Origin of the sequence: Bacillus sp. FSL M7-0791, from assembly GCF_038627085.1 — a bacterium.
Taxonomy (GTDB): Bacteria; Bacillota; Bacilli; order Bacillales; family Bacillaceae; genus Bacillus; species Bacillus safensis.
Window position 1 is genome coordinate 2993921 of sequence record NZ_CP152022.1, and the last position, 230686, is coordinate 3224606.

The 230686-nt window shown below is 41.8% G+C and carries 218 protein-coding genes, 1 tRNA gene, 1 pseudogene and 1 other annotated feature (2 of these 221 cut by a window edge); of the genes and pseudogenes, 54 read left to right on the top strand and 166 right to left on the bottom strand.

Annotated features, from left to right (window positions below; genetic code table 11):
- A protein-coding gene (locus MHI08_RS15490) for a GNAT family N-acetyltransferase (protein ID WP_056765773.1) crosses the window boundary here: on the top strand, positions 1 to 82 show its final stretch. The gene continues 383 nt to the left of window position 1, outside the view; the window shows 82 of its 465 coding nt (coding positions 384-465); the start codon falls outside the window, past its left edge; it ends in the stop codon at positions 80 to 82.
- Positions 83 to 107: 25 nt separating this feature from the next.
- Here MHI08_RS15490 and MHI08_RS15495 read toward each other — a convergent pair whose 3' ends face one another.
- From MHI08_RS15495 to MHI08_RS15555, 13 genes are all read right to left on the bottom strand, one after another.
- The gene (locus tag MHI08_RS15495) at positions 108 to 389 is read right to left on the bottom strand and encodes a hypothetical protein (RefSeq protein WP_342499737.1); all 282 of its coding nucleotides are present in this window, start codon (positions 387 to 389) and stop codon (positions 108 to 110) included.
- Complete coding sequence (locus MHI08_RS15500) at positions 386 to 754, bottom strand: hypothetical protein (RefSeq protein ID WP_342499738.1); 369 nt, start codon at positions 752 to 754, stop codon at positions 386 to 388. The genes MHI08_RS15495 and MHI08_RS15500 overlap by 4 nt, the downstream gene beginning before the upstream one ends.
- Positions 751 to 2148 carry a hypothetical protein gene (locus MHI08_RS15505; RefSeq protein ID WP_342499739.1) on the bottom strand — a complete coding sequence of 466 codons (1398 nt, stop codon included), beginning with the start codon at positions 2146 to 2148 and terminating at the stop codon, positions 751 to 753. Before MHI08_RS15505 ends, MHI08_RS15500 begins: the two co-directional genes overlap by 4 nt.
- Positions 2120 to 2887, bottom strand: coding sequence for an ABC transporter ATP-binding protein (locus MHI08_RS15510; protein ID WP_342499740.1), 768 nt, complete (start codon positions 2885 to 2887; stop codon positions 2120 to 2122). Before MHI08_RS15510 ends, MHI08_RS15505 begins: the two co-directional genes overlap by 29 nt.
- 58 nt (positions 2888 to 2945) lie before the next feature.
- Entirely contained in the window at positions 2946 to 3215 is a 270-nt protein-coding gene (locus MHI08_RS15515) for a hypothetical protein (protein WP_342499741.1), read from the bottom strand.
- A gap of 257 nt (positions 3216 to 3472) precedes the next feature.
- On the bottom strand, positions 3473 to 4765 hold the full coding sequence (gene eno, locus MHI08_RS15520) for a phosphopyruvate hydratase (RefSeq protein WP_003212752.1): 1293 nt from the start codon (positions 4763 to 4765) through the stop codon (positions 3473 to 3475).
- Between the two features lie 30 nt (positions 4766 to 4795).
- On the bottom strand, positions 4796 to 6331 hold the full coding sequence (gene gpmI / locus MHI08_RS15525) for a 2,3-bisphosphoglycerate-independent phosphoglycerate mutase (protein ID WP_024423499.1): 1536 nt from the start codon (positions 6329 to 6331) through the stop codon (positions 4796 to 4798).
- A complete protein-coding gene (gene tpiA / locus MHI08_RS15530) occupies positions 6324 to 7085 on the bottom strand; it encodes a triose-phosphate isomerase (protein ID WP_342499742.1) in 762 nt (253 codons plus the stop codon). The genes gpmI and tpiA overlap by 8 nt, the downstream gene beginning before the upstream one ends.
- A 30-nt stretch (positions 7086 to 7115) precedes the next feature.
- The gene (locus MHI08_RS15535) at positions 7116 to 8300 is read right to left on the bottom strand and encodes a phosphoglycerate kinase (protein ID WP_044333914.1); all 1185 of its coding nucleotides are present in this window, start codon (positions 8298 to 8300) and stop codon (positions 7116 to 7118) included.
- A gap of 213 nt (positions 8301 to 8513) precedes the next feature.
- The gene (gene gap, locus MHI08_RS15540) at positions 8514 to 9521 is read right to left on the bottom strand and encodes a type I glyceraldehyde-3-phosphate dehydrogenase (RefSeq protein ID WP_007500174.1); all 1008 of its coding nucleotides are present in this window, start codon (positions 9519 to 9521) and stop codon (positions 8514 to 8516) included.
- A 31-nt stretch (positions 9522 to 9552) separates the two neighbouring features.
- Complete coding sequence (locus MHI08_RS15545; RefSeq protein ID WP_024423502.1) at positions 9553 to 10590, bottom strand: sugar-binding transcriptional regulator; 1038 nt, start codon at positions 10588 to 10590, stop codon at positions 9553 to 9555.
- A gap of 298 nt (positions 10591 to 10888) precedes the next feature.
- Positions 10889 to 12262 carry an amino acid permease gene (locus tag MHI08_RS15550; RefSeq protein ID WP_342500200.1) on the bottom strand — a complete coding sequence of 458 codons (1374 nt, stop codon included), beginning with the start codon at positions 12260 to 12262 and terminating at the stop codon, positions 10889 to 10891.
- Positions 12263 to 12401: 139 nt separating this feature from the next.
- Positions 12402 to 13595, bottom strand: a complete 1194-nt coding sequence (locus MHI08_RS15555; protein ID WP_342499743.1) for an ornithine--oxo-acid transaminase — start codon at positions 13593 to 13595, stop codon at positions 12402 to 12404.
- Between the two features lie 197 nt (positions 13596 to 13792).
- Between MHI08_RS15555 and MHI08_RS15560 the strand changes: the two genes are divergently transcribed.
- On the top strand, positions 13793 to 15229 hold the full coding sequence (locus MHI08_RS15560) for a sigma 54-interacting transcriptional regulator (protein ID WP_342499744.1): 1437 nt from the start codon (positions 13793 to 13795) through the stop codon (positions 15227 to 15229).
- 30 nt (positions 15230 to 15259) lie between these two features.
- Here the strand turns inward: MHI08_RS15560 and MHI08_RS15565 are convergent, their stop codons facing one another.
- The gene (locus tag MHI08_RS15565; protein WP_342499745.1) at positions 15260 to 15997 is read right to left on the bottom strand and encodes a FadR/GntR family transcriptional regulator; all 738 of its coding nucleotides are present in this window, start codon (positions 15995 to 15997) and stop codon (positions 15260 to 15262) included.
- A 171-nt stretch (positions 15998 to 16168) separates the two neighbouring features.
- Positions 16169 to 17467, bottom strand: a complete 1299-nt coding sequence (gene rpoN / locus MHI08_RS15570) for an RNA polymerase factor sigma-54 (protein WP_342499746.1) — start codon at positions 17465 to 17467, stop codon at positions 16169 to 16171.
- 70 nt (positions 17468 to 17537) lie between these two features.
- Here rpoN and yvfG point away from each other — a divergent pair, with 70 nt between their 5' ends.
- The gene (gene yvfG / locus MHI08_RS15575; RefSeq protein WP_024423509.1) at positions 17538 to 17753 is read left to right on the top strand and encodes a protein YvfG; all 216 of its coding nucleotides are present in this window, start codon (positions 17538 to 17540) and stop codon (positions 17751 to 17753) included.
- A 20-nt stretch (positions 17754 to 17773) separates the two neighbouring features.
- Here the strand turns inward: yvfG and MHI08_RS15580 are convergent, their stop codons facing one another.
- The 19 genes from MHI08_RS15580 to MHI08_RS15670 form a co-directional block, all read right to left on the bottom strand.
- Positions 17774 to 19099: an MATE family efflux transporter gene (locus MHI08_RS15580; RefSeq protein ID WP_342499747.1), complete on the bottom strand. Its 1326-nt coding sequence runs from the start codon at positions 19097 to 19099 to the stop codon at positions 17774 to 17776.
- A 60-nt stretch (positions 19100 to 19159) separates the two neighbouring features.
- Entirely contained in the window at positions 19160 to 19975 is an 816-nt protein-coding gene (nikE, locus tag MHI08_RS15585) for a nickel import ATP-binding protein NikE (protein WP_342499748.1), read from the bottom strand.
- A gap of 13 nt (positions 19976 to 19988) precedes the next feature.
- Positions 19989 to 20804 carry a nickel import ATP-binding protein NikD gene (gene nikD, locus MHI08_RS15590; protein WP_172400669.1) on the bottom strand — a complete coding sequence of 272 codons (816 nt, stop codon included), beginning with the start codon at positions 20802 to 20804 and terminating at the stop codon, positions 19989 to 19991.
- A 4-nt stretch (positions 20805 to 20808) separates the two neighbouring features.
- Positions 20809 to 21642, bottom strand: coding sequence for a nickel ABC transporter permease subunit NikC (gene nikC, locus MHI08_RS15595; protein ID WP_342499749.1), 834 nt, complete (start codon positions 21640 to 21642; stop codon positions 20809 to 20811).
- Positions 21639 to 22583, bottom strand: coding sequence for a nickel ABC transporter permease subunit NikB (nikB, locus tag MHI08_RS15600; RefSeq protein ID WP_041115631.1), 945 nt, complete (start codon positions 22581 to 22583; stop codon positions 21639 to 21641). Before nikB ends, nikC begins: the two co-directional genes overlap by 4 nt.
- 18 nt (positions 22584 to 22601) lie before the next feature.
- Entirely contained in the window at positions 22602 to 24224 is a 1623-nt protein-coding gene (gene nikA / locus MHI08_RS15605; RefSeq protein WP_342499750.1) for a nickel ABC transporter substrate-binding protein, read from the bottom strand.
- 149 nt (positions 24225 to 24373) lie between these two features.
- On the bottom strand, positions 24374 to 25555 hold the full coding sequence (locus MHI08_RS15610) for an aminotransferase class I/II-fold pyridoxal phosphate-dependent enzyme (protein ID WP_342499751.1): 1182 nt from the start codon (positions 25553 to 25555) through the stop codon (positions 24374 to 24376).
- Entirely contained in the window at positions 25555 to 26241 is a 687-nt protein-coding gene (locus tag MHI08_RS15615; RefSeq protein ID WP_342499752.1) for an acetyltransferase, read from the bottom strand. Before MHI08_RS15615 ends, MHI08_RS15610 begins: the two co-directional genes overlap by 1 nt.
- A complete protein-coding gene (locus MHI08_RS15620; protein ID WP_083703981.1) occupies positions 26204 to 26797 on the bottom strand; it encodes a sugar transferase in 594 nt (197 codons plus the stop codon). The genes MHI08_RS15615 and MHI08_RS15620 overlap by 38 nt, the downstream gene beginning before the upstream one ends.
- Positions 26798 to 26817: 20 nt before the next feature.
- Positions 26818 to 28332 carry an MATE family efflux transporter gene (locus MHI08_RS15625; RefSeq protein WP_342499753.1) on the bottom strand — a complete coding sequence of 505 codons (1515 nt, stop codon included), beginning with the start codon at positions 28330 to 28332 and terminating at the stop codon, positions 26818 to 26820.
- Between the two features lie 28 nt (positions 28333 to 28360).
- The gene (locus tag MHI08_RS15630; protein WP_286098749.1) at positions 28361 to 29389 is read right to left on the bottom strand and encodes a polysaccharide pyruvyl transferase family protein; all 1029 of its coding nucleotides are present in this window, start codon (positions 29387 to 29389) and stop codon (positions 28361 to 28363) included.
- A 5-nt stretch (positions 29390 to 29394) separates the two neighbouring features.
- Positions 29395 to 30417 carry a glycosyltransferase gene (locus tag MHI08_RS15635; RefSeq protein WP_342499754.1) on the bottom strand — a complete coding sequence of 341 codons (1023 nt, stop codon included), beginning with the start codon at positions 30415 to 30417 and terminating at the stop codon, positions 29395 to 29397.
- A gap of 27 nt (positions 30418 to 30444) precedes the next feature.
- On the bottom strand, positions 30445 to 31548 hold the full coding sequence (locus tag MHI08_RS15640; protein ID WP_025094022.1) for an EpsG family protein: 1104 nt from the start codon (positions 31546 to 31548) through the stop codon (positions 30445 to 30447).
- Between the two features lie 14 nt (positions 31549 to 31562).
- Entirely contained in the window at positions 31563 to 32693 is a 1131-nt protein-coding gene (locus MHI08_RS15645; protein WP_218677063.1) for a glycosyltransferase family 1 protein, read from the bottom strand.
- Positions 32686 to 33525, bottom strand: a complete 840-nt coding sequence (locus tag MHI08_RS15650) for a glycosyltransferase (protein ID WP_218677064.1) — start codon at positions 33523 to 33525, stop codon at positions 32686 to 32688. The genes MHI08_RS15645 and MHI08_RS15650 overlap by 8 nt, the downstream gene beginning before the upstream one ends.
- Entirely contained in the window at positions 33518 to 34666 is a 1149-nt protein-coding gene (locus MHI08_RS15655; protein ID WP_342499755.1) for a glycosyltransferase family 4 protein, read from the bottom strand. Before MHI08_RS15655 ends, MHI08_RS15650 begins: the two co-directional genes overlap by 8 nt.
- On the bottom strand, positions 34632 to 36506 hold the full coding sequence (locus tag MHI08_RS15660; RefSeq protein ID WP_342499756.1) for a nucleoside-diphosphate sugar epimerase/dehydratase: 1875 nt from the start codon (positions 36504 to 36506) through the stop codon (positions 34632 to 34634). Before MHI08_RS15660 ends, MHI08_RS15655 begins: the two co-directional genes overlap by 35 nt.
- Positions 36507 to 36670: 164 nt before the next feature.
- Entirely contained in the window at positions 36671 to 37354 is a 684-nt protein-coding gene (locus tag MHI08_RS15665; protein WP_024423527.1) for a CpsD/CapB family tyrosine-protein kinase, read from the bottom strand.
- On the bottom strand, positions 37344 to 38075 hold the full coding sequence (locus tag MHI08_RS15670) for a Wzz/FepE/Etk N-terminal domain-containing protein (protein WP_024423528.1): 732 nt from the start codon (positions 38073 to 38075) through the stop codon (positions 37344 to 37346). Before MHI08_RS15670 ends, MHI08_RS15665 begins: the two co-directional genes overlap by 11 nt.
- 257 nt (positions 38076 to 38332) lie before the next feature.
- Here MHI08_RS15670 and MHI08_RS15675 point away from each other — a divergent pair, with 257 nt between their 5' ends.
- Positions 38333 to 38803 carry a helix-turn-helix domain-containing protein gene (locus MHI08_RS15675; protein WP_024426096.1) on the top strand — a complete coding sequence of 157 codons (471 nt, stop codon included), beginning with the start codon at positions 38333 to 38335 and terminating at the stop codon, positions 38801 to 38803.
- Between the two features lie 86 nt (positions 38804 to 38889).
- Here the strand turns inward: MHI08_RS15675 and MHI08_RS15680 are convergent, their stop codons facing one another.
- The 4 genes from MHI08_RS15680 to MHI08_RS15695 all read right to left on the bottom strand — a co-directional run bounded on the left by MHI08_RS15680 (position 38890) and on the right by MHI08_RS15695 (position 42202).
- Complete coding sequence (locus tag MHI08_RS15680) at positions 38890 to 39114, bottom strand: phage holin (protein ID WP_024423530.1); 225 nt, start codon at positions 39112 to 39114, stop codon at positions 38890 to 38892.
- A gap of 144 nt (positions 39115 to 39258) precedes the next feature.
- Entirely contained in the window at positions 39259 to 40155 is an 897-nt protein-coding gene (locus MHI08_RS15685; RefSeq protein WP_080780829.1) for an iron-hydroxamate ABC transporter substrate-binding protein, read from the bottom strand.
- 20 nt (positions 40156 to 40175) lie between these two features.
- The gene (locus MHI08_RS15690) at positions 40176 to 41177 is read right to left on the bottom strand and encodes an iron ABC transporter permease (RefSeq protein WP_335371572.1); all 1002 of its coding nucleotides are present in this window, start codon (positions 41175 to 41177) and stop codon (positions 40176 to 40178) included.
- On the bottom strand, positions 41174 to 42202 hold the full coding sequence (locus MHI08_RS15695) for an iron ABC transporter permease (protein WP_081372098.1): 1029 nt from the start codon (positions 42200 to 42202) through the stop codon (positions 41174 to 41176). Before MHI08_RS15695 ends, MHI08_RS15690 begins: the two co-directional genes overlap by 4 nt.
- A 323-nt stretch (positions 42203 to 42525) precedes the next feature.
- On the opposite strand from MHI08_RS15695, the gene MHI08_RS15700 reads away from it, so the two are divergent.
- Positions 42526 to 43935 (top strand): polysaccharide deacetylase family protein, encoded by a 1410-nt coding sequence (locus MHI08_RS15700; RefSeq protein ID WP_075623629.1) that lies wholly within the window; start codon positions 42526 to 42528, stop codon positions 43933 to 43935.
- 216 nt (positions 43936 to 44151) lie between these two features.
- Here the strand turns inward: MHI08_RS15700 and abc-f are convergent, their stop codons facing one another.
- The 8 genes from abc-f to MHI08_RS15740 form a co-directional block, all read right to left on the bottom strand.
- Complete coding sequence (abc-f, locus tag MHI08_RS15705; RefSeq protein ID WP_198527746.1) at positions 44152 to 45711, bottom strand: ABC-F type ribosomal protection protein; 1560 nt, start codon at positions 45709 to 45711, stop codon at positions 44152 to 44154.
- A 332-nt stretch (positions 45712 to 46043) separates the two neighbouring features.
- The gene (locus MHI08_RS15710) at positions 46044 to 46814 is read right to left on the bottom strand and encodes a dipeptide/oligopeptide/nickel ABC transporter ATP-binding protein (protein WP_041107894.1); all 771 of its coding nucleotides are present in this window, start codon (positions 46812 to 46814) and stop codon (positions 46044 to 46046) included.
- A complete protein-coding gene (locus MHI08_RS15715; RefSeq protein WP_041107896.1) occupies positions 46808 to 47626 on the bottom strand; it encodes an ABC transporter ATP-binding protein in 819 nt (272 codons plus the stop codon). Before MHI08_RS15715 ends, MHI08_RS15710 begins: the two co-directional genes overlap by 7 nt.
- Positions 47589 to 48476 carry a nickel/cobalt ABC transporter permease gene (opp1C, locus tag MHI08_RS15720; protein ID WP_041107898.1) on the bottom strand — a complete coding sequence of 296 codons (888 nt, stop codon included), beginning with the start codon at positions 48474 to 48476 and terminating at the stop codon, positions 47589 to 47591. The genes MHI08_RS15715 and opp1C overlap by 38 nt, the downstream gene beginning before the upstream one ends.
- Positions 48477 to 48481: 5 nt before the next feature.
- Positions 48482 to 49411 carry a nickel/cobalt ABC transporter permease gene (gene opp1B, locus MHI08_RS15725; RefSeq protein WP_041107900.1) on the bottom strand — a complete coding sequence of 310 codons (930 nt, stop codon included), beginning with the start codon at positions 49409 to 49411 and terminating at the stop codon, positions 48482 to 48484.
- 15 nt (positions 49412 to 49426) lie between these two features.
- A complete protein-coding gene (gene nikA, locus MHI08_RS15730) occupies positions 49427 to 51067 on the bottom strand; it encodes a nickel ABC transporter substrate-binding protein (RefSeq protein ID WP_041107902.1) in 1641 nt (546 codons plus the stop codon).
- A gap of 321 nt (positions 51068 to 51388) precedes the next feature.
- On the bottom strand, positions 51389 to 52558 hold the full coding sequence (locus tag MHI08_RS15735; RefSeq protein ID WP_163115053.1) for a macrolide family glycosyltransferase: 1170 nt from the start codon (positions 52556 to 52558) through the stop codon (positions 51389 to 51391).
- 163 nt (positions 52559 to 52721) lie between these two features.
- Positions 52722 to 53465 (bottom strand): ABC transporter substrate-binding protein, encoded by a 744-nt coding sequence (locus tag MHI08_RS15740; protein ID WP_239500367.1) that lies wholly within the window; start codon positions 53463 to 53465, stop codon positions 52722 to 52724.
- 323 nt (positions 53466 to 53788) lie between these two features.
- On the opposite strand from MHI08_RS15740, the gene MHI08_RS15745 reads away from it, so the two are divergent.
- Entirely contained in the window at positions 53789 to 54691 is a 903-nt protein-coding gene (locus MHI08_RS15745) for a hypothetical protein (protein ID WP_163115054.1), read from the top strand.
- Between the two features lie 79 nt (positions 54692 to 54770).
- Here MHI08_RS15745 and MHI08_RS15750 read toward each other — a convergent pair whose 3' ends face one another.
- Together MHI08_RS15750 and MHI08_RS15755 are read right to left on the bottom strand one after the other, a co-directional pair.
- Positions 54771 to 55346, bottom strand: a complete 576-nt coding sequence (locus MHI08_RS15750) for an MmcB family DNA repair protein (protein ID WP_163115055.1) — start codon at positions 55344 to 55346, stop codon at positions 54771 to 54773.
- A gap of 150 nt (positions 55347 to 55496) precedes the next feature.
- Positions 55497 to 55572: transfer RNA gene (locus tag MHI08_RS15755), tRNA-Arg, on the bottom strand.
- Positions 55573 to 55825: 253 nt separating this feature from the next.
- Here MHI08_RS15755 and clpP point away from each other — a divergent pair.
- The gene (gene clpP / locus MHI08_RS15760) at positions 55826 to 56422 is read left to right on the top strand and encodes an ATP-dependent Clp endopeptidase proteolytic subunit ClpP (RefSeq protein ID WP_024427684.1); all 597 of its coding nucleotides are present in this window, start codon (positions 55826 to 55828) and stop codon (positions 56420 to 56422) included.
- 57 nt (positions 56423 to 56479) lie between these two features.
- On the opposite strand, the gene MHI08_RS15765 is transcribed toward clpP, so the two are convergent.
- Positions 56480 to 57058 (bottom strand): TIGR00730 family Rossman fold protein, encoded by a 579-nt coding sequence (locus tag MHI08_RS15765; protein WP_041107909.1) that lies wholly within the window; start codon positions 57056 to 57058, stop codon positions 56480 to 56482.
- Positions 57059 to 57195: 137 nt separating this feature from the next.
- Here MHI08_RS15765 and MHI08_RS15770 point away from each other — a divergent pair, with 137 nt between their 5' ends.
- On the top strand, positions 57196 to 57537 hold the full coding sequence (locus MHI08_RS15770) for a MazG-like family protein (RefSeq protein ID WP_024427682.1): 342 nt from the start codon (positions 57196 to 57198) through the stop codon (positions 57535 to 57537).
- A gap of 26 nt (positions 57538 to 57563) precedes the next feature.
- Here MHI08_RS15770 and MHI08_RS15775 read toward each other — a convergent pair whose 3' ends face one another.
- Together MHI08_RS15775 and MHI08_RS15780 are read right to left on the bottom strand one after the other, a co-directional pair.
- Positions 57564 to 59186 (bottom strand): SulP family inorganic anion transporter, encoded by a 1623-nt coding sequence (locus MHI08_RS15775; protein WP_025094004.1) that lies wholly within the window; start codon positions 59184 to 59186, stop codon positions 57564 to 57566.
- Positions 59187 to 59223: 37 nt separating this feature from the next.
- Positions 59224 to 59805 (bottom strand): carbonic anhydrase, encoded by a 582-nt coding sequence (locus MHI08_RS15780; protein WP_024423545.1) that lies wholly within the window; start codon positions 59803 to 59805, stop codon positions 59224 to 59226.
- Between the two features lie 553 nt (positions 59806 to 60358).
- On the opposite strand from MHI08_RS15780, the gene MHI08_RS15785 reads away from it, so the two are divergent.
- Together MHI08_RS15785 and MHI08_RS15790 are read left to right on the top strand one after the other, a co-directional pair.
- On the top strand, positions 60359 to 61336 hold the full coding sequence (locus MHI08_RS15785) for a D-glycerate dehydrogenase (RefSeq protein ID WP_342499757.1): 978 nt from the start codon (positions 60359 to 60361) through the stop codon (positions 61334 to 61336).
- Positions 61337 to 61513: 177 nt separating this feature from the next.
- A complete protein-coding gene (locus tag MHI08_RS15790) occupies positions 61514 to 62002 on the top strand; it encodes a ribonuclease (protein ID WP_342499758.1) in 489 nt (162 codons plus the stop codon).
- Between the two features lie 53 nt (positions 62003 to 62055).
- Here the strand turns inward: MHI08_RS15790 and MHI08_RS15795 are convergent, their stop codons facing one another.
- From MHI08_RS15795 to MHI08_RS15875, 17 genes are all read right to left on the bottom strand, one after another.
- Complete coding sequence (locus MHI08_RS15795; RefSeq protein WP_342499759.1) at positions 62056 to 62799, bottom strand: arylamine N-acetyltransferase; 744 nt, start codon at positions 62797 to 62799, stop codon at positions 62056 to 62058.
- Positions 62800 to 62837: 38 nt separating this feature from the next.
- Positions 62838 to 63095 (bottom strand): HPr family phosphocarrier protein, encoded by a 258-nt coding sequence (locus MHI08_RS15800; RefSeq protein WP_024423549.1) that lies wholly within the window; start codon positions 63093 to 63095, stop codon positions 62838 to 62840.
- 26 nt (positions 63096 to 63121) lie between these two features.
- Positions 63122 to 64072 (bottom strand): DNA-binding protein WhiA, encoded by a 951-nt coding sequence (gene whiA, locus MHI08_RS15805; RefSeq protein ID WP_024423550.1) that lies wholly within the window; start codon positions 64070 to 64072, stop codon positions 63122 to 63124.
- Positions 64073 to 64089: 17 nt separating this feature from the next.
- A complete protein-coding gene (locus MHI08_RS15810) occupies positions 64090 to 65049 on the bottom strand; it encodes a YvcK family protein (RefSeq protein ID WP_024423551.1) in 960 nt (319 codons plus the stop codon).
- Complete coding sequence (gene rapZ / locus MHI08_RS15815) at positions 65050 to 65937, bottom strand: RNase adapter RapZ (RefSeq protein WP_024423552.1); 888 nt, start codon at positions 65935 to 65937, stop codon at positions 65050 to 65052.
- 39 nt (positions 65938 to 65976) lie between these two features.
- A complete protein-coding gene (locus MHI08_RS15820; protein ID WP_151862865.1) occupies positions 65977 to 66441 on the bottom strand; it encodes an 8-oxo-dGTP diphosphatase in 465 nt (154 codons plus the stop codon).
- Between the two features lie 357 nt (positions 66442 to 66798).
- Complete coding sequence (gene trxB, locus MHI08_RS15825) at positions 66799 to 67749, bottom strand: thioredoxin-disulfide reductase (protein WP_024427675.1); 951 nt, start codon at positions 67747 to 67749, stop codon at positions 66799 to 66801.
- 234 nt (positions 67750 to 67983) lie between these two features.
- A complete protein-coding gene (locus MHI08_RS15830) occupies positions 67984 to 69369 on the bottom strand; it encodes an NlpC/P60 family protein (protein ID WP_342499760.1) in 1386 nt (461 codons plus the stop codon).
- 364 nt (positions 69370 to 69733) lie between these two features.
- Positions 69734 to 71191: a tetratricopeptide repeat protein gene (locus MHI08_RS15835; RefSeq protein ID WP_342499761.1), complete on the bottom strand. Its 1458-nt coding sequence runs from the start codon at positions 71189 to 71191 to the stop codon at positions 69734 to 69736.
- 131 nt (positions 71192 to 71322) lie between these two features.
- The gene (gene hisIE / locus MHI08_RS15840; RefSeq protein WP_024423556.1) at positions 71323 to 71952 is read right to left on the bottom strand and encodes a bifunctional phosphoribosyl-AMP cyclohydrolase/phosphoribosyl-ATP diphosphatase HisIE; all 630 of its coding nucleotides are present in this window, start codon (positions 71950 to 71952) and stop codon (positions 71323 to 71325) included.
- Positions 71949 to 72707 (bottom strand): imidazole glycerol phosphate synthase subunit HisF, encoded by a 759-nt coding sequence (gene hisF / locus MHI08_RS15845; RefSeq protein ID WP_039181656.1) that lies wholly within the window; start codon positions 72705 to 72707, stop codon positions 71949 to 71951. The genes hisIE and hisF overlap by 4 nt, the downstream gene beginning before the upstream one ends.
- Complete coding sequence (gene hisA, locus MHI08_RS15850; protein WP_041107922.1) at positions 72704 to 73441, bottom strand: 1-(5-phosphoribosyl)-5-[(5-phosphoribosylamino)methylideneamino]imidazole-4-carboxamide isomerase; 738 nt, start codon at positions 73439 to 73441, stop codon at positions 72704 to 72706. The genes hisF and hisA overlap by 4 nt, the downstream gene beginning before the upstream one ends.
- Entirely contained in the window at positions 73438 to 74076 is a 639-nt protein-coding gene (hisH, locus tag MHI08_RS15855; protein WP_041107924.1) for an imidazole glycerol phosphate synthase subunit HisH, read from the bottom strand. The genes hisA and hisH overlap by 4 nt, the downstream gene beginning before the upstream one ends.
- Entirely contained in the window at positions 74076 to 74660 is a 585-nt protein-coding gene (hisB, locus tag MHI08_RS15860; protein WP_024423560.1) for an imidazoleglycerol-phosphate dehydratase HisB, read from the bottom strand. Before hisB ends, hisH begins: the two co-directional genes overlap by 1 nt.
- The gene (gene hisD, locus MHI08_RS15865; RefSeq protein ID WP_342499762.1) at positions 74660 to 75946 is read right to left on the bottom strand and encodes a histidinol dehydrogenase; all 1287 of its coding nucleotides are present in this window, start codon (positions 75944 to 75946) and stop codon (positions 74660 to 74662) included. The genes hisB and hisD overlap by 1 nt, the downstream gene beginning before the upstream one ends.
- The gene (hisG, locus tag MHI08_RS15870; RefSeq protein WP_024423562.1) at positions 75943 to 76587 is read right to left on the bottom strand and encodes an ATP phosphoribosyltransferase; all 645 of its coding nucleotides are present in this window, start codon (positions 76585 to 76587) and stop codon (positions 75943 to 75945) included. Before hisG ends, hisD begins: the two co-directional genes overlap by 4 nt.
- Positions 76580 to 77755, bottom strand: coding sequence for an ATP phosphoribosyltransferase regulatory subunit (locus MHI08_RS15875; RefSeq protein WP_202738581.1), 1176 nt, complete (start codon positions 77753 to 77755; stop codon positions 76580 to 76582). Before MHI08_RS15875 ends, hisG begins: the two co-directional genes overlap by 8 nt.
- 233 nt (positions 77756 to 77988) lie before the next feature.
- Here MHI08_RS15875 and MHI08_RS15880 point away from each other — a divergent pair, with 233 nt between their 5' ends.
- A complete protein-coding gene (locus MHI08_RS15880) occupies positions 77989 to 78777 on the top strand; it encodes a C39 family peptidase (RefSeq protein ID WP_342499763.1) in 789 nt (262 codons plus the stop codon).
- A 40-nt stretch (positions 78778 to 78817) separates the two neighbouring features.
- On the opposite strand, the gene MHI08_RS15885 is transcribed toward MHI08_RS15880, so the two are convergent.
- The 8 genes from MHI08_RS15885 to hprK all read right to left on the bottom strand — a co-directional run bounded on the left by MHI08_RS15885 (position 78818) and on the right by hprK (position 84623).
- Complete coding sequence (locus MHI08_RS15885) at positions 78818 to 79450, bottom strand: DsbA family protein (RefSeq protein WP_342499764.1); 633 nt, start codon at positions 79448 to 79450, stop codon at positions 78818 to 78820.
- Between the two features lie 45 nt (positions 79451 to 79495).
- On the bottom strand, positions 79496 to 80137 hold the full coding sequence (locus MHI08_RS15890; RefSeq protein ID WP_024423566.1) for an NAD(P)-dependent oxidoreductase: 642 nt from the start codon (positions 80135 to 80137) through the stop codon (positions 79496 to 79498).
- A gap of 87 nt (positions 80138 to 80224) precedes the next feature.
- Complete coding sequence (locus tag MHI08_RS15895) at positions 80225 to 80653, bottom strand: Rrf2 family transcriptional regulator (protein ID WP_024423567.1); 429 nt, start codon at positions 80651 to 80653, stop codon at positions 80225 to 80227.
- 69 nt (positions 80654 to 80722) lie between these two features.
- Positions 80723 to 81241 carry an acyltransferase gene (locus MHI08_RS15900; protein ID WP_025093997.1) on the bottom strand — a complete coding sequence of 173 codons (519 nt, stop codon included), beginning with the start codon at positions 81239 to 81241 and terminating at the stop codon, positions 80723 to 80725.
- A gap of 1 nt (position 81242) precedes the next feature.
- Positions 81243 to 81893 (bottom strand): pyrophosphatase PpaX, encoded by a 651-nt coding sequence (gene ppaX, locus MHI08_RS15905; RefSeq protein WP_024423569.1) that lies wholly within the window; start codon positions 81891 to 81893, stop codon positions 81243 to 81245.
- Positions 81890 to 82834 carry a nucleoside recognition domain-containing protein gene (locus MHI08_RS15910; RefSeq protein ID WP_342499765.1) on the bottom strand — a complete coding sequence of 315 codons (945 nt, stop codon included), beginning with the start codon at positions 82832 to 82834 and terminating at the stop codon, positions 81890 to 81892. The genes ppaX and MHI08_RS15910 overlap by 4 nt, the downstream gene beginning before the upstream one ends.
- 20 nt (positions 82835 to 82854) lie before the next feature.
- Positions 82855 to 83679 (bottom strand): prolipoprotein diacylglyceryl transferase, encoded by an 825-nt coding sequence (gene lgt, locus MHI08_RS15915; RefSeq protein WP_056765704.1) that lies wholly within the window; start codon positions 83677 to 83679, stop codon positions 82855 to 82857.
- An 11-nt stretch (positions 83680 to 83690) separates the two neighbouring features.
- A complete protein-coding gene (gene hprK / locus MHI08_RS15920) occupies positions 83691 to 84623 on the bottom strand; it encodes an HPr(Ser) kinase/phosphatase (RefSeq protein ID WP_024423572.1) in 933 nt (310 codons plus the stop codon).
- 177 nt (positions 84624 to 84800) lie between these two features.
- On the opposite strand from hprK, the gene nagA reads away from it, so the two are divergent.
- Genes nagA through MHI08_RS15935 form a run of 3 tightly spaced genes read left to right on the top strand, consistent with a single transcriptional unit; the run spans position 84801 to position 87460 of the window.
- Positions 84801 to 85991, top strand: a complete 1191-nt coding sequence (nagA, locus tag MHI08_RS15925) for an N-acetylglucosamine-6-phosphate deacetylase (protein ID WP_025093993.1) — start codon at positions 84801 to 84803, stop codon at positions 85989 to 85991.
- Positions 85991 to 86716, top strand: a complete 726-nt coding sequence (nagB, locus tag MHI08_RS15930; RefSeq protein WP_025093992.1) for a glucosamine-6-phosphate deaminase — start codon at positions 85991 to 85993, stop codon at positions 86714 to 86716. The genes nagA and nagB overlap by 1 nt, the downstream gene beginning before the upstream one ends.
- Before the next feature lie 18 nt (positions 86717 to 86734).
- A complete protein-coding gene (locus MHI08_RS15935; protein WP_212051191.1) occupies positions 86735 to 87460 on the top strand; it encodes a GntR family transcriptional regulator in 726 nt (241 codons plus the stop codon).
- A gap of 30 nt (positions 87461 to 87490) precedes the next feature.
- On the opposite strand, the gene MHI08_RS15940 is transcribed toward MHI08_RS15935, so the two are convergent.
- The 5 genes from MHI08_RS15940 to MHI08_RS15960 form a co-directional block, all read right to left on the bottom strand.
- Positions 87491 to 91345: a metallophosphoesterase gene (locus MHI08_RS15940; RefSeq protein ID WP_342499766.1), complete on the bottom strand. Its 3855-nt coding sequence runs from the start codon at positions 91343 to 91345 to the stop codon at positions 87491 to 87493.
- Positions 91346 to 91439: 94 nt separating this feature from the next.
- On the bottom strand, positions 91440 to 91826 hold the full coding sequence (locus MHI08_RS15945; protein WP_024423577.1) for a phage holin family protein: 387 nt from the start codon (positions 91824 to 91826) through the stop codon (positions 91440 to 91442).
- Positions 91827 to 92021, bottom strand: coding sequence for a PspC domain-containing protein (locus MHI08_RS15950; protein ID WP_024423578.1), 195 nt, complete (start codon positions 92019 to 92021; stop codon positions 91827 to 91829).
- A 6-nt stretch (positions 92022 to 92027) separates the two neighbouring features.
- Entirely contained in the window at positions 92028 to 93119 is a 1092-nt protein-coding gene (locus MHI08_RS15955; protein WP_268479048.1) for a DUF4097 domain-containing protein, read from the bottom strand.
- A gap of 11 nt (positions 93120 to 93130) precedes the next feature.
- Complete coding sequence (locus tag MHI08_RS15960) at positions 93131 to 93466, bottom strand: hypothetical protein (protein ID WP_024427655.1); 336 nt, start codon at positions 93464 to 93466, stop codon at positions 93131 to 93133.
- Positions 93467 to 93663: 197 nt separating this feature from the next.
- Between MHI08_RS15960 and MHI08_RS15965 the strand changes: the two genes are divergently transcribed.
- Positions 93664 to 93894 (top strand): hypothetical protein, encoded by a 231-nt coding sequence (locus MHI08_RS15965; RefSeq protein WP_024427654.1) that lies wholly within the window; start codon positions 93664 to 93666, stop codon positions 93892 to 93894.
- 31 nt (positions 93895 to 93925) lie between these two features.
- Here MHI08_RS15965 and uvrA read toward each other — a convergent pair whose 3' ends face one another.
- The 3 genes from uvrA to MHI08_RS15980 all read right to left on the bottom strand — a co-directional run bounded on the left by uvrA (position 93926) and on the right by MHI08_RS15980 (position 99333).
- Entirely contained in the window at positions 93926 to 96802 is a 2877-nt protein-coding gene (uvrA, locus tag MHI08_RS15970; RefSeq protein WP_034623782.1) for an excinuclease ABC subunit UvrA, read from the bottom strand.
- A gap of 7 nt (positions 96803 to 96809) precedes the next feature.
- Positions 96810 to 98795, bottom strand: coding sequence for an excinuclease ABC subunit UvrB (uvrB, locus tag MHI08_RS15975; protein WP_056765696.1), 1986 nt, complete (start codon positions 98793 to 98795; stop codon positions 96810 to 96812).
- Between the two features lie 292 nt (positions 98796 to 99087).
- The gene (locus MHI08_RS15980) at positions 99088 to 99333 is read right to left on the bottom strand and encodes a CsbA family protein (RefSeq protein ID WP_024426229.1); all 246 of its coding nucleotides are present in this window, start codon (positions 99331 to 99333) and stop codon (positions 99088 to 99090) included.
- A gap of 281 nt (positions 99334 to 99614) precedes the next feature.
- On the opposite strand from MHI08_RS15980, the gene MHI08_RS15985 reads away from it, so the two are divergent.
- The 8 genes from MHI08_RS15985 to MHI08_RS16020 all read left to right on the top strand — a co-directional run bounded on the left by MHI08_RS15985 (position 99615) and on the right by MHI08_RS16020 (position 110881).
- Entirely contained in the window at positions 99615 to 102146 is a 2532-nt protein-coding gene (locus tag MHI08_RS15985) for a PEP/pyruvate-binding domain-containing protein (protein ID WP_342499767.1), read from the top strand.
- Between the two features lie 90 nt (positions 102147 to 102236).
- Positions 102237 to 102809, top strand: a complete 573-nt coding sequence (locus tag MHI08_RS15990) for a TetR/AcrR family transcriptional regulator (RefSeq protein ID WP_024423587.1) — start codon at positions 102237 to 102239, stop codon at positions 102807 to 102809.
- Positions 102810 to 102849: 40 nt separating this feature from the next.
- Complete coding sequence (locus tag MHI08_RS15995) at positions 102850 to 104184, top strand: MFS transporter (RefSeq protein ID WP_342499768.1); 1335 nt, start codon at positions 102850 to 102852, stop codon at positions 104182 to 104184.
- Positions 104185 to 104456: 272 nt separating this feature from the next.
- Positions 104457 to 105440 carry a YncE family protein gene (locus MHI08_RS16000; RefSeq protein ID WP_342499769.1) on the top strand — a complete coding sequence of 328 codons (984 nt, stop codon included), beginning with the start codon at positions 104457 to 104459 and terminating at the stop codon, positions 105438 to 105440.
- On the top strand, positions 105437 to 106123 hold the full coding sequence (locus MHI08_RS16005) for a response regulator transcription factor (RefSeq protein WP_342499770.1): 687 nt from the start codon (positions 105437 to 105439) through the stop codon (positions 106121 to 106123). The genes MHI08_RS16000 and MHI08_RS16005 overlap by 4 nt, the downstream gene beginning before the upstream one ends.
- Positions 106120 to 107535 carry an ATP-binding protein gene (locus tag MHI08_RS16010; protein WP_342499771.1) on the top strand — a complete coding sequence of 472 codons (1416 nt, stop codon included), beginning with the start codon at positions 106120 to 106122 and terminating at the stop codon, positions 107533 to 107535. The genes MHI08_RS16005 and MHI08_RS16010 overlap by 4 nt, the downstream gene beginning before the upstream one ends.
- A gap of 207 nt (positions 107536 to 107742) precedes the next feature.
- A complete protein-coding gene (locus tag MHI08_RS16015) occupies positions 107743 to 109857 on the top strand; it encodes a glycosyltransferase family 39 protein (RefSeq protein ID WP_076840139.1) in 2115 nt (704 codons plus the stop codon).
- A 31-nt stretch (positions 109858 to 109888) separates the two neighbouring features.
- The gene (locus MHI08_RS16020) at positions 109889 to 110881 is read left to right on the top strand and encodes a glycosyltransferase family 2 protein (RefSeq protein ID WP_202738567.1); all 993 of its coding nucleotides are present in this window, start codon (positions 109889 to 109891) and stop codon (positions 110879 to 110881) included.
- Positions 110882 to 110925: 44 nt separating this feature from the next.
- Here MHI08_RS16020 and MHI08_RS16025 read toward each other — a convergent pair whose 3' ends face one another.
- Entirely contained in the window at positions 110926 to 112275 is a 1350-nt protein-coding gene (locus tag MHI08_RS16025; RefSeq protein WP_025093979.1) for an amino acid permease, read from the bottom strand.
- 75 nt (positions 112276 to 112350) lie between these two features.
- Positions 112351 to 112576: a binding site (T-box leader), on the bottom strand.
- 89 nt (positions 112577 to 112665) lie between these two features.
- Positions 112666 to 113340 (bottom strand): NAD(P)H-dependent oxidoreductase, encoded by a 675-nt coding sequence (locus MHI08_RS16030; RefSeq protein ID WP_041107976.1) that lies wholly within the window; start codon positions 113338 to 113340, stop codon positions 112666 to 112668.
- Positions 113341 to 113567: 227 nt separating this feature from the next.
- On the opposite strand from MHI08_RS16030, the gene MHI08_RS16035 reads away from it, so the two are divergent.
- Entirely contained in the window at positions 113568 to 113933 is a 366-nt protein-coding gene (locus tag MHI08_RS16035) for a winged helix-turn-helix transcriptional regulator (RefSeq protein ID WP_041107978.1), read from the top strand.
- Between the two features lie 9 nt (positions 113934 to 113942).
- Here MHI08_RS16035 and MHI08_RS16040 read toward each other — a convergent pair whose 3' ends face one another.
- The 3 genes from MHI08_RS16040 to MHI08_RS16050 form a co-directional block, all read right to left on the bottom strand.
- Entirely contained in the window at positions 113943 to 115130 is a 1188-nt protein-coding gene (locus tag MHI08_RS16040; RefSeq protein WP_342499772.1) for a PDZ domain-containing protein, read from the bottom strand.
- 68 nt (positions 115131 to 115198) lie between these two features.
- Entirely contained in the window at positions 115199 to 115552 is a 354-nt protein-coding gene (locus MHI08_RS16045; RefSeq protein WP_007500014.1) for a swarming motility protein SwrAA, read from the bottom strand.
- A 344-nt stretch (positions 115553 to 115896) separates the two neighbouring features.
- Positions 115897 to 117345, bottom strand: coding sequence for a S41 family peptidase (locus tag MHI08_RS16050; RefSeq protein ID WP_034623765.1), 1449 nt, complete (start codon positions 117343 to 117345; stop codon positions 115897 to 115899).
- Between the two features lie 153 nt (positions 117346 to 117498).
- On the opposite strand from MHI08_RS16050, the gene MHI08_RS16055 reads away from it, so the two are divergent.
- Positions 117499 to 118239 (top strand): sulfite exporter TauE/SafE family protein, encoded by a 741-nt coding sequence (locus tag MHI08_RS16055; protein ID WP_024423598.1) that lies wholly within the window; start codon positions 117499 to 117501, stop codon positions 118237 to 118239.
- A gap of 49 nt (positions 118240 to 118288) precedes the next feature.
- Here MHI08_RS16055 and MHI08_RS16060 read toward each other — a convergent pair whose 3' ends face one another.
- The 5 genes from MHI08_RS16060 to MHI08_RS16080 form a co-directional block, all read right to left on the bottom strand.
- The gene (locus MHI08_RS16060) at positions 118289 to 119551 is read right to left on the bottom strand and encodes a M23 family metallopeptidase (RefSeq protein ID WP_034623763.1); all 1263 of its coding nucleotides are present in this window, start codon (positions 119549 to 119551) and stop codon (positions 118289 to 118291) included.
- Positions 119552 to 119661: 110 nt separating this feature from the next.
- Positions 119662 to 120552 (bottom strand): permease-like cell division protein FtsX, encoded by an 891-nt coding sequence (ftsX, locus tag MHI08_RS16065; protein WP_024423600.1) that lies wholly within the window; start codon positions 120550 to 120552, stop codon positions 119662 to 119664.
- A complete protein-coding gene (gene ftsE, locus MHI08_RS16070) occupies positions 120545 to 121231 on the bottom strand; it encodes a cell division ATP-binding protein FtsE (RefSeq protein WP_041107991.1) in 687 nt (228 codons plus the stop codon). Before ftsE ends, ftsX begins: the two co-directional genes overlap by 8 nt.
- Before the next feature lie 383 nt (positions 121232 to 121614).
- Complete coding sequence (gene cccB, locus MHI08_RS16075) at positions 121615 to 121944, bottom strand: cytochrome c551 (protein WP_342499773.1); 330 nt, start codon at positions 121942 to 121944, stop codon at positions 121615 to 121617.
- 48 nt (positions 121945 to 121992) lie between these two features.
- Positions 121993 to 122841, bottom strand: coding sequence for a YitT family protein (locus MHI08_RS16080; protein ID WP_024426245.1), 849 nt, complete (start codon positions 122839 to 122841; stop codon positions 121993 to 121995).
- Between the two features lie 189 nt (positions 122842 to 123030).
- Here MHI08_RS16080 and MHI08_RS16085 point away from each other — a divergent pair, with 189 nt between their 5' ends.
- Positions 123031 to 123765 (top strand): alpha/beta family hydrolase, encoded by a 735-nt coding sequence (locus tag MHI08_RS16085; RefSeq protein WP_087976091.1) that lies wholly within the window; start codon positions 123031 to 123033, stop codon positions 123763 to 123765.
- Positions 123766 to 123978: 213 nt separating this feature from the next.
- Here MHI08_RS16085 and MHI08_RS16090 read toward each other — a convergent pair whose 3' ends face one another.
- The 24 genes from MHI08_RS16090 to MHI08_RS16205 all read right to left on the bottom strand — a co-directional run bounded on the left by MHI08_RS16090 (position 123979) and on the right by MHI08_RS16205 (position 146078).
- On the bottom strand, positions 123979 to 125772 hold the full coding sequence (locus MHI08_RS16090) for a M3 family oligoendopeptidase (RefSeq protein ID WP_342499774.1): 1794 nt from the start codon (positions 125770 to 125772) through the stop codon (positions 123979 to 123981).
- Positions 125773 to 125896: 124 nt separating this feature from the next.
- A protein-coding gene (prfB, locus tag MHI08_RS16095) for a peptide chain release factor 2 (RefSeq protein ID WP_117612516.1) occupies positions 125897 to 126998 on the bottom strand; the annotation gives its coding sequence in 2 pieces (ribosomal slippage) (positions 125897 to 126925 and positions 126927 to 126998; 1101 coding nt in all).
- A 67-nt stretch (positions 126999 to 127065) separates the two neighbouring features.
- Positions 127066 to 129591 carry a preprotein translocase subunit SecA gene (secA, locus tag MHI08_RS16100; RefSeq protein WP_041107999.1) on the bottom strand — a complete coding sequence of 842 codons (2526 nt, stop codon included), beginning with the start codon at positions 129589 to 129591 and terminating at the stop codon, positions 127066 to 127068.
- 198 nt (positions 129592 to 129789) lie between these two features.
- The gene (gene raiA / locus MHI08_RS16105) at positions 129790 to 130353 is read right to left on the bottom strand and encodes a ribosome-associated translation inhibitor RaiA (RefSeq protein WP_024423608.1); all 564 of its coding nucleotides are present in this window, start codon (positions 130351 to 130353) and stop codon (positions 129790 to 129792) included.
- A gap of 188 nt (positions 130354 to 130541) precedes the next feature.
- The gene (locus MHI08_RS16110) at positions 130542 to 132227 is read right to left on the bottom strand and encodes a methyl-accepting chemotaxis protein (protein ID WP_163115656.1); all 1686 of its coding nucleotides are present in this window, start codon (positions 132225 to 132227) and stop codon (positions 130542 to 130544) included.
- A gap of 33 nt (positions 132228 to 132260) precedes the next feature.
- On the bottom strand, positions 132261 to 132641 hold the full coding sequence (locus MHI08_RS16115) for a hypothetical protein (protein ID WP_024426250.1): 381 nt from the start codon (positions 132639 to 132641) through the stop codon (positions 132261 to 132263).
- A 13-nt stretch (positions 132642 to 132654) separates the two neighbouring features.
- Complete coding sequence (gene fliT, locus MHI08_RS16120; RefSeq protein ID WP_163115657.1) at positions 132655 to 132996, bottom strand: flagella biosynthesis regulatory protein FliT; 342 nt, start codon at positions 132994 to 132996, stop codon at positions 132655 to 132657.
- Positions 132993 to 133397 (bottom strand): flagellar export chaperone FliS, encoded by a 405-nt coding sequence (gene fliS / locus MHI08_RS16125; protein WP_024423612.1) that lies wholly within the window; start codon positions 133395 to 133397, stop codon positions 132993 to 132995. Before fliS ends, fliT begins: the two co-directional genes overlap by 4 nt.
- Before the next feature lie 17 nt (positions 133398 to 133414).
- The gene (locus MHI08_RS16130) at positions 133415 to 134944 is read right to left on the bottom strand and encodes a flagellar hook-associated protein 2 (protein ID WP_163115658.1); all 1530 of its coding nucleotides are present in this window, start codon (positions 134942 to 134944) and stop codon (positions 133415 to 133417) included.
- Between the two features lie 20 nt (positions 134945 to 134964).
- A complete protein-coding gene (flaG, locus tag MHI08_RS16135) occupies positions 134965 to 135306 on the bottom strand; it encodes a flagellar protein FlaG (protein WP_025093970.1) in 342 nt (113 codons plus the stop codon).
- Positions 135307 to 135467: 161 nt separating this feature from the next.
- On the bottom strand, positions 135468 to 135692 hold the full coding sequence (gene csrA / locus MHI08_RS16140; RefSeq protein WP_041108011.1) for a carbon storage regulator CsrA: 225 nt from the start codon (positions 135690 to 135692) through the stop codon (positions 135468 to 135470).
- A complete protein-coding gene (fliW, locus tag MHI08_RS16145) occupies positions 135686 to 136120 on the bottom strand; it encodes a flagellar assembly protein FliW (protein ID WP_024423615.1) in 435 nt (144 codons plus the stop codon). The genes csrA and fliW overlap by 7 nt, the downstream gene beginning before the upstream one ends.
- A gap of 28 nt (positions 136121 to 136148) precedes the next feature.
- The gene (locus tag MHI08_RS16150) at positions 136149 to 136727 is read right to left on the bottom strand and encodes a DUF6470 family protein (protein ID WP_248351050.1); all 579 of its coding nucleotides are present in this window, start codon (positions 136725 to 136727) and stop codon (positions 136149 to 136151) included.
- A 46-nt stretch (positions 136728 to 136773) separates the two neighbouring features.
- On the bottom strand, positions 136774 to 137682 hold the full coding sequence (gene flgL / locus MHI08_RS16155; RefSeq protein ID WP_024423617.1) for a flagellar hook-associated protein FlgL: 909 nt from the start codon (positions 137680 to 137682) through the stop codon (positions 136774 to 136776).
- 9 nt (positions 137683 to 137691) lie between these two features.
- Positions 137692 to 139212, bottom strand: coding sequence for a flagellar hook-associated protein FlgK (flgK, locus tag MHI08_RS16160; protein WP_024423618.1), 1521 nt, complete (start codon positions 139210 to 139212; stop codon positions 137692 to 137694).
- Positions 139213 to 139227: 15 nt separating this feature from the next.
- A complete protein-coding gene (locus tag MHI08_RS16165) occupies positions 139228 to 139710 on the bottom strand; it encodes a flagellar protein FlgN (RefSeq protein WP_224426748.1) in 483 nt (160 codons plus the stop codon).
- 18 nt (positions 139711 to 139728) lie between these two features.
- Complete coding sequence (gene flgM, locus MHI08_RS16170) at positions 139729 to 139992, bottom strand: flagellar biosynthesis anti-sigma factor FlgM (RefSeq protein ID WP_024423620.1); 264 nt, start codon at positions 139990 to 139992, stop codon at positions 139729 to 139731.
- Between the two features lie 79 nt (positions 139993 to 140071).
- Positions 140072 to 140491, bottom strand: coding sequence for a TIGR03826 family flagellar region protein (locus MHI08_RS16175; RefSeq protein WP_024423621.1), 420 nt, complete (start codon positions 140489 to 140491; stop codon positions 140072 to 140074).
- 56 nt (positions 140492 to 140547) lie between these two features.
- Positions 140548 to 141204 carry a ComF family protein gene (locus MHI08_RS16180; RefSeq protein WP_241218534.1) on the bottom strand — a complete coding sequence of 219 codons (657 nt, stop codon included), beginning with the start codon at positions 141202 to 141204 and terminating at the stop codon, positions 140548 to 140550.
- 26 nt (positions 141205 to 141230) lie between these two features.
- Positions 141231 to 141524 carry a competence protein ComFB gene (locus MHI08_RS16185; RefSeq protein WP_025093967.1) on the bottom strand — a complete coding sequence of 98 codons (294 nt, stop codon included), beginning with the start codon at positions 141522 to 141524 and terminating at the stop codon, positions 141231 to 141233.
- Between the two features lie 48 nt (positions 141525 to 141572).
- On the bottom strand, positions 141573 to 142970 hold the full coding sequence (locus MHI08_RS16190; protein ID WP_342500201.1) for a DEAD/DEAH box helicase: 1398 nt from the start codon (positions 142968 to 142970) through the stop codon (positions 141573 to 141575).
- 120 nt (positions 142971 to 143090) lie between these two features.
- Complete coding sequence (locus MHI08_RS16195; RefSeq protein ID WP_024423625.1) at positions 143091 to 143933, bottom strand: DegV family protein; 843 nt, start codon at positions 143931 to 143933, stop codon at positions 143091 to 143093.
- A 215-nt stretch (positions 143934 to 144148) separates the two neighbouring features.
- Positions 144149 to 144838, bottom strand: a complete 690-nt coding sequence (gene degU, locus MHI08_RS16200; protein ID WP_008348273.1) for a two-component system response regulator DegU — start codon at positions 144836 to 144838, stop codon at positions 144149 to 144151.
- 64 nt (positions 144839 to 144902) lie between these two features.
- Positions 144903 to 146078, bottom strand: a complete 1176-nt coding sequence (locus MHI08_RS16205) for a sensor histidine kinase (RefSeq protein WP_003213166.1) — start codon at positions 146076 to 146078, stop codon at positions 144903 to 144905.
- A gap of 221 nt (positions 146079 to 146299) precedes the next feature.
- On the opposite strand from MHI08_RS16205, the gene MHI08_RS16210 reads away from it, so the two are divergent.
- Both MHI08_RS16210 and MHI08_RS16215 read left to right on the top strand, forming a co-directional pair.
- Entirely contained in the window at positions 146300 to 146968 is a 669-nt protein-coding gene (locus MHI08_RS16210) for a YigZ family protein (RefSeq protein ID WP_163115661.1), read from the top strand.
- Positions 146953 to 148044, top strand: coding sequence for an LCP family protein (locus MHI08_RS16215; protein WP_163115662.1), 1092 nt, complete (start codon positions 146953 to 146955; stop codon positions 148042 to 148044). Before MHI08_RS16210 ends, MHI08_RS16215 begins: the two co-directional genes overlap by 16 nt.
- Positions 148045 to 148079: 35 nt before the next feature.
- On the opposite strand, the gene MHI08_RS16220 is transcribed toward MHI08_RS16215, so the two are convergent.
- The 15 genes from MHI08_RS16220 to MHI08_RS16290 all read right to left on the bottom strand — a co-directional run bounded on the left by MHI08_RS16220 (position 148080) and on the right by MHI08_RS16290 (position 165704).
- The gene (locus tag MHI08_RS16220) at positions 148080 to 149147 is read right to left on the bottom strand and encodes an MraY family glycosyltransferase (protein ID WP_024423627.1); all 1068 of its coding nucleotides are present in this window, start codon (positions 149145 to 149147) and stop codon (positions 148080 to 148082) included.
- A 134-nt stretch (positions 149148 to 149281) separates the two neighbouring features.
- Positions 149282 to 150478 carry a glycosyltransferase gene (locus MHI08_RS16225; protein ID WP_056766837.1) on the bottom strand — a complete coding sequence of 399 codons (1197 nt, stop codon included), beginning with the start codon at positions 150476 to 150478 and terminating at the stop codon, positions 149282 to 149284.
- A 19-nt stretch (positions 150479 to 150497) separates the two neighbouring features.
- On the bottom strand, positions 150498 to 151253 hold the full coding sequence (locus MHI08_RS16230; protein ID WP_056765661.1) for a glycosyltransferase family 2 protein: 756 nt from the start codon (positions 151251 to 151253) through the stop codon (positions 150498 to 150500).
- Positions 151254 to 151277: 24 nt separating this feature from the next.
- On the bottom strand, positions 151278 to 151952 hold the full coding sequence (locus MHI08_RS16235; protein WP_056765659.1) for a hypothetical protein: 675 nt from the start codon (positions 151950 to 151952) through the stop codon (positions 151278 to 151280).
- A gap of 61 nt (positions 151953 to 152013) precedes the next feature.
- A complete protein-coding gene (locus MHI08_RS16240; RefSeq protein WP_056765657.1) occupies positions 152014 to 153474 on the bottom strand; it encodes an O-antigen ligase family protein in 1461 nt (486 codons plus the stop codon).
- 39 nt (positions 153475 to 153513) lie between these two features.
- On the bottom strand, positions 153514 to 154443 hold the full coding sequence (locus MHI08_RS16245) for an NAD-dependent epimerase/dehydratase family protein (RefSeq protein ID WP_342499775.1): 930 nt from the start codon (positions 154441 to 154443) through the stop codon (positions 153514 to 153516).
- Between the two features lie 14 nt (positions 154444 to 154457).
- Positions 154458 to 155795 (bottom strand): UDP-glucose/GDP-mannose dehydrogenase family protein, encoded by a 1338-nt coding sequence (locus MHI08_RS16250; RefSeq protein ID WP_056765655.1) that lies wholly within the window; start codon positions 155793 to 155795, stop codon positions 154458 to 154460.
- A 79-nt stretch (positions 155796 to 155874) separates the two neighbouring features.
- Positions 155875 to 157059: a glycosyltransferase gene (locus MHI08_RS16255; RefSeq protein WP_056765653.1), complete on the bottom strand. Its 1185-nt coding sequence runs from the start codon at positions 157057 to 157059 to the stop codon at positions 155875 to 155877.
- Positions 157056 to 158507: an MOP flippase family protein gene (locus MHI08_RS16260; RefSeq protein ID WP_056765651.1), complete on the bottom strand. Its 1452-nt coding sequence runs from the start codon at positions 158505 to 158507 to the stop codon at positions 157056 to 157058. The genes MHI08_RS16255 and MHI08_RS16260 overlap by 4 nt, the downstream gene beginning before the upstream one ends.
- A gap of 18 nt (positions 158508 to 158525) precedes the next feature.
- Complete coding sequence (locus MHI08_RS16265) at positions 158526 to 159185, bottom strand: exopolysaccharide biosynthesis polyprenyl glycosylphosphotransferase (protein WP_056765649.1); 660 nt, start codon at positions 159183 to 159185, stop codon at positions 158526 to 158528.
- A gap of 199 nt (positions 159186 to 159384) precedes the next feature.
- Complete coding sequence (locus tag MHI08_RS16270; protein WP_235566666.1) at positions 159385 to 159981, bottom strand: hypothetical protein; 597 nt, start codon at positions 159979 to 159981, stop codon at positions 159385 to 159387.
- Positions 159982 to 160109: 128 nt separating this feature from the next.
- On the bottom strand, positions 160110 to 161606 hold the full coding sequence (locus tag MHI08_RS16275; RefSeq protein ID WP_056765646.1) for a cell wall-binding repeat-containing protein: 1497 nt from the start codon (positions 161604 to 161606) through the stop codon (positions 160110 to 160112).
- Between the two features lie 127 nt (positions 161607 to 161733).
- Positions 161734 to 163224, bottom strand: a complete 1491-nt coding sequence (locus MHI08_RS16280; RefSeq protein WP_342499776.1) for an N-acetylmuramoyl-L-alanine amidase — start codon at positions 163222 to 163224, stop codon at positions 161734 to 161736.
- Between the two features lie 23 nt (positions 163225 to 163247).
- On the bottom strand, positions 163248 to 165356 hold the full coding sequence (locus MHI08_RS16285; RefSeq protein WP_342499777.1) for a SpoIID/LytB domain-containing protein: 2109 nt from the start codon (positions 165354 to 165356) through the stop codon (positions 163248 to 163250).
- 24 nt (positions 165357 to 165380) lie between these two features.
- Positions 165381 to 165704 (bottom strand): hypothetical protein, encoded by a 324-nt coding sequence (locus MHI08_RS16290; protein WP_024423640.1) that lies wholly within the window; start codon positions 165702 to 165704, stop codon positions 165381 to 165383.
- A 182-nt stretch (positions 165705 to 165886) separates the two neighbouring features.
- On the opposite strand from MHI08_RS16290, the gene MHI08_RS16295 reads away from it, so the two are divergent.
- On the top strand, positions 165887 to 166810 hold the full coding sequence (locus MHI08_RS16295; RefSeq protein ID WP_120207811.1) for a LytR family transcriptional regulator: 924 nt from the start codon (positions 165887 to 165889) through the stop codon (positions 166808 to 166810).
- A 33-nt stretch (positions 166811 to 166843) separates the two neighbouring features.
- Here the strand turns inward: MHI08_RS16295 and MHI08_RS16300 are convergent, their stop codons facing one another.
- The 5 genes from MHI08_RS16300 to wecB form a co-directional block, all read right to left on the bottom strand.
- Entirely contained in the window at positions 166844 to 168676 is a 1833-nt protein-coding gene (locus MHI08_RS16300) for a CDP-glycerol glycerophosphotransferase family protein (RefSeq protein ID WP_342499778.1), read from the bottom strand.
- The gene (locus MHI08_RS16305) at positions 168666 to 169841 is read right to left on the bottom strand and encodes a CDP-glycerol glycerophosphotransferase family protein (protein ID WP_051582037.1); all 1176 of its coding nucleotides are present in this window, start codon (positions 169839 to 169841) and stop codon (positions 168666 to 168668) included. Before MHI08_RS16305 ends, MHI08_RS16300 begins: the two co-directional genes overlap by 11 nt.
- Before the next feature lie 5 nt (positions 169842 to 169846).
- Complete coding sequence (locus MHI08_RS16310) at positions 169847 to 170872, bottom strand: ribitol-5-phosphate dehydrogenase (RefSeq protein ID WP_025093949.1); 1026 nt, start codon at positions 170870 to 170872, stop codon at positions 169847 to 169849.
- Positions 170865 to 171581: a 2-C-methyl-D-erythritol 4-phosphate cytidylyltransferase gene (locus MHI08_RS16315; protein WP_025093948.1), complete on the bottom strand. Its 717-nt coding sequence runs from the start codon at positions 171579 to 171581 to the stop codon at positions 170865 to 170867. Before MHI08_RS16315 ends, MHI08_RS16310 begins: the two co-directional genes overlap by 8 nt.
- Positions 171582 to 171741: 160 nt before the next feature.
- Positions 171742 to 172899 carry a UDP-N-acetylglucosamine 2-epimerase (non-hydrolyzing) gene (gene wecB, locus MHI08_RS16320; RefSeq protein WP_025093947.1) on the bottom strand — a complete coding sequence of 386 codons (1158 nt, stop codon included), beginning with the start codon at positions 172897 to 172899 and terminating at the stop codon, positions 171742 to 171744.
- A 265-nt stretch (positions 172900 to 173164) separates the two neighbouring features.
- On the opposite strand from wecB, the gene galU reads away from it, so the two are divergent.
- Complete coding sequence (galU, locus tag MHI08_RS16325) at positions 173165 to 174046, top strand: UTP--glucose-1-phosphate uridylyltransferase GalU (protein WP_008343198.1); 882 nt, start codon at positions 173165 to 173167, stop codon at positions 174044 to 174046.
- 225 nt (positions 174047 to 174271) lie between these two features.
- On the opposite strand, the gene tagH is transcribed toward galU, so the two are convergent.
- From tagH to tagD, 5 genes and pseudogenes are all read right to left on the bottom strand, one after another.
- Positions 174272 to 175873 (bottom strand): teichoic acids export ABC transporter ATP-binding subunit TagH, encoded by a 1602-nt coding sequence (gene tagH, locus MHI08_RS16330; RefSeq protein ID WP_342499779.1) that lies wholly within the window; start codon positions 175871 to 175873, stop codon positions 174272 to 174274.
- 19 nt (positions 175874 to 175892) lie between these two features.
- Positions 175893 to 176720 (bottom strand): ABC transporter permease, encoded by an 828-nt coding sequence (locus MHI08_RS16335; protein ID WP_024426273.1) that lies wholly within the window; start codon positions 176718 to 176720, stop codon positions 175893 to 175895.
- 149 nt (positions 176721 to 176869) lie between these two features.
- Positions 176870 to 178006 (bottom strand): annotated as a pseudogene (locus MHI08_RS16340) (CDP-glycerol glycerophosphotransferase family protein); the annotation flags it as partial.
- A gap of 63 nt (positions 178007 to 178069) precedes the next feature.
- Complete coding sequence (locus MHI08_RS16345) at positions 178070 to 179536, bottom strand: alpha-glucosyltransferase N-terminal domain-containing protein (RefSeq protein ID WP_342499780.1); 1467 nt, start codon at positions 179534 to 179536, stop codon at positions 178070 to 178072.
- Positions 179537 to 179633: 97 nt separating this feature from the next.
- Entirely contained in the window at positions 179634 to 180023 is a 390-nt protein-coding gene (gene tagD, locus MHI08_RS16350; protein ID WP_008343212.1) for a glycerol-3-phosphate cytidylyltransferase, read from the bottom strand.
- A gap of 359 nt (positions 180024 to 180382) precedes the next feature.
- Between tagD and MHI08_RS16355 the strand changes: the two genes are divergently transcribed.
- Together MHI08_RS16355 and MHI08_RS16360 are read left to right on the top strand one after the other, a co-directional pair.
- Positions 180383 to 181153 carry a WecB/TagA/CpsF family glycosyltransferase gene (locus tag MHI08_RS16355; RefSeq protein ID WP_024423648.1) on the top strand — a complete coding sequence of 257 codons (771 nt, stop codon included), beginning with the start codon at positions 180383 to 180385 and terminating at the stop codon, positions 181151 to 181153.
- An 11-nt stretch (positions 181154 to 181164) separates the two neighbouring features.
- Positions 181165 to 182355: a CDP-glycerol glycerophosphotransferase family protein gene (locus MHI08_RS16360; RefSeq protein ID WP_342499781.1), complete on the top strand. Its 1191-nt coding sequence runs from the start codon at positions 181165 to 181167 to the stop codon at positions 182353 to 182355.
- Between the two features lie 17 nt (positions 182356 to 182372).
- Here MHI08_RS16360 and MHI08_RS16365 read toward each other — a convergent pair whose 3' ends face one another.
- The 12 genes from MHI08_RS16365 to MHI08_RS16420 form a co-directional block, all read right to left on the bottom strand.
- The gene (locus MHI08_RS16365; protein WP_342499782.1) at positions 182373 to 185003 is read right to left on the bottom strand and encodes a glucosaminidase domain-containing protein; all 2631 of its coding nucleotides are present in this window, start codon (positions 185001 to 185003) and stop codon (positions 182373 to 182375) included.
- A 123-nt stretch (positions 185004 to 185126) separates the two neighbouring features.
- Positions 185127 to 186077 carry a mannose-6-phosphate isomerase, class I gene (gene manA / locus MHI08_RS16370; RefSeq protein WP_041108061.1) on the bottom strand — a complete coding sequence of 317 codons (951 nt, stop codon included), beginning with the start codon at positions 186075 to 186077 and terminating at the stop codon, positions 185127 to 185129.
- A gap of 147 nt (positions 186078 to 186224) precedes the next feature.
- On the bottom strand, positions 186225 to 187046 hold the full coding sequence (locus tag MHI08_RS16375) for a carbohydrate ABC transporter permease (protein WP_041108063.1): 822 nt from the start codon (positions 187044 to 187046) through the stop codon (positions 186225 to 186227).
- Positions 187043 to 188014: a sugar ABC transporter permease gene (locus MHI08_RS16380; protein ID WP_034624582.1), complete on the bottom strand. Its 972-nt coding sequence runs from the start codon at positions 188012 to 188014 to the stop codon at positions 187043 to 187045. Before MHI08_RS16380 ends, MHI08_RS16375 begins: the two co-directional genes overlap by 4 nt.
- Before the next feature lie 56 nt (positions 188015 to 188070).
- Positions 188071 to 189336, bottom strand: coding sequence for an ABC transporter substrate-binding protein (locus tag MHI08_RS16385; RefSeq protein WP_041108066.1), 1266 nt, complete (start codon positions 189334 to 189336; stop codon positions 188071 to 188073).
- Positions 189337 to 189439: 103 nt separating this feature from the next.
- Positions 189440 to 190858 carry a response regulator gene (locus tag MHI08_RS16390; protein WP_041108068.1) on the bottom strand — a complete coding sequence of 473 codons (1419 nt, stop codon included), beginning with the start codon at positions 190856 to 190858 and terminating at the stop codon, positions 189440 to 189442.
- Positions 190852 to 192294, bottom strand: a complete 1443-nt coding sequence (locus MHI08_RS16395; protein ID WP_041108070.1) for a sensor histidine kinase — start codon at positions 192292 to 192294, stop codon at positions 190852 to 190854. The genes MHI08_RS16390 and MHI08_RS16395 overlap by 7 nt, the downstream gene beginning before the upstream one ends.
- Positions 192291 to 193292, bottom strand: coding sequence for a sugar-binding protein (locus MHI08_RS16400; RefSeq protein WP_041108072.1), 1002 nt, complete (start codon positions 193290 to 193292; stop codon positions 192291 to 192293). Before MHI08_RS16400 ends, MHI08_RS16395 begins: the two co-directional genes overlap by 4 nt.
- A gap of 69 nt (positions 193293 to 193361) precedes the next feature.
- Positions 193362 to 193817, bottom strand: coding sequence for a GNAT family N-acetyltransferase (locus MHI08_RS16405; RefSeq protein WP_024423655.1), 456 nt, complete (start codon positions 193815 to 193817; stop codon positions 193362 to 193364).
- A 120-nt stretch (positions 193818 to 193937) separates the two neighbouring features.
- Positions 193938 to 194537 carry a bifunctional 4-hydroxy-2-oxoglutarate aldolase/2-dehydro-3-deoxy-phosphogluconate aldolase gene (locus MHI08_RS16410; RefSeq protein ID WP_041108074.1) on the bottom strand — a complete coding sequence of 200 codons (600 nt, stop codon included), beginning with the start codon at positions 194535 to 194537 and terminating at the stop codon, positions 193938 to 193940.
- Entirely contained in the window at positions 194509 to 195525 is a 1017-nt protein-coding gene (locus tag MHI08_RS16415) for a sugar kinase (protein ID WP_342499783.1), read from the bottom strand. The genes MHI08_RS16410 and MHI08_RS16415 overlap by 29 nt, the downstream gene beginning before the upstream one ends.
- Positions 195526 to 195611: 86 nt before the next feature.
- Positions 195612 to 196622 carry a LacI family DNA-binding transcriptional regulator gene (locus tag MHI08_RS16420; RefSeq protein WP_041108078.1) on the bottom strand — a complete coding sequence of 337 codons (1011 nt, stop codon included), beginning with the start codon at positions 196620 to 196622 and terminating at the stop codon, positions 195612 to 195614.
- Positions 196623 to 196880: 258 nt separating this feature from the next.
- Here MHI08_RS16420 and kduI point away from each other — a divergent pair, with 258 nt between their 5' ends.
- The 5 genes from kduI to MHI08_RS16445 all read left to right on the top strand — a co-directional run bounded on the left by kduI (position 196881) and on the right by MHI08_RS16445 (position 202303).
- A complete protein-coding gene (gene kduI, locus MHI08_RS16425) occupies positions 196881 to 197708 on the top strand; it encodes a 5-dehydro-4-deoxy-D-glucuronate isomerase (protein ID WP_342499784.1) in 828 nt (275 codons plus the stop codon).
- An 8-nt stretch (positions 197709 to 197716) separates the two neighbouring features.
- Positions 197717 to 198487: a 2-dehydro-3-deoxy-D-gluconate 5-dehydrogenase KduD gene (gene kduD / locus MHI08_RS16430; protein WP_041108082.1), complete on the top strand. Its 771-nt coding sequence runs from the start codon at positions 197717 to 197719 to the stop codon at positions 198485 to 198487.
- Between the two features lie 103 nt (positions 198488 to 198590).
- Positions 198591 to 200057, top strand: a complete 1467-nt coding sequence (locus tag MHI08_RS16435; protein WP_041108083.1) for a spore germination protein — start codon at positions 198591 to 198593, stop codon at positions 200055 to 200057.
- A 3-nt stretch (positions 200058 to 200060) separates the two neighbouring features.
- A complete protein-coding gene (locus MHI08_RS16440) occupies positions 200061 to 201161 on the top strand; it encodes a GerAB/ArcD/ProY family transporter (RefSeq protein WP_041087953.1) in 1101 nt (366 codons plus the stop codon).
- Entirely contained in the window at positions 201158 to 202303 is a 1146-nt protein-coding gene (locus tag MHI08_RS16445) for a Ger(x)C family spore germination protein (RefSeq protein WP_041087951.1), read from the top strand. The genes MHI08_RS16440 and MHI08_RS16445 overlap by 4 nt, the downstream gene beginning before the upstream one ends.
- 13 nt (positions 202304 to 202316) lie before the next feature.
- Here MHI08_RS16445 and MHI08_RS16450 read toward each other — a convergent pair whose 3' ends face one another.
- Together MHI08_RS16450 and MHI08_RS16455 are read right to left on the bottom strand one after the other, a co-directional pair.
- A complete protein-coding gene (locus tag MHI08_RS16450; protein WP_342499785.1) occupies positions 202317 to 203714 on the bottom strand; it encodes a bifunctional glycosyltransferase family 2 protein/class I SAM-dependent methyltransferase in 1398 nt (465 codons plus the stop codon).
- 136 nt (positions 203715 to 203850) lie between these two features.
- Positions 203851 to 205215, bottom strand: coding sequence for a sugar porter family MFS transporter (locus MHI08_RS16455; protein ID WP_212051224.1), 1365 nt, complete (start codon positions 205213 to 205215; stop codon positions 203851 to 203853).
- A 258-nt stretch (positions 205216 to 205473) separates the two neighbouring features.
- On the opposite strand from MHI08_RS16455, the gene MHI08_RS16460 reads away from it, so the two are divergent.
- Together MHI08_RS16460 and MHI08_RS16465 are read left to right on the top strand one after the other, a co-directional pair.
- Positions 205474 to 206439, top strand: coding sequence for an LCP family protein (locus tag MHI08_RS16460; RefSeq protein WP_025093927.1), 966 nt, complete (start codon positions 205474 to 205476; stop codon positions 206437 to 206439).
- 361 nt (positions 206440 to 206800) lie between these two features.
- Positions 206801 to 207682 (top strand): Cof-type HAD-IIB family hydrolase, encoded by an 882-nt coding sequence (locus tag MHI08_RS16465; RefSeq protein WP_185853896.1) that lies wholly within the window; start codon positions 206801 to 206803, stop codon positions 207680 to 207682.
- A gap of 56 nt (positions 207683 to 207738) precedes the next feature.
- On the opposite strand, the gene MHI08_RS16470 is transcribed toward MHI08_RS16465, so the two are convergent.
- From MHI08_RS16470 to pgsB, 5 genes are all read right to left on the bottom strand, one after another.
- Positions 207739 to 208962, bottom strand: coding sequence for a C40 family peptidase (locus MHI08_RS16470; RefSeq protein ID WP_073207659.1), 1224 nt, complete (start codon positions 208960 to 208962; stop codon positions 207739 to 207741).
- Positions 208963 to 209070: 108 nt separating this feature from the next.
- Positions 209071 to 209241: a hypothetical protein gene (locus MHI08_RS16475; protein WP_087976066.1), complete on the bottom strand. Its 171-nt coding sequence runs from the start codon at positions 209239 to 209241 to the stop codon at positions 209071 to 209073.
- Complete coding sequence (locus MHI08_RS16480; RefSeq protein ID WP_024426300.1) at positions 209238 to 210404, bottom strand: CapA family protein; 1167 nt, start codon at positions 210402 to 210404, stop codon at positions 209238 to 209240. Before MHI08_RS16480 ends, MHI08_RS16475 begins: the two co-directional genes overlap by 4 nt.
- Before the next feature lie 18 nt (positions 210405 to 210422).
- On the bottom strand, positions 210423 to 210872 hold the full coding sequence (gene pgsC / locus MHI08_RS16485; RefSeq protein ID WP_024426301.1) for a poly-gamma-glutamate biosynthesis protein PgsC: 450 nt from the start codon (positions 210870 to 210872) through the stop codon (positions 210423 to 210425).
- Positions 210873 to 210887: 15 nt separating this feature from the next.
- Positions 210888 to 212069, bottom strand: a complete 1182-nt coding sequence (pgsB, locus tag MHI08_RS16490; protein WP_024423670.1) for a poly-gamma-glutamate synthase PgsB — start codon at positions 212067 to 212069, stop codon at positions 210888 to 210890.
- A 746-nt stretch (positions 212070 to 212815) separates the two neighbouring features.
- Between pgsB and MHI08_RS16495 the strand changes: the two genes are divergently transcribed.
- From MHI08_RS16495 to rbsB, 9 genes are all read left to right on the top strand, one after another.
- On the top strand, positions 212816 to 214297 hold the full coding sequence (locus MHI08_RS16495; protein ID WP_024426302.1) for a spore germination protein: 1482 nt from the start codon (positions 212816 to 212818) through the stop codon (positions 214295 to 214297).
- On the top strand, positions 214287 to 215384 hold the full coding sequence (locus tag MHI08_RS16500; protein ID WP_212051226.1) for a GerAB/ArcD/ProY family transporter: 1098 nt from the start codon (positions 214287 to 214289) through the stop codon (positions 215382 to 215384). Before MHI08_RS16495 ends, MHI08_RS16500 begins: the two co-directional genes overlap by 11 nt.
- Complete coding sequence (locus MHI08_RS16505; RefSeq protein ID WP_025093922.1) at positions 215374 to 216516, top strand: Ger(x)C family spore germination protein; 1143 nt, start codon at positions 215374 to 215376, stop codon at positions 216514 to 216516. Before MHI08_RS16500 ends, MHI08_RS16505 begins: the two co-directional genes overlap by 11 nt.
- A 117-nt stretch (positions 216517 to 216633) precedes the next feature.
- Positions 216634 to 217620, top strand: coding sequence for a LacI family DNA-binding transcriptional regulator (locus MHI08_RS16510; protein ID WP_268422832.1), 987 nt, complete (start codon positions 216634 to 216636; stop codon positions 217618 to 217620).
- Positions 217617 to 218495, top strand: coding sequence for a ribokinase (gene rbsK / locus MHI08_RS16515; RefSeq protein WP_342499786.1), 879 nt, complete (start codon positions 217617 to 217619; stop codon positions 218493 to 218495). Before MHI08_RS16510 ends, rbsK begins: the two co-directional genes overlap by 4 nt.
- Complete coding sequence (gene rbsD, locus MHI08_RS16520; protein WP_025093920.1) at positions 218492 to 218884, top strand: D-ribose pyranase; 393 nt, start codon at positions 218492 to 218494, stop codon at positions 218882 to 218884. Before rbsK ends, rbsD begins: the two co-directional genes overlap by 4 nt.
- A gap of 15 nt (positions 218885 to 218899) precedes the next feature.
- Positions 218900 to 220381, top strand: a complete 1482-nt coding sequence (locus MHI08_RS16525; protein ID WP_056765604.1) for a sugar ABC transporter ATP-binding protein — start codon at positions 218900 to 218902, stop codon at positions 220379 to 220381.
- A gap of 1 nt (position 220382) precedes the next feature.
- Positions 220383 to 221336 (top strand): ribose ABC transporter permease RbsC, encoded by a 954-nt coding sequence (rbsC, locus tag MHI08_RS16530; protein ID WP_024423678.1) that lies wholly within the window; start codon positions 220383 to 220385, stop codon positions 221334 to 221336.
- A gap of 13 nt (positions 221337 to 221349) precedes the next feature.
- Positions 221350 to 222267, top strand: a complete 918-nt coding sequence (gene rbsB, locus MHI08_RS16535) for a ribose ABC transporter substrate-binding protein RbsB (protein ID WP_024423679.1) — start codon at positions 221350 to 221352, stop codon at positions 222265 to 222267.
- A 36-nt stretch (positions 222268 to 222303) separates the two neighbouring features.
- On the opposite strand, the gene MHI08_RS16540 is transcribed toward rbsB, so the two are convergent.
- On the bottom strand, positions 222304 to 222921 hold the full coding sequence (locus tag MHI08_RS16540; protein ID WP_024423680.1) for a flavin reductase family protein: 618 nt from the start codon (positions 222919 to 222921) through the stop codon (positions 222304 to 222306).
- A 59-nt stretch (positions 222922 to 222980) separates the two neighbouring features.
- Entirely contained in the window at positions 222981 to 223868 is an 888-nt protein-coding gene (alsR, locus tag MHI08_RS16545; RefSeq protein WP_024426309.1) for an acetoin biosynthesis transcriptional regulator AlsR, read from the bottom strand.
- A gap of 150 nt (positions 223869 to 224018) precedes the next feature.
- On the opposite strand from alsR, the gene alsS reads away from it, so the two are divergent.
- The 5 genes from alsS to MHI08_RS16570 all read left to right on the top strand — a co-directional run bounded on the left by alsS (position 224019) and on the right by MHI08_RS16570 (position 228288).
- Positions 224019 to 225719 (top strand): acetolactate synthase AlsS, encoded by a 1701-nt coding sequence (gene alsS, locus MHI08_RS16550; RefSeq protein ID WP_024426310.1) that lies wholly within the window; start codon positions 224019 to 224021, stop codon positions 225717 to 225719.
- A gap of 35 nt (positions 225720 to 225754) precedes the next feature.
- Entirely contained in the window at positions 225755 to 226525 is a 771-nt protein-coding gene (gene budA / locus MHI08_RS16555) for an acetolactate decarboxylase (protein ID WP_024423683.1), read from the top strand.
- Between the two features lie 152 nt (positions 226526 to 226677).
- Positions 226678 to 227154 (top strand): Lrp/AsnC family transcriptional regulator, encoded by a 477-nt coding sequence (locus tag MHI08_RS16560; RefSeq protein WP_024426311.1) that lies wholly within the window; start codon positions 226678 to 226680, stop codon positions 227152 to 227154.
- 16 nt (positions 227155 to 227170) lie between these two features.
- Entirely contained in the window at positions 227171 to 227752 is a 582-nt protein-coding gene (locus MHI08_RS16565) for a chromate transporter (protein WP_081372104.1), read from the top strand.
- A complete protein-coding gene (locus MHI08_RS16570) occupies positions 227752 to 228288 on the top strand; it encodes a chromate transporter (protein WP_024423686.1) in 537 nt (178 codons plus the stop codon). Before MHI08_RS16565 ends, MHI08_RS16570 begins: the two co-directional genes overlap by 1 nt.
- A gap of 33 nt (positions 228289 to 228321) precedes the next feature.
- Here the strand turns inward: MHI08_RS16570 and MHI08_RS16575 are convergent, their stop codons facing one another.
- Together MHI08_RS16575 and MHI08_RS16580 are read right to left on the bottom strand one after the other, a co-directional pair.
- Positions 228322 to 229641, bottom strand: a complete 1320-nt coding sequence (locus MHI08_RS16575; RefSeq protein ID WP_224426772.1) for a UDP-glucose/GDP-mannose dehydrogenase family protein — start codon at positions 229639 to 229641, stop codon at positions 228322 to 228324.
- A gap of 116 nt (positions 229642 to 229757) precedes the next feature.
- Positions 229758 to 229901: a hypothetical protein gene (locus tag MHI08_RS16580; RefSeq protein ID WP_003214884.1), complete on the bottom strand. Its 144-nt coding sequence runs from the start codon at positions 229899 to 229901 to the stop codon at positions 229758 to 229760.
- 186 nt (positions 229902 to 230087) lie between these two features.
- Here MHI08_RS16580 and MHI08_RS16585 point away from each other — a divergent pair, with 186 nt between their 5' ends.
- Positions 230088 to 230686: the beginning of an SWIM zinc finger family protein gene (locus MHI08_RS16585; RefSeq protein WP_041115535.1), read on the top strand. Its footprint extends 1009 nt past the window's final position; 599 of the gene's 1608 nt are visible here — the first part of the coding sequence; the start codon lies at positions 230088 to 230090; the stop codon falls past the right edge of the window.

Consider the following 230686-nt stretch of genomic DNA (forward strand, 5'->3'; position numbering starts at 1 on the left):
GCATTATGATGAACCGATTTTTGAAAATGGCATTCAGTGTATGGATATGGTACGGCTGTCACTCACTTTGCAAGCAGACTGATGTTTTGTTCCGTCCGTCTGCTTTTTTATGTTCTGCGTTTTTTTACCACATGCTTCACATATTGAATGAAGAAATAAAGCACGGCGCCAGCTAAAAAGCAGACCACACATCCAAAGAGCGTCGCCTCTGAGCTGAATTGATACTCTTCAATTTTCATGATATAAAATGGCATGCCAAACAATGTTGGGCTTGATTCAACATGATTGACCTCTATCAGCAGTAAAAAAACAGGGGTCATAAACACAGCAAATACATACAGCATCGCAAGTGTTATACCGCTGGAAAACGAATGAAATACTTTGATCATCTCTTTCTCTCCTTCATCTCTTTTAAACTGGCTGTGATATTTTTTCCGTCAGGGCAAGCTGGATGCAGCATCACCGTATTCAGTAAAGAAAAAAACAGCAGCTGATGACTGACAGGATGCTTCCATATCATATAAAGCACAAGCGAACAAAGCACCGGAAAGAGCGGGCCTGCAAGTGCCACCATCATATTGAAGCTCGGCCGGACAAATTTCTCATGGACGACCGCCACATGCTTCCAATCAATCGTGATCACAAAATCAAAGAGCGGCCTTTTTTCGATCTTGTTACACAACATGATCATCAGCATATGACCGAGTTCATGTATCATCACAACCGCTAGGAAACTACACACAAGTTCTATCATCGCAAGACAGGCCTCTTTAACATGACCGTATATATACAGCTATAAAATGCAAGTGAACCTAGCAGATAAGCAGTAGCGAGAAGATACACATCTGATGAAAGCCACTTCAATAAAAGCATATCGATGAAGCTGAATACAGCAATCATCATTACGATGACAAACAGTTTATTAAACTCACTGATCTTCACGATAAACCCTGTACAGGCCGCCATGGCAGTGATCAACAAAATGGACAAACTTGCGAGGCCATGACCTTCACTTTCAATGCCTATCACCATAGATGCAAGCCCAATAAACACAAAATATATCAACAAATTAATAGCGTAATAAAATAAAATTCTCGACAATAAATAAGCACCCTTTGATGTATTTAACATAAAGATGGCCCTTTGATTCATATGATATTCTCTGCCAATCATCAGCGGAAGCATGATCAATATTTCCTTTAACGCATACTGCACAATAAAGGCATACAGCCAGCCGGTTTCTACCGGTGTAAAAACAAATGGCAGCCCCGCCGTCAAACAAATGAGAAATAGAAACAAAATGCCCTGTTCTTTAAAAACAGCTGACCGGCTGAAATAGACCAATTCCTGCCGCAGGTGCGTCAGAAAGGAAGATTGCGTTCTGATTTTCTTGTAAGAAAACGACTTTACCTCTGTTTTCAGCTGCAAAAACATCTGATGGACATAAGAAGCCGCTAACCCCTTCAGCCAGAGCCAGCCAGCGCTTAGAAGGATCACGAGAAATATGAGATAGACTGATGGCCATACTCGGATCATCTCCATTGCTTTTTTCAAAAGGAGAAACACCAATAGATTCAGCACCGCAAAGCCGAGCGTTTGCAGCAGCAAATGCTCTTTTGTTTTTGATACGAAATGGCTCACAGCAATCCGCATCACCATCCAAGAAGCAAGTGCAAGCAGCGCCAGTACACAGCAAGTCATGCATACAGCCGTTATCCAATACAAAGATGGCGTAACACCGCTGATCAAAAGGCCTAATACAATCGGTAAAAAAAGCAGTCCAACCATAAGGAAACAAAAGAGCACTGGAAAGAAATACACACAAAGGACAAATGGCACACTTTGTATCGCACTATTCAAAAAGTAAAATTGATATTCCTGACGCTTTAATTTATTGCGGGATAACACAATACCTGCACCTAGAAGTAAAAGCGTCATTTTCATCAATTGGAGGTATAAAGCAGCCGGCTCACTTTCTCCTGCCTGCATGAAAAAGCGAAGGCTGATGACGACATATATCGCATACATGAGCAAGAAAAAAACCACGGCTGCGAGAAGCTGTATAGGGTACTTTTTTGCGAGCTGCTTTCCTTTCGTTGTCAGCATTCCCCATTCTATTTTATGAAGAACGTGTCGTGTCCAGATCATTGAGCAACCTCTCCACCTGCATATAGTAATCTCGATTCACTTCTTTATAAATCTCTTCAAGTGCCTGATGAGGAAATGTCTGAGTCGTTTCTTGGCGGGACATATCCAGCTTGACCTCCCCATTTCTTAAGATCATGAGATGGTCATAAAGCGTATCACCAAAGCTCAAATGATGGGTTGAAATGAGAATGCCAGCGCCTTGATCTCTCAGCTTCATGAGCACCTTTTTTAAGATGATCATCATATCTGGATCAAGACCGTTCGTTGGCTCATCAAACACATAATAATCACATGGCCTGAGGAGCTGTGAAATGATCTGTGTTTTCTTTTGATTGCCATGAGACAGCTGAGCGATAGGCTGATCCATATAAGAACCCAGCTCAAACAGATCGATGAACGTCTCTTCCCGTGTGACATCTTGCTCATTTGGCAGTTGAAGTAATTGAAAGTATTCCCTCGGTGATAAATAATCGAACAACGAATGCTCGTCAGGAATATAGGACACATGTTTTTTCAACAAGGAGATATGTTCTGAGGATTGAAGATTCAGCTGTTTACCATGTAAAGTGACGCATCCTTTAAATGGCGTCAGCCCAAACATGGATTGGATTATCGTCGTCTTTCCCGCACCATTATGCCCCAAAAGCAACAGCATCTGCCCTTTCTCGACATTCATTTGAATATTGCGGAGAGAGAAGGTGCGGCTATATGTTTTTTCTTTTAATCGTAATGTCAGCATCATATCCCTCCGTTTGTTTCAGATAGAACAGATGCCCTTGCATCTGTTCTCATCCCTGTTAAAAACCGCACTGGATTTTAACATACATGCCTAATAATTTGAACTCACCTAAAAATTTGGAGCCTCGTCCAAAGGTCTTGCATGCCCAAATCAATGCTCCAAGTGAAATAATGCCCAATATAGCGGCAAGGACATAAATCCAAAATGCGTTTTTCTGTACATTCTTAGAAGTTAGAATTCGTTGCTTCCTTTCATCATATGCCGCCAATAGGTTAAGAACATACATATATACACCTACTGGAAAACGAAGGCTAAAAGGATTCAGCATCTCATCACCCCCTAATATATGTAAAATGATACCACCCCCTTACAGAAAGCATAAGTTCATTTCAGATCATATTTTTAGTCGATTTTTCATGATTTAGTGCTTATAAATGGAGGGGATTTTGCTTTTTTCTCTAACTGAAGGAGGATTTTTTACAAAAATAGGATAAGTCAAATGAATTAGCCAGCGGATTTCGCTTAACACAAAAAAACGCTGCGCCCCGCTCTCATGAAAGAGCGGAACGCAGCGCATAGCTGACATTATTTATTCAAGTTATAGAATGTTGCAATGCCGTGATATTGTGCTGTTTCAGCCAATTGATCTTCGATGCGAAGTAATTGGTTGTATTTCGCCACACGGTCCGTACGAGACGGAGCACCTGTTTTGATTTGTCCAGCATTTGTTGCAACAGCGATGTCTGCAATCGTGCTGTCTTCAGTTTCACCAGAACGGTGAGAGATAACAGCTGTGTATCCTGCGCGTTTTGCCATTTCGATTGCATCAAATGTTTCAGTTAATGTACCGATTTGGTTTACTTTGATCAGGATTGAGTTACCAACGCCGTTTTTGATTCCTTCAGATAGCTTCTTCGTATTTGTAACGAATAAGTCATCTCCTACTAGCTGAACCTTGCTGCCAAGGCGCTCAGTTAATAGTTTGTGACCTTCCCAGTCGTTTTCATCAAGGCCGTCTTCGATAGAGATGATTGGGTATTTCGATACCATATCTTCATACCAATCAACCATTTCAGCAGATGTTTTCACAACACCTTCGCCTGATAAATGATATTTACCGTCTTCTTTGTTGTAGAACTCAGAAGATGCAGCATCCATTGCAAGTTTCACTTCTTCACCTGGTTTGAAGCCAGCTTTTTCGATCGCTTCAACGATTGTTTGAAGTGCTTCTTCGTTAGAACCAAGGTTTGGAGCGAATCCACCTTCGTCACCTACAGCTGTGTTTAAGCCTTTTGCGCTTAATACAGATTTCAGACTATGGAAGATTTGAGCGCCCATGCGAAGTGCTTCACGGAAGTTCGGTGCACCTACAGGCATAATCATGAATTCTTGAATGTCTACGTTGTTATCCGCATGCTCTCCGCCGTTGACGATGTTCATCATCGGTACTGGAAGCGTTTTGGAGTTGAATCCACCAAGGTATTGATAAAGTGGGATTTGTAAGAAATCAGCAGCCGCACGTGCTACAGCGATAGATACGCCAAGGATTGCGTTTGCGCCTAATTTCCCTTTGTTTTCTGTTCCGTCAAGTTCGATTAACATTTTGTCAATCGCTACTTGTTCTGTTACATCAAAGCCTAAAAGCTCTGGTGCAATGATTTCGTTTACGTTGTTTACAGCTGTCAGAACACCTTTTCCAAGGTAACGGTCTTTGTCTCCGTCACGTAGTTCTACTGCTTCATATTCACCAGTAGAAGCACCACTTGGAACAAGCGCACGGCCAAAGCCGCCAGATTCTGTGTAAACTTCTACTTCAACTGTTGGGTTACCGCGAGAGTCTAATACTTCGCGTGCATATACGTCAACAATGTATGGCATCGTTATTTCTCTCCTTTTGAATCAATTTTTTTATTTCTGAATTAATGATGTTCCTGTCATCTCTTTTGGTTTTTCAAGACCAAGTAAGTCTAAAAGCGTTGGAGATAGATCAGCTAAAATGCCGCCTTCTCTAAGCGTCGCACCTTTTTTCGTCACGATGACTGGTACAGGATTCGTTGTATGTGCAGTATGCGGCTTTCCTTCTTCGGTAATCAGCACGTCTGCGTTACCGTGGTCTGCCGTGATGATGGCATGTCCGCCTTTTGCCAGGATTGCGTCGACTACAGCTCCTAAGCACTCATCTACTGCTTCAATGGCTTTGATTGTTGGCTCGAGCATACCTGAATGACCAACCATATCCGGGTTAGCAAAGTTCAGAATGATCGCATCATGCTTGTCAGCATTGATGTCTGCAACAAGTGCATCCTTTACCTCATAAGCACTCATTTCCGGCTTGAGGTCATAGGTTGCTACATCTGGTGAATTGATTAAGATGCGGTCTTCACCAGGAAATTCTTCTTCACGTCCACCGCTCATAAAGAACGTGACATGAGGATATTTCTCTGTTTCAGCAATCCGCAGCTGTTTCAATCCGTTTTGAGAAAGCACTTCTCCTACTGTGTTATCCAAATTCACTGGTTTGAAGGCAACATAGCCATCAACCGTTTCACTGAAGTGTGTGAAGCAGACGAAGTGTAAATTCTTCGGATGAGCTTCTCCGCGGTCAAACGAGCGGAAATCTGCATTTGTGAAAGTGTTCGAGATTTGGATGGCACGGTCTGGACGGAAGTTATAGAAAATCACAGAGTCTCCGTCGTTTACTTTGGCAACCGGCTCACCATTTTCTCTCGTAATGACAGATGGAATAACGAATTCATCGTAGATTCCATTTTCATAGGAGTCATCAACGACATCATAGATGTTTTGATAGCTTGGCCCTTCACCATATGCCATCGCGCGGTACGCTTTCTCCACACGATCCCAGCGTTTGTCACGGTCCATTGAGTAATAGCGTCCTGAAAGTGTTGCCACTTCACCGACACCGATTTCTTTGATTTGTTCTTCCAGCTGTTTTAAGTACACTTTGGCTGTCTTCTGACCAACATCACGTCCGTCCAAGAAACCATGAATGTATACCTTTGTTAAGCCTTCTTTTTTCGCCAGCTTCAGCAGGGCAAAAAGATGCTGGATGTGACTGTGCACACCGCCGTCTGACAAGAGTCCAAATAAATGAAGCGCCTTGTCATTCTCTTTTGCATACGTCATTGCATCTAGGAACGTTTCGTTTTTCTCAAATTCCCCTTCACGAATGGCAACATTCACCCTTGTTAAGCTTTGATACACAATGCGTCCTGCACCGATGTTCAAATGCCCAACTTCAGAGTTCCCCATTTGACCTTCCGGTAGACCTACTGCCTCACCTGAAGCCGTTAAGGTTTGATGCGGAAATTCGTTCCAGTAGCGGTCAAAGTTCGGCTTTTTTGCTTGTGCGACAGCGTTACCGACTGTTTCGCCTCTTAAACCGAACCCGTCTAAGATGATTAATGCAGCTGGTTTCTTACTCATATTGACCTTCCTCCAATAATTGAACGAAAGACTGAGGTTCTAAGCTTGCGCCGCCTACCAAAGCACCGTCAATATCGGATTCTGCCATATATTCTTTAATATTTGCCGGCTTCACGCTTCCGCCATATTGAATGCGAAGGCTGTCTGCCGCTTCTTGACCAAATTCGCTTGCAACGGTTTGGCGGATGTGTGCGCAAACGTCGTTTGCATCTTTCGCTGTAGAAGATTTTCCTGTACCGATAGCCCAGATTGGCTCATATGCAATCACAGATTCAGTAACTTGCTGCTTCGTTAAACCAGCTAGTGCTTTCTTCACTTGATCAGCGACAAGTTCATTTGTTTTGCCAGCTTCACGCTCTTCAAGCGTTTCACCTACACAAATGATTGGAACGATGCCATGCTTGAATGCAGCATGTGCTTTTTTGTTCACTGTTTCATCTGTTTCAGCAAAGAATTCACGGCGCTCTGAATGCCCAATCACTGAATAGCCGATGCCTAAATCTTTTAAAGCAGCAGGGCTGATTTCACCAGTGAATGCACCATTTTCTTCAAAGTGCATGTTTTGTGCACCAATTTTAAGGTCTGTTCCGTTTGATAGGCTGTTTAGCTTTTCGAGGAAAAGAGCTGGCGCACAGACAATGGATTCCACTTTGTCAGGAGATGGAATAGATGACTTGACTTCTTCAACGAAGCTGACTGCTTCGCCAAGTGTTTTGTTCATTTTCCAGTTCCCAGCTATAATTGGTTTTCTCATGATTGACACTTCCTTATAGCAGTTTTGGTCTTATTTATCGTTTAATGCAGTAACACCAGGAAGTTCTTTGCCTTCCATAAATTCAAGTGAAGCGCCGCCGCCTGTAGAAATATGGCTCATCTGATCGGCAAGACCAAATTTCTCAACAGCTGCTGCTGAATCTCCACCACCAATGACAGAATATGTATCTTTTGCTTCTGCCAGTGCTTCTGCGATAGCTTTTGTTCCTTTAGCGAATGCATCGATTTCAAATACACCCATTGGTCCGTTCCAGACAACAAGTTTGCTATTTTTAATAACGTCAGCATACTTTTCTCTTGTCTCTGTTCCAATATCAAGTGCTTCTAGATCACTTGGAATTTGAGAGATTGGCACAATGCTTGTATTCGCATCATTTGAAAAGTCGTCGGCTACCAGAACATCTGTTGGAATCAGGAAGTTCACGCCTTTTTCTTTTGCACGGTCCATAAAGGATTTCGCTAAATCGACTTTATCTTCTTCTAGTAGAGATTTCCCTACCTCGTGGCCAAGTGCTTTCACAAATGTGTAAGCAAGTCCGCCGCCGATGATGAGGTTGTCCACTTTATCAAGAAGACTTTCAATCACACCGATTTTATCCTTTACCTTTGCGCCGCCGATAATCGCTGTAAATGGGCGATCAGGATTTGAAATGGCTTTCCCTAGAACCTCAAGCTCTTTTTGCATGAGGAAGCCTGAAACAGCCGGAAGATAAGCTGCAATACCAGCTGTCGATGCATGTGCACGGTGTGCAGCACCGAACGCATCATTGACATACACATCGGCTAAATCAGCAAATGCTTTTGATAATTCAGGATCGTTCTTTTCTTCACCAGGATAGAAACGAACGTTTTCAAGCACTAGCACATCTCCTTCTTTTAAGTCAGAGATTTGCTTTTTCACGTTGTCGCCGTAAGCTTCATCTGCTTTTTTCACTTCTTTTCCAAGAAGCTCTTGCAGACGTTTTGCCACAGGTGTCAGACGCAGTTCTTCAGTAACTTGACCCTTCGGACGACCCAAATGACTAGCTAGCAGTACCTTTGCGCCTTGTCCTGTTAAATACTCAATTGTTGGTAATGCTGCGCGGATACGAGTATCATCCGTCACTTCTCCGTCCTTCATCGGAACGTTAAAATCTACGCGGCAGAACACAACTTTACCTTTTACGTCAATGTCTTTTACTGATTTCTTATTCATGCTCGTCAGGAGATCCTCCTTTATTCTGGTTTCCTTACGCATTGGACAAGACTCTCTTTATCCTTTTCCCATTTTGCCCTCATCAAAACGAGAAATCGTGCAGAACGGATAAAAACAGAGAAAAAGGGAAAGGGATGCTTCCCCTTCCCTTGTCCGTCTTCATTATATCGTGTCTCTAGGAAAGAACCAAGTGAGTTCCTTCAGTGTGAGAAATTAAAGACCTTGTTTTGCAATGTAAGCTGCAAGGTCAACAACGCGGTGAGAATATCCGCTCTCGTTATCGTACCAAGAGATTACTTTCACCATGCTGCCTTCCATTACCATTGTAGAAAGAGCATCGATTGTTGAAGAGTTTGCATTACCATTGTAGTCACCAGATACTAATGGCTCTTCGCTGTAGCCAAGGATTCCTTTAAGTTCTCCTTCAGCTGCTTCTTTAAGTGCTGCATTTACGTCTTCAGCTGTTACATCTTGGTTTAATTCAGCAACAAGGTCAACTAAAGAAACGTTAGGTGTTGGAACACGCATAGCGCCACCGTTTAATTTACCTTTAAGTTCAGGCAATACAAGTGAAACAGCTTTCGCAGCACCTGTAGAAGTTGGGATGATGTTTTCCGCAGCTGCACGAGCACGACGGTAGTCTTTGTGCGGAAGATCAAGAATTTGCTGATCATTTGTGTATGAGTGAACAGTTGTCATCATACCGCGTTTGATACCAAATTTATCGTTAAGTACTTTTGCAAATGGAGCTAAGCAGTTTGTCGTACAAGATGCATTAGAGATGACATCGTGGCTAGCTGCATCGTATTTGTCTTCGTTTACACCCATAACGATTGTGATATCTTCTTCGTTAGCAGGAGCAGAGATGATGACTTTTTTAGCGCCAGCTTCTAAGTGTTTCGCAGCGTCTGCACGTTTTGTGAAGAATCCAGTAGATTCAACAACGATTTCTACGCCTTGTTTACCCCAGCTTAATTTCGCAGGGTCACGTTCAGCTGATACTTCGATTGTTTTACCGTTCACTACTAAGTTTGTACCGTCTACAGAAACCTCTGCATCTAGTTTTCCGTGAACAGAGTCATATTGTAAAAGGTGTGCAAGCATGTTAGCATCTGTTAGATCGTTAACCGCTACTACCTCAACTTCAGGATTATTTAATGCTGCACGAAATACGTTACGTCCAATACGTCCAAATCCGTTAATACCGACTTTTACTGCCATGATGTTTCCTCCTTTTATAGGTCACAATGTTTTATATTGAGGGATCAATTGACTCCCTTAATAACTCTTTTGCGGCTCCTTCGTCTGTGACGAGAACCGTTCGGCGCGGTTTTTTGAAATAAGCTTCAATTGCCCCCGCCTTTGATGATCCACCTGCAACAGCAATGATATGTGGAATGCTTTCTAGATCATCTAACTGCATGCCGACGGAGTGCACTTTGTGTACGACCTCACCATCACGATTAAAGTAATAGCCAAAGGCCTCTGTCACTGCGTCATGCTCATCAATCTTTTTTAAATCTTCAGCTGGTGTATTTCGTCTCATCGCCATTGTTTTTGCTTCACCAATACCATGAATGAGCATCGTGGACGATTTAATCGTTTGAAGCACTTCTTTGACGGACGGCTCTTCAATAATGGAAGAGTAAGCACCTTCTGACAGCTGCCCTGGAACAAACAGCAGTTTGTAAGTACCGGAAGCTTTTTCAGCCATGTGGGCACAAATGGTGTTTGCCTGATTTTTTACATTCTCCCCAAGACCGCCTCTCGCAGGGACAAACATCGTATCGCGGTTTTTGGCATCAGGGGTCATCATTTCGGCAACGGCTTCCATCGTCGTTCCGCCAGTGACGGCGACGATATTATTTCCAGTAAACCTTTTTTTCATGCATTGGACAGCAGCTCTTCCCATTTCTTGCTTCACCCACGGGGATTCGTCACTGTCTCCAGAAACGATCATGACTTCTTCCAGGCCTAACTTTCTCTTTAATGTATTTTCCAAAAAGGTTAAACCTAAAACGTCCTTCATCATTCCTTCAAGCATTTCAAGCAAAGCGTGACCCTCACTCGTCAGCATCATACCGCTCGTTTTCACATCCAGCAGATTTTGTTCTTTTAAAAACTGAACTTCAGCACGTAAGATGCGCTCACTGAGACCAAGACTTGTCGCAAGACTTCTGCGGCCAATCGGTTCAGCTAATCTGATGTACTGCAAAATGTCGTAGCGTTTTTGCATAACAATGAGAAGATCTGGCAATAATTTTTTTTGAGCTTCCAATAAACGATTCATGGCTAACGACCCTTCCTTTTCACGTTGGACTAAAAACGTCCCACTGTGACAAAAAACGTCCCGCCACAGCCAAAAAAAATCAATCCCTGCTTTCTTTAATTATTTTAACAGGATAATCTTGCATTTTCAACTCTTACAAACACATTTAGACAAAAAATAGACACATTTTCACCGAAAGCCTGCTTGTCATCAAGGTTCTTGCTATGAAAAATATTAATTTTCTTTTATATAGAATGAATTCACGATTGAAAATGTGCATGCTGGTGATATGAGCATGCACATTTTTTTACGGATCTGCTTATGTTTTCGTGATGGTTCCAAGCTGTTTTGCCTCTTCCTTCGGTTTGATTTTGAGATAATAAATAATGTAGCAGGCAGCCATGAACGGGATTCCGCAATAAAGGCCGATCCGCTGATCCTCGATAAAAAATAAGCTGATGAGGACAATACCAAATGCGATAAAGCCTGCTAATGGAACAAATGGATAGAGCGGTGTTCGGAAGACGAGATCCTTTACATCTCCGCCCGCCTTTATGAATTGTTTTCTAAAGAAATACTGAGACAAGCAAATAGACATCCATACCACAACAAGAACCATACCAGAAATAGAAATGAGCCACACATACACCGTTTTTGGTGCCACAACACTTGTCAGCAGAGATAGTGCAGATACGCCCATTGTCACCAATAGTGCATTGATCGGAATTTTACGCTTGGACAGCTTTTTCGTAAAGTCAGGTCCTTTCCCGTCTTTCGACAGCGACCAAAGCATACGTGATGATGCATATAATCCAGAGTTTGCTACAGATAAGACGGCTGTGATGATGATAAAATTCATGATATCTGCCGCATATGGTATACCGACCTTGTCCAGCACGACGACAAACGGGCTGTCGACGGTGCCTGCTGTCTGCCACGGAAGAAGCGCGGCCAGAACCGCAATGGATAAAACGAAGAAGACCATCGTCCTCCAAATAATATTTCGTATAGAACGAGGCAATGTTTTTTCAGGGCTTTCACTCTCTCCTGCTGCAATCCCTACAAGTTCTGTTCCTTGAAAGGAGAAATTGACCGTGACCATGGTTAATAAAATAGCAAAAACGCCGTTAGGAAATAGTCCGCCATGATCCGTCAAATGACGAAATAGAGGGGCTGGTTCTCCATCTTTCAGATGAATCATTCCGAAAATTGCGCCAATTCCAATGATAATAAACAATAGAATGGCAGCGACCTTAATGGCTGAAAACCAAAACTCGGTTTCAGCGAAGCTGCGAGCTGAGATAGCATTCACTGCAAATAAAATCACGCTAAATGCAAGACACCAAAGCCAAACAGGGATATCTGGGAACCACCTTTGGAGCAAAATGCCTGCTGACGTAAACTCCAGTCCTATTGTACATGCCCAGCTAAACCAATAAAGCCAGCCGATCATAAAGCCTGTGGACGGACCTATATATTTGGTTGCATACTCCTGAAAGGAACCCGCTGTCGGCATCGCCACTGCTAATTCTCCAAGACAGAGCATCACCAAATACATTAACAATCCGCCAATGATAAAGGATAGAATGGCTCCCCCGGGTCCAGCCTGATGGATAATGAGTCCTGACCCAAGGAAAAGACCAGTACCAATGACGCCGCCTAAGGCAATCATAAAGAGATGCCTGCTTTTCATGGAACGTTCTAGTTCATTATGCTGTTCTTGGTTCAAATCCGCTTCCCCACTTTCACTCTTCTATTCATCATCCTTTGACAAAATTCGCTGTTCGTTGAAAGAGAAAGGGAGAAAGTGAAGGTTTCTCCCCCTTTGACATTTATGCTTGTAATAATGCTTCAATATGACCAATCGCCCAGTCTAAATCTTCTTTAGATATCGTGAGAGGCGGTGCAAAGCGGATGACGGTCTCATGGGTTTCCTTACATAACAGCCCTGATTGTTTCAGCTTTTCACAATAAGGTCTCGCTGCCTCTGTCAGCTCCATGCCGATAAATAATCCGCGACCGCGCACTTCCTTGATGACAGGACTTTGAATGCGCGTGAGTTTGTCTTTTAAGTATTCGCCAAGCTCCATAGAACGCGCTGCAAGGTTTTCGTCGATTAAGACATCCAGTGCAGCCAGCGACACCGCACACGCAAGAGGATTTCCGCCGAAGGTAGAGCCGTGAGACCCAGGGTTAAACACACCTAATATATCGCGGTTTGCGACCACACACGAGATTGGGAATACACCGCCGCCTAAAGCTTTCCCAAGAATCAGCATATCTGGCTCAATGTCTTCCCAGTCACATGCAAACATCTTGCCTGTTCGCGCTAATCCGACCTGAATTTCATCCGCAATGAACAGCACATGTTCTTTTTCACAAAGCGCTTTCGCTTCCTTCAAGAAGCCTTCTGGCGGCATGACAATTCCCGCTTCTCCTTGAATAGGTTCGATCAGAAAAGCCGCTGTTTGTGGTGTAATGGCTTCACGTAACGCTTCAATATCTCCGTAAGGAATCAGTTTGATGCCTGGAAGCATTGGACCGAAACCTCTTTGATATTCTGCTTCAGAAGAAAGGGAAACAGCCGTCATCGTTCTGCCATGGAAGTTACCGACGCACGCAATGATTTCTGCGCGATTGTCTTCAATTCTTTTGACGTCATAGCCCCAGCGTCTTGCTGCTTTTACAGCTGTTTCTACAGCCTCAGCACCAGTATTCATCGGGAGTGCCATCTCTTTATTCGTCAGTTGACAAATTTTCTCATACCAAGGGCCAAGCTGATCATTGTGAAAAGCTCTTGAAGTCAGTGTCACACGGTCTGCCTGTTTTTTGAGCGCCTCAATAATGCGGGGATGGCGATGGCCTTGGTTCACTGCAGAATACGCACTCAGCATATCCATATATCGATTGCCTTCAGGGTCTGTCACCCAAACTCCTTCAGCCTCTGAAATCACAATTGGCAGCGGATGATAGTTTGCCGCACCGTATTGTTCGGTTTGTTGAATCAATTCATTTGTCTGTGTCATCGTCTATTCCTCCTTCTATAAGCTAGCCTCTTTTATCTACACCCATATGATATGCAAGGATCGTGCCAACTTTCTGCCCGCATTGTGGCGGTGATTGATCTGATTTTTGTGCAAAATATCTTTGCATCTGCCAAATTTTTTAGAGGAAACCGCAAAATTTTTCATGTAAAATAGAGGTAACGTCTGGAGGTGCTTCAATGAAAGAAGATCCGTATACTGCAAAGCTGGAAAATGAGATTGATCTGTATAAACAAATGCTTGATTTAATAGATGTCGGGATTCATGCAATTGACGAGAATGGCAATACTGTTGTTTATAATAAAAAAATGATGGAGATTGAGTCTTTGAAACGCTCTGATGTTCTCCATAAAAATGTATTAGATCTCTTCGTCTTCCAAGACGAAATGCACAGTACGCTTGTCCAAGCGCTGCGTACTGGGAAACAAACCGTTCATGCAAAGCAGACGTATCATAATTACAACGGAAAAGAAATCACAACGATTAATCATACATACCCGCTCGTTCGAGACGGCCTCATCCAAGGAGCGGTTGAAATTTCGAATGATGTGACGAAGCTGGAACGGCTGATTCACCACAATATGAAGAAAAAAGGAAGCACACGCTTTACCTTTGATTCCATTATTGGACACAGTCCTGCGTTTTTAGAGGTGATTGAGCATGCAAAACGAGCGACACGCACCTCTTCCTATGTGCTCATTGTTGGAGAAACAGGGACAGGAAAAGAACTATTTGCGCAAAGTATTCATAACGGCAGCAGCCGGTCATCTGGACCATTTATTACCCAGAATTGTGCGGCACTGCCTGATAATCTCATTGAAAGTCTGCTCTTTGGTACACAAAAAGGGGCTTTTACAGGCGCAACTGATCAGCCCGGCTTATTTGAACAGGCGCAGGGAGGTACACTGCTGCTTGATGAGATCAACTCATTAAATCCTGGTCTTCAAGCAAAACTGCTGCGTGTATTACAGGAGAAACGTGTGAGAAGGCTTGGCAGCACAAAAGAAATCGCTGTTGATGTAAGAGTCATTGCCAATATGAATGAGGATCCTGTAGATGCAATCGCAGGCGGACGCATGCGCAAGGATTTATTTTATCGGCTTGGTATTGTCACCTTATTTATTCCGCCGCTTTCTGAACGAAAAGAAGACATTCCTACATTTGTCAGTCATTTTATTAAAAAATATAATGAACTGTTTCAAATGAAGGTGAAGGCGGCTGACGAAGAGGTACTAGCCCTTTTTCAAGCGTATGATTGGCCGGGTAATGTACGAGAACTGGAGCATGTGATTGAAGCGGGGATGAATATGATGATGGATGAGGATTACTTATGCATGCATCACCTTCCATATCATTTTAGATTTAAACATAGGGAAGGCCGTCCTGCAGCGCAATTACAGACGAACCCTTTGCAGCATACCGCAGCTGACACGTTTATTTATACAAGCCCAGAACATACGACTGATTTTCAAACCCAAATGGAACGATTCGAAAAACAATACATCGTCCATTACTTAGAAAAAATGGACGATAATATTTCACAGACTGCAAAGTTATTGGGCATGAGCAGGCAAAGTCTGCAATATCGCATGAAAAAACTGCATATTTCTCGTTAATAATAGAGCTGTGCCCTCATTCGGCACAGCTTACTGTGGTTCTGACTGTCCTGCCGGTTCTTGACTCACATCACTCAGCAGTTTTTCTACATTTTTTAAATGCGTGAGCATCGCTCTTTCTGCTTCTTCTGGCTGTCTTGCCATGACGGCTTTGTAAATGTGTTCATGTTCTTTGTAAAGCTGCCGAATGGAGGCTTTCCTTGAAAATAAGACGACTTTTCTCGTTTCCCGCATTGTTTCTACCAGCAAGGTGGAGACCTGATTCATTAACGCTTTTAATAAATCATTCTTTGAAGCTTTGGCTAAGGCGAGATGGAAGGAGAAGTCTGCTTCTTCACCAGTTTCTTTATGTGCTTCTGCGAGTTTCATTTGTTCAAGTGCCTCACGCAGCTGATGAAGGTCATCGTCCGTTCGCAAGAGCGCTGCCTTTTTGACAGCACCCGTCTCAATAATGGATCTTAATTCAAGGAGCTGCGTGATATCATGCTGCTTCATCAAAAATGCAGGAGACAAACTAAATGTGAGCTGCTCAGGATCGAACTGCTTCACATACGTGCCTTCCCCTTGCTTCATCTCTATTAATCCGATCGCTTTGAGAGCAGACAGTGCCTCTCTTACAGCGGAACGGCTGACTTGAAAGCTTTCTGAAAGCGCTTGAACCGAATCTAATTTTTCCCCTGGAAGAAGCTCACCTGTACGAATGGATTCAATTAATGCATCCGCAATTTCTTCATATATTTTTTTCGTTTTGATTTGTTTATATTTCAATTGGTCTCACCTCATCACTGTTGTCTATCCCTATCGGCTCATGCCCTATCTTATACTTTACCCCAAAATTTCCGATCACACGTCTCCCCTCTTTAATTTTCAAGAAATCTTCGAGCTGCCTTGCTTTCAACAAAAAAGAAGCACGTGCCATGTTCTGGCAAGTACTTCTTTTTAATCGTATCGCTTCCGCAGCGTAGAGGACGGAAGATTCATTTGTTCACGATATTTTGCAATGGTTCTGCGCGACGCGCGGATGCCAAAGGTTTGCTGAAGCAGTGTCATGATTTGCTGATCTGAATACGGTTTTTTCTTGTTTTCCGTTTGGATGAGCTCTGCAATGTGCGTTTTGACTGTGTAGCTGGACGCCTCTTCTAGCGAATGCCCTTCTAATTTCGCTTGGAAAAATTGTTTCATTTCCATAAGACCATAAGGGGTTTGCACCATTTTCCCTTTTACAGTCCGGCTGACTGTTGACTCATGGACTTGCAGTATATCTGCAATCCGCTTCATCGTAAGCGGTTTCATTTTATGTTTCCCTGTTAGGAAAAAATCGGTCTGATGTGAGATAATCTCACGAACGACATGAGTCATCGTTTGCTTTCTTTGCTTCAGCGCTTGGACAAGCCAATTGTACTGCTGCTCTTTTTCCTTTAAATACGCATATGCTTCATGCCGTTTTTGGTCTTGAATCATGGCGAAGTAGCCTTCATTCATTTCTACGTCTGGAAAAGCGCGCTGATTCAGCTCAAATGTGATGTGATCCTGCACCACAGTAATCGTCACATCAGGCTCTATATACACATGCTCTTCATCATATGAGAAATGAAGGCCTGGTCTTGGTTCAAGCTGAGATACTTCATCTTGTACCGCCTGGAGTGTTTTCATTGAAACACCTGTTTTGGCCGCAATTTCCTTCCAAGCCTTTCTCGCAAAAAGAAAGAAATGCTCTTCGATGATCAGCTCGGCTTCATACCAGCGCTTCTTTTTCCTTCTCAGCTGAAGGAGGATGCATTCCTGCAATGATTTTGCGCCAATCCCGGCAGGCTCCAGCGATTGCAGCTGATGAAGGACAGCTTCTACTTCTTCAGCTGGCACCTCTAAGACAGTTGCCATTGCGTCAATCGGTTCATTTAGATAGCCATTGGAATCAATGGACTCAATCATAAAGTGAAAGATTCTTTGATTCTTTTCACTTAAATTTAAATCAATCGCCTGTCTTTTTAAAAACATTTGCAGGCTTTCTTTTTGATGCGTTCGATACGGCTCTGTCATTCGATCTTGTGATTTTTTATGATAAACTGGTTGGTAGCTGTCCGTGTCTTTCCGCTCAATCAGAGGGTTCTCAAGCGCTAATTGGTCAAGATACTCGCCGAGCTCTGCGCAATTCAGCTGCAGCAGCGTAATGGCCTGCCTAAGTTCTTGTGTGAGCACCTGCTTTAATACCTGTTCTTGTTGCAGTTTAAGGCTCATTGTCTCCCCTCCCTCTCATCATTTTACATGAAGATTGACGGACCGTATATACGAAATAGGAGTGATTTCTATGTCTGAACTTTTTTCCGTTCCATACTTTGTCGACAACTTGAAGCAGCACATCGCCATGAACCAAAATGAAGACAAGGTTCATGCCATGAATGCCTATTACCGCTCAGTAGTGTCAACGCTTGTTCAAGACCAGCTGACCAAAAATGCGGTTGTATTGAAGCGAATTCAGCATCTTGATGAAGCCTATCAAAAGGTGAAAAAAGAAAGCGAATGAACGAAAAAGAACACCCTTTGTCAAGATGGCAAAGGGTGTTGATCATTTGCGAACAGCTTCTGATCCAGCCTCGATTTATACATCATCAAAAAGCCAGACCGCCCGACAGTATAAATGATAAAGGCAAACCATAGGCCATGATTGTGCCAAAGGGGCGTGACCGCGGTTTGAACAACGATAAACAAAATCATCGCAAACAGCATCGAATTTCTAACAGGGGCAATTTCTGTCGCACCTGTAAATACGCCGTAAATGACCAAACCGAAACAAGCCGCAAACGGAAAAAGAACGAGCCAGTCTGCATAGCGTAATGTCACATCAAGCAGCTGAGGGAGATTTGTAAACAAGCTCAATATCGGCTCTTTTAATAGAAAATAAACCGCCGCAATGACACATGCCATGACAAGTGCCCACTGCCTCGAAAGGGTTAAGGTTCTTTCATAGAGGGTGCGGTCATTTGCACCAACTGATCGGCCAACAAGGATGCTGGACGCATTGGCAAAACCATCGAACAAATAAGCCATGATGTAGTGAATTTGAAATAAGATGGCATTGGCTGCCAGCAGCTCTGTACCAAAAGAAGCACCTTTTGCCGTAAACATGTTGATGACCACTAGCAGACAGATCGTACGAATAAACAAATCCTTATTCACATGAAACATTTTCTGCACTGCCTGAGTATTCATGATTTTCTTGATGGAAGGCATCTGGAATCCGTTTGACGAATGCTTCATGATGATCCATGCCCCTAACACAAAAGCGGTTATTTCAGATATCAATGTCGCAGCCGCAACTCCTTTGACTGCAAACGAAAACACATGAGCCAGCAGAAATGCGAGGGCCATATTCATAACATTGATCAAGATTTGTAATGAAAGAGCTTCTTTCATTTTTGCCATCCCCATCAGCCAGCCCAATATGACATAATTCATTAAAGTAAATGGCGCTCCCCAAATGCGAATATGAAAATAGTCTGCGGCGAATTGACGGACATCAGCATCAGGAGAGATCACTAGAAAAGCAGATTGAATGATCGGCCATTGCAGGGCAATAAAACAAAGTCCGACAATGATGGCAACGAAAAAAGGTCTTAGAAAAGCAAGAACGCCCTGCTCCTCATTCTGTGCACCGTTTGCCTGGGCAGCAAAAGCAGATGTACTGACCCGCAAAAAACCAAACAGCCAATATAATGTACTGAAAATGAGACTGCCAACCGCAACGCCTCCAATATAAGCGGGATTTGCGAGCTGACCGACAACCGCTGTATCAACAGCTCCAAGTAAAGGAGTGGTCATCGTTGAAATCGTTAAAGGAATGGCCAAAGCTAAATACGCTCGATGGTTCACGACGCCACCTGCCTTTCATGAAAAATAGCCTCTTCTCAAAGAGGCGTTGATAATAAAGCTTTACCGAACCGGTCTGCCAATCGTTCGTGACAAAGGATGGTCTGCGAGCATTGCATTTCTCATTTTCCGCACCGCTTCCTTTTCTGATGAAAAAAATTCATCCTTTGATTGAAATTGGGCAGCAAGCTCTCCTTGATCAAGAATCGCCAATTGATCACATAAGTGATAGGCTGCTGTCATATCATGTGTAATAAATAAGTAAGCCACACCCAGCTCCTTCTTTAATTCTACTAATAAATCTAAAATGACAGCCTGCGTCACCATGTCTAAGCTGCTGACAGATTCATCAAGTACAATGAGCTTTGGCTGGAGCAATAAAGCTCTAGCGATGTTGATCCTTTGCAGCTGGCCGCCGCTGAATTGGTGCGGATATTTAGACAAATCCTTTTCACCGAGCCCGACTCTTTCCAGCCAGTGAATCAGTACGTTTTTACGTTCCTTCCGGCTCATAGATTCATAGTTTTCAAGCGGCTCAGATAAAATTTGTTCGACTGTCCACCTTGGATTTACCGCCGAATAGGAATCCTGAAACACCGCTTGCACATGCCGGCGAAAATGCTTACGTGTTGGCTGATCTAAACAATAGACATCCTGACCTTTAAAAAGAACCTGTCCAGCTCTTGGTTTCTCTAAACCAAGTATGATGCGGCCAAGTGTACTTTTCCCTGCGCCGCTTTGTCCCAGCAGCCCAAGGCATGTGCCTTCTTCAATAGTTAAATCGACGCTTTTCAGAACAGGGGCTGCGCTTTTATTTCTCATTAGAAACGACCGGCTGTTGTATGCATGACTGACTGCTTTCACTTCTAATAAATACAAGGGCCTTCTCACCTCAAATCGGGCAAACAGCTGGGATAGATGGACGAGCTGCTAATAGTTTTTTTGTATAATCATGCTTTGGTTGTTCAAAAAGTTCAAGAACTCCTGCCTTTTCAACAATTTCTCCTTGTTTCATGACGACAACTTGATCTGCCATTTCAGCAATGACACCAAGATCGTGAGTAATGAGTAAAATGGCCGTTCCATGTTCATGACGAATTTGGTTCAGATGCTGAAGCACCCGTTTCTGATTGTGTACATCTAATGCGGTTGTCGGCTCATCTGCAATGATGAGGGGCGGGTGCATACAGGCAGCCATGGCAATCATGACACGCTGCAGCATCCCTCCGCTTAATTCAAAAGGATACTTATTGAACAGCTGATCTGGCTGCGGCAGATTCATTTGCGCTAACGCATCCATTGCCTGTGCTTGTGCCTTCCTTTTACTGACAGCAGTATGCCGGCGGATGGTTTCAACCAGCTGATGACCGATTGTCCATACCGGCGTAAAGCTGTTCATTGGATTTTGCATAATATACGAGATGTCTTTGCCCCGAATGGAACGCATATCCTTTTCACTTATACCGATCAATTCTCGTCCCTGTAATGTGATACTGCCAGTGACTTCAGTTGTTTTTCGATCAAGCATACGTAAGATCGACATACTTGTCACTGTTTTCCCGCAGCCGCTCTCACCAATTAATCCAAGGATTTGACCGCGCCCTACTTCAAACGAGACTTCTTGAATAAGAGGGCTTTTCCCTTGAGGTGTTTTCGTCTGCACATGCAGGTTCTCTACTTGTAAAATGGACTCTTGCACATTGATCATTCCTTTACACACGGCGTTTGATGCCATATTTCTCTGAAAGGGCTTCTCCTAGTAAATTAAACAGAATCACCACAGCCATGATCACAAGCCCTGGGTACAGCATTAACTGAGGATTCGTTTGAATGTAAGATTTCCCTTCATGAATCATCGCTCCCCATTCAGGCATAGGAGGCTGAACCCCTAATCCGAGGAAAGACATCGCAGAAATGTCCATAATCGCCCATCCCATTTCGAGTGTTCCAATGACTGCTAATGGCGGCAGGATATTGGGAATCATATGCTTTCTCATGATGTTCCAATGCGAGGTTCCACTGATTTTTGCAGCTGCAATAAAGTTCTGTTCTTTTAAACTCAGCACCATTCCTCGGAAGACGCGGGCATAATATACCCATTGCACAAGCATCAAGGCAAGTACGACTTGAGGAAGTCCCGGACCGAAGATGCCGACTAATCCAAGGATCAGCACCAGGTTGGGAAATGCCATGACGCCGTCACAGATTCTCATCAAAACATGATCGATCCAGCCGCCTTTGTATCCTGAAAAGAGGCCGACAATTAAACCAATGAATAACGAAGAAAGAAAGATTAATAACGCACAGCCGAGCGAAACACGCGCACCATATAAAATACGAGATAAATTGCATCGTCCTAATTGATCCGTTCCAAGAGGATACTCCCATGAAGATCCCTTTAGCTTCATTGCTAGATTGACAGCTGCCGGATCATGTGGAGCGATCCATGGTGCACATATTGTCACAATCAGCAGGAGACCGAGCAGCAAAGCGCAGATCGAGATCATCTTTTGATGAGAGAAGAGATGTTTTACTTTTGTCATCATTGCTGGCGGCCTTCCTTTCTAGAAATACGGGGGTCAATGATCAGCTGAACTAAGTCAACGATCAAGCTGCTCAAGATAAAAATACAGGCTGACATGAGGACATAAAATTGAATGACAGGCAGATCCCGGTTAAAGATCGCTTCAATAAAAAAGCGGCCAAACCCTGGCCATGAGAAAACGGCCTCTACAATAATGGTTCCTGTTAACAGCTTGCCAAGGTTCACACCTAGTCCGGTCAGCATTGGCGATATCGCCATTCTGAACACATGCTTGAACATGATCGATTGTTCCTTCAATCCTCTGATTCTCGCATATTGAACGAAAGGCTCTTGAAGCGCCTCACTCACACTTGACCGTAACAGCCTTGTATACGTAGCAATTAAAGGGACTGCCAGTGTGATCGACGGCAGAATGAGATGCTCCCATGTTCCAATCCCTTCAACTGGTAAGAGGTCAAGCTTCACTGAAAAAAAGAAGATGAGCAAATACCCCAAGACAAACGTCGGGATAGATGCTCCTAAGAAAGAAATGAGCCGGCTCACATGATCAACGGCACCATTTTTCCTCATACCGCTGAAAAAGCCGAGCGGAATGCTGACACAAATAGCGATCAGCAGACTGGTAAGCGCCAATTGAATCGTCGCCGGTATTCGATAAATCACCTCATCAACGACAGGCTGATTGGACATATACGACCTGCCGAAATCAAGGTGAATGACTTTTTCAATGGTATGAAGATACTGCATATAAAACGGCTCATCTAAGCCGAATTCACTTCGTTTTTGCGCTAATATTTCATCTGTAGGCTGGATATGAGCCGCTGCTAAATATGCCTCAGCCGGGTCAACTGGCGAGAGGTGAATCATACCAGTTGTGAGCAGTGTGGCTAATAAAAATACAGGAATAATTGATAGCACTCGTTTGACGATATAGCGGCCCATTTCCTTACCTTCCTTCTGTTACTTCAGCTTAATGCCTGTGAAAGGATGTTCATCACGATTTGCAGGGAATTCAAAGTCCTTCACAGCTTTTTGATAAACGGCTGTCTTTTTAAAATAAGAGATTGGCACAATTGCCCCTTGATCCTGTAAAGAGGATAAGACAGATGAATACAGCGCTTTGCGTTGCTTTTCATTTGTTGTGGATGGAATTTCCGTCATTTCTTTGATCAGCTTTTCCTTATTTGGGTAGGCTGAAATGGCTTCTTTGAATCCAAAACCATCTGATGAAAGAACGTTCATAAATGTATGCGGATCATACGGCGCTCCGTAGTTGCTAAAGAAGTTCATATCAAACTTATTGGCTTTAAAGCGTTGAACCTGTGTGGCCAAATCCACACCCTCAAGCTTGACGCCGACACCAACGGCTGCCCATTCTGCTTGCAGCGTTTCCGCCATCGCTTTTTGAATCGATTCCGCTGAGTCATACATCATACTAAACTCAAGCTTTTTCCCATCTTTTTCACGAACGGATTTTCCTTTTGGAAGTGTCCAGCCCGCTTCATCCAGCAATGCTTTGGCTTTGTCCACATCATATTTGAAAGACTTCACTTGAATGTGTGACGTATACGGCATGTTAGTCGGCAGGATGTGATCTGCTTCATCCTCTAAACCTGAGGTGACCCCTTCTACCATTGATTTTTTATTGAAGGCATATTGAAGGGCATGACGCACTTTCTCATCTGACAGCTGATCCACTTTTGTGTTCATAACAAGCTGTCTCGTTGCAACAGGCTCTGACATTTTCGTTTCATACTTGCCGCTTGCCTCAAGCTGTTTGTAAGAATCAAGGCTAATGGTTCCTTCTCCGTAAAGTAAATCCACATCACCTTTTTCAAATGCCATGACTCTCGTTTCCGCATCTGGGATGACCTTTACCTTGATTTCTTTTACCTTTGGTTTTTCTCCCCAATAATGATCGTTTCGTTCGAAAATGGCATAATCATCTTTCTTATATGTTTTTAAAACCCAAGGGCCTGTCCCCACTGGTTTTTCAATTCCTTTTGACGTATCTCCGTTTTTAGGGAAACCTGCTTCACTTAAGAAACGAACTGGACGAACAACGGCTAATTCTTGCACAGTTGGATAATATGGTGCTGTTAATGTGAGTTTAAATGTCTTTTTATCAACGGCTGCTGTCTTTTTGATTTTCTTAATGACACCTAACCAGCTATGTAAATCTTTATTTTTTAAAATTGTATCGAAGTTCTTTTTGACAATGTCCGCATTAAATTCAGACCCGTCTGAGAATGTCACTCCGTCTCTTAAATGGAACGTATACACCTTGCCATCCTTTGAAACATCCCATGATTTCGCTAATTCAGGTTTCAGCTTACCATTCTTTTGATAGCTGACCAACGGCTCATAAATCATTGATTGCGCAAATAATTGTGATGGGTTGTATACGTGTGGATTCATTTCACCAATATCTCTTGGCCACGCCATTGTGATCATATCAGGATGATCCTTATTGCCTTCTGCTCCATTGTTTGTTTGAGAGCATCCTACTAGTAAAAAGAAAATAAGCAGGAATGGTAATACTGAATTTATTTTAATTTTCGGAAAATTTCTCCAAATAGACATAAGTTGTTCCTCCTAATTGATGCTGATAATCATTTTCATTTTAAGGAGGAAGGAAGCCGTTGTCAATATCATATTTGAAACGAAATGACAATACTTATTCCTATTTATTCCATAAATTGAGGAATTTGATAGAAAGAGAGGCAGGCTGCTTACGAATGAGCAGCCTGTGAAGAGGTAAATGTTTTTTCTCGCAGCATGTCATGGAGTATATGGATGATACGTTCCTGATCTGCATCTGTCATGCTCGTTCCAGACGGAAGACAAAGCCCCCGCTCAAATAACAGCTCAGATACAGGAGTGCCTTTTTCCGCAGTATAAAAAGGGCAATGACGAAAGAGCGGCTGCTGGTGCAGCGGCTTCCATACATGCCTTGCTTCGATTTGTTCTTTTTCTAAAGCACCAATGATATCTGCTGGAAACAATTGTGTGTCACGATCAATGGTCAATGCCGTCAGCCAGCGGTTGGATTTCGTTTCTTGATATTCTGGCATCAAATGAAGTCCCTCTGCTTCTGATAAAGCGTCCTGATAACGCTGGAAAATGCGGCGCTTTTGTTCAACACGCTCGTCCAGCACTTCCATTTGAGCAATCCCGACCCCTGCTAAGAGGTTGCTCATGCGATAGTTGTATCCCATCTCTTGATGCTCATAGTGCATCGCTTGTTCTCTGGCCTGTGAAGCAAGAAAGCGGCATCGTTCAATCGCAGCTTCATCATCACTCACAAGCATTCCGCCCCCTGATGTTGTAATGATTTTATTTCCATTAAAAGAATAGATACCGAACCTGCCCATTGAGCCGCTTTTTCTTCCTTTATAAAGCGCACCTAACGATTCAGCGGCATCCTCAATGACTGGTACATTATATGCTTCACACAGAGCCATGATCTCGTCCATTTTTGCACTTTGCCCATATAAATGGACAACGATGACCGCGCGGGGTTTTTTCCCAAGACGTTTTGATTCAACAAAGGCTTTTTCTAAAGCAAGCGGGCACATATTCCATGTCTCCCTTTCAGAATCAATAAAAACGGGCTCCGCTTGTTCATATAAAATCGGATTTGCCGTTGCAACAAACGTGAGGGTGGAACAAAAGACAATGTCTCCTTTTTGAACACCTATCAGCTTTAAAGCAAGGTGAATCGCTGCTGTTCCTGAGGATAAAGCAGCTCCTGTCTTCACTCCTGCATAGTCCGCCACTGCCTGTTCAAATTCATTCACAAGCGGTCCAAGCGGCGCAATCCAGTTGCTCTTGAAGGCTTCCTCTATTTTGAGATACTCTTTTCCGCTCATATGCGGAGGAGATAAGTAAATTCGCTTCCTTTCTTCTTTCATTAAATTCCACCTTCTTTCCGGTCTTTGATTTCCATTGCTGGAATACCTACAGCGACCTTCTGATCATGTATATCTCTTGTCACTGCTGCTCCAGCACCAATGACGGACCAGCTTCCGATCGTTGTACCGGGTGTCACCACGGCACCAGCCCCAATATGGGCACCTTCCCGCACGGATACACCGCCAGTCAGCACCGCGCCTGGTGACAGGTGCACAAACGATTCGAGCATGCAGTCATGCTCTACGATAGACCCTGTATTTATAATCGTATGCTCACCGATGGCTGCATCTGCTTGAACCACTGCCCTTGCCATCACGACAGTCCCCCTTCCAATGACAGATGACGGACTCATGACCGCCTCTGGGTGAATGAGTGTGGCATATGCTGTGTCTTCAAATGAGAGGCGTTCCTTGATGAGCTGTCTGATCTCATTTTGTCCGATCGCAATCAGCCATTTCATATGAGGCATTGTCTCTCTCAGCTGCTCACTCATGGAGATCGGTCCATACAAAATCCCGCTTTCAGTGACCGCCTCTTCAAATTGATCATCTAATACCGCACATAATGAGTAATCGGCATGTGCAAAAATGAGATCTTGGATGACTTTGCTATGTCCTCCGGCCCCAATTAAACCAATGGTTTGCTTCTTACATATCGGTTCCTTTAAATTTTTCAGCTGTGGCATGATCCGGCTGCTGCACCCCCTCTGTTTTCATGACTTTCAGCAAGGTCATCCATAAAATTTTCATATCGAGCCAAAACGATTGATGCTCGACATACCAAAGGTCATAGGTGAATTTCTCCTCCCATGAAAGCATGTTTCGGCCGTTCACCTGTGCCCATCCTGTTATGCCGGGCTTCACAAGATGACGTCTTGCTTGTTCTTCTGTATACATAGGCAAATACTCCATCAAAAGCGGTCTTGGCCCGACAAGACTGAGCTCTCCTTTGAGTACATTGACTAGCTGCGGCAATTCATCAAGACTAAGCTTTCGAATCAAGGCGCCAGTTTTTGTTAATCGCAAATGATCTGGCAGCAGCACCCCATGTTCATCGCGTTCATCGGTCATCGTTCGAAATTTATATAGCATAAAAGGCCGGCCATACAGACCAGGCCGCTTCTGCCGAAACACCACAGGCGTTCCAATTTTCCATCTAATCAGTCCATAGATGAGAAGAAAAAGAAGACTGCCTGCGATGAGCAGCGTCAATGCCACCGTCACATCTATCATTCTTTTCATCATTGCATCTCCTTTTCATATTAGCGGGAGACCGCATGTTTTACCTTACGCATCAGCTGCATCCGCTCTCGTTTTGTTCCTGCAAACAGATACAAGTAGCCCATATAGAGAATGAAACAAAGCCCGCCAATACAAAACAGCTCCCACCATGAAGTCACGTTATATACCGCCTGAATCCCTACGCAGATGCCCCAAATGAATAGCGCTCCTGCAAGTGGAACCAGCGCATGCTTGTAAAAGATGGTACGTTTCTGATTCGTGATCCTGGCCGTATAAAAAGGCAGAAACACGATATTTTTGATCAATAAAACCATTGCCCCTGCTGATGCAATGCCATATAAACCTAGCTGTAGCATATGAGTCAATCCATAGGCAAAAAGCACATTCGATACACCTAATATAAGTGTGACAACCGCAGGAACTTTCAATCGATTAAACACGGTCGGCACATATGTGAGTGGTAAAAACATCAAGGTCAAACATAAATAAGCCGCATGAATCATGAGAAGCCATTTCAGCTCTTCAAAGGCAGGCCCAAGCCATAAAAGCATGAGCGGACCAGCGAGACCTCCTAGAAGGGCGGCTGGGAACGCAACAAATAAACCGCTCCACTTAATGGCGTTTGCAGCATATTGAATGAGTCCCTCTTTATCCTGATTCGAATAAAATTTCGTGATCGTTGGTGCAAACACAACGGCCAGTGTCCCTGCCAGTGTGCGTAATAATAATGGAAACTGTAAAATCGCCGCATACTGGCCCGTCGCTTCCGCTCCAATGAGCAAGTTGGTCATCAATAAATCAATTTGTAAAAACAACAAAATCCCCATTTGCTCAAATGAATGCCAGACCCCTGATCGAACAAGAGTGAGACTAGACGATAATGAGACGTGCCGCCACTTAAACGAAAACCAAGGGATGAGTTTCTTAAAATAATAGATACCGATTCCCATAGCCGCTAAGCTTCCAATGACGGCCGCAAGTGGAATATGCCAAATGGCTGGTGTCGTCCATGTAAACAGGATGACAATCATCAGCGCCCTCAAAAACATTTGAATCGCCTGTCCAATACTTGATACATAGAGCTTATTCGCATAAAACGGAGCAGCCCCAATGCCAGACATGACGAAATTGAGCATAAATAAAAGACCCCCTAAAATAAAGGCGGTCTGTGTGTCTTTCACGAGATGAACAGGCACATGAAGCCATTCAACCAGCTGATAAGACACGAAAAGACAAAGCAAAAAGAGACTAATAGATAGTAAAAACGAACTGACGAAATAGGAAGCGAGATAGCGCTGCGCCTTCTCCATCTCTCCTTTATGAGCCGCCACAGAAAAAAATCGCACAACAACCGCACTTAACGAAGCCGTAATGACCGATAAATAGTTGATCATATTTTGCGTCAGATGGATTAAGCCGAATGCTTCCACTCCAAGCGTATGAACAATATAAGGTGTTAAACAAACAGACATAAGCATCATCAGGACAAACGTGATTAAGTTCGCACTGGCATTATAAAGAAACGCTCGATTCATTGTGCTTTCACGCAGCGTTTAAGAGCCCTCATCCAGCTTCCTCTCCCTTTTGACCGCTTGTTTTCATCAGCTGATGAATAGCCTCTTTCACAGCGGCCTCATTTGGTTCTTTTAAAAGGGTCATAAACGGAAGGTGAGCCACCCACTCAAATCCCTCCATCACCTTATGATCAAACGATCTAAGGACAACACACGGTGTATGAGTGATCGCACAAAAGATCATGCCATGCAGACGATCTGTCACGACGACCTGCGCTTGTTTTAACTCCGTCCACAAAGACGTTAACTCCTCTAAGCGAGTTGTTCGATCGACTCGTCTGCCAATTGTCGTTGTGATCAAACCGACTTGATCATATGTCTCTTGGATATGCTGCTGCAGCTGCTGGCGCTCCTCCTTTGTGAGATATGCTTCTTGATCCTCACGCAGACAAAGCAGAACCCCTTCACGTGTTTCATCCTTTGATGATTCATCTAATGACAGCACCATATCAGGCTGTTTCCACACATTTTGATCAGGAAAATGCTGCTTCATCCATTCATAGGTTGTTTGATCTCTTGCCATGAGGAGCAGTCTTGGATGCTGACTATACGTGTGAATGGCACGGCGTTCCTCTCGTTTCCCTCTCTTTGTTTCTGTAAAATGTACAGTAGCAGGCAGCTGGATCATGGGATAAGACTTGAAGGTCTTGATGATAAATTGTCTCGTCCATTCTTCGTACCGGTATAAATCCCCCATATTGCCCCCACCGATCATACAGACGATGTCTTCTGGATGCCGGCTGCGCTTTAGCGGACGGGCAAGGCGGTAGATCTCTTTCATGTCCACTTCTATGATGTTATAGGCTGGAAAGTGTTTCTTTAAAAAACAATAACTCGCATAGGCAATCGCATGATCCCCTAAATTATCATGGCCCGGCAGCAGCGTGAGAATGATTTTCTTCTGTTGACTCAGCTCTGGCAGCCTTTGGCGGCTCAGTCTATACTCAAGCGGATATTTGACCTTTAAGAGCAGCCACTCTGCGGTTTTTGCCTTCAATTGCTGCACTGTCAATCCCATCACCCCTATTTCCTTGTCTGATATTCGATCCATTTTTGATAGCTAGAAGCCGCGGCAGAAAGCGGATAAACCAATCGGCACTTAGCAAGAAATAAAATCATTCGCTTTCGTACTGTGAGCTTCGATGGTTCCACTTGTTTGACAGCATGCTGAAAGGCATCATGTGTGACCATTTCACGCATGTGATCAAGTTTTTCCTGAATAGAGAGATCATTTTGGCTCTTCCATTCGTTGAGCATACAATGAAGCGTATGATTGACGATAAAAAAGTCTAATGCTTTCTCATATAGAGAGATGTCATCATGCTCTTTTAAAAAAGAGCGCTGTGCATGATAAAAGGTCAGTCCATGATGAAAATACTGCTTCTGATATCGCTGTACAATAGATGACAGATGAACCCTGTAATAATAAAGAGGCTCATGAACAAAGGCGATACTGCGTGCTAAAGAAAAACAGCGCAGCGTCACATATTGATCTTCAATGTTCTCAAGCTCACCCCGCAGCGGAAATCGAATGTTGTGATTTTCCATAAAGGCACGCCGATACAGCTTATTCCATGAGAATCCAGTCAAGTCTCCGTGTAATAACGCTTTGATTACATCCGTTTTTTCGGCTGAGCGCTTGTCTAACAGCGTCGTTTCTATCGTTCGCTTTGACTGTTCAAATTGAATCCAATACTCGCTCACAACAAGATCTGCCCCGGTCATTTCGGCTTTTTCATACATAGCTTCACAGTAATGAGGAGCGAGAATATCATCTGAATCCACAAAGGCGAGATACGTCCCTTTCGCTTCCTCGATGCCCCGGTTTCTCACAGCGCCTAACCCTTGATTGGATTGATGGATTACCCGGAAACGCTCATCACGCTCAGCAAATGCTTCAAGCCATTCACCGCTGCGGTCGGTCGATCCATCATTGATAAGAATGACTTCTATATCGGAAAAACTTTGATCTGCAATTGATTGAAGACATTGCTCCACATATTGACTCGTATTGTAAACTGCGACCAATAGACTGATAGCTGGCATTACAGCATGCCCCACCTTTCTTCAAATCTACTTATTAAATATCGTTCTATACGGCAAAACCGAAGAATCGAACGGCATCAGCATGATGCTGTACAGAATATAGCAAACAGCAATCCCTACATACATAAACACATTAGACCGCTGATCAAAAATGCGTGTGAAATATGGCAGTAAAATGAGCTGATACAAGCCAAAATAAATATGAAATCTTGCATAAATGACATCCTTCGTTGCAAGGATGCCAAACAAGAAACCAAGCAAACAAAAATTCACAATATAATCACTCTCAGGCGTCAGCTCACGAAGTCGTTTTCGATAAAAGAAAGCAAGCAGAAGCGGCAAAATCAAGACACCGATTTTTGTCACATTCATTCCATTCGTATTCGTTGTGAGCCATTCCTCGTAATGACCATATGAACTGCCTTGCAGCATCACGACAAACACTGAGACAAAACGGTCATAAAGAGCGGTTAAGCCTAAGAACACCAGGCATAAGACCAGCATCATCCAAGACCAAGCCTTTGTTCTCACAATAAAATACACAGGAATCATGATGAGAGCGGATGAATGAAACAATGAACATACAAGGACGAGCGGAAAATACAATTTCCACTGTCCATTGATCACCAACCGGATGGCATAAAAAAGAATCGCTGCCACCATATACTGGCGCATGCCATTAAATGACGCATAATAATGAAAGGTCCCAAGAAAAAGCAGCATACTCAGCTCAAATGGACGGCCATATTGAATAAGCGTCTTGATGATAAAAAAATAAGTAATGGCTCCGACTGAGATATACATGATTTGCGGATCATGAGACAGTTGATTAAGCATCCATAAAATAAATGTAAACCCCGGATCCGTTGCGGCCTTATCCACACCGAATCCGAATATATGCCAAGGCTTTTCGTAGTTGATGGAGAACTCATACATCTGGCCATATGTGACAAAATCGGTTCCTACTTTATACCGAATACCAGCTACGATACAAAGAAACAGAAACGGAAAAAACACCAGAAGCTTATTAGGCCGCCATCCGCTTTGAATGGTATCATCACGCCTGCCGTAAAATGCGGCAAAGCTCGACCATAAATAGACCATGATCATGTTCACCAAATAAACTGCCATCTGCCCTTCCTTCCTTACAGTCCATATAGATTCATCACACGTGTAATATTCTGTTTCACATCAAACCCTCTTTTTTCAAGCTGAGAGATAATGGTCTCTTGAAGAGGAGGTTCTGCATGATATGCTTCAAGCACCGCCTTCATCCATTCATGCGCGGAATCTCGCAGGGACATCCTTTTCACAAGCCCGCAGCCTAAATCTACTTCCTCTGTAATATGATCTGAAATCACACAAGGCAGACCAGACGCCTGTGCTTCCACTAATACAAGCGGAAGACCTTCAAACAAGGAAGGCATCACAAATACATCAAATGCTTTCATATACTGTGGAACGTCTGATACGACGCCTGTAAAGACAATGTCCTCCATCAAGCCTGCCTTCTCTGCATACGATTCGACTACTTGCTTCAGCGGTCCATCTCCTACGAGGACAAGCTGAAATGAAACCCCTTGCTTCTTTAAGGTCTGTGCCAGCTCCATAAAAAAAACATGATTTTTTTGCTCATGGAACCGCCCAATATGACCGATGACCATGTTTTTTTCGTGAAGATGGAGCTGCTTTTTCATCTCTGCCTTTTCGTCTGGATCAGGCTGAAAAAAAAGGGATAAATCTATCCCATTTGGAAGCACCTCAACTTGCCCGTTCTGCATTTTTTTCTGTCCAAATAAAAAGACACCGGCATCCTCGCCGCATGCAACAAGCTGTGTAGAGAATGCAAAGATCAGCTGGCGAAATCCTTTGAGCATCATATGATCCAGCCAGTTTGGCGACTGCTTCCACGCTGTATTATGTGAATGGCAAATGCGCACCTTTACACCCGCTAGTTTGGCAGCAAGTGCGGAAAAACCCGTCTGAAAATCCGTATGTGCATGCACTGCCTGATAGGGCCCTGTTTGCCTAATTGTCTTGGTCAATGTTTTCACAAAAGCAACCGGAGAGGACGCCCCAATACTTGGGACGTAAAAGATGCGTCCCCCAAGCCGGCGAATTTCCTCATCATAATCACAGACGTCCTGCCGGTGAGTAATGAAATCAAATTGAAGGACATTCCTGTCGAGTGCACGATAGATATTCATAATCATCGTTTCAGCTCCGCCGCGGTTCATCCCGCCCACAATATGAAGCACGCGCTTTGGCTCACTCATCTCGAACCGCCCTCCTCTTCAGCATAGAAGACGACAGCTTCCGGCGATGATAAAGCTTCATGACCTTCGGTGACAAGCAGGCACGGACCACCGGCTTTAGAGCAAATAAATAGTCAAGCGGCGACAGCTTTAATAGCCAGCATGCTTTCAAAACGAGCCAGGCATTATCCATCGAATATCGAAACTTCCGCCGCTGAAAGGCCGCTTCATCCTCTCTCACCAGATATAACGGCTCTTGTAAATTAAAGCCTTTCCTCTCAGCAGCAAAAAAGCGGATCCAAAGATCGATATCTTCCATCCGCCTTGTTGTTTTTACAGAACGATATCCATGTAAAGCCTTGTAAGCAGAAGCCCTCATCATAATGGTCCCATGACAAAAAGGAGTCCCTCTTGCCAACACCTTCCGATCAGGCTCTGACACAAGTGCCCGCACACCCTTTGTTCCCGATTCATCAAAAACCGTCATCGCCGTACCGACCACATCATATTCAGGATATGTATCGAGGAAATGAACCTGTTTTTCTAAACGAACAGGCACTGATAGATCGTCGCCATCCTGCCTTGCAATCAACTCTCCCCTCGCTTCAGCCAGGCAGCGATTGAGACTGGCAGCGAGTCTTTGATTTTGTTGATTGCGGATCAGGCGAATTCTTTCAGGATGTCGTTTTGTATAAGACAGCACTTTCTCATAAGTGCCATCTGTTGATGCGTCATCACATATGATGAGCTCCCAGTTTTCATATGTTTGATGAAGAATAGATTCAATGCTTTCTTCTACTGTCTCTTGGCAATTGTAGACGCCCATGATCATAGACACCTTTGGTTTATGCATGCTGTATCACCTTCTCTGCTTGATCCATATAGATTGTATAAATTTCTTCCATTGCACTGACCGTCTGCTCCTGTGCAAATGCATGAGTCATAGAGCGTCCCGCTTTTCCCATGAGGGGCAGCTGATCTTTTTTGTCGTAGAGCTGCTGCAAGTAATCAGCTAAACTATTCACATCTTGCGGTTTAACTAAAAAACCATTGACGCCATGTTTGACAAGCTCACAATGTCCTCTATTCTCCGTTGCAATCACAGGTTTTTCTGCAGACATCGCTTCAAGCAGGTTCATGCCGAGCCCTTCTCTCAAGCTGGTGGAAACACATACATCGCTCATATGCATCCATTCCTCTATTTGTTTGCAAAACCCAGCAAAGTGGACATGTTTTTCAAGATGGAGCTGGCGGGTAAGCTTTTCATAGTTCGGCCTCATGGTCCCTTCCCCCGCAAACACGATCTTTATATTTGGTATTTTCCTAGACAGCTGTGCACATGCTTTGATGAGCATCCCTTGATTTTTATTCGTATTTAATTCGCCAGCACACAGCACGATAAAATCTTCCGAGGAAAAGCCATAGGCTGCGCGAAGGCTCTGCTTCTCTTTTTCATCGACAGGTGCGAACCGCTTCATATCCACACCCATACCGGGCACATAATAAACAGATGTCCACTCTTTTGATAGACGGTCGGCTCTTTTAAAATCTTCTCCATTAATGGTGATCAGAGCGTCTGTATAGCGGGCGAGAAATCTCTCTATTGGATAATAGAGCAGCCAGTTTTGAAGCGGCGCCCCCTGCCAAAAGTGAAAGCCATGTGCCGTGTAAAGAACCTTCGTTCCTTTTTTGCGCGTACCTTTGGCTGCGAGCCTGCCAATGACACTTCCCATTGGTGTGTGGCAATGGATGAAATCATAGTGCTCTTTCGCTAACAGCTTCTTCAGTTCTACATACGCAAGCCGGTTGCGTACATGAAAAGGAGAGCGCTGAATCGGAATTGAGTGAGCTTGATTCACATAGGGCAGCTTCAGCTGGCCGTTTGCCGCTGTATGCACTTCCCATCCTTGTTCCTGAAACCACCGGAAATACGGAAGATGAAAGGCCTTAAAGTGATAATCAACCGTTGCGCAAAACAAGACTTTTTTCTTCATTGGCAAGCGCTTCCTCCTCTCGTGTCATCTGATCGGACAACATATCATGCGACTCAATGGCAGCAAATAATGCTTGTCTCATCTGCTCTTCACTCATCATGTCAAATTCATGGATAAAACGGTTCAGCACATATGGGTCACCATCCAGCGCATGGCCGATGTGAATTTTCGGGAAGATTTGCTCCTGTGCTTTTTCATGCTGGGTGAGTAATTCCTCGTACATTTTCTCTCCAGGACGAATGCCTGTGAAAGTGATTGGAATCTGGTCTGTGGTGTAGCCTGAGAGGTGAATGAGGTTTTCTGCGAGGTCCACGATTTTCACTGGCTCCCCCATATCTAAAACAAAAATCTGTCTTCCTTCTGCCAGTGCACCTGCCTGAATCACAAGCCTTGATGCTTCTGGGATGGTCATAAAATATCTTGTCATGGCTGGGTGCGTGACCGTCACCGGCCCGCCTTGCTCGATTTGTTTCTTAAAAATAGGGATGACGCTCCCTCTGCTTCCGAGTACATTCCCAAATCGAACGGCAACAAATTTTGTTTCGCTGCTTGCCCCCATTTGCATGATCAGCATTTCAGCAAACCGCTTTGTGGCTCCCATCACATTGGCAGGGTTGACCGCTTTGTCAGATGAGATGAGGACGAATGTTTCAATGCCGTGCTCGTGTGCGGCTTCTGCGACATTTTTTGTCCCGATAATATTGTTTTTCACAGCTTCTTTCGGACTGATCTCCATGAGCGGAACATGCTTATGTGCCGCAGCATGATAAATCATATCCGGCTGAAATTGACCAACGATTTCACTCATTTTCTGTTTATCTTGAATATCCGCAATTTGTGGATAGAGTCTGATGCTGCCTCCATATAATTCTTTCAGCTCTAGTAAAATAGAATGAATGCTAAATTCTCCATGTCCCACAAGTACAATCGCTTGAGGAGCAAACACACAAATTTGACGGCAGATTTCTGATCCAATTGATCCGCCTGCTCCTGTGACCATGATCGTTTTTCCCTTTAAATGAGCAGATAGACGGCTCGTATCTAATTGAATCGGTTCTCTCCCTAGTAAATCCTCTGGCTGTACATCCCGTAATTGATTCAGCGCATGGGTTCCTTTTAAAATCTGCTCCATTTCCGGCATGATCTGTGTTTTGACTCCGGTCGCGACACATTCCTTATACAGCCCTTTTAAGGTGTGGCTGCTTTTGGACGGAATGGCGATGATAATCTTCTGAATATCCATCATCACGACAGCTGTTTGAATTTGTTCTTTTCCTCCTATAACAGGCAGACCCATAATTTCAAGCCGATGTTTCGTCTTGTCATCATCGATGAAGGCGACTGGCTCAATATGTACATCACTCGATTGCTGAAGCTGACGAACGAGCATGGTTCCTGCTGATCCGGCACCAATAATTAAGGCCCGCTCTTTTTCTGCCTGAAGCCGTTTGGCCCCGTCATGAAATAACCTAGAAGCCATACGAGATGCACCGATGAATAAGATATGAAAAAGCCACACGATGAATAAAAACCGAAATGGCCATGTCTGCACGAAAAGGTACAGCATCGTCATCGAAAATAAAAAAGAACACACAAAGGTCTTCATTAAAGAAAATAACTCTCTTACTCCTGTATAAGCCCATACTTGCTTGTACACATGAAAAATGCAGGCAAATATATGGTGCCCAATGAGCAGACTGAGTGAAGAAATGGCGAGCATTTCAAATGTATAAACGGTTAAAGCCGCCTCTTGGACAAATTGAAAACCAAAAAAGACGGCAACTAAGATGAGATATGAATCTAGTGCTACGATGATTGATAATCTTTGGGCGTAAGTCAACGCTCCTCCCCCTTTTTAAAGCATCACTATTCTTACGTAACATGGGCATCAAACCCGTCCTCACATCCCACTACTGATGACGAGCATCTAAGGCACGGTTATGCCCACAGCAGGATCGAGTGCCTCCATTGTTAAAGATTAGGAGACATCACCTATCAATCTTTTTAATACATATACAGCCTGCCCTTTTTCTCTTTCTTGCCATTTAGCATAGCTCCAAGCAGTTTACTTGTTGTTCCTTCTAATACTTCTTTTGATTTCTTCACAGCAGCAATCTTTGTTTTGCCGCTTAAGACAACGAGAATGCTCCCATCCGTCCGGTTCGCCAAAATCTTTGCATCTGCAACTGGCAGAAGCGGCGTGGAATCAACAATCACCATGTCATATTGCTGTTCAATCTCATAAAATAACTGCTTCATTACAGAAGAGGAGAGCAGCTCAGCTGGATTCGGCGGAATGGTTCCGCTCGGAAGCAGCTCTAAATGCTCAATCGGTGTCGGTAAAATGGCTTCTTCCAAGCTGCAATTATTTAATAGCACATTCGTCAAACCGGTATGATGACTCAAGTCAAAATATTCATGGACGGCCGGCTTTCGCAAATCAGCATCCATGAGCAGCACCCGCTTGTTCTGCTGTGCAAAAACAGCTGCTAAGTTTGCAGCCGTAAATGATTTCCCTTCCTTCGGTAAGGAGGAGGTCACTAATATCGATTTCAGCCTTGTTTGGATCGATGTGAATTCGATGTTTGTTCGGATCGTACGGAATTGTTCCGCAATGACAGAGTGAGGATTTAATACAGAAATACAGGATAAATCTCTCTTTTCTCTTTTCTTCCTCTTAAAGATCAATGTTCTGTCCTCCCGTTATGACGGACTGCTTGTCTTTTTTGGCCCTCCTGTCTGCCTGCATTTGATAGACACTGCCAAGCGACGGCAATCCGATCTCTTCTCTTATTTGATGTGTTCGTTTTACAGTATCATCGAGTAAATTCATTAAGAAAATGAGTGTCATGCCCCCTAATAAAGAGGCGCCTAGTGCCAGAACGATATGAACGAACTTCCTTGAATTCATCAGAATCGTGTTGGACAGCTTGGCTTCAGACAAAACATTAATGCGATCCATATTCATTGTTTTTTTGATTTCTTCTTGCAGCACCTCTGTTGCGGTATTCGCAATGGCGACTGCCTTCGCGCGATCCTCATCTTGTACAGAAATATTGATGACCTCAGACTCATTTTCTGTACTTGTGGCAATTTTGTGTTTTAGTCCTTCTGCTGATTCTGTGAGATGGAGTGTTTCTTTTACTTTTTCAATGACGATTGGGCTTTTTAATAAAACTTGAAAGGTACGTGTATATTGAAGGTTCATCTGAATATCGTTTAAATCTGCTTGTGCGTCATTGCTGCGTTTATGAACAAGAATTTGAGTGGTTGCCTGATATACAGGAGTCGAGACATAGAACTGATAATAGGCTGAAATGCCCGTTACGATCAGGACAATCAGGATCAGAAGGGCCATTTTCTCTTTAATGACAGAAAACAGCTGCTTAAAACCTATATTCTCATTCATAGATACCTCCCGATTTCATCATAAAAAGGTTATATATGGTTTCTTTTTGTTAATGATTGGATTATAAAAGATAATACCCGCAAAGAAAAATGTCATAATAGGTCTTATAGTTCTTTTTAAAGAACGAAATCGTTCGTTTTCTTTTGTTTACTTCCTGATTCTTACGTTTTTTAATTTTATAAAGAACAATTTATTTCTTATAATGAACGAAAAGGTCGCAGAACTATTCGCCGGTGAGAAGGGAGATCATTGATCGAATGATAGGCAAGGTGATACGCATTTACCGAAAGAGAAAAGGATACTCGATTCAGCAGCTGGCTGAGGATGCTCATGTCTCTAAGTCATATTTGAGCAAAATTGAGCGTGGTGTCCACAGAAATCCATCTGTCCAGTTCTTAAAAAAGGTATCCTCTTCACTAGAGATTGATTTACAAGAGCTGTTTGATGCAGAGACGATGATGTTTCATTACGCTGAGGGTGGTGAACACGAATGGCGGGAGCATATCGTAAGTGCCGTCCAATCAGGCATGCCTAAAGAAGAGCTCTATCAGCTGCTCCAAACGTACCGAAAGGAGCAGGAAGAGAAGTCGTTACATGTCACCCATAGAAAGCTGACTGATTCAAATATCGCAGAGTGGAAGCGTCTAATGAGTGAAGCAAAGGCAATTGGCTTAAGCATTGAGGAAGTAAAAGCTTTCCTCAACAACATGGGAGAACGCCGGGCGTAAGCCTTTCAGGAAGAATGATTGCGGGGAGAGGCGTTTGACGCTTCGATGAAAAAGAGCCTTTGTTTCATGAAAGGCTCTTTTTTGTGTTATTCTTCTTTTTTTGTTCGTGCTTTTTTCGTTATATCATTATTTTTCCAATAGGCCCATAGTGATGTAATTCCCAGAAAGGCCAGCGTGATGAATTGCTGAACGCCTTCTTCATCAATAGGAATTGGGCTTTTTCCCGCAGCAGTTAGCGCACTGTTAACAAGCGCCAGTAAAAGCAGCACAAGCCTTGCAATTGTACCTGCACTAATTTTTTGAACCTCCAACTGTAACCCCTCCCTTTCCTCTTCTCACGGGCGGTATTGCTCGTTCTCTCTCATATGTATGCATCAGCCGAATGAATAGAAGAACGAATCAAAAAAAGAGACATCATTCCTATATGCGGAATGATGCCTGATTTCATTTGCTATTTATTTAGAAAACATCTCTTTTGCTTCATCCAATGCCATTTTATTGCCTAGAGCTGAGTAATCGAGCCAAGGCTGATCGGCAATCGGATAGACTTGGTTTTTCTTCACTGCTTTTAGACCCTTCCAAATCGGAGTCTTTTCTAATTGCTTGAATGCCTGCTGCGCTTTATCATCACGGTTGACAACGACAAAGATCGCATCAGCATCATAATCAGGAAGAACCTCTTGAGAAATCACTTCAAATGGGCGCTTGCTGTCAAGCTTTTTCACACCATCAACAGGTGTCAGGCCTAAATCCTCGTATAAAATAGGACCCATTGGGCGCTTCATGCTAAATACGCGAAGCTCCTTTGCTGTCACACGGATCGCCATGACTTTTCCGTTTCCAATCTTTTTCTTGATGAGCGATTTGACCTCTTTTGCTTCTTGATTGTAATTCTTAATATATTGATCCGCTTCTTTTTCTTTATTGACGTGTTTGGCGATTTTTTTCAAATGATCCCGCCATGTGCCATCATTTAAATTAAACACTTCTGTTTTGGCGATCTTCTTATATTTCGATAAGTCTTGTCCGGCTAATTCTTCATCAACATAAATGACATCTGGTTGTAACGCAAGCAGTGATTCCATATCTGGATCAGCTGCAATGCCAAGCTTCTTCGTCTGACTCAGCTGCTTTTTCGCATGTGGAAGGAAATCTTTTAAGTCTCCTCCTACAACAGAGCCCGCCGGCTTGATACCGAGTGCTAACAAGTCATTTGTTAAATGAATAGACAAGGAAGCAATCTTTGGTGTGCCATTGGTCTTTTCATTTGTTGTATTCTTTGTTTCCTGTTGTCCGCAAGCGGCAAGCAGCAAGAAACAGAGCGTTAATCCAAATACTAGTAGTTTTTTCATGATGAGTTCCTCTTTCATATTTATTTCGTTTTAGTTAATAAATAGAGAAAATACGGGGCACCGATAAAGGCCACGACCACACCCGCCGGTATGGCATTTGGAGCAAAGATGGAACGTCCAATTGTATCGGCACTGACCAAAATCAACAAGCCAAGCAGCGCACTAACTGGTAAAAAATACTGATGCAGTGAACCGACAAGCCTCCTAGCCAAATGCGGGGCGACGAGGCCAATAAAGCCAATACCACCTGTCATTGAAACACTTGCACTAGCGAGGCCTACCGCTAAGGTCAAGAGGAGAAGACGTTTACGCTGGACACGTACACCTACACTTGAGGCGACAGCATCTCCTAATGTCAATGCATTGAGCGTGTTTGTCTGCATCAGCGTAAGCGGCACAAGGCATACAATCCAAGGCAGAAGCGCCAGCACATGAATCCAGTCTCTCCCCCATACATTGCCCACAAGCCACCTTGAAGCAAACGTATATGTATCTTCATCCAGCTTCAATGACAAATATAAGGTGAGTGCACTAAATCCCGCAGCAACCGCAATGCCAACTAAGATCAGACGGATAGGAACAAGCCCTTCATGCCGGTCATATGCAAGAAGCACGATGACCGCTGCCGCAAGCAATCCGCCGCCAAACGTAAAGAGCGGAATAAGAAGAGACGGATTGCCTTCAAGTGCGTGAAAATATGTCACAAACACAATTAAGCCAAAGGCTGCCCCTGCATTCAATCCAATAATCCCAGGGTCGGCCAGCGGGTTACGGGATAAGCTCTGCAAAATGCCGCCAGCAATGCCAAGACCAATACCAGCTAACATCGTCACCACGATTCGAGGCAGACGATAGTCAAACAGCACCGTTTCACTTTGGAAATCTCCAAAGCCAAATAACGTCTTGACGACCATGACAGGGCTAAGTTTCAGTGTACCGGTATTTAAACTATACAGCACAACAGCCGCACTCAGGCAAAACAAAACGAGTGTCACGACAAGAGCACGCTGTTTCTCTCTCATGACAGGTTCCTCCCTTCTTTTCTGGCAATGTATAAGAAGAAAGGAACACCAACAAGTGCCACCATCACGCCAATGGCAAGTTCTCTTGGCGGATTGACTGTACGGCTGGCAAGGTCTGCAAAGACAAGTAGCATTGCGCCTAGTATCGCTGACATCGGAATGACGAAACGATAGTCTACACCAACAAGCTTTCGTGCAATATGCGGGATGACGAGACCGACAAACCCAATCGATCCGACTGCTGATACAGAAACCCCTGCTAATAACACAGCAGCAGTCATTCCTAGTATTCGCACTTGCCGTGTTTTCACCCCTAAATTTGCCGCTGTATCTTCACCGAGCGATAGTAAGGAAAGTGACCGGCCTAATAGCATGGCCCATACGATCACAATCAGAATAACCGGGGCGAGAATCGTCAGCTGCGGCCATTTCACACCAGCTACCCCGCCTGCATACCAAAAAGCCAAATCCTGACTCAGGTCAAAATAAATCGCGATCCCAGAGCTGAGCGCATGAAGCAATGCGGCTACAACCGCTCCTGCCACAGTGAGGCGCAGCGGTGTCAATACACCGCCAGCCGCTCCAATCGCAAAGATCAGCAGCGTACTGAGCACAGCACCAATAAAGGAAAAAAACATCAGTGCTGAATAAGGTATTCCCGGGAAAAAAGCAAAACAGAGAGCGACCACAAACATCGCACCGCCATTAATGCCCAAAATCCCCGCATCTGCCAGTGGATTTCTTGTGATGCCCTGCATAAGAGCACCCGCTACGGCAAACGCCGCTCCCACTAGAGCTGCTCCTAAAACACGTGGAAGTCTTAATTCATGGATGATCTGCTGCTCTGTGACATTTGACTGGTAGTCAAATACAGCTGTCCAAACCGTTTGCAGAGACAATGTTTTTGCACCGTATGACACAGCAAAAAACATGGCAGCCGCTAAACCAATGACGGCGAGAAAAAATATCAAAAAGAACAGAATATGTGATGATCGTTTTTGTTGCGGTTTTCGCTTATCCTGCAAAATCGGTGTCATCCTTTTCTTCATTAAAAGTCAGTTTGAAAATGAGAATCATAATCAACAAAATTATAGCCGTCAGCCTCTAAAAAATCAATGTACACCCCTTTTTTTAATTAATGAAGGTATATGCGGAGCATCGGGGTGGGAGGTTCTTTTTGCCGCTCAGCACGGCCTATCATTTTTTCTCCTAGTTTAATAGGAAAATAGTTGACAGTTCACATGAATATCCCCTAAAATTACAAAAGTAAGACAAATGTTATAAAAATATTACAAACAGATGTCAAACTAATAAAGAATGACCCGTCATGAGAGGAGATTTGAAAGTTGTGTCAGTAAAGGGAAAATGGAGTATCGTCCTATTTGCGCTTGCAGTCGTCATTGGAGCAGTTGCTTTCTTTCAAAATCAACAAGCAAGCGGTACAGAGAAGAAAAATGTAAAGCAGGATACGAACTATAAAAACGTAGAAATTGTCACTCTCGTAAATGACGGGAAATTTATGAGATATGCAGTCAACTATCCTCTTTTTCATCAAAAAGAGCTAGATGACAAGATTCAAAGCTATGCCAATTCAGCATTAGAGCATTTCAAAAAAACATTCAGTGAAGCAAAGGATATTGATGAAAATAAACGCTATGAACTGAATATTGATTATGAAATGGTGCATTATGCGAAGCAGTCTGCTGCCATCCGCTTTACGACCTATACGTATACTGGCCAGCAAAGTGGAACCACCAATCATCTCACGATTAACTTTGATTTTCAGAAAAAAACCTTTCTTGACACCAAAGATTTATTTCTGCCTAAAACCAATTATTTAAAGAAATTATCCTATATTACATATACAGAGCTTCGAAAGGATAAAACCTTATCTAAGGATCAGCCTCTCCTTCAGAAGGGAACAGCCCCTGATGCTCAAAACTTCAGTCAATTTGCCTTGAAAGACAAATATGTAGAATTTTATTTCCCTGCATCTCAAGTAGCAGCAGAGGATCTTGGGCCGCAAACACTCGCAATCAAAAAGACATTGCTGAAGGACATATTAAAGCCAGATTATATGGATAAACTCAAAAATAAAAATGAAATGAAAGAACCGAATCCAAAAAGAAAAGCCGTCAAGCTGCCGCAAAAATCAAAGCTTGACCCGAATAAAAAAGCCATCGCACTCACATTTGACGATGGTCCGAATCCAGCGACAACCTCAAAAATTTTAGATGCGCTGAAGGCAAATAAAGGACATGCCACCTTTTTCGTATTAGGCAGCAGGGTGCAATATTACCCTGGAATGCTTGCCGATATTTTAAAAGGCGGGAATGAGATCGGAAACCATTCCTACAATCACCCTTTATTAACAAGACTGCCTTTAGAAGAAGCGGTGAAACAAGTGAAGGACACCCAGCAGCTGATTGAGAAAGCAAGCGGATATACACCTACGCACTTTAGACCACCATATGGCGGTACAAATCAAGATATCAATCATGCAATTGGGATGAAGGTCACTTTGTGGGATGTTGATCCTGAAGATTGGAAAATCCGCAACAGCCAGCAGATCACAAACCGCGTTCTCTCACATGCAGCAGATGGCAGAACAGTGTTAATGCACGATATTTATGAAAGCTCAGCCCAAGCAGCAGTAAAGATCATCCATGAACTCACCAAACAAGGCTACCAGCTCGTCACAGTGAGTGAACTTGAACAATTAAAAAAAGAACGACATGAACAAACCCCTGTAGAGTAAACAGGGGTCTCAGATTGTTGACAAAGGGCTAAAATGATCTTTATTTTAGCCCTTTGTCTTCTTTTCAGCGTGATGGAAAACCTTTGAAGTCTAGGAAGGACGAGTACTGGAGCGGAGCGAATTGTACATTCGTGAGCACCGGCACGCAGGACTGACAAAGAATGCGAGGGTTTGTCCGCGCGCTGAAACCCCTGTAGAGTAAACAGGGGTTTTCTTTTATGCCTCCAAAGACTTTTTTTGTTTCAATAATGCTTGAAATGTCTCTTCAAGCTCTTGCGACGGCTCAATACTTAAACGGCTGAGCACTTCAGACAGCTGCATATCAATTAACAGAAGCTCCTCTTCTCTATTTGTCACAGCTGGTTTTTCTTCCTTTTGTTTATAGGCTTCATATGTGCCGTCAAATGCTTCAATACGTTCCTCATGAATATGGAAAATATGAGTGGCAACCTCCTCAATCAGCCTGCGATCGTGGGAAACAAACACAACGGTACCTGGGTAATCTTTCAATAGACCTTCAAGTGCTTCAACTGCCGCCAGATCTAAAAAGTTCGTCGGTTCATCCAGCATGAGAACATTGGCATCACTGACGAGTAAGGAAGCAAGCATCGTCTTCACCCGTTCTCCCCCGCTTAATACATCAACAGGCTTGTGCACATCATCCCCTCTAAATCCTAGTCTCGCCAAAACCGTTCGAACCACTGTTTCATCTTGAACCGCCTCTTTCAGCGCATTTTGTAAAATCGATTCATCTACCTTCAATCCTGACAGATCCTGACGAAAATAGGCTAGCTTGACAGCCTCTGAACGAGTAACTCCGGGATGTCCATTCACTAACATACGGAGAAATGTCGTTTTTCCGCTCCCGTTCTTTCCGATAATGGCAACTTTGTCTCCGCCCCTCACTTCCACATTCGCCTGCCTCCAAAGCACTTTATCTCCCGCCTTGCCATCTACATTTTCCACTCTCAAAATGGTACGGCTTGCTGTTTCCTTCATCGTATGCTGAGTCATTTGAATGGGCTGAATGTCCTTTACCTTCTCCACCTTTTCTAATTTCTCCATCCTTGTTTCAATGGATTTGGCTGTTTTTTGCAGTTTTTTTTGCTTATTTGCATAGTAGGGCTTTGCAATTTTAGGTCCTGAGGATTTCACCTTTTGGGAGGGCTTTGTCGCTTTGTCCGCCTTTTTCTTTTTCTTTTCCAGTGCATGCTCTAACTGTTTTTTCTTTTGTGTATAAGCTTCATACGCTTCCACCTGCTGACGATGTGCCAGCTCTTTTTGCTGTGCAAAATGCGTGTAGTTGCCTTTGTAATGATGAAGCTGCCCATGATCCAGCTCCCAAATCTCCGTACATATTGCATCTAAAAAAGCACGATCATGCGAAACAACAATGAGAGCTCCTTGATAATGACGCAGCTTTTCTTCCAGCCACTCAATGTGCTCCGTATCCAAATGAGTGGTCGGTTCATCTGCTAATAAAAGGGCAGACGGCCGGCTTAATGCTCTTTCAATATAAGTCTGGGTCATTTCACCGCCACTCTGTCTGCCGTCTCCTTGTTTCAATTGAGGAAGCAGCGTACAGACCGCTGTGGCGGCAACCGTGCCGCTGTCTGGTGTTTCCTGTCCTGCCAGCACATGCAATAAAGTCGTTTTTCCGCTGCCATTTATCCCTACAAGACCAATGCGGTCACCTTGATGGATGGCGAGCTCCTCAATATCAAATAACAAGCGATCTTTTCGAAATACCTTTAACTGATTGGCTTTTAATAACATCCAATCCTCTCCTTTCGTATCAGGAGACATGAAAAAGCCTCCCATTCTCAGAATAGGAGGCAAAATGGTGTACAAAAATAAGCGGATTGATCCAGTATGGTGTGCCGTTCCTATTTGAACACACACATCCCACGTATCAATCACTTCATTTTTTGATTCCCAAGCTGTACCATCCTATTCCGAAGCTAAAAAATGAAAACGCAGCAAACATGGCAAACGGATCGTTTGCTCACTGCCTTCGTTCGTTCATTTTGCTTACAGGTCATAGGATTAGTACTTCATTGCATTGGGTCACCCTTCCGTCGTTTGTTACGTATACGATAAAAGATTGGTTATTTTTTGTCAAGCTGAAATGGCATAAGTGAGTCGATTAACTGGAGTGTAAATGGATGGGACACTTCAAACAGTTCGTCCTTTTTGCATTCTTCCACTAGGCTTCCTTCATGTAAAAATAGAAGGCGGTCACATAGATACACCGCTGCTTCTACATCATGAGTAATGAGAAGCATGGTCATGTCTAGCTCTTGTTTTAATGTCTCAAGCAGCTCCAATATTTGTACTTGAACAGAGACATCCAGTGAGCTCAAGACTTCATCTAGTATGAGAATGGCTGGATGCGTCGATATGGCTCGTGCGATGCACACTCGCTGGAGCTGACCACCGCTTAGCTGGTGAGCATATTGATTCAGTACAGACGAGGGCAGTCTGACTTGCTCAAGTAATGACAAAACCTTCTGATCCAGATTCTGACTCTGCTTTAACAAACGCATCGGTTCTGCTATGATCTCTTTCACCGTAAAGGAGGGATGAACAGAAGATAGATAATCCTGAAAGACAACACTCATTTTCCCCCGGTTCATCCTTCGCCATTTGTCAGCTGTCATACCATCAATCTGTACCTCGCCTCCATCTATTTTTTCTAAACCGAGCAGGATACGTGCCAATGTACTTTTGCCACTTCCGCTCTCACCGACTAATCCGGCACATTGTCCTTTTTCGATTTGAAACGAAACATTTGATATGCGGTCTTTTGGTTTCTTTTGATTTGAAAAAAGACCTTTCTTCTCACCGTGTTTGACTAGATCGAAAGCTGTGATCAACATGGAAACGCCTCCACTCTCTTCTGCTGCCGCAGTGCTTCAGTAGGGGCAGATAATCGAAGCCTCGTCTCAAGTAAATGCTTTGTTTGGGGATGCTCGGGTGATGTGAACACTTCCTTGGCTGACCCATGCTCAAGCATTACTCCTTGGTGCATGACCATCAACTCATCAGCGATTGCCTGAACGACGCCTAAATCATGCGTTATGACGATCAAGGTAACACCAGTTTCTTCCTTTAGACTGTGTAATTGTCTGATGACCTCACGCCCATTAAAGGCATCAAGTGATGCAGTTGGCTCGTCTGCAATGATCACGTCTGGAGAAAGCATCATCGTGATGCCAATCATCACACGCTGAAGCATTCCTCCAGACAGTTCATACGGATACTTTTTCATCAAATCATATGGATTTTTTAAATGGACACGTGTAAGCCCAGCCATAGCATGTGCTTTCCCTTCTTTCCCTCGTAAGCCCAAATGCTGCTGAAATGTTTCCACCATTTGATGACCTATCGTTTCGATAGGGTTGAATGCATTCATGACATCCTGTGAGATGAAACCTATTCGTTTACCCCGCCATTGATGCGCTTCTTGATTTGTTAATGTTTTGCCGTCAAAAATGATCGTTCCTTCCACTTCTAGCGAAGGGGCGACAAGATCAATTAACGCTTTGGCGACAGTTGATTTTCCACTGCCACTTTCTCCAATGACGGCTAAACAGCGTTGTTGATGTAAAGAAAATGTGATATTCGTCACTATATTCTTTTGCTGCTGTGGATCATGTACGGACAGATTTTTTACGTCGATTAAAGGCAAATGGCCTCACCCCTTTCTTTCTGGTATGATGCATGGCAGGATTCGCGGCATGCTGAAGGCTGTCTCCTAAAAAGCTCAACGCCATGACCACAAACAAGATGGCAAGTCCAGGCGCAAGCATATGGGCTGGATGTGTCACCATGACATTCTTCGCCTCGTTGAGCATCATGCCCCATTCTGGTGTAGGCGGACTCACACCTAATCCAAGAAAAGACAGTGCTGATATATTTAAGATCACCCAGCCCGCATCAAGTGTCGCAAAAACAGCAATTTCTCCTGAGATGCGAGGAAATAGATGTCTCCTCAATATGTAAAAGGGTTTGCCGCCAGTCACCTTTGCAAATTGAACAGAAGGTTCATTCGCATATTGAAGGACAGACGACCGAATCATTCTTGTATACCAGGCCCATTTCGCTAGGACATTCGCCAAAATAATATTGAATAGTCCAGGTCCGAGTATTCCCACAACCGCAAGAATCATCACCTCTGCTGGAAAGGACAGCATGACATCACACAGCCTCATCAAAACCCCATCCACCTTTCCTCGAAAGAAACCTGCCATGAGTCCAAGTGCGCTGCCAATGAGCATCGTGATACACATGGTCAGCATAGCTGCAAGCATTGTTGTCCGAATGCCATATAAAAGCCGCGATAATACACATCTCCCTAGATGATCCGTTCCGAGTGGGTAAGTAAGACTGATACCGGCATATTTTTGGAGAATGTTCGTATTTGTTGGATCATGTGGTGCTAACATTGGAGCAAACAGTCCAGCTAATGCGACAAGCGCTAACAGCCAGATTGAAAGAATCGCCATACGGTCTTTTCTTAATTGATGCCACCCTATCATTGTTGTCATACCTCCTTTCTCAATTGCGGATTCATGGTCATTTGCATCATATCAGCGATGAGATTACACATAACAAACAGGAACCCCATCACAAACAAATAGGCTTGAATAATGGGGAAGTCCGCATGGAAAATAGCCGTTACACACAACCGGCCAACCCCAGGCCAAGCAAAAAGGTTCTCAATAATAACAGTTCCCGCAATGAGCTTTGGAATAGACATGCCAAGTGCTGTTACCGCTAATTGCAGGGCATGCCTCAAGATTTTCAGTTGAACGGTTCGTTCCTTTAAACCACGTGCTCTTGCATAAAAAACAAAGGGCTCGTGCTGAAATTTTAGAATTTGATTACGTATTAGTCTCACATAGGTCGATAAGTAGCCAAATGATAATGTGACAGCTGGAAGAAGAATCGATTTGAATCCTTCCATTCCACTCGTATTGACCCAATTGAATTTGACAGAAAAAAGCCAAATCAACAAAATCCCCAGCCAAAAACTAGGCATTGAAGCGGCGATAAACACAAAGGCTCTCAATAAACGGTCCACCCAAGTGTGAGCAGCATATGCACAAATCACTCCAAATAATAAACTCAACACAATGATGAAAAAAAGCGCTGCTCCTGCAAGCTGCAATGTCGCAGGCAGCGCCTCCATGATAAGATCAAAAACGGGCTCCTGATTGACATAGCTTCTGCCAAAATCACCTGTTAATCCATTTTTTAGCCATGTAGCATAGCGGATGAAAAACGGCTGGTCTAAGCCTAACTCCTGCCGCATCGATTCAATCATTTCTTCTGTTGGAGTGACTTGATTCACCCGCAAAGCGACCTCTGCTGGATCACTTGCCCGCATCGTCAGCAGTACAAAAGCAAAGAAGGTGATGAAGATCATAAGCGGAAAAAGCATCAATATTCGTTTTAAGAGATAGCGAGTCATGTCTCTACCTCCGTTTTATGACGCAAAATACATACGGTCAAATGGGATTTCATACTGAGATACATGAAAACCTACGCCTTTCAGGCGCTTATTATAAACAGCCTTTGTCACAGAATATGAGATTGGGAGGTAGACATTTTCATCATGGATATACGTCAATATTTCTTGATACATTTGTTTCCGCTTTTGCTCATCTGGTTCTACTAATACTTCTGTAATCGTCTCGTCCAGCCACTTTTTCTTTTTCAGTCCTAATTGAGCTTGATAATCAGCATGGGATGCTACACGGAATGAAGAGACATAAGTTTGTGGATCATAAGGAAGCCCCCAAGACAGCGAGTACATCAGATCGAACTTTCCTGTTTTTTGGCGATCTAAGAATGCCTGTTTTTCTTCTCCTCTAATATCCAGCTTGATCCCCACCTGCTTGAAATCTTGTTGAATCGATTCACTGATCGTTCTTTCGCCTGCATTATCGGAATTATAGTAAATAGCCACACTCAGCAGTTTGCCATTTTGATAGCGATACCCGTCTTCTTTCATCTTCCAGCCTGCATCATCCAATAATGCCTCTGCTTTCTTCTTTTGATAAGTTTTCTTTTTCAATGGAATATCTGCGTAAGGGACTGAAGGGGCAAGCAATGTGTGTGCCACCTTTTCCGTTCCATTTAAAATGCCTTCTGTGATCATGTCCTTTTGAATGGCGTATTGAAACGCTTCTCTTACTTTCGGATCTTTTGTGATTGGCTGGTTTGAATTAATAACAATCGATCTTGAACCAACAGGAGGGCTCACGGTTACACCATATTGACCTGCTTCTTTTAAAGCCTGGAATGAGTCTCCATCGATCATGTCACCATCTGCTCCAAATAAAAGATCAATCTCTCCTTTTTGAAGCGCAAGTAAGATGGTTTGGTGATCCGGCATGACTTTCCATTTCACAGTTGAAATTTTCGGCTTTTTCCCCCAATAGTGGTCATTCATTTCAAAAACAGCATATTGATTTTTCTTATGTTCCTTTAGCACATAAGGACCTGTACCTGCATAGCTTTTGACTCCTTTTGCAGTCGTTCCATCAATGAAGCTTTTTGGAGAAATAAAACGGAAGGGGCGTGTTAAGCCCAGCTCTTCTAACGTAGGATAATAAGGCTCTTTCAACGTGAGAACAAATGTATCGTCATCTACCGCCTTTGTGGATTTGATTTCGGATACAAGATTAAGCCAAGCGTTCTTTTCAATATTTTTGACGACAGCATCAATATTCAATTTCACTGCCTTTGCATTAAAAGGCTCACCATCTGAAAAAGTCACACCTTTTCGAAGATGAAAGGTGTAGGTCCTTCCATCCTTTGATATGTCCCAGCTTTTCGCTAAGGCAGGCTGAACACCCTTCTCTGTATTGACGACAAGCGATTCAAACACCATATTTTGAGCAGCCATCTCTCCACCGTATAGATGGGGATTGATGTCCCTGATATCTTTTGTACTTGCATACACGAGCTCATCTTCTTCTCTATCATTGCTGGAAGATGCTTTGTTTTCAGAGCATGAGGCCAATAAAAAACAAGCCATCACTGAAAACAGCATCAAGGTGTATGTCACATAGGGATGCCTTTTCTCATATTTCTTCTTTATGTAAACTGGTTGATCACTCATATGTACTTCCCCCAATTCAAAATTATCGTAATCATTACGATTATTAATCGAAATGTTTACGAATTGAATATTAGCATACAGAAATGGGAAATACAACGTCTTTTCATAAAAAAACAGACCCATGATTGAGTCTGTTTCAGATTGTTAACAAAGGGCTAAAATGATGTTGATTTTAGCCCTTTGTCTTCTTTTCAGCGTGATAGAAAACCTTTGCAGTCTAGGAAGGACGAGCACCGGAGCGGAGCGAATTGAAACATTCGTGAGCACTGGAGTGCAGGACTGACACCGAATGCGAGGGTTTGTCTACACGCTGAAACAGACTCATGATTGAGTCTGTTTCGCTTGCATGAATTGGTCGATCACCCTTAATGCTTTTTCTGTTCCACCTGCTGCTTGGAAGCTTTCTTCAATTTTCTCAATACCGGCACGGTACGTGTCACTGCCTAAAACCGTCTCAACAGTTTCTCTTAGCTGCTTTGCTGTCAGCTGATCTTTATCAAGTGCACAGGCAGCAGATAATTCGGTCAGTCTTTGTGCCACCATCGGCTGATCTTTGTCGACTGGAATGACGACCATCGGAACGTGGTAATGAATACCTTCATTGACACTATTCATCCCGCCGTGCGTTATAAACACATCTGTCAGTTCGAGCACTTCAAGCTGCGGTACATAAGGCTCGATTAGAAAATGAGCAGGCGCCTCTTTTAAGAGAGAACGATCCACTTTTTCACCTGTTGCGATAATCACTTTTCCGTCAAAGTCTGCGAAAGCATCTATACACATATTAAAAAATGATTCTGTATCACCAAGAACGGTGCCCATGGAAATAAAAACGACTTTTTCTTGCTCAAGTGCTTCCAGCGGGAAATCATGCTGATCGGCTCTTTTTAAAAAGCTCGGTCCAATGAAAACAAACGAATCGTTTAATGAATCAACAGACGGCTGGAAATATTCACTTGTATAGACGATATTCAGTTCTCCACGGTTTTTCATAAATTGCATCAAACGCGTTGGCTGAACGCCAAAACGCTCTTGTATTTTTTCTAACAGATGATCGGCTTTCTCATCCTTTCTGTATAGCGGTGTATCAAAATGCGTCTCTTGCAGCACAAAAGATGGGTTGGAACCAATGCTCGGAATGTGCAAATAATCTCGAACAAGCTCCCCTGCCCCAAACATATCAAAGTAGACCAAATCAAATGAATGCTTCTCGGAAAGTGTTTCCACCACCTCTAAAATATCATATGACGTTTGCAGCATGGCATGAAAGAACGGCTGCATAGAATCTAAATCTCCTTCTTCCACATGTAATGTCCGAATATAGTCTGGATGTATATGTACGTGAGCGCCTAAGCGTTTGATTCGTTCCTCATAATGTACAGTTGTGACCGCATGCACTTCATCGCCTCGATCCGCCCATGATTTAATCATTCCTAACATAGGGTTCACATGTCCTTCAGCTGGAAACGTAATCAATAAAATCTTCGCCACAAGAAATTCCTCCTCATTGTAAATTCTCTTCCATGTTAATCATATACAGTGAACTGGCTCAACAAATACGCCTGAAAAGGGAAGAAATGAGTCTTACGTCCAGTATTTCATGATAAAGTGGCAGGAAAAAAGACAAAGTCTCCTAATAAGCACTTTGTCTTTTTCACATTATGATTTGAGCAGCATTTTTTTTAAATGCAGCAGATTGTTTTTCAATGGAGATCGGATCTGCATAGATAAATTCCTTGATTGAGTAGTACAGGACATGTCCTTGCTTCACCGCTTGATTTTTCTTCCATACACCGCTATTCGTAATATCAAGATTTGGCTCTTTTCCATCCTTTGTTGGTACAAGTAAATAGTCCCCTGTATACTCATTCATCTCTTCTAGTGAAATCCCGAGATAACCTTCCTTTGGAAGTGCCTTTTCAGGCAAGCTGAATCCATAGCCTTGATAGATGACTTCCCCGCCGCGGCCAAAGTCTGTACCAAGTAAGTACACTTGCTTTGGCTGGACATCCATAATGGAGAATGTCTTGTCATCACCAATTTTCGCTTTCACTTCTTCCCCGTCTTTCTTCAGCTTCTCATCCATTTCTCGTATTTGTTTTTTCGCTAACGCTTCTTTTCCAAGAATCTTTCCAATTTCAATATGCATTTCTTTGAAGCTGTGTTTACTTGTCGTAAACGTGATCGTTTTGGCAATCTTTTTATATTTTTCAATCTGTTCGTTTTGTGAATAAGCAATGATCAAATCAGGCTTCAGCTTTGCAATCGCCTCCACATTTTCGATCGGTACCCGCTTCACACCTGTTTCATCTAAAAAGGATGATTTAGGATAAACATCCGTCATGCCAACAGGTGTCACACCTAACTTTTTAAAGTTCCCAAGCTGCGCTGTTAACACAACAATCCGCTTCGGTTTGGCAGGAATGGTGATCTTTTCACCCGTTTCCGTTGTATATGTACGCGTACTTGCTGCTTGCTGCTTGCTCTTTATTCTCTTTCTGCCCGCATGCCACTAACAGCAGTGCCAGCAGACTGGCCAGCCAGATCATTTTTTCACTTACGAAACCACCTTTAATTGAGAATGATTATTCAATCATAGCAATTAAATAAAATATTTTCAAAATTACCTTTCATTAAATTGTAAATAATTACATATAGGTGTAAGATTATGTATATAGCTAGACCTATAAGACTAGCTAAATAATTATTGAGGTGATATTAATGTATTTTGCTACGCTTCGACAAAAACAAGGAGAAAGGAGGGCTTTAAAACAACTTATGGAATTCGGTAATGATGTAACAAAATTTGTACCCAATATTATAGTTAAAGATGCAGATCAAGATAGTCTAAACGAAATAAGAAATAGCTATAATAGCTTTGTTTTATTAGATGTAAGAGAACTTGACTCCGATGACATTGACTCATTGGAGGAACTCTTAGAACTTGATCAAAATGATAATTTTGACATTATGTATCCCGTTGAATATATTTTGAATAACAGTAGTAAGAGAGAAAAAAATTATGTAAGGATTGATAAAAAAGTAGTTAATTCTTTCTTCATTCAATGGTTAAAAGAACGCCATAATAGTTTACCTCTTAGAATTATGTTAGATTTTGAATATATAGATAGTGTGAATACAGAAATAGTCTCAAAGTTTAAACCGGTACTAGAAATCTTAGATAATCATAAAATTATTATTATGAGTGGTGCCGTTCCACAAGTACTACCTGTTTCCTCTGAAGAAAACTATAGATTAAGTCGAATTGAAAAAGAATTATTTTCTAAAATTAAAGATCATGCTAGTAAAACATCTGAGCTGTTTTTCGGTGACTATGCTTCGGTTAGCCCAAAATTAACAACTGGAGGAAGAGCTATAGTTCAATTAAAATATACTTTGGAAACAGAGTATTGGTTCGTAAGAAATGGACTGCGCCGAGGGAATTATGATTTTGTTAAGGTTTGTAGAGAAGTATCTAGTGCAACAAATTTTGACCAACATAGTTGTTGGGCGGATTCATTCATACAATCAGTAATTAATAATAACGAAAACAAAGGAAATCCTTCTGTATGGAGCTCTATTGGAATCAATAAACATATCGTAGTTTGCTTAAATGAATTATAAAATAAAAGAGACTAATAAAACCCACACTTTAACGAGTGCGGGTTTTATTAGTCTTATATTTCAAAAAAACACCTAAAATTCACAAATTCTTAAGTGAGTATCTCACCTGATTTTTAAGCTTTTTTCTGCGAGATGTAGGCACAGTCTCATCTAACTTTTTTATAACCTCTTGTTTAAAAAGTAACCTTATTGTACTCTTTGGCAATCGGCTTCCTAAATATTCGTCAGATTGTGCAATTCTTTTTATATCTTTTGAAGTGAGAAGAGATAGGAAATATTGCATTGAAAGGTTTGGATTCAATTTTGCCTTTCTTAAAAAAGATAAACGCACAGTATTGATTCTTGTTTTCTCAGCAACTATAATTCCCCAGTGTTCTGGAAGTATTTCATGAATACTTCGTGAAAACTTCAGACCCACTACGATATAAATCATTTCAAAATTTTTGTCGTATTCGGGAATTTGATTTGAAAGACGCTTAATTGAATCAAAATCACTTTTTATTTCATAAGCAACCACATGTCCATTTATAGCCACTATATCTGCTCGAGCTTTTCCTGATGGCAATGTCATTTCCTCAAAAACCCTACAGTTTTTATATTTAGATAGCCTAGAAATAAGAGATGAACGAATCTCTTTATCATCAAGTTTCTTCATAATATAATCACCTACTAAATATTCTATTTTATTGGCTGAAGTTTTTCAATTCATGAATCAAAAGTACACAGAAAAATAGTATGGTTAAAGTTTCACTAGAATGTACAAAAAACATCAAGGCTACTGTATGTATCCTTGATGTTTTTTGTACGCGCTCGGAGGGATTCGAACCCCCGGCAGACGTGGTACCGGAAACCACCGCTCTATCCAACTGAGCTACGAGCGCACGATATGTTTTTTGAACGTCAGCATATCAAATTATAAGGGAAATGCTGCAAGAAAGCAATGATTAATCATTCGTCATGATGATGTATTTTCTTACTTAGTATTCATACACTAATATGATGGTTTGAAGTGGAATGATTTTGGGGAAAATGGATAGGGGTATTTGAATTTAGGTCAGCGTTTTGTTTGACCTTTATTGACCAAAAATGTATCATTGAATTACATACTTACCTAAAAGGTGAAGGAGGAACATTATGAATTTAATACCTACAGTCATTGAACAAACAAATCGTGGGGAAAGAGCTTACGACATTTATTCTCGTCTTTTAAAAGACCGTATTATCATGCTTGGTTCTGCGATCGATGACAATGTTGCCAACTCCATCGTGTCACAGCTGCTTTTCTTAGAAGCTGAAGATCCAGAAAAAGATATTTCTATCTACATTAACAGCCCTGGCGGTTCAATCACAGCTGGTATGGCCATTTACGATACGATGCAATTTATTAAACCAAAGGTATCAACTATTTGTATTGGTATGGCTGCATCTATGGGTGCGTTCCTGCTTGCTGCTGGTGAAAAAGGTAAGCGTTATGCTCTTCCAAACAGTGAAGTCATGATTCACCAACCACTAGGCGGTGCCCAAGGTCAAGCAACTGAAATTGAAATTGCGGCAAAAAGAATCCTTTCTTTACGCGATAAACTGAACCAAGTACTTGCTGAACGTACTGGTCAGCCTATTGAAGTCATTGAGCGCGATACAGATCGTGACAACTTCAAAACAGCGGAAGAAGCACTTCAATACGGACTCATTGACAAAGTCTTGACCCGTAATACAGAAGACCAAAAATAATGATCACAACACAAACCGTCTGTTCTTGAACAGACGGTTTTTTGTTTTCATCATACTTTAAGACAGCTCCGTCCATTTCTGCTGAAGAGACGGTGTTTGATAAGAAGCCATCTGCGTGATTAATTCCTCCGGTTCACTCGAAGCATGTAACAATTGAAGATGTGATTCATTCGAAAAACCTTCCTGTACACTGAATTTCACCATGTCTATGAGCGGATTGAAGTAGTCATTTACTTGATACAATCCAATCGGCTTTTGATGGATGCCGATTTGTGCCCAGCACAGCACCTCAAATAATTCTTCATATGTACCAAAGCCACCTGGCATCGCAATAAATCCATCGGCCAGCTCGCTCATTTTCGCTTTTCGTTCATGCATGCCTGTTACCTCAATTAGCTCTGTCAGCTCTTGATGCACGACTTCTCCTCTAAAAAGCCCCTTAGGCATGACTCCGATCACTTGCCCGCCATGTCTCATGACCTCATCGGCAATCGCGCCCATTAAACCAATACGCGATCCACCGTAAACAAGACGAATGCCCTGCTTCGCCATATAAGCACCCAGCTCTACAGCCTTTTGTTTGTAGACATCATTTACACCTGGATTCGAACCAGCAAACACACAAATCGTTTTCATCAAAACAGCCCCATCTCTCTCTATGATTTCTTCACCCACTCATTCTACTATAATGATTTGTAAAGAAACAGCCGTTTCTTCTATATATAGTGTAAAATCAAAAGAGTGAACACCATATAAGGAGCTGTATAGAGAAAATGCAAACAACTGAGATGGAGAAGTGGATCAAGGATTTTTATCAAACGAGAAATTGGACAGAATACGGACCGTTTATCCGGTTAGGCTTCTTAATGGAAGAAACGGGAGAACTCGCTCGCGCTGTTAGAGCAATAGAAATCGGACGAGACCGGCCTGATGAGCAGAGACAGGAATCATCTGAGCTGAAGAAAGAACTCATTGAAGAAATGGGAGATGTTTTAGCAAATCTCCTCATTTTAGCGGATCAATATGATGTCACAGTAGAAGAGATCTTCAGCGCTCATCAACAAAAACTCACAAAGCGTTTTTCTGGAGAAAAAGAGCCAGTAAAAAACACGTGACCAAGCTGTCACGTGTTTTTTACGCCTTAAAGATGCTGTGGTGAAATGTCATCCGTTCGTTCAAAGAAATGCTGTTTTCCGATATGATGGAATAGTCCCGTTCGATGCAAAAGCTCCTTAGGCTGTGATTGAAGTCCAACGATCATCAGCTTTCCATTATGATGCTTTAACCGATTGGAGATATTCATTAGAACCGCTTCTGCCGATGTGTCCATGTAATTGACTTTATTCATAAGCAGAATGAGCGTTTTCGGTTTTGTTTGAACATGATCCAATATCGAATTTTCTAATGAATCTGTTGTTCCGAAAAAGAGCGGCCCTTCAATGGAATACATACTGATCCCTTTCTCCTCTGTCTGTTTTTCTAAAGCAGCTGCTGTTTCCATTTGAGGAACGGCGACATTTGTATGGATATTGGTCGTCTGGCTCATTTTTTTGATAAAGGCGATAAATGCTAAAATGAGACCAGCAGTGACGCCAATAATCAGATCACCGATCACTGTGAGCAGGAAGGTCACGACCAGTACAAGCGAATCAGCATTTTTCACTTTCAAAATATTGATAAACTCTTTTCTCTCACTCATATTCCAAGCAACAAACATTAAAATCGGTGCCATTGCAGCAAGTGGAATCATCGACGCATACGGCGCAAATACCATTAAGATCAGCAAGACGACAACGCCATGCACCACACCAGAAATCGGACTTGCCCCGCCATTTTTTATGTTCGTGGCCGTTCGGGCAATAGCTCCCGTCGCTGGAATTCCTCCGAAAAGCGGTGCCGCCATATTGGCAATTCCTTGCCCCACAAGCTCTTTATTGCTGTCATGCTTAGAGCCTTTCATATTATCAGCGACCATTGCGGATAAAATCGATTCCACGCCGCCTAAAAGCGCAATGACAATTGCAGGAGGCAGGAGGTATATCATTTTTTCAATCGTTAATTCAGGAAAAGCGAAGGTTGGCAGCTGACGAGGGATTTCACCATATGCAGAGCCAATCGTTTCAACTTGTCCTTGAAAAAAGAGAACGGCTAGAAACGTAGAAGCCAATAAACCTAATAGAGCACCAGGTATTTTGGGAATGTATTTTTGTGCCGCCAAAATCACGATGAGCCCGATGACGGCTGTGATAATGGCGAGACTGTTTGTGGTACCAAGATGGACCACGATTTCTCTCATATTGAGGAAAAAGCTTTCATGTTTTTCAACACCCTTTAATCCGAGGAAGTTGGCAATCTGTCCTGAAAAAATAATGACAGCAATGCCAGCAGTAAAACCGATGATAACCGGACGAGGAATAAATTTCATGAGCTTTCCTAGTTTGAATATTCCGAATAATACAAGTATACAGCCTGCCATAAAACCGGCAATGAGCAAGTTTTCAATACCGTACTGGCTGACGATCCCGAATAAAATTGGAACAAACGCCCCGGTCGGCCCGCCGATCTGATACTTTGAACCACCAAACAATGAAATCAAAATGCCGGCAACGATGACTGTGTATAATCCATATTCTGGTCCGACACCAGATGCAATGGCAAATGCCATTCCTAAAGGAATTGCCACAACGCCCACGACAAGCCCAGCGATTAAATCGCGTCTAAACTTTGATGAATTGTACCCTTCAAATCTTCCATAAAAACGCATGGTATGTGTTAGCCTCCTTCAAGTATGTGTAGATGATTTAGGTATACTGTGGGTCAATTTGTTTGTCTTTCACTACGACATCCAGCTTTCCTGTCGCTGGGTGAATCACCAGTCCATGAACTGCCACATCACTTGGCATCAGTGGATGCTCTTTCACTAATTTCACACTTTGGGCCACGCTTTCTTCTACTGAATCAAAGCCTGTCAGCCAGCCCTTTAAATCAACTCCTGAGTTTTTCACAATGCTTAAGCATTTCTCTTCGATTCCGCGTGCTTTCGCCTTTTCAAGTAAAGGGTCCGCCGCAAGACCTGCCATTCCGCATTCATGATGCCCTACAATGCATACTTCCTCTGCCTTTAGCTCATAGATAGCTAGCAGGATACTCCGCATCACACTGCCGAACGGATGTGTCACGATGGCGCCTGCATTCTTAATGATTTTTGCATCCCCGTTGCGCAGACCCATAGATTGCGGCAATAATTCCAAAAGACGGGTATCCATGCACGTTAAAATAACCAGTTTTTTCTCAGGAAATTTCCCCGCTTTGTAAGGCTCATAATGTCTCTCATTCACAAACTCTGAATTGTGCTGAAGAATCTGTTCTAATTTTGACTCCATTTTGCCATCTCCCATCTTTTTTTAAGTAACGTAAACTCGTGCCTGTCCTCCTTTTCTTTCTTGTGTTCTCAAGAATAGAGAAGAAAAATGATAGAAAAAAAAGAAAAAAATGAGAAAACGATGAGAAGAAATATCATCATTTTCTCTATTTTACGCTTCATCCCAACGGCTTCGCGGGTTTGTTTTCAATCTATTGTTCTCATCACACCAAAAGACAATAAAATGGTTTAGTAGAAAATGACCATCCCGTTTAATACATTTCAAATATAATAAATTTTCTATCAAAAAGTCTCGATCTATTTTCCAGTTTGTCAGATAATCTCTCGTAAATTTTTGCATTTTCACATGTCTCATCTACTATCAGCTTATTTTTATATAGATAAAAAATGCATCAGATGGCATAAGAATCTACTTTTTCACTAAGAAAATGTCTTTCTTTACCGTTATTTCAGTATATTAAATATTGAGCTACTAACATTCAAACGTGTTCTGCCGAAATCGTTGCTTTATAATAAAAGGAGCAAGATGACCATGTGAAAGGAGCGAATTGACTGTGACACCACACATTTTTGTCGCAAAACCCTTACCTGCCTCTTTTGAGGAAATGCTAAAGAAACATTGTACATACGAGGTTTGGCAATCCAAAGACCCTATTCCAAGAGACATTTTGTTTGAGAAGCTGCAGCACGCTGATGGTCTTTTAACGTCTGGAACAAAAATCGATCAAGAGCTGTTAGATCACGCACCAAAACTCAAGGTGGTGAGCAATAACTCTGTCGGCTATGACAATTTTGATATAGAAGCGATGAGGCAAAGAGGCGTGATTGGTACGCATACTCCTTATACGCTCGATCATACCGTGGCTGACCTTGCCTTTTCGCTCATTCTCTCCTCTGCACGAAGAATCGCCGAGCTTGACCGTTTTATCCGTGAAGGAAAATGGACGAAATTCGTACAGGAAGAAGAGATCTTTGGCATCGACGTCCATCACCAAACGCTCGGTATTATTGGCATGGGACGTATCGGAGAACAAGTGGCCAAACGGGCAGCACATGGTTTTGATATGAACGTTCTTTATCATAACCGAAGCCGGAATGAAAAGGCTGAATCGGCGTATGGCGCTGTCTATTGTGCACTTGATGATCTTTTAAAACAAGCTGATATCATCGTGTTGATTACACCGCTGACCGAGGAAACATATCATATGATTGGGGAACGAGAATTGAAGTTAATGAAGCAAACGGCTTTATTTGTAAACATTTCCCGCGGGAAAACAGTGGATGAAAAAAGCCTCATTCAAGCACTTCAGGAAGGATGGATCAAAGGTGCTGGTCTTGATGTGTATGAGCAGGAACCGCTTCAAGAGGATCATCCTTTCAAAGAGATGAACAATGTCACCCTAGCTCCTCACATCGGTTCCGCTACTGAAACAACAAGGGATCTCATGCTGAAACGAGCCATTCATAATGTGATTCATGGAATAGATGGGAAGGCGCCTGTTGATGTTGTGAAGGAGCTTGCTTCATCTTGAACTGAAAAGACGCAGAGACTGCGTCTTTTTATTTATTTCTTTAGGAGACATCAGGAGAAAAGACTCATTTTAGCAAAGATCCTGATTCTTTACATTTCCTTCATGTTCGGGTGCTATAATATGAGCTAGACAAGCATCAAGAGGACGGCATCCGATTTCCTTAATAGGAGGATGAAGATGAAAAGATTGAGTTCGGTTTTTACTATATTCGCTCTGATCGCTGCTATTCTGTTTTCTGGATTTGTCCCGCAGCAAGCTCATGCAGAAACACCTCTTACACCAACAGCCACAACTGAAACTGCTTCTATTCAGCTCACGCCAGATGTGCGTACCCTTGCCGTCATTAATACGTTTGATGGTGTAGCAGATTATTTAATTCGCTACAAACGACTGCCTGATAACTACATTACGAAATCACAAGCAAGTGCTCTCGGATGGGTGGCATCTAAGGGAAATCTAGCCGAGGTGGCGCCAGGTAAAAGCATTGGTGGAGATATTTTCTCAAACCGGGAGGGACGTCTTCCTTCAGCAAGCGGCCGAACATGGCGTGAGGCAGACATCAACTACGTTTCAGGCTTCCGCAATGCAGACCGTCTTGTGTATTCAAGCGACTGGCTCATTTACAAAACAACAGACCATTATGCGACTTTCACACGTATTCGATAATCAATAAAAAAGACAGCCCTATTTGATCTGGGGCTGTCTTTTCATATGGTGGTTTACGGTATAAGCTTTTTTACGTAATCCTCAAAAGGAATCGGCAGCGGCTTTTTCGACACTTCTTCGTGTTCATGTGTGGTGACATGATCCTCAGTAACGATCACACGTCCTGTTGGCGTGAGCTTTGACGCAAGCGGTCTTTTGTTAAATGGAGAGGATTCATTTTCATAAATCTCGTGTCTCATTTGGGCTAATACAGACTCGTCCACCTCGTTCAATGTGAAAGCATAGCCTGTTTCAGCGCCATCTCCCTTATCTAATTGGAACAGATGTGTCCCTTTTTCGGTTTCCTCAGCTTTGACGCGAAACCGCATTGACGCTCCTTTCACCCAATCTCCTGTAAAAGGCACAGGCTGAAGAGGTAAATTCACACCAAATCCCGCATCAATGAGGAAGCGTTCGTTGTGATGCTTCAGCATGATAGCTACGTGCGTGCCATCAATTGCCCACGTATCCGCTTCTTTGTTATACACTGTGCCTTGAAGAAGCTGTACAAAGAGCCCTGCCTCTTTTAACACATAGTATAAGAGAGGATTGAGATCGTAACAAAGACCTCCTCTGTTTTCTTCAAGTAGATGCTGCTTCAACCCTTCTTGATTCAAAGCGTAGGATTGTTTGTTCAAAACAGATCTATTTTCGAATGGAAAGGTATAGGCCATTTTTTTTAATAATACAGGCAAGTCTTTAAAGGTGATGGACTGGCCTTCATATCCGACCTTCTGTAAAAAAGCTGATTGAATCATGACATTCCCTCCTAAAAAAACTGAGCCTTTGAAGAGGCTCAGTTTTCTTGATTGATAAAATCTGTTAACGCCTCAATGGCTTCTTGTTCATCTGCACCATCTGCAATCAGTGTGACAGTAACCCCAGAGCTGATCGCAAGACTCATGAGACCCATAATGCTTTTCGCATTGACTTTTTTCCCATCTTTCTCTAGAAAAATATCAGCACCAAAGCGATTGGCTTCTTGTACGAACAAAGCAGCTGGACGTGCCTGCAAGCCTGTTTTCAGCTGGATGGTGACCGTTTTTTCCACCATATGATCTGCCTCCCTTTTTCATTCTCCTATTTGAGTGTAACAGCTTGTCCGTTTCGTAATTGTTCTGCGATTTGATCTAGCTTTCTTAAACGGTGGTTAATCCCTGACTTGCTGATCTTGCCGCTTTCCACCATTTCTCCAAGTTCCTTCAGCGTGACCTCTTGATAGTCGACTCGCAGTTTGGCAATTTCACGAAGCTTTTCCGGCAGGGCATCAAGCCCAATTTTTTCATCAATGAATTGAATGTTCTCGACCTGACGCAGTGATGCACCTATCGTTTTATTCAAGTTTGCTGTTTCACAATTGACGAGCCGGTTGACGGAGTTCCTCATATCTCGGACGATCCGCACATCTTCAAAGCGAAGCAGTGAGTTATGAGCACCCACAACGCTTAAGAATTCCGTGATTTTTTCTGCTTCCTTCATGTACGTAATGTACCCTTTTTTGCGCTCAAGTGTTTTACTATTGAGATGAAATTGATTCATCAGCTCACAAAGGGCATCATTATGTTCTTTATATAGTGAAAAAATTTCAAGGTGATAGGAGGACGTTTCTGGGTTATTCACAGAACCGCCTGCTAAAAAAGCACCTCTCATATAGGAGCGCTTGCAGCATCTTTTCTTCACAAGTTCTTCTGAAATATTGCGCTCAAATACAAATTGCTCACCTAATATTTTTAAATCCTCTAAAATGGTTTTCGCTCGTTCTACCAGTCTGACAATATACACGTTATTCTTTTTCAATCTCATTTTTTTACGGACGAGCAGTTCGACTGTCACATCATATTTCTTTTTGAGCAGCGTATAAATCCGTCTTGCAATGGCTGCGTTCTCTGTCTGTATATCTAAAATCAATTTTCGATTAGAGAAAGATAATGAACCGTTCATACGGATGAGGGCAGAAAGCTCTGCTTTTGTGCAGCAGTCCTTCACGTCCAGATTAGTCAGCTCTTTTTTTGTTTCGGATGCAAATGACATCCTTGCCACCCCCATTCCTATTTTTTCTGTTGCAGCAGATCGACAAGCAGCGAGGCTACTTTCAGCGTGTCATGACGAATGACATGCTGGTCATATGTAATGATTTCTCCAGGAATCACTTCTAGTCCCATTGCTTTCAGTGCATCTGTGTCGAATTGGACAGGCTGTGCCTGTTCTTCTGCATATTTTGCTTTAATTTCTTCTGGAATTTCTTTATTGTTCACAAAAATCGTATCGATAAATGGACGATCCATATGATCATTTAATGCCTGAACATGATCAGCTGCACTGTAGGAAAGCGTTTCCCCCGGCTGCGTCATGACATTGCATATATACACTTTTTTCGCCTTAGAGCGAATCACTTCTTCTCCAATATGCGGGACAAGCAAGTTTGGCAAAATACTCGTATACAGGCTGCCAGGCCCAATGACGATTAAATCCGCCTCACGAATGACTTGAATGGATTCTGGGAGCGGTTCAATCGTATCGGGTGTGAGGAACACTCGTTTAATTCGCTCACCATAGGTGGGAATTTTCGATTCTCCTGTCACCATTTGCCCATTTTCTAATTCCGCATGAAGAACAACACTTGAATTTGCTGCTGGTAATACTTTTCCTCTCACATTTAAAACCTTGCTCATTTCAGTGACGGCATGAAAAAAATCACCGGTTATATTTGTCATGGCCGCAAGAATGAGGTTGCCGAGTGAGTGGCCTGTTAAGTCATTCCCTTTGTTAAAACGGTGCTGAAATAAATCTTCTACAAGCGGTTCAACATCAGAGAGAGCCGCAAGGACATTTCGAATATCACCTGGAGGGGGAATATTCAAATCATGCCGCAGTCTGCCTGAGCTGCCTCCGTCATCAGCAACCGTTACTATAGCGGTAATGTCCACCGGCTTCGTTTTAAGCCCTCTGAGCAAAACAGATAAGCCAGTGCCGCCGCCAAGAATGACCACCTTTGGTAGTGTCGTCATCTATTTTCTGCTTCTCTTTTCAATGTCCCGGTGAGTGACATGTGTATAGTAATCGTTTTTAAAATACTCCGATAAATAGTTGGCTAGTGTCACAGATCGATGCTGTCCGCCTGTACAGCCGATGGCAATCACAAGCTGGCTTTTTCCTTCTCGTTTATAGGACGGAAGCATAAAGCTGAGGAGATCGATTAATTTCTCTGTGAATTTTTGTGTTTCAGTCCATTTCATCACATAGGAGCGCACTTCTTCATCGTTTCCAGTCTGTGGACGCATGCTCTCAATATAGTAAGGATTCGGCAGGAATCTCACGTCAAAGACAAGATCAGCATCAATCGGCAGACCGTATTTAAAGCCAAAGGACATCACGTTTACTGTAAACACCTGCCCTTGATTCGTGGCAAAGTGCGTGACAATTTTTTCTCGCAGCTGTTTTGGTTTTAAATCCGATGTATCAAAAATCATTTGAGACCGGCCTTTTAACTCCTCTAGCAGCTCGCGCTCCATTGCAATTCCTTCAAGCGGCAAACCTGTTGTCGCAAGGGGATGCGAACGTCTCGTTTCTTTGTATCTTGAGACAAGTACCTTATCATTTGCATCTAAAAACAGAATCCTTGGCGTGATCCAGTCAAGATCACTCATTTCATCTAACGCGGCAATTAAACTGTCAAAAAATTCGCGTCCACGCAAATCCATCACAAGAGCGACCTTGCTCATCTTGGAATTCGATTCCTTCATGAGCTCTAAGAACTTCGGTAAAAGTGATGGCGGCAGGTTATCAACACAAAAGTAGCCTAAATCTTCAAAGCTTTGAATGGCGACGGTTTTCCCCGCACCTGACATTCCTGTAATAATCACAAGCTGAATATCTTCTTGTTTGTGTGTATTCATGCCTGCTTCCTCTCCTTCTTTATGAAAACGGTTCATGTATTATTCTCCCTGAGGATCTAACCGATAAGCAATCAGCTCAAAATCGGGTGTATACGTAAAAGTGCCGTGCAGAAGTCCTTTTCCTTTAAGCATGAAATCAAGAATATGGGAATCTCCTGGGGCCATCGGCAAATCAGGCACATCCTTTACGTCATGCCACTTTAAAATACCTTCCTCTGACTCTGTTACGTTTTTTCCGGTAAATGAATCTGCCATAAAGGTGAACATCATCCACTCTTGAACGATTTGATCGCCTTCTTTTATGATAAAGGTAAAAACACCTTTCAGCTGCGGATTTAAAATATAAATACCTGTTTCTTCTCTATATTCTCGAACGACTGAATCCTTGACCGATTCTCCGCTTTCCATTTTGCCGCCCGGTGCTACCCACCAGCCCCGTCTTGGCTTTTGCAGCAAGAGAACTTGATCTTCGTGATGCAGCACACAATTCGTTACTCGTTGCATCAGCTGTCACCTACTCTTTTATGTCTTTAACTTATTATACAGGTTCAACCTGACTCCCACAATGAACATGCCCGTTCTTCCCCGAAAACAGACCGGTTTTCGTTTGAATCGTGTAACGGGCAATTTCTCTACTCTTTATTTTACAGCATCTAACGGTTCTCCATGCGTCATTTGTGAACATCTCGTGAATTTCTGATTTTAGGCAAAAAAAAGGACACGGATTCACATCCGTGCCAAACATGTATTCCTTATAAAAGGGGGTCAATTACTAGTTTCATCATAACGGAAAATTATTTCACCCGTGTTACATTCCAGTTAAAAGCCCATGACGCTATATTAAGGATTTACGACAGCCTTTTATTTCGTTGCTTTGAGTTTTTCAGCAAGCTCTTCTACATAATGCTGTGCGCTTTGTGCTGCAATACTTCCGTCACCTGTTGCTGTCACAATTTGACGAAGTGTTTTTTCTCGAATGTCACCAGCGGCGAAAATACCTTCCACTCTCGTTTCCATTCTTTCGTTTGTCTCGATGTAGCCTTCTTTATTTGTAATGCCGAGATTTTCAAATGGTTTAGACAGTGGCAGCATGCCGATATAGATAAAGGCGCCGTCTGTTTTAAAGTCTTCTTCTTCACCAGTCACCGTATCAACCAATGTCACACTGCCGACTTTCCCGTTTTCTTCATTGATCTGTTTGACGGTTTTGTTCCACTTGAAGTCAATTTTTTCATTATCAAAGGCGCGTGCTTGTAAAATGCTTTGTGCACGAAGTTTATCGCGTCTATGGATAATCGTTACTTTAGAAGCGAAGCGTGTGAGATACACACCCTCTTCTACCGCAGAATCACCGCCGCCGATGACGACAAGCTCTTTGTTTTTAAAGAAAGCCCCGTCACATACTGCACAATATGATACGCCACGGCCGCCAAGTTCTTTTTCACCTGGTGCACCGATTTTTTTGTATTCAGCCCCTGCCGCGATAATGACAGAGCGTCCTTTGTATTCTTTTGAGCCGGCTTTGACGATTTTATATTCTTCACCGTTCACGATTTCTTTAATATCGCCATATGCATACTCTGCACCGAATTTCTTCGCATGCTCAAACATTTTATTTGAAAGTTCCGGCCCTAAAATACTTTCAAAGCCAGGATAGTTCTCGACATCTTCCGTATTCGCCATTTGTCCGCCTGGAATTCCTCTTTCAATCATTAATGTTGAAAGATTTCCCCGTGATGTATAAACAGCGGCTGTCATTCCGGCAGGACCCGCTCCAATGATGATCGTATCGTAGATTTTTTCTTCTGACACAACTGTCACTCCCTCTTCAATTGCTGCTCGCATTTCTTATTAGAATGCCCTTGGGTGATGCTTCCATTCATGACAGAGAGCATCATTTCCACTCTTAGCTTTTATTCCTTACCCATATCCTATTAAATCTGCGGGGAATAAGCGAATCATTTGCTCATATCTTCAAAAAAAGAAAAAGCTTCCTTAAACTGCTGTTTAAGGAAGCCTGTTTACGGTTATATAAAAAGTAATGATTTATTCAACGACTCTTCTTACAACGCCATTGAAAGCTTTTTTCCAGTATACGTTGTTCATTGAGTCAACTGAAACACCGCGAGAGCTGTTATCGTTCAAGAATGAACCGTTTCCTAAGTAAATACCAACGTGTCCATTTACTTTATACGTATCAAAGAACACAAGGTCTCCGCGTTTCATGTCAGATGCACTTACAGCTCTTCCTTTACCTACAAGCGTATCTGTTGTTGTACCGCCAACTGGTCCAAGGTTGATGCCTGCTGATGCAAATGCCCAGCGAACGAATGAAGAACAGTCAAAACGACGTGCGTCAATATCGGCTTGTGATCTGCCGCCGCCCCATTTATATGGAGATTGTCCAACAATCGTAGAACCTGTGCTGATCGCACCTTCAATTCCGCCTACGTTACTGCTGACAGGTGATCCACCGCCAGAAGATGGCTTCTTGCTTGGTGCACTGCTGTTGCTGTTATTGTTGTCATTAGATGATCCACTGTTACTTGAAGACGGGCTGCTATCGTTACTTGAGCTGTTGTCTTCCGCTTGAACACTAGCTTGACGCTGTTGCTGTTGTCTTTGCGCTTGTTCTTCTTTTGCTTTTTGAGCTGCTTCTCTTGCTTCTTTTTCAGCTTGTTTTTGTGCAGCGATTGTTGCGTCTTTTTCAGATGCAATGCTGTTAGCCTCACTGTTTAACTCGCTGATTTCAGAAAAAGCACTTCCTTTTTGCTTTTTCACTTGCTTGAATAGCTTGTCTTTTTCATCAAGCTGTTTATTCAAGTCTGATTGAAGCGTTTCAAGCTTTGCAAGTGTGTTTTGCACATTTTCAAGCTTTGTGTTTAATTCGTTTTCAGACTTTTGAAGTTCTGCTTTGTCTTTTTCCTGCTCTTTAATGATTTCACTGTCTGCGTTGATCAGTGTAGATACTGCACCTGCACGGCTGATGAAATCGCTAAAGCTTTTTGCTCCTAGTAATACATCTATGTATTTCGTAGAACCGCCGCTCTCTTGAAGGGCACGTACACGCTTTTTCAAGAACTCGTTTCTTTCTTCAATACGTTTTTCCGTATCAGCAATTTCTTTTTTCAGTGCTTTGATTTCTTTTTTTGTTTTTTCATTTTCTTTTTGTTTTTCTTCGATTTGATCACTTGTTTTTAAAGCTTTCTCATCAATATCTTTAAGCTTTTGTGCAAGTGCCTCTTGTTTTGCTTCAAGCTTTGAAAGCTCTTCTTTTTTCTTTTGAAGATTCTTGTTTACCTCAGATTGCTTGCTGTCTAGTTCTTGTTTCTTTTGTTCAAAGTTCTGTGCGTTTGCTTCATGCGTAAATGGAATAAATAAACCGCTCGCTCCGATCACCGAAGCTAAACCGAAAGTAATAAACTTTTTCACGAATAGTTCCTCCTTTGAAAATTTCCCAAGCGACATTAGAAAGCAGCAAATTCTCTGCGACCAATCTGTGCTCTCTATGTCTTTCTTCCTGATTGTTCAGTCAGATGTTGACCAGATTGTTTCTATCACTAGGTGTTTCATTATGTATAGTAAAATATTTAAATATCTATCTTTGTTTTATCCACGAGTTTCATTATACATGAGACATCGACAAAATGAGCTAATATTTTTATTACATTTATGTTTCAAAAACATGTCGTGATTGTCATACTTCGCCAATTCCTTGCAAATCCCACCTTTTTATCCAAGAAAAAAGCATGACCTTTTCGGCCATGCTGGGATGTTCTGAATCTATTTGCCTAATTTAATCGATTAACGTACAGATCTCTCGTTCGTATTTAGACAGTGTTTGAACACTGATCTGAAAAGCCGACGCAACATCTTTTTTGCTGAGAGCTGCTTCTTGTTCATTCATCCATAGATAATAAGATGCTGCTGCCCAGGCAGGTGCATTTTTCTTATCAATACCAGAAGCACGTGCCTGCTGAATAATATGGAATAACCAAAAATAAGGCATATGGCTGTCAGGCTGAACCGCTTCCTCCAGACTGGATGCCGCTTGTTTTGCAAAAACTGCATCTTCTGAAAAAGACTTTTCTTTCATTTCATCTTCATATAAAAGCAGTTCTATGAATTGCTGTTCAAAGGCCGTTTTCGCTGCGCGTGCATCAAGGACAGACTGCAGAACGTCACGTTCCCCTTTTTGTTTACTGACATAGTACGCAGTCAGCCGTTCCTCAATCGAGACCATTGGCTCTGTCACCTCAGGTTTATCCTGCCACGGCTTGATTTCATCTGCATCGATATCTTCTTCGACCATCTTATCCCAAACCGTTTGGGCGAGCGTCTTGTGGCCTGTATGATAGGCTGCGCTTGCAAGCCAGTATAAAAATGTACTATCTCCTTGAAAACCTGTTTTGTACAAAGAATAAAGCCATTTAAAGGCCCATTCAAATTCTCCCACAAGGGCAAATGTTGCACCAAGCTTATAACGCTGTTCACTTAGTATTGGATACACGTGCGTTAACTGCTTTGCTAACACGTTGACCTTTTCTTCTTCTTTTTCATAATGGTAGAAGACTAGCTGATTGCAAAGGGCATGCAGATTACCGGGATTTTCATGAAGGACCCGGTTCAACATTTCTTTCGCCTGATGGATTCGACCAGAATAAAAATAGGCCAAAGCGAGATTATTATACGCCGACCAAAATTCTGGATACTCAACAATCATCTGTTCTAGCATCTCAATGGCTTCATCGAGTCTGCCGCTTTCTAGCAAATGGTTTGCTTGATCCTGCTTCACAATCAGGTCATCCTGATCATAAGGAAAATCTTCGTCTTCTTCGTCGCTCATATCGAGCAGGTCAAGAAGGTCGTCATTTTCATCCGCAAATTCCCCGTTCTCTTCCAACGCGGCATAAGCAGTAGCTGATTTATATGCCTCTTGAAACAGTCCGAGATTCGCATAATTATTGGCTTTAAAATAGTGGCACTCAGACATGTTTTCATCGATGTGTTCAAGGATAAAATCAAGCAGTTCGTTTGATTGCTGGTAATGACCCATTTCAGTATAAATAATGGCAAGCTGTGACAGCATTTCTACATTTTCAGGCTCAAGTACGATGGCCCGCTGTATCAGCTTACTTGCCCTAGACAGATTTCTTTCTCTATATGCTTTAAGACCTTTATGAAAAAAGTAATGCCCATCTTGAAATAGCTGGACGACTTGTGTGTGATTATTTTGAGAAGTGTATTTACTCACCGATACCCTCCATTTCGAACAGTGTACCGTGTGTAGTATAACATACTTCACCAGTCGTCACATAGAACAAAAGGAAAGGAAGGATTTGTTTTTCATTTAAACATAAAAAGCCTGGGATATCCCCCGGCTTTTCATTCACCTTGATGACGTTTTTTTAATACCTTTAATACATCATCAAGCGGCAATTGCTGTTCACGTAATAATACAAGAAGATGATAGAGGAGGTCAGCAGTTTCCCATTTCAATTCTTCTTGATCCCGGTTTTTCGCTGCAATGATCACCTCAGACGCCTCTTCCCCTACCTTTTTCAGGATTTTATCGACCCCTTTTTCAAATAGATAGGTTGTATAAGCCCCTTCTGGCATTTCCGCCTGACGCTTGGCAATGACCTGTTCAAGTTCATTTAATATCGCAAAACGTTCCTGCTCTTCGCTAAGGCGTTTTACCCCTTCTTCCGAAAAACAGCTATAGCTGCCAGTATGGCAGGCTGGGCCACTTGGCGCGACAAGGACAAGCAGAGCGTCCTTGTCACAGTCATATCGAATAGAAATCACTTGCTGGGTATGTCCAGAGGTGGCGCCTTTGTGCCAAAGCTCGTTTCTCGACCGGCTATAAAACCATGTTTCACCTGTCTCCAGCGTTTTTTCATAGGATTCTTGATTCATATACGCAAGCGTCAATACTTCCTTACTTTGAGCATCCTGTACAATCGCAGGAATCAGGCCTGCTTCATTAAAGGTTAATTCATTTGCCTGTTTCATCTGACCTTCACCCCGTGTTCTCTCAAATATGTCTTCACCTCATGAATGGAGGTTTCTTTATAATGGAAAATGGAGGCTGCTAATGCTGCATCAGCTTCTCCTTTTGTAAAGGCCTCGAGCATATGCTGGGCATTGCCAGCGCCGCCAGAAGCGATCACTGGCACAGTGACTGCCTCTGATACAAGCTTTGTCAATCGATGATCAAAGCCTGTCTTTTCACCATCAGCATCCATACTTGTCAGCAAAATCTCTCCTGCACCTCTCTGCACAGCTTCCTTCGCCCAGTCGCTGACCTCTAAATCTGTTTGACGGCGTCCTCCGTGTGTATAGACCATGTATGCTTTTTTCTCTTCATCATATTTTGCATCAATTGCAACAACGATACACTGGGAGCCAAAAAAGTCAGCACCTTCTGAAATCAGTTCCGGCCTTAACACAGCTGCTGTGTTGACAGATACTTTGTCTGCACCCGCTCTTAATATACGCTTCATGTCATCAAGGTGGTTAATCCCGCCTCCCACCGTAAATGGTATCGCAAGAGTGGACGCGACTTGTTTGACCACATCCACCATCGTTTTCCGGCCTTCATGAGAAGCAGAAATATCAAGGAAGACGAGTTCATCCGCCCCTTCCTCATCATAGATCTGCGCTAATTCGACCGGATCACCAGCATCCTTTAAGCCTAGGAATTGCACCCCTTTGACAACACGCCCTTCCTTCACATCAAGACATGGGATGATTCGTTTTGTCATCATATGCGGTCAAGCCCTTCAAATGCTTCTGCTAAAGTAAACTGCTTTGTGTAAAGTGCTTTTCCAACGATCGCACCAGACACACCAGACTGTTTTTGCGCTGACAGCTTTTGAAGATCGGCTACTGCGCTGACACCACCTGAAGCAATCACTTGTTTGCCGGTTGCTTCTGCTAAGCGAACCGTGCTTTCTACATTGGGACCAGACAGCATGCCATCCATTTGAATATCGGTGAAAATAAAGACCTCTGCGCCTTCCTTTGCCAATTCCCTGCCGAGTTCCTCTGCCTTCACTTTAGACGTTTCAAGCCATCCTTCAGTCGATACAAAGCCATTTCGCGCATCAATCCCAATTGCGATTTTCTCTCCATATTGCGCCAGCATTTTTTTCACAAAGGCTGGGTTCGAAACAGCTGAGCTGCCGAGAATCACTCTATCTACGCCGCTCTTTAAATAAAAGGCAACGTCTTCTTCCGTCCGAATACCGCCGCCGATTTGTACCTTCACATCTAAGGAAGAAGCAATCGCCAGCACATGCTCATGATTGACACGTTTCCCTGCTTTTGCACCATCTAGATCCACAAGATGAATCCATGCTGCTCCATCCTTCGCAAATTGCGCAGCCATGTCGAGCGGTGAATCTCCATAAATGGTTTCTTGATCATAATCTCCTTGCACAAGACGTACACATTTGCCATTTCTCATATCAATCGCCGGATATAATGTAAACTCACTCATTTGCTCACCCTCTGTTCGTTTGCTAATTGAATAAATTGTTTGAGCAGCGCCATTCCCGTTGTACTGCTTTTTTCAGGGTGAAACTGTGCTCCAAGCACATTTCCCTTGCCAACAACAGCTGGTACTTGAACACCATAGTCCGCGCTTGCTAATTGCTCATCTGGATTCATATCGCTCACATAATACGAGTGAACAAAGTACGCAAATCCTTCTGGTACACCGTCAAACAATGGGGAGGGCTGATGAAATGTGAGCTCATTCCACCCCATATGAGGTACCTTCAGCCTTTGCCCGTCCTGATCACGATCCTTTAAAAGAACGACACGCCCTTTTAACAGCCCCAATCCTTTTGTACGGCCTGCCTCTTCGCTTTCTTCAAATAACAGCTGCATGCCAAGGCAAATGCCGAATAACAACTTTCCTTCCTGCACAACTTGGTGAATAAACGCCTCAAGTCCAGTCTCTTTTAACAGCTGCATTGCATCACGAAACGAACCTACTCCGGGCAATATATAAGCATCTGCTTTTTTCAGCTCCTCCACATCAGAGGAGACGATATAGCGGGCTCCTGCTCGTTCCAGTGCTTTTGATACGCTGAACAAATTTCCCATTCCGTAATCAATGACTCCGATCATTAGAGCATCCCCTTTGTCGAAGGAATTCCTTTCACACGTGGATCAATGGTTGTTGCTTCATCTAAGGCACGTGCCATCGCTTTAAAAATGGCTTCAATCATATGATGTGTATTAGTTCCGTAGTGAACAATGACATGAAGGTTGATCCGGGCTTCAAGTGCAAATTTCCACAGAAACTCATGTACTAGCTCTGTATCAAAGGTACCAACCTTTTGACTAGGAAAGGCCGCTCTCATTTCCAAATGAGGACGGTTGCTTAAGTCGACCACGACCTGGGCAAGTGTTTCATCCATCGGAACAAAGCTGGAGCCATACCGCTTAATCCCTTTTTTATCGCCTAACGCTTCCTTAAACATTTGCCCAAGTACAATGCCGATATCTTCTGTTGTGTGGTGATCATCAACATCCGTATCTCCTTTCGCATCGACGGTCAAATTAAAGTGTCCATGCTTCGTAAATAAATCAAGCATGTGCGTCATGAAAGGGACATCTGTTTGAATATCCGCTTTCCCTTCTCCATCAATTTCTAGCGCTAATGAAATGTTCGTTTCATTTGTTTTTCTCGCTGTTTTCGCCTGTCTCATTACGATTCCTCCCGCTTTCTCGCTTCAATCGACCTTGCATGTGCTTCAAGCCCTTCTAATCTGGCAAAAGCCGCAATGCTTTCCCGGTGTGTTTCAAAGGCTTCTTGACTATATGAAATAATGCTCGTTTTCTTTTGAAAATCAGTCACACCAAGCGGGCTGGAGAATCGAGCTGTTCCGTTTGTTGGCAGCACATGATTCGGCCCTGCAAAATAATCGCCCACCGGCTCTGGACTATAGCGTCCCAAGAAAATTGCGCCAGCATGCTTGATTTGACCAAGAAGTGATTCTGGGTATGCTGTCAGCACCTCTAAGTGCTCTGGTGCTAATTGATTGATGACGTCTACTGCACAATCGATTGATTCTGTCACGTAAATACGGCCATGATCTTGTATAGATTTTGCTGCGATTGATTTTCTAGGCAAAGTATCAAGCTGCTTTCTTACTTCTGCCTGCACGCTTTCAGCAAGTGTCTTAGACGGTGTTACCAAAATACTAGATGCCAGCGCATCATGCTCTGCCTGCGAAAGTAAATCCGCCGCTACCTCATGCGCGACTGCTGTTTCGTCTGCTAGAACTGCAATTTCACTTGGACCTGCGATCATATCAATGTCTACCTGACCAAATACTTCCCGCTTTGCCAGCGCGACATAAATGTTGCCTGGACCTGTGATTTTATCAACAGGCTTGATGCCTTCCGTTCCATAGGCAAGTGCCGCAACCGCCTGTGCACCGCCCATTTTATACATTTCAGAAATACCAAGCTCCTTCGCCGCAGCCAGGACAGCGTCAGAGAGACGGCCATCTTTCCCAGGGGGAGTCACAAGTACGATTCGTTCAACGCCAGCGACTAGCGCAGGGATCACATTCATTAATACAGATGATGGATAGGCAGCTGTTCCACCGGGGACATACACACCTACCGCATCAAGCGGTGTCACCTTTTGACCAAGCATTGAACCGTCCTTTTGGTGATAAAACCAAGAGGACGTGAGCTGCCGCTCGTGGTATGTGCGAATATGCTTGATAGCCGTTTGGATAATCTGAACCATCTCTTTGTCCAAGCGGTCACAGGCTTTTGCCATTTCATCCTCTGTGACAAGCGGATCCTCAATCAACACACCGTCAAATTGCTTTGTAAAAGACCGTACAGCTTCATCACCATTTGTTCTCACTTCTTGTATAATGCGCTGAACAGCCTGACGCTGCTCTTCTGTTCCTGTATCTAAGGACCGTTTGAGTGAGAGAATATCTGTCTCACCTTCTTGTAGATAGGTGATGTTCATGATGTTTCCTCCCCTTCTCCAATGATTCTTGCAAGACGCTGCGCCATTTCATCAATCACCGTATCCTTCATCCTGTAGCTCACAGGATTGACAATAAAACGTGACGTGATATCACAAATATGTTCCGTTTCCACAAGTCCATTTTCTTTTAGTGTTTGACCTGTAGAGACAATGTCTACAATGCGATCGGCAAGCCCAATGAGCGGTGCTAATTCTATGGAACCATTCAGCTTAATGATCTCCACCTGCTCTCCTTGCTCTCTAAAATAGGACGATGCGACATTTGGGTACTTTGTTGCCACACGCGGTGCGACACCACCCCAGCTCGCTCCTGGCAATCCAGCAACAGCTAAATGACATTTACTGATGTTTAAATCGAGCACTTCGTACACATCACGAGCTTCTTCAAGCATGACATCCTTCCCTGCAATGCCAACATCCGCCACACCATGCTCTACGTAGGTGGTCACATCCATTGGCTTGGCTAAAATAAAGCGGAGGTTTTCTTCTGGTACATCAATGATTAATTTTCTTGAATCCTCGAATTCCTCTGGCAGCTGGTACCCCGCCTGTCTTAACAGCCCTGCTGCTTCTTCAAATATCCGGCCCTTTGGCATCGCCATCGTCAACACTTTACCCATTTCGCTCTTCCTTTCTAGCACCGATAAAATAAGTCACCTGTTCAAATGCCTTGGTCATCGCGTCAATATTTTCAATCCCCGCTAAGTCTTGCAGGACAATCTTTTTCCCTTTTGACCGCTCCTTTTCTGCAAAAGCAAAGGCTTCCAGTCTTTGTTCTTTACTAAAAATCACAGCCTCCTGCGGCTCAATGATTTCTTTTGCATCGAGCGCTTCAAGAAGACGGTCTAGTCGAAGTCCGAACCCTGTAGCTGGTGCAGGTGCATCAAAGTGAGCAAGCAATTGATCATATCTCCCGCCGCTTCCGATGACCGACCCAACATGATCTGCAAATACTTCAAACAAAATACCCGTATAGTAGCTCATATGACTCACCATGCTTAAATCTAAACGGATATATTCTGTACAGCCGTAATCTTCAAGTGTCTCCCAAAGCGACTTTAACTGTGCGAGCACCTCTTTTCCTTCTTGTGAAACAACGATTTCCTCTGCCCGCTCTATAACCTCATGGCCGCCTCTTAACTCTAAAAGCTGTAACAGCCTCGTTTTATCGATGGAGGAGAGCGGTAATTGTTTCACATGCTGACGGTATCCCACATAATTCTTTTCATATAAGAAGCGCCGAAGGACATTTGCACGCTCTGTATTTCCGAGTACATCAACAAATAACGTCTCTGCTAAAGCGACATGCCCGATCGCAATTTTGAAGGACCTTAGCCCGGCATTTTTTAAGGCAAATACGGCAAGCGCGATGACTTCAGCATCTGCACTAATTGAACCATCACCAATCAATTCAATTCCGACCTGCTCAAATTCTGACGGCCTTCCGCCTTCTCTTTCCTGGGCACGGAACACATTGGCTGCATACCCAACACGAAGCGGATACGCCTGCTGGTGAAGCTTAGAAGCCGCCACCCTTGCAATCGGACCTGTCATATCAGGTCTCAGCACTAGAGTTTGCCCGTTTTGATCAAGAAGCTTAAAAAGCTGTGTATCAGTAATCGCCGATTGCACACCGACCGTATCGTAAAATTCAAGTGTTGGTGTCTCCATCAAACGGAAACCCCAACCGTTCATGACCTCTGTTAAAGAATGTCTCACTTTCTTCTTCGTCTCATACAATCCAGGTAATGAATCCCGCATACCATATGGTTTCTCAAACATAAACATGTTCTTCCGCACCTCCAACACATTAAAACAAAAAATTCCGAATCCTTTAGTTCGCTAATATGATAATATGCTAACAAAATAAAGTGATTAAATCAATCATTTTTATTTCTCCCTATTTTCATCAACATATTCTGGAATTATTACATTCAAGTGACACCTGTGCCTTTTCTGTATGTTCGATGAAGGAACGTGCTATAATACTTAAAAATATTGAATAACACAGGAGATTAACAGTGAAGTTCATCAATACATTCATCTTAACTTTGTTGTGCGCATGTCTTGTTTATTTCGGCTTTATATACGTTTCACAAATCGATCAAGTCAAGAAAACAGCTTCGCCGCAAAAAGCAGAAAAAGAAAACGATACGGCACTTGCGGCTGAAGAAACTCGTTCAACGAAAAAAGCAGAAACCACACATCATTCATTAAAAGGAAGCAAAAAAGCCATGGACGTCATTCTCTACAATCAAATGGATGCGCCAAAGCTTTATAACGGATGCGAAGTCACGAGCTTAGCGATGCTGCTTCATTACAGCGGCTATGAGCAAGTAACGAAAAACGCATTGGCAAATGAAATCAAACGTGTTCCGATCAATTATGAAAATGGCTTAAAAGGAGACCCTCATGACGGGTTTGTAGGCGATATGGAGAATGGACCGGGTCTTGGTGTTTACCATGAACCGATTTATCAGCTTGCGAAAAAATATGCGGGCGATCAAGTAGTCGATTTAACCGGAAAGCCTGTTAAAAAGGCCATCTATCAGTCACTTGAAAAGGGTTATCCTGTTTGGGTGATTACGACATCCACCTTTGACAAAACAGATAACATCGAAACTTGGAATACACCAAATGGCAAAATAGATGTAAGCTTTAATATGCATAGCGTTGTCATCACAGGCTATGACAAGGAGCATGTCTACTTGAATAACCCCTATGGAGAAAAGAATCAAAAAGTCGACCGTGATCAATTTGAAGATTCTTGGGAACAGATGGGCAGTCAGGCGATTATCATTAAAGCGTAAAAAAACAACCTCTATTCACGTAGAGGTTGTTTTTATTGCTTCATTTTCCTAGTAATTCCTTCAGGCGGTCTTCAAGCTTTTCAGCTGTCATCGCACCTCCGCCCAGGCTGAAGTATTCATCCCCTCTTTTTAATAAAAGTGTAGGATAGCCGTTCACATGAAGTTGATGAACCTTGGCAAAGTCGGCATACGCATCATTCATCGCTTCTTTTGTTTTCATGCGTTCTATGACTGCGTCAGGATCAAGATGATGCGCCAAAGCGATCTCCCGATACGTTTCTTCATCACTCAGGCTTTTTCCGTCTTGATAAAAAGCCTTTTGCATCGATGAAGCCAAGGACAATGCGTGCTCAGGTGCGATGGATCTTAATGCAGAAAAACCAATGGCCGCAGCCTCAGAGTCTAAAAGAAACGTTCCGTTTGCTAACAGCTTCTGATAACGTTCACCAAACTCGACACCAGTCAGCTGACTAATACGCTGATTTGCTTCTGGAATGTGTGGATAATCCTTTATTGGAAGACTTCTTTCTCCTACAAATAAACCACCAGACACAAGTGTTAATGATATTTCCGGATGATTTTCATGCAAAGTGCGGATACTGTTTGAAAATCCATAACACCAGCCACAATACGCATCCCATACATAGATGAAAGACAATTCTTGCTCATTCATACGTTAGACTCCCTATTTATCATTTTTAGACGGCCATGAAACTGCTTATTCAGCTTCAGATACGACGGTAAAACGTTCTCCAACATGGGCTGCCTGCTCCACTTCATCAACAAGTGCAATGGCGTAGTCAGCATAGCTCACATAGCTGTCACCTTTAGAATTGACAATCAGATGGTCTTTCCCTTTCACGTAAGAACCTGTACGTTTGCCAGCTGGATTAAAGAATGCAGCTGGGCTGAGGAAGGTCCATTTTAATCCCTCTGTCTGTTGAAGATCTTTTAGGTTTTCTCCTTGCTGTGAAGCCGTAGCAACAAATTCTTTAGGAAACTCTGGTGTGTCCACTAGTCTTGTTGTTTTCGCCTCATCTACAAATAGACTTCCTGCTCCGCCCACAACGATCAAACGAGTCTCAGGTGCCTCTTTTAAAATATCGATCAGCTTTTTCCCAGCTTCTACGTGAAGATGCTCTTTTCCAGCAGGTGCGCCAAATGCATTTACAATCACATCAAAGCCTTTGATGTCTTCTGCTTGCAAGTGAAACACATCCTTCTCAAGAACAGCTAGAGATGAATCTGTCACCTTTTGTGCATCACGGACGATTGCCGTTACTTCATGTCCTCTTGATTGAGCCTCTTTCACAATTTCTTGTCCTGCTTTACCTGTTGCGCCAATAATTCCAATTTTCATGTTAACTCCTCCTGCAATATGATTTTATGTTGATAAAGAAAGGTGTAACTAATACGGTTACAACAGAGGTAAAAAAAATTGAATTGATCATCCAATTTTTTTGATTAGCACATGCGTTAGTTCACTTAATTTGATCTCAGCAAGTACTTGCTCCATCGCACTTTGAGCGCGGCATAAAATTAATTCAAGCACCGCTTGAATATTTGCACCGATCGGACAGTCAGGATTTGGGCTTTCATGAATTTGAAACAATTCTCCCTCATCCACAACTTCAACCGCTTTATACACATCGAGCAGTGTGATGTCGTCTTCACTGCGGTTCAGCTGAGAACCACCTTTGCCAAGACTCGTTGAGATTAGACCTGCTTTTTTTAATTTACTCATAATGCGGCGGATGACCACTGGGTTTGTATTCACACTTCCCGCGATATCCTCCGATGTCTGTAATGATCCTTTTTCAAGTGATAGCAAGGCCAGAATATGGACAGCGACAGTAAATCTGCTGCTGATTTTCATGTTTTCTCACCTCTGTTGTAATCATTATAGTTACACCATGTCACATTGTCAACAAAAAAGTCTGCCGAGCTACTCAGCAGACGTAGATTGACGTGCTTCCATTTCTTCTTTCGTATAAATCAAGCGCATTGGATTTCCTCCAACAAATGAGCCTGCTGGGACATCCTTATGAACAAGTGTACCAGCCGATACGATCGCTCCATCCCCAATGGTCACACCAGGTAAAATAGTTGAATTAGCTCCAATTAAGACTTCATCACCAATATAGACTTCCCCAAGTCGGTACTCTTTAATCAAATACTCATGGGACAAGATGGTTGTGTTATAGCCGATCACACTATTTCGACCGACAGTGATTTTCTCAGGAAACATCAGATCAACCATCACCATTAAGGCGAACGCCGTATCCTCGCCGACCTTCATACGAAGAAAGGTTCGGTAAATCCAATTTTTCATTCCCATAAAAGGCGTGTACCTTGCCATTTGAATAAAAATGAAGTTTTTCACCACTTTGAAAAAGGAAACTGTCCGATAGACTTGCCGCAGCGAATTGACCCCTTTTACAGGATAACGATCTGTTTTTCTCAACTTAATCAGCTCCAACAATCGCCAGGAGATCACTCATTTTCTTCAGCATGAAATCAGGGCGATGCTTTAAAAGGGCCTCTTCTCCCTTAATCGACCAAGCAACACCTGCCGTCTTTGTCCCTGCCGCTTGACCAGACAAAATGTCGTGATAATTATCACCGACCATCACCGCTTCATGCGGATCACTGCCGAGCTTTGATAATGCCAGCTGAACAGGCTCCGGATGCGGCTTCTCATTTTGGACATCATCGAGCGTCACAATGACCTCAAAGAACGGCTCTAAACCGGTCAGCTTCAATCCCATTAAAACCGTATCCCGTATCTTCGTTGTGACAATACCGAGCTTAAATCCTCGATCCTGCAGGACTTTCAATGTGTCGATAACGGTCTCATATTCAGTCACAAGCAGATCATGCTGCTTATGATTAAACGTGCGGTACATCTGAATCATGTCATCTGTCAAATCAGGATCCATCGCAGAAAATGTATCAAACAAGGACGGACCAATGAAATGAAGAATATCCTCACGGCTGTACTGACCAGGATAATAATGATCCAGCGTATGCTGAAATGAAGCAATAATTAATTCATTTGTATTGATTAATGTGCCATCTAAATCAAATAGCACTGTGTTGATCGTTGATTCGTTCATATGGCTTCCTTTCTAACAGCTGTATGTTCCCGCTTCCGCCAAATATAGCTAATGACAGCTGTCAATAAAATTGCAGAAATCAGACGGATGACAAGAAGCGGCCATACCGGAATACCAAGTGGAATAAAAACCAGCGTATCTTCGACCACCGCATGGCAGGCAACAAGGAAAATAAAAGCAAGGGTTAAGTCCTTTTTACTCACACCGTCCTCTTCCACTGCCTTCATCATCACACCGGCTCCATAAGCGAGACCAATCGTTAATCCAGCCACCATCGTCATAGACGTATTTTCTTTCATTCCAAGCATTCTAGTAAAAGGTGACAGCCACTTAGACAGTGTATGGAGCCAACCTAAATCTCTCATGAATTGAATGATGATCATGAGCGGGATAACGATACAGGCAAGCTGCAGCACACCGAGTACTGCTTTTTGTAAAGCAAGAAGGACGATCATGTACCAGCTGGAAGGCACATCAGCCGCCTGAGCTGCACTAAGCAGTCCATATTGCGCCGGCTCCTCGCCTCCCTGCCAAACGAGATGAATGACAATAGCAGAAATAACAGCAAGACTGATTCTGACCAGCAAAATCACAGATACCCTCAGTCCAACCTTTGCTGCCACTGTTGATTCGATGATCAAGTTATGGCAAAAGGACAGCATCACTGCCAAAATAAACACTTCCTTCACAGGAAGCTCTAATGTCAAAATGGCTGCAATTCCCGCATACAAATTCAGCATGTTTCCTAATACAAGCGGAATCGCTGCTTCCCCCGAAAGACCAAACAGCCCCATAAATGGCTGAATGAATCGGATGATCCAATCCATGACAGGCGTATGCTGCAAGATACTGACGAGAATGGTCACTGGAAAGATGACTTTACCAAGTGTCCAAGTTGTCGACAGCCCTGCTTTCAAGCCGTTTTTCCATGTCTCTCCCATCTTCTTCTGATCCCCCCTGCTTAATTCGATGAGTTGTTCTCTTTATACGGAATCGATGCGTATCCTTTCATTCTTCTAAAGAAAATCAGTAGAACAGCCACTACGAATATCGCAATCGAAATCATCTGTGCGATTCGAAGATGCTCTGTCAGCATTAAGCTGTCTGTTCTCATCCCTTCAATGAAGAAACGGCCGATGGAATACCAAATTAAATAAGACAAGAAGATTTCGCCTCTGCGCAGCGAAGTTCTGCGTAATAAAATCAAGATGACAACACCAACAAGATTCCATAATGATTCGTATAAGAACGTCGGGTGATAATAGGTACCATCAATATACATTTGATTAATGATAAACTCAGGCAGATGCAAATTTTCTAAAAAGGTTCTTGAAACCGCCTCACCGTGTGCTTCTTGATTAATAAAGTTCCCCCAGCGTCCAATTGCCTGCCCTAGTAAAATACTAGGTGCTGCGACGTCAGCTATTTTCCAAAAGGATATCTTTCTCACTTTTGTAAAAATGATGGCTGTCAGCACGGCACCGATCAGCCCGCCGTGAATCGCAATTCCACCATTCCAAATCTTAATGATTTCGTTTGGGTGCTGCTGATAGTAATCCCATTCAAAGGATACATAATAAATTCGGGCACAAATAATCGCTATTGGAATGGCAAATAAGATTAAGTCAATGAACGTATCTTTATTGATTCCTCTTTTTTCACATTCTCTCAAGGCGAGCCAAAGTCCAAGCAAGGCCCCGACCCCAATAATCACACCATACCAATGAACCGAAATAGGTCCGAGGTGAAAAGCAATCGGATCAATTGGCTGAATTGCTTCGTTCATATAGTCAACTCCTATTCATCCTGGCCATTGTCTTCAATGACATCGGCAAGTTTACTTGTAAATTGTTCCGCTGCATTATGTCCCATACGTTTCAGCCTGAAGTTCATCGCAGCCACCTCAATGATGACCGCTAAGTTTCGTCCTGGCCGCACAGGGATCGTCAGCTTCGGCACATCTGTATCGATAATGCGCATTTTCTCTTCTTCCAGTCCTAAACGATCATACTGTTTGCCTTGTTCCCAAAGCTCAAGGTTCATTACAATCGTAATTCTCTTATAGCTTCTGACAGCGCCTGCTCCAAATAAGGTCATTACATTAATAATGCCTAACCCGCGGATTTCTAAAAGATGTTCAATCAGCTCAGGTGCGCTCCCGACTAACGTATCCTGATCCTCTTGACGAATTTCCACGCAATCGTCTGCGACCAGCCGATGTCCTCTCTTCACTAATTCTAAGGCTGTTTCACTTTTTCCTACTCCGCTTTTCCCAATTAACAACACACCTACACCATATACATCTACGAGCACACCATGAATGGCAGTCGTTGGTGCAAGCTTACTTTCTAAAAAGTTGGTCAATCGACTGGAAAGTCTTGTCGTTTTTAGACTAGATCGTAAAACAGGCACGCCATTTTCATTTGATGCTTCGATTAATTCCTTCGGGACATCACGATCTCGTGACAAAATAATGGCAGGGGTAATATCTGTACAAAGAGACATCATTCTCTGCTTTCGTTCGCGTTCTGGGAGCTGTTCAAAAAAAGAAAGCTCAGTTTTCCCTAAAAGTTGAACTCTTTCTTTTGGGTAATATGTAAAATAACCAGCCATTTCAATACCTGGTCTGGAAAGATCACTGATTGTAATGGGACGATTAATCCCTTCTTCCCCACTTACCAGTTCAAGATGAAATTGTTCCATTATGTCCTTCGTACGAACTTTCGGCACGTTTCTTCCTCCTTTTATCACAGGCGATTCAGAAATACAGCTCTATTTTATCACTTTCAATGATGAACCCAAAACAGTATTTTATCCTGTTCCTGTTTCCCTGCCCTAACTGGTATAGACAACTATACTTAAAAAGAGTAAACTTAAATGAAAGATAACGAATAAGGGGGCTCAAACATGAGCGGTTCTTTATTGCTCTCCAACATTCATATTGTGACAAAGACAAAGGTCATTGAAAACGGTTTTGTCGGTTTACGCGATGGCAAGATTGACTATATTTCAACATCACCACCGACAGGAAATTATGAAAAAGTATATATTTCCCGGGAAAACTTTTATTTACTCCCCGGAATGATTGATATTCACATCCATGGCGGATACGGTGCAGACATGATGGATGCGACGGCAGAAGCGATGAATACACTCGCTGACAACCTTCCATCCGAAGGAACGACAAGTTTTTTAGCGACAACCATCACACAAAACCATCATGAGATTGAGCATGCACTTAAAAATGTCGCTCAGTGGAAACAAAGTAATGAAGCACAAGCAGGAAATCAGGCACAATGTATAGGAATCCACCTCGAAGGTCCATTTATTTCTAAAGATAAGGCAGGAGCACAGCCTGTTCAATGGATTAAACAGCCGGACATCCCGCTTTTTAAAAAATGGCTGGATGCTTCTGATCAGCTCATTCGAATTGTCACGTTTGCACCTGAGGAAGACACAGATTTTGCATTTCTTTCTCTATTACAGGAAAAGAACATTATCCCTTCTATTGGACATACGAATGCCCATCATGACATGATCAATTTAGCCGCTAAGCATGGTGCACGCCATGTAACGCATCTTTATAACGCAATAAGTTCGTTTCAGCACCGTGAACCGAACGCTGTAGGTGCTGCTCTTACGAACGAGAATCTTCATACTGAGCTGATCACAGATGGGATTCACTCCCATCCTCTTTCCATCAAGCTTGCGTATTTGGCAAAAGGAAGTGATCGTTTAATCATGATCACAGACTCGATGCGTGCAAAAGGGCTTGGGAATGGAACGTATGAATTTGGCGGTCAGACGGTCACAGTCAGCGGCGAAAAAGCATTGCTGGACGATGGTACACTTGCAGGATCGATTTTGCGAATGAAAGATGGCGTCAAACGGATGAAACAGCTCACTGATTGTGATTGGACAGAGATTGCGAAGATGACCTCAACCAATGCGGCCGCTCAGCTGGGACTTGATCAACAGCTCGGTTCCATCGAAGTTGGAAAGCTAGCAGATCTGGTGATTTGGGATGAATCTGGTGAACTGATGATGACGATCTGCCGTGGACAAATCGTCTTTGAAAAAAAGGAGGCCAACCACTAATGAACATCATCGAATTTGAAAGCAAAGATCAATTAGGAAAAGAAGCAGCTGCCATTATTGCAAGGACAATAGCTGCTAAACCTGATGCCGTACTCGGCCTAGCAACGGGCGGTACACCTATTGAAACTTACAAAGAGTTAATTCAACTTCATCAAGCGCGTCAATTGTCTTTCAAGCAAACAAAAACAATCAATTTAGATGAATATGCAGGACTTGATCCAGAACACGAAAATAGTTATATGACCTACATGAAACGTCATTTATTTGACCATATTGATCTCCCTCACGATCAGTATTTTCTTCCAAATGGCAATGCAGCTCATTTAGAAAAGGAATGCTTAAGATATGACCAGCTCATTGAGGATGTAGGCGGCATCGATCTTCAGCTCCTTGGAATCGGTCAAAATGGGCATATCGGTTTTAACGAACCTGGTACCCCTTTCAACTCAAAAACTCATGTCGTGCAGTTAGATGAAAACACGAGACAGGCTAACGCAAGATACTTTTCTTCTATTGATGAGGTACCTACACATGCCATCACAATGGGAATTGCGAGCATTCTTTCAAGTAAAAAGATTCTCCTTCTTGCTTCGGGAAAATCAAAAGCGAAAGTGATACAATATTTAGAACAGGCAGAGATTCATCCGGACTTCCCAGCGTCTGCACTGAAACTTCATGAAGATGTAACGGTCTTGATTGATCGAGAAGCTGGATCACTACGCTAAAAACGAGAGGATTTTCACATGTTTATTGATAAGCAGTCACCTATTCCGATGTACCATCAGATTATGGAGAACCTGAAAAAACAGATTGAGGATGGAACATTAGCACCTGATACACTCATTCCTTCTGAAAGAGAATATGCCGAACGCTTTGGTATTAGTCGAATGACTGTCAGACAAGCCTTATCGAATCTTGTGAACGAAGGATATTTGTATCGACAAAAAGGAAAAGGCACCTTTGTAAGCCGAAAAAAATTTGAACAGCCGCTTCAAGGCTTAACAAGCTTTTCAGAGGATATGCGCCAGCGAGGGCTCAAAGCATCAAGCCAGCTGATTGACTTTAAAAAAACCGCATGTCCAGAGCACTTGCTGCCAGTCTTACACCTGTCAAATCGTGATGCTGTATTTGAGCTAAAACGAATACGCCTTGCAAATGATGAACCGATGGCGATTGAAACGAGCTATATACCTGAAAGATTTGCCGGAGATTTAACAAAGGAACACTTAACTGGCTCTTTATATGAATATATAGAAACTCACACTGGCCAAGTTATTGCTCATGCCAAACAGGAGCTTGAAGCCAATGTTGCCTCAAAGGAAGAAGCAAACTTGCTGTCTATTTCAGCAGGCGATCCTGTGCTGTCAATAACAAGAACGACTTTTTTTCAACAAGACATTCCATTTGAGTATGTCGTTTCTGTTTATAGAGGGGATCGTTATAAGCTCATTCATACAATGGAAAGATAAACAGTGCCCCTGACACGGAGCACTGTTTTTTTATTTCCTAAGAAATTTTGTTTCGCCATCATTTTTTGTATGAATTTTCCATATTGGTGAAATGGCTTTTCCTTGAAAACGATCTTTTGCTACAGTGTACCAATAATAATCTTCATTTGGCTTTAAGCCCTTCCACTCAAAGCTTGCTTTTTTGCCGCTTTTTACACCGCGCGCTTCTCCTAGAAGAACATTCGTATACACATTGAGTTCAAAATAATTGGTTTTGACAGATTTCATTTTCGGTGTCAAATCTACATCGATTGAAAATTCATCCTGATCTCCATACGTTTTAGGATCATAAAAATGCTCTTGATTCAAGTAAGGAGAGTATGTCGTAAAATGAAGTTGATTTTTTTCTTGATCGGCTGTTATGACCCTCATAAACCCTTGACCACCTTCAGGTCCTGACTGATAATCGGCGAGTATTTGATATACTTTCCTGTCGACTTTTCCATCATGGTCATCATCAAGCTCATCTACTTTCCTGCTTGCTCCATGGTAATGGCCGCTAAATACGGCCACAATATTAGGATGGCGTTTCACCACTTGGTGGAAGATGAGGTCGCCAATCGGACTCCGGTTGCCGCTCACTAACAAATACTCATGGAAATTTAAAATGACGATACGATCTGGATGCTCAGAAATTACACGGTTTAACCAATCAATTTCATCTTGCTTAATCCCCCAGCCCATGTACACCATCATATAATCATTGCCGCCGGCAGAGATGAGATCATAATGACCTTTATTGTTTCGATAGGATTCACCATAGTAAGGCTTATCAGCAAAGCGTTTTTCCCCGAAATATTTCCCGTATTCCGCATATAAACCGTCCTTGTGTCTAACATCATGATTTCCTGCTAAAACCCCATAGGGAATGTGATTCTGATCCAATACACGCATAAATGTATCAGCACGGTGCCATTGCTTATCCTTTGAATCATCCACAATATCGCCTGTGTGGAACACATATTGAATGTTTAATTTTTCTCTTTGATCTCTGATCCATTCAACCATTTGTTTAAAGATATGAGGATAGCTCTTTGCATAATATTGAGTGTCAGACATCCATACCATCTTATATGGCTTTTGCGATTTGCTGATTTCATCCTGTACTAGCAAATCAAACGTTTGATTCTTCATGTACTGTCTCACTGACAGCAGCCCTTTCAGGTAAAATTCCTTTTGATCCTTGGCAAAATGATGAGTGATCTTATCCCACTTTTCCTGCTGGTGATTCCACGCGTACATTGTCACCTTTCTCCCTGACAATGAACTCCCTTTCCATACAGCTTCGACGACATCCTTTTCACGTACATCATGATGAACCTTAATTTGAAAACGATGATAAGGAAAACGCTGTAAATCCTTCGTTTCAACTGACTTCCCATCAACAAATGCAATGCGGTTCCTTTCTTGATCAGAAAAAATCATTTCTCCTTTTTGGAGATAACTCTTAGGCGGTTCTGTCTCTGCTGCATACTTAAAAATCTTCATTGAAGGATGCAGCGATGTATATTGATAGGCACGATAAAAAGAGTAATCTAACTTATCATTCGTTGGATCCTTTGTTAGCACAGTTTGTTTTGATGATTTCATTTTTGTCTTATCTGCCACCCGCTCTGGTGTTTCAGGATGCTCATGTACCGTCTTGAACTCTTTTTTTAACGTCGACATGTTCCCGGCAGCGTCTTTTGCTTTGATCGTAAACGTGTGCTTCCCAGGCTTTAATTCACTAGAGGACGTCTGATATGGCAAAGAAACTGGTTTGCCATCTACATATGCCTTCAACTCCTCTATGTCACTCCAGCGATCCGTTACTTTTGCTTTTAATGTAAAGGCGCCTTTATATTGATCCTTTGCTTGTACGTTGGTCTTAATTCTCGGCCCAGTGTTATCAACTTTCACACGTACTGAAGCGTGCTCGTCTGAGGTTTTGGCCTCAATTAGGTGCGGCCCTTCTTTCAGCCTTTTTGTGTCCCACTTTATATAGGTTGAGACATACGCCTCTTTTGGAATCTCAAATTGAAACGTTCTCACCTTTTTTGCGTTCCCGCTGTCTCCCATTCTCCATTCTTTTAGCGGCTTCGCATTGATTGGCGGAATTTGTGTTCCATTTGATAAGATCATCCTGACGTTTTTCAATTCAAAATCATCATGATTCTCTCCAGGCAGCCGGTCCATCGGAGAAGACTTTGTGCCAGCGTGGAAAGAGATCGTTTGGAGACCTGCCTTTTTTATCTCTTCTTCGGGTATTGGCATTGTATAGGTACGGTACACTTTTGTCGAATCATCAAAAATAGAAAGTAAACGCCTACCTATAGACACACCATTTTTAAAATATAAATTTGTTCCTTTGACATCAAATGCGATATATGGATCTGCTTCAAGGGCAGAGGATACTTGCTGATTCCGTTTTCCATCTATCCGCAATTCGATGCTTTTTTTCTGATCAGACGTTGCCTTTAATGAAAATAAACCTGATACCGTATCTCCCTCTTCTACATTGAATCGCAGACCGTGGGCTTTGCTGACCTGCTCCACATCAATCGTTTTTTTCAACGTCTTGGCTTCATTTCCGCCGTCTGACGCTTCAAGCTGATATTCCAATTGTTCTTTCCCAATCAACTCAGGTGAATAAATAATATGATGAAATAACCGGTCATTATGGTCTTTTTGCAGCAGGATTTCCTTGAACGCATCTTTTCGATTCGTTCGATAGCGCAGCTTGACGGTTTTTACAGCCTGATCATCTTGGACATCTGCCTTAATCTCTACACTTTCAGTTGGTTTCACCGGCTTCCTTACCGTCATATCTTCAATCACAGGTTTATGGATATCTTGAGAAATTTCCTTTTTCTCAGATGGAATTTGTGCTTTTAGTACTTTACCTGGAGTGGGTTCTTCCTCAATTTTCGAAATCAGCTTCGTCTGCGTCGTACCATCCATTGGATACTTGAACAGCAAGGATTTATGCTCGCTAAACCATGGTGGCTTCAAACGAAAAGCGGCAGAAGAAATTTCTTCACCTATATTTGTTGTGATCGAAACAAGACGAGATTTAGAGTTGGACAGCCCTTTGCTCTCAATAATGGACAAATGCTCGCCCTCTTTTAATTGGCTTTTATACATGGCATTAAAGTCCGCTGCCGTTAAATGCTCCTGCCCTTTTTTTCTCAGCCAGAATACATAAGGTTTTCCAGGTGAAATGGTGACTGGATTTGTGTGAAAGGAATATACATCATCCATTTCAATGCCCTGTGCAGGATTGCGGTAGCGGAGCTGATAATGTTTAAGAGAGATAGGCGCATGTGTCGTGTTATACACTTCGATAAACTCAAAAGCATCTTTGCCTTTTCGGTTTTTTGAATTGACGACAATTTCTGTGATGAATAAATCCGGAATATGTGAAAGATCTTCTTCAAATCCATTTAAATGAACCGATTTCTCTGCCGTTTTGATTACTGATTTTTGCGTAAGGAACTCTGTATAGTAACGAACGGTTGGATTCCATAATTGATCTGGCGGAATTTTCGCTGTAAATTCTGGCTTCATCCCTGGCAGCCGGTCCATTGGAATCAAGCGGTACCCCAGTTCATCACTTTGTTTATAATACAAGTTCGCAGACAAAATCTGTTCTTGGTCACTAATGGACGCACGAAACTGTAGATCATGGCTTTTTCCTAGAACCGGGCGGACGTCCACATGAAATTGGTCAAAGATAAAAGGCGAAAAAGGCTTGTCCGGTACATTCACTTCTGTTTGAAGAAAAGGTCCTGCTGAAGCAGGCTGACTGAAACAAAAAAGAATGATAAAAAAACATAAAAGCATGATTTGTCTGCTCACGTTCACCATCTTGCACCGCCTCCCTTCGGATATTGTGTCTCCTGAAGGTCGTTTTTATGTCAGATGGAACAGAGAAACGATGCAAATTTGCACAAAAAAACCGTTAGCTTTTTTTCGCTAACGGCTCTACAATTCCTTTTTGTATCAACAGATGGAAAATGGATAAAATGACAGCCATCCAAATGGCCGTTCCGAATCCATCAATGTTAAAGCTATCTCCCATAAAGCTCGATGTCATCATGAGTGTAATCGCATTGATGACAAATAAGAACAATCCTAGTGAAAGAACGGTCACTGGAAGCGTTAAAATGATCAAAAACGGCTTCACTAAAATATTGAGCAAGGACAAAATGATACTTGCCACAATGGCTGCACCAAAACCTTCAATATACACGCTCCCGAGCCCAGGCAGAATGCCCGAATCAAAATATCCAGCAATGACGATTAAAAGTAATGCATTTACTAAAATACTGACGATCCATCTAAGCATTTATTTAGTGCCTTCTTCCGGAACAACAAAATACCAGATGAAGTAGATCAGGAAGATCGGCATAAATGCTGTCAAAAATCCGATGATGACGGTTAAAATGCGAAGCAGCGATGCATCAACACTTAAATATTCCGCAAGTCCACCAACAACACCCGCTATTTTTTTATCTGTTGCTGAACGATAAAGCTTCTTCATGTAGAATCACTCCTTGTCTGATTGGTGCTTTACTTGTATTGAGCCTGTTTTTGTTTCTGCAAAAATGGATATACTGTGCACCGCTTGTTGATTGGCTTTGATCATTTTCTCTTTTTGTAATGTTTCATTTTTTTCTTTAATCATCTCTGCATCAAGTAAATCGTGAGAGATAGACCCAAGATTGCTTTTCAGCTCAGCGGTCACTGCACATGCACGCGGAATCTGAACGTCCACACTGCCTGTTGTCGTTTTCGCATAGATGGAACGGCACTTTTCATCTGACAGCTGAACAGCAATATTTCCATTAAAGCTTTGAGCATCAATTGATTCACTTTTCCCGCGCAGGTCTATGAGCCCATTGATGGTTTCTACTTCAATCATACCACACTCATGATCTGCCAGTTTGATTTGTCCATTTGCTGTTTCTATTCCGACTTTTTCTGCATGTAACGAAGCAAAAGAGACAACACCATTAGTCGTTTTCGCGGCAAGTTCTTTTGTCTTTAGCTTTTCCCCGCGAATCGGTCCATTAAACAGCTTGACCTTGATCTTATCGTATTGGATACGCGGTACGTATAATGTAACATTGACTTTCATCGTCTTCTTTTCGGTTCGAATAAAAAATTTATCTCCTTCAAGCCCGCAGTCCAATTGATTGAGAAATTGCTGTCTTGCCTGCTCTCCATCCTCTGCACGGTAAATTTTTGCATGACACTCTGCTCGAATATCTCGATCGTCCCAAGGCATCACGTTGAGGCTGCCGTTCGCCAATTGAATATCTAAATGGGAAAGCGATGCGTCCTTGAACTGAAAAATGTGCTCAACATCAACGGACTGTCCAAAGTTCAAATCAAGATCCACATCTTTTACCTTTTTCACCGCAGAGTCTAACCAGCCAAACAGCTTTGCCCCAAGATTTTCGGTGCCGTTTCCTTTGCTCTCTGCTCCAGCTTTTTCTTCATGAAAGGTGTGATCAGCCGTAGACTTTTCTAATGAAACTGACTGACCCTCTTCTAGTTTTTCCAGCAGCGTAATTGCTTCTTTTGCTGATAATACTCCGTCTTCTACTAATTTTAAAATTCGTTCTTTTTCATTCATACAAAGCCCTCCTAAGATTTGATGGATTGAAGTACTTTAATCCCTTGAATGATATTCCAAATGACAGAGATCAAAAAGCCAATGACTACTAAAAAAGACAAGATGAACACCGTCATGACTGGAATGAGCGAGTCACCTGCCTGTGTCGTCAATAAAAATGGGATAGACCCAAAAATCAACAGAATGCACGCTGCGACCGGCAAAAGATGTGACCATAATGCCCGCAATGCGTGCCGCTTCGTTTCCTTTTGATCTACTACAAAAAACGCCACGATCGGTACGATAAACGGCATAAATAATACACTAAAATAACAAATAGAAGCAATAATCGACTGATCTCTATTCATATATATTCGCTCCTTCATAACGAAAATCCCTTTCTAACTCATACGTTTATTGCGTATAAAAAGTTTCAAAATCATTCGATTTACATATGACCTTAGACACAAATTATTTCTTTTTGCACCTAAGAGTAGATTCTTCAAAGATTACCCTTTAAAATATGTTGAAAAGATGGTGATTATCATTATAGGGGGTAATTATTTTGACAGATCATCATAATTCAAAACATACGGCTCAAACGCTTTTAGACCTTATACAGAAACAGAAAAGCATGAACAGCGATATGATCAAGGAGCTTGAGACCATTCATCCGTCTCATCCAAAGTATGGTGATATCCGTTATTTAAAGGTACTGCTCGACAGCAGCAGCACCCATATTTTAAAGGATTTAACGCACCTCAGTAATTTAATGCCGAAGGAAGATGTGCAGTAAAAGAAAAACCCCTCTTATCGAGGGGTTTTCTTTATGAAGAAGTCACACTTTCCGTTTCTTTAACCAGTTGTTTCATGCGTTTACGGTCACGCTCTAAAATAGGCTTCAAGTATTGACCTGTGTAAGATGCTTCTTCTTTTGCAATGTGCTCAGGAGTGCCAGAGGCAATGATCGTTCCGCCGCCTGCACCACCTTCTGGTCCGAGATCAACGAGATAATCAGCAGCCTTGATAATATCAAGGTTGTGTTCAATGACCAACACCGTATCTCCGTTTTCAACCAAACGCTGAAGCACCTTTAATAAACGGGCAATATCATCTACATGCAGTCCTGTTGTCGGCTCGTCCAAAATATAAAGGGACCTTCCGTTTGAACGGCGGTGAAGCTCAGATGCCAATTTCACGCGCTGCGCCTCTCCTCCGGACAATGTCGTTGCAGGCTGTCCAAGTGTAATGTATCCAAGCCCCACATCATAAATCGTTTGAAGCTTCCGCTTTATTTTCGGGATATTCTCGAAAAATTGGAGTGCGTCCTCCACAGTCATTTCAAGCACATCAGCAATGTTTTTCCCTTTATATGTGACCTCGAGTGTTTCGCGGTTATAACGTTTCCCGTGACACACTTCACAAGGCACATACACATCTGGCAAAAAGTGCATTTCAATTTTAATGATGCCATCCCCGCGGCACGCCTCACAGCGGCCGCCTTTGACGTTAAAGCTGAATCTGCCTTTTTTATAGCCTCGTACCTTTGCTTCGTTTGTTTGTGCAAACACATCCCGCACATCATCAAAGACACCTGTATACGTGGCAGGGTTGGATCTTGGTGTACGGCCAATTGGAGATTGATCAATATCAATGACCTTATCCAAATGATCCATTCCTTTGATTTCTTTGTGCTGCCCTGGCTTCGCCTTCGCTCTGTGCAATTTTTGTGAAAGTGATTTTAATAGAATTTCATTCACAAGCGTACTTTTTCCTGAGCCGGATACTCCGGTCACAGCTGTAAAGACACCCAGAGGGAACTTCGCATTCACGTTTTTCAAGTTGTTTTCTTTTGCACCTTTTATCTCGATATAGCGGCCGTCAGGCTTTCTTCTCTCAATTGGCAGCGGAATAAATTTCTCACCTGATAAATATTGGCCTGTTAATGATTTCGGGTCCTTCATGACTTCTTCTGGCGTTCCAGCTGAAATCACTTCTCCTCCATGAACTCCTGCTCCAGGTCCAATATCTATTAAATAATCAGCGGCTAGCATGGTATCTTCATCATGCTCCACGACAATCAGTGTGTTCCCGATGTCACGCATATTTTTCAACGTCCCAATCAACCGGTCATTATCGCGCTGATGCAGACCAATGGATGGTTCATCTAATATATAAAGAACACCTGTCAGCCTTGAGCCGATTTGAGTTGCCAGGCGAATCCGCTGCGCCTCTCCGCCTGATAGTGTGCCAGCGGACCGGCTCAAATTCAGATAATCTAAGCCCACATTATTTAAGAAGGACAAACGCTCTTTGATTTCACGTAAAATGAGCTGGGCAATCTGCAAATCTTTCTCAGACAACTCAATTTTTTCATAGAAATCAAGGGCATCAGAGACAGACAAATCGGTGATTTCTCCGATATGCTTGCCATTGATGAGAACCGCCAGCGTTTCTTTTTTCAGACGATATCCTTTACATGTCGGACATGGCTGATTGGCCATATATTTTTCCATTTGTTCACGAATATAATCAGAGCTGGTTTCCTTATAACGCCGTTCAATATTACGAAGAACGCCTTCAAACTCAATTTCATTTTCACGTACCTGGCCAAAATCATTTTCATATTTAAAATAAATCCGTTCAGATCCGCTTCCATATAAAATTTTATCAAATAAATGCGATGGGATATCTTTCACTGGAATGTCCATGTCGATGCCATAATGTGTACAAACAGCCTCAAGAAGCTGTGGATAGTATTGCGAGCTTTGCGGCTCCCATGGTGCAATGGCATGCTGCCGTAAAGTCAGATCCTTATTAGGAATGACAAGCTCAGGGTCGACTTCCAGTTTTGAACCGAGCCCATCACAGCTCGGGCAGGCACCAAAAGGACTATTAAACGAAAACATTCTCGGCTCAAGTTCACCAATAGAGAACCCGCAATGCGGACAAGCATGATGTTCGCTGAATAACAGCTCTTCTTGTCCAATCACATCAATCATCACTCGGCCTTCGCCCAGCCGCAGCGCCGTTTCAAGGGAGTCAGACAGCCGAGCAGCAACGCCTTCCTTCACGACAATTCGATCAATGACTACTTCAATGGAATGCTTCTTGTTCTTTTCAAGCTCGATATCTTCTGAAAGATCCTCCATCTCTCCATCGACTCTCACTCGTACATAGCCCTGCTTCCGAATTTGATCAAGCACTTTCACATGTGTTCCTTTGCGGCCGGATACAACTGGCGCAAGCACTTGTAATTTCGTTCTTTCAGGATACTCTAAAATACGATCTGTCATCTGCTCAATCGTTTGTGACGTAATTTCAATTCCATGTATAGGACAAATAGGTTTTCCGACTCGAGCATACAAGAGACGCAAGTAATCATAAATTTCAGTGACAGTACCAACTGTTGATCTAGGGTTTCGGCTCGTCGTTTTCTGGTCAATACTAATCGCCGGAGAAAGACCTTCAATGGCATCTACATCCGGTTTATCCATCTGCCCAAGAAATTGGCGTGCATACGCTGAAAGAGATTCAACGTACCTGCGCTGACCTTCTGCATAAATCGTATCAAAGGCAAGCGACGATTTTCCTGAACCAGATAATCCCGTAATGACCACTAGCTGGTCACGCGGGATATTGACATCAATATTTTTAAGGTTGTGTGCTCTAGCACCTTTCACCTCTATTCGTTCCATAGCCATCAGGCAATCATCCTTCCGCTTTTAGCTCTAACAATAGATCTCTTAATTCTGCTGCTTTTTCAAAATCAAGCGCTTTTGCTGCATCTTTCATTTCCATCTCGACTTTTTCGATCACTTTTTCTCGTTCTTTTTTGCTCATTTTCGAAAGCTTTGGTGCTGCTTTTGTTTCGTATTCTTCTGAATCCTCATGTATCTTTGTTGCCTTAATGACATCTCGAATTTTCTTATGGATCGTTTGCGGTGTAATCCCGAATTTCTCATTATATGCTTCTTGCTGTTCTCGTCTTCGCTTCGTTTCTTGAATCGCAATGTCCATCGATTTCGTCATATTGTCTGCATACATAATGACCCGGCCTTCTGCATTTCTCGCTGCACGGCCAATCGTCTGGATGAGGGATCTTTCAGAGCGCAAAAAGCCTTCTTTATCCGCATCTAAAATGGCCACAAGCGACACCTCTGGAATATCCAGTCCTTCACGAAGAAGGTTGATTCCAACAAGCACATCATATTTACCGAGACGCAGATCACGGATAATCTCAATCCGCTCAAGGGTCTTAATCTCGGAATGCAGGTAATTCACCTTGATTCCGATTTCTTTTAAGTAATCTGTGAGATCCTCAGACATTTTCTTCGTCAGTGTGGTCACGAGCACACGCTCATTTTTCTCAACTCGTGCATGAATTTCTCCAATTAAGTCATCAATTTGTCCTTCAATCGGACGGACTTCAATGATTGGATCAAGTAATCCTGTTGGACGGATAATTTGTTCCACAACCTCTGGTGTTTTCTCAAGCTCATACGGACCAGGCGTTGCTGATACATGCACAATATGATTGATATGCTTTTCAAACTCATCAAAGGTGAGCGGTCTGTTATCAAGTGCTGATGGCAGGCGGAATCCGTGATCAACCAACACTTGCTTTCTAGCTTGGTCCCCGTTGTACATGGCGCGGATTTGCGGAATCGTCACATGCGACTCATCGACAACAATCATAAAATCATCTGGGAAATAATCAAGCAGTGTGTAAGGTGTTGAACCAGGCGGACGCAAGGTCAGATGTCTTGAATAGTTCTCAATTCCTGAACAAAAGCCCATCTCTCTCATCATCTCAAGGTCATATCTTGTCCGCTGCTCAAGGCGCTGCGCTTCAAGTAATTTTCCATTATCGCGAAGCTTTTCAAGCTGTTCTTCTAGCTCTTGTTCAATATTGATAATGGCTTTTTCCATTTTTTCTTCTCTTGTGACGAAGTGAGATGCTGGGAAAATCGCCACATGATCACGATCACCAAGTATTTCTCCAGTCAGCGCATCCACTTCACGAATACGTTCAATTTCATCACCGAAAAACTCCACTCTGATACAATGCTCATCTCGTGAAGCGGGAAAAATCTCAACAACGTCTCCTCTGACTCGGAAGGTTCCGCGCTGAAAATCTATATCATTACGAGAATACTGAATATCCACCAGCTTACGAAGAAGCTGATTGCGTTCAATCTCCATTTCAGTACGCAAAGACAGCACAAGCTCTCTGTATTCCTCTGGCGAACCTAAGCCATAAATACAGGACACACTGGCAATGATGATGACATCTCTTCTCTCAAATAACGAGGACGTAGCCGAGTGTCTCAGCTTATCAATCTCATCATTGATGCTGGCATCCTTCTCAATAAATGTATCGGTCTGAGGCACATATGCCTCTGGCTGATAATAATCATAGTAACTCACAAAATATTCAACAGCGTTATTCGGAAAAAATTCCTTGAATTCGCTGTATAACTGACCGGCAAGTGTCTTATTATGCGCAATGACAAGTGTCGGTTTATTCACTTCTTTGATCAGGTTGGAGACAGTAAAGGTCTTTCCCGTACCTGTAGCACCTAACAGCGTTTGATGCTGTTTCCCCTGATGGATCCCCTCAACAAGCTTTTCAATCGCCTTTGGCTGATCTCCTTGGGGCTGATAGTTAGAAACTAATTCAAAGCGGTCACTCACATCAAAGCCTCCGTTTCGTTACGAAATCTATCTAATGAATATATTATCATAAAAGAACACAAAAATACGAACTAAAGTTCGGCTCTTACTTGATTTTTATTTCCAATACAGTCATACCCTCTCTCCCATGGGAAATAACCCTCTTAAGAAAACCTTCCTTTCAGTATGGAACATTTTGGAGTGAGATATTCGATGAGCAGAAAAAGAAAGCTGTGCTTACTAGAAATCGTAAGCACAGCTCTTGTTTAAAACATGTCAGTTTTCAGCCATCATGCTCTTGATAGCGATGACATCATTGATTTTCTTCAGCTTTTTCTCTTTTTTCGATTTCTTTCTTAGCCATAAACAAAGCCCCAGCTACTAAAGAAATAATATCTAATCCCACAATAAAGTAGGTTTCTGTATAGCCTTTCATGTACGAAGCAAATAAAAGCGCTGCTGTTAACGCAATGCCCACATAATGATTATAAGTAACCTTTGAAAATAAAATAACGAGCAAGAAAGGAAAAACTAGTGCAAATATGGCTTTTGTAATCACAAAAACCCTCCCTCTTCATGGTCTACTTCCTTGATTATAGTAAAGATTGGCATATTGAACAATTCACAGTTTTCAATTTCGCCTTTTTTCTCCATGTTCGGAGACTTTTGTTTTAGAAATAGAAGGAAATTAGTGAGATTGTCCCCTTTGTAAAGATAGGTCTTTCCGTCTTTGACAATAACATCCAATCAATCCTATGATTAAAATGATAGTGCGCACTATCATTTTAAAAAATAGAGAGACATACAAACCATTGGCTATTTGGATAAGGGGGCATTCCCATGTATTCAGTTTTATTTCATGCGGCTGAAGAATCCGCATCACTCGCAGGGGCAAAAGGCCTGAATTTAATCAAATTAAACAATCACGGCCTGCCAGTCCCAGATGGGTTTATTATCAAAACCAACAGCTTTGCAAGCTTTCTTTCATTTCACAATCTGCAGCCAGCAGAACAAAACCTTTCTCAAAAAATCAAAGAAGCATCGTTTCCTTTACAAATGGAAGCAGAGCTGCTTTCGTCCTTTCAATCCTTGCGGAAGACTTACCCCTCAGTTGCAGTCAGGTCCTCTTCTGTTGCTGAAGATCTCGAAGGCGCCTCATTTGCAGGACAGTACGAGACTTATTTAAATATCAAAACAAATGAAGAGTTTTTACAGGCAGTCAAAGAATGCTGGTCTTCTTATTTTGCAGCGAGAGTCACAGAATATAAGGAAGAGATGAATGAAAATGAGGAAGAGATGCCGCTTATGGCCGTTGTCGTTCAAGGATTGATCCATTCTGACGTCTCCGGTGTCATCTTTAGTGAGAATCCCGTATCGGGGAAAACAAATGAAATGATGCTGACCGCAAGCTACGGATTGGGAGAAGCAATTGTCTCCGGTCTTGTGACACCAGACACGTTTATTGTAGATAAAGAGAACTTTTCGATTGAAAAAACACTTGGGGCGAAAGAGCTACAAATTGTTCCTTTCCAAGAGGGTGTCATCGAGGAGCCAGTATCGGAAGAAATGGCTGGCCAGTTTTGCCTGAACGATGATCAATTGAAAGAAATCACACAAATCACGAAACAAGTAGAAGAACTTTACGGACATGGAGTCGATATCGAATTTGGAATTGCAGATGGATCGTTTTATTTACTTCAAGCAAGGCCGATTACTACAGCTCTTCCAAAAGCAGTAAATAAAACAGCAGGTGCTTCTTTTCAAATGAAGCCAGAAGAGCTGCAGGATTTCTGGATTTCAATGGATGATCATATGCCTGGTCCAACGAGTCCTCTTTTCTCAAGCCTAATCATACCAGCCTTAAAAAGCGGGATGAAGAAAAATGGAGAAAAGTATCAAGTACCTGATATGAACATCAAAGATATTAAACTTTACAGAGGCCACCTATACTCAGCACCGGATCTGCCAGAAGCGCAAGAAGGAGCTGCACCCGTTTTTGATGAAAGCATATTTGAGTTATTTCCTCATTTAAGTGAACGGATGTATGAGATTCTAGAGAAAAATTTCTTTCCATTTTACGAAAAACTCGATCGCCAAATGAATGAACCTATAACCATTGAAAAAGCCATCATTGGTTTTGAAGAATTAAAGAATTTTTATATCCAAGCATATGATGATCATTTTGATATCGTCATACCACAAGTCATTCTATCAGCCATCATTGAAGACATGCTTGTAACGTATACTGGTGATCAAACCCAAGTCGTCTTGCTGCACGAAATGATGATAGGCGTGATGAACAAATCTCTTGAAACAGACAAGGTGCTATCTGATATCGCAAAGGATGTCCTTCAAGATCCAGAACTTCATCAAGCATTTATTCAACAAGAAAAGAACTCGGAGCTGTTACATGCACTCAATCACTCGGAAAAAGGGAAGCATTTCATTTCAAAATTGGAGGATTTTCTCCAAGTTTACGGCTGGCGATCTGTTAAAAGTCATGACCTTACAGATGAGACTTGGGCAGAAAACCCGGAGTTTATATTAGATATCATCAGAAATAACATCCATTGCCATTGTGATTTTGATGAAGAATTTGCAAAAGCAGTGATCAAAAGACAAGAGACATATAAACATTTTATGAGTCAAGTGAAGGATGAATCGTTTAAAACAAAATTTGAGACGCTGTATCAATTTGCCCTTCGAGCAGCGAATATCCGAGATGACCACCACTTCTATATTGATGCCATGTTAGATGCAAAAGCCCGGGTATATCTATTAAAAATTGGTGAACTTCTAGTACAAAAAGGATCTATTCCTCATCAGGAAGATCTTTGGTATCTCTACGATGATGAGGTACAAAAAGCGCTCACAACGTCTATCTCATTTGATTCGGTTATCCAGCAAAGAAAGATAGAAATGAAGGAAAATGAAGATATTCAACCACCGGCTTACATTGGTACACCAACTGAAGCGGAACTGCAGCAAGTAGAAAGAATGCTTGGTTCATTAAGAGAAAATGAAAACAACACACACGATGTGATCCATGGAATTGGCGCATCCAGCGGTATTGTTTCTGGAAGAGTAAAAGTCATTACATGTGCTGACGAATTCTCACAATTTCAAAAGGATGATATTTTAGTTTGTAAAACGACCACACCTTTATGGACGAGCTTATTTAGAGATGCGAAAGCAGTCATCACCGATGCTGGAGGCATTTTATCTCATTCAGCTATTATCGCAAGAGAGTATATGATGCCAGCTGTCTTAGGTACTAGAATAGCAACTGAAACACTTCAATCCGGTGACCTTGTGACAGTAGATGGCAGCAATGGACGCATTCAGATATTAAAACAGTACTCGCGTGCATAAACTTATCATTTTGGATGATATTGGCGGTCATAGGTTTTATCGGTATACTTACTTTGTTGCAAACACATTCATAACCTGAGGTGAGTATGCTTGTTAAAATCTACAAATCAACGAATCATTCGCGCAACAATGGATTTATTAACTGAAAAGGGCTATCAAAAAACAACAACCAAAGAAATAGCGACAAAAGCGAATGTGAGTGAAGCAACTATTTTTCGCAACTTTAAAAACAAACGCGGCGTGATTGCTGCCATTATGAAGATGAAATCAACTCCGACAAAAACCTTAGAAGCAGAATTCAAAGGCGATTTATACACCGATTTGAAGTTTCTCGGTACCTATTTCCTTGAAGATTTGACTTCCAAAAAAGAATTTATTTATATCAGCATGCGAGAACCGGCTATGTTTAAGGATTTAACCAGTCACGAAAAAATATATCCTCAAGAACTAAGAGAAATGCTCATACAATATTTCAAAAAGATGGGTGCCAAGCATCATGTATTAAAAGGAAATGAAGACATTTATGCAGATATTTTCATTAGTACGTATTTCGGATTTTTCATTCAGCAGCTTGAGCAAGATTTTCAACTCGTTCTCACACAAAAAGAAGATTTTATTGAAACATGCACACACATTTTCATGAGAGGAATTTCTCCCGCTTAAAGGGTGGAATTCTTCTTTTTTACAAAAGGTGGTATACACATTGAGGTTAAAAAAAGAGAGTTTCGTCATCTATTCTTTGTTGCTTGGAGCTATACTAGTTCCAGTCAATTCAACGATGATCGCTGTCGCTCTATCATCCATATCAACTTATTATGATCAATCCCTTGCAAACATCACTTGGGTTGTCACAATTTATCTAATTGTCATGGCAGTCACTCAGCCTATCGCTGGTAAGTTAGGAGATATATACGGACACAGGCGAATGTATTTAATTGGGGTCATGCTCTTTTTAATTGGATCAATTGGATGTGCTTTAGCTCCTAATCTAGCTTTTCTCATCACTTTTCGTTCCATTCAAGCAGCTGGCGGTGCTATTTTAACACCTAATAGCATTGCATTGATTCGTGCAACAGTATCCCCCGAAAAACTGTCTAAAACAATGGGGTATTTTGGGTTTGGAGCCGGTATTGGTGCCGCACTTGGACCTTTTATTGGTTCGATTCTTATTCAGAGTTTTGATTGGCATTCTATATTCTTTGTCAATATCCCATTCTTGTTCCTTACACTTGTTACCGGCGTATTACTCATTCCAAAAACAAAACATACACGCTTACAAGCAAATGTAGACATCACTGGTTCACTATACTTAACCATCGGGATTGCCACACTCATTCTATGCACTAAAAGCCAATTGCTAAATGAATACTTGATCTATGGAATTCTAGCGTTGATCGTCATTCCTTTATTCTTTAAACATGTACGAAAAGTAAAGAATCCGATTATCGATTTGTCGCTTTTTAAAAACAGTTCATTTACAAACGCAAACCTGTCGATCATGCTAAGTAATTTTGTGATGTATGCCATTCTTCTAATTATGCCGCTGTTTATGGAACAACAACTTGCACTTTCTCATACACAAAGCGGTATTATTCTATCAGTATTTTCTCTTTGCATGTCTATTAGCGGCTTGTTAGGAGCAAGACTCCATCCGAAAAAAGGCGCGAAAAAAATGATTGGCTTTTCATTTCTCTGTCTCATTTTATCAGGCATCATGTTAATCACACTCAGTCAGTTCCCTACCTTACCACTGCTTATCGTGACACTTGTCGCAGGCGGAATTTCATCAGGTATTGGAATGACCAGTATGCAGATGGCTTCTTTAACGTCTGTTGATCAAAGCTTATCTGGTTCAGCATCTGGTATTTTCTCTACCTTTCGATATTTTGGCAGTATCATTTCGTCTACATTGATTGGGATCATGAGTGGTTTTCAATCTTTATTTATTGTATTAATGGGTGCAGGCATTCTTGGTTTCCTTTTATCTCAGCGTGTAAAAACCAAATCAACCTCCCCATCATCTGAGCATTCCGCCTAATGACTCCCTTGCTCTATGTTTAGTTAGAGCGGGGAGTTTTCATCATTTGTATCACTGTAAACTATAGCGAGTGCATCCATCAAATCCTGAAAATCATCTTTTAAAGAAGAAAAAATGGCATATGTCCAGACAAAAAAGGAACTTCAGGTACAAATGGTCTCCCTCACTTACCTAAAAGCTTTTTTTCATTCTTTCAGCATGGATAACTTCAATTTTTTTTCACAATTTTTGTGGTATGATTTTGAAAATAGAGAACGCAAAGGAGCGGAAGAATGGAACGTGTGAAATATGTTTTGATCTGTTTATCAGCTCTACTTTTATTCCTGACAGGCTGTGGAAAAGAACAGCAATTTACGCCGCCAGGCAGCTCTCAATCCATCGCTGTCATCTCTCAATTAAAAAAAGCCTCCTTTTCAATAGTTGATATACAAAAAAATAAAATGCTCTCTTCTGTGGATTTAAAACACCCACTCACTGATCTTATTCAAATCAATAAAGACGTCATCATCGCTACAAGTAAAGAGGGAGAATCCCTTATCGAAATTAATCTAAAACAAGGTACAGCGACAGATTATATGAATGTGGATAAAGGACTGACTTCCCTTACATATGATGCAGCTTCTCATACATTAATCGCTGCCAACTCACAGAAAAATGTCGTTTATTTTATTGATACGGAGCGCAAAAAAATAAAATCGACTGTGAAAACTGGAAAATTACCTTCTTCTATGACTCTTTCTTCATCAGGTATTTTATTTGTTTTAAATGCAGAAAGTCATACTGTCTCCGTCATAGATATTGAAAAGGAAAAAAATATACGTACGTTTTCTGTACTTGAACGGCCTTCTGGGATTCATTTTGATGGACAGTCCATTTGGATCGGCGGCCACGGTAAACAAGGCACCTTAAATAAGAGTATTTTTGCTTATGACCCTAAAACTGGAAAAAAACAGCGAGAAATAAAGCTAGGCGTTATGCCTGTTGCATTTTTTCCAGAGAAAAATTCTTCTATTTTATATGTACTATGTCATGGAGATCATACGCTATACAAAGTAGATACCAAAACAAATAAACAGCTTGCTTCTGTTGAAACTGGTCAAAATCCGAATTATATCACCGCTGATACGACATCAATTTATGTGAGTAACTTGGATGACAACTCAGTATCCATCATCGATAAACACTCACTTATCATGAAAAATCAACTGAATGTCCCATCAGGACCTTATGCTATCGTGTTGGAGGAAAAGAAATGAAGGAACAAATGCGTATTTTAATCGTAGATGATGAGCTTGATATGCTTGAGTTAATCGGGTCTTTTTTAAAAAGACATGGCTTTCACATTATCACTGCGAATAATGGAAAAGATGCCTTGCATCAGCTTGAAAAGGAATCTGTTGATCTTGTTGTATTAGATATCATGATGCCTGACATGGATGGATTTGAAGTCTGTCAGCGTATTCGACAAACATCTCAAATACCGATTTTATTTTTAACAGCGAGGAGTAATGAAGAGGACCGAATTAGAGGACTTGAAATTGGAGCAGATGATTATATCATGAAGCCTTTCAGTCTGCGTGAGCTTGCCGCAAGAATCGAAACCACTCTGAGACGAATTAGAGGTCTTTCGCTAAAGCGCAGCCGAATACAGATCGGTGACATGGAGATTGATCAAGATGGCAGACAAGTTTACCTCTATCAACAGCCCGTTAATTTAACAAGAAGAGAATTTGATTTACTCATGTTTCTTTTGCTCAACCAAGGACAAGTGTTTTCACGAGAACACCTTTATCAAAAATTGTGGGAATCACATTCAACGAGCGGCTCTTTAAGAACTGTCGATACACATATCAAAACGCTGCGACTGAAATTAAAGGAAGCAGAACGATATATTAAAACCGTTTGGGGTGTCGGCTATAAGTTTGAGGAGGAAGAATGAAGCCATTATCGATTAAAAAGAAAGTACTCTTCTTAATCCTTGCAGTGATCGGAATCGTTGCAGCCTCAGCGCTTGCCCTTACCTTTTACTTATACCAGCATTTATATATTGATAAACAGATCGATTCCTTAAGTTTGCAAGGTAAGAAGCTGGCAGGAATCTATCACACACATGGGAAAGACAAGTATTTTACCGACAGAATGAAATGGGCAAATGACTCAAGTCAGGCAAGCATTATTTTTACAGATGATCCAATGGAGCTTTCAAGTGGACTTCCTTTTGATACGGACACAAATGATAATCTCATTACGTTCAAGGAACGCCAAAAGCTCCTTCAAGGTGAAACCGTCGTGTTAATTAGAGAACACCCAAAGTTTCACCAAGATATTCTTGGCATCGCCATCCCTGTTTTCTCAAGCAATGATGATCTATCGGGAACTATTTTCCTCTCCATGCCCTTATCAGATGTATATGAACCCTTTGTCCAAATTAGATTGACGCTTGGCATATCCATCTTAATGATTCTGCTCCTGATATTCGTGATCGGATATAAGAGCTCCAATAAAGTAGTGCAGACAATTAATAAAATGAAAGAAATTGCAATGGAAATGGAATCTGGTGATTTCTCAAAACGAATGGCCGTAACCAAAAAAGGAGATGAGTTAAACCAGCTTAGCCGCTCCTTTAATAAACTGTCTTCAACCCTCGAAAAAGTTGAACAGCACCGCAAGGAATTTCTTGCGAATGTCTCTCACGAACTTAGAACGCCTTTAAGTTATATGAAAGGCTATGCAGAAGGAATTGAAGAAGGGATCATTGATCAAAAAAAAGGAATGCAAATCATTCAAGATGAGGCCACACGTTTAAGCCGGCTAGTGCACGATCTTTTAGATCTTGCACAGTTAGAAGGTGACTCTTATCCACTTACGATGGAGCCAATCGTTTTTGCACAGCTGATCCACGATGTTCTTGATCAAATGGCATTCATCGCTGACAAAAAAAGCATTACTTTCAAACGAACGCTTGAAGAGGATTGTATTGTTTATGGTGATAGCGACCGTCTCCAACAAGTGATACGTAATTTACTGGACAATGCCATTCATTACACACCATCTGGAAAATCAATATCGATTGAATTACAAGTTCACCAAGGTGTTGCTGAATTGAAAGTGACCGACGAAGGCAGCGGTATTCCAAAAGAAGATCTCCCACATGTTTCTGAGCGATTTTATCGTGTAAATAAAGCACGAACAAGAAAGGATGGCGGCTCTGGCCTTGGACTAGCCATTGTCTATCAAATCATTAAAAAACATCATGGAACATTCGACATTCAATCTGAACCTGACTTTGGTACGACAGCCATTATTCAACTTCCCAATGCTCCATTCAATGAGAGCTCACCTACTCTATAGCTACTCACATATTTTAAAATATCATTTGGAATTACTACTTTATCAATAAATTCTGCATCCATAGGATTTTCTACAACTAGAACAGCTCTTTTCATCAAGAGCTGTTTTTATTTCTAAAAAATAAAAAAATGGTCTTTTTTTATTAACATTTTATTCATATTTGCTTGTTACACTTTTTTCAAGTGAAGAAAAAGGAGTGACATGCTTTTGATCAGACGTTTTCAGAAATTTGATATTTATTTATTTTTCATATTGATCTTATCTGCCATCTTAAACATTTATAACATTTGGGAAGATGATACGGTGAATGCGTATTATACTGCGGCTGTCACAAGTATGATGCAAAGCTGGCATCATTTCTTCTTTGCTTCATTTGATCCAGCAGGGTATGTCACGGTGGATAAACCCCCGCTCACTTTCTGGCTGCAAACGATCAGTGCCAAAATTTTTGGTCTCCATGGATGGAGCGTCATCTTGCCTCAAGCTTTAGCGGGTATTGGATCTGTTTATCTGATCTATCGTCTTGTCAAACCAACTTTTGGTCAAGCAGCGGCAAGATTAGCGGCACTTATCATGGCGTGTACACCTATTGCGGTTGCTGTATCTCGCACAAATAATATTGACAGCTTACTTGTCTTTATACTTTTACTAGCAACAGGAATGATGTTCAAGGCTGTAAAACAGCAAAAGGTTCTTTGGGCGATTGCTTCGTTTGCGATGATTGGCGTCGGCTTTAATACAAAAATGCTACAAGCCTATATGATCGTGCCAGCACTCATTCTTTTTTACATCCTTGCTTACCGATCGACATGGAAGAAAAAATTACTCTCGCTGATCGTTTCAATGATTGTCCTTTTAGGTGTATCTGCTTCATGGTCAATAGCGATTGATCTCACTGCCAAAGAGAATCGTCCTTATATCGGATCAAGTGAATCGAATTCTGCATTAGAATTAGCCTTTGGTTACAACGGTCTCCAGCGGCTGACTGGTCAACAGTCTGGCGGGGGAGGCGGCACAAATCAGGGTAAGGGACAGCCACCTTCACAGCAGGGTGATCAGCAAAATGACAATGATTCATCCACCATGCCTCAGCCGCCATCTCATGGAAATCAAAACAACTCAGACAATTCAAACCAATCACCCAGTCAGGAACAGCCTTCAATGCAAAGACCACCAAGCAGTGCAGACAGCACAACACCACCTGATATGCCTTCAGGCGGTAATGGTGATGGACCTCCAACTGGCGGGGGCGGAAAAATGGGAAATGGCTCCGGCATGTTTGGTACAGGAACCAAGGGACCGTTACGTCTGTTCCAATCTGAACTGTCCGATCAAATCAGCTGGCTGCTTCCATTTGCAATCTTCGGTGCGATTGGTATCTTCTTCTCGACTGCCTTTGAAAGAAGACGTCTCAATACAAAACAAAAAGAAACACTATTTTGGTTAGCATGGCTTATTCCTGTTGCTGCATTTTTCAGTGTAGCAGGATTTTTCCATCATTATTATTTGATCATGCTGGCACCGCCAATTGCTGTATTAGCAGGAGCCGGATGGGTTTCTATGACACAATTGTTCCAAACAGGAACTGGGTTTAAAAAATGGCTGCTTCCAATTGCGATATTCGTCACAACAGCATTTGAAATCTTTATCCTATCTACTTTTACAAGCACGATCGGTCTTGGACTAAGCATTGCAGTCGGTATCATTGGTGTTGGAACAATCCTTTCTCTGCTTTTGATAACAGGAAAAGAAAAACTAAAACAATTCGTGTCTCTTATCGCCATCCTTGGCATGCTGATTGCACCACTATACTGGGCAAGCACACCTCTTCTTTATGGGGGAAACAGTATGCTTCCAGAGGCTGGCCCTCAGCTTGCAACTTCAAGTGGCAGCATGAGTTCACAAGTCAATGAAAAGTTGATCAGCTATCTTGAGAAAAATAATACGGGAGAAGAATTCCTATTCGGAACAACAGATGCAACCACTGCTTCACCTTACATTATTAAAACAGGAAAAGCTGTTATGGCATTAGGTGGATTTAGTGGATCTGATAACATTCTCACGCTTAGTGAATTCAAACAGCTCCTCAAAGACGGCAAAATCAAATACTTCTATCTTTCTGGTATGAGAGGCGGCAGCTCTGACATTCTCACTTGGATTCGAAAAAATGGCAAAGAAGTACCTGCTTCTAAATGGCAGAACAGCTCTACATCCAAAACGAACCAGCAAACAGACAGCCAACAATCAGAACAAAATGATCAGTCAAATAGAAGAATGGGCGGAATGGAGAGCGGCACTCTTTATGAACTATCCGTTGATTAATTCATCTATTAAAAGGGAGGAAGGATGACTGATGGAAAAGAACATACGATATTCTATTGTAGTCCCAGTCTATAATGAAGAACTTGTGATCCATGAATCCTATCAGCGACTGAAAACAGTCATGGATTCGACGGGAGAAGCATACGAGCTTCTCTTCGTCAATGACGGTAGTATGGATCGAACAGCTGAACTAATTAAAGGGTATTCCCAAAACGATCCGAATGTAAGACTCATTGATTTCTCACGTAACTTCGGACACCAAATTGCCATTACAGCTGGGATGGATTATGCAAAGGGAGAAGCTGTCATCGTGATAGATGCAGACCTACAAGATCCGCCTGAATTGATATTAGAGATGATCGCAAAATGGAAAGAAGGCTATGAAGTCGTATACGCCGTGCGCACCAAACGAAAAGGCGAGACTTTTTTCAAAAAGCAAACCGCTTCCCTTTTCTATCGCGTTTTACGTCAAATCACCGAAGTAGATATCCCAATCGACACCGGTGACTTCAGGTTAATGGATCGTAGAGTGTGCCATGAAATGAGAAAAATACGAGAAAAAAATCCATTTGTTCGCGGCCTAGTCAGCTGGGTAGGTTTCAAACAAATTGCAGTAGAGTACGTTCGAGATGAACGTCTAGCAGGAGAAACAAAATACCCGCTCAAAAAGATGCTCAAGCTCTCGATGGATGGAATCACTTCCTTTTCCTATAAACCTTTGAAGCTAGCGAGTATCGCAGGAATTGCCCTTTCCGCTATCGGATTCATTTCAATGTTTCTTGTACTTTACTTAAAGCTTTTTACAAACAGCACCATTACAGGATGGAGTTCATTAATTGTCATACAGCTGTTCTTTAGCGGCATCATCCTCTTTATGCTAGGAATGATTGGGGAATACATCGGCCGAATCTACGACGAGGCAAAAGATCGACCACTTTACATCGTAAGAGAGAGTTACGGGCTTCAGTCAAAGCCACATTCTGTTCAACCCCCTGTTCATTTCAAGCAATACAAACAGCATTAAAAAAGCGTGTGAGACCTCTTTAAAGGTCCCGCACGCTTTTTGTATTAAGCGGCTGTTTCAAACCGCTTTCTGTTGATGAAGAAAGAAAGAGTAATCATCAGATAAATGCCCATTGTGACCATCGTTTGGACAATTGGAGTTGTTGACACAACGCCGATGAAAATGGCAATGATCGCAATCACAGAAAACCATGTTGTGAAAGGATACAGCTTCACGCGATATCCTCCTGGTTCTGCTACACTTCGAGATTTTAAATGCCCGACAGCAATAATAAACCAGATGAATAAGACCGTATAGCTTAAAGATCCCATTAAATAATTAAAAGTTTGACTTCCTACAAAAAGGGAAATCAATACAGCGGCATACAATGTAGATGTACACACTAGGATCGCTCTAACAGGCACCTGCTGTTTTGATAGCTTTGAAAAGCCCTTCCATACACGCCCATCCATCGCTTGCGTATAAAGTACCCTTGAGGATGCGTACAGCCCAGAGTTCATAGAAGACAAGATCGCTAGTAAAATGATACCGTTCATGATGTCACTTGCATATGGCACGCCAATCGTTGCAAACACGGTGACGAATGGACTCACTTGCTCATTGTTTACTTGATTCCAAGGAATCAAGCTGACGATGATGAAGAACGGCAGTACATAGAAGCCGATGATTCGTACAAATGTACTTTGAATGGCCTTTGGGATGACTTTTTCAGGGTTTTTTGTTTCTGCTAATGTGACCCCGATCATTTCAGTCCCGCCATATGAATACACCACCACAAGCATGGCCGCAATTAAGCCGCCTGTTCCATTCGGGAAAAATCCTCCGTGGTCTGTTAAGTTGGATAATCCCGGTGCTGCATGCTGACCAAATGAGACAAACAACATGGTTAACCCAATGATAATAAATAAAAGAATGACAGCAATTTTAATAGAAGCTAACCAGTACTCCGTCTCAGCAAACATTTTAACAGAACAAACATTGATCAATGTCACAACAAGTGAAATGATTAACACAAGTATCCAAATCGGCACTTGTGGGAACCAGTACTGAATAAAGATCGCAGATACGATTGCTTCTGCTGCAATGTTCAGCACCCACATTTTCCAGTATATCCAGTCTAAGAAATAAGCCGGATATTTGCCTAACACCGGTTCAATTAAATCACGGAATGTTCTTGCGCCAGGTCGTGCAACCGTCATTTCGGCAAGTCCTTGCATAATAAATAATAAAATAAGACCACCAATCATATATGCCAAAATGACAGCAGGACCTGCGATATCAATAGCAGAGCTGCTTCCTTTAAACAGACCAGCACCAATTGCTCCGCCAAGTGCGAGCATCATAATATGCCTTGACGTCATTGTTCGTTTTAACTGCACATGTTCCTTTTCCATTTTCTATAGCTCCTTTAAATTTGAATCTTCAGACAAATATAGGATAAAAGCATATAAAAAGGCCAGTCATCTCCTTGAAGAGACGACTGACCTTGCAACCGCGTTACCACTCTAATTGATTCAGCCATAGCTGAATCCAACTTAAAACCCGTTAACGGAGGTCACACGTAAAGACTTACTATTCATTCAGTCTTACCGCTCTTTGAGCGAGTTCAATGATTCGTTTTACTGCGTTGCACCAACCCGCAGCTCTCTTAAAAAAACGGATGTTCATCTACTATTCTCAAGTCAAAGCGTTTATAGTCAATTTGTATATTCATCAAAGATTTTATTTTTTAAATATACTGACTAACCACGCAATTGTCAACATCCTTTTTCAGACATTCTCTTTTAACGAATCCAAACAGCTACTTCATCCATCGGACGGCGCGTTTTGCCGCGCTTCGGCTCGGTGACACGATAACCAAAGGCTGCCATGACAGAAATATCATACTGACCATCCTCAAGCAGCCCTTCTTCATCTAGAATGCGATGAATCTCATCGTAGCTGAATCCCTCGACTGGGCATGAATCAATGCCAATTTGTGCAGCGGCTGTCATCATGTTTCCAAGGGCAATATACGTTTGTTTTGAAGCCCAATCAAAGAGCGTACGTTCATTTTCTAACAAATGAAGATCATTCTCTTGGAATTCTTGGTAGCGTCCCTTCACCATCTCGAACGTTTCGTCTGACATTCCTTTGATTTGCTTGTTGATGTATTCTGCATATGCTGAATCATAACGGGCGTCTGTTCTTGCCAAGATGATCACAAAATGGCTGGCAGTAGGAAGCTGCTTTTGCGCTCCCCATGTATACTCTTTTAATTTTTCTCTAAATGCTTCATTTTGAACAACGAGGAACTTCCAAGGCTCAAACCCTACAGAGCTTGGGGAAAGTCTTCCTGTTTCTAAAATAAATGCAAAATCATCCTCTGATATTTTTTTCGTTGGGTCGAACTCTTTTGTCGCATGGCGGAACTCATACGCCTCAATGATTTCTTTTTTTAATTGCTCTTTGTCTCGCATTGTATTCATCCTTTCTATTAACCAATTAGGGCGTTAGTTTCATCAATCCAATTTCTTTCCATTCCCATATAGAAATTGTTATGATAAAAAAACAACAGCCCGAATGTGTGATGTGATATCTCTATGGTATAAGAAAAGCTTCGAGTGATTCAAGTACGCACATTTTTGTTCGTTAGTTACCATCTTGTTCGTGTATCACCAAATTTGTCTTAGAAAGGAGTGTTAAGATGAGTGCACCATCCAATCCAGTCAGTATTGTCAATCATGGCTGTCCCGTTTCAGTGACGACAAGTGTCATCGGAGGGAAATGGAAAGGAGTGATCCTTTATCATTTGACTTGCGGACCAAAACGCTACAATGAATTGCGCCGGCTGCTGCCAAGAATTTCTCAGCGTGTCCTCACACTGCAATTGCGTGAGCTTGAACAAGACGGCGTTGTCCATAGAGAAGTCTATGAGGAGGTCCCCCCTCGTGTCGAATATTCCCTCACTTCTCTCGGAAATACATTAAAGCCTATCATCTTCGCCATGCGTGAATGGGGCGAATCCTACGGGAAAGAAGTGCGCCCAAAAGAAAAAAGCTGCCATCTCTAGCAGCTTTTTTTAAGATGAAATTGCCGTTGGTTCTTGCTGTAGATCATCCTTCACAAACAGGATGCCAAGCTGATGATGCTCCCCTTCGTAAGAAGCACGTTTCTCAAATCTTGTCTGACCATTTAGGCCAATGATCTCGAGCTTTGTTAGAGCACGATTGGTTTGAAGGGCTTCATAAAATTCCGAAACGGTTTTGACTTCAATTCCATTCACTTTTGTGATGACTTCTCCGATCTCAAGCTTTAAATCAGCCGCTGGTGTATTTGGAATAATCCCCAGCACCATCAGCCCTTGATTACGCTTAGAGAAGTAGAACGGGGCAGCATTGTCATTGACCCTCTGCTTCCATGAGAGAAAGGCTCTTCCTATCACCGCAATCAATACAGCTCCCCAAGCAATCGGTTCAAACCAAATACTTGCAGCACCTAATAAGGCGACAGCGAGTCCGAGCATGAGAATACGCCGCGCTGTAATTTGAATACTAACAATTGGCAGTGAGCCTTGAATTCTCTGACCGAATCCGATGATATATGGAATCAAAATAAATGAAAAGCTTTGATCATGCACTTGAAGCACCGGCCACCATGGCAGAGAAGAAGTGAATTCACCTGCCGGCATCAGCAAAACAAGCGGTAAAAGCCACAGACGGTTCGCCCGCTGCTGACCAATTAAAAGTCCTCTCGCACTCATCACCATAGCAGGCGATGTACGTAAATGCGCCGTTCGATAGGCTAGAATTCCCTCGGTCATTAATAGAAGTCCTAGCAGAATGACAACGGCTGATGCATTCATCATTGAGAGCTGCGGCAGCCAAGAATGACTCACTTGGAAATGCATCAGTCCAAGTGCCGCAATAAAACTGAAACCGAGTGTGTATGCAGACGAAAGCGCACTCGCCTTAAAGAATAAAGAGAAAACGATGGTCATCGCTGCAATCAGCACGATGAATCCAGGGGGGAGGGCAATCCCTAAGCCTACTGAAATAACGGATAGGCAAATCCCTAGAATCCATCCCTTTGAATATGTAAATTTAAGTTCATCGTATACATCTTCTATTCTTGTTTGAAACGCTTTTCTCTCCCGCTTTACGCGGATGTAGCCATGCAATAGGCTGATTAATATCATGAAATAAAAAAGAGGATGGATTAAAAACAGACCGACCGCTTTTAATCCGGCTCCCATCCACTCCGAGCTCATTATCGTTCACCGCCCAAGTCAAGCATTTTCTCTTATTCTATCAAATAAATCGATGCTTGACATCAGGTTTATTTCTCCTGATTCATCCAAAGTGTGACATTCGACAGTGAAAAATCTTTTAAGTAGTGATTGACATCTACATCTAGTATGCCGCCGAGCAGCTGCATCGACCTCTTGATGTCGGTTAAGTTTATACCAAGTCTCTTATGATTATCCATTAAATAATTGAAGTATATCTCAGCACAGTCTTCATCGATTTCGTCGACTGATTCTACCGTTGTGTAATTGACCAAGTACCTGCTTAACAGCATGAGCAGACTTAATGCCTTTGTAGCGGAAAACGTCACATCTTTCGTACGACTCTTAAGTTCCTCTACCAACTCGTAATATTTTTTCTCTCTCACAATACTTGCCCTTTTCAATTGTGTACCCCCATTTACTAGTTCTTTTAAGAAAAGCGCAAACCTCGGTACAGCTTAATGCTCAAGCTGAATATCCGCAAAAAATAAAATATTTAAAATGAGTGCTACTTTTTATTGTAAGAATTATTTATGTAACATACAACTTTCAAAAGTTTCATTTTCATGACATGTTTAAATCAACAGAAAGTCTCTTATATACATATGTTATCGGGTAAAATTGAAGGAATGTTATGTTTTTTGTAAAATAAATGAATATATTTCTCGATATAATTTATTTTTAATCATAAATTATTACATGTTCATGACACTTATGAACCAAAAAAAAGAGGCTATTATTCGCCTCTTTATTTTTTAAGATATAGTGCTTTTAGTGCAGTCTGTAATTGAAGGTCATTTTTTTCGTAAGATTTCACTTCATCCACCATTTTGTTCATCATTTCTGCTGTTTTTAAATCAATGACACCTGATTTATCGAGATTGTATGTGCTTTGGAAGGCAAGTACGGCCTTTTTCGTTTCTTCATCAAAGTATCCATCTACTCTGCCAGGGTCAAATGACAATCCCTTTAACAGCGTCTGCGCTTGTCTTACTTCTTCATTGTTCATATCAAGCTGAAGCGGTTCTTTCAGCTGAAGCGGACCTGCGGTAAAGTAATCCGGCTGATGAATCGCAATTGTCGGTACGACGCCTTTTTTGTGAATCCAATTGCCTTTTGGCGTGAGCCATTTATACAGCGTTAATTTAATATTACTTCCATCTCCCATCGGAACCGCCTGCTGCACAGTTCCTTTTCCAAAGGAGACATCACCGACAACTTCATACTTTCCAGCTTCTTTCATGGCTCCAGCAAGTATTTCCGAAGCGGAAGCACTGCCTTTATCAATTAAGACGTTGACTGGGTAAGGCTTTTGTTCTTTCAGTTTTGAAAAATATCGTTTCCGATCGCCATTCCGTTCTGCGATTTGAATATAGGGCTGATCCTTCGTAATAAAATGTTTCAAAATATCTTCCACACTTTGCAGATAGCCGCCAGGGTTTCCTCTCACATCCAGTACAAGGCCTTCTATGCCCTTTTTCTCGAGCTGTTTCAGGCTTGACGTGAAATCCTTCGCCGTATCTTCAGAGAAGCTGGAGATCGCAATATAGCCTGTTTTATGACCATTGACCTCTTTTACAGAGGAAGTCACTGTTTCAAGCGGAATTTCTTCTCGTTTGATATGGAACGTCAGCTCTTTTTCAATCCCGTTTCGTTTGATTGTTAAGGCGACAGACGTCCCTTTTTTTCCTCTTATTTTCAGTACAGCATCGTTTAAGCTTTTTTCTTTCATCGGCTCACCGTCAATGCTGATGACCTCATCTTTTGGCTTTAGACCTGCTTTTGCCGCAGGGGATTTTTTAAAGGCGGAGACGATAATGATCTTTCCTTCATCCATCCCCACTTCTGCCCCAATTCCCTCAAAGGAAGAATCAAGCGAATCAGAAAATTGCTTTGCGGTCTGCTTGTCCATGTATACTGAATACGGATCGTTTAACGTCGAAAGCATTCCTTGGATCGCGCCTTCAAGCAGCTTTTGCCGATCCACTTCCTCTACATATTCATTTGAAATAAGGTCATAGGCTTTCTCGATCTTTTCCATCCCATTCTCTTTCGCCTTATCACTTGATTGAGCTTGTCCAGCCATTGCAGCGGCTGCTTGCGTTGACTCCGCATGAGTTCCCTCTTTATGCGTCATCACACCTGCACTTATTAAGAGAACGACACTTGCCATAATAGATGCGATTTGTTTTTTCATATTTGGCCTCCTTCTTCAACTCTTCCTCATGACCTGAGTTATTATATGCCAGAAGAAGGGATTTCATGTAAAGACATTCTCTCGTGAAGGCTTGACGAATCATTTTATTAGGTGTAATTTTTATTTTGTTATGATTGAGAAGGAGTCTTCGCTATGTATATTATCTTGACGATGCTTTTATTAGGAATTTTATTAGGTTTTGTAGGAGCAGGCGGGGCGGGATTCGTCATCGCATTGCTTACATTAATTTTTGATATCCCTATCCATACCGCACTCGGGACGTCATTAGCCGCTATGGCATTTACGACACTATCAGGTGCATACAGCCACTACCGGGAAGGGAACATTCAGCTGAAATCCGGTTTGATTGTCGGGGCTCTTGCTTGTATCGCTTCTTTTGCTGGGGCTAAGGTTGCTCCTTTTATTCCAGAAGAGAGTCTGCACTATTTAACAGCAGGAATGCTTTTTTTATCCGCTGTTTTTATGATGATCAAACTATTTGTTCTTAATGAAGAGGCTGAACAGCAGCCGCTTTCTTCACGTCAGCTGATGACAAGAGGCATTATTTTAGGCCTTGTGTCTGGGATGCTGTCAGGCATGTTTGGTATCGGGTCTGCACCATTTATTCAAGTAGGACTTTTGATTTTACTGAAGCTGTCGATTCGGCAAGCTGTTGGCACGACCATGCTTGTCATTATTCCGATTTCTATCGGCGGTGGAATTGGATATATTTCAGAGGGTTATGTTGATTTTATCTTGCTGATCCAAATATTAATTGGAACCGTATTAGGCGCATTTATCGGCGCGAAATTCACACGCCTTGCACCGAAGCTCTTATTGAAATCAGCTGTTCTGTTAACACCTATTATTGCCGGATTACTGCTGCTGTTTTAATTCTATCTAGACCAAAAAAGCCGATAACATCATGTTATCGGCTTTTTGATTAGCGGATATATTGCGCTGGATTGACTGCATTTGATTTTGCGCCATTCCATAATCCTTTATGAATTTCAAAGTGAAGATGCTGACCATGCGATTGGCCGGTATTTCCCATATAGCCAAGGAATTGTCCTTGTTCGACTCTCTGTCCTGTTGACACACTTCTTGTAGACAGATGGGCATATACAGTTTGATACGTCTGTCCATTGATATTGTGCGTAATGAACACAACATTTCCATAGCTCGATGAGTAGCTTGAGTTTGTGACGGTTCCAGATGCTGCTGCATAGACAGGAACTGTGCCCTTTGCTGCAATATCTAATCCGAAGTGGTTTCCGCCAGAACGTCCGCCAAAACCAGATGAGAATCGGCCAGCAGCTGGTTTAATAAAGCCTGAGCTGCTTGCTGGTGTATCAGATACTTGATCTGAGCCGCCGCTGTGAGGTGCAGGTGCATTTTTTTCAGCTGCTTGTTTTGCTTTCTCCGCTTCTTCCTTTTGTCGGTGTGCTTCCTCAGATTTCACTGCCGCTTTTTGATTCGCTAGGATTTCTTGTTCATTCTCAAGCTTGCCTAGTTCATCATGTGCATGATTTTTTTTATCTGTCACATCACCTAAAATGTGTTCTTTTTCTTTGTGCTTCTTAGATAAATCTTTTTTAAGTGCTTCTAGCTCTTTCAGAGATGTTTCAAGTCCGCTTAGCTGATTATTTAGCTCTGCTTCTTTTTGCTCCACCAGCTTTAAATCATTTTCATGTTCTGTAATCATGTCTTTGTCTGCTTCGACAATCGTTGTGACAGCCCCAACACGACCGACAAAATCACTAAAGCTGCGAGCACCTAGCAGCACATCTAAATAGTTGATCGTACCGCCGCTTTTTTGCATTGAACGAATTCGGTCTTTGAAAATGGCTTTTCTTTTTTCAATTCGCTCATTGATGACTTGAATGTCTTTTTTTAGCTTCTTGATCTCTTGCTTCGTTTTTTTAACTTCTTTCTCTTTTTCAGCGACTTTTTCAGTTGCAGTACTTACCTTTTGGTCAATTTGTTCAATTTCTTTCTTGAGCTTTGATTCTTTCTTTTCAAGCTTTGCCAGCTCTGACTTCTTCTTCTTCAAGCTTGATTCAGTCTTCGATGTTTTCTCTTCGATTTGTTGACGTTTTTGATCTAGGTCTTCGTATGCGAATGCACGATTCTCGTTCCCTGGAATGTATAGCCACGTTGTTCCAATAAACGCTGCCATTCCAGCCATCATCAGCTTTCTTTTCAAAACGATATTCCCCTCCCATGACAACTGTCGACATGAAGAGCCGACCGGATGAATCAGATCAACCGGTCACATCTTCTATAGATTCCTCGAATGCTGCCATCAAAATATATTTATACTTTTAAGAATTTACGGATAGACGTTAAGCTTCCCCATACACCAATGATTGCACCGATCACTAGCAGGATCAGTGATACTTGATAGACAAACGGGTTGTATGGAAGCATTGAAATAAATGAGCCTTGTACTCTCGGTGCGACCCAGCCTACTGCATATTGATACGTGCCAAGCAATAGGGCAATTGGTATAATGGAACCAAATACACCAAGCAATAATCCTTCAATGAAGAATGGCCAGCGGATAAACCAGTTCGTTGCACCTACCAGCTTCATAATCTCAATTTCTTTACGTCTAGCAAAAATCGTAATTTTGATCGTATTGGAGATTAAGAACATAGCTGTAAATAACAGCCCAATAATGAGCACAATACCGACATTACGTGCTACTCCGACTACATTAAAGAGTCGGCTGACCTCTTCTTTTCCATAGGTTACTTTATATGTACCCTTTAGTTTTTCTAATTTCTTCGCTACTTTTGGTGTATCGTGAGGATCTGTTGTTTTCACAATAAACGCATCGTTTAATGGATTTTCTTGATCAACAAGCCCCATGGATTGTCCATTTTCTCCAAAGCTTTTAATCAGTGCTTTCAGTTCGTCATCCTTAGATGAGTACTTCACATCACTGATTTCAGGAATCTTTTCAATTTCTGCTTTTAATTCATCCTGCTGCTTTTGATTCGCCGTTAATTCGATTAATACTTTTACTTCTACTTCTTTTTCAGCGTTCGATGCCATGTTATTCAAGTTGAGCATAATCACAAGGAAAACCCCAACTAAAATCAATGTGACAGTAACCGCACTAATTGATGCAAATGTCATCCACGTGTTTCTTCCAAGTGAACGGAAGCTCTCACGTAAATGCCGCGAGAGAGTTTTAATCATAAATTCCGTACTCCCCTCTTGCTTCGTCACGCACAATCATTCCATCTTCGATTGCGATGACGCGTTTCTTCATGGTGTTTACAATTTCTTTGTTGTGTGTCGCCATAACCACTGTTGTCCCGCGGTTATTAATCTCTTCGAGCGTCTTCATGATTTCCCAAGAAGTGTCTGGATCAAGGTTTCCTGTCGGCTCATCTGCAATGACGACCTCAGGGCTATTGACAATCGAGCGAGCGATAGACACACGCTGCTGTTCACCGCCGGACAGCTGGTCAGGAAACTGGCGCGCTCTGTGCTTTAGCTGAACCAGATCGAGAACATCAAGCACTTTTTTCTTAATGATATGAGGCTGTTCACCAATTACTTCAAGCGCAAATGCTACGTTCTCAAACACAGTAAGAGTTGGAAGCAGCTTGAAATCTTGGAATACTACGCCAATTTCTCTTCTTACGTAAGGAATTTCTTTTTCCTTCATTGAGCCTAAATCTTTGTTATGAATTAAGATTTGCCCTTTGGTTGGCTTCTCTTCACGATACATCATTTTGATGAAAGTGGATTTACCAGCACCACTGGGACCAACAACATACACAAACTCTCCTGGATGGATAGAGACATTGATTCCATTGATCGCCTTTACGCCATTAGGATAGATCTTGTAGACTTCCTTCATTTGAATCATGTAATCACCTAATCTTTTCTTATTCGCTGACTAACAGCTTATCATGATGTTTTGACACTTCTCGTCAAAAAACGTTATGTATGGTCACGCTCATACCCTTCGATACTTACTAACAATTTATGTCCTTTTCATCCAAAAAGATGAAAAAATTGAATCGTCTAAATTTCAACAACTCCAATTATACGTCATGAATCGACGCAATGGTATTACATTTATATTTCAAAACTTATAAATAAAAGGTAAATAGAACAATCAAAACCGAAAAACATGCCTTTATACCCTTATTTTTTAAATAAAATTTAATATAATGCGTTTTCATACTATCCAAAAGTCTTTTTCTACATATAAAAAAACAAAAAAACCTTGTCGATTAGACAAAGGTTTTATTTTTTCTCTGCAAGCCATTTTGCTACTTCTTTTGCTTGTTTCTCATCTACCATTCCGCTTGGCATAGAGCCTTTACCGTTTTGCGCAATATCTGCGATTTGTCTTTCATTATATTTCTTCCCTACTTCTTTCAGGCTTGGTCCGCCTCCGCCAGATAGGTCTTTCCCATGACAGCCAATACAGTTTTGCTGATAGATCTCCTCACCACTGCTCACAGATGAAGCACTTTTGCTGCCTTCTTTGTCGCTGCTGCTTGAATTTCCTCCACAAGCCGCGAGAACAAGAAGCATCGCTGCAAATAGCATCGTTAATCCGCTTTTTTTCATCTATTTCCCTCCCTTGCAATCATTTGGTCAACGCTATTATATCCTTGTTTATGCCCTTTTAAAACCCTCACCAAGCACCTCTTTTGCATCCATCACGATGACAAATGCTGATGCATCGATTGCTTTCACCACTTGTTTCAACTTTGTGAATTGTGATTGCCCAACGACACACATCAAAATTGGGCGGTCATGATCGGTATATCCTCCGACTGCTGAGATCTTCGTCACACCACGGTCAATTTGATCAAAAACCGCCTGTCTGACTTCATCTTCATGCCCTGTAATGATCATTGCCATTTTTGAATGACTGAAGCCAGCCTGTACCACATCAATCGTTTTACTAGAAATAAACACACCAATGACCGCGTACAGCCCCTCTTCAATTCCAAAGACCGTCATCGCAGCCAGAACAATCAAGCCATCCATCATTGCTAAACAGGTGCCTAGCGTGAGTCCTGTGTACTTATTGATGATTTTGGCAGCGAGTGCCGTTCCACCCGTTGATCCATTCCCAAGAAACACGAGCCCTATTCCGATCCCAATGACCACTCCGCCAAAAATAGCCGCTAGCAGTGCTTCATGTGTGACAGGTGCAATATGTCTTGTGACAAACACCATGAAAGGTAAAAAAATCGAGCCAACGAGTGTTTTCACTCCAAATGTACCGCCTAATAAATAAAAGCCAGCGATAAACAATGGAATATTGAGCCCCCATTGCACATAAGCCGCTTCAAAGCCGAATGACTGCATAATGGTACTAATGCCGCTCACACCGCCTGCTGCAATCTGATTCGGTAATAATAACGTATTAAACCCAATCGCTACGATGGCAGATCCGATTAAAATGAACAAATAATTTTTCACTTCGATCCAAAATTGTGAATGTCCCTGCTTCATGTCTTTCTTCCTCCGTTACTTCTGAATGCACACCTATTTTAAGCCCTCTTAAAACGATTGTAAATAACAGCCAAATGCAGTGCTAATGGATTAATACTTTATCACACAGACGGATCAGCGTACTTGCCGGTTGGCATAGAAGTAAATGATGGTATATTTAATATGTACATGAGAAAGAAGGGGCATGCGATGAAGAAAATACTGAAGATAACAGGTATGACATTACTTGCACTGATCATCTTAGCTTTTGGTGCTTTCTATACATGGAGCCGCTTTACATATGGACCATCAGAAGCATTAAAAAAACAAGTGAACATGGAGCAAGTGGAACATAAAAACAATGTTTATACATTTGAAGCATCAAAAAGTGATACTGGCATCATTCTCTATCCTGGGGCAAAGGTGGAACCACTTGCATATGCCTATATCGGGGATACGCTGATGAAAAAAGGCTACTCTGTTTTTATCCCTGACATGCCATTTTCCTTTGCGATTTTCAATCCAAACAAAGCGCAGGACATCATCAAAGATCACCAAACGATCAAACACTGGTATATTGGCGGACATTCACTTGGCGGGGCTGCTGCCTCAATGTTTGCAGAAAAAAATCAGAGCAAGCTCGATGGACTCTTTTTCCTAGCATCTTATCCAGCATCAGATGACCTGAAACAATCTTCATTAAAAGTCCTTTCTATTTCAGGTGAAAAGGATGGGCTGGCAACACAAGAGAAAATCAAGAAATCGAAAGCAAATCTGCCGTCTCAAACCGTTTATCATGAAATAAAAGGCGGGAATCATGCGCAATTTGGCATGTATGGCAAACAAAAAGGGGATCAGCCAGCGGACATTCCAGCCCTGTCGCAGCAAAATGATCTCATTCAGACAATGCTTGACTGGTTGAAGCCAGCAAAAAAGCTCCCGTAATGGGAGCTTCAGCGTGTAGACAAACCCTCGCATTCTTTGTCAGTCCTGCGCGTTGGTGCTCACGAATGTTCAATTCGCTCCGCGCCAATGCTCGTCCTTCCTAGACTTCAAAGGTTTTCTATCACGCTGAAAAGAAGACAAAGAGCTAAAATAAAGATCATTTTAGCCCTTTGTCAACAGTCTGAAAGCTCCCGTAATGGGAGCTTTTCATTATTATTTTTTTGTCACTTCTAAAAATTCTTCAGCATCTGCTACAGCCAAACGAATGGCTTCTTCCCAAAATGCTTTTTGGGTAAGGTCAACGCCTAGATGCTTTTTGGCTAAATCTTCTACTGTCATTGAAGCAGTATCTTTTAATAATGCAATGTATTTCTCCTCAAACGATGTACCAGCCTGCAATGCTTTTGCATAAATTCCTAACGAGAACATGTATCCAAAGGTGTATGGGAAATTATAAAATGGAACATTCGTGATATGAAAATGCAGCTTAGACGCCCAGAAATGCGGATGGTATTCATCTAATGAGTCACCGAACGCTTCCTTCTGCGCTTCGACCATCAATTCATTCAACCGATCAGCCGGCACTTCTCCTTTTTTACGCTCTTCATAAAAGCGCTGTTCAAATAAGAAACGAGATTGAATGTTCATGAAGAATGCTACACTGCGCTGCAGCTTATCCTCTAACAGGCTGAGACGCTCCTCTTCATTTGCCGCTTCTTTTAATGAAGCATCAGCAACAATCATTTCTGCGAATGTCGACGCTGTTTCAGCTACATTCATTGCGTATTTGCGATTCAGAATGCGAACATCCTGCATCACTTCCTGATGGAACGAATGACCAAGCTCATGTGCTAGTGTCGCCACATTGGATGGACTTCCTGAGAAGGTCATAAAAATACGTGATTCTCCGCTGTCAGGGAAATTTGTACAAAAGCCGCCTACCCGTTTGTTTGGACGGTCCTCAGCTTCTACCCAGCGTTCATTAAAGGCTTTTTCTGTAAAAGCAGCGAGCTCTTCTCCAAATCCAGCGAAATGTTTCACAATAAAAGCAGCTGCTTCTTGATAAGGATAGATTTTGGTCTCACTGCCGATAGGAGCCCCAACATCGAACCAGCTCAGCTTATCCACTCCAAGCATATCAGCTTTACGGTGTAAATAATCAATGAATGGCTGCTTATGTTCATCAATCACAGACCACATCGTATCAAGGGTTTCTTGTTTCATACGGCAAATTTCAAGCGGCTCTTTTAAAATGTGATCCCAGCCTCTTGCTTCATACACTTGCAAACGAAAACCAGCAAGGTGATTGAGCGTACTAGCAAATAAATGTTCATCCTGCGTCCATGCATGCTCTAGGTTGTGGTAAACGGCCTTTCTGACTTCACGATCTGAATCATCCATAGCATTTTCTGCTTGGCCTACAGAGATCATCTGCGTTTCTCCATGCTGTTCAAACGGAATGGTAATTTTATTCACTAAGCGGGAATAAAGCTCATCCCACGCATGGTACCCATCTACAGCCAGCTTTTGAATCAGCGTTTCTTGTTCAACAGGTAATTGATCCTTCACACGGTCTCTTCGCTCATTTAATATGTAGCGGACATCTGAAAAGGCTGCTGAATTCATCAATTCTTCCCACTTGTTTACAGGGATAGCAGCAAGCGCTTGATCAAACCGTGCAAGGATGGTTCCTAAATCAGCTTCCAGCTTGGCAATCGTACCTCGAAGGCTGCCTGCTTTCATATCCTTCGTATTTTGAGCTTGGAGGCAGGATACAAATGAACCTGCTTGAGATAATTTTTTATATGTAGTTTCATACGTGTCAAGGACAGACGTTAATTTGCTTTCAATGTGTGTATCTTCTTTTGAAAAGGCACCCACCTTTTGTCGTAATTCATCTAGTAGCTGCTGAATGTTTTGCAGGTATGTCTTAAATTCTGGTGAAGAACTGCCTCCTTTAAAAAAGGCATCTAAATCCCACGTTTCTTGCAATGGTGTTAATCCCAAAATATTTCCCCCTTTATTTGCTAATTTCATCATACAAAGGATATAGAATCAGTATGTCGTATGTATTCCTTTATATTCATTATATTTTCTCACAATTAAAAAAACCCGGCAAGAAGCCGAGTTTTTATGATAATTTCGAACGTAGGTACGCATCGATAAATGAATCTAAATCTCCATCCATCACCGCTTGAACATTTCCCATCTCCGTATTGGTTCGATGGTCTTTCACAAGAGAATAAGGGTGGAATACATAAGAGCGGATCTGGCTTCCCCAGCCAATTTCTTTCTGCTCTCCTCTGATTTCATCCAATTCTGCCTGCTGTTCTTCGATCCGTTTTTGATAAAGTTTCGATTTCAGCATTTTCATCGCACGTTCTCTGTTTTTAATTTGTGATCTTTCTGTTTGGCACGTCACGACGACATTCGTTGGAATATGTGTGATACGAACGGCAGAGTCCGTCGTATTCACGTGCTGGCCACCTGCTCCGCTTGCACGATACGTATCTACCTTGATATCCTCTGTCCGAATATCAATATCAATTTCTTCATTGAATTCCGGCATGACATCACAGGAAACGAAGGATGTATGTCTGCGGCCAGAAGAATCAAAAGGAGAAATACGAACCAAACGATGGACACCTTTTTCAGCTTTTAAGTAACCGTACGCGTTATGCCCTTTGATGAGCAAAGTCACAGACTTAATCCCTGCCTCATCACCTGGAAGGTAATCAAGCGTTTCGACCTTAAAGCCTCTGCGCTCTGCCCAGCGAGTGTACATTCGCAGAAGCATAGAACCCCAGTCCTGTGATTCAGTACCGCCTGCACCTGGGTGAAGCTCAAGAATGGCATTGTTTTTATCATAAGGTTCGCTTAAAAGAAGCTGCAGTTCAAATTCGTTAAACTGCTTCGTTAAGCTCTTCAGCTCTTTTTCAAGCTCTGCATGAAGCTCCTCGTCATAATCTTCCTTTAATAAGTCATGCGTCATTTGCAGCTCTTCATGCGATTCACTGAGCTCATGATAGGAATTCACAGAATCCTTCAGTGCATTGGCTTCATTGATAACGCCTTGAGCCTTTTGCTGATCATTCCAAAAATCAGCCTCTGACATCGTCGCTTCAAGCTCTGCGATTTTGGCCTCTTTTGTTTCTAAGTCAAAGAGACCCCCTAAAATCAGCTAGCCTGCTAGCCATATTTTCAAGCTCTTGTCTAATTTCTACTAATTCCATATCCTTCACCTCATAGATGTATGGGGGCTGACATGAATAGAAAGAGGTTTTCACCTCTTTCCATTACTTATTCTGTCTTCCCATGACAATTTTTATATTTCTTGCCGCTTCCGCAGTGACATGGGGAGTTTCGTCCAATGTCTACGACTTTACGTACCGGCTTCTTCTTCACTGTCTTCTCCTCATCGCCCTCTTGCGGCTGATGGGCCGTTGTTTGACCTTGAACCACTTCTTCACGTTCTAGGTTGTTTTGGATTTCTGATTTCAAGACATACTTGGCCACATCATCTTCAATTGAAGCCACCATATGCTCAAACATCGCAAATCCTTCCATTTGGTATTCACGAAGCGGATTCGTTTGTGCGTACGCACGTAAATGAATCCCTTGACGCAGCTGATCCATCGCATCGATATGGTCCATCCACTTTGAATCCACCGCACGAAGAACGATGACTTTTTCAAATTCACGCATTTGTTCTTCGCCAAATGTTTCTTCTTTTGCATCGTATTTTTCTTTAATCCGATCCATGATGAAGCTTGTGATTTCATCTGCTTCTTTACCGAAGATATCTTTGACCGTAATGGCACCTTCGTCTAAATAGTTCGTGTTGATTAATTCAACAAGACCATCTAGTTTCCATTCTTCAGGCAGCTCTTCTTTTGGCGTATAAGATCCCACAGCACGCTCAATTGAAGATTGGATCATATTGATGACAATTGATTTTAAGTTGTCAGAATCGATGACTTCAAAACGCTGTTTGTAGATTACTTCACGCTGTTGACGAAGCACATCGTCGTATTGCAGAAGCTGCTTACGGGAATCAAAGTTGTTCCCCTCTACACGTTTTTGAGATGATTCAACGGCTTTAGACACCATTTTACTTTGGATTGGTGTAGAGTCATCCATGCCAAAGCGGTCAAGCATCGCCATCGTCCGCTCTGCACCAAATCGGCGCATCAATTCATCTTCCATGGAAAGATAGAATTGGGTAATCCCTGGGTCTCCTTGACGTCCAGAACGTCCGCGAAGCTGGTTATCAATACGACGGGATTCATGACGTTCTGTCCCGATAACAGCCAGACCTCCAAGTTCTTTTACACCTTCGCCAAGCTTGATGTCTGTACCACGTCCTGCCATGTTTGTTGCAATGGTCACAGCACCTTTTTGACCAGCCTCTTCAATAATTTGTGCTTCACGCTCATGGTTTTTTGCGTTTAACACTTGATGAGGAATGCCTTTATTTTTAAGCAGCTTAGAAATAAGCTCAGATGTCTCAACTGCTACTGTTCCGACAAGAACTGGCTGCCCTGTCATATAGCGCTGCGCAACATCCTCAGCCACTGCTTTAAATTTACCATCCATTGTGCGGTAAATTAAATCAGGTCTGTCATCACGAACCACTGGTTGGTTGGTCGGGATTGACACAACCTGCATGTTGTAAATGTTACGGAATTCTTCTTCTTCCGTTTTTGCTGTACCAGTCATACCAGATAATTTTTCATACATACGGAAGTAGTTCTGGAACGTAATTGTTGCTAGTGTCATGCTTTCGTTCTGTACTTCAAGACCTTCTTTTGCCTCGATGGCTTGATGCAGCCCTTCACTATAACGGCGTCCTTTCATTAAACGTCCTGTGAAGGAGTCAACGATGACTACTTGGCCTTCTTCTACCACATAATCCACGTCTTTTTGCATCGCAACATGTGCCTTCAGCGCCTGAGCGATGTGATGGTTCAGCGCGACATGTTTGACATCAAACAGGTTCTCAATGCCGAATGCTTTTTCCGCCTTCGTCATTCCGCTTTCAGTCAGCTGCACACTTTTTGTTTTAATATCATACGTGAAATCATCTTCGATTTTTAATGTGCGGACAAATGCATTGGCTTGTACATAAAGCTTTGTTGATTTCGCAGCTTGTCCTGAGATAATAAGAGGTGTTCTCGCTTCATCAATTAAAATGGAGTCAACCTCATCGATCACGGCATAATGAAGCGGTCTCTGAACCATTTGCTCTTTGTACAGCACCATGTTATCTCGTAAATAGTCAAAGCCGAGTTCATTATTTGTTGAATACGTGATATCAGCGGCGTACGCTTCTCTTTTTTCATCTTTGTCTAAGCTGTTTAAGTTTAAGCCGACTGTTAAACCAAGAAACTCAAAAATTTTGCCCATTTCCTGCGCATCACGGCTTGCCAAATATTCGTTGACTGTCACGATGTGGACGCCTTTTCCAGAAAGAGCATTTAAATAAACAGGCATTGTTGATGTCAATGTTTTACCTTCACCTGTTTTCATTTCAGCGATGTTACCTTCGTGAAGCGCGATGCCCCCCATGAGCTGCACCTTAAATGGGAACATTCCTGTTACGCGGCGGGATGCCTCGCGAACCGTTGCAAATGCTTCAACCAGCAGGTCATCCACGGATTGTCCTTTTTCAAGTTTTTCTTTAAATTCAATCGTTTTATTTCGTAAAGCCTCGTCAGATAATTTTTCAAAATTTTGAGCGAGAGCTTCGATTTCATTTGCCTTTTTTTCATATCGGCTGATCGTACGTTTCGTAGGATCAAACACTTTGTTTAAGATTCCAAGCATATAATAACGCTCCTCTATTTCATGCAATTTTTCGGCATGTCCAAAAGTTTGACAGGTCCATATTTACCTGCATTTATCATACCATACCTTCTTTCATTTCCAAAGAATTTGCCATAATTTCGCACAAAAAACCCGCCCCTTATGAAGGGAACGGGTTTACTTTATTTAGGTTGTTTTTAAATCAGCATCAACTGATATTTAAGCGTTTGGCTCAATGAGTCCATATTTACCGTCATTTCGACGATAAACCACATTGGTCAAATTTGTCTCAGCATTTGTGAAAACGAAGAAACTATGACCTAACATGTTCATTTGGAGAATGGCCTCTTCACTATCCATCGGCTTTAAGTTGAAACGTTTTTGTCTGACGATTTCTGTTTCATCAATCTCTTCGTCATCTTGAACTGCTACTTCAGCCGTACCATTTCCTCCAGCAAATAAGTGCTTTTTGGCACCTTGCTCGCGGAATTTACGGTTTACTTTTGTTTTGTGCTTTCTAATTTGACGTTCTAATTTACTGGCTGCTAGGTCTACTGCATTGTACATATCCTCATTATGCACCTCAGCTCGAAGTGCTAGATCAGTCATTGGAATGGTAACCTCAACTTTAGATTCTTGATCGTTGTAAAACTTCAAGTTCACGTTGACTGAAGCATCTACATCTGTCTCAAAATAACGCTCCAGCTTTCCAATTTTTTTCTCGACATGATCTCTTAGTGCAGGTGTTACGTCGATGTTTTCTCCTCTGACATTGTAATTCATGTAAAGAACGCCTCCTTTAAAATTAAGGATATGTAAACCTATTTCTACTTTTCCCTCCTTTTCTCCTGCTCAAACGTAAAAAAAATGTGAATATTTATTGAAATTTGTCGAATTTTGCGGTGCTTCAACTGTTGCTTGATAGGTGATGAATATATATTCGGCTGATTCTTGAAAAAGACCAGCGCACATTAAATGGTAAAAGATGAAATCGATGTTTTCAGCGATTGAGATAAGGATTTTAAATCCTCCGCAGCGGCTTTCATCTCCTCATTGGCCGCTAATGATTCTTCAACAGCAGCAGACATGTACTCTGTTTCTTCTGAGTTTCGTTTCGCACCTTCTTCAATGACACCAACCGTTTGAGAAATTTCCTCTGTACTAGCAGAAATTTGTTCTGCAGTGGCTGACAGCTCTTCTGCTTTCATTGAAATATCACGAATAGATTCCAAGATTTCATGAAAGCTCTGTTCAGATAATTGTGATACTTTTACACCCTCTGCTACATCACGCTCGACCTTCGTCATCGATTGTGATGACTTTTCTGTATCTTTGTTCACGTTCTCGAGTAATTGGCTAATTTGATCTGTCAGCTGACTAGATTCTTCTGCCAGCTTCCTCACTTCATCGGCTACAACTGCAAAGCCTCTTCCATGTTCTCCTGCCCTTGCTGCTTCTATAGCTGCGTTTAAAGCAAGCAAATTCGTCTGGTCAGCAATGGCATGGATATGACCTAACAGATCTTGAATGCCTGTAAACTGTGCTTGCACATTGGCCATTGTGGAATGGTGTTCATTCACAGACTCTTTAATAGAACTCATTTGTTTCACAAATTGTTGAATAAGGGCGGCACCCTCTTCAGCCTTTTCAGTCACTGAAATTGAGTGACCCGAAACATCGGACGTGTGTACAGCTGCATTTTGCATGCCAGTCGACACTTCCTGAATAGCGGATGCCACTTTTCCGACCGCATCTGATTGTTCACGTGAAGCTTCACTGACCTGTTCAATCGAGCTAGATGTCTGCTCACTAGCCGATATCGTTTGACTGATGGTTTCCTCAAATTGAGCAGCAGAATCAGCAAGCTGTCTTGATCCGCTTTGCACCTGCAAAATAAGCTGACGCAAATGAGCCGTCATTTGATTAAAGGCTGTGCCGAGTTGACCAATCTCATTTTTAGAGGTCACTTCAATCTCTTCAAGGGTTAGATCACCATCTGCCATCCTTTTTGCGGCATTTGTGACAGAAACAATTGGTTTTGTCATGCGATGAACAAATCTGATCCCAATCACCAAAAGGCCAACAATAATCGCTGCACTGACCAAAATGAGTGTAAGCAATAATTGATTACTATCTTGATTGAGCTGATTGATTTTTTGATCACGTTGTTTTAGCTGATTTTGAGCGAACTCTTTTGTAAAGGTATGTATTTCTTGTTCGATAGGTTGTAATTCTTGACTGAGGCGGGTGTTGAATTCTTTTTGATTGTTTGTATTTAATGATATAAATAACCTTTTTGTGGATTCATAGTAGAGTTCATTCTTTTGAGATATCTTTTCTAATAATTGTTTTGCCTGTTTGACTGTACTAAGTTTTAAAGCATCTCCTGTTTTTTTATTAATATCAACATAAGTATCTTCAATTTTTTGTGAGATTTCCCTGTCTTGTACGACAACATATGTTTTAATCTGTGCTTCCTGCTGTTGAAGAAGCGCTTCTAATTCCAGCGAGGTCTGATAAAGCTTCACTTCCTTGCTTAATAGCGCTTTATAGGATTGATCTGTTTTGTAATAGAGAAAGCTTGAAAATCCTAACATACTGACAAACAATACACATATGACAATAAGCCCAAATAAAAATTGATTTTTTAGTCTCATAATTTCCTCCGAATGGTCTGAATTGGACAAAAATTAATGAATGACATACGGCCTCATACAGGCATGTATTTCATCCATCCACTTTCTATATTCAGGTATAAAGTATGTTTTCAGGAATGATTGGAAGTGATTTGAAGGGAATGTATAGAAAGCTAGTATATCAAAGCTTAAAAATATTTGATCAAACGAACGAATCGTTTTGGCAAAGTGTTCATTTTCAATAATTGAAAGCAGAAGAGGATGTGTTGTGTCTAAATGAAAGAAGGCATGGATCAGATCATTAAAGATCCGATCCCCTTCTGTTTTGTCAAAATCCTTCTCAATTTCATCTAAATAGTTTAGACTCTCTTCTATCGTGTATAGAAGTTCATAATATGTGGTTAATAAAATATAGTCATTTGAACGATACGCCACAGGTCTCACCTATTTATTTCCGTTTATCGTAGTATACGCCGTCACTTGTTATGGGCTGGTATGGATTTTGATAATTCAGCTGTTTTGTTTTCTTTTTTTGAATGGCTTGAATATCTGCTTTTATCCCATTTTGGATAACCGTTAATTGCTTCGCCATCTGTTGATCTGTTTGGATGATTTCTCGGATTTTCTCTTTATCTTGATCCGTCAATTCATGCTGTATATCTCTCATTAATTCGTCTCTCTCAATTAAAAAGGCATCAAAGTCTTCAACCAGTGTCTCACTTTGCGGATTTTCCGCTATTTCGGCTGCCATTTTTAATGTTTGATCATGCAGCTGGTCCACAATACTCATAGAGAACCCCCGATAGAGTGGTGACGGCCTTTACGATCGGTTTGAATGACTTCCTTCCACGCATCACGGAAATCAGTTACGTACTCTTCTACTTCATTCAATATCTCTTCGTCATTTTGAAGATTGGCTTCTATCAGTCTGCGATAAATGTAATCATACATACTTGCCATACTCTTTGATACGTCATAGGAACGATTTAAGGTGACATTTAATTCTTGAATGATGTTTTGAGCCTTTTTCAGGTTCAAGTTTCTCGTTTCTGCATCCTCTTTTTGAATGGCATGCTTCGCTATTCTGATGAACTTTAAGCAGCCTTCATAAAGCATAAGCGTCAACTCGGCAGGTGTTGCGGTCTCAATAGAATTTTTCTGATAGGCGGCATAAGGGTTCTGTATTGCCATATGTTATAAACCTCCAATTATTGTCCAAGCAGTTGAGAAAGGTAGCCAGATTGGTTGTTTAGCTTTTGAATTGCACTATCCATGGCGTTAAACTTCGTATAGTAACGGGCTTCAACCATCTTCAAACGGTCTTGGAACGTACTCATTCGTTTGGTCAAAGAGTCAAGGTCCTTACCAAGTCCGTATTCCTTTAATTCCATAGTTGTGCTGCCAGCCTTTTTTTGAATGCTCTTCGAAAAGTCTGATAAGGAATTTTTGACACGATAGATAATTCCTTGTTCTTGATATTGCTGCTGCGCTTTGTCTTTATCCTTTGAATCCACATTTAAACTACCCGATATAAACATTTGTCTGACCTTCTCCGGGTCTTCTTCAATGGCTTTCTTTAATTTCTCTACTCCATTACTATCCTTACTAAATTCAAGCTTCCCGCCATCTTTATAGCTGGATGATGTCGAAATACCGATTTGTGTGAGTTGAATTTTATTCCCATCACTTGTCGTAATATTAGCATACAAATCACTTCTTATTTTAGAGGCACCAGATCGTAAAATGGAATCACTTCTCAGCAAGCCAGACTTCGCGGTCGTTTCCCATAGCTCTATTTCTTTTTCAGACATCGCTTTTTTCTCTTCAGCCGTTAATGGATGATAGTCCCTGTTTTTCTTTTCATTGACTTTACCATTAATCTGTTCAACAAGCTCATTGTATTTATCAACAAATTGCTTAATTTTATCATATATTGCATCCACATCTGTTGAAACGTTTAAGCTGACCGGCTGATCCGTGGTTGCTTTAAGCTCGTACGTAATATCAGCCTGTGTGAATGTATTGTTGTTATTTTCCATTTTCAGACCATTAATCTCGTATTGCGCCTTCTGTCCTTGAGTAGTCGCAACTAATTTGTTATCTCCATCTACTTGGAAGCCTAATTGCGTTAAAAATGAAGCCGAATTGCCATCAGCTGCTTTAATACTGACGCCTTCACCCGTTGTCCGAGAAGTAAGAGCAATTGTATCCACGTAGTTAGTGCCATCAGAGATTTGGCCTTTGTAAGCCGTCACACCTAATTGAGCGTTGTTTAGCTTTTTCACGATGTCATCGATTGTATCGGAATCAGAGGTATTGATCGTCACCATTTTCGGTTTTGTTGAATCTGGTGTCGTCACTTCAAACGTAAACGTTCCGTTTGTTGGTGTAAATCCAGATGTACCAGAGGATTTGAAGACGGAAGCTGTCGCTAGCTGAGTGACATGAATAGAGCCAGAGGTTGCATTTGTTGATCCAGTTGCTGTGACAGCAGATTCATTAGAGCTTGTCACCTTTTTGGCGCCATATGTACTTGGACGCGTTAAGTTTAAACTGTTGATCAAATCATCTAATTCTTTAATTTTCGAGTTAACCTCGCGATAGCTGTCTCTTTGCCATTCAAGTGTTTGTTTCTGGCGCGTCATTGTATCAAGTGGTGCTTGCTCCGTTTTCATCAGCTTTGAAACGATTTCATCAATATCGAACACATTTGAAAATCCAGTAATACGATTGACCATTGTTTATGTTCTCCCTTCATTTACATTCTTTTATCTACAAATAGACCGACAATTTCTGTCATTGCCGCATAGAAATCAAGCCATTCCTTGGACGGAATTTCTCTAATGACTTCATCTGTTTGGTTATCTACGACTTTGACATAATATTCGTTGAGTTTTTCATGTAATTCAAATTGAAGATGAAATTGAGTAGGTTCAATCAGCTTGTTTGCCCCTTGAAGCGTTTTTTCAATTTCTTCTTTTGAAACAGTCCTGCCATTTGCTTGTGAGTCAGAGTTTACATTGTCATTCTGGTTATTAGAAACACGGGTTTGAAATGCATCGATAATTGGCTCTAATGATGTCAACTTACCAACAGACATAGTTATTCAGCTCCTGTGCTTTAATCTATCTTTTATATCGGCTTTGAATTTGTAAATTAAATATAGATGGACCGATTTGTTAAAGTTTCCTATAGATCATGAACATCTGTATCGAAACGCTTTCACACGGAGAAGGACAGCTGAATGCGATAAAAAAATCCTCACTTTTTTTGTGAGGATAATTGAGAGAGAAGATCTAAGGATAAACTCGCTGCACGATTGTTCTCTTCTTGAATAGACAGGTACACTTCTTTCCTGTGAATATCGATGTGCTTAGGAGCCTCAATCCCGACTTTCACTTGATCGCCTTCGATTGAAATAATCTTGACTTCAATATCATCGCCTATTTGAATCGACTGGTTTACTTTACGAGACAGCACTAACATGAGGATGCCACCTCTAACAAATGTTTTGTATGATAGGCTGAATCATGCAAAATCACCTGCTTGGCTTTCATGTTTTTCCGGTTCACAATAATAGGCGCTCTTAAATTGGCTGTTGTTTTTTCAATAGAAGATTCCATTGTTAAAATAACCATTACTTCCACATCATTGGCATCTTCTACTTCCAAAATGTCTACAACCGTTTCGTCTAAATCAAATTCGTATTGATTGAAGAATAAAAACGGGCTGCTGACGATAAAACCTAATGCCGAGTTATTTAATGATTGAAGAACTAAAAATGGAGACTCTTCTGATAAAGGCAAAATGACAAACTGTTTTTGATCCAGAAATCCTGGTATCCCGTTAGAGAAGTGAATGATTTGCTCCTCTTTGATTGTCACTTCACCATGGTATTTTGTTTGAATGATCATAATTCACGACCTTTTTCGTTTTTCTTAACTATACCTTATCACCATTTTGGCCCGTTTCGTCAACTTCTATTTTTAATTCTGGATATTGTAACATATCAATATTGACTTTACCTGGCTGGTAGTTAACGATTGGTTTATGAGGTGTGGCCTCTATGATAGCTTTTTGCGGCTCCACATCAATTTGAAGCTCAGAAGGCTGATAGTGAATTTTCACACTAAAGAATGAAGGTATCACACCAATGGTGAATTGTTTTGCTGGGGGACTGCCATTGATTTTGGCAAACTCAGCAATCGCATTCCCACCATTCTCGATCTTGATGAGTTCACTTCCTTCTTCCGCTCTGCGACCCATTCCTTCTCCAACAGCACGCTTCCCCTCAGCTGCCCATTCCTCAGAACGTCTAAAAATTGACTTGATGTCCATATCGGCAAACGCCTCGGTTTGATCAATGGTTAATTTCGACGTTGTCCTTTTGATATTCATGACAGCTCGTGGCTGCTGAATCTCAAGATCAGCTTGTGGCTGCTCTACTTCTTGCCGAGAAGGAGTTGTCGACATTTGAAGTTTTGCATAGGTTTGCTGCATTAACAATCTAGGGATTTGCATATGTTCACCTCCATGATGCAAAAAAGCACCCATCGGATGCTTTTTATTATCTTAAGAAATCTACAAGAGATGGCTGAATGACTTTAGCTGTTGTCGCTAAAGCAGCTCTATTCACTGTCTCTTGTTGAAGAAGATCAAGAATTGCCTTTTCACTTTCAACATCTTCATTATCTGATTTAGCATTTTTCAGTACTTGGTATTGTGAAGTCAAACGACTTCCTACTAAGTCAACACGATTCGAACGCGCTCCTAGGTCGGATCGCTCAGCACTCATCACTTCTTTGAACTGATCGATACTTCCTAGTGCATCATCAGAATTCGCAAACGTTCCATTTTTCAATGAGTTTTCTAAATCAGTCAGCATTTCAATGACATTTTGACCGTTAGCCTGTCCGCCAAACGCTGAGATTGGATTTGAGTTTACATTTAAAGTGATACCATCAGAAATATTCGCTTGAACAGCATTCGCATCTGTATAATTTTCGAAGTTAAATGTATACGTTCCGTCTGCATTCTCAACAACTGGTTTAACATTTGTATTTGTCCCATTAAATACGAACTTACCTAGCATTTGAGTGTTCATTGCATCAATGATTTGATTCTTCATCTGGCCAATTTCCACTCCGATAGCTGCTAAATCTTCGGGCTGCTTTGTTCCATTTGCCGCATCAAGCACTTTATCTCGTATATTTGACATAATATCAATGATTTCAGTGACACTTGTTTCAGATGTATCAATCCAGTTTTGTGCTTCATTTAAGTTATTTTTATATTGTTCATTTCGAAACAAGGCAGTACTATATTGAAGGCTTTTTACTGCTGCAACAGGATCATCAGACGTTTTTGTAAAACGTTTGCCTGTTTGTGCCTGTTCATTAATTTTAGAAAGTTTTTCATAACTTTTACTAATATTTCGAAGTGAGTTTTGAGAAATCATACCTTGTGTGACTCGCATCCGTTATCCCTACCTTCCTACGACACCCATGCCGTTTATGACCTTATCCAATACTTCATCTTGTAATGTCATAATTCTCGCAGCCGCATTATATGCATGCTGGAATTGGATCATATTCGTCATTTCTTCATCAATGGAGACAGCGCTAGTCGACATTCTACGTTCATTGGCTGAATTGACAAGAGCAGCTGAACTGCTTTCAAGCGTCATGTTCTTTTTCCCTTGTACCCCCATCTCAGCAATAACATTTTGGTAATAATCCTGAATTGTCGTTGTATTGCCGCCGATTGGCAACTTTAAGTCTTGTATATTAGCTAATTTCGTAGCATTCGAACCGTCACCTTGTGTTTGATTGAGAGATGCAGCAATATTATCTGTTGATGCTAAAATGACATCGCTCACTTTAATACGAGCTGCCAAACCTTTATTCAACTCATTGTTATTTTCAATATCAAAAAAGTCTTGTCCACTTGCACCATTTAACGTGTACCCCTGCTTATGTACATCGTTAAATGTATCCATGAATACTTTTGCTACTTCATCCAGCTCTGCAAGCATATCTGGATACATGCCTTTTTCAGCACCGTTTGACATGTAGCCATAAGCCTCAACAAGTGCTTTTACTTTACCGTTCACTTGTAATTGATCCGCTGCAATTGTTGTTGTTCCGAATTGAAGTGAGTTAACAAGTCCCGTTGTATTATCATAAGAGATTTGCAGTTCAGACTTTTCGTTCGTAATACCATTCAAAATGTTTCCAGCAGATTGTCCATTTGCACCGATAATGTCGATGTTGACAGTTCCTTCAGCAATTTTGAGTGCATTACCGCCAGGAGGATTGTAGCTGACCTTAATATCAACAAGTGAGGATAATTGATCGACCAAAGTATCACGTGTATCATAAAGATCATTTGGAAGATATCCATTTGGCTCAACTGCTGCAATCTGTTTGTTCACTTCATCTATTTGAGATAAAAGAGTGTTTACATCTTTGGCTGTTGAATCGAGTTCCGTTTTTAAATTCTTTTGTATCGTCGTTAAAGAGGAGTTGAGCAGACGGAATTGGTCAACTAAAGCCTGTGCACTTGTTTTAACAACTGTACGTGCAGAAGCTGTATCAGCATTTTTTGATTCCGATAAGACCTGTAATGATTTCCATAGATTATCAAAAGCTCTGTTCAAGCCTTCATCCGTCAAATCATTCATAACCCCTTCCATCTGTGAAAGGGCATCTGACTTCGTTGAGTAGTAAGATAAGTTATTATTATGATCTCTGTATTGTAGATCTAAAAAGCTGTCTCGAATTCTTTCAACCGTTCCAACTTGTACGCCTGTCCCCATTTGGCCATACGTCTTGCCGTCATAAACCGAAATGACTGGATAAGGATTTTCTGCTTTAAAGGTCACTCTTTGTCTTGAGTAGCCCTCCGTATTTGCATTGGAGACGTTGTTTGATGTGACATAAAGCCCTGCACGCTGGGCTGTGATTCCTCTTTTTGCCGTTTCTAGTCCCATGAATGTAGAACCCATTGGTATCCTCCTTGTTTACGCCTTTGAATCAAACAAAGCCCTTTGCTGTTTAGGCTTTGAACTCTCAAGACCATTTTGTCCGTAATTCATATTTTCTTTATTAGGGTTAACGAGATCGAATGTCAGTGAAATAAATTGAAGTGACTGCTGAATAAGCTGCTTGTTCAGTTCATTTACATCTTTTAGTTCCACCATGATGTCATTTAGTTTCTCATATAATGAAATGAGCTCTTCTTGATCTGTACCTTCAGCCTTTTCGATACATGCAGTGATGGTTGGTGATTGATCACTTTGTAAAAATTGAACGGTCGCTTCAATTCGTTTTTCTTCTAATTGAGAAATGGCCTGAATATACTTTTGCTCTAAATTCAGGACCTCTGAAAGAGCATCAATCTCATTGCTTTTCAGCATTTCTGTTTTATCCTTAGACAACTTTAAAAGCTGTTCATGCATTCCATAGAGACGATGCAGTTCTTCAATAATTATTTTAACTGACATTCACGCTGCTCCCTTTTGTTATTGTTGTTTATAGAAATTCAGCATTTTATCTGCAATGCCTTTTGTATCTACTTGATATGTTCCGGCTTCAATGCTTTTTTTAATTTGGTCAATTTTATCTTGGCGTTCTCTCATAATATTCGGCACCTTTTGCATTTCGATTGCCTTTTTAGAAATTTCGACTTTATCAGTTGATTTAGCTTGATTCGATTGCAACGTTTGTTTCTCATATGTTTTCTTGTAAGGATTTACTGGTTGTGTTCCATATCGATTAATTTTCACGGGATTCCTCTCGCTTTCCGTTACAGTCTGTCTTGATTCTATCCATTTTATCGACCAAACTGCAACTTAGTTTAGGGAATCAGTCGTTTTTAGGATTAATGGCATAATAGGTGTCTTTTTTCCTAGATTCAATCTCCCTTTTACGCTCCTCTTCTTGGTTCATTTGGCTGATTTGCGAATGAATATCCTGTTCACATTGGCTGCATAGCTTGTTTTTCCTGATCGCTTTGCCACATCTTTCACAAGGATAATTAATATTTGGAAATTGACTAATTTGCAGTCTTTTCAAACGAATAAATTTCAAGATTAATTCTTCATCAACTTCTGTTGCTTCTACTATTTCAGCGATGGTTGATTGTCTATTGCTTTGTTTTCTCAAGAATTTATATACGATATCAAAAGAACGTTCTTCTTCTTCAAAGCATTTGTTACAAACCGTTTGGATGGTGGTTTTTAAAAATAGCTGATTACATTGTGGACAGTTTGCCAATTGATTCATAACCAAAACCCCTTACGTTATTTTCTTTTCTTATTATCGGTTAATTATCATGATTTTTAACTACGTATCAACGTAAAAGAAGAAACACTTTTAGCACCTGCGTCTTTCAAAATTCTTGCCGCATCATAGATGGTTGCTCCTGTTGTATAGATATCATCAACTAATATAATATCCCTTTGAACAATCGCATCTGTTTGCTTTATTTGAAACAATCCTTTTTGATCTAGGCGTTCATTTTTCTTTTTTTTAGACTGCTTACTTTGATGTATTTTCACGAGTGGCTGCAATATTGGCTTATCTAGCAAAGAAGCGATTATCACGGACTGATTAAATCCTCTTTCTTTTAGTCTTTCATGACTTAAAGGAATCGGTATCAGCAATGGGTCTTTTATGCAGAAGGAATGTTTAAATGCTGCTTGTACATCTTTTTGAAACAGCTCAGCTAAAGCCGTATCACCCCGAAATTTAAAGCGGGCAAGGACATCTTTCATCAACTCGTTGTAAGTATAAACTGACCTATTTTTTACAAGGATTTTAATAGAATCAGAGCGTTCATTCCATCTGTTACAGTCCTGGCACAATTGGTCATTTGACTGCGCCCTTCCGCATGTTGGACAAATAGGACGCTCAATCTTTACTAAGTGATTCTTACATGCTACACAAAGGCGATCATCATTTAATAGTAGGAATGATTTCCATGTAAAAGCAGGCACAAAATGTCCCTCGCAAATTTGGCAAATCAATAGGATTCCTTGTTCAGCAGCAGACGATTTTCACACCTTGGAAATGCAGAGACCTTGGAAGTTGCTTCTGTCAGAATGACCAGCATCGCAGTATTCTTCTGTTTATCCACCATCTCAGATTTACTGTAGGATATTTTATCGATATCTGTTATATATTGTGGTTTCACTTGATTCAGTGAAATCGCTAATACATCTTCCATACACTTTTCACAATGACAAATCATGTTTAATTGGTTGAGATATTGATTGAGAATTTCCTTGAGTAGTATTTCTTTTGCATTGAGTAGCATATTTGTCTCTCCTGCCATTTGTGTATTGTGAATATAATGTACCATGATTTAGTTGAACCCACACTGTTTTTCAGAAAACTCTTTTGCAGCCGTATCATTCATTTTTGCGATATGCTTCTTTGCTTGTTTCATACTTTTCGTTAAACCAAAATGAAAAAGGAAAACATCTCCTGTACAATAATCCGGGTGTCTGCCTACCCGCCCAGAAATCTGAACAAGTGCACTCTCTGTAAAAATAGTAGATTCCGAACCTAGTACCCCCACTTGAACATTTGGAATCGTGACGCCTCTTTCTAGAATAGTGGTTGTAACTAGTACATCGTATACGTAATCTCTAAAGTGCTGAACCTTTTGTTTCCTATCCGGATCATCGGCAGATACCCCCTCCACATTTAAGGATTGTTCTCGAAGAATCTTCGTTACCTTCTTCATGGTAGCAATTGAAGGAACAAAAAGTAATATTCTTCTCTTATTTGCAATATGTCTCTGCATCCAATTCATCACTTTAGGGGGCAGCTGGTTCTTTTTTAATTTCTTTTTCCAATGACCGATCCAATGAAAGGTCGGTATGGGTAATGGTTGCTCGTGAAATCGCAAAGGAATTTTTATCGCTTCCAGTTTTCCACGAGAAACCTCTCTCGTCATTTTTTTAGAGGGTGTCGCACTTAAATAAATCCTAACCCCTCTGTTCTTTCTCATCGCCTTTAGAACAGCAAATTGGAGACGCTCATCCATTGAATAAGGGAAGGCATCGACTTCATCTACAATGAGCACATCAAAAGCATTTTTGTATCTCATCAGCTGGTGGGTTGTGGTGATCACAAGCGGTGTTATTTGAAACCTTTGAGAACTGCCTCCGTAAAGTACGGTAATTGTCACCCCTTGAAATGCTTTTCTAAGCCGTGGTTCGAGTTCAAGCACTACATCTGTTCTAGGTGTCGCAATACAGACCCTCATTCCTTGATTTAACGCATATTCGATTCCGTGGAAAAGCACTTCCGTTTTCCCTGCTCCGCAAACCGCCCAAACAAGTAGATCAAATTTGTTTTTAATAGCTTCAATCATTCTTTCTGACGCTCTTTTTTGTCCTTTAGACAACTCTCCCTGCCATGTTAATTCGGCTCGACATGTTTCTACCATTTGTGGACCTGTCCATTCATAAAGAAACCCACATTCTGCTGCTTTTCCCATCATGATGCATGATCTACAGTACACACAATCCTTTTGACACACTTCACATGGAGAATGAGCGAAATACCGCTTGTGTGATACACCGCACCGGTAGCATGTAAAACCATTTGCTTTCCTCTCAATGGCTGGAGACCGATTGACTAAGCCCTTCTCCTCCAGCCAATCTAAATTGGACTGTGGGCACTTTGTTTCAACGGTGAGCAGATGACGTGAATGCAGCTGCCGCATTAGTTCCATTGCTTTGTCCATATTCAACATTACCAAACACCTTTCAATTGATGTTCGGCTATTATGCACAAAAACATGACATTTCGTCCAACAGGTAAAATAGAAAAACAAAACCCCTTTTCCATAAGAAAAGAGGTTTTTTAGGAATTATCTAATCACCCAGCCAAGGGCTAAAGAACCTTCACCTAGATGGGTGCCGATTACGGCACCAAAGTAGCTTTTATAAAATTCAACATGAGGATATTTTTCTGATAAGTGCGCAATTAATTCTTCTGCTTCTTCTTCTCTATTACCATGTATCAGTGTTGCTCTCATCGGAACACCACGTGATGCATCTTCATCAAATAATTCAAAAATACGTGAAATGGCTTTTTTACGTGTGCGAATCTTCTCAAAAGGAACAATTAGCTTGTTGTCAAAATGCAAAATAGGCTTTACCTTTAAGAGGCTTCCAATAAAAGCCTGAGCACCATTTAATCTGCCGCCTCTTTGCAAATGAGTTAAATCGTCTACCATAAAATACGCCCGCTGACTTTCCTTCAGGTAATTTAGATGTGCTAACACTTCTTCTAAAGAAGCACCTTCTTGGATTTTTTCAGCAGCTTCTAACACATAAAAACCTTGTGCCATACAGCTTGTTTCTGTATCAAACGGGTAAATATCAATCCCGTCAACTAGATCATTCGCTGAGACAGCACTGTTATACGTTCCACTAATTCCACTTGAAAGGTGGATACTAATCACGGCGTCGTATGTTTCACTTAGTTTTTCATATAAGGCTATTAATTCACCGAAAGCAGGCTGAGAGGTTGTTGGAAGATCTTTGTGTTTTTTGATTTCTTCATAATATGTCTTCCAGTCCATTTCTATTTCTTCACGGTATGATTCACTGCCAAAGATGACGTTAAGGGGGATCATATGAATATTATGTTTATCACGCAGCTCTTGTGGTAAATAAGCAGTACTGTCTGTTACAACGGCTATTTTCATTCTTAAATACCTTCCTTATTCGTTAAGTTACTCTTTTTTATTTTAAAAGAATGATCATTTTTTCATTAGATTTATAATAGTAATCAAAAAAGCCTGCCTAATCAATAGGCAAGCCCGCTATATCCGAAAAAGACTCCTTACCCTGTCTATCATTTCCCTCCACCTAAAATGTGAGAGAATAAAAACAGGCGAAAAAGGAGTACTTGTCCGGAACATTATCTCATTTCTACCCAGCCGTTTTTAATAGCTACAACAACAGCTTGTGTACGGTCGTTTACATTCATTTTTTGCAAAATGTTACTCACGTGGTTTTTAACTGTTTTCTCACTAATAAAGAGCGATTCACCGATTCCTCTGTTGCTCTTTCCGTCAGCTAACATTTGAAGAACTTCACATTCACGTCTAGTTAAGATATGAAGTGGTCTGCGAATTTCAGGATATACCTCATGCTGTGGATGTGCTGAAACGCCGCTAGTTGCTAAGCGTCGGAATTCATTTACTAAATTATGAGTGACTTTCGGATGTAAATAAGAGCCTCCGTCAGCTACAACTTTCACTGCTTCGATGAGTGTGTCTGCATCCATTTCTTTTAGCAGGTAGCCTCTCGCCCCTGTTTTCAATGCATGTGTTACATAGTTTTCATCGTCATGAATAGATAGAATAATGACTTTTGATTCGGGATAAAGCTCAACAAGCTGCTTTGTAGCCTCAACACCATTTACATTCGGCATATTAATGTCCATAATGACAACATCCGGATGATAGTGTTCTACGATACGTGCAGCTTCGTCACCGTCGTCTCCTTCTGCAACTACTTCAAAAGTAGGTTCAAAATCTAAAATCCGTTTGACACCTTCACGGAATAATTGGTGGTCATCAATAATTACAATATTTACTTTAGTCACAAGCTACGCCTCCCCATGTTTATTGTTCTACACCTGAACTTTATGGTCAATATGTCTTTTGACTCTATTTTACAATTTTATTTTGCAATGTTAGTGGCACGCGAATCATGATGAATGTCCCTAGACCTATTTTTGAGTCTATGGTCATTTTACCTTCCAGTAGGTCTACGCGTTCTTTCATGCCAAGTAAACCGAAGGATTTGTTTTTGTTTGTTTTCACATCTTTCATATCAAAGCCTTTTCCATCGTCTTTAATAATTAAGGTCACAAAGTCTTTCGTTACTTCTACTTTGACAGAGATTTCTTCAGCTTCAGAATGCTTTAATGAATTTGTGACAGCTTCTTGGGCTAGTCTAAACAGTGCTACTTCAAATTGAGAAGCAATTCTTTCACTTTCGGTATCACCTAGGCATTGGAACGTAATTTTGGTTTTCCCATCATATTCTTCAATTGTGTTTAAGTATTTTCTCAGTGTCGGAATCAGACCCAAATCATCTAAAGCCATCGGTCTTAAATCATAAATGATTCTTCTCACTTCGTACAGTGCATTTCGCACATTCTGTCTGAGACTTCTAATTTCTTTAAAGCCTTCTTCTGTACCGCGGTCTCTAAAAATCCGTTCAATTAATTCGGAACGCATCATCACGTTTGCCAGCATTTGAGCAGGGCCGTCATGAATTTCCCGAGACACTCTTTTGCGTTCTTCTTCTTGGGCTTCAATAATTCTCAGCCCAAAATCTTGTTTTGCCTGAGCATCTTCAAGTAAAACGCCAACCTGGCGTAAATCCTGGTTGAGATAGTTGAGAACAACTGTAATCTGACTCACAAGCGTTTCAGAGCGTTCAATCACGTCTTGTAAGCTTAATAATCGTCTTTCCAGATCGTCTCTTCTTTCTCTCAGCTGCTTCTCGCGCTGCTGAATCATGGTGAGTTCCACTTGCAAGTTATGTGCTTTTTCGTAGGCCTCACGTATTTCTTCTTCGCTGAATTTGTTGAAGTTTCTGCTGACCTCAGATAAGCGGTTTCTAGCATGTCTTGTATGGACTTCCAGCTTATCCCCAAAATCAATTACTTCGTTTACTTGCTGTTTGATTTGCTTGAGCTCTTCTACTAGGCTTTCATATTGTTGACGGGACTGTTCGCCTATTCTAAATACTTCGTCCTTGCTGCCATCAACTGTACTTAGCATTTTCATGATGATTGAATCCAATAATTTCGGATCCATTTTGGGTGTTGTCATGGCTTTTCCCTCCCGTAACAGTGATGTCATCTTTTTTTATTATAAATGTCATTGATCTGCATTTTATGTCGAATTATAATGAAAGAATGCGTATAAATTATGAAGTTTTTATGACGACCCTTTTTCCGCTCCTATCATCATAACAAAATACGCTGTAAAATTCTAAAACCAATGCAAATTTTCACTAGTCTTACAATTTGCTTGTCAGGAGGGTATGTCTTTTGCTGAATCGCTATCTTACAGTAAAAAGTCGTGGCGAGCATGAGATCGTCATTGAAAAATCACGTTTTATTTGTCATATACAGCGTGCTGTCTCAGAAGAAGAAGCACAAGCATTTATACAATCCATTAAAAAACAACATTGGAATGCCACACATAATTGTTCAGCCTATCTCATTGGTGAACATGACCTGATTCAAAAAGCGAATGATGATGGTGAACCAAGCGGTACAGCAGGTGTGCCAATGCTTGAAGTGCTAAAAAAACGGAAGCTGAAAGATACAGTTGTTGTGGTCACTCGTTATTTCGGCGGTATCAAGCTAGGTGCCGGTGGATTGATTCGTGCCTACGGAAAATCTGTATCAGAAGCTATCAACCATGTTGGAATGGTAGAGCGCTGTTTAATGCGTACAATGCACACAACAATAGATTATACATGGCTTGGAAAGGTAGAGAATGAGCTTAGAGCCTCATCTTTTCAGCTAAAAGAAATCCATTATGCAGAAGATGTTATTTTTGAGACATATGTCGAAGAAACACAAACAGAGCAGTTCATTGAGTGGATGACTGAGCTGACAAATGGAAAGAGTGTTTCAAAAGAAGGCGAACTGATTTATTTAGAAAAGGACATTGGTCCGATAAAGGAGACAGATGAATGGCACAACGAGTAAAAGTGCGTGTACGAAAGAAAAAGAGTAAGAAGAAGAGAATGATCAAACGTATTCTGGTCTTATTTTTGCTTCTTATCATCTGCATGGGCGGATTTGCAGTATATAAAATCGTCAATACTCTTCAAGCTGCTGACAAAACATATGATGAACTAAACCGTGGAGAGAAATCGAATCTTCGTGATGCTGTCATTGATATTAAGAAAAAACCTTTCTCTGTATTATTTGTCGGAATTGAGGATTATGCCACAAAGGGTGATCATGGCCGTTCAGATTCACTCATTGTCGCAACGATTAACCCTCAAGACAAAACGATGAAAATGGTTAGTATCCCTCGTGACACACGCGTACAGCTTGCAAGTGATACAACAGGAAGTAAAGAAAAGATCAATGCAGCATTTGCTAAAGGTGGTAAAGATGAAACGATTGAAACTGTCGAACAATTCTTGCATATTCCGATTGATAAGTATGCAACCGTTGATTTTGACGGATTCAAGGATGTCATTGATGAAGTCGGCGGAATTGATATCGATGTTCCATTTGACTTCAATGAAAAAAGTGATGTTAAAAAATCGAAAAAGATTTACTTCAAAAAAGGCAATATGCATTTAAACGGGGAAGAAGCTCTTGCTTACGCACGGATGAGAAAACAAGATCCACGCGGTGATTTCGGACGTAACGATCGTCAGAAACAAATTTTACGCGCAATGATTGATCAAATGGCGAAGCCTAATAACATTGCGAACGTCGATAACATTGCTAAAGAAGTCAGTGATCACATTAAGACCAATTTCCGTATCACAGAAGGTCTCGCGCTTCAGCAAATCTACAGCGGATTTAAAGGAGACGACACAGAAACACTCTCTATTAAAGGAACAGACCTTTACTTAGGGTCAAATCGGACGTATTACTTTGAGCCAGATACAACCAATCTAGCTAACGTCCAAAATGAATTACGGACGCATTTAAAGCTGCCTGCTGAGTCTTCAACAGAAACAGATTCACAAACCAATCCGTCCTCTGGTGAAACAGGGACAAATGATACACCTAACTCTTCGACCAGCACACCTGGACAATAATAAAAACAGCCCAGTTCCTAGGAACGGGCTGTTTTTTATTGTCTTTTGACCATTCGTTTATAAAATTTCGTAAATGGTTTAAACTCTTCATTCACCAAGCCTGTGACTTCCGCAATCACTTGCATGAACATGACCAGTAAAAAGATAATAATCAGTGATAACCATATGGTGGCACTTGTCAGCAAAATGGCACTTAAGCTAAAGACTAAGCCAATCATATAAATCACGATGACAGCCATGCGATGGGACAAGCCAAAGGCCATCAGTCTATGATGAATATGAGATTTGTCAGGTGCTGAAATCGGCTGTTTGTTTAATATTCGTCTAATGATGGCAAAGGTGGTATCGAAAATAGGGACACCTAAGATGATCACTGGGACAACAACACTAAACAAAGTGACACTTTTGTACAGCCCTAATAGTGACAGTACCGAAATCATATAGCCTAAAAAAAGCGAACCGGTGTCACCCATAAAAATCTTCGCCGGATGAAAGTTGTAAAAGAGAAAGCCGATGGTACTGCCAATAACAACAAGAGATAAAGAAAGAATCAAAATTTTATCAGCTGAAAATGCCATCACGGCAATGGTTGATAAACCGATGACAGAAATTCCAGCAGCCAGTCCATCAAGGCCGTCAATTAAATTAATGGCGTTTGTGATTCCGACAATCCATAACACGGTTAGGGGATATGCCATCCAGCCTAACTCAATTCGATCTGTTAAGAAAGGAACAGAGAAAAAGTCCATTTTTAAGCCTGTGCTGACAATCAGACAAGCAACAAGAACTTGTACGAGAAATTTAAATCTTGCACTTAAATTATATTTATCATCAAATATACCTAGAATGACGATAAGTACGGCACCAACTGAAATTGCTGTAATTTTATTATGTAGAAACAGCCCGCCTGCTAATGCTCCAGCCGCTACCCCAATAAAAATTGCCAAACCGCCCATTCGAGGCATTACTTTATCATGAACTTTTCGTTTATTCGGCTGGTCCACTGCACCAATCTTAATTGCAAACTTTTTGACGATTGGTGTCACAATTAAAACTGTAGCCAGAGAGACAAAAAACGCTAATAAGGCGCGTTCGTAATCCATAGGTCAGTCTCCTTCTAAATTGAAATCTGTATTTTGTATATTGGCCGCTCTTTCCATTATACAATTGAATAGAGGATGATCACAAGCTCCCCCTGTGAAGAAGAAACAAATAAAAACGCACAATCCCTGATGAATTATGCGTTTTCTTTAATATTCGTTAGTTCCACCATATTTGTGAACAGCGCGTGCCAATCTTTTTTCTTCGCACGGCTTTGTCTTAGATGTCTATAGGTCATGTCGTCTTTTTTGCTGATCACTTTTTGGCAGGCTTCTACGAAGAGTGCAGGATCTTCGCCTTCTAAATATTCATACACATCATTCTCTTTTAGCCTTTCCGTTGACGGAAGATTTAAACCGACAACCGGTATTCCTGCGGCTAAAAATTCATATAGCTTGAGCGGAAACACGGCTTGATTGTAAGGAGATTGTTTGTATGGCATCATTCCTACATCAATCAGCTTCATATACGCAGGCACTTCTTCTGGTGCAACAGCACCTGTCCAAATCACATTCGGCAGTTTAAGTGCATGCTGAAAAGATGGATCACCATTTGTTCCATCCGGACCGACAAATAAAAATGTCCAATCAGGCTTCACGCGGGCAGCTTCTGCTATCATGTCAAAATCCAGCTTCGGCTTGATGCCTCCAATAAAACCAAGAACAGTTCCTTCTCTTCCTTGCAGCACATCCTCCTTACATGGAAGATTGCTTTTTGCAAACACATCGTACTCGACGCCATTTTCAACTGTAAACACATCTTTTGGTTCGCCCATCAGACGCTTTTTGATTTGATCGTGTAAGTATTGAGAAGAGCATGTAATGCTGTGTGCGTATTTGATGATTCGATTTTCTGCTTTCACAATGACACGCTGTCTCATATAAGAAAGCAAATTATTTTTGCCGCTTATCGGCTCTCCCCACAGGTCACTGCAGTCATAGACAATATGTTTCCATTCAAATAAAGAAGATAAGAGCGGAAAACCCGGAAACGTATACCATAAGCAAACAGCGATTCCCTTTTTTTCTTCCTGCCGCAAATGCTCAAGAAGAGGGGACAATTTATGAATATAGAACATGTCTTGATATCGGCCAAAGCGAAAAAATTTGCTCTTGAGCACATCAGGAATGGTCAATTGCTTCATTCGATCGGTTATGGGTTGAAAGGGAGCTGTATGACGGGATGCAGATGGGCATACCCAGATGACCTCTTTCGTTTCTGGATCAGATGCTAGAAATTCCGCCAGTCGATGCCGTCTGTACCTCAAGCCGTCCTGTCCCCATTCTCCCGTCGCTACGATAACATGTATGATCGAGTCTGCTTTCACCTTTATCACCTTTTTTCCCTTCTGTTTATAAGCGCTTCTTCACAGCATTTGTCGCATAGTGCATAAAACACCAAGATGCTTTGACAAAATGAAGCTGCTCAATTTCTCTGTAGACGAACCACGTTTTTTTCGCTGCTTTCCACTTGTTACTAGAGATCGAGTTTCCAACGATGCGGTATTCACTGAGCGGTTTACTCATTCCATAGGCTGTAAATCCTCTTTTTAATATGGACAGCCATGTAGCTAAATCCTGTCTTGTGCGGATGTTCGGCATTTCTATATGTCCTATCTTCTGTACATCAAGCATCACCGTTAAACAGCCGATAATGGTATTTTTCAAAGCTTCATCATAAGTTAATCTTGCTGGTGCAGTGACGGTTTTTTCTAACGGTTCTCCATTTTCTGCAATGATGTCATATGCCGTGAATGTAAAGGCATAATCGTTTGTCAGCATGAAGTCTACCTGCTGTTCAAGCTTCGTCTCTTTCCACTTATCATCGCTGTCTAAAAAAGCAATAAAGCGGCCTTTTGCCTGTTTGATGGCTGCGTTTCTAGCGATGGCGGCTCCCCCATTTTGCTCTAAATAAATGACGTTGATTCTGTCGTCTGCTTCACTTAAGTCCCCAAGCAGCTTCCTTGTTCCATCTGTTGAACAATCATCTGCGATGATCAGTTCCCAATTAGAATAGGTTTGGGCAAGGACGGAATGAACTGTATCCGTTAAATAACGTTCCGCATTATAGGCCGGTGTAATGATTGATACTAACGGTTGATTGTTCACCTAAGACTCATCTCCAGTTCATCATTAAGATTCTTTGAACACTTCGGGTAAGACCACAAACATGAGCGAGATACTAAAGCCAATGACAAGTCCAAGCAGTGCCCGCTTTTTCGCTGACATGCCTTTATTGCCTTCATCAAGAACTTGAGCAGGATCAACAATCTTCGCCTGCTTCATTCCAAGCTTTGTAGACTCCAATTCATATAAAAATCGCTCTTTATCTACTTTGGAATCGTTGCTGACAGATTCGTCTTCTAGAGCAGATAATCTACTTTCAATCACCTGCTGCCTTTTTGTAAATAATGCTTTGTCTTGCTTCAGAAATGTATCCGACACCTGCTTCACGACAGCTAAAGCATGATCCTTATCAGCATCTGTGAAGGACAGCTGTAATTGTGTATCTGATTGATTGGTGAGGATGAGGCGGCTTTTCACATCCTGCCTTTCTTCTTTCACATCACTGAGCGCTTCGTTCAAAAATGCATCGCTTTTTAATAGAGATGTCACTTCTGCGATATTGTTATACACTCCGTCATCATATTTACCAAGTGTAAGCGTAACGGCAGCTGTGTAACTAGACTGCTGCACTGTTCCTTTGGCAAAAAAGAATCCAAAAGCGCCTAATACGACAGGCAGCAGCACAAGCCATACAATATACTTTTTGATTCGCTTCCCTATTCTAGATATGAAACTAGACATGTTCATTCTCCCAACATTGACGTATTTGCTTTTTCATTAGTGTAGCCATACCAGCGCAGCATCACACATGGTTTACCAAGCGCTGTTTGTTTTTCAACATATTCACCGCTGCGATCACGAGTCCTAAAAAGACCCAGTGGAAATATAAATTCGAGACAGAACTAGGACTGATACTTGAAACGAGAAAGCTCAGCATGGCAGCAAACAAACCTTCAATGATCATTTTTGCTGTTCTTGTGTCAGCCCATTGGTATTGTTTATACAGCGTGAACATGAGATAAGCGTAGACGGAGATATAGCCCAGCATGACCGCAAATCCAAAGTTTGTCATCACTTCCAGCAGCCAATTGTGCACTTCAACGACTTGATCTGTATCAAAGATCGAAAAGTGGGCTAAGTAGTAAGACACATTCCCCGCTCCGACACCAAACCCGTATGAATCCGTAAAGAAATGCCATGCATTTTTGATCAAATTCGCTCTCGCAATGTTGGATGGGAGTGGTTCACTAAAAGAATGCGCCACCTGAGAAGCGAGAAACAAGTCATAAAAGACTGAATAAATCTTGGCTGAAAAAACAGCGATACAGATGACACCAAGTCCACCTGCTGTGATGAGTGACCACTTTTTGAGAAAGCGCGGCATGAGAAGCCACACATAGATGGACGCTCCTGCAAATATGCCAAGCAGGCTGGCGCGGGATTCTGTTAACAAAATGAGATACAGTGCTGCGATGGCGCCAAATAATCCAAATGCTTTGATATAACCATTTTTCATTTGCCGCATACACGCTAAATACAAGAAAAAGCTAATCGATAAAAACGTCGCAAAGTCATTTTGGTTAAAAAAGACAGCTGTAGGATAGTGCTGTTTATACGCCGGCCCAAGATACAATGAAGTATTCGGTAAATGGTTCAAAGTAAAGTGATTATAAAACCCTATCCCCATGACAAATACAGTCATGACGAGCCAAATGCTATAAAAGGTGACCACTTGATCGATTCGCTGAATGTACATAACCACAAGAAAGACAAATCCCATCCCCATAGCAAGCAGGGACATATATTTGAGACCGTCTGTGACCGAATGAGCCCACAGCAGTGAGATGAGCCCGTAAAGAAACCATGCAGCGAAAAAACCAAGAATCCCTTTGACACGAATCTGCTGCCACTGCGATATGTACGTCCCCTTATCTCTCATCCGCCATATGAATAAAGCAAAGGCGGCAATGAGCATGATACGGTAGAGAAAAAGACTAAAGAACCCGGCACTAATTGAAAAGAAAGCGTTATTGAGAAAGGTCAATGCAATTAAAAGATATATGGCTGACATGAACACTTGCTCACCGTTCATGTATAGCTTCATTAACACGAGAAAAGCCGTCAGGACTAAAAGCAGGACCGGAATGGCGACAATCTTTTTTAACCCGGCGGGCTGCGCAGACGCCAATTGTACAAGTCCTAGCCCTGCTGCAAATAATATACAACCAATCATGATTTGCCATGCTGTTTGTTTCACACTCATACCCATTTTCCTCCTAAGCAACCCATCCGATTTGAGGGATTAAGCCTTGACTTCCTGTTTATAGTAGGAAATGGTACGAGCCAAACCTTCCTGTAAACTCACAACAGGCTCCCATGCTAAGACTTTTTTCGTTTCCTCATTTGCCAATGTACTATGCACGATATCTCCTGCACGCTGCGGCTTGTAAATCGGTTCAAGCTGTGATCTCGTTACCCGTTTCATCGTTTGAAACAGTTCATTCACAGTGATGGAATCACCACACGAAATATTTAAACAAACGTTTGATTGGGCTGTTAAAGCCGCAACATTCGCTGCTGCTAGATCACCCACATAGATAAAGTCTCTTGTTTGTTCTCCATCTCCAAAGATAAAAGGAGCCTCATCCTTTGCAAACTTATCAGAGAAAATAGAGACAACACCGCCTTCGCCAAGTGCATCTTGGCGCGGACCATATACATTGCTGTACCTGAGAATACAATAGTCCACATCATAGAGTAATTTTGCCATTTCTAAATACCGCTCTACTGTCAGTTTTGCTAAGCCATAAGGTGAACCAGGCTTTAGCCGGTGAGCGGTGTCTACTGGCAAATACACCGGGTCTCCATAGACAGCTGCTGATGAGGCAAAGATGACTTTTTCCACTCCTGCTTCAGCCGCAGCTTTCATGACGTGCAGAGATCCTTTTATATTGACCTCTTCGTCATATACGAAATCCTGAACGGAAACGGCTACACTTACTTGTGCTGCAAGATGAATGATATAATCCGGTGCGATTTGTTTGATCAAATCAATCGTCGCTGGCTTTGTGACATCTGCCTCCATGCATTGCACGGAAAGATGAGCAATATTTTCTCGAGATCCAGTTGAAAAGTTATCAAGAACGATGGGCTCATAGCCTTTTTCTAGTAAAGCCTCTACCGTATGTGATCCAATAAATCCGCTTCCCCCAGTAACCAATACTTTCTTCATCCAAGCTCCCCCTGTTATTGTGCCTTCGATACCAATTCTGCTTCCCATACACTTGGGCGGCCGATCGACTGGTAAATAAATCCTCTCTCTTTCATTTCTGCTGGATCAAACAAATTCCTTCCATCAATTACAATCGGCGAACGAAGCAGCTGCTTGATTTGGTCTTTATCCATCTTCTGTACGTCATCCCATTCTGTTAGGATGAGACAGGCATCCGTATCTTTTACTGTTTCATACAGGTCGTTGCTGAAAACCGCCTGTGGGCCAAGCTCACGTTCAGCTTCTACATAAGCAATCGGATCATAGGCTTTCACAAAAGCCCCCAGCTCTCTCAGCATTGGGATAATATCTAATGCAGGCGCTGAACGCATATCATTTGTATTCGGTTTAAAGGCGAGCCCTAAGACAGAAATGGTTTTTCCTTTAATATCACCGAACACACTCATCAATTTGCTGACCAGGTGGGCTCTTTGGTTGTTGTTCGTTTCAATGACAGATTCGATCAGCTTGAACCGGTACCCGGATGTTTCGGCAATTTTGAGAAGAGCCATCGTGTCTTTCGGGAAACAAGAACCTCCAAATCCAATGCCTGCTTTTAAAAATTTATGCCCGATGCGGCTGTCTAATCCAACTCCTTCACTGACTTTTTCAACGTCAGCGCCTACACGCTCGCAAATATTTGCAATGTCATTAATAAATGAGATTTTTGTGGCAAGCATGGCATTTGCAGCATACTTAATCATTTCAGCACTTTCTAAGTTGGTCTCTACAACCTCTGTTTGAAACGGATCATGCAGCCTTTTGATGATGCTAGAGGCATGAGTGCTAGTCGCCCCAATGACCGCCCGCTCCATATTCATCGTATCTTGAATCGCTGAGCCTTCTCGGAGAAACTCTGGATTGGATACGACATCAAAAGGATATTTGCTGCGCGATGCCTTTTCCACAATGGCTTGAACGAGACGGCCTGTTCCAACGGGCACTGTGCTTTTATTGACGATGATTTTATAGCCATTCATGTGTTCACCGATCGTTTGAGCGACAGCCTTCACATACGTTAAATCTGCTTCCCCCTGTGGTGTCATCGGTGTCCCTACGGCAATATAGATAATCTCTGATTCCCTAATAGCGGCAGGAATATTCGTTGTAAAAAACAGTCTTCCTTCTTCTGTATTCTTTTCAATCAATTCCTTTAAACCTGGTTCATAAATGGGAACGACACCACTTTTTAAGCTGTTGATTTTTGATTCATCGATGTCACAGCAGATGACACGATTTCCGATATCAGCAAAACAAGTACCCGATACTAACCCGACATAACCTGTTCCAATCACAGCAATTTTCTTCAACATTTTTCATCCTCTCAATAAAAGCATATTGTCCGTTCCAAGCCGTTTATCTATCTATCATTCTTTGCACATTTCATCTTGTTTAAACGATGGGTGTTGATTGATTGAGCACCTTCTCATATTGCTGAATGAGATGCTTCGCATTATGTTCTGATGAATATTCTGTATGAACCATTTCATGAAGATCGTTCTTCACTGCTTCATTCCATCTGTTTTCATAAAGGCAGGCGTGAATTGCCTCTTTCAGCTGACGCGTCGAACGTGGTTCAACGAGCAGGTGTTGATAGGTTGAAAATAAGGATGGGAGACCACCAACCCGTGTTGCAATGACAGGTACTTTTAAAGCGAGCGCTTCTAGAACGACGGTTGGCATTCCTTCACTGTAGGAAGGAAGTGCAAACAGATCAGCTGCCATTAAGTAATCTCTCACCTGCTCATTCGGTACCTGCCCTGGGAGTATAATAGATGCTCCCGCCCGTTCCGTGAGCTCCTTTGCAAGGGGACCTTTTCCAACAAAGACTGCTTTCACTCCATCCATGCTGCTGACAGCATCAGCTAATTCAAGCAAGCCCTTCTCTTTCACTAAACGCCCGACGAAAACAACGAGCTTATCTTGAAGCGGTAAACTTAAGTGCTTTCTGATGCTTTTTTGATCTTCTTCCGTTCTGGAAAATGATTCGAGCGGAATACCAAGCGGAAGACATTTTGCTTCTACCTTCGTCATCTCATTTGTCTTTTTAGCCAGCTCCTCACTCACTGTCAGAACAGCAGATGCCTGCTTCACCGCCGTTTCAAAGGCTGCCTTCGCCCCTTTGCTATAGTTCGGATATACGTTCACATCACTGCCGTGCAAGGTCAGAAGATAAGGGATTTGCGTTTCATTCTGAATGACAGCCGCCGCTCCGCCAGACGGCATGGCAAAGTGCGCATGGATAAAATCTGGTGACAGCTGATAATGCTGCATTGCTCTGAGAACGGAAGCCGCTATTCGTTTACTCGGCTGCGCCCATTTCAGCTGTCCAGGGAGCGCTGGATAAGGCGGTCTGTAAACCGTCACTCCGCTTCTCACTTCCTGTTCAGGCAGATCCCTTTTCTGCCGATAGGATGCCTTGAGCATCCGTAAAACCGGCGGATTCACTGGATTAGGACAAATGACAGTCACTTCTATTCCTTGTTTGAGCAGCTCCTGTACTTGCGTTTCATGAAATACGCCCTCACTCGGATGTTTTTCACTAGGATATACACTTGTCAGCCATAGTACCTTCATGACGAACGACCTCTTCTCAATAATTTGCCTGCAGCCTGCGGATACATTTTGATGAGCAGCAAGCTATACAATGCAGCACTGACACAAACAGTTAGTAGTAATTGAAGTGAAATATCTGCTGACGTCAGCTTCATCCCTTGATGTAAAGCTACCGCACAGACCGCCATGAGCAGCGTCATGACAGCAGGCTTTCCAAGTGATTTTAAATACACCTTCATATCAAGCTGAATAACATATGCCATAAGCCATCTGCCGACAATAAAGTTGAGCAGGCTGACACCTGAGTAGATCCAAGCTACTGTGAGCAGACTGCCTGTCGTGACACCTGCATATAATGCGCAGCCATACACGATGAGCATCCCCGTATCCCAATAAAAGGCTAAGTCCGCTCTCCCTTTTGCAAGAAGTATTGAACCGTTTGGATTCATCAGCACACGCAGCAGGCCGACAATGCACAATATATTTAGAACCGGAACCGCTACTAGCCATTTCTCTCCAAACACGACTTCTATAAAGCTGTCTGATACGGCAGCAAGGCCGATTAATAATGGAAAACTAACCAATGCGAGCATATTCGTCATACTTAGGAAGCCCTCTCGCAGCATGGAGTGATCCCGCTGACTTTTTGCGAAAACCGGGAAAGCCACTCTCGTCACAATCGGATTTATCTTCAGCACGGGTATAGTCACAATTTGATACGCCAAGCTGTAAATACCTAATGCTTCCGCTCCAAGAAACCGGCCGATTAAAATCATGTCGATGTTCGATCCTGCTCGGTTGACCAGTCTGGATGCGAGCTGGAATGCACCGAATGAGAAAAATTCCTTCACTTCTCCTAATGCAAAAACAGGTGCTGGACGCCACTTCTTCCAATAAGCTGCTGCATACATGAGACCTTTTCCTGATTGCAGCAGCACTTGAGAAATGACATAGGCGACAATCGGATTCATGAAGAAGGCGAAAACGAGTAAAACGAGCAGCGATATGATGGTCGCAATGGCTTCAATGGTGCTTAATGTTTTAAAGGCTAAGTCTTTTTGCATCATATACTGGTACTGCTGGCCAATCGGTGCGATTAGAAACATGATCGATAATAGCTTGAGCAGACCCTCTAGCTCTGGCCGGTTATAAAAAGCGGCTATCATTGGGCTTAGCAGGATGAGCAGACAAAACAAGAGAATCCCTGTAAGCAAGTTGATCCAATATAATGTAGATAATTGACGTTCTGTCGTTTGTTCCTTTTGAATGATCGCTGCCCCAATTCCTAGATCAAGCAAAATCTGCGTAAATATTGTGATAGTTGTTATCATGCCAACGAGTCCAAACTCCTTGAGTGACATCACGTTCCCTAAAAAGGCGAACTGTGCAATTTGGATGATGGTGATGATCAATGCGGACAAGCTTGTCCATTTTGCCCCGCCTAGCATGCGTTTTTTCATACTTGCCATTTCTCTTCCCTACTTTACTTATCTGGCTCCGTCACCAGTCATGATGACTTTTAACGTTTTTACCATAATCTTCGTGTCGAGAGAAAATGTCAAGTTTTGAATATACTGTAAGTCGTGTGTTAATTTTTCACTTGGACTCATGTCATATCCGCCATTTACTTGAGCAAGACCTGTCAGCCCTGGCTTTACCGCCAACCTTTTTGTGAAGCCTGGAATCGTCCGATTAAATTCTGCGGTAAACATCGGTCTTTCTGGACGAGGACCTACGATACTCATTTCTCCTTTTAACACGTTGATAAATTGCGGAAGTTCATCAATTCTTGTTTTACGGATGAATGCCCCCACTTTGGTGATACGCGGGTCATTTTTTTGCGCCCATTTCGCTCCTCCGCTTTCTGCGTCAATTCTCATCGATCTGAGCTTCCATAATTTAAAGTAAACACCGTCTTTCCCGACCCTTTCCTGCATATAAAAGGCCGGCCCTGGTGTTTCCAGCTTAATCAAAAGAGCAAACAGCAAAATGATTGGCGTACTCAACATCAATCCGATGAACGAGAACATTAAATCTATGAAACGTTTTGCAAATAAATAACGAACCATATGTTCTGTTAAGGCAAAAGAGTGATTTCGTCTCACTTCATATTCTCTGTAAAGATTCATCGCTTTCTCTGCACTCACTGACCTGCACCTCACCATTCAAAGTAGTTGTTGTGTAAAGAGATGTTCTATGAAAGTCAGTTTAGCAGAGCAACATTAAGCAAATGTAAATGCGCTGTTAAGTCTTGTAAAACTGTGTTAAGAATGTGCACTTATATCAAGTTATGCCCTTTTGAACGTAAAAAAGACCCGCAATTCTGCGGGTCTCCGGGTCTTTTCTTTATTTTGCTTTTACAGATTCGATCGTTTTTAATCGAAGTGTTCCGTTTGCATCTTTTGTATAGGTTACTTTTACTTTTGATTCTTCTTTTAAGCTGTTCACTTGTTTAGAAAATGTATTTCCGAATTGAATAGCAACTTCTTTTCCATCAATGTTGACAGCAATTGTATGTCCATCAGCCAAACCGACATATGTGCCTTCTTTGGTGACTTCATTTTTCTTATTAGTCGTTGATTCTTTCTTTGTTTTAGAGTCACCTTTAGAGTCAGCTTTTGATTGGTCTTTAACAGGTTCTTCTTTTGTGATTTCTTTGCTTGAGCTGTCTTTTGCCTCTTCATCAGATTGACTTGCTGGCTCTTCTGTTTGAGCAGCTGTTTCTTTGCTTTGATCATCTGATTTTTCATTTTTTGATGATTGATCTTCTGATTTTTCGTCTGCAGCCTTATCTTTGTTTTGATCGGCTGCTTCAGTTGTTTCTTTTTTGCTGTCTTCTTTTTTGTTATCGCTTGATTGATTTGTTGTGCCGCACGCTGTGAGCAATACTCCTAGAAGCAATACTAGAAACGGCATTGTGATTAATTTTTTCAAAATCGTCACCTCTTCATGATTTGTCGGTTTGCTGTCGTTTGAAGATTTATGTGTAAACCATTCACCTTCTATGTTTCAATTATAACAAACATAACCAAAAATGAAATGTATTTTTAACTTGACACCCCACTCATGATTCATTTTGCGTCAAAGTAATTGGACACACCAGTTGTAATTCCAGAAGCCAGCCGATCCTTTGCAGTGGTAGATTTTAAAATACTCGCATCGATTGGACTTGTTACAAAGCCGGTTTCTAGCAAAATACTCGGCATTCTAGAATATTTGATGACGTAGAACCCTGCTGTTTTCACTCCTCGATCCCTCGTTCCAAGGGCACTGACCATCCGGGGCTGAACCTTTTGTGCCAGTTTGATACTATTAGCAGCTGCATATGTCGTATCATAATACGTCTCTGTTCCATTCGCACCGTTGTTATCATTTGCGTTGGCGTGGATACTGATGAATATATCAGCACTTGCCTGGGCTCCTTTACTGACACGTGTCTGCAAGGAGTCAAATGTATCAGAAGTTCTCGACATGACAATAAGGGCACCCGCTTGGTGAAGCCTTGACCGCAGCTTTAATGCTACTTCTAAATTGATGTTCTTTTCAAGCAGCCCATTCCCTACCGCTCCAGCATCCTGCGCACCATGACCTGGATCAATAAAAATCGTTTCACCTAACACCGCATTTTTCAACTGCGTGATGGTATTCGTTTGAACGGTTGATGTTCCGCCTACCACAGAAAAAGCTGACATTTGTTTGGCTCCGATGACTTTTCTGATAGCATCCGGCACCGTTTGAGCGTCTGTGAGAAGAAGGGTTTGGCCCTGTTTCGCTGCTATACTTGCCGCAGCGGCTGCATCTGCATAGGCATACCCATAACTTATAAATGTTTGGCTTGTCTTCATTGGATACGTTTTAGCAATTTGGGCAGCCACCTCATACCGATTGGCTCCGCTTATTCTGACTGGTGATGGAAGCTTTTGAAAAGCCATTTTATTGATACTTGCTTCTCCGCCAATCACAATGGTCCGCTTGACTGCTTTGTTTTTTAATAGATTGGCTGTTTCCTCTCGCAGTCCTTTCGCATCTGTTACTAAAATAGGATAGCCTTGTTTAGCAGCGTATGGAGCAATCGCGACAGCATCAGCATAAGCAGAACCATTCACGACGACTGCCGCACTAGCACTCTTCATGTGCTTCGCCACATTTGCCGCCAATTCATAGCGGTTCTTTCCTTGAATACGGGAAACAGATAGATTCATTGCTTTTAGCTGCTTCACGACGTTTTCAGAAATACTCGCAGTCCCTCCAAGAATCGTTACCTGCTTCGTTTTGAGCTGCTGCAACCCTGTCTTTAAAGGACCTGAAAGACTGCCAGCATTCGTTAACAGGACTGGGGCCCCTTGCTGGTAAGCATAAGGCACAGCACTCAGGGCATCTGCATAAGCATCACCGCCCACAAGAACAACGGCAGGCGCTTCCTTCCAGCCCCTTTTCGCGGTATTTACAGCCACATCATATCGATTGCTTCCTTCTATTCTCGATACAGTGTGCTGAGCAAAAACGGATGGTGTATATAAACATATTGAAATAGCAATCAGTAACATACATTTGATATCAAAACGCATGAAGTCAACCTCCTTGGTTTGAACCCTTCACCAAAGATGCTTCATGGACTTTTGAAAAAAGGCTGCCGAGTACGTTCTCGAGCAGCCTAAGAGGAGTATCTGAGGCACCCCTCAGGTTTGTGTTTTCTTATCTAAAATAACCTGACACACCGTTTGAAATGCCTGACGCTAATCGATCTTTATACGTAGCAGATTTCAAGATGTTTGAATCTACTGGACTGGAAACAAAACCAGTTTCCAAAAGAACGCTCGGCATCTTAGAATATTTAATGACGTAGAAGCCAGCTGTTTTCACACCACGGTCTCTTGTACCTAGTGCGCTGACCATTTTAGGCTGGATGTTTTGCGCCAGCTTCAGGCTGTTTGCAGCCGCATAGGTTTTGTCATAATACGTTTCTGTTCCATTTGCACTGCTGTTATCGTTTGAGTTCGCATGGACACTGATAAAGATATCTGCATTTGCTGACGCACCTTTGCTCACTCGTGTTTGAAGACTATCAAATGTGTCTGATGTTCTTGACATAGTAGTGAGAGCACCTGCATTTTTCAGTTTAGTGTTGAGTCTCTTCGCTACATCTAAGTTTAAATTTTTCTCATAAAGACCATATCCTACAGCACCAGAATCATGAGCACCGTGTCCTGGATCAATGAATACGTTTTTTCCTACAACCGGGTTCTTTAATTGAGATGCTACAGTATTGGTGACCGTTGTAGAATTTCCTACCACTGTAAACTTCGAAATGTTTTTGCTGCCAATAATGGATCTAGTATGAACTGGTAAGGTTTTCTCATTTGTTAATAAAAGAGCTTTCTTTTCTTTAGCTGCGATTCCAGCAGCTGCAGGGGCAGAGGCATAACCAAAGCCTCTAGCAACATACGTATTGCTCGTACTCAGTTTATACTTATTCACGATTTTTGCAGCAATATCATAGCGGTTGGCACCCTTAATTCTCGTTGGTGACTTTAGCTTGCTGTATGCGGCTTTGGTGACATATGATTCGCCGCCAATCACAATTGTTTGCTTAATATTACTAGATCTTGCGAAAGATGAAATTTCAGAACGAAGTCCCTTTTTATCTGTATATAGAATTGGGAAACCTTTCTGTGCCGCATACGGCGCAATCGCAATCCCATGCGCATATGAATGACCTTCTACAACCACTACACCAGCAGGACTTTTCATTTGCTTTGCAATATTCGTAGAAATTTCATATCTGTTTTTTCCGGTAATTCGTTTTGTTGAAATACCTAGTTTTTTCACTTGATTGATTACATTATTTGAAACACTTGCTGTCGTACCAATTGCAATCACATTTTTCGCTTTTAAAGACGTTAATCCTTTCTTCGTTTCTGACGAAAGGTTTTTACTATTTGTAAAAAGAACCGGGGCATTATGTTGATATGCTAATGGGACAGCTGCTGTTGCATCAGCATACGCTTTCTTTCCTATTAACACAACTGTATTAGCTGTTCCCCAACCTTTTTTCGCCACATTGACAGATAAAGAATATCGATTGCCCCCATCTATTCGTGATACAGAATTGTCCGCTGAAGCTGTTGGAACAATAACGAATATGGCGATGAGGCTGAGGATGGCTGTTTTCATCATTGAGCGCATCTTCTATGTCCTCCTTTTACCCTTTAATAGTTTGTTAGTTTTGTACCTGGATAGTAGAACGAGAGTATGGAAGAATATGAGTCTCCAGATTCAGCTCTCGCTTTCGCTCCGTATTGGCTCATACCAATGCCGTGGCCATACCCTTTTCCTGAAATCGTGAAGTCATTTGCATTGTTTTTGACTGACGCAAATGTGCTTTTCACCTTTGTTGCGCCCATGACTGATCGAAACTCGGTCATCTTCATACTTGCCGTTGTGCTTTTGTTTACCGAATATGTGCCTGTTTTGTTTTTCAGATGGTATGTCAGTTTGATCGATACCGTCTTCGCACGCTGGCCTTTTGTTTTCCCTGAGAACGTCAGGCTTGAGATGGATGCGATTTTCATATCAGATGCAGCAGTTTCTTTGTTTTTGAGCAGCCATGATTTCAGGCCTGCAAGGTCAGCTGCATTTGTCTCTTTTGCTTTAGACCACTCAGATGCTGCTGTGCTAGCAGTGAATGTCGTGCCTAGTTGTTTCTTAGAGAGTTTCAGTGTCCATGGATTGACTGGATCTTTTGGATCCTTTTTGGCCACTAAGTATGGCAGTGCATTTCCCCATACTTCTTCACTTGCCTCTGTGTAACCGCCATTGCTAGAGTAATAGGTTGCTGAAATGAGCTGATTGTTGTATTTCAGAACCTTTCCTTTTGTAGCATCGACAGCTTTTGTCGAATTTGTGTACCAGTTATATCCCCCATATACTTGGAAGGCTGTTGTATCAGGGACGACTTTGCCAATACTTTTCACCGAATACGTTCTAGCGGCAACCGCCTGTGCCTTTAACGCTTCAACATTCCAGCTTGCAGGCATTTCATTTGGTACTACACCTTTTAGATAGTCTTCAAATGGAATATTTTCGAGAGTCGGCCTGATATACCCTGATTCAATTGCAAAGTTTACGTCGCCTAAATACGGCTTTCCTGCAATTTGAAGGACATTTTTTGTTGAATATTTCTCAGGAACAACTCTTACTGTGTTATACGTCTTTATGCCTTTTAATGAAATTTTTCCGTTAGAAATATTCAATTGGTAGTTTTGATTTTTTTTCAGATAGACTTGTTTGGCTAATGAGTTTTTTAGTGTATCTGAAAGCACACTTGAGCTGCCTGCAATATGATATGTATGTGTGCCGTTATCTTTCAAAAGCTTCTTTAAAGAAGAAGAGATAGAGTCTTTTTTCACATAAATCATAGTACGATTGTTTTTCGCAGCTAAAAGTGACATAGGAATTGCATATTTAAAGCTTGAACCTTTAGCAATGTAAACTTTATCAACATTTAAATTCAATTTTTTAATGATATTTACTGAAAGTTCATAACGATTTTCACCACTGATTCTTGTCACCTGTGATGTCTTTTTTAATTGTTTCTCAACTTTTTCACTAATACTTTTTGTACTTCCTACAACAATGACTTTACTAGGAATCTTATAAGACGGAAGTGAGCTTTTTTTTGTTAATAAGATTGGATATCCTTTTCTAGCTGCATAAGAGATCATGGATGTTCCATTCATAAAAGAAGCCCCACCAGCAACAATTGCCTGCTTATAGCTCCCCATCTCTTTAGCTATTTTTTGGGATATTTCAAATTTATCTTTTCCACTAATTCTTTTAATCTTTCCGTACTTTTTTAAAGCTTTTTCAGTTGTAGATGAGATACTCTGTGTATTTCCAATGATTAGAATGTTATCGGGTTTCATTTTCTTAATTTGGGTCTCAGTTGCTTTTGTTAGCTTAGCAGCACCAGAGTAAAGAATAGGTGCATTTAGCTTGTAAGCCAATGGAGAAACGGTCATTGCATGATCAAAAGCATCCTTATTTACAACGACGATAGTTGATGGATTTTTCCAGCCAGCAGATGCGATGCTATTGGCTACTTCATATCGATTTTCGCCATCATATCTTTTCGACACAGCAACATTTGATCCTGATAGCTTGTATTCCCCAGTTGTTGAGATATCCATACTTGTTTTGTTTCCGATATAATTAGACAATTTCACTGAAATTGCCGAGCTTGCCATGGCAGACTGAAAGGGTGCAACTAGTAGAGTCAGTATCATGAGAACGATTAGTGTAACGCCTGTTTTCTTCAATTTTGTTCATCCCGCCCATCTTTTTTACTTCTGTTTTTCAATCTTCTGGATTTCCTTTTGACCACTGTCATTAATAAAGTAAGAGATTTCTACTGTGTCTCCTGGTTTAAATTCATTTAACACATCTTTAAAATTATCCGTAAATTCATAGCTTAGGGTCGTATTCACTTTTTTCACTTCGACTGTATGTGCATCAGCCATTCCAATAAATTCAGCTTTCTCTTCCAGTACCTGAGGAGTTGAACTGCTTGTCTTGTTTTCTCCTGAGGACTGCTCGGCCGTTCCACATGCTGTGAGCACGATACCTAGTAGCAGTATTAAGAACGGTAAAACGACGATTTTCTTCATTTTTTTCACCTCATGTCTTTGTATCGTCTTATAAGTTATTATTTTAAGGTAAATTTAAGGTTTTTTGAAACCTTTTTTTTGTTACAACGTCTATATCTAGGTTCAGAGTAAAAAAATAACTTGTTTATCAAGATTCGTAAACCTATAATCATGGAAGAATCATAGAAAAGGTGAGGGACATTATGAGAGCTGAAAGAAAAAGAAAGAAGAAAAAGGTTCTTTGGATTGTTTTATCGATTATTGGCTTATTCGTATTAGCAACTGGCGGATACGCATATCATCTTTGGAACACAGCAGCATCGACCGTCGCAGGCATTCAGGAGAATTTAAAGAAGTCAGATAAGCGTGACAAAGATGTCGATTTAAGTAAAAAAGACCCGATTTCTATTTTAGTCATGGGTGTCGATGAACGAAAAAATGACCGAGGCCGTGCAGATACATTAATATACATGACAGTAAATCCGAAAACGAAAACGACCGAGATGGTGAGCATCCCGCGTGATACGTATACGAAGATTGTCGGAAAAGGCACAATGGATAAAATCAACCACTCCTATGCATTTGGCGGTACACAAATGGCAGCAGATACTGTAGAGGAACTGCTTGATGTACCTGTTGATTACTTCGTTAAAGTCAATATGGAAAGCTTCAAGGATATTGTTGATACACTTGGCGGTATTACAGTAAATAGCACGTTTGCATTTAGTTATGACGGCCACTCATTTGGTACAGGAGAAATTAACCTGAATGGGGATCAAGCCCTTGCCTACACAAGAATGAGAAAGCAAGATCCAAAGGGTGACTTCGGACGTCAGCAAAGACAACGTCAGGTCATTGAAGGCATCATTGCAAAAGGCGCCAACATTTCATCTATTACGAAATTCGGCGATATGTTCAAAGTCGTAGAAAATAATATGAAGACAAACATGTCATTTGATGATATGTGGACGATGATGAATGATTATCGTGATGCAAGACAGCATGTGAAGCAGCACGAGTTGAAAGGATCAGGCACACGTATCAATAACATTTATTACTACCAGCTTGATGACAGCAGTCTTGCGAATGTGAAGAAGGAATTGAAGGAAAGTTTGGAAGCCTCTTAATAAAAAAACACCTTTCTCCATGAAAGGTGTTTTTTACTGAATTTCTTTTTCATCATCTTCACTTTGCTCTAATAAGATGGCATCTACTACTCTTTTACTCGAAAGACCATCCAAATCATCAAAGAAATACTGTACAAACGAATCTAATTTTTCAAATTCGTATTGATTATTTTTAACAATTGACACCAGCTCATTACATGTTTTAGCAAGTGGTCCCGGAATAAAGGAGAAATACTCATAATAAAAATCACGAGTACGAATATACTCGTCCACATCATAGCTAAAGAAAATCATTGGTTTTTGCAAAAGTGCAAATTCGAAACAAACAGATGAATAGTCAGTTACAAGAACGTCCGCAATTAAAAGCAGCTCATTAATCTCTCTAAAATCAGAAAAATCATAGAAAAATTCACTATATTGATAAGGAATATTTATTTGATTCTTAACAAATGGATGTATCTTGAACAAAAAGATATATTCATCACTCAGCTCTTGATAAAGCTGATCATAATTTAATACTTCAAACGGGTAATGAGCGGACTGCTGACCATTTCCCCTAAATGTCGGGGCAAATAAAATCACTTTTTTCCCTCTTAAAAAAGGAAATTCTTCATACAACCTTGATCTGACTTCTTCTTTTTTTGATTCATCGAAAAAGAAGTCTGTTCTAGGTATTCCTGTGGAAATGACATTTTCAATATCTACTCCAAAGCCTTCCGCATAATGCTTCCGGATATGATCAGAACTGACAATGACCTTCGTATAATTCTTATGATTTTTGGATGTTGGTGACGGTCCACCTGGCAGACCAATACGGCTATAACCAAACGTCTTAAATGCGCCCACTGCATGCCACAGCTGAACAAGATCCGCATTTTTACGAATTTTCAATGGATAGATGATCGGATAGAAATCATCAATTAAAATATGCCTACTTGTAGCAAAATGATAGGCCATTCGTACATATTCTGCTATACTTTTTTTCGTATTAATGCTTTCTTTTAAGAAAAATTGAAAATCAAACATTTCTTCTCTATTTAAAAGCTCTTGATAGACAAATTCAAAATTCCCTGATAAGTCAGTGCGACTATCTGATGCGAAAGTAATTTTTTTCTGTTTTACTGGCAGGAAACAAAATAGTTGATATAAGATTTGAAACATAACACGCTTCATTTTACGTATGATTCGATTTTCATTTTTCATAGTAGTCTCTATTGCACCCTGGTCAATTTCTTGGAGTTTGTGTGATGATACATGTGCAGTTTTTTCCTCTTCATCGTATGTGACAATGAAATTATATTTCACTCTTTTCTTAGCTGAAAAATGTTCCATTTTCGTTGCATAGATATCCTGCTTCAGGAAATTGTTTATATTGCCCAGCGTATGAGTCTCATGGTACTTGATATTATTCCCATCTAATACTTCTAATTCTAAATATAAATGAAAGTTTCCTTGTGGTAATGGCTTGCCACCATTTACCTTTGAGAAGTTTATTTCCTGATAAAAACCAGCCCATTCATATTGTTCAGAAAGCCCTAGTTGTTGTCTATTTGTTTCGTTTAACCTTTGATTCTTTAGAGGAATAGATTTTATAATAGCCCCTTTTTGAACGATCAATAACTTTCTTCTTACCGTATCTTCTCTTTGCAAGGGGATACCATCAATGTACATATACCCCTCGATCGTTAAAAATGATTCGTTCCATTGAAATTGTGTTATTTCTCTTTGGGGAATATTTTTATTCACGATGACATCTTCTGCTTTATCGAAAAGTGAGAATAATTTTTCTTCACTTACTTCATCTACATGGTCAAGATTTTTTTGAACACTCCGTTTCCTAAATAGTGTCCCTAGTTTAAATTTCAAAAACTCTCTCTCCTTCATTCATTGTTTCATTTATTAAGCTTAATATTAGTGAAACAACTCGCTCTGTAGAATTTCCATCACAACGATTCATAAACCGATTTGAAAATGAATGGTAATTGATTTGTTTTTTATTCAACCTTATATTCTTCAAATCCTCAATGAGAGGCTCTATTTTCGTTCTTATAGGTCCTGGCGCAAACTCTGGAAATGAATAATAAAAATCTCTCTCCTGCATATAGTTCTCTAAGTCTGGACAATAGAAAAACATTGGTTTATTCAAAAGACTATATTCAAAAATGACTGAAGAATAATCTGTAATCAATACATCAGAAATAATCATTAGTTCATACAAAGAAAACTTTTTAGATAAATCTATATCTCCAAAAACACTTTTTCGCATATAAGGGTGCACATTAATGAGCAACTCATAATGCTCCCGGCTCAAATGTTTGAAAAGTGTTTCTTGATTCAATAGAAATTGCTCGCCATATTGCTTATTTACTCCTCCTCTATAAGTTGGAGCGTACAATATTTTCACTTTATTCTTCAATTCGGGATATTCCTTGTCAAACCTCTTTTTCACTTCATATATTTGATCTTCAGAATAGAAAAAATCAGTTCTTGGAACACCTGTTGCTAATATTTTTTCCTTGGGCATATCGAACGCTTCAGAAAATGGACCAATTGCTTCTTCAGAGCTCACAATTGCATAATCATAATTTGAATGAACAGGCACTACTTTTAAATATTCTGATGAAGGTCCTCCCTGTTTGTCTTTAATACTGTGCCCAAATTTTTTAAATGCACCACAGGCATGCCAAATTTGAACTACCTTTGTTTCCGGCCGCTTTTTAATTAAATAAAGAGGATAATAGTAATCATCTAATAAGAGCACCTTACAAGTAGCAATGTGATAAAGAGATTTTAATAAATAAATGATATAGAAAAGTTTTCCTAGAAAGCCACTTTCCGATTTTCTAAATAAGAGAATAATCTTCAAATTGGATTGACTTCTTAATTCATTATAAACATTTTTGAAATTATCGTTTATTTCATTGTCTCTATAAGAAGCGATCACGATTTTTTGCTGGCTCACTTGAAACAATTTAGAAAAAATCTTATAGACTATTCGGAAAAAAATTTTCACCATTTTTGTCATGTGCATCGTTGTTAGATTTCCCATTTCATTATTGTTTTTCCCCAAGAAGAAGTCAGATCTTCTTCAAATGCCTTTCCAATGTCCTCTATACTTCTCACAATATGGACTGTGCCAATCAATGTCTCCAAATAATCTGTAATCTCAGGAAATTCATTTAATAGATTTACTGTATTGGCAAAGTCTTTGCTGCCGCTTCTACTGCTTCCTATGAGAATAATTCCTTTCTCGAGAACCATCCTTGTGGAAACCTTCACGGGATATTCTGAAACACCTAATAATGCCACAGAAGCCTCTGGTTGAGTGAAATCAATGATTTGTTCAATCGCACTTTCACTGCCACGTCCACCGACGCATTCAAATGCATGATCAACACGAACTTCTTTTGGAATGTCATTAATTTGGTAAACTTCATCAACAAAAGAGAAATGCTCTAGTTTATATTGGTTCTTTCCAAAAACGTACACCTTACAAGATGGATAACGTTTTTTTAGTATTAAAGAGGTGATAAATCCTAGATTACCATCACCCCAAACCCCAAAAACATCTCGCTTTTGGTGAGCCACTCTTTCGAATCGACTCATTGCATGAACTGCAATGGTGATCAATTCAATAAAAGCCGCAACATGAAGATTCATTTGCTCTGGTAAAGCTACAAGACGATCCGGATTCATGAACATATAATCCTGCATGAATCCATCAAAACCACTTGATCTAAAATAGCTAGAGCGCAAGTAGTTCTCTGCAATAAATTCGTTTTCTTCATTTGGGATATTTGGAACCATCACTACATGTGTTCCGACTTTGAACGTTCCAGTAGGGTCATACATTACTTTTCCTACACCCTCATGAATCAGCGCCATTGGAAGCTTTTTGTCCATTGCTTCCTTACCTCTTGTTCCTGTAAAATAGCGTTGATCCGCAGCGCATATTGACAGATGGGTTGGTCTAATAACGACTTGTCCAGATGTAAACTCCTTATCCTTATAAGTCACTTCAAATTGTCTAGCAGAAACCAATCGATATGTTTGATTAATCATTTTTTATGTTCTCCTGTAAAATAGCATTCGCAACTTTTAAATCGTATGGTGTCGTTACTTTTATATTAAATACCTCGCCTCGGACTAAATTCACTTTCTGTCCTGCTAAAATACAAATTTTACAAGCATCTGAAAGTACCTTTTTCTGTTCTTCTGTCAACTCGCTATAAAGCCTTTTTAAGAGCGATATCTTAAAACTTTGAGGTGTTTGTCCTTGATACATAACATCACGTACTGGAATATCAGTGATATTTGTTCCATCTTCTGAAGTCACAATGGTATCTATAGCAGGTATAACAGTATCAACAGCATCATGTTCTAGAACGGCATTGATATTTTCCTCAATAATTCTATGGGTTAAAAATGGGCGCACTGAATCATGTGTCACAATAACATCGTCGTCATTTAGACCATACTCTTTTTCAATAAAACGAACCCCACTCATAATCGATTCGTTTCGATCAATTCCGCCCTCTATTACTACTAGTCTATCATCAGCATGTATGTATTTTTCTAGTATATTCTTCGTATGGTTGATCCATTCTTTGGGAGTTACAATGATAATTTTTTCAAAACGATCATTTAATAGGAATTTTTCAACAGTGTGAATTATGATAGGGCGATTATTTAATGGCAAGAACTGTTTTGGCATATTTACATTACCCATTCTAGAGCCTTTCCCACCAGCTAATATTTCTGCATAAATCATACTTAATACCCCTTTCAATCATGTCAAATAAAAAAATGGCAATATTTCAATATGAATGGATTGTAAATTATATTACAAAAAAACCACTCATATCTTAATATATGCCATTATAATACCACATTTTGATTTAGAAAATGTAACACCTGTCGAAAATTGTCCTCTAGCTGGTAGAACGATCAGTTTTTAGAAATGAGAGTGGCTTGACATCCGTTAAGCCATATTGGTAAAGAAGCATCTCAGCAATTCGTTTCGAAGCTCGTCCATCACCATAAGGGTTAGATGCCTTCGACATATTGTCGTACTCTTTTTGATCGACTAGCAACTGTTTTGCCATCTTGTAAATGGTCTCTTCATCAGTACCTGCGAGCTTAAGCGTGCCAGCTTCCACGCCTTCAGGGCGCTCTGTTGTATCGCGAAGCACTAATACTGGCTTCCCTAAAGAAGGCGCCTCCTCTTGTACACCGCCGGAGTCCGTTAATATAAAGTATGAGGCAGCAGCGAAGTTATGGAAATCAACGACTTCGAGCGGCTCAATTAAGTGCACACGGTCAAGATCACTGAATTCTGTCTGAGCCGCATCACGAACAGCAGGGTTTAAATGTACAGGATATACAACCTGAACATCTTCAAACTCTTCTACAATACGCCTAATCGCTCTAAACATGTTCTTCATCGGCTGGCCGAGATTCTCCCTGCGATGGGCCGTTAACAAGATCATTTTATCTGTGCCTATTTTCTCTAAAATAGGGTGTTGATACTGATCTGTAACCGTTGTTTGCAATGCATCAATTGCTGTATTACCTGTTACAAAAATAGATTCTGCTTTTTTATTTTCAACTAAAAGATTCTGCTTAGCCTCATGTGTAGGCGCAAAATGAATATCTGCAATGCTTCCTGTCATTTGACGGTTTAATTCTTCTGGAAACGGTGAGTACTTATTATGTGTTCTTAAACCCGCTTCAACATGACCGACTGAAATTTGGTGATAGAATGCGGCCAAGCTTCCTGCAAAGGTTGTAGTGGTGTCTCCATGAACAAGGACAATATCAGGTTTCTCCTCTTGGAATAATTGATCTAGTTTCAATAGTGCATTTGATGTGATTTCAGATAATGTCTGACGTTCTTTCATAATATTTAAATCATGATCCGGTTGAATGTTAAAGGCTTTCAACACTTGATCAAGCATTTGCCGATGCTGTGCAGTCACAGTGACTGAGGATTTGATTTGCGGATGTTTTTTCAGCTCAAGGACAAGGGGTGCCATTTTAATCGCTTCAGGCCTCGTCCCGAATACAGTCATTACATGTAATGTTTTCAATAGTCGATGCCTCTTTCCTTCTCATTTATAAGTGTATTATACAAAAGAATAGAAACGAATCCTAATCATTCTGTTTTCAATTTTTACATCGCCTTTACTCTTTTCAACATAAAAATTTACACAGACTCATTACAATAGAATTGAATCAGCTCATACATTTATCGTAAATCATTTGTCATTTCTATCATTTGTAAGTTACACTTTATGAAAGATGAAAAATGAAGTCAAATCATTTTTTCTATATGTAAGGAAGGTGCAAAGTTCATTGAAAAAAGTACGTAAAGCCATTATACCAGCTGCAGGTCTCGGAACACGTTTCCTCCCTGCAACAAAAGCAATGCCTAAAGAAATGCTTCCAATCGTTGATAAACCAACCATTCAATATATTATTGAAGAAGCTGTTGAATCAGGAATCGAAGACATTATTATCGTCACTGGAAAAGGGAAAAGAGCCATTGAGGATCATTTTGATTTTGCACCAGAGTTAGAGCGCAATCTTGAGGAAAAGGGAAAGAGCGAGCTTTTAGAAAAAGTGAGAAAGTCCTCTAACATTGCTGACATTCATTACATACGTCAAAAAGAGCCGAAAGGACTTGGACACGCCGTTTGGTGCGCACGCAACTTTATCGGTGATGAGCCTTTTGCTGTTTTATTAGGTGATGACATTGTTCAAGCCGAAACGCCTGGCCTTCGCCAGCTGATGGACGAATACGAAAAAACTCTTTCCTCTGTCATCGGTGTTCAGCAAGTAGCTGACAGTGATACACATCGCTATGGGATCATCGACCCTCTTACACAAGAAGGACGCCGCTACCAAGTCAAAAACTTTGTTGAAAAGCCGCCGCAAGGAACAGCACCATCAAACCTAGCCATCTTAGGGCGCTACATTTTCACACCAGAGATTTTTATGTACCTAGATCAACAAGAGATTGGTGCAGGCGGAGAAATTCAGCTGACAGATGCCATTCAAAAGCTAAATGACATCCAGCGCGTATTCGCCTATGATTTCGAAGGGAAACGATACGATGTCGGCGAGAAGCAAGGCTTCATCGAAACGACGCTTGAGTTTGCTCTTCAGGATGAAGAATTGAAAAAGAAACTCATTCCATTTATGAAACAGCTTCTCGAAAAAGAAGAAGTGAATTAAAAAAAGCTGCCATCATCGGCAGCTTTCAGATTGTTGACAAAGGGCTAAAATGATCTTGATTTTAGCCCTTGTCTTCTTTTCAGCGTGATAGAAAACCTTTGCAGTCTAGGAAGGGCGAGTACCGGAGCGGAGCGAATTGGACATTCGTGAGCACCGGAGCGCAGACCTGACACCGAATGCGAGGGTTTGTCTACACGCTGAAAGCTGCCATCATCGGCAGCTTTTTTATTTAATGACTGAAATAGTCAGTGTATGCTGTTCATTATCAATGACAAACAGGTTGTTTTCGCCCTTCACTGCGAACTTTGTTCGTTTCTCATTCATCCAGACATTTTGTTCTGTCAGCCCAAGTGTGGAAGGAGAGATTGGCATAATATCGCGAAACACAATCGTGTTTGCCTGACCATTTTGAATGACATAGTCGGTTTTCTCTGTGGTCAATCGCTCAATCGTATCTCCTTGATCATTTTTCACTGAACTCAGCGTTTGCATTCTCTGTTTCAGCACAGATTCTTCTTTTCCAAGGAAAGACAGTAAATATTCATACGAACCTGCCGATGCAGGTGATACATAGGAATTAAACTGTCCTGGTCCAATGGATAATGACTTTAAATCCTCTGCATTTTGAAGCGCAGCAGGTTTAACAAAATACGTTTCTGACGCAGTTTTAATTTGAACGGTTTGTTTATTTTCAGCCACAGCCTGTACTTCTTGTCCAAATACCAAAGTGATATCGGCCTTTTTTTTCATGGCTTGGTCTTTGTAAACCGTAAGTGGATCTGCCGTGACTATCAGCTGTTGATCCACCTTTTTCATATCAGGCGCTCCTTTGGTCTGCTGGTTCTTCGACTGAGGCGCTTCTGTCTTATCTGATGGGATTGCACCAAATGTCGCCAATGTACGAAGCGGGCGATCTGAAAACATCGATAAGGCTAGCAATAACGTTAAGACCGCTAAAACTGTCACTTGAAATGCGGGTCCGAACAATGAGCGGCGTTTTCCGTTCTCTTGATAACGAGATACCTTTTCCGTCTTTTGTACACCTTTTCTACCTTCTTTATGTTCCATTTGGTATTTTTGTTTCTCTTTCTTGGAAAGCTTGTTAAACCAATCAACAAACTCCTTATATTCTTTCACGACCTTTTTCGTATCATCAAACATACGAAGCTCACCATAATGCATCCAAGCCACCCGATCACAGATTTTTTGAATTTGGCTAATGGAGTGACTGACAAAAAAGATCGTCTTTCCTTGCTCCTTGAATTCTGTAATGCGGTCCACACATTTTTGATAGAAGGTTTGGTCTCCAACAGACAGTGCTTCATCAATAATGAGGATATCTGGATCGATATGCGCTGAAATAGCAAAGCCAAGACGTGATTTCATTCCACTTGAATAGCTCTTAACCGGCTGGTCAATAAAGTCGCCAATATCCGCAAACTCTACGATTTTTTCGTAAAGCTCGTCTATTTCTTTATTCGTCAGTCCCATCATTAAGCACTTTAAGCGAATGTTATCTTTCCCGCTTAATTGGTTGTTCAGCCCTGCAGCAATGGCAATTAACGAAGGCTGGCCGTCCATATCAATTTCACCACTTGTCGGTGGAATGATTTTCGCTAGAAGGTTCGACATTGTCGATTTTCCAGACCCGTTAATTCCTACAAAACCAATCGTCTCGCCTTCATATACATCAAAGGACACATCACGAACAGCAAAAAAACCTTTTTCATTTTTATTAGGTAAAAACAGCCCTTTAATCTTATCCGACTGTTTTTTATATAGGACGTATTGCTTGGATACGTTTCGAAACGAAACTTTTAGTTTCATCGTATAATCTCCTTACTTTTTAAAGAAAATCGACAAATTTATCCCTAAATTTCATATGAAGCAATGAACCGACTGTTAAAAGAAGAAGCGTGATCAGCCAAAAATAAAGTGTGTATTTCACATCATGGAAGAACCATTCTCCCTTTAACAAACTATTTCTGAAACCATCAATAATGTAGAAAAGGGGATTCAGTCTTAAAATATCTCCAATCCACGCCTTATCTCCAGTAAGTTTTTCTGAAATATTCCAAAAGATCGGTAGCAAAAAGAAAAGTAATCGTGTCACGGATTGTAAAAGAAATTGATAGTCTCTCACGAGTACGCTAATCGTGGAATTAAACAAACTAAACGAGAACATAAACGCGATCATACAAATAAAATAGTATATATATTGCAGCCAATGCGCGTCAGGGTAGATGCCATAGGAAATCAGCACAATCAGATAGACACCCATCATGACAAAGTAGCTGAACAAGTTGGACATAATCACCACAGACGGCAACGCACTAATCGGAAAATTCATTTTCGATACCATATTAATGCGTTTAAACACACTGTTTGACCCATCAAGAATTGTCGGACTAATAAAAAACCACGGGATTAACCCGGCAAGCATCCAGATGATAAATGGGATTTCAACGCCGCCAATGACAATTGGCTGCCCACCGCGAATGCCCATACCAAAAACAAACCAGTAAGCCAGCATTTGAATCAATGGATTTAAAAACTGCCATAAAACACCTAAATAATTCATCTGATATTTTGATTTTGTTTCATAAACAGCAAGTCGCATAATCAGCGGAAATGAACTGATTTGCTCCTTTAGTATCGTCAACATTGCGTTCATTCTAATCTTCCTTAGATATAAGTTTTTGGAATTACTTTTTTTAAAAAGCACCGCTCATAATTGTAACAGATGTTGAGGAATATTTCACTTTATATCATGATAAAAGGCTTACAAGCCGTTAGCTGTAAGCCTTTATCCTATTATTTTATTTATTCAAATACCACTTCAACCACCCGTTTTGACGACTCCCCGCTCTCTAAGTAACAGAATTTCTCATAAAACGGTGCAAAAGAAGCTGGTAGTGTAAAGTCTGGCTGTTCTGTTTCTCTCACCCAGTCAATGACACTTGCTGTCTCTTTCACAAGTGGTCCAGGTGCTTCTTGTTCAAAGTCGAAGTAGAAGCCTCTGAGCTTGTCACGATATGTTTCAATGTCTGGCACATAGAACAGCATCGGACGTTTGAGGTTTGCATAATCAAAGAATACAGATGAGTAATCTGTGATGAGCAGATCAGAAATCATATAAAGGTCTCTAATGTCTTCGTAATGAGAGAAGTCATAGGCAAAGCCTTCATATGGTCCTAAATCAAAGTTTTCAGCAACTAGATAGTGCATACGCAGAATGATGATATATTCATCTCCGATTGCAGCTCTGAGCTCATGCAGATCAAGGTCTAAATCAAATTTGTACTGCCCTTTTTTATAAAATTGATCGTCTCTCCATGTCGGTGCGTATAAGATCAATTTTTTATCCAGCGGCAGGTTCATTTTTTGTTTCAGTGCTCTCATCGTTTCTTCATCGTTTTGATTGTGAAGGAAGTCATTTCTCGGATATCCTGACTCAATCATAGTCTTTTGAAATTGGAACGCACGTGTAAAAATTTCAGTCGAGTAGGCATTAGGAGAAATGAGATAATCCCAATTCGATGCTTCTTTCGTGAAATTCTTTTTGTATTTCTTCGTGTTTGTTCCAGGCATATGCACCTCGTCCATGTCCATTGCCAATCGTTTTAACGGCGTACCATGCCAAGTCTGCAAGTATGTTGTGTGATCTGGCTTTGGAACCCATAGCGGCAAACGGCTGTTTACGACCCAATACTCAGCTCTTGCCATCGTAAAGATCCATTTCAATGACAGACGATTGATATAGTAGATGCCTTTTTCCTTAAACGGTGCTTCATGACCCTTTTTAACGCTCCAGATCAGCGTATATTCAGGGTGATGTTCTTTCATATACTCATAAATCCCACGCGGGTTACAACTGAATTGTTTTCCGTTAAAACTTTCAAAAACAACCGTTTTTTTATTATGAGGCAGCTTACTGACAAGCCTGAATAAGAACTTAAAAATACTTATATACATAATCGTTAGAATTTTTTTCAATTTAATTTCACATGCTTTCAAAATTCTTCAACCTATCTTCCATGAATAATATCCGTTTTTCGTTTGATATGACCATCCATCGATGGACGATGGTTTATTTGTAAGCAATTCTCCTTCTACTTCTACCCTTTGCAAAACCTCTTGAAGTTCTTCTGTTTTAAAACGAATGTAAAAATCCACAAATTTCGTTTGGTTGATTTCAATGTTTTTCTTTGTTTGAAAATGGCCGATTGGGAAGCTGACTTGATGGTTCTCATCGATTGTTTGAGAGATGATTTGAGCTCCATTCACTCGATCATATCCTGCGAAATCAATTTGCACATGATTCTTATGACTCATTTCACCTTTTAACTCGAGTTGAAGGTGAAGAACATGATGCTCAGAGCTTAGATCTCGCAAGACCCATTTCATGCTGTCAACGATCCCTCTCAGTTCATCTTTATGCTCACGATTTTCGAGCATATGATGAATCGCCGTATTCCAAACAGTCTCTTCGTCAGAAGGAACAAGATAAAAATAGGCTTGTTCTCCCAATAGTTTTTCGACATCTTCTTTATGTTTAGTATCCCAAAAAAAGACAGCATCCACTTGCTGTTTTCTTATTTGTTTAAATAATTCTTCAAATTGAGAATTGACTTGATACAGATCTTCCTCATAATGTGCGTGATGCACAAATGCAGCGTAATAGGTTGTTTCAGGCTGATCGATTTTAAACAGGTGGCGGTCCTGATCACGGTCTTCTGTGATCATGAGTTTCAAACGGTCATTTTGTGATTGAATGCTGGATAACCATAATTGTTTAATATCCGTCTTCTTTGTAAATGTTTGAATTCCTGTTTTTTTATACCAATTAATATGCCGGACTGGATTCTTTTTTGCATCACCAGGATAAATGATCTCTATATAGATGCTGCCATCGTCATTGATTAATTCCTCTAAGTATAGAGCACCTGTATGTGGAACAAAGCTTTGTACTCTGCACAAAATGCCCTGCCAATTGTATTCTTCCCTCTTCACCAGTTGCTGCTCTTCATTATATTGATCAATATAACAAATGGGGGAAGCAGGCAATTCATATCTCGTCACTTGAATCGTGGATTCATCTGCTGGAATCACTGCTTCATTGATCGAATGCGATGATTCACCAACAATAAATTCCGAGTAACGTCTTTTACTACCACTTTCCGGTAGAATATAGTGTTCATATACATTTAATATGTCAACCTCAGGAGAAAAGAACTCTCCCATGCGATGAATACGTTCTTTCACATTTGCATCGTAATTTAAAGTTAAAATTGCAGTACGTTTATGTTGATCAGCCAAAGGCTTAATCCTTGTCTGTAAAGACTTCGTTAAGCTCTCATCCTGTTTTGGCACATCACCCATAATAAAGTAATAGTCCATATCAGGAACGTCCATTGATGCCATTGTTTCATGTTGTTCAGATTGATCCAATGTGTCTTCAACTTTTTTCTTCATCCAATTTTGAAACAAAGGAAGCTCTCCTTAAAAATAATGATGGCTTGCTCATTGTATTTTACATGAAAAAGTACTTCTCACCAAAAGATAAGAAGTACTTTTTTTCGATCTATTAAAGTCCTGCAATTTCTTCCTTAATTTGTGTTGTCGAGATGCCTTCTGTTCTTTTCAAGTATACGACTTCGCAATGTTCTTTTAAGAAATCGAATTTACCTTCCCAGTCATCTCCCATGACAAACACATCAATATCGTGCTCTTGCACGTCACGGACTTTTTGATCCCAGCTGTTTTCTGGAATGACTTCGTCTACATAACGAATGGTTTCAAGAATCAGTTTTCTATGCTCGTAGCTGTGATAAGCTTTTTTTGATTTTTGTAAATTAAACTCGTCTGTAGAGATGGCCACCACTAAGTAATCTCCGAGCTGCTTTGCACGTTCTAGCAACTTAATGTGCCCCCAGTGTAATAAATCAAATGTACCGTAAGTAATAACTTTCTTCATTGCAAACATAAACTCCTTTCTTCAATCCTTATTCGACTGCACTCGTGCAGTAATTTATCCGTAATCCTGTGATATTCGATTCGCTCTTCGGAACCTCATTATATCACAGCGCCCACCAAACGTTAAGCAGATGTAAAGACAAACTATTTCCAATTTATTGGGCATAGGAGGAAAAGTCCGAGGAATCAATGTTTCACAAAGGATTGTCCAGATGAAATGATGAAAATGTCATGAAATTTAAAGGTTTGTAAAGTTATTGTTAATATTTCATGGAGCATCTGTGATAAAATGATGAGTAGGCGAAGAATGAATTTACAATGAACGTTCATAGATAACAAGTTAAAAAGGAGGTCTAAACAATGCAAACAGAAGTGGTCTCTAACCTTTCTTATGTAAACGGCGACTTAAATGAATTTATCAGCTATATGAACCAGCATCATATTTCTCAAAGAAGAGGCGCCATGATTGCGACTGTCAATCCAGAGATAGGCTATGCCGTCATGAAGGATCATGCGTACCATCAAGTCGTCTCCTCTGCGGATTATGTACTGCCGGATGGCGTAGGCGTCGTATTGATGTCCCGCATGACCCAAAGTCCGCTTAAGTCTAGAATTGCCGGCTTTGATGTCTTCATGTCTATGCTTGATCTAGCAAACAAGCAGTCTAAAAGAATCTTTTTATATGGTGCGAAAAAAGAAGTGCTTGAGGCTGTAAAACAGCGAATTGATACGGAATATCCAAATGTGGTCCTCGCAGGAAGCTGTGACGGCTATCAAGCCGATAAACGTTTCGTAGCGAAGCAAATCGCGCGCTCGAAACCTGATATGGTGTTTGTTGCATTAGGTTATCCAAACCAAGAGAACTTTATTTACGAATACCGCCATTTATTCCCGCAGGCTGTTTGCATCGGTTTAGGCGGAAGCTTTGATGTATTTAGCGGAACGGTGAAGCGTGCACCACGCTGGATGATTAAGACAAATACAGAATGGCTGTACAGATTGATTGTGAATCCATGGAGATGGAAACGAATGCTCAATATTCCTAAGTACGCTTTTGCCGTCTTAAAGGAAAGCAAAGGAAAAAAACGTTACTATCCTGAGCAAGTAAAGGATCAGACGAAGCAGCTGTGAGAGACTGAAAAATGATGATTATACGCTCAATGATGATTTCATGTTACGCAGCTTTTATTTCTTTCATTGGATGGCTGATGAGCGGCGTGAAACCGCGTGAAAACCAGGTGACGCTGCTTGTTTCATTCCAAGAGAATGCGGCTGCTCTCATTCATACTTATCAACAACAGGCGAACATGACAATGAAGCTCACTGTCCTCTATACGAAGCATGCTTCTGCGATAGAAAAGGACGGGCCTCATCTGTCATTTCGCTATTTTCATGAAAAAAATCCTCTCCATCTCATTCAATGTATATATACGATGTTTAAAAGCAAGGTTGTCGTGACGGATAATTACTTTCTCATGACGAGTGTGCTAAGAAAACGGCCTTCTACCACCTGTATTCAAGTATGGCATGCCAATGGAGCTTTGAAAAAGTTCGGGCTTGAAGATGCTTCAAATTCTGAACGAAGTCCCCGTGACATCGAACGCTTCAAGCGTGTTTATGCGTCTTTCGATTACATTGTGACAGGCTCAGATCACATGCGTGAGATTTTCAAGACCTCGTTTGGGGTCAAAGATGATCGCTTTTTACCAACTGGTGTACCACTGACGGATATGTACTATGAACAGCATCAGCCTTCCTTGAAGCTAAATGATGTTCCAAAAGGGAAAAAAATCCTGCTCTATGCACCGACCTATCGAGACTTTGCAATGGACGGTCTTGTGCTGCCTTTTTCAAAAGAGCAGTTGCAAACTGAGCTGAACGGCGATTACATTCTGCTCGTCAAGCTTCATCCTGCGGTCAAACATTTAGCGAAAGCAGAAACAGACGGTGAATGGATATTTGATGTGTCCGATCAGCCGCTCTATCCATTGCTTTGTGCTTGTGATGTCCTGGTGACAGATTATTCGTCCATTGTGTTTGAATATGCACTGCTCGAAAAGCCTGTGTTGTTCTTCACTTATGACTTAGACACTTATCGAGAGAAACGCGGCTTAGTCGATCGGTATGAAGATATCATTCCTGGAAAGGCTTGCGTCACTCAAGACATGCTCTTGCAGGAGCTTTTACACCTAAACAGATCAACCAATAAAGAACGAATCAAAACCTTTGCTGAGGAATGGAACCAATATTCAAAGGGACAATCCAGTCAGCAGCTCCTCTCATTTATTGAACAGCAGCTGCTCCTACACAAAAAACGTCCGGCTTCTCATTAGGAAGCACGGACGTTTTTTTATTTGTTATACACCGGGATATCATAATACAGTGTATAGTCATCAAGCAGGTTATACAAACTATACATGCGAGTGACTTGCTTAGAAGCCCAGCCAATATCTGTTGCATATTGATGAGTCGCTGTAGCCGACCAGCGCATTTTATAAATTGTATCTTGCTTGTATGTGGCATTATTGATATAGCTGTTGCCAATGAATTTTGCTCCGCCAATAATGGCAGCCTCTGGCGTGAACCATTGCTGTTCATACGCATACTTTGCACCGAGATAATTCGGATTGCTGTCATATGCACCAATGCCATACATGTTATATACTTTCTTTCCATTAAACATTGTACCATTCGCTAGAATGGAACTTCCGTTACCCGTTTCAAGCAACGCATGAGAAATAAGATAAATTTCGTTGATATGATACGTTTTTGCTGCTGTAATAAAGGCTTGTCCTTTACCAGCAAGAATTCCTTTGCCTGCTAAAATCTTTGTATTGACCTCTGCCGGATTGAGATTCGCAGCTTCAGAGAGTTTCAGAAATTGAAAATAAGATTGCGTGCCTTCTGCAATATTGGCTGGATCTACATATTTTTGCACCTCTGCTGCACTTGCATTTCTCCAGCCGAGGTTGATCCTGATCCAGTTTCCTTCTTTTCCAAGCTGTTTCACTTTTGCTCCTTTATTCAGCTGTGCGACAATGTTGCTTGCAGAGCTCGAATCAGGTGTAGAACGGACATTTAAGCCATCCGTATTCACTGTCGATGTTGTTTGGTCTACATATGCTGCATAGACATAGGCCGCACCATCTGTCTGTGGTGACACCTTCATTTGTTTGTTTACCATCTCATTGACAGTGAGGTTGTAGTTCGTTTGCATGACCATTGGGCCATTTTTAATTTTTACGGCTGTGGCAGTCCAGCCATATTGGCTTTTCACAAATGCAATGGCTTCATTTACAGTTGGTAATCCTGTAAATTGCTGCGTAATGTTGATTTTGTAAGTTGGTTTCGTTGTTGTTGTATACGCAGCGGTTTCATTCCGTTTTTTGAAAAATGCCATGCCTTGGTCACGCAGTGCAGCTGTTGAGATGGCACCTGTTTTGATCTGATATTGAGCATAATCGACTGCGCCTGTTTTTTGTGCAGCAGCCTTCATTTTTTGTTTCGTCAAATAGCTGAGTGCTTGATTCAGTTTTGTCTGATTCACTGTCGGCTCTGTCGTGATACGGTATTGCTTGACCGCTTCTGTCAGCGTTTTTGTACTGCTGGCAATACCATTTTTCTTGATGATCTCTTGAGCCTGCTTCACTTTAGTTTGTTCATATACAGGTGTTGTCTTAAGACTATATGTTTTGCTGACAGCCTGTCCCTTGCTTGTCTTGATGCTGCTTGTCACCTTCTGCGTTTTTAAGTATGCGGCACCTTTATTCACTTTCGCTTGGTCCACTGCTTGATTGACGACGAGTCGATATGTGCTGTCTGATACCTTGCCTGTTTTTTTCGTTGTTGCAGATACTTTTTTCTTTTGGAAGAAAGCCGCTGCTTTTTTCGCTTGGTCATCTCCTAAAAGATTCCCTGTCACTACTTGATATGGCTGTGTAGAAGAAATCTTTTTGGACGTGTAGCGCCATTTCTTTTTCTTGAAAAAAGCTATCGTTTTTGCGTAAGCTGTATCGTTCAATTGATTGAGCTTTACGATATAATTTTTTGTTTTTCCCACTCGCTGCACAGTACCTGCAGCACCGGTTTGCTTCTTAATTTGAGCCGCAGCTGAAGCTGCTTGTTTGTTGTCTTTGAAATAGCCTGATTCCAAGCTGTAGACATTTTTTAAGGCTCCTGTCTTTTGAATCTTCCCGCTGATTTTTGCTTCTTTTTGCAGCTGAGTAAGGAGTGTCTGTGCTTTCGACTGGTTCGCTTGTGCAGCGGATGTGACGATGTAATACGGCTTACCCGCTGTTACCGTTTGAAGCACTGGTTTTAAACCGGATGCCTTTTGAAAGCCTTGCAGAATGGTATTCGCCTTACTTTGTCCAATAATACCGCTTGAAATCAGCTGATACACAGTGCCAGCTTTCGTTTCGGTTTGGTATGTACTGGTGACACCTGTCTGCTTTTGCAGCTCAGTTTGAATATTTTTCACTTTCGTTTCAGAATCAATGGTTCCTGATATGACCTGATAAGAAGGTTTGCTTTGATTGATGACTTCATAGGAGCTATTGAGCCCTGATGTTTTTGTTAGTTCAAGTGAAAGCTTTTTCGCCTGACTTTCATCATTGACTGGGTCAGATACGACCTTTTGTAAAGGAAGGCGGTCACCTACTGGAGACACCGTACCGCTCATGCCCACTTCTTTTTTTAATGCAGCTGCACTTGCATTCGCTGCTGCTTGCGACTCATATCCTGAAGCAGTGAGCTGATAGGTCGACGTATTTCCTGAGGTTTGATAAGTGGCTGTCCACTTTTTGTCTTTCTTTAGTGTTTCCACTGCTTTTTTCACTTCTGCTTCTGTTGTAAATACCTTTGAGGTGTTCATCGTATAAATGGATTGATCGACATAGGAGGCTGCTTGCGCTTCTTTACCCGTGTGTAATGTCATACCAAAGGCAGCTGCGAGTAACATAATCTTGATGGTTTTTTTCACGTTCCCTGTCCCTCTCTTAACTTTGCATAATAGTCTACTAATCTCTTTATCGACAAAAACAAGTACTCTTTCAAGTCATTTATGCAATAGAAAAATAGAGGACCCCTCGAAGTCCTCTTTTCCTTATATATGCGACACAATCAGTTCACAAGATCCTTCAATTGAGAAGTTTCCTGTTTCAGCCGGCAGAATAAAATGAGTACCTTTTGGCAGTGGATATGTGTTTCCGTCATGCTCTAAAGACCCTTCTCCATGAATCACACTGCATAGCAAAAACGGATAATCCTGCGAAAGCTCTGCTTTTTGATCAATTTCCCATTTATACACAGAGAAATATTCTGCTTCGACAAATGTACGAATGGTCACTCCCCGGCGTGTTTCAACTGATTCATCTGCATACCCGTCTACATGAGGAACTGTTGTGACATCAATCGCTTGCGCAAAATGAAGTTCACGTTCGTTGCCATCTTGGTCTTTTCGTTCATAATCATATACGCGATAGGTTGTATCTGAGCTTTGCTGCGTTTCAAGGACAAGTGTTCCTTCGCAAAGCGCATGAATGGTACCGCTTGGCACATAATAAAAATCACCAGGCTTAATCTTCACCCGCCGCAAAAGACCTTCCCAATCTCCGCTATTCATCATGGTTACAAGCTCAGTTCTTGTTCTTGCATTGTGCCCATAGATCATTTCTGCTCCTTCTTTGCAGTCAATGATATACCAGCACTCTGTTTTTCCAAGCTCGCCATTTTCATGTCTTTCCGCATAATCATCATCTGGATGTACTTGCACGGACAAGTCTTGGTTTGCATCTAATATTTTGGTTAAGAGCGGGAAGCGGTCGCCTTCTATCCCCCCGAACAATTCTCTATGATTGTCCCAAAGTTCGATCAGCGTTTTCCCTTTATATGGACCGTCTTTCACGACACTTGGCCCGTTTGGATGAGCAGAAATTGCCCAGCATTCTCCCGTTTGATCAGAAGGAATATCATAGCCAAATTGATCCCTTAAGGCTGTACCTCCCCATATTCTCTCCTTCAATTCAGGCAGTAAAAAAATTGGTGACTGCTTCATTCAGGATGACTCCTCCCTTTGCTACCCTTTGATAATCCTTACCTAGCTTGATGAAAACTAGTAAGTCTCAACTTTTATTATGACGCTATCTAAAGAGAAGTCAATCCTTTCAGTACACCGAATGAAAACGATAACACAAAAAATATTTTACCCTTTGACAGAGCCTGCGAGAAGCCCTTTGACAAAGTATTTTCCAAGAAGAATATAGACGAGTAGTGTTGGCAGCGCAGCCAATATCGCCCCTGCCATTTGGACGTTCCATTGTACAATTTGACTGCCTGATAGATTTTGTAAGGCTACCATTACCGGCTGATGCTCCGCAGTGGTCATCGTGACTGCAAATAAAAATTCATTCCACACATTTGTGAACTGCCAAATGGCTACCACAACAAATCCTGTGATCGAAAGCGGAAGAATCATATGTCTGAAAATCCCGATAAACCCTGCACCATCCATTTTCGCCGATTCAATCATTTCATCTGGGATGCTCACATAGAAATTTCGGAACATGAGCGTTGTGATCGGAAGTCCGTATACGACATGGACAAGCACAAGCCCTGGAATTGAATTATACAATCCGACTTCACGCAAAAATTGAATGAGCGGGATCAGGATACTTTGATATGGAATAAACATCCCAAACAGCATCAGCGTAAAGACGACTTCTGATCCTTTGAAACGCCATTTTGATAATACATAGCCATTCATTGCACCTAAAACAGCTGACAATAAAGTAGCAGGAATGACAAGATAAAGAGAATTCATTAAATTGGGCGCCAGCTTTTCAAACGCGATTTGATAGCTTGAAAAATCGATAGTAGATGGCAGCGTCCACATTCGCTCAAGGGTGACTTCACCTAATGGCTTCAAGCTTGTGACGAGCATGACATAAACAGGCATTAGAAAAAAGAGACTGCACAAAATTAATAAAGCATAAAGGACTGGACGGACAAACCATCTGGCTGTCATGATGAAGCCCCCTTCCGGCTCGACAGGAGATATGGCACGATAAAGACCGCAACAGAGATCAGCATGACAACCGCAATGGCGGCACCGCCTGCATAATGGTTTCCTCTAAAGGTCATTTCAAACATATACACGCCCGGAACATCCGTGACAAAGTTCGCACCCGGCCCTGTCATCGAGTAAATCAAATCGAAGATCTTTAAAGAAATATGAGCCATGATGATAACAACACTTGCAGTAATCGGTTTTAAAAGAGGAAAAATGATTTTCCAGTAAATCTGCCACTCCGTTGCGCCATCCATTCTAGCAGCCTCTCTTACTTCCTCTGGAATTCCTCTTAGACCCGCCAAATACATCGCCAGAGAGAAGCCTGTCATTTGCCAAACAGCTGCAATCACAACAGCGATCATGGCCGCAGGTACACCAAACTCAATTTTCCCCCAGACAAATCCGGCCAATATGTTCGTATCCGTATACCACTTTGGCTGGATACCGAGCGTTTTCAAAAATAAATTCACCCCAGTTGACGGGTTTAAAATCCATTGCCATACGACTCCTGTGACAACGAAGGACAGGGCCATCGGAAAGAAGAATAAATTCCGAAAAAGAGATTCCCCCTTGATCTTCTGGTCTAGTAAAATCGCAAGTGCGAGACCAGAGACAATGACCGCTCCAATAAAAAATAAAGTGAAAAAGACCGTGTTTCGAAGATCTGATTGAAAGCGGAAATCTTGAAACAGCATGACATAATTGCGAAGACCTGCGAAAGAGAAATCAGGAACAAGCGTGGTCCAGTTTGATAATGATACATATCCTGTCCAGCCAATAAAACCGTAAACAAAGATGAATAATAAAACCGCTGACGGGGCTAAAAAGAGCAGCGCCAGCAGCTGGTCTCCATTCCATTTTTTCCGCATACGTTTAACTTTGGGCACAGGTGTTTTTGTCATCGGCGATGTGTCTATGCGCATGAAGCTACACTCCTTTTTAAAAAAGAGGCGGTGCCTAGCCGCCGCCTCCTTCGTCTTTATTTCATTGCCTCTTTTAAAGATGAAACAAACTGACTACTGTCTTTTTGTGTCACGAAGATATTGACGGCTTGATTCGCTTTTGTCACAAACCCTTCTTCAGCAGCTGAGCCATGAGCAAGAGACGGCGCCAGTTTTGATTCTTTAAATGCCTTCATCGCCGATTTTCCGTATTCATCATATTTTGATACATCTGCATCCACACGTGCTGGAATCGATCCTTTTAGCGGATTAAACGCATCCTGTCCTTCAACAGATCCTAAAACAGATAAGAATTTCTTCACGTTTTCTGGCTGTTTCACACCCTTTGGCAGTCCGAATGTATCGGTGATCACCATAAAGCTTCCTTCCGTTCCCGGAGTCGCCGTGTATCCAAAGTCTTGATTCACCTTCAAATCAAGATCATTCACAAAGTACCCCTTCGCCCAGTCGCCCATGACATTCATTGCCGCTTCTCCTTTTGCCACGAGCTGTGAGGCATCCTGCCAGTTACGTGAGCTGTGATCGTCATTGACGTATTCGAGCATACGTCCAAAGATGTCTGCCGCTTCCTTCACTTTCGGGTCATCCATTTTCATGTCGCCAGCCCAAAGTTTTTGATAACCATCTGCACCTAATACACCCAGCAAAACACTTTCAAACAAATGAGTCGCTGCCCAAGGCTCCTTATCTCCAAGTGCAAGTGGTGTGATTCCTTTTTTCTTTAATGCATCTGCTGTTTTGAAAAATTCATCAAATGTCGTTGGCGGCTCTAAGCCTGCATCATCAAATACTTTCTTGTTATACCAAAGCACATTGCCCCTGTGAATATTTACTGGCACGGAATAGATTTTCCCATCTTTGCTGACAAGGTCAATCAGTGATTCTGGAAATTTGTCTTTCCAGCCTTCTTTTTCATATAAATCATCCAGAGGCTCCATTTTGCCTGCCGCGACCCAGCTCTCATTCAGCTCCGCCCCGCCATGCACTTGAAACGTAGCAGGCGGATCATTTCCCTGCATACGGCTAGTCAGGACAGCCTTTGCATTCGTACCAGCACCACCTGCGACGGCTGCATTTTCAATTGGAATGTCTTTATTCTCCTCTTCAAACAATTGAATGAGTGCCTTCAGCCCGTCTTCCTCACCTGCTCCTGTCCACCAAGAGAAAATTTCGAGCTTTTCCGCTCCGCCTTCTTTTTTTGCCTCTGAGTTCGTCGATGAGCTGCAGGCAGTGACGATAAGCATACAGAGTGCCAGCAGTGTAAAGCCTAATTTGAACTTCATAATTGATCCCCCTATCCCCATTTTGTAAGCGTTATCAAAATAAGTATAATGGCAGATCCTTGCTTTTGTTCAGGCAAACTTCTTCACTTTTTTATGAAATTCTTCATTTTTTTACGGCCTGTTTTCGATATTCCTTCGGTGAACAGCCGACCATCTTCTTAAACACACGGCTGACGTAATTAGGATCTGTATATCCTGCCTGAAAGGTAATTTCTTTTAAGCTAAGCGTGCTGTCTATGAGGAGCTTTTTGATTTTATCCAGCCGGCAGGCTGTCACATACTCTTTAAATGTCAGACCCGTCTCGTCTTTAAATCGTTTTGTGAAATAGGTGGGACTTAAATCAACATAAGCGGCCGTTTGCTCAAGCGTGATCTGTTCACAATAATGCGTTTTGATGTAACGTTTTGCCCGCTCGATGTCATTGATGGTCTGGGTTCTCGCTTCATACACATCAAATAGGTGTTCACAGCACTGGCGGCATTCCGCTGCGGTGCTGATTGTCAATATCGATAGGTCTGTACGGAGGCGTGATTTGAAGAGAATCAGCAGTTCTTTTACTTGTGAAATCGTCGCCCCCTCTAATTGAAAGGCATCAAATAAAGCCAGTGCATTCTCTCTTCTCCCTTCTTCCAGCGCCTGCATCATACTGTCTGCAAGCTCCGGCAGATGAATCAATGGACCGGACTTCACCTCTGTTTGGTAAAAGCCATAACGAACAACGCCCCCACTCTTTTTTCGCTGATAATAGGAAAGCTTCGCCTCTGCTGCACTTTTCTGAAGATGAAGCGGGTTTGAGACTGGATGCCCTATGCCAACGACAGGTGAAGGCTGACCGTTTGTCATGGCAGCTCGAATGGCTTGCAGAATCTCTGCCTTTAGCTGACCTGGTCCTTGCTGACTATAAATGAGGCATGTAAACAGTTCTCCCCCCATCTGAATCGGCACCGTATGAAATCGTGCAGATTTCTGTAAATCGATCAACAGCTGATCTCCTTCTGTCCGCTGCACAGCGATGATAAGACCTGCTTCATATTTGGAGAATAGTTGTTGAAACTCCATGGATGTATAAGATTGACCGTTCATGACATGCGCTTCAAGCCACTTTGACTGCTGATCGGCCGCTGCCGACTGCCGCAGAGACGCCTCCTGCTGAATCTCTGCTGCTACAAATCGAATGGCTGCAATGGTTTCATCTTTGTCAGCTGGTTTGACGAGGTATTGTTTCACCCCCTCCTGCATCGCTTGCTTGGCATAATCGAATGTATCGTAGGCTGTCAGCATAATGAATTTTGTATGAGGACTGATTGCTTTGATCTGTTTGATCGCTGTCAGTCCATCCATGCCAGGCATCTGAATATCCATGAGCACAAGATGAATGGACTCAGATCGCACGAATTCAACCGCCTTCTTTCCATTTTCCGCTTCTCCTGCTATATGACACTCTGGAACCCATTCGGTTAAGAATTTCCGCATCGCTAGCCGTTCTATTTTTTCATCATCGACAATTAGCACGTTCAGCATGTCGGTCCCTCCTTCATCGGAATAGCCAATTGTATGGTGGTGCCTTCGTTTGGCTTTGAATCAATTTGAAGGGCATCTTGCACCCCGTAAAACAAACGCAGTCTTGACATTACATTTCGAAGACCGATTCCTGTCGAGTGGCCTTTACTCAGTATGTTCGGCTCTTCCTCTTCTTTTTCTGATAGCAATCTTCTTTTCTCCTGTTCATTGATGCCCATCCCATTGTCCTGAATCCGAATCATCACATAGCCGCCTTCTTCATAGATCGAGAGCTCGACAAGTCCCTCTTCCTCCTTTGGCTCGACGCCATGAATAAAGGCATTTTCGACAAGCGGCTGTAAGGTGAGACTTGGGATATGCACAGATAAACATGATTCATCGATGGACGTTTTGCACGTAATACGATCGGCAAATCTCGTTTCTTGTATATGAAAATATTCTTTCACCACTTTCACTTCTTGTTCCAATGTAACGGATGTACTAAGAGCAGACAGCGAATACCGCATCAGCGTGGAAACGGATTGAATCAACCTCGATGTGGCTTCCGCTGATTCTAAGTAAGCCATACGTGAAACGATGTTTAATGTGTTAAATAAAAAATGCGGGTTCATTTGGTTTTGCAGCGTTTTTAGCTTCATATCTTTGATTTTTTGATCCAATGCTGCCTTTTGTTTGATCTCTTCAATCATCATTTTCATCTCTTGCCGCATTCGCTGAAAGGCTTCATTTAAAACAGAGATTTCATCCTTTGAGGTAACATGCAAATTCGCTCCATCAAAATTTCCTTCTGATACTTCTTTTACGCTTCGGGACAGATGAACGATAGGTCTTGATATCCCGCCAGCAATCATATACGCCATCCATAAAGCGATCCCGATTGATAACGTAAACAGGCATAAGGTAAAGAGCGCATAGGTTTGATGCCTTTTTTGAAGAGATTGATAGAGTACCTGATACTCAGATAATTCATCATCAAGCAGAGTCATCGTCTGCTCTTGTATATAGGAGGAGACGGTTCTCACTTCCTTCACACTTGCAGCATATTCTTCGATTTTCCCTTCTTTCACATGTGTCATGGTCGCATCACTTTCATTGATAAGCGTCCGCATCATATATTGATATTTTTCAATAGAAGGAATCGCCGCATGAAGACCGGCATCCTTTCTCAGCGCTTGATCGTAGGATTTCATTTTCTGTTTTGACGTAAGATACTCTTTGGCAAACTTCCGATCCTTTTCAATGGCATAGGCATTGACCTTTTCATACATCGTTTTCGCCTCTGTCGATATATCATTGAGCAGGAGAAAAGAACGGAAGCTCCGGCTATATTCTGATGTGATTTTTGAACTGCTCCAGTAGACAAAAAAAGCGGCTATGTTGCCAAGAAGCACAAGGATTAAAAATGCTAATAACAGCTTACTTCGAATCTTTCTCATGGCTGCATTCCCTGCTTTCTGTCTGTTTGCTGAAGAGGCAGATCCCCGCGCCGGATCACACTCGTTCCCGTGTACTGAAGCGGTTCTTCTTTTTCACCTTTCTGCAAACGAACAAGTGATTCAACCGCTTGATAGCCCATTTCATAAGGATGCTGTACGACCACGGCATCAATTGTTCCATCATCAAGCGCCTGAATCGTATCAGGCAATGTGTCAAATGCAAGCACATAAAAATCAGTGGATGATCGATACTGTGCGATTGCTTGAATAATGCCTGCACCATCTAATGCACTTGTACCATAAAATGCGGTGAGCTTCGCATGATCGTTTAATAGTTTATAAGCGGCACCTGAGGCACCTGACTTCGTAATGGCTGATTCTTCAATTCCAGCAATATGAATGCGTTTTTCAGCAGCAACGGCATCTCGAAAGCCCTTGACGCGCAGCTTTTGATGAATGGCATCCAGCCTGCCTGTGACAATTCCTACATACTGTTCACCTTTTGTATCTGCGATGAGTGCCTGTCCTGCGATAAAGCCTGAATAGTAATTGTCCGTCCCTACATACACTTGACGCTTGCTCCCCTCTGCATCTGTATCGACGGTGACAACATCAATTCCTTTTTCCCTCGCCTTCTGAAAAAGCGGTTTGTATTTTTTCGCATCAAGTCCCTGTGTCATAATGCCATCAACATGCCCAGCGATCGCCATATCAATGGTTTTCAGATGATCGTCTACATCTGCTTGCTTTGGGCCCAAATATTCTAGATACACGTGATGAACGTCTGCCGCATCCGCAGCTCCCTTTTGTACAAGCTGCCAATATTCGTTATCAAGTTCCTCCGGTACAAGAACAAAATGATATTGATACGTTGACTCCGCTTTATCGGAAGCGCTTTCAATTTTAAATAAATCTTGACCTAATAACGTTAAGAAGATGACAGATACCACACAAAATGTGAGAAATGCGCTCATTCCGATCCACTTAGATAATTTCACCGTGTCCTCCTCCTTTCCACTATTTCCGCATAAAAAAAAGAGCTGCTTATAAGCATACTCTCTCGACCTCTATAATTCCTTTGTCATAAATAAACTGTTTGGATCTTCTTGATATGTACCAAAAGGTGGACAATACTGAAATCCAGCGCTCTCATATAGTTTTCTTGCTGGTTCAAAGAAAGCCATTGCCCCTGTCTCTAAGCTGACACGTGTATAGCCGCGCCGTTTTGCCTCTTGGAGAAGATGATTCAGCATATACCTCGCTACACCTTTTCGCATATGGAGGGCTGCGGTTCTCATCGATTTGATTTCCCCATGTTCACTTGACAGTTCCTTTAACGCTCCGCAGCCAAGAAGCTCCTCTCCATCTCGCACACTCCACACCGTAACATCCTGTTTTTTTAAATCAGTTAATGGAAGGGCATGAATGCTTTCTGGCGGCGAATGCTCCTTCATCTCTTCTATATGTGCGGTAATCAGCTGGTCAATTCGTCCATCCGTGAGTTCATCTTGTAGAATGTACATTTCCATCACTCCTTCACGATCATTGTACGTGAAGAGTTGAATGTTTACCTGCTGTTATGTCAGATAAACGAACAAACAACCGGCATCAACAAGCCAGTTGTTTGTTCGGTTGACAAGTATTTATGAAGAAAGAACTGCTTGTAATTCCTCTGCTGTACTGCTTTCAAGCTGACTTCCGACACCAACAGCCACCGCGCCTGCTTTGAGCCACTTTGGAACATCAGCTGGATGAATGCCGCCCGTAGGAATAAATTCAATCTCTGGAAATGGACCTTTCAGGTTTTTCATATAGGATAAACCGAAGGAGCCGCTTGGAAAAAGTTTGAGCAAGCAATAGCCATCTGCTTTCGCCTGCATGATTTCACTCGGGGTGAGAACCCCTGGTACATAGAGTGTGTCGTAAAATGAAAGATGTTCTCCAATCATAGGAAGGTATCCTGGACTAACGATAAACTGTGAACCTGCCTCAATGGCTGATTGCGCCTGCTCCAGCGTCGTAATTGTTCCCGCTCCTACTATGAGGTCCTGCTCCTCCTGGAAGGATGCGATGATGCGTTCAGCATTTGGCGTGGTATACGTCACTTCAATGGCACGAACTCCTTTTTTCTTTAAACGCTCAATCATTTCAATACCTTCTACTTCACTATCCGCTCTCACAACTGCGATCAATTTACAAGACGCGAGCTGCTTTTTAACGCTCAAACTTGCTGACTTTCCCATATCTCTCATCCCCTTTCATGTACTCCCGCCTTTGATATCGCTTGGCTTCTTTCATAAAAGCCTGAAGCTCCTTCCGGGTAGGCAGTCCGTCCTTATCGCCAGGTGACATCACTGCAATTGCCCCGACCGCATTGCCTCTTGTCACGGATTTTTCATCTGATAAGCCGTCAAGCAAGCCGCTGATGACCCCCACTGCAAATCCATCACCAGCTCCAACTGTGTCTACGACATCCTGCACATAAAATCCATTCACAATCCCCTGACCGGCTGCACTTTTATAAAAGGCACCTTCTGCCCCTAGCTTAATGACCACTAGCTTGACACCTTTTTGTAAATAGACATCTGCAATCTCTTCTGGCTCGTGACAACCCGTGAGCCTTTGCCCTTCTGCAAGCCCTGGAAAAAACCAATCCGCTTGCGAGGCGATATGATTCACCGTCTGAATCATATCTTCTTCCTCTTCCCATAGCTGAAGCCGAAGGTTTGGATCAAATGAAATGGTTTTGCCCGCTGCTTTCATTTCTTGAAGGGCACGAAAAGAAAACGCTCTCATTTCATTGGATAGGGCAGGCGGAATACCAGTCATATGAAGGTGGCCTGCCTGTTTGAAATAGGCGGCGGGAAAGTCGCTTTGACTCATTGTGCTCGCAGCAGAGCCTTTCCGATAATACGTGACGTCAGGGTCTCCTTCCGTCACTTTTGATTTAAGTAAGATTCCCGTTTGAGACCCATCATTTGAACGGAGCACTGCACTTGTATCGACCCCTTCTTTTTGAAGCTCTTCTAAAATAAATGTGCCAAGTGAATCTGCTCCGACTTTGCTCATCCAGCCCACATGAAAGCCCAGTCTCGCCAAGCCGACAGCCACGTTACTCTCTGCACCAGCAAGCGCCTTTTGGAATGTATGCACTTGATGAAGCTCTCCGACTTCTTTTGCATAAAACATCGCCATTGATTCTCCAAATGTGACCGCATCCAATGCTTTCACTCATTTCTCCCCTTTCTCGGTACCGGTTTCAAATCAGTTGAAAAAGAGAGAGCATGCACGTATGTATACTCTTCTCTGCCTATCATTTATAAAGATTTCCTTACTATGATTTCTCCATCAAGCTGAATGGTTTGGGGCGCACTTTCATCCCCTTCAAGCCGTGTCTTAATTTTTTGCATGGCTGCTTTCCCCATTTCATGAGATGGCTGGGCAACCGTTGTGATTCCAGGTCCAATCAGCTTATACCATTCTGTATCATCAAACCCTGCAATGCCTATCTCTTCAGGAATCTCCACCCCAAGCTCTACAAGTTCACTAATCAGCTTCAGCATGAGTAATCCATTGCCGGCTAAAATTGCTTTTTTCTGTTCGTTTGATTGTAAAAAACGGCCAATCTCTTCGCGCATTTGTTCCTTTTGCTTTAAATCAATTTCTGCAATGATCGGCTTCTTATGTTTACTCAAGACTGTCTGTTCATATGCTTCCTTTCGTTCTTCACGAGGGCTGATTCCATCGACAGGCTCAGTAAAGAAAGCGATGTGATCATAGCCTTTCTCATACATTTGTTGAAGCAGCCGGATGGTGATATCACGGTTGTTTGTGGTCACTGTGTCGACTTTCAGTTCAGGCAGCTTCCGGTCCACAAGAACAATCGGTACACCGTTTTTCTTAAAATCCTCCAGAATGTCATTGTTCTGTCCTGTCGTATTGATGATGAGCCCTTCAATATAATGTGCATTCAGCTTTAGGAGCATTTCCCGTTCTTTTTCTGGACGATTATCTGTGTTGCACACCATGATGCTGTATCCATATTCATCACAAATCTCTTCGACCCCGCGAAGTGTTGCCACAGAGAATGGATTCGTAATGTCGGCTACAATAAACCCAATGACCTTGCTTTTTCTGACTTTCAGTCCTTGAGCAAGCTGACTCGGGCGATAATGGAGTTCCTCAATGGCCTTCTTGATTTTTTTTACCTTTTCTGAAGAAATTTCATTTGTTCTGCCATTGATATATCTGGATACAGTTGATTTTGAGACACCTGCATAAGCTGCAACTTCATTAATGGTCACTTTCGTTTGCTTTTTCTCTTTCATTCAAAAAACTCCCACAATTGATCTTCTCATCTGGTTTGAAACCGATTTCAAATAAACTTAAAAAGAGCATATCATAATTGAACGCATTTCAGAAGATTTTTTTGCACGATGATAGAAAAAATTTGTCTAATCAGAGGAAAAGAAAGCGATTTCAAAATAACGGTTGACGACGCTCTCTTTTTCCTCTAAAATTTTCCTTGAAACCGATACCAAATAAATATCAATATTTGTTTCAGATGGAAAGGGAGGCTTATCCAAATGGAAAATCGTTATGCTGTACATCCTGAGCAGGTCAAACGTTTTACAACAGAGGAACTTCGTCGTCATTTTCATATTCCTACGCTATTTGTCAGTGGTGAATTAAAGCTCTATTACTCACATGAGGACCGCGTGGTGATCGGCGGAGCCATGCCGGCAGCAGAGCCGATCACACTAGATGCTGGGGACTTTTTACGTACGGAGTATTTTCTTGAAAGACGAGAAATCGGGATTGTGAATGTCGGCGGACAAGGAACGGTCACTGTTGATGGTGAGGCCTTTGTGCTGGAGCATAAAGATTTCTTATATATTGGTCTTGGTCACGAAGATGTACAGTTTGCTAGTTCATCATGCGACGAGGCCAAGTTCTATCTAGTTTCAGCCACGGCTCATAGAGCGTACCCTTCGCAAAAAGCAGCCATCGCTGAATTAACACCAAACCACTTAGGGGAAGCAGCTGCCTCCAATGTACGAAACCTGTATCAAGTCATCCATGCAGACGGCATCCAAAGCTGTCAGCTCATGATGGGCATCACTCAGCTTGAAACCAATAACACATGGAACACGATGCCCGCTCATATTCATGATCGCCGGATGGAAGTGTACTTATATCTTGATATCGAAGAGGATGCACGGGTCTTTCATTTTATGGGGGAGCCATCTGAAACAAGACATCTTGTTGTGGCAAATGAGGAGGCAGTCATTTCACCTGCCTGGTCCATTCATTCAGGCTCAGGTACAGCGAATTATTCATTTATTTGGGCAATGGCGGGAGAAAACTATACATTCAAAGATATGGACTTTGTCCCAATGGATCAGCTGAGGTAACGAGGGTGATGACAACTTCATATGCAGCGTCCCTCTTTTCCCTTGAAGGTAAAACTGCCCTTGTGACAGGTCCTGGAACCGGCATTGGGCAAGGCATTGCCGTGGCGCTTGCCAAATCAGGTGCAGATATCATCGGTACGTACCATCACACACCGCTTGAAGAAACAAAGGCGCTTGTCGAACAGGCAGGCCGATCATTTTATGCGGTTCAGGTTGACTTTTCTAATCCTCAGTCTGCAAAGCAGGCTGTCGATGCCATATTAAAGAAGCATACGATTGATATTTTAATCAATAATGCTGGAACCATTAAAAGAGAGCAGGCGGTTCACTATTCAGAGGAAGATTGGCATACAGTCATGGATGTGAATATCAACAGTCTCTTTTTCCTCACGCAAAAGGTTGGACAGCAGATGCTGAAAAACGGGCAAGGGAAAATCGTCAATATCGCCTCCCTTCTATCGTTTCAAGGCGGCGTTTTTGTCCCTGCTTATACAGCAAGTAAGCATGCAGTCGCAGGGCTGACGAAGGCTTTTGCAAACGAATGGGCGAGCCAGCATATTCAAGTGAATGCGATTGCTCCTGGGTATATTGCGACCAATAACACACAAGCCATTCGGGACGATGAAAATCGAAATGAAGAGATTCTCAAACGAATCCCCGCCGGACGCTGGGGAAAGCCTGAGGATCTAGCCGGTGCTGCTGTTTTCCTTAGCTCACCAGCTTCTGATTATATGAACGGCCACATTTTAGCAGTTGATGGGGGCTGGCTTGCGAGATAAATATACGAGAGAATTCCTATTCGGGTATTCTCTTTTTTCTATTTGCATAATTCTCCACCTTCCGAGTCACTCTATAAAAAACATGTGATGAGGGTGAGGTATTATGAAAAGTCGTATTGAACAAGATATAACGTCCGTCATTAAGCGTGTCAAAAGCTTTGCCGGAAGAAGTGATGATATCGTGTTCCACTCTTTTTCATTTGGTCCTTCTACTATTTCTGCATGTCTCGTGTACGTTGAAGGACTCACAGAATTTGAGATGCTTTCTAAGCAAATCATTTCACCAATGCAAAAGGAACTCGACATCACTGAGGTTAGTTCTACTACACTTTCCTCCCTTTCAAAAACGTTCTTTGGCATTCAAAATGATGTGCTGGATGATATAAACCTTGCCATCGAGCAGTTATATAGCGGCAAGGCTATTTTATTTGTAGATGGAGCGGCTCAAGCACTTGCACTCCATACAAATCTTTTTCAATTTAGGGAAGTAGAAGAGCCGCAATCTGAAGTGCTAGTAAGAGGACCACGGATCGGTTTTATTGAAAACCTTGAAAAAAATACAGCTTTACTTCGTGAGCGGGCAAATGACCCTAATCTTGTCATTCAAAAGATCAGTGTGGGCTCCCGTAATAAAAAAAATGCTGCTCTTGTATATGTTCGTGATATTGTTGACCCCAAATTAGTAGAAGATGTTCTATCACGCATGACCGAAATCAAAATGGATGACATCCCAGAAACCGGCTATATTGAACAGCTGATTGAGGACAGTCACATTTCCATTTTTCCGCAGATTCAAAACACTGAACGTCCTGACCGGGTGATTGCATCTGTACTTGAAGGCAAAGTGTCCATTTTGCTGGATGGAACTCCTTTTGCGCTCATTTTACCTATGACACTTACAGCCCTAATGCAATCACCAGAGGATTATTACCAAAGATGGACAAGTGCGACTCTTTTACGGCTCCTCCGTTATTTCGCCGTACTGTTAACAATTTTTTTACCAGGGCTCTACATCGCCCTTGTCTCTTATCATCCCGGCTTATTACCGACACGAATGGCAATCACCATCGCAGGCAGCCGGCAAAATGTTCCATTCCCCCCTGTTGTCGAAGCCATTCTCATGTCTTTTACAATAGAGCTTCTGCGGGAAGCTGGACTACGGCTTCCAAGAGCCATTGGACAGACAATTGGACTCATTGGCGGCGTTATTATTGGTCAGGCAGCTGTCCAAGCCAATATCGTCAGTGCCTTAATGGTGATTATTGTGTCGCTGACCGCACTGGCTGACTTCACGGCACCGTCATATGATTTTAGTTTCCCACTGCGTATTTTGCGGTTTATGGCCATTTTTAGTTCAGCATTGTTTGGATTATACGGTTTAATCATGTGTTATTTATTTGTGCTTTGTCACTTGATGCAGTTAAAGACTTTTGGTTTTGACTATTTCACACCAGTGTTGTCTTCACCGTTTTCAGATTTAAAGGATACGTACGTTCGTTTACCAATCGGGCTATTTAAATCTAGACCAAAAACAGCAAAAATAAAAAATCTCAAAAGACAAGGAGATTAAACGATGTACAGACCTGAAAAGCTATCATTGTTACAAGTCACCATTCTGTGCAGCTCTACAATGATAGGCGCTGGAATTTTAACCATTCCACGCAGTTCTGCCAATTCAGGATTCCCTGATGGCTGGATCATTGTATTAATACAGGGAGTCATCTTTGCTTTCGTTGCTTTTTTGTTGGGGTGGATTGCCGAAAAGAATGCACCAGACACCATCTTTGAGTCAAATACAAAAGGAGCAGGGGCATTCTTTGGCACGATCTTTAATTTAATGCTGATCGCCTATTTACTTGGCATTGTCGGCTTTGAAGCACGTGTCCTTGGGGAAGTGGTTCAGTTTTTCCTACTACAATCGACTCCCATGACCGTGATTGTGATGATATTTTTACTTGTGGCGATCTATCATTTAAAAAGCGGTATCCTTCCAGTCGTCAAAATGGTGACCTATATTTATCCGATCACAATGGTCATTTACATAGCGCTCATGCTGTTTTGTTTAAAAATATTTGATTTTGATTATTTGCGCCCTGTGATGGCGCATGGTTTTAAAGATTTTAGTAACCTGTTCTCTCAAACCTTTATTCAATTTACAGGGTTTGAAGTGATTTTGTTTGTCGTGCCACTCATTTATAAAGACAAGTGGTCGAAGGCGAAATGGGCTGCTGCCATTGGAGTTGGCATTACAACCCTCGTTTACTCACTCACACTTTTTATTGTAATCGGCTCCATGACAGTAGGAGAAACAAAATCTCTCACTTGGCCGACGGTTTCCCTCATTCAAGCGCTTGAACTTGAAGGGGTGTTTATCGAACGATTTGATATATTCTTACTGACAATTTGGACGTGCCAGCAGTTCATTTGTATGCTGGGCTTTTTCCAGTTTGCGATTAAAGGCTGCTTCACCGTTTTTAAAACAACCAATATAACAAGACTGCTATGGCTGCTATTTTTAATTACATCAGCACTCTCACTTTTCCCTAAAAATATCAATGAAGTCTTTTACTACTCTACTTTACTCGGCTACGCATTGTTCGCGGTATTAGCCATTCCTTTTATTACAGCTATCCTGCTGATGATACGCAAAAAATGGGGAGGTCGTTCTACATGAAAGCCAGGCGTATACTGTTATTCTTTTTTTCCTGCTGTCTTTTTCTTCTATCAGCTGGCTGCTGGGACTTAAAGGATATTGAAAAACTATCGTTTGTACGCGGTGTTGGCATTGATGAACAAGATGAGAATGGAGTTAAGCTAACCTACCAAAACCTTGTACCAAAAATAAGCGGAACACAAGAAGCCGATTCTCCTGGCTATGTGAATGTTGTCTCGAAGGGAAAGAATGTGCTTGAGGCTGTCAGTAATGTCGCTTTGAAGGACCCGCCGATCTATAGTGATCACCTGAAAATCTTCTTGTTTGGCAGAAATCAAGCGGAGCATCACGATATTCAAGGAACACTTAATCATTTTATTCGAGATGATGAGGTTCGGCGCAGCAGCTATCTCCTCGTGTCACGAGATGATGCGTCAAAAGTGGTCAATCAAAAGTTAAAGTCTCAACAGAAGGTACCGGTTGAGCATATCTTTGAAACATCCAAAAACCAAAGCTTTAACGGAAAGATCGCACCGCCAACACGTATTGGCCGGGCGTCTGATTACTTTCAGATGGGTGTTAGCTTCCTTGTGCAAAGTGTAGATGTGATCGACAGTGAAATTATTTATGATGGGGCAGGAATCATAAATGGGAAAACGCGAAAGCTGATTGGTTTTATCCCAGCAAAAGATGTCCAATCTTTAAACTGGGTAATGGGCCGTATCACTGGCGGCGTCGTACCTGCCACCTACAAAGGTTATCCGATAACGTATGAAATAAAAAAAGCTAAAACGAAGGTTGAGCCCTATCTGAAAGATGGAAAGGTATCCTTTAAAATTAGCGTACAAACAAATGGAAAATTGTCTGAGGATCAAAATCCTCCTGAAAACTCATTCGATGAGCAGTACATCAAACGATTTGAGCGTATCTTTGCACATAAAATTAAAGAACATATTCAAAAAGCGGTTCATCATGTGCAAAAAGAAGTGGGAGTTGATCCTATATTTTTTAACCAACAGTTCCGTATGAAATATCCTGACTATTGGGATCAGCATGGTACCGAGTGGGATAGACTATTCCAAGAAGCAGCCATCGATTACGATGTAAAAGTCAGCATCTTGAACTTTGGAGCAGAAGGCGCAACAAAAAGCTTCAAATGGTAATGCCAAAAGGCGGTTATCCCAATGAGAGGCCGCCTTTTTTACGTACGACAATGAGAAGCTGATACAAAGTCACTTGGTCAGATAACGCTTTTGTTTCAAATCCAAGTGACGCCCCTATCCTTGCTACTTCGTCAAAAAACAATTGGACGTTTTGATTAATCTGTACATTGATTCGCTGTTCGATCACGCGTTCAAACAATTGGTCTGGGAAAAGCTTACGCATCGTGTTTGGTGTGAAGAACCGCATATGGGTTCGGTCTAAAATTCCTACATCTTGATACGTAAAGTCCCCTGTCATCAAAGGAAGAAGCACCTCTGCATGCATCATGTTAGGCAGGCAGCAGATGATGACACCGCCTGGCTTTAAAGATGCGTGCGCTTGCTCAATGATGTGCCAAGGATCTGAAACATGCTCTAAAACATCTGAAAAAATGACCGCATCAAAAAAGGCCTCTTTCTCTGACCATGGGTATTTATCCGCATGTGCCTCGATGACTTCTTCATAATACGCCTTTGCGACCGCTGCTTTTAATGAATCCGCCTCTACCCCGTACATGTCAACAGACTGACGATTCATTAGTTCAAGCCCGGTTGCCCCTGCGCCGCACCCAACATCCAGCACGTGTGTAGCGTCCTCAGGGAGTAATTCCGCAAAATAAGGATGAGGGGTGATCAAATTTAGATCTATGCCCCACTTATCTAAAAATCGAAGTCTGTTCTCAGTAAACAGTGTAGAGATGTTCGTTTCTTGATTGGCATTGAAGGTAGCATGACCATGATGATGCACAAAGGAATCATGCACAATTTGCAGCTGATACCCTTTCAGTAATGAACGTAAGCATAAATCGTCATCCTCAAATGATCCATATACGAACCGCTCATCAAATAACCCCACATCCTCGATCATCTTTCTTTTCACGAGCAAGCAAAACCCCACAAGCCGGTGCACATAAGTTCTCTGCCCTTTTCTCTTAGACGTATACTCTTTAGCAAAGGCTAGGAGCTCCTTCACATCTGTATATGATGGCTGGACCATCTGAGGGCCGCTCACATAATTGGAGACTGGCCCCACCATCCCAATCTGTTCTGATGCGAATAACGCCTCTTTTAATGGAGAAAGCCAATTTTCCGTCACGATCGTATCATTATTTAAAAAGAGAATGCTATCTCCTGAAGCTTTTTTTGCCCCTTGATTACATCCTTTTGCAAAACCTTGATTCTCTTCATTATTAATGAAAATCACATCTTCCAGCTCTCTTACATATTCCTTCGTGCCGTCAGTTGATGCATTATCGACGATGATGAGTTCATATTGGTCACTATTCGTATGCTGTTTAATGCTATCGATACATGTTTTCGTCAAATGCAGTTCATTGTACGTCAGCATGACAATGCTTGTTTTCCCTTTCATCTCATTTCCACCTTTCTCCCGCCTGTTCCATATGTATGTGATAGGCAGCACGTTCAGAAGATGAGGGAATGTCCTTTCTTGATTAAACGTTTGTTTAACATAGAAAAACCAGCTGCACACGGCAGCTGGCCATTGTTCATACCGTTTTTCCTTCGCCACTTGCGACGGCACGATTTCTCTTTTTTAAATCTTCTTCAATTTCTTCAAGACTTTTCCCCTTCGTTTCGGTCACCAAGTATTTCACAAATAAGAAGGCGCCTACGCCAATGACCGCATAGATGAGGAAAAGATTACTGATACCAATCGCGCTTAATAAAGCTGGGAATGTCAGCGAGATGATTAAATTTCCTGTATGAAGAAGGAAGGTCGAGACACCTGTACCGATTCCCCTGACATGTACTGGGAACAGCTCTGGGAGCATCACCCAAACGACTGGCCCCCAGCTGACAGCAAAGATGACGATAAAGAGACCTAAACAAATAACGGTTGTCCATCCTGCAGCTGTTGATCCTTCAAAAAATCGGTTGACCACTGACAGAACAATTAAACTAAGGACCATTCCTGCATTCCCAAATAGAAGCAGCGCTTTACGCCCTACACGGTCAATGATTTTAATGGCAACAAACGTCATGATGACATTCACTGCACCAATTCCGACAGTTCCTAAAATCGCTGCTGAATTCCCAAAGCCAACACTTGTGAATGTTTTAGGTGCATAGTAAATGATCGTATTTGTACCGATAAACTGCTGCAGAAAGGCTAGGCCGACACCGGCAATCAATGCTGGGCGTACCCACGGCTCAAATAATTCCTTAAAACCGCCTTTCTCTTCACTTTCCGCCTTTTGAATATCTGAAATTTCTTCTTCCACTTCTTGCTGACCTTTTCTGAGTTTAGATAATATCTCCTTCGCATGGTCAGCCTGTCCGTGGACAAACAGCCAGCGGGGACTTTCTGGCATAAACAAAATCCCGAATAATAATAGAACAGAAGGAACAACCGCAATTCCAAGCATCAAGCGCCATGCCTCTGCATCCGCTAAAGCGTAGTTCACAATATAGGCAAGAAGAATACCAAATGTGATCATGAGCTGGTTTAAAGAGGACAGTGCCCCTCGTGATTCCTTTGGCGCAAGTTCAGATAAATATAATGGAACAATCGTTGTCGAGCACCCGACAGCGAGCCCTAGCACAATTCGGAATAAGACCATCACTTCTGTATTCGGTGCAAGAGCTGTACCAAATCCGCCGATAATAAACAAAATAGCTGCGGCGATGATGGCTTTTTTCCGCCCAAATTGGTCTGTCAGCTTTCCAGAAAGAGAGGAACCGAGCATCGCCCCGATTAAAATCGAGCTGACGACAAGCCCCTCTGTAAACGCATTTAACCCTAAATCCTCTTTCATAAATAAGATGGCGCCAGAGATGACACCTGTATCATAGCCATATAAAGCACCGCCAAGGGCGCCGAAGAAATAAAGCCATCCATTCCGATTTTTCATATACATAACCCCACTTTTGTCTCTGTACTCTTATGAAAAGTCATTTTCCTCACTTCCTGTCATTTCAAACATTTCGATGTTTTATGACAAATATATTTCATTTGTGTATCTTTGAAACTTTTTACGAGAAGAAAACGTCAATTAAGCGTTAGTGAAAAAAATGTCGCACTATATCCCGTTTTAAGGTATATTTGTTTTAGTTTGTAAGCAGAAAGAAGGACATCTTTACTATAAAATCATAGCGAGGGTTTAAAATATATGGATCAATCACGAAGTAAACGCAAAGGAAAAAAGCGTTTAAAACCATGGGTGAAAGTCACTCTTTTTATTATTAGTATTCTTTTACTGACAACTGCTTCAGTCACAGGCTATGCCTACTATAAAATAACAAATGCTGCCAAAAAGGCTCAAGTATCTCTTGATCGCGGCGCACAATCTGTGAAACGGATTGAAGCATTCGATCCAGGAAAAGACAGCTTTTCTGTCTTGCTGCTTGGAATTGACAGCAGACCGGGCGAAACAGTGAAACAAGCACGAAGTGACGCAATGGTTTTGGCAACCATTAACCGCACAAATAAAACCGTTAAATTATTAAGCATTCCTAGGGACTCATACGTTAATATTCCAGGCCACGGTTTTGATAAAATTACTCACGCACACGCATTTGGCGGTGCAGATTTAACAGTGAGCACAGTTGAAGATTTACTAGATATTCCGGTCGATTTTGTCATCCAAAGTAATTTCGTAGCGTTTAAAGAAATCGTCAACGAATTAAACGGTGTTCCTATTAACATCAAGGATGAGTATCTTGTGAAACAGATTAAAAAGGATACAAAAGGCAAGGTTGTGCTTCAAACTGGAACTCATACACTAGATGGTGATCAAGCGCTCGCATATGTGAGAACGAGAAAAGCAGATAGTGACTTAATGCGTGGGCAGCGACAAATGGAAGTGTTAAAAGCCATTTTTGATAAATCAAAATCATTAACGTCTATTCCGTCATACGACAATATCATTGATACACTCGGTGATAATGTGTCAACCACCCTTTCTATGAAGGAGTTAGTCGGTCTTTTCCCGCTTCTGACTTCATTGAAATCGGTTGATACCATTCAGCTTAAAGGATCTGATTACCAGCCAAACGGCGTTTATTATTTCCAATTGGATCAAAACCAGCTGAACGAAGTGAAAACTGAATTGAAGAAGCAGCTTGAATTATCATAAATAAAAGCGTCCCTAAGGGGCGCTTTTAGATTGTTGACAAAGGGCTAAAATGATCTTGATTTTAGCCCTTTGTCTTCTTTTCAGCGTGATAGAAAACCTTTGCAATCTAGGAAGGGCGAGCACCGGAACAGAGCGAATTTGAGATTCGTGAGTACCGGAGCGCAGACCTGACACGGAGTGCGAGGGTTTGTCTACACGCTGGAAGCGTCCCTAAGGGGCGCTTTTTCTTATTTCCTTGATCATTCACTCATTTTTGTTTAGCCTTGATAGAGAGGAATCAACCTTCCTTTTTTATGAGAATGAAGAAAATCGTACATACTTTGAAGAGGCTATTGCATGAATGAAGGAGGATTTGACAGCGATGAAAAAAATGATTGCGATTGATTTAGACGGTACACTCTTAAATACAAAAAGTGAAATATCCGCTCAAAACCGTGAGGCATTGATTCGTGCAAAGGAAGCTGGATATATTGTGACCATCTGTACAGGGCGGGCAACTTTTGATGTAAAGGAGCTGCTTGGTGATTTGGACATCCCCATTATTGCGGCAAACGGCGGGACTGTCCATACAGAAGGATACGAGCTCTTCAGCCGAATCACACTGGATCAAGAAGCAGGCAAGCGGGCTGCAAAGGCATTAGTGGAACGAAACATTTACTTTGAAGTCTATACAGATGATGCTCTCCTCTCTCCTTTTGATGGAAAAGAGAAGCTGAAAGCAGAATTTGATCTGATCAAAAGCGCAAACCCAAATGAGGATCTCGCTGATCTATGGGAAGGAGCCATGACGCAATTTAAACAATTTGGCATCAAACCAGTGGATGATATCCGTGAGATTTTTGAGTCGAACGAACCGACCTATAAATTACTCTGCTTCTCTTTTGATATGAACAAACTGAACGAAGCACGAAATCTTCTGGCAGACATGCCTGGGCTTTCATTGACCTCGTCTGGAAAACATATTATTGAGGTGCTGCCAAAAGAGTCTGGAAAAGGACATGCCCTGAAAAAGCTCGCAGCCCATTATGGTGTAGACCGCTCACATATTTATGCAATTGGTGACAGCCCAAACGACCTTTCTATGTTTGAAGAAGCAGGCCACCGCATTGCAATGGGGAATGCTGTTGATGTCATTAAAGAAAAGAGCACCTTCATCACAAAAGGAAATCATGAAGACGGTGTCGCTTATTTTATTGATCTTCTTTTACAAAATCAATTCCATGAAAAAAAGACGCTTGTCTGATCAGCGCCTAGAGAGAAGTCCAGAAGTCCGATACAAGTATTGATCGGGCTTTTTCTTTATTTTTTGATTCTAACAGCCGTTTCATATTTGTCCTTCCAGTACGTACTTGTTTTCATATTGGTTAAGACAACACCGTTTGAGACAGTCACATGAATGACTTGATTGGATCCTGCATATATCGCCGGCATCAATGATGTTCCGCTGAAGAAGACAAGATCTCCCGGCTGAAGCTCAGAACGTTTCACAGGTGTACCTGCTTTAACTTGACCTGATGCGTAGCGGGGCAGCTCAATGCCAAGCACTTTTTGATACACGTACTGCGTGAACCCTGCTGTATCAAATCCTTCCTTTGGGTTCGTACCGCCTTTGACATAAGGGACTTCACCAATATACGTAGCGGCTTTTGATACGATAGGGTCCTCTTTCGCAAGCTCCAGATCTGTTAACCGCTTCGCACCTGTCCATTTTTCGCGCCAATACGATTCAGACAAATAAGAAATTGTCACACTTTCAGAACGGCTCGCATGAATAAAGCGGTCGCCTCCAATATACATACCTACATGAGAAATTCCGGGCTTATATGTGTTGCTAAAAAAGACAAAATCCCCAGGGCGGATATTGTCTAATGCCACTTTTTCTCCAACTATCCACTGCTGTTCAGCACTTCGAGGTAAATAAATCCCAAGCGATTTTTCAAATAAATACTGTAAAAATCCTGAGCAGTCAAATCCAGTCTTTGGATCTGCTCCTCCAAATTCATAAGGAATTCCTAAATAGGTCAGCGCATCTTTCACAAGAGGGTCATCAGAAATTTCTTGCGTGCCGGGCAGGCGTTTGACCGCATAAAATCGGTCTGTCCAATATTTGCTTTTGCTGACATCCGTTTTCACCACACCTTGACTAAGCGTGATGTGGATGACCTGATTGTTCCCAGCGTACAACGCCACATGTGTTGGGATATCCTTTGTTTCTTCAAGGCTTCGGAAATACACAAGGTCACCGGGCTGCGCTTTATCCCATGATACCTTTTTTCCAATCTGATATTGGTCGATTACCTTCCGCGGCAAATCAAATGTTTCGGATGTCTTGTACACATATTGAATAAACCCAGATGCATCAAAGCCCGTTTTTGGATCGGTTCCTCCTTTATGATAAGGTGTTCCAATCAGCTTTTCCGCTTGCTCCAAAAGAGATGGTGTTTGAGCAGATACCGCTGATTGAGACATGAACATCAGCCCAACAAGCGCACACCCTCCTATCAATATTCCTTTCCATTTCATGATCTTTTCCCTCCAATCTTCTATAGTTTCGGCATGACACCTTTCATTTTACACCCTTTTTCGACAAAAAAAGAGCACGCGATGTGCGTGCCCTTTATCCTTTTTAGGTTATTTACCTGCTTCCGCTTTTGACTGCTTTTGCTGTTCAATTTTCTGCATTTCAACCGAAATCTTTTGTTTTTCGTGATCTGTCAGACTGTCACTAAATTTAAAAGCAGACATAAAGACAAAGACTAAAATTAACGCAACAAACGGCCAGCTTGCTTTTAGGAATTTCATTTCTTCTCTTTCCCTCCGTTTTCTTTTAAGTTTTTAACTTTATCAGCGTGATCTACTTCAAAGAAAATGTGTCCGTCTTTTTCTTTCCAATCTGCATTCGTTCCATTGGTCAGCATACGGATAATGGCTTTTGATTCTAGAGATCCTGCTTTTACTGGAGCAGGTGTTGCTTCTTTGATGTACATTGGGACAACTTCAAATGTCGCTTTTCCATCTTCATTCAGATGATACTGAACAAGTGCAGAATCACGTGTTCTTGACCAGCCTTGGTCAAAAATAAAGTTGCCTAGGCTATAGAAAATCGCTGTTCCGTTATAGACTTCCATTGGTTCAAGGACGTGCGGATGAGCACCGATAATGATATCAGCTCCGGCCTTAGACATCGCTCTTGCCAATTCTCTTTGTCTGTCGTTTACTTCATTGTTGTACTCCTGTCCCCAGTGAGCATGAACAACGACGAGATCTGCCTTTTCAGCAGCCTGCGAAATCATCGGAATAAAGATAGATGGATCGGCTGGCAGAATACCCGCCTGGCGATTCGTTGCTTTGAAATCTTTCCCATACACATCTGTAAAACCAAGTGTAGCAATTTTGACACCATTTACTTCTTTATACGAAATGTTCTGCTTCGCATCTTGGAGGTTACGGCCTGCACCTGTATAATCCATACCATTTTGTTCAAAGGCATTGATCGTGTTGTTCAGCCCTTTTTCACCATAGTCTGCCGCATGGTTATTCGCAAAGTTTAAGACAGAGAAATTTAAATCCTTCAACGCTTGGACAGAATCTTCATCTGTTTTTAAATGAATATTCTTTTGGGCTGCCTGTTCCTTATCTGATGCGACGGGATGCTCAAAGTTACCTGTCACATAATCTGACACATCAAAATATGGCTTGGCATAACGAAAGAGATGCTCTTTTCCATAGCGTTCTGTTACTTTCTCTACGTTTCTTCCAAACATAATGTCACCGACAAACGAAGCGGTCAGGATGTTTTCTGGATTCTTTTGTACAGTTGGCACTTGTGCTTTCCCGATAAACGTAAATAGAAATGTACAAGCAATGACGATCGGTAAAGCAATGAGTACGTGTTTATTCGTCTTTTTCTTTTGATTCTTTGTGATTTTCAGCAGCTTTTCCTGAAAGCTCAATTTTTTATTCATCATTGGACACACCTTATCTTAAAATAGATAGTAAACATACATGATGGCAAATGTTGCACCACTTAGAAGTAACGTGCTTCCAAGGGTAATCGTAAGACCTTGCTTTTGAATCGTATTTGCAATCAATCCAGGGACGATGATTCCGATTCCGCGGAATTCTGCTATTTCAAATGGGACCACTGGATAGAAGAAATCAAATATCAGCTTTAAGGCAATCCCTGTAATCAGCATCGCAGCAAACTTTCTGCGTCCGTATAAAATCATGAATTTTGATAAGCCAAAGCGAACGATCACATACGTAAGCAAGCTGACAGATAAGACGATTAAAATGAAGACTGGCTGGTTAAATACGAGTGCCAGATAACCCGGGACAACAAGTCCAGCTGGTACGATTCCTGTTTTTTCTGCAAAGATTAAACTAAGTAGAACACCTAAAATTAACGAGATATAAAGATCTGATCCGAACATTTTCTATATTTCCTCCTAGCTGACAAGCTGCTTAATTTTGTATTCTTGAATTTTTTCGATTAACGGTTCAGCGGCACCATGGATATTGCCGACTCCATAAACCACTCGATTATGAAGCTTTTTCTCAAGCATATTCATAATTTCTTCTGTAGATTGATATTCAAGGTTGTGTAAGTGGTCAGCCGGAATTTTCCCTTCCTCATATGCCTTCACAATTGGATCAGTTGTTTCACCAATTAAGACAAGATCACTTGCTTCAATATATGGAAGTACATCCTCCGCAAACTGGATCGTTCTATCTACCCGATCTGCACGGCAGTTCATAATAATAATCGGTTCATCTGTTGGATATCCAATTTCTTTCACACGCTTCCAAATGTTCAATGTAGATGCTGCGTCATTTGCCGCAAATCCATTTACAAAGTGTCCAGGTGTTTTCGCGTCCATTAATGGGAGAATTCTCATCGCTCCTGGATCAGGCGGCGCATTTAACATTCCTCTGAATGCCGTATCTTCATCAATCCCTAATGCTTGGGCAACCCCAAGTGCAAGTGAAGCATTATCTGGGAAAACCATGTACTCAAATTTCCGCAAAAACTCATCAGAAATCTTGGAATTATCCGCAACAATGACTTCTGTGTTGCGTTTTTTCGCAATCTCTTTAAAGAAATCTGTATATTCACTATCCGTAATAACCAAGTGTCCATTGTAAGGAATTGTCGCTGTAAAGGCTTCTGCTATTTCATCAAGTGTCGGCCCCATAACGTCCATATGGTCTTCAAGAACGTTTACGATCACGCCAATATTTGCTTGAAGCAGCTCTTCCTGAAAGATAATTTGGTAATCTGGATTTACCGCCATACATTCACTGACGATGGCATTTGCTCCTCTTTCAACTGTTTCTCTCATAACTTCTTTCTGCTCTCCGATATTCGGTCCTTGCGGTTTCCTTTTAATCGGTTTCTCCTCTGGCGTATCCCAATAAATCATTCTTGCATCCGTTCCCGTTGTTTTACCGACAGTTTTATAACCTGCCTCCATTAAGATACCGGTTGTCAATCTTGTGACGGTAGACTTTCCGCGAATACCATTAATATTGACGCGCACCGGCAGGGCATCGATATTTTTCTGATGACGCTTCTTTTCAATAAAGCCAATCCCTAACATGATGACACAGGCTATAACGATTAACCACATCGCTATCTACATCTCCTTTTTTTATGAGTGTGATATGTAAATTCAATCAACAGTATATCTGTTCAGCATAAAATCACAATCGGTATTATGTAACATAATCTTTCACTTCCTCGTATGCCAAATTCCTCTAATCAGAAGGCTTTTTTGCCTACCCATCCTTTAAATGAAAAGGCCAAAAGGCGGACAAAAATCAATCTGAATTTCTGCTGAATTCATGAGAAAGCGTTACCATCAATGATCCGAAAATCTTTTGTCCTTTTCTCCCTAAATTTTTTGACAATTATTAAGATGTATTTTGAATCAATGTTTTAAAGCCCGCTCTTCTCTATAACATCAGTCATATCAGCGCTTTAAATGAATAGTGCGTGTTTTAGAATATTTTATATTTTTGAACGAACAGGTTAGAAAGTCATTCTCATTGGTCAGATTGCTATGTGTTGGCCTATGACAAAGGTCACCTCTAAAAAAATCAAGTCATCTGCTTATTTTTAGGTCACGAAAAATTGGGATAAGATGTAAAATTTTGATCATTTAGGTGTACCTTCTCTTTACGAGATTCGCACCTTATGACCTAAACAATGAAACATTATTCATTTGTTTTTATCAAGATTCATCATTTCTTAACATTTTTAATGTGAATTTAGTTGAAAGTTGTCAGCTTATGGCATGCTTTCCCCAAAGGAGACGAATAAAATCCGCTTCTCCGCTTACACTATGGGTAAAAAATCTGTGAGAGGAGGCTAAAGATGCCAAACACCAATGAGCAGACACGCCTGCATTTTTTATCAGGCAGCTTCGAGGAAAAAATCCGTATCCTAAAAAAAACATTTCAGCAAAGCGGCGATTTTGAATATCGAGAGTTAATGGTGAATGAAACAAAATCTGTGCTGTTCTTTATTAAAACAAGAATTGATGAAGGCAAATTAAATGATTTCATTATCGGTAACTTATTAGGCTCTCCTGGAAAGCAGAATTATATAAAGTCTCTTAGCACACTTGAAACAGGCGACTTGACGCTGATCACAGACAGTATTATTGCGGGAAGTATTGCCTTTCTTGATGAAAACTCCTCGCAAATCAAGCTGTTTGCTGTCGGACAGCCGCCGCTGCGCTCTATTACTGAACCGTCTTCTGAAAGTATTATCGCGGGTGCACATGATGGTTTTGTTGAAAGTCTTGATACCAATATCTACTTACTGCGTTCGCATTTAAATGATCGGAAGCTTGCCATTCAATATCATAAGGTCGGTACAAAATCGGAAACAAAGCTTGCAACGGTTTATATATCTGATATTGCCAATCAAGAAAAGGTCGAAGAAGTCAACAGACGGATTTCTTCTATTAAAGTAGACACACTGATAAGTCCTGGCTCTATCGTTGAGGCAATTGAGGAAGATTCATATTCTATTTTCCCGCAGCTGATTGATACAGAACGTCCGGACAAGGTAAGATCTGCAATTCTTGAAGGCAGAATAGTCGTACTCATGGATGGCAGTCCAATGGCCATTATTCTGCCTATCACGTTCTTTAGTTTTTTTCAGTCGCCAGATGATTATAACAGCCGCTGGATTCCTGCTACGTTTATTCGTATTCTTCGTTATCTTGCCTGCATCATCGCAGTCATATTGCCATCTTTTTATATTGCTGTTATTGCGTTTCATTATGAGGTTGTCCCAGATGAACTAGCTATTACGATGAAGAACTCTATTATTGGCATTCCCTTTCCTCCATTGATTGAGGCTATGCTGATGGAGATCACAATTGAACTTATACGTGAGGCTGGGGTGCGTCTGCCTAAACCTATCGGGCAGACCATTGGCATCGTAGGAGGTTTGGTTATTGGGGATGCGGTTGTACAAGCAGGACTTATTTCGAATGTCCAAGTGATTGTAGTCGCTGTGACGGCTGTCGCTTCATTTGTACTTCCGTCGTTTGAAATGACGTCCACCATCAGGATGCTTCGTTTCCCGCTCATGTTTATGGCATCGATGTTTGGATTTATTGGCATTTCATTTGGGCTCGCCATTATTCTCATGAATTTATGCCGCCTAGAATCACTAGGGGTGCCATATTTATCACCTGTTGCTCCATTTAACTGGCAGGACTTAAAAGATACTGTGGTTCGACTCCCAATGTGGATGTACAAAAACCGCCCTGTTTATTTAAATCCGCAAAAGAACAAACAAATTGAACAACTGAGAGGGTGGAAAAAGAAAAATGAAAAATAAAATATCTCCACCTCAAGCTGTTTTTTTTATCATCCAATCTCAAATTGGTGTTGGTATTTTAGCGCTCCCCCATTTGCTAATGAAAGACATGGGACACGATGGCTGGATGGCAATAATTGTCGCGTGTTTTTTTATCCAAATCATCAATACCATTTTTCTTTATATCATTTACAAGTATCCAGAAACGTCATTTTTCCAAGCGCTGATTGAGGTCTTTGGAAAATGGATTGGACGCGCCTTGGTCGTGCTCTATACGGTATACTTTGCCTCGGTCTGCATCGTAGTCCTTTCTATATTCACAAGGATTCTTGGCATATGGGTGCTCCCGCTCACACCAAACTGGGTGATTAACCTATTACTGATGATATGCATTATCTATATCTCAAAGGAGCAAATTACAGCCATTGTCAGGTTTAACTTTATCTTAACTCCCTTTTTGCTTATGCTCTCTCTATTGATGTTCTATTCATTGAAAGGAACCAATATTGATTACCTTCTGCCTTTTTTCCAAACAGATATTTCTCAATTTCAGCTTGGATTGAAGGACGTGGTGCTGTCATTGAATGGATTTGAGATGATTTTAATCATCTCTCCACTGATGAAGGGCACCATTAAGGAACGATATAAAGTGATGACCATTTCAAATATATGCACGACGCTTTACTACCTATTTATTACATTAATTTGTTTTATGTTTTTCAGCCCAGCTGAGCTTGATGTTATCCCGAATCCTGTTTTGTATCTATTAAAAACCATTACATTCGGTGTCATTGAGCGCACGGATTTAATTTTTCTAAGCTTTTGGGTCTTTGTCATTTTAGCCACACTGAGTAATTATCTGTACTTTTGTGCAAATGGTGTGTCCAGTATGCTGAAGAAAAAAAATCACAAAAAATATGTCTACTATTTTGCCATTTTGATTTATGCTGCAAGCTGTTTTCTTTCAACTGATAACTTTAGAATTCAGCGCTTCAATGACTTTACTACCGCTGCACAATATTCATTTATATACACACTTCCGATCATGATGGCCGTTATCATCTTTATCAAACACCGCAAAAAGAAGGTGAAATCACATGCATCATAGGTACATGTTGACACTGCTTATGTGTGTTTCCCTCATTTTCATGCCTGGCTGCTGGGATCAAAACCTATTAAAAGACATCTCGCTCGTATTAACTTCAGCTGTTGATCAAGGAGAGGATGACAATGCGAGATATTCGATTACCTATCGAAAGGTGCAGCAGTCTCAAAGTATGCAGCAAGGGAATTCTGGCAGCTATTTAACCACTGTTCTCACAACCGATGCGCCTACTTTAAGAAAAGCAAGAAGCAACTTTAGCCGAAGTGTAGACCAAAAAATTGATATGTCGAAAATGAGGGTCCTGCTGATCGGTGATGAATTTGCCCAAAACCGGCTGCTCCCTTACTTAGATATGTTTTATCGCGATCCCAAAAGCCCTTTGCTCGCAAACTTGGCAGTGGTGCAAGGCGGGAGTTGTGTGGACTTAATCAATTCTCTGCTCAAGGAAAAACTCATTGTGAGCGACTATTTAAACAACCTGATCACTTCTGCATCACGCTCCTCACAAGTTGCACCTAAGAACATTCAAAATATCCGGTCCAAAATGCTGCAAACCGGCGAGGATTTCACACTGCCATTACTCTACTACGATAAATCAAAAAAGTTAACGAGTGTAAGGGGGGTCGCCTTATTTGATAATGAGAAAATGAAAGGAGAACTTTATGCGCAAGATGCCATTCTGCTCACCATCATGGATGGAAAAATGGGCAGTTATGCAAACTTCACAAAAAAAGTAAGAAGTGATATGAAATCAAAGGAGAACAATTACATCAGCATTCAAGTTACCGATACAAAAAGAGACATTAAAATCGTCAATCCTGATCATCGAAACGTAACCTTCTCTCTTGAGTTTGAATTCAATACCTCTGTTATTGAATATCCGAAAGATAATTTAGATACAGACAAGAAAATTAAAATGTTAAATAAAAGGCTGTCAGCTATTTTGACTAAAGACGCCGAAAGAGTTATTGCGGCCCTGCAAGAAGCAAATTCTGACGTCCTAAGCCTTGGCAGAAAATATCGGGTAAAACACTATGATGAATATATGAAAATGAACTGGGTCACCGATTATCCGAAGGTGAAAATCATTCCAAAAGTGAAAGTGAACATTACACAAACAGGTATTATTAGTTAAGAAAAGGAAGAAGCCTTCTTTCTTTTCTTTTTTTATTTTTTTTAGATTGTCATTTCGATGCTTTCGTGATAATCTATGTGTGTAAACGGTTACACATTCATGAAGGGAGGCTCTCCATTGGCTACAATTAAAGATGTCGCAAAAGCTGCACAAGTGTCTGTTGCCACTGTTTCACGCGTGCTCAATGATACTGGATATGTTCATTCTGATACGAAAACCCGCGTGACGCAAGCGATGCAGGAGTTGAACTACTTTCCCAATGAAGTGGCTAGATCCCTTTTCAAAAGAGAATCACGCTTAATCGGCTTAATCTTGCCTGATATCACAAACCCCTTCTTTCCTCAGCTTGCTAGAGGCGTTGAGGATGAGATTCATGCGCACGGTTTTCGGTTATTATTCGGAAACAGTGATGAAGATCGAGAGAAAGAAATGGCATACTTGCAAACCTTTAAACAAAATCAAGTGGTCGGTGTCATCGCGGTCACAAATGAACCTGAATCAGATATATACAATGATGATGATCTGCCTGTTGTGTTTTTAGATCGAACGGTTCCACATGCACCTTCTGTTTTTGCAGATGCTACAGCTGGCGGGAAAATGGCGGCAATGGAATTAATCAGACGCGGCAGCCGGCAGATCACACTGTTAAAAGGACCTGCCCATCTGCAAACAGCGCGGCAGCGATTCAAAGGCGCACTCGATGTTCTCACGGAAACAGGTGTCGACTTTCATGTGATGTCTAATGCTTCCTTTTCCTTTCAAGAAGCTCGAAAAAGTGCCAAGGCCCTTTTCCAGCTGTACCCTGAAACAGATGGGATCATTGCCAGCAATGATATCGTCGCAACAGCGGTCATCCATGAAGCGCTTCGAATCGGAAAAGCGATTCCAGGAGACGTTCAAATCATTGGATTTGATGATATTCCGCAAAGTGAGCTGCTCTTTCCTTCCTTATCGACCATAAGGCAGCCGGCCTATGAGATGGGAAAAGAAGCAGCACAGCTGTTAATCAAAGCGATTCAGAAACAACCGATAGATCAACCAGTTATTCAAATGCCCGTTTCTTTTATTGAACGAGAGACCACAAGAAAGGTGGATTCACAATGAGACATATTGTTGTAGTAGGAAGCTGTTCAATGGATTTAGTCGTCACATCAGATAAACGGCCAAATGCCGGTGAAACGGTTTTAGGCGAATCGTTTAAAACGGTCCCAGGCGGGAAAGGTGCCAATCAGGCAGTCGCAAGCGCCAGACTCGGTGCAGATGTATATATGGTAGGCCGAGTTGGTGATGACGCTTATGGCCATGATATTCTCAGCAATTTACAAGCACAAGGTGTCCGTACCTCATATATGAAACCGGTTACCGAAATGGAGAGCGGCACAGCTCATATCATTTTAGCAGAAGGTGATAACAGCATTGTTGTGGTCAAAGGGGCAAATGACGAGGTCACTCCTGACTATGTAAGTGATGCTCTTTCTACAATTGATGATATTGGGATGGTTCTCATCCAGCAGGAAATACCTGAAGAAACGGTCGAAGCGGTCTGCGCCATTTGCAGTGAAAAAGAAATCCCTGTCATATTAAACCCTGCACCAGCCCGTAAAGTATCGAATCAGGTTTTAGATCAGGCTGCTTACATTACACCGAATGAACATGAAGCTGTTCTGATGTTTGATGGTCTGCCAATTGAAGATGCCTTGCGTCAATACCCTAACAAATTATTAATCACAGAAGGAAAAAATGGGGTTCGATATTTTGATGGAACGAAAGACGTGTTGGTTCCAGGCGTTCCTGTCAAAGCAGTCGATACAACAGGAGCTGGCGATACCTTTAACGGAGCGTTGGCTGTCGCTCTAACAGAAGGCAAATCCCTCTATGACGCACTTGCCTTTGCCAACCTTGCAGCATCAATGTCCGTCACAAAGTTTGGCGCACAAGGCGGCATGCCAACAAGAGAAGAATTGGAGAAAAAGAAATGAAAAAAAACGGCATCCTAAACAGCCATATCGCCAAGGTGCTTGCTGATCTTGGCCACACAGATACAATCGTCATCGCAGACTGTGGTCTCCCTATCCCAGAAGGTCCAGTCAAAATCGACCTGGCATTATCAATCGGAACACCATCCTTTCAGGAGGTCACCTCCCTCCTTCTTCAGGAAATGGCCGTTGAAAACATCACTGTAGCTAGTGAAATCAAAGAAGCCAATGAACGAGATCATTTATTTCTTAAGAAAGCGCTCTCAAAACCGTTACATGAAGTAGACCACGAGACGTTCAAAGACATGACCAAACAGGCAAAAGCAGTCATTCGAACGGGTGAAGCCACCCCATACGCAAACTGCATTCTTCATGCCGGTGTCATCTTTTAAAAGGAGGATCCAGATATGAACATAGAGATGCATAACATCCATAAGGCTTTTGGAAAAAACACCGTTCTCTCCGGGGTCTCCTTTGACCTCGTCACAGGTGAAGTCCACGCACTCATGGGTGAAAATGGTGCGGGAAAATCAACTTTAATGAATCTGCTTACAGGTCTTTATTCTTTAGATCAAGGAACGATACAAATCGACGGAAAAGAAACCGCTTTCAAAAATCCGAAGGAAGCGGAGCAGCACGGCATCGCCTTCATTCATCAGGAGCTCAACATATGGCCGGATATGACCGTCTTGGAGAACCTATTCATCGGGAAAGAAATCTATACGAAACTCGGACTGCTAGATACTAAAAAAATGAAGACCCTCGCCCAAACGCAGCTGGACCGTTTGTCTGTGAATCTCTCACTTGAACAAGAGGCAGGCAGCTGTTCTGTTGGACAAAAACAGATGATTGAGATTGCAAAAGCATTAATGACCGATGCAAAGGTCATCATCATGGATGAGCCGACAGCAGCTCTTACGGAACGGGAAATCGAGAAGCTCTTCCAGGTCATTGAATCTCTCAAAAAAGAAGGCGTTTCCATAGTCTATATTTCTCACCGTATGGAGGAAATCTTTGCAATCTGTGACCGGATTACGATCATGCGTGATGGGAAAACGGTCGATACGAAAGCCATACCTGAAACGAATTTCCATGAAGTCGTCAAAAAAATGGTCGGCCGTGAATTGACAGATCGATATCCTGAGCGAACGCCTTCTACAGGAGACATTGTCCTTGAGGTGAAACAAGCAACGAGAAAAGGACAATTTCAAGATATCAGCTTCTCAGTTAAAGCTGGAGAAATCGTTGGTGTTGCAGGCTTAATGGGTGCTGGCCGGACCGAAATGATGCGGTCGCTGTTTGGTCTTGATCCTCTTGATCAAGGAGAAATATGGGTTCATGGAAAAAAGGCTGTTATTAAAAAACCAAGTGATGCCGTCAAGCTCGGCATCGGCTTTATCACAGAGGATCGCAAGGATGAAGGATTGATGCTTGATGCATCCATCCGAGAAAACATCGGTCTGCCAAACTTAAAAAGCTTCTCTCCAAAGGGACTGATTGATAAGAAAACAGAACAGGATTTTGTCGACCTTCTCATCAAACGACTGACGATTAAAACGGCTTCCTCTGACATCTCTGCCCGAAGCCTGTCTGGTGGAAATCAGCAAAAAGTCGTCATCGCCAAATGGATCGGCATACAGCCGAAGGTCTTGATTTTAGATGAACCGACACGCGGAGTCGACGTCGGAGCGAAACGAGAAATCTATCAGTTAATGAATGAGCTGACCGATCGAGGCGTTGCCATTTTAATGGTCTCCTCTGAACTCCCAGAGATACTCGGGATGAGCGACCGGGTGCTCGTCATTCATGAAGGAACCATCAGCGGAGAATTAGACAAAGCAGAAGCAACGCAGGAACGAATTATGACACTAGCTACAGGAGGGAAGTAACATGAAACCACTTACTTCAAATGGACGATTTGATCACATCATGCAAAAGCTTGGGCCATTCTTAGGACTCATCATCCTTGTCGCCATTGTTTCTATTTTAAACCCAGCCTTTTTAGAGCCATTAAACATTTTAAACTTACTGAGACAAATCTCCATTAATGCCCTCATTGCCTTTGGCATGACGTTTGTTATTTTAACTGGAGGTATTGATTTATCAGTCGGTGCTATTCTTGCACTGTCCAGTGCCCTGACTGCCGGCTTTATCGTTTCTGGCATGGATCCGATTTTAGCCATTATCGTCGGGTGTATCATCGGTGCCGTTCTTGGGATGATCAACGGTCTTTTAATCACAAAAGGCAAGATGGCTCCATTTATCGCAACGCTTGCCACGATGACAATTTTCAGAGGTTTGACACTCGTTTATACAGACGGAAACCCGATTACTGGGCTTGGCTCTAACTATGCCTTTCAGTTATTCGGCCGCGGATATTTCTTAGGCATTCCTGTTCCAGCGATTACGATGCTTCTCACCTTTATCGTACTTTGGGTACTGCTTCATAAAACACCTTTCGGCAGAAGAACATATGCCATCGGCGGGAATGAAAAAGCGGCTCTCATCTCAGGAATCAAAGTACCACGCGTGAAAATTATGATCTATTCATTAGCAGGCTTCATGTCTGCCTTAGCAGGTGCGATCTTAACATCTCGCCTAAATTCAGCGCAGCCAACAGCTGGTACGTCCTATGAGCTTGATGCCATTGCTGCCGTCGTACTTGGCGGGACAAGCCTGTCCGGCGGAAGAGGACGAATTGTCGGCACACTCATCGGGGTGCTCATTATCGGTGTCCTGAACAATGGTATGAACTTACTTGGCGTTTCATCATTCTATCAATCTGTTGTGAAAGGGATTGTCATCTTGATTGCAGTCCTATTAGACAGAAAGAAATCTGCTTAAGGAGGCAGCCGCTATGAAAAAATATCTTATTCTCATCCTGACTCTCTCATTGTTCATGCTTTCTGCCTGCTCACTTGAACCGCCGGAGTGGGCCAAGTCATCAAAGGATGGCAAGAAAAAGGACATCAAAATTGGGCTGTCGATCTCGACGTTAAATAACCCATTCTTCGTTTCTCTGAAAAACGGTGTGACAAAAGAAGCGAAAAAGCTAGGCATTGAAGTCGTGATTGCAGATGCACAAAATGATTCAGCTAAACAAACAAGTGATGTTGAAGACCTTATTCAGCAAGGCGTCGACGCATTGCTCATCAACCCAGCGGATTCATCTGCCATATCAACCGCTGTCGAATCAGCAAACGCTTCTGATATACCTGTCATCACATTAGACCGCTCAGCCGAAAGTGGAAAGGTAGAAGCACTTGTCGCCTCAGATAACGTCAAAGGCGGAGAAATGGCAGCTAAATTTATCATTGACAAGGTTGGCAAAGGAGCAAAAGTCGCTGAATTAGAAGGCGTACCAGGCGCTTCCGCTACACGTGAGCGTGGAAAAGGATTCCATCAAATAGCGGATAAAGATCTAAAAGTGACAGCAAAACAAGCTGCCGACTTCGATCGGACAAAAGGACTGAATGTCATGGAAAACCTCCTTCAAGGAAACCCTGACATCAAAGCCGTTTTTGCCCACAATGATGAAATGGCACTTGGCGCACTAGAAGCGATTCAAAGCTCTGGGAAAGACATTCTTGTCGTTGGCTTTGATGGAAACGAAGATGCACTCAGCTCAATCAAAGCAGGAAAGCTCTCTGCAACAGTCGCGCAGCAGCCAGAGCTGATCGGTCAACTGGCAGTCGGTGCTGCAAACGACGTATTAAAAGGGAAAAAGGTACAAAAGAACATCGCAGCTCCACTCAAACTAGAACAGAAGAAATAAACAGAAAACCCCCGATTTCCCTCGGGGGTTTTCCTATTACTGTGGTCTTTTCAGCACAAATGACGTGCCTAAATGGGCATAATCATTACCTGCTAGGCGAGCAACTGGTTTCAGTTCATTAGTAGAAACATAGCCTTTTTCTGCATCATAAACACCCTCATCTAAATGTGCACATACAACCCGGCCAATGATATGATCAACTGTGATCTCCCCTTCATCATTTTGAAAGGTCAGATGTTTTTCCAGCTGACATTCAAAACGAATGCGCGCTTCCTTGATTCCCGGCACTGAAATGACATGACTCTCTACTTGATGAAGTCCGGTGCGATCCAGCTCACTCTCTTCCCGAGGCAATGTAGCAGCTGTTTCATTAATATCTTCTATCATGTCTTCATCACTCACATGGACGACAAACTCTTCCCTGTCAATGATATGCTGCGCAGTATCTTTCATCTGACCATCACGTCGTCCGATAGAAACCGCAATGAGCGGCGGGTGTCCGCTGATGACATTAAAGAAACTAAATGGTGCGGCATTGACAACATCTTCTTTAGACAGACTTGTAATAAACGCTATCGGTCTTGGAACGATAGAACCAGATAATAATTTATATGCCTCTTTTCGTGACAGCTGATCCATTTGCAATGTAATCAATTCAGGTACGCCTCCTTTTCATGTAACGACATCATACCATAACCCGTTCCCTATACCTCTTATTCCAGCTCGGTGCGATGCAGGATATGGTGAACAAGATGAAATAAAGCAGGATTATGATTTTCCCGTCTATAGGAAATCGTCCATTCCGCCAGAAGCTGTTCATCCTCAATGGCCCGATATACAACATCCAGATTAAATAAACGCCGGGCTGATTTTGGAATCACTGCAATACCGATCCCTGCTGTGACGAGGCCAATGATCATTTGATATTCCGCCGCTTCCTGCACGATATTTGGAGAAAACCCGTACTTTTCACATAGCAGGACAAAGTGCTGATAAAGAGACGGCCATGATTCCTGTGATAAAGAAATAATCGGTTCATGACGGATATCTTCAATCGCGACCGTCTCTTTATTAGCCAATCGATGATTTTTTGGAATCGCAAAAATACATTCACTCTGCTTCATCAAACGACTCACTAATTCTTCATGCGGCGATGTAGGATGTAAAAAACCGATATCAATCTCACCATTTAAAAGTGCCTCTAGCTGCTGCGGAACAGAAAGCTGCTGCAGCTCAATACTGACAGAGGGATACAGCTCCCTGAATTCACGTACAACGGGCGGCAGAATATCATACGTCGCCGTTCCAACAAAACCTATGATGATTTTCCCCAGCTCTCCTCTTGCTGTATGACGGGCATGATCAACGGCTTTATCAAGCTGCTGCAGCACTCCCCGAACCTCATGTAAAAAGACCTTTCCAGCTGCTGTTAGCTCCACCACCCGCTTCGACCGGTGAAATAAAGGAAAACCCAATTCTTCCTCAAACTGCTTAATTTGCTGACTAAGTGGAGGCTGTGTCATATTCAACCGCGCGGCTGCTCTGCCAAAATGCAGCTCCTCCGCTACTGTGACAAAATACTGCAAATGTCTCAGTTCCATCCTTTCACTCCTCACACACTTATTCGTGAAACATATCAAAACCACGTTAAACATATATTGGAAAATTTATTTTATGAAATGTATAGTAAATCATATCATGAAAATATATTTTCATAAAAAATTTTACTTGCCGAAAGGAGTGCGGGGTAAATGAAATCTCAAGCACAACCCCTAACAAGACGAGGAGCAGAGTTGATTGTTGATACGCTGATTGCTCAAGGTGTGACCCATGTTTTTGCGATTCCAGGTGCAAAAATTGACGCTGTATTTGATGTATTAAAAGACAGAGGTCCAGAGCTTGTCCTATGCAGACACGAACAAAATGCAGCCTTTATGGCAGCTGCTGTCGGACGATTAACCGGCAAACCAGGTGTTTGTCTTGTCACATCAGGTCCTGGTGCATCTAATTTAGCAACAGGTCTATTAACAGCCAATACAGAAGGTGATCCTGTTGTCGCAATCGCCGGAAACGTCATTCGTGCAGATCGTCTGAAACGAACACATCAATCACTCGACAATGCGGCATTATTCAAACCAGTCACAAAATATAGCGTTGAAGTACAAGACGTTCATAATATACCAGAAGCATTAACGAATGCTTTTCGCGCGGCACAAAAAGGGCAGGCTGGAGCAGCATTTATCAGCTTTCCACAAGATGTCGTGACAGAACACACCACACAAACACCAGTGTCTGCTCACCCTTCTCCAGAATTAGGTCCTGCACCAGATGCTCTCATCAGTTCGGCTATCGCCAAAATTCAAAATGCACACTTACCTATTGCGATTGTGGGAATGAAAGCTAGTCGTCCAGCTGCTGCAAATGCCACAAGAGCATTATTAAAAACACTTGGTATCCCATTTGTTGAAACGTATCAAGGAGCCGGCGTTCTCTCAAGAGAGCTCGAGTCTCAATATGTAGGCAGAATCGGCTTATTCCGTAATCAGCCGGGTGATCTTCTCATTGAACATGCAGATGTCCTTTTGACCATTGGCTTTGATCCAATTGAATATGATCCGAAGCATTGGAATCTTCAGCCGCAGCAGCGTCAGATCATCCATGTTGATGACATGCAGGCAGATATTGACCATTTTTATGAGCCAGCGCTTGAGCTTGTAGGCAATATTTCTGAAACCGTCAAACATCTAGCGCATGACAGTGTTCCCCTTTCTCTAAGCAAAGAGAACATAGAATTCGTCACTGAATTACAGGAACTATTAAGCGACATCGAAAAGACACCAGAAAGAGAAAGTCATCGATCTCACCCTCTGGATGTCATTCATACATTGAGACGTCTGATTCCTGATGACACGAAGGTCACGTGTGATATCGGATCTCACGCGATTTGGATGTCCCGTCACTTCCGCGTCTATGAACCGAACTCATTCCTGGTGAGTAACGGCATGCAAACATTAGGCGTCGCATTACCATGGGCAATTGCGGCTTCTATCATGAATCCAGATGAAAAGATTATCTCGGTCTCAGGTGATGGCGGTTTTCTCTTCTCCGCAATGGAGCTAGAAACAGCAGTCCGGAAGAAAACAAACCTCGTTCACCTTGTTTGGAACGACAGCACATACGACATGGTCGCGTTCCAGCAGGAAATGAAATATGACCGTACATCCTGCGTTGAATTCGGGCAGATCGATTTAGTGAAATATGCGGAAAGCTTTGGAGCGACTGGACTAAGGGTCAACTCACCTGAGGAGCTTTCAACCGTCCTTCAAAAGGGTATAAACATAGAAGGACCCGTGATTATTGATATTCCGATTGACTATCAAGACAACCCTGACCTCGCCAGTCAAAAATGGCCAGAAGTCTTTCGCAAAAAACATGCAATGAACGTCAGATAAGACTTCGATACATTACATTAAAGGAGTGAGCGGTTATGGGTATGATGCACCCAATGAATCAACAGAATGACACAAGACAGCATGACAAACAGCAAGAGGTCTATCAAGTATCAACAATGACCTCCCTGCTGGAAGCCGTATATGATGGAGATTTCTCCCTCGCACATATTCCTGAACACGGTGATTTTGGCATCGGTACATTCAATCAATTAGATGGAGAGCTGATCGGCTTTGACGGCGCATTCTACCGGCTGCGCTCGGACGGAACAGCGACACCGGTCACCAATCAAGATTATTCACCATTCTGCTCTCTAGCATTCTTTGAAACAGATATCGTTCATCGAATTGATGCACCTATGACGTCTAAAGAACTTGAAGAAGAAATCGACCGCATTTTACCAAGTAAAAATATCTTTTATGCGGTCCGCATTGATGGATCATTCAAAAAGGTTCAAACACGTACGGTTGAAAAACAGGAAAAACCTTACGTTCCAATGGTAGAAGCAGTCAAGTCTCAGCCTATTTTCGACTTCGAGGATATTCAAGGCACGATCGCAGGCTTCCGTACACCGCAGTATGCACATGGCATTGCGGTGAGTGGATATCATCTTCATTTTATTGATGAAGATCGAAGTGTTGGCGGACACGTATTTGATTACACCGTTGATCAAGTCACCATCCGCATTTCTCAAAAACGCCATATGAATTTACACCTGCCAAATACGCAGGAATTCTTCCAAGCAGACATTGATCGTGCTGATCTTGCACAGCAAATTGCCAGTGCAGAAAGCAGCCCGGATCAATAAATGAAGACACCCCGATGAGATCGGGGTGTTTTTTTATGCACAAAGATGTTTTCTCGCACGTAATGTTTTCGTTTCGATACCAAAATAGAAATCATCCATTCTATTCGTAATAAAATATGATAGAATATCAACAGAAGAAAGGTGGTTATACGGTGTCAAAAGACTATAGCATTCCAAACCTAACATTAGACGAAAGAGATAAACAAATTTTATCCCTATTACACGAGGATGGGCGCATGTCTTATACAGATCTCGGCAAACAGGTCGGTCTGTCACGTGTTGCCGTACAAGCCCGCATTCAGCAGCTCATTGAAGCAGGAGTCATTGAACGATTCACCGCTGTGATTAACCCAGCGAAGGTCGGCATTCATGTCTCTGTCTTCTTTAATGTAGAGGTAGAGCCGAAATTTTTAGAAGCGGTAGCCCTTCAGCTTGAAAAGGAAACGGCTGTCACAAGCCTTTACCACATGACAGGACCAAGCAAGCTGCATATGCATGGCATTTTTCAACATGAACAGGAAATGGAGACTTTCCTGACAAAAAAGCTATACCCGCTAGAAGGCGTTGTCAGTGTGGACTGCCAAATGCTCATTAAACGATACAAAAGCCGCATGGGCATGAAATTGTAGACAGGAGTTGAACCACTTGCAATCATATATCGAACTCATTATCGCTATGGTGCGAACCGGTATTCTCGGTTTTGGCGGAGGCCCTTCCGTCATACCGCTTATTCGCCATGAAGCGGTGGTGAAATACCAATGGATCAACGATGACGAATTCGGAGAAACACTCGCCATCGCCAATGCATTACCAGGCCCGATCGCTACGAAAATGTCAGCATACCTCGGCTATCGATTAAAGGGCGTATCTGGCGCAATTGTCGCCACAGCTGCTCATATTTTACCAACATGTCTCGCCATGGTAGCCCTTGTTACACTTGTCAGCGTTTTAAGCTCCTCACAAATCATTCAAAATATGATTGGCGCTGTGACCCCTGTCATTGCTGTTCTGTTAGGTATCATGGCATATGAGTTTGGACAAAAAGCGCTGAAAGGCTTCGGCATGATCTTCGGGATCGTTCTATTTCTTCTTGCCTTTATTGGGCTGCAAGTGCTGTCCATTCATCCAGGAATTATTGTCATGATCTTTTTACTTTATGGCGCCTTTCATTTTAAACTGAAAAATCGCTGGAATCGGCCAAATAAAGAGAAAGGAGTGTCTTCATGATGCTGATTCTCTTTTTATTCTGGGCATTCTTTTTATCCAATCTATTAGGATATGGCGGTGGCCCTGCATCCATCCCGCTCAATTATGAAGAAATCGTCAATCATTTTCATTGGATGACGAACGAAGGATTCTCCAATATGCTGGCTTTAGCCAATGCACTGCCGGGGCCAATCGCTACGAAGATTGCAGCATATGTCGGCTATGACGTCATGGGCTGGCCAGGCTTTATCGTGGCACTGCTTGCAACTGTCCTGCCATCCGCTGTTGGGCTGATTTTATTGCTCAAGCTGATTGACCGCTTTCGTCAATCTCCCGTCGTAAAAGGCATGACCTTATCCGTTCAGCCTGTCATTGCGATGATGATGCTTTTATTAACATGGGAAATCGGCGGAGATGCTGTGAAAGCCATCGGCTGGACGCAATCGCTCGCCATTGCTGCGATCTCCTTTTTCTTGATGACCAAATTCAAGCTGCACCCTGCTTTTCTGATTGTGGCTGCATTTTTATATGGCGGATTCATTCTGCCGCATTCATAAAAACCGATAACATTCACTGTTATCGGTTTTCTTTTACATATAAATTGGAGAAACTGATCTGCGCCCAATCGAATGATACTCGACCCCTGCTTGTTCTGCCTCTTCAAGTGTATGACAGTTTCGTCCATCGAAAATAAGCGGCCGCTTCATCCATTTCTTATAGGAAGCGAGTGGAAACGACTGAATATCCGCCCACTCTGTTAATAGACAGACCGCATCGGCATCCTTGATCGCTTCCTCAATCGTTTGAGCAAATAAGACTTGATCCGGCAGCTCGCGAGCTGCATGCCGGGCAGCAACAGGATCATATGCCACAAGCTCCGCACCTAATTGATGGAGCTCATGAGCGATCGGAATAGATGGCGCCTCCCTCATATCATCTGTATTCGGTTTAAAGGACAGACCAAGAAGCGCAATTCGCTTCCCTTCAAGAGCTGCCCCCAGCCGCTCCTGAATATTGCGGATAAAACCTGCTCGCTGCTCATTATTTACTTTGATGACAGCCTTTAACAGCTCAAAATCATGGGACACATGCCCTGCAATTTGGACAAGGGCATTTGTATCCTTGGGAAAACAAGAACCTCCGTAGCCAATGCCCGCTCTGAGAAAGGAAGAACCGATCCGCTGATCAAGTCCCATTCCCTGCGCCACCCATTCAACATCAGCCCCTGTTTTTTCACAAATGGAGGCAATCTCATTCATAAAGCTGATTTTTGTCGCAAGAAATGCATTTGATGCATACTTGATCATTTCAGCACTTTTACGGTCTGTTTTCACCAACGGAAGGTGGAAATCAGCATACATGTCCTCTAACTTGTCTAATACGGCTTTTGTTTCAGCTCCAATCACTAGCCGATCCGCCCTCAATGTATCTGAAATGGCAGAGCCTTCCCGTAAAAATTCTGGGTTAGATGCAATCGCTAGTGGCTCCTTCCGTCCTAATTCTTGATGGATCAACTGATCGATTTGATCACCCGTTCCAACAGGAACCGTACTTTTCACCACAAGAATCGCCCCTGACTTTGCTTTTAAGCCCATCTCTTTTGCAGCCTGAAACACATACTGTAAGTCAGCTTGGCCATCTGCCTGCTGCGGGGTGCCGACTGCAATCATTAACACATCAGCCCGCGGGTAGACTTCCGCTCCATTTATGTGAAAATGAATTCGTCCCTGCTCAAGGTTGCGTTTCAATAACTCTTTTAACCCGGGCTCATACATTGGGGGGGTTCCCTGTTTCAGCTGCATGACCTTTCGGCGGTCAATATCAATACACGCCACATCATGACCTGCCTCCGCTAAACACACACCTGTCACAAGCCCCACATACCCACAGCCTGCAATCGCAATATTCATGACTCCATCAGCTCCCCATACTCCTTATGCTTGTAATGACATCGTATGCCGGGAGCGTTCATTCCATTCTTAAAAGCATACAAAAACCCCCTGCCATCACTAGCAGGGGGTCACTTTTATGAAACAAGACCATTTCGAATATGAGCAATCAGATTTTCAAGCATTTCTTTTGTTGTGACATCATTTGAATTTTCACCAATATCATGAGCGTACATCAAAATCTTTAAAAACTCTTCTTGATTTAAACCCTTATTATCCATGTCTGTATCCTTTCGATTCCACTAATTTCATTATTATATGCTGTAAGGTTGGTTTATGCAATACTCTATTACATCATTCGACAGCTTTTGAAATTTATGACCATTTTCATGAAAAACTTTTTTATAAATCCCCATTGAGCTATAATAAAAGAATTGGAATCTTTTACTTGGTTAGGAGCGGATCAAATGCTTCAGCACAACATCAACGAAGAAGAAATCAAACAAACAGCCGAACAGATCAAAGAACTTCTTCCTGCAACAGATGAAAACAAACAACTCATCAAAAAAGCATTGATTACTTATAGACAGGACAGCGTATATCGGCTCAAGCAAGAGTCTGATACCGAATGGTCAGCTTATGTACATGATGTCGTGGCAGCAAGAGTCCACCTTCATGTGCTGTTTCCTGTGAGAAGCAGCTGCTCATGTCCAGCAGATGGACTTTGTAAACACATTCTCGCTGTCTTCTTTTCGCTATACGCTCAAGTAGAGAGTGTGACAGGGTTTACAGAACATTGGTCAGAAAAAGATGAATTACAGCGCAGCAAAGAACTGATTCGCCAGCACTTCCAAGTGAAGCGCCCAGACGAACAATCACTCCAAAGCTGGCTGACTTTTTTTCAAGAGGAATTTAACCTCTGGCTGAAACGGACACCGAAGCACCAGCAAACACCGCAGCATTTATATTACGGCTATTTATCGATCCTAAAAAAACACGCACCTGCTTCACCTGAATTCAAGAGCTTGTATGCAATTCATACGTCGATCGATGTATGGCTGAGGCT

Coding starts and splice junctions, on each gene's coding strand:
- MHI08_RS16185 (WP_025093967.1), bottom strand. CDS start 141,524: ATGCTACTCAATGCAAAAGAAATACTACTCAAGGAAATTCTCAATCAA.
- MHI08_RS16275 (WP_056765646.1), bottom strand. CDS start 161,606: ATGCGTTTTGATATCAAATGTATGTTACTGATTGCTATTTCAATATGT.
- MHI08_RS15945 (WP_024423577.1), bottom strand. CDS start 91,826: ATGCTTAGATGGATCGTCAGTATTTTAGTAAATGCATTACTTTTAATC.
- MHI08_RS16290 (WP_024423640.1), bottom strand. CDS start 165,704: ATGAAGAAAATCGTCGTTTTACCGTTCTTAATACTGCTACTAGGTATC.
- MHI08_RS16525 (WP_056765604.1), top strand. CDS start 218,900: ATGAACATAGAGATGCATAACATCCATAAGGCTTTTGGAAAAAACACC.
- rbsD (WP_025093920.1), top strand. CDS start 218,492: ATGAAAAAAAACGGCATCCTAAACAGCCATATCGCCAAGGTGCTTGCT.
- MHI08_RS16380 (WP_034624582.1), bottom strand. CDS start 188,014: ATGCGCATAGACACATCGCCGATGACAAAAACACCTGTGCCCAAAGTT.
- MHI08_RS16220 (WP_024423627.1), bottom strand. CDS start 149,147: ATGGATTACGAACGCGCCTTATTAGCGTTTTTTGTCTCTCTGGCTACA.
- MHI08_RS15645 (WP_218677063.1), bottom strand. CDS start 32,693: ATGAGTGAGCCAAAGCGCGTGCTTCATATTGTGGGCGGGATGAACCGC.
- MHI08_RS16025 (WP_025093979.1), bottom strand. CDS start 112,275: ATGGAAAAGGAACATGTGCAGTTAAAACGAACAATGACGTCAAGGCAT.
- MHI08_RS15685 (WP_080780829.1), bottom strand. CDS start 40,155: ATGAAAAAACTACTAGTATTTGGATTAACGCTCTGTTTCTTGCTGCTT.
- gpmI (WP_024423499.1), bottom strand. CDS start 6,331: ATGAGTAAGAAACCAGCTGCATTAATCATCTTAGACGGGTTCGGTTTA.
- rbsC (WP_024423678.1), top strand. CDS start 220,383: ATGAAACCACTTACTTCAAATGGACGATTTGATCACATCATGCAAAAG.
- MHI08_RS15890 (WP_024423566.1), bottom strand. CDS start 80,137: ATGAAAATTGGAATTATTGGCGCAACAGGTAAAGCAGGACAAGAAATT.
- MHI08_RS16445 (WP_041087951.1), top strand. CDS start 201,158: ATGAAAGCCAGGCGTATACTGTTATTCTTTTTTTCCTGCTGTCTTTTT.
- MHI08_RS16020 (WP_202738567.1), top strand. CDS start 109,889: ATGGAAAAGAACATACGATATTCTATTGTAGTCCCAGTCTATAATGAA.
- MHI08_RS16395 (WP_041108070.1), bottom strand. CDS start 192,294: ATGAGAAAGATTCGAAGTAAGCTGTTATTAGCATTTTTAATCCTTGTG.
- MHI08_RS16500 (WP_212051226.1), top strand. CDS start 214,287: ATGAAAAATAAAATATCTCCACCTCAAGCTGTTTTTTTTATCATCCAA.
- MHI08_RS15935 (WP_212051191.1), top strand. CDS start 86,735: ATGTTTATTGATAAGCAGTCACCTATTCCGATGTACCATCAGATTATG.
- MHI08_RS15910 (WP_342499765.1), bottom strand. CDS start 82,834: ATGGGAGAGACATGGAAAAACGGCTTGAAAGCAGGGCTGTCGACAACT.
- MHI08_RS16455 (WP_212051224.1), bottom strand. CDS start 205,215: ATGAAAAATCGGAATGGATGGCTTTATTTCTTCGGCGCCCTTGGCGGT.
- MHI08_RS15635 (WP_342499754.1), bottom strand. CDS start 30,417: ATGCCAGCTATCAGTCTATTGGTCGCAGTTTACAATACGAGTCAATAT.
- MHI08_RS16315 (WP_025093948.1), bottom strand. CDS start 171,581: ATGATTTATGCAGAAATATTAGCTGGTGGGAAAGGCTCTAGAATGGGT.
- MHI08_RS15790 (WP_342499758.1), top strand. CDS start 61,514: ATGAAAAGATTGAGTTCGGTTTTTACTATATTCGCTCTGATCGCTGCT.
- MHI08_RS15670 (WP_024423528.1), bottom strand. CDS start 38,075: ATGAATGAGAATATAGGTTTTAAGCAGCTGTTTTCTGTCATTAAAGAG.
- nikA (WP_342499750.1), bottom strand. CDS start 24,224: ATGTCTATTTGGAGAAATTTTCCGAAAATTAAAATAAATTCAGTATTA.
- rpoN (WP_342499746.1), bottom strand. CDS start 17,467: ATGAGCCTTAAACTGCAACAAGAACAGGTATTAAAGCAGGTGCTCACA.
- MHI08_RS16030 (WP_041107976.1), bottom strand. CDS start 113,340: ATGCGAGACAAAGAGCAATTAAAAAAAGAAATCATTGAGGCGTATGAG.
- MHI08_RS15810 (WP_024423551.1), bottom strand. CDS start 65,049: ATGACGACACTACCAAAGGTGGTCATTCTTGGCGGCGGCACTGGCTTA.
- kduD (WP_041108082.1), top strand. CDS start 197,717: ATGACAACTTCATATGCAGCGTCCCTCTTTTCCCTTGAAGGTAAAACT.
- rbsB (WP_024423679.1), top strand. CDS start 221,350: ATGAAAAAATATCTTATTCTCATCCTGACTCTCTCATTGTTCATGCTT.
- raiA (WP_024423608.1), bottom strand. CDS start 130,353: ATGAATTACAATGTCAGAGGAGAAAACATCGACGTAACACCTGCACTA.
- ppaX (WP_024423569.1), bottom strand. CDS start 81,893: ATGAACGAATCAACGATCAACACAGTGCTATTTGATTTAGATGGCACA.
- nagA (WP_025093993.1), top strand. CDS start 84,801: ATGAGCGGTTCTTTATTGCTCTCCAACATTCATATTGTGACAAAGACA.
- hisIE (WP_024423556.1), bottom strand. CDS start 71,952: ATGAAACAGGCAAATGAATTAACCTTTAATGAAGCAGGCCTGATTCCT.
- MHI08_RS16580 (WP_003214884.1), bottom strand. CDS start 229,901: ATGGATAATAAGGGTTTAAATCAAGAAGAGTTTTTAAAGATTTTGATG.
- MHI08_RS16435 (WP_041108083.1), top strand. CDS start 198,591: ATGAAAAGTCGTATTGAACAAGATATAACGTCCGTCATTAAGCGTGTC.
- MHI08_RS16035 (WP_041107978.1), top strand. CDS start 113,568: ATGAGTGCACCATCCAATCCAGTCAGTATTGTCAATCATGGCTGTCCC.
- MHI08_RS16040 (WP_342499772.1), bottom strand. CDS start 115,130: ATGAGCTCGGAGTGGATGGGAGCCGGATTAAAAGCGGTCGGTCTGTTT.
- MHI08_RS15780 (WP_024423545.1), bottom strand. CDS start 59,805: ATGGAGTCAAAATTAGAACAGATTCTTCAGCACAATTCAGAGTTTGTG.
- MHI08_RS15795 (WP_342499759.1), bottom strand. CDS start 62,799: ATGATTCAATCAGCTTTTTTACAGAAGGTCGGATATGAAGGCCAGTCC.
- MHI08_RS15985 (WP_342499767.1), top strand. CDS start 99,615: ATGTATTCAGTTTTATTTCATGCGGCTGAAGAATCCGCATCACTCGCA.
- MHI08_RS16250 (WP_056765655.1), bottom strand. CDS start 155,795: ATGTTGAAGAAAATTGCTGTGATTGGAACAGGTTATGTCGGGTTAGTA.
- kduI (WP_342499784.1), top strand. CDS start 196,881: ATGGAAAATCGTTATGCTGTACATCCTGAGCAGGTCAAACGTTTTACA.
- flaG (WP_025093970.1), bottom strand. CDS start 135,306: ATGTCTGTTGGTAAGTTGACATCATTAGAGCCAATTATCGATGCATTT.
- flgK (WP_024423618.1), bottom strand. CDS start 139,212: ATGGGTTCTACATTCATGGGACTAGAAACGGCAAAAAGAGGAATCACA.
- flgL (WP_024423617.1), bottom strand. CDS start 137,682: ATGCGAGTCACACAAGGTATGATTTCTCAAAACTCACTTCGAAATATT.
- tagD (WP_008343212.1), bottom strand. CDS start 180,023: ATGAAGAAAGTTATTACTTACGGTACATTTGATTTATTACACTGGGGG.
- ftsE (WP_041107991.1), bottom strand. CDS start 121,231: ATGATTCAAATGAAGGAAGTCTACAAGATCTATCCTAATGGCGTAAAG.
- abc-f (WP_198527746.1), bottom strand. CDS start 45,711: ATGTTATTAAAAGCCAATCAGTTAAAGGTATTTCGAAAAGATCGCTTG.
- MHI08_RS16355 (WP_024423648.1), top strand. CDS start 180,383: ATGCAAACAGAAGTGGTCTCTAACCTTTCTTATGTAAACGGCGACTTA.
- MHI08_RS16050 (WP_034623765.1), bottom strand. CDS start 117,345: ATGAAAAAACAAATCGCATCTATTATGGCAAGTGTCGTTCTCTTAATA.
- MHI08_RS16410 (WP_041108074.1), bottom strand. CDS start 194,537: ATGGGAAAGTCAGCAAGTTTGAGCGTTAAAAAGCAGCTCGCGTCTTGT.
- MHI08_RS15765 (WP_041107909.1), bottom strand. CDS start 57,058: ATGAAAACGATTTGTGTGTTTGCTGGTTCGAATCCAGGTGTAAATGAT.
- MHI08_RS16575 (WP_224426772.1), bottom strand. CDS start 229,641: ATGAATATTGCGATTGCAGGCTGTGGGTATGTGGGGCTTGTGACAGGT.
- whiA (WP_024423550.1), bottom strand. CDS start 64,072: ATGTCATTTGCATCCGAAACAAAAAAAGAGCTGACTAATCTGGACGTG.
- MHI08_RS15955 (WP_268479048.1), bottom strand. CDS start 93,119: ATGAATGAAAAAGAACGAATTTTAAAATTAGTAGAAGACGGAGTATTA.
- hisD (WP_342499762.1), bottom strand. CDS start 75,946: ATGAACATCACCTATCTACAAGAAGGTGAGACAGATATTCTCTCACTC.
- nikB (WP_041115631.1), bottom strand. CDS start 22,583: ATGGGCCGCTATATCGTCAAACGAGTGCTATCAATTATTCCTGTATTT.
- MHI08_RS16280 (WP_342499776.1), bottom strand. CDS start 163,224: ATGCGCTCAATGATGAAAACAGCCATCCTCAGCCTCATCGCCATATTC.
- MHI08_RS15895 (WP_024423567.1), bottom strand. CDS start 80,653: ATGAAAATCAGCAGCAGATTTACTGTCGCTGTCCATATTCTGGCCTTG.
- MHI08_RS15950 (WP_024423578.1), bottom strand. CDS start 92,021: ATGAAGAAGCTTTATCGTTCAGCAACAGATAAAAAAATAGCGGGTGTT.
- MHI08_RS16385 (WP_041108066.1), bottom strand. CDS start 189,336: ATGAAGTTCAAATTAGGCTTTACACTGCTGGCACTCTGTATGCTTATC.
- MHI08_RS16235 (WP_056765659.1), bottom strand. CDS start 151,952: ATGTCTAGTTTCATATCTAGAATAGGGAAGCGAATCAAAAAGTATATT.
- MHI08_RS15625 (WP_342499753.1), bottom strand. CDS start 28,332: ATGAATCGAGCGTTTCTTTATAATGCCAGTGCGAACTTAATCACGTTT.
- MHI08_RS16295 (WP_120207811.1), top strand. CDS start 165,887: ATGAGAGCTGAAAGAAAAAGAAAGAAGAAAAAGGTTCTTTGGATTGTT.
- pgsC (WP_024426301.1), bottom strand. CDS start 210,872: ATGTTCGGATCAGATCTTTATATCTCGTTAATTTTAGGTGTTCTACTT.
- MHI08_RS15655 (WP_342499755.1), bottom strand. CDS start 34,666: ATGAAGAAAAAAGTCTTGTTTTGCGCAACGGTTGATTATCACTTTAAG.
- MHI08_RS15495 (WP_342499737.1), bottom strand. CDS start 389: ATGATCAAAGTATTTCATTCGTTTTCCAGCGGTATAACACTTGCGATG.
- hisF (WP_039181656.1), bottom strand. CDS start 72,707: ATGATGACAAAACGAATCATCCCATGTCTTGATGTGAAGGAAGGGCGT.
- MHI08_RS16195 (WP_024423625.1), bottom strand. CDS start 143,933: ATGAAAATAGCCGTTGTAACAGACAGTACTGCTTATTTACCACAAGAG.
- MHI08_RS15885 (WP_342499764.1), bottom strand. CDS start 79,450: ATGAATGAGCAAGAATTGTCTTTCATCTATGTATGGGATGCGTATTGT.
- MHI08_RS16450 (WP_342499785.1), bottom strand. CDS start 203,714: ATGAAAGGGAAAACAAGCATTGTCATGCTGACGTACAATGAACTGCAT.
- MHI08_RS16405 (WP_024423655.1), bottom strand. CDS start 193,817: ATGTACATTCTACAAGATGAACTCACGGATGGACGAATTGACCAGCTG.
- nikA (WP_041107902.1), bottom strand. CDS start 51,067: ATGAGTGATCAACCAGTTTACATAAAGAAGAAATATGAGAAAAGGCAT.
- MHI08_RS15690 (WP_335371572.1), bottom strand. CDS start 41,177: ATGAGAGAGAAACAGCGTGCTCTTGTCGTGACACTCGTTTTGTTTTGC.
- nagB (WP_025093992.1), top strand. CDS start 85,991: ATGAACATCATCGAATTTGAAAGCAAAGATCAATTAGGAAAAGAAGCA.
- MHI08_RS16245 (WP_342499775.1), bottom strand. CDS start 154,443: ATGAAGAAAGTATTGGTTACTGGGGGAAGCGGATTTATTGGATCACAT.
- MHI08_RS16390 (WP_041108068.1), bottom strand. CDS start 190,858: ATGCTGAACGTGCTAATTGTCGATGATGAAAAAATAGAACGGCTAGCG.
- lgt (WP_056765704.1), bottom strand. CDS start 83,679: ATGAACGAAGCAATTCAGCCAATTGATCCGATTGCTTTTCACCTCGGA.
- MHI08_RS16375 (WP_041108063.1), bottom strand. CDS start 187,046: ATGACAGCCAGATGGTTTGTCCGTCCAGTCCTTTATGCTTTATTAATT.
- MHI08_RS16420 (WP_041108078.1), bottom strand. CDS start 196,622: ATGAAAGAGAAAAAGCAAACGAAAGTGACCATTAATGAAGTTGCAGCT.
- MHI08_RS16360 (WP_342499781.1), top strand. CDS start 181,165: ATGATGATTATACGCTCAATGATGATTTCATGTTACGCAGCTTTTATT.
- MHI08_RS16055 (WP_024423598.1), top strand. CDS start 117,499: ATGTATATTATCTTGACGATGCTTTTATTAGGAATTTTATTAGGTTTT.
- MHI08_RS15745 (WP_163115054.1), top strand. CDS start 53,789: ATGTATTTTGCTACGCTTCGACAAAAACAAGGAGAAAGGAGGGCTTTA.
- MHI08_RS16215 (WP_163115662.1), top strand. CDS start 146,953: ATGGCACAACGAGTAAAAGTGCGTGTACGAAAGAAAAAGAGTAAGAAG.
- MHI08_RS16440 (WP_041087953.1), top strand. CDS start 200,061: ATGTACAGACCTGAAAAGCTATCATTGTTACAAGTCACCATTCTGTGC.
- alsR (WP_024426309.1), bottom strand. CDS start 223,868: ATGGAACTGAGACATTTGCAGTATTTTGTCACAGTAGCGGAGGAGCTG.
- MHI08_RS16505 (WP_025093922.1), top strand. CDS start 215,374: ATGCATCATAGGTACATGTTGACACTGCTTATGTGTGTTTCCCTCATT.
- yvfG (WP_024423509.1), top strand. CDS start 17,538: ATGTCTGAACTTTTTTCCGTTCCATACTTTGTCGACAACTTGAAGCAG.
- MHI08_RS16175 (WP_024423621.1), bottom strand. CDS start 140,491: ATGAATCAATTGGCAAACTGTCCACAATGTAATCAGCTATTTTTAAAA.
- MHI08_RS16460 (WP_025093927.1), top strand. CDS start 205,474: ATGGATCAATCACGAAGTAAACGCAAAGGAAAAAAGCGTTTAAAACCA.
- MHI08_RS15960 (WP_024427655.1), bottom strand. CDS start 93,466: ATGAATAGAGATCAGTCGATTATTGCTTCTATTTGTTATTTTAGTGTA.
- opp1B (WP_041107900.1), bottom strand. CDS start 49,411: ATGACTCGCTATCTCTTAAAACGAATATTGATGCTTTTTCCGCTTATG.
- MHI08_RS15615 (WP_342499752.1), bottom strand. CDS start 26,241: ATGCCACAGCTGAAAAATTTAAAGGAACCGATATGTAAGAAGCAAACC.
- MHI08_RS15650 (WP_218677064.1), bottom strand. CDS start 33,525: ATGCATAAACCAAAGGTGTCTATGATCATGGGCGTCTACAATTGCCAA.
- fliT (WP_163115657.1), bottom strand. CDS start 132,996: ATGAGTATTGTGGACCAGCTGCATGATCAAACATTAAAAATGGCAGCC.
- MHI08_RS16005 (WP_342499770.1), top strand. CDS start 105,437: ATGAAGGAACAAATGCGTATTTTAATCGTAGATGATGAGCTTGATATG.
- rbsK (WP_342499786.1), top strand. CDS start 217,617: ATGAGACATATTGTTGTAGTAGGAAGCTGTTCAATGGATTTAGTCGTC.
- hisG (WP_024423562.1), bottom strand. CDS start 76,587: ATGGGTAAAGTGTTGACGATGGCGATGCCAAAGGGCCGGATATTTGAA.
- uvrA (WP_034623782.1), bottom strand. CDS start 96,802: ATGGCTATGGAACGAATAGAGGTGAAAGGTGCTAGAGCACACAACCTT.
- MHI08_RS16305 (WP_051582037.1), bottom strand. CDS start 169,841: ATGCACATGACAAAAATGGTGAAAATTTTTTTCCGAATAGTCTATAAG.
- pgsB (WP_024423670.1), bottom strand. CDS start 212,069: ATGTGGTTAATCGTTATAGCCTGTGTCATCATGTTAGGGATTGGCTTT.
- tpiA (WP_342499742.1), bottom strand. CDS start 7,085: ATGAGAAAACCAATTATAGCTGGGAACTGGAAAATGAACAAAACACTT.
- hisH (WP_041107924.1), bottom strand. CDS start 74,076: ATGATCGGAGTCATTGATTACGGAATGGGAAATTTGTTCAGCGTATCA.
- MHI08_RS16475 (WP_087976066.1), bottom strand. CDS start 209,241: ATGAAATTCCTAAAAGCAAGCTGGCCGTTTGTTGCGTTAATTTTAGTC.
- MHI08_RS16465 (WP_185853896.1), top strand. CDS start 206,801: ATGAAAAAAATGATTGCGATTGATTTAGACGGTACACTCTTAAATACA.
- MHI08_RS15775 (WP_025094004.1), bottom strand. CDS start 59,186: ATGCGTTTTTATGGAAGATTTGAAGGGTACAATTCATCAAAGTTTAGA.
- MHI08_RS16165 (WP_224426748.1), bottom strand. CDS start 139,710: ATGTCAGTTAAAATAATTATTGAAGAACTGCATCGTCTCTATGGAATG.
- MHI08_RS15500 (WP_342499738.1), bottom strand. CDS start 754: ATGATAGAACTTGTGTGTAGTTTCCTAGCGGTTGTGATGATACATGAA.
- MHI08_RS15555 (WP_342499743.1), bottom strand. CDS start 13,595: ATGACACAGACAAATGAATTGATTCAACAAACCGAACAATACGGTGCG.
- nikC (WP_342499749.1), bottom strand. CDS start 21,642: ATGATGACAAAAGTAAAACATCTCTTCTCTCATCAAAAGATGATCTCG.
- csrA (WP_041108011.1), bottom strand. CDS start 135,692: ATGTTAGTGCTGTCTCGTAAAGTAAACCAGTCGATTCAAATAGGCGAT.
- MHI08_RS16480 (WP_024426300.1), bottom strand. CDS start 210,404: ATGAATAAAAAATTGAGCTTTCAGGAAAAGCTGCTGAAAATCACAAAG.
- MHI08_RS16130 (WP_163115658.1), bottom strand. CDS start 134,944: ATGGTCAATCGTATTACTGGATTTTCAAATGTGTTCGATATTGATGAA.
- MHI08_RS16470 (WP_073207659.1), bottom strand. CDS start 208,962: ATGAAATGGAAAGGAATATTGATAGGAGGGTGTGCGCTTGTTGGGCTG.
- MHI08_RS15800 (WP_024423549.1), bottom strand. CDS start 63,095: ATGGTGGAAAAAACGGTCACCATCCAGCTGAAAACAGGCTTGCAGGCA.
- MHI08_RS16570 (WP_024423686.1), top strand. CDS start 227,752: ATGCTGATTCTCTTTTTATTCTGGGCATTCTTTTTATCCAATCTATTA.
- MHI08_RS16335 (WP_024426273.1), bottom strand. CDS start 176,720: ATGAACGCAATGTTGACGATACTAAAGGAGCAAATCAGTTCATTTCCG.
- MHI08_RS16260 (WP_056765651.1), bottom strand. CDS start 158,507: ATGGCAAGTATGAAAAAACGCATGCTAGGCGGGGCAAAATGGACAAGC.
- MHI08_RS15710 (WP_041107894.1), bottom strand. CDS start 46,814: ATGTTGATCACAGCTTTCGATCTAGTCAAACACGGTGAGAAGAAAGGT.
- MHI08_RS16110 (WP_163115656.1), bottom strand. CDS start 132,227: ATGAGACTAAAAAATCAATTTTTATTTGGGCTTATTGTCATATGTGTA.
- MHI08_RS15515 (WP_342499741.1), bottom strand. CDS start 3,215: ATGCTGAATCCTTTTAGCCTTCGTTTTCCAGTAGGTGTATATATGTAT.
- MHI08_RS15675 (WP_024426096.1), top strand. CDS start 38,333: ATGATAGGCAAGGTGATACGCATTTACCGAAAGAGAAAAGGATACTCG.
- MHI08_RS16310 (WP_025093949.1), bottom strand. CDS start 170,872: ATGATTAATCAAACATATCGATTGGTTTCTGCTAGACAATTTGAAGTG.
- MHI08_RS16000 (WP_342499769.1), top strand. CDS start 104,457: ATGGAACGTGTGAAATATGTTTTGATCTGTTTATCAGCTCTACTTTTA.
- MHI08_RS16080 (WP_024426245.1), bottom strand. CDS start 122,841: ATGAAGCAGGGACATTCACAATTTTGGATCGAAGTGAAAAATTATTTG.
- hisB (WP_024423560.1), bottom strand. CDS start 74,660: ATGAGACAGGCGAAAACAGCGAGAAAAACAAATGAAACGAACATTTCA.
- MHI08_RS16085 (WP_087976091.1), top strand. CDS start 123,031: ATGAAGAAAATACTGAAGATAACAGGTATGACATTACTTGCACTGATC.
- eno (WP_003212752.1), bottom strand. CDS start 4,765: ATGCCATACATTGTTGACGTATATGCACGCGAAGTATTAGACTCTCGC.
- cccB (WP_342499773.1), bottom strand. CDS start 121,944: ATGAAAAAAAGCGGATTAACGATGCTATTTGCAGCGATGCTTCTTGTT.
- MHI08_RS15875 (WP_202738581.1), bottom strand. CDS start 77,755: ATGTTTATGTTTGAGAAACCATATGGTATGCGGGATTCATTACCTGGA.
- MHI08_RS15510 (WP_342499740.1), bottom strand. CDS start 2,887: ATGCTGACATTACGATTAAAAGAAAAAACATATAGCCGCACCTTCTCT.
- MHI08_RS15620 (WP_083703981.1), bottom strand. CDS start 26,797: ATGAAAAGAATGATAGATGTGACGGTGGCATTGACGCTGCTCATCGCA.
- MHI08_RS15505 (WP_342499739.1), bottom strand. CDS start 2,148: ATGATCTGGACACGACACGTTCTTCATAAAATAGAATGGGGAATGCTG.
- rapZ (WP_024423552.1), bottom strand. CDS start 65,937: ATGAATACACACAAACAAGAAGATATTCAGCTTGTGATTATTACAGGA.
- manA (WP_041108061.1), bottom strand. CDS start 186,077: ATGAAGCAGTCACCAATTTTTTTACTGCCTGAATTGAAGGAGAGAATA.
- MHI08_RS15820 (WP_151862865.1), bottom strand. CDS start 66,441: ATGCAACGAGTAACGAATTGTGTGCTGCATCACGAAGATCAAGTTCTC.
- hisA (WP_041107922.1), bottom strand. CDS start 73,441: ATGAGTGAGTTTACATTATATCCGGCGATTGATATGAGAAATGGCAAA.
- nikD (WP_172400669.1), bottom strand. CDS start 20,804: ATGATCAATGTGCAAGAGTCCATTTTACAAGTAGAGAACCTGCATGTG.
- MHI08_RS15940 (WP_342499766.1), bottom strand. CDS start 91,345: ATGGTGAACGTGAGCAGACAAATCATGCTTTTATGTTTTTTTATCATT.
- MHI08_RS16205 (WP_003213166.1), bottom strand. CDS start 146,078: ATGACAACACCCAAAATGGATCCGAAATTATTGGATTCAATCATCATG.
- MHI08_RS16150 (WP_248351050.1), bottom strand. CDS start 136,727: ATGCAAATCCCTAGATTGTTAATGCAGCAAACCTATGCAAAACTTCAA.
- budA (WP_024423683.1), top strand. CDS start 225,755: ATGGGTATGATGCACCCAATGAATCAACAGAATGACACAAGACAGCAT.
- fliW (WP_024423615.1), bottom strand. CDS start 136,120: ATGATCATTCAAACAAAATACCATGGTGAAGTGACAATCAAAGAGGAG.
- gap (WP_007500174.1), bottom strand. CDS start 9,521: ATGGCAGTAAAAGTCGGTATTAACGGATTTGGACGTATTGGACGTAAC.
- MHI08_RS16255 (WP_056765653.1), bottom strand. CDS start 157,059: ATGAAGGTACTATGGCTGACAAGTGTATATCCTAGTGAAAAACATCCG.
- secA (WP_041107999.1), bottom strand. CDS start 129,591: ATGCTTGGAATCTTAAACAAAGTGTTTGATCCTACGAAACGTACGATC.
- alsS (WP_024426310.1), top strand. CDS start 224,019: ATGAAATCTCAAGCACAACCCCTAACAAGACGAGGAGCAGAGTTGATT.
- MHI08_RS16495 (WP_024426302.1), top strand. CDS start 212,816: ATGCCAAACACCAATGAGCAGACACGCCTGCATTTTTTATCAGGCAGC.
- MHI08_RS15545 (WP_024423502.1), bottom strand. CDS start 10,590: ATGAATCGTTTATTGGAAGCTCAAAAAAAATTATTGCCAGATCTTCTC.
- clpP (WP_024427684.1), top strand. CDS start 55,826: ATGAATTTAATACCTACAGTCATTGAACAAACAAATCGTGGGGAAAGA.
- MHI08_RS15610 (WP_342499751.1), bottom strand. CDS start 25,555: ATGAAAGAAGAAAGGAAGCGAATTTACTTATCTCCTCCGCATATGAGC.
- MHI08_RS15640 (WP_025094022.1), bottom strand. CDS start 31,548: ATGGCAGTTTATTTGGTGAACATGATCATGGTCTATTTATGGTCGAGC.
- MHI08_RS15535 (WP_044333914.1), bottom strand. CDS start 8,300: ATGAATAAGAAATCAGTAAAAGACATTGACGTAAAAGGTAAAGTTGTG.
- MHI08_RS15630 (WP_286098749.1), bottom strand. CDS start 29,389: ATGGGATTGACAGTGCAGCAATTGAAGGCAAAAACCGCAGAGTGGCTG.
- fliS (WP_024423612.1), bottom strand. CDS start 133,397: ATGGCAATACAGAACCCTTATGCCGCCTATCAGAAAAATTCTATTGAG.
- MHI08_RS15750 (WP_163115055.1), bottom strand. CDS start 55,346: ATGAAGAAACTTGATGATAAAGAGATTCGTTCATCTCTTATTTCTAGG.
- MHI08_RS16010 (WP_342499771.1), top strand. CDS start 106,120: ATGAAGCCATTATCGATTAAAAAGAAAGTACTCTTCTTAATCCTTGCA.
- tagH (WP_342499779.1), bottom strand. CDS start 175,873: ATGAAACTAAAAGTTTCGTTTCGAAACGTATCCAAGCAATACGTCCTA.
- MHI08_RS15550 (WP_342500200.1), bottom strand. CDS start 12,262: ATGAAAAGCAGGCATCTCTTTATGATTGCCTTAGGCGGCGTCATTGGT.
- MHI08_RS15560 (WP_342499744.1), top strand. CDS start 13,793: ATGAAAGAAGATCCGTATACTGCAAAGCTGGAAAATGAGATTGATCTG.
- MHI08_RS16240 (WP_056765657.1), bottom strand. CDS start 153,474: ATGAGTGTGAAACAAACAGCATGGCAAATCATGATTGGTTGTATATTA.
- MHI08_RS15770 (WP_024427682.1), top strand. CDS start 57,196: ATGCAAACAACTGAGATGGAGAAGTGGATCAAGGATTTTTATCAAACG.
- ftsX (WP_024423600.1), bottom strand. CDS start 120,552: ATGATTAAAACTCTCTCGCGGCATTTACGTGAGAGCTTCCGTTCACTT.
- opp1C (WP_041107898.1), bottom strand. CDS start 48,476: ATGATAGGGTGGCATCAATTAAGAAAAGACCGTATGGCGATTCTTTCA.